A 230,686-nucleotide genomic window follows, 5' to 3' on the forward strand; every position below is an offset into this window, starting at 1 on the left:
TGCCATTGCGTTGAAAAGAAAAATTCCAGAAGTGTCGCTGACGATTCTGGAGCAATCTCACTACGATCAATTTCGTCCTGGAGAGACCGTTCCGAATCGGTTTGGCCAATTGCTACAACAATTGCAGCTCTTTGAGTCTTTTAAGTCCCAGAATCATTGGCCCGCCCACGGAAAGCGCATTCTCTGGTCGGGGCAAGGGCAGATACAGGAGAGTATTTTTGAACAGGAAGGGATGGGCTGGCATTTATCGCGGCCCGCTTTCGAGCATTGGTTGATCAAGATTGCTGAAAACCTTGGAGTAATACTACATAATGGAGTTTTTGGAACAGCAATTACCAAAGCAGAATCGGATTGGAAGGTTCAGTTCAGTGATGATCAAGGTCCTTATGAATTAAGCGTGGATTTTCTGATCAATGCCACCGGGCACCCTAATTTGTTCAGAAAACAAAAAGAAATCAATACCACTAAATTCGATCACCTGGTGGCAACTTACCTGATTGGTGACCGAGTTGATGAAGAAACTTATACGACCATCGCTTCAGCTACTAATGGTTGGTGGTATCACTGCAATGTTCGGGATCAATCGATTTTCGCTTTTTTCACTGACCCGGAATACCTGAAGTCCAGTCAATTAATGAAGTGGGCCGATTTTCAAAGTGAATTGCCTGATGACACTTCATTAACCACTTCTTTTGAAGCGGTTCCCCAAATGATCCATCCGAAATGGTTCAACATCATTCCTCATCATAGCACTTCATCCGGTGATCGCTGGCTTGGGGTTGGAGATGCGGTTCTGCGTTTTGATCCACTATCGGGGCAAGGTATCTATAAGGCTTTTGAAACAGGTATTTGGGCAAGTTATGCCATTGCAGATTACTTTAATGGCGACACGCTTGGATTGAAGAAATATGATCGAATCATAGCTTCCATGACAAAATCGTACCTCAGGTTTCAAGAGCAATTCTACGGCATGGTCGATCAATATGATACGGGGTTTTGGGAGCGTCGTAGTAAGCTTGTAGATTCCGCCTTTGCGTTCTGACCGGTCGTTGTATCTTACACCTCAAAGTAGCATCCCTTGAAGAATAACAGAGACCTCACCACAGGAAGCGTTCCTTCACGCCTTATTCAGTTGACTTTGCCCATGATGTTGGGCATGATCAGCATGGTGGCGTTCAATCTCATCGATACTTATTTTGTAGGTAAGCTTGGAAAGAATGAGCTGGCTGCGCTGAGTTTTACCTTTCCAGTGATCATGGTTATTTTCAGCATTATCCAGGGGCTGGGTATTGGGGCTACGGCACTGATCTCGAAATCGATTGGTAAGAATGATCGAAACAAGGCAGCCCGGGAAACAACCGACGCGGTTTTCCTGACCTTGCTACTGACCGGTGTTTTTGTCATCATCGGCCTGTTCACCATCGAACCGACGATGAAACTACTCGGAGCGGATGGCGAAACGGCAGCTATGGCGGGACGATACATGCGCATCTGGTATTTCGCATTGTTCTTTGTATCAGTCCCTTTTGTGGGGAATAGTGCAATAAGATCTACCGGTGACGCACAGACTCCTACCTACATCATGCTTTTTGCCGTGCTGGTTAATGCTGTATTGGATCCCATTTTGATCTTTGGATATTGGGGTTTCCCGGCTTTGGGGTTAGAAGGTGCTGCTATTGCTACTGCCATTTCAAGAGGCCTGACAATGGTGCTGTCTTTTTATATTCTGATCAGACGAGAAAAACTCATCACCTTCGAAATTCCCTCCAAGGAAGTTTTGACCGGATGCTGGAAAAGCATTTTGTTCGTGGCTGTTCCATCGGGGCTTGCGCGTTTGGTTGTGCCTCTGGCAACTGGGGTGATCACAGCACTTTTGGCCAGTTATGGAGAATACGCCGTGGCAGCTTTCGGGGTAGGTAGCCGGATCGAATTTCTGGCAGGTAGCCTGGTTTTTGCCTTAGCGGCTTCCATTGGACCATTCGTCGGACAAAATCTAGGAAAAGAACGTTTGGACCGGGTGGTAGAAGGAGTAACCATTAGCAATCGGTTCTCTTTTGTCTGGGGACTTTTTGCCTGGGCGATTTTGGCCGCATTGTCGCATCCCATCGCATCGATATTCAATAGCAATGAACAAGTCATTGAAACGGTGCAACTCTTCCTATGGATTGTGCCTGCCGGATTTGGTCTTCAAGGCATTCTAAGTGTCATCAATAGTAACCTCAATACGATCAATAAGCCACTACATGCTTCCCTCATTATCGTTGTGCAAATGTTAGTTCTTGGACTGCCGGCCATGTACCTGGGCAAGTACTTCGGAGGGGTAGCTGGTATCTTTGTAGGACTAGCCACTACCTACATACTCGGAGGTCTGATCTCTATTGTAGTAAATAAAAAGATCATGGCCGCTTTTAATTGAAAACCTCGTAGGTTATTTCGATTAAATGCTATTAGACCTACGAGGTTTCAGTCCATTGATGCTCAGCCTGTCGAAGCATCGAAACACTATTCATCCCTCAACACTAACGCCGGATTTCTCCTGGCAGCGGACCAGGTTTGTGAAAATACCGTCAGCAAGCTGATCGATAAAAGGAATAAAATACTGATTCCTATTTCACCGAAAGAGATGTAATGCCGATAGACATTTTCTTCTAAAATCACCCTGTCAAAAAGTAAGTAGCACAGCGGCGTGCCAATGACGATGGCCCAGCATACGATCTTGAAAAAACCTTTGGATAACAGCAAAACCAGTGAAAATTCTGAAGCTCCGAAGGTTTTACGAACCCCGATTTCTTTCATCCTTGTTTCGGTAGAATAGACGGCAATGCCCAGCAAGCCCAGGCAGCTGATCGTTACAGCCAGGAATCCGATGTAACCGAATATCTTCATGAAGTCCGTCAGGTACTGATAGTACCCTTCGACCTGGTCGTCGTAAAACCTGGCGTCGAATTGGTGTTTATCATCTATTTGTTCCCATGTCTTTTCCAGGTTTTGGATGGTGGCGATGATGTCTTTGGAATTGAGCGCCACACTGGCTACCTGAAAATGGTCTCGTTGATTCCTGATAACCAAACTTTTGATGGTCTCTTCCAGATTGGCATAGATGAAGTCTTTTACAACACCAATGATCTCCACCGACTGTCCTGATAGATCGATGCGTTGACCGATGGCTGCTGAAGCATTAGCGAAACCAAAGTTTTGTACCAACGTCTCATTGACCATAACAGTCATTTCCAAATTGCGATTTTCAGCTTCGCGAAACCCTCTTCCTGCGATAATTGGAATTTCCTTTTGATCCAGATATGAATGATCAATCGAGAGGTGATGTACCCACAAAGTATCCATGTTTCGTTGATCAACTACTTTCACACTGTACCATTGTCCGATACCCAAAGTGAAGGAAGAAAAAGTAATGTCGGATACTTCAGGATGCTTCAATAATTCTGTTTTTACAAGCTCAGGATCATTTTCTTGCAGGTGAATGTTCAATGTATTTCCTCGGGTAAATCCCATGTCCATGTTCAGGGAATAGGTATACTGCTTATTGGTGATCACCACTGCGAGGATGAAAATGATGCTCAGGGTAAATTGTGCGGCAATCAATATTTTTCTCAGATTGATCCTGGAAAGTGATTTTAGCATTTTACCAGAACGCAAGGCATTCAGAGAGGTTAGTCTGGCAAAGAATAAGGCAGGCCCGATACCAGCGATCAAACCGGCTACCCACGCATAGATGAAAAAATATCCAAATAGCTCCGGAGTTAAATTCAGGTTGACCATTTCTTCTGCTCTCGGCAGTAGACGGATGAAATAGCCACGCAAGACCAGGAATAGCATGACCCCCAATACTAATGATAGCAAGGAAAAGACGCACGCTTCTATGGCAAACTGGGCGAGTATAGATCCTCTTTTTGCACCATTTAATTTTCGAATGCCCACTTCACGAGCTCGTCGCAGCGACCGGGCCATTGATAGGTTGGTATAGTTAAATATGGCGGATAATAGGATGGCGGAAGCGATGACAGATAAGATGATGATTGGTAAATAGAGCATCTTCGGGCCAATGGAGTCACTCATATTAGGTCCAGGCACAATTTCATTGAGCTTTTGTAGGTCGAAAGTGGCCGAAAAGTAGGTTGGGTCCTTATAGAAGGTTGGACCTTTAGTGGTTAACCAATCTAAAACAGCTTGTTTCTGCTCATTATCTGGGATATAGAGATAATTATAGTACATATCAAGATTTTCCCAGGCATCATGGCTACTTCGAATGAGTCCTTTGGTGGCGAGTAAAGGTGTAGTTGTAATGGAAGCAATGAAATCAAATTGGATGTGCGAAAACTGTGGGGGGTCAGCAGCTAACCCTGTGATGATAAAATCTCCGACATGTTCAATAGACAAAGTTTGACCTACAGGGTCAAGCTCTTCGAATACTTTGTTAGCAAAGCTTTCACTGATCACCATTGTAAAAGGATTTTTCAAAGCTTCCGAGGGATTGCCTTTCAATAGTTCGAATGTCAGAAAATCAAAAAAGTGCTCATCGGCGTAGATGCCCTTGCCATCAAGGCTCTTATTGTTGGCTTCTACCAATCCCGCAAGCCTTCTGCCTAGTTTGGTCAATTCGATTTCCGGAATATCTCTTGTCAGTTCATCACCTAGCGCAAATGGGGAGGTGGCCTGTATTTTATCAGTACGTCCTTCAAAGGTCGCGTCGGATACTACGCGATACACCTCGTCTTTGTGTTCATGGAATTCATCGAACTTCAGTAGGTCGGTAATCATACCAATGACCAATAGTCCACTGGACATAGCAATGGAAAGGCTGATGATATTGATGAATGAGAACAGCGAATGCCGTTTTAAATTGCGGAAAGAGATGGTAAGATAGTTGTTGAACAAGGCCAATGAAAGCGAGGTAGGCCGTGGTTTCCGAATGACAGATGGCCGAAAGAGCTTGATCACTTCCAAACGAAAACGCCAGCGAGCTCGTCTGGCCCCATGATTTTCACAGTTTTGATGGAAAGATTCTTCCAGATCTCCAAGTAGTTCTTCTACAAGGTCAGTGCGCCCAAACCACAGGAGCAAGTTGGAGAGCAGTTTTGGTGTTTTGTTAGTCATCATGAGTTGGAGAATTCGGGAATTAATTGCCACATGGATTGTCGTAGATGTTTGATCTCTTGCAAAGAAGTCCGACCTTTATTCGAAACCTGGTAATACCTTTTTCGCCGGCCGCCTCTTTCTGCCGTAGGCTCACCATACATGGAGTTGATCAGTCCTTTTTCTTCTAATCGGGTTAAGGCTGTGTGTAACGCACCACGACTGACATGTCTGCCTGTTCTTTTGGAAACATCTTCCTGTATGGAAACACCATAAGCATTTTCATCGAGGATCATGATGCTTAACATGACTATTTCCTGGAATTCCCCAAGGTTCGATCCTTTCATATTGCATTAGTTTCTTATATGAAGACGTAATGTGAAAATATATGTTTCATAAATGAAGACGTAATGTGAACTAAATGATAATCTCTATATTAGATCAAGTATGAAACGCATTCCAATTTACGTTACGATCATTCTATTATCCATGACTATGACGAAGGTGGTAGGCCAGAAAGTTGTTGTACAAGCACCCGCGCTCGCTAAGGAGATCAAAAAGATGCGAGATGAGGATCAGAAGATGCGCATCAAATGGTCCGGTATGATCAAGAAAGGTAAATCAGAAACTGTGAAATTCAAACAGCTCACGCAAGCTTTGATCGCGAAAGACCGAGCCAATACGGCACGAATGAGAGAAATCATCAACCAATATGGTTGGCCTACTTACGATCTGGTAGGAAGAGGTTCGAGCAACAGTGCCTGGTTGATTGTACAACATGCGGATCGCAACCCATTGTTCCAAATCAAGTGCCTGTCTTTGTTAAAAGAAGCAGTAGATGCGAATCAGGCCGACCCATCTAACTATGCATACTTATATGATCGAGTGCAGGTAGCAAAGGGAGAAACGCAGCGCTATGCAACGCAAAGTTCCAGCAACAATGGTCTTTACGAAGGAAACTTCTTTCCAATAGAAGACGAATCGAATGTCCAAAAAAGGAGAGAAGCCATGAACATTGAACAATCGATAGAAGATTACGCATCAGCCATGGGATTCTCCTATGTCATTCCTACGGAACAAGAAGCCATAAAACGTGCTCAAAGTTTACAAAACGCGTACCAGCTTAATTTACAAAAGGCTCAGGAAGCCACACAGTTGAAAGATTATGAACAGGCAGCAACATCTTACCTGTTAGTAACACAGGCTTTTGGATTAGTAAATACTGAAGATTTTGTTGAAGCAGCCAGGGTTTTGTCTTTGTCCAAACACAAGGAGGCAAGACAGGGAACTGGGTTTCTCCTCAAAGCGATGGTCAGAGGTTGGGACGGGTTTGATGAGGTTAGAGACCATCTGGTCTTTGCCCATTTGAAAGAAATCAGCCCAGCAAACTGGGAGGACTTCATCAAGACGGCTGAGGAAATGGCATTGGATCGGCAATAGGTCAATTTTAAAAGGTCAATTGTCATTATTGACCGATGAACCAATTCTAAGGGTGTTCAAATAGTAGATCCTACAAAAAACAGGACAAAAAATACCAAACTCCGATTAAGAGAGAACATCACTCTCGACTGAAAATACATTAGCCATATCAAGAATTTACGCATATGGCTATGTCGCTTACATGTTTCCAATTTGACCCGGAGCAACGACCCTGGAGATTCTTTTGGCTATTCGTCGCCTTGGTTTTTGTTACCGTTGCACAAGGGCAGGACCTTGATCAAGATAACGATGGTATTCCTGATTCTTTCGAAAAAGGATTAGGTAATCTGACATTTGGAAGTGCTTTCAATCTTCAGGGAGTTGATAATAGTGCTGTAGCCATCAATGAAACAGAAGTACAACTTACACTGGACCAGCGAAGCCTACGTGGGAGTGCGATGAGCTTCGGGATGATCGACCTCATGGACGACTTTTCCTTTACCATTGAAGCTTATTTTGGGATCAACCGCAATCAGGATTTATTCTCTAGTAGTGGAGCTGATGGCATCGCCATTGTATTCCATAATGATCCTGCGGGAAGCTATGCTATTGGAGTAGATGGCGAGGGTATCGGAGCGCAGGGAATTCAAAATGGAGTAGTCCTTGAAATTGATACCTACGGAAACGGCGATACAGGGGCCAATGATCCGATGCGTGGAGATTATGACAACCATACGGATATATGGGACTCAGATGATACAGATCGTGTATCGTTAATCGGGGGGTACCAGGTTTTCAAGGAAGGAGAAGCTAGTCCGTTAGAAGATGGTACTTATCATGAAGTGATTTTTACCTGGGTTTCCAGTACAGGAACCCTCAGTTTTACAGTGGATGGTATGCTGGGAGGCGAGCTTTCTCTGGGTTCAGCCGAGGCTTTTATCAATACCTATTTCGCTGGATCGAGTGCGGTCCATTTCGGGTTTACTGCTTCTACTGGAGCAGCGAGAAATGAACACCGGGTTAGCATCATCGATTTGCAAGCTTTGCCAGTAGTGATGGATACAGATAATGATGGTATCTACGATCACTTGGACTTGGACAGTGACAATGATGGTATTTACGATGCGGTAGAAGCTGGACATGGAGCCGATCATATAGATGGTGTAGTGAGTGGCAGTGATGACAATGGTGATGGCATTCCTGATGCTGTTCAAAACGGCACAACGCCTGGAAATATTGATTATTCTTTGAATGATACAGATGGTGACGGATCATATGACCATCAGGACCTGGATTCTGATGGAGATGGATGTTATGATGTGGTGGAAATGGGTTTTGTTGACGAAGATCAGGACGGAGTATTGGGTTCCGGTGTTCCTACTGTTAATCGAAATGGATTAGTTGTAGGTATGTCAGGGTATACAGTTGCCAATATTTTCTTCTTAGATGAGACTCAAAATGGTTGTCTGCTGGCTTCTGATCTTGGCGATGCTGGAGATGGTGACGATGCTTATGTAATATTCTATGAGGATCAGGCACCCCTGAATCTAATGGATGACCCTTCAATTTTAAACATGAATGACCGGCTAGGAACACTATCCATTGAAGTTGCGGGAATTATAGATGGAAATAATGAACAATTGCAAATCGGAGGTTTGACCATTCCTTTAGTAACTAATAATCAGGTAGTCTCTCTTGAAGTGAGTGAGATTGAACTGGAATTATCCTGGCAATCACAAGCATTACAGATCAAAGGGGCGGGTTCATCATCCTTATCTGTCGCAATTATGGAAGCAGTCCTCGATCAAATGACTTACCATCATGCCGATACGCTCTTACCAACTACTGGAGAAAGAACCTTGAATATTATTGTTGATGATGGGGTAAATCAGAGTGCTAGTAATTGGGTCAGGGTTTTGGTGGAGCCGATCAACGATTTGCCATTCGCGGATTCTGACACGGTAACATTAAATGAATTGAATGCTGTTGAAATTGAGATTCTGCAAGGAGATATGGACTGGGACGGAGAGATCAACCCATTGTCAATTGAGGTCGTTTCAGAAACAGGGAAGGGTGCTTTATCGGTCAATGCTTCAGGTGTAGTTACCTATACTCCGGAAGTTTTGGCAACAGGGCATGACTCGTTCGTTTACCAGGTTCAGGATGATGAAGGAGGCATGTCAAACGAAGCCATTGTTGTGATCTATATGGACGTTGAACCGGAAGAAGATAACACTCCGCCGATCGCCAGGGATACGCTGATTATGGTAAGAGACCTTCAAGGAATCACTTTTGATCTCGGTCCTTTAATCACAGAACCTGATGGAGACAGGGTGTCGATTGAGCTGCTCGACGTATCGGTCATTAACATACCAGGAAATCTATCAGTCAGTCAGGACAGGGTACTTTCCTTTACACCAAACCCTGGATTTGTAGGAAGCTTTACCCTTACATATCAAGCCTGTGATGATGCTACGCCTTCCATGTGCGATGAAGCTGTGGTAACCATCCAGATAGTGGATATGGATTCGGATGGAGATGGGACCTTGGATCATGAAGAAGATGCCAACAGCGATCAAGACCTGACAAATGATGATTGCAATGAAGACGGCATTCCTGATTACCTGGATGCTGATGCATGTACGGATTCATTGATCATTGGCTCCGTAGTAACGAGCAATGGAGATCAAATGAATGATTTTTTCAAGGTCCAGGGGATCGAGCGTTACCTCAACAATGAAGTAACTATATTCAATCGATGGGGTAGTCAAGTATGGCGGATAAAAGGATACGATAACTCTCTGGATAACAGGCGGTTTTCGGGCTTGGGGAATGCTGGTGCTTTACCTGATGGAACCTATTACTATGTCATCAATAAAGGGGATAATTCCCCTGCAATCAAAGGATTTCTCACACTCAAAAACCAATAAGTTGTGATACGAAATAAAATAATAATACTGTTCGTGGCGCTTCAAGTTTGCTGCCTTGAGGCCATAGCCCAACAAGAATTCATGTTGACACACTACATGTTTAATGGACTGGCCATCAATCCGGCATACACTGGGATCCATGATGGGATCAGTACGAGTTTCTTGTTTCGGGAACAATGGGTTGGGTTTGACGGAGCCCCCAGTACGCAGGTCGCTTCCATTCATAGTCCGGTGCCGAACCGAAACATTGGTCTGGGTGCTTTATTTTATCGGGATCAATTGGGACTTTCATCCGAATATGGGGCTTTGCTGAGTTATGCTTATCGCATCAGGATAGGTCATCGTGCTCAGTTATCAATGGGGCTTCGGGTGAGTAATCATCATTATCAAATCAAATACGAAGCTCTGAATCAAAGCCCGAATGATTTTGAAGGATTCGGATCACAGAATCAAATGTTATGGAATGCGGGTGTCGGAGTATTGCTCCATATGGATCGTGCATACTTCGGGATATCATCTCCGCAACTACTTCATCAAAAACTGGAAATTGGATATGCGGATGGGAGATTTACGCAACGTGTGAGGCACTATTATGTCACAGCGGGCTATGTTTTTGATTGGGGTAGATATCTGGTGCTCAAACCAAACCTTCTCGTAAAAGGAGTTGAAGGTGCTCCTTGGCAATTGGATCTCAACTTGAATGCATTGATTAACTCATTGGTTTGGGTAGGTGTTTCTTATCGAAGCATGGACAGTATCGACGGATTAATTGGACTGCAAATTGATCCAAATCTGAGCGTGAGTTATGCGACGGACTTTACATTAACGAGCGTTGCTTCCTCTTCTCATGAAATCATGGTGAATTATGTATTCAACCTTCCTGGGCAAAAGATCCTAACACCTCGATATTTCTAAACAGCCATGATCATGAAAAAATCAGGATTAATTCTGCTTGTTTTATTCTTTTCGAATCTTCTAAATGCACAGCTTCCCACGAAGGTCGAAAAACTGAAAAAACGTGCCGATCATCAATTCGAGCAAATGCATTTTTTGAAAGCCGTTGCTGGCTATAAGGAAGTGTTGAAATATGAAAAAATGCCGGCAATTGAGCTTCGATTAGCGGATAGTTATCGCTTGCTTAATCAGCCTATGGAAGCTGCATTTTGGTACAGTAGAGCCATCACGGACGGTGCTGATTTAAGCAAAGAAAACTTGCTGAATTATGCTTTGATGCTCTCAGCGAGCGAAAGATACCAAGAAGCCAAAAGTATTTTTGTGGAGCATGGGTCATCGGATCCCTGGGTTCAGGACCATGTAACTGCCATTGATAGTTTTGCGAATTTCTACAAAGATCAACATGCCTATAAAGTATCCTGGGAGTCATTCAATAGCAGCGAGAAAGATTTCAGTCCGTCATTTGTTAACGGAGAATTGGTGTTTGTTTCTGCCCGTGCCACAAGATCGACAAGTGGAACTTTTCAATGGGATGGCACATCATTTCTGGACCTATTCAAGAGAATGGACGAAAGTCAAGTGACCAGGCTCAAAGGAAGTATCAATTCTAAATACCACGAAGGTCCTGCTACTTTTTGGGACAAAGGAACAAAAGCCTTTTTCACCCGGAACAGTTTTGACGGGACAAAAGTGAAGTTGTCAGAAGATGGGGTTAATAACCTTCGGATATTCTATGCTGAATTGAGCAAGTCTGGTCAATGGGTAGTCAAGTCCGAGTTTCCATTTAATAGTGAAAAGTATAGCATGGGTCATCCGAGCATATCTGGAGATGGTAAGACCTTATATTTTGCCAGTGACATGCCGGGAGGTTTCGGAGGTGTAGACTTGTATAAGTCCGAATACAAATACAATCAATGGGAAACTCCTGTAAACCTGGGGCCGGAGATCAATACACCCCGAAACGAGTTGTTCCCATATATCCATACCGATGGGCTTTTATACTTTGCCAGTGAGGGTCATGAAGGAATAGGAGGATTGGACCTCTTTCGTGCCAGTATGAGTGAAGAAAGTGAGCCGCAGAACCTTGGATTTCCAATCAATACCTCTGCGGATGATTTCGGTTTGACTTTCCGACCTAAATCCAATCAGGCTTACTTCAGCAGCAACCGACCAGGAGGAATGGGGGATGATGACATTTATTCGGTACATATGTCCGACTATGCAGTTGAGGTGGTGTTAGTTGATGAATTAACAGGCGAACCCATTTCAACCACAGGGAGGATCGATTTGCTCAGAACCTTACGTTCACAAATGAATAGTCCAGGAATATCCATTGCGGAAACCCGCCTTCAATTTGGAGTGGAAAGAGGGACGTCCTTTCTAGTGACAGGTTCTGCGGATGGATATTATCAAGGCAATCTGATCATGCAACTGGAAGATGAGCAATTCGAACGAGTAAAGCACCTGTATTATGAAATCCCTTTGAGAAGAACCAATATTCAACAGCAAACAGAGATCCTGATTGTGGTCAATAACGATCGCCATACCCAATTTTTCTATAGTAAAAATGGCAGAACCACACCTTTTGATGGAACACTTGGGGTGTTACGCACATTCCTGAATATGGAAGGTTATACAGTGGTAAAAGAAACTTACCTGACCAATATCTTTTATGATTTTGACCGATCAGATATACGTGCTGATGCTGCTGAGAGTCTGGAAGAATTGGCTCAAATCTTAAAAACTGATGAATCCTTACACATTATCCTGGAATCGCATACAGATGTCAGAGGCACCAATCAATACAACCAACTGTTGGCCAAAAGGAGAGTAGATGCTGCTCAGCAATTCTTAATGGATTTGGGTATCAACGTAGATCGTATTTATACCGGTAGCCATGGAGAGGAACAGACTTTTGTGAATTGTAACGATTGTAGTGAAGATCAGCACCAAAGAAATCGTCGAACTGAAATCAGGATAGAGATCAATAAAGTAAAGCAGAACAAAAGACTGACCTCAATCAACCGATAATCGCTTTAAGTCTCACCAATACCTGTACACTTCATGAGGACCGAAATCCAATAATTCAATGGTTTGATCTAACTTAGCACCAATACCCAGGGCAAGTTTCTTTGAAGGCTCGTTTCGTGGATCGATATAACTCACCAGAGAAGGCAGGCCAATTGATTTTGCGTGTTTGAGCACCATTTTTCCGGCTTCTGATCCAAATCCTTTTCCCTGCATATGCGGCAATAGCCAATACCCCATTTCATGTTCTGGCCAGGGCTCACTTTTCCATAAACCTACGGTGCCAACCAATTGCTGATCAGATTGTGTTTCAAGGGCCAGGTAGGAGTAACCCTTCAACTGATAATGACCTACATAAGTCGCTATCAAACGCCAGGCAGCTTCTGGTTTTTGCGCTCCACCCACAAACATTGCATTTTCTTCTTTGCTGAAGAAGTCCTTAACCGCAGTGTAATCCGCTTCCGTCCATTGTCTGAATTGAAGACGTTCCGTTGATAGATTGAGCATGTATTTCTTCTGGCTTTTGAGAATGGTTATGGCATTCAAGCTACCCGTTTTCTTTCGAAAAATGGTTAACTAACTATTTTTTATACCAGTGATTAAGAAAGATTTTGATATATAATACTTTCTTCAGATGAACCCCTCAGTTCCTCTTGAATGCTATTAAGTTAAGAGAAAAAGACGTCATTGCGAGGACACGAAGCAATCTGAAACATAGTTTCGAAGTAGAATTCTAGACTAGACTGCTTCATTATTCACAGTGACGAATCTCAACTTAAGGGCATTGGAGTCCCCTAACAAAGTGGTTTCTTTTTACCCTTTAGGGAAGGGGTAGTTTTTCAAATTGATCTTCAAAATCTTCCTCGAAGCATTACAGAAAACACGATACCATTTCAGTAACGCTCATTCGTTTCTCAAATTTACCGCTGGATTTGTTTTCACCACACGCTGCGTTTGCCAAAAGATGGTGATTGTTCCTAAAGCGATTGTAACAAGGGTGCTTACCAGAATTTCGATGAACCCAACACCATTGCTGAACTTATTGAACATACTGACAAACAGCTGATCATAGAAAAAATAAGAACCCGGAATGGCAATGCATAAGGCAATGAGCCAAAGTCGCACAAAAAGTCCTGCCAGTACCTTCATGAGGTCTACAATATCTGCACCCAGGATCTTACGAATGGCCACTTCTTTGATGCGGTTTTCCGTTGCGTAAACTACCATGCCGAGCAGTCCAAGGCATGAGATGGTAATCGCCAGTACCGCTAGAGAGCCAAATAGTTTAAAAGCCACAATAAAGAAATCATACGTCTTTTCGATCTCATCATCAAGGAAGGAAGACCTGAAAGGGGAATTGGGATATACCTGATCCCATCGGTTTTCTAAACTTGACAATGTATTTGGTAATTGTTGTGTGGCAATTGATATTAATGCATGCGAGGTTCTGCTGGGATTGACCCTGATGATCATGGGTTCGATGCGATCCCTTAGTGGTTCGTGATTGTAGTCTTCAACAACGCCTACGATCTGCACTTTTTCCTCGTGTCCCAAATGGACAATAAGACTATCTTCACTTTCCGCATTCATGTTATTCAGTAAAGACATGAGTTTCTGATTAACGATAATCTGATCGATCTGATTATTGTTCATTTCGGTCGTGCCCCAAGTCATTTTTAGCTCCATATGATCCATGAATTCGTCATCGACATATACAACACGCGTCCGTAATGAGTCAAGAAAGTCTTCCCGGAAGAAATAGGAGTTACCACTCAATGGCGTGCCCGGGATGCTTGAGGTCAGGCTCATTCGCGTAACTTCAGGCAAACCCATAAATTCATACTTCAAAATCTCACTGTTGACTGGGTCTAGTGGGACTACCAGGATGTTTTCCTTGTGAAATCCCAAGTCGTATGTCAAAGAGTGCTGATATTGTCTAAGTAAGACACCTATGCCAATCATGAGGCCTAGTGAAATGATGAACTGAAAAACCAATAGTCCTTTTCTGGCACCAGAAATGGAGATCTTTTTAGCATCCATGACCTGACGAATGGCTTCAATAGGAGAGGTCCTAGAAAAGAACAGTGCCGGAACAAGTCCAGTAATGACACCTGTGGCGACGGCAAATAAAACAAAGGTCAAAATTGTCACCCAACCAGGATTCAATGTAAGAGAATCAGCACCTACCAACATGCTCAGAAACTCCTGGCGTATGGCCATGAACAGCAGGATGCTAAAACCTAAGGCCATCAAGGAAATCAAAACAGTTTCTACTAAGAATTGATTGATGATCTGATTGGACTGACTACCCATGACTTTTCTGATGCCAATTTCTTTGGATCGTTTCAAGGCATTGGCAATGGCCATGTTAACGTAGTTGAGAGAAGCCGGAATCAAGATCAATAGCGCCACTCCGAAGAACAAAAAGAATACGGGACCTTCAAATACAACGCCAACTTCGTCTTGTAAGTCAGGACCAGGGTTAATCGTAGTAATAGATTGGATTTCATGTGTTACTTTTTCATTGTCTTCCTCAAAAAATGCTGTGCCTTGTTCTGCCAACTGTTGAATATTAGCTTCAATTTCTTCAGAAGAGGATTTCGATTTAAAGTAATAATAGTTGCCTCGAAAGGCTGTCCAACGTCGAGATTCCTTTCGAATAGGATCAATGTTGACGTAACCGGTCAATAGATCAAAGCTGAAGTGTGTATGTTTTGGGAATGGAGCGAGCACTCCAGAGACTTTTAAGGTACCCCAGTTTTCAGTGGTGATTAATTGATCGATTGCAGGTTTATCTCCAAAAAGCTTTTCTGCCAATTCGTAGGTAATGATGGTTTGATCGGGTTCCAGTAAGGAGCGAGGGTTGCCTTCAGTCATCGGAAATTCAAATAATTCAAAGAATTCAGGAGAAGTGATGTACCCGGAAAGATTCAGGGTTCCACCACTTGTTTTCGCGACAGGAAAGAAATGATCATTGATGTGGACCGATTGCTCAATGTCTGGTAATTGTTCATCACATAAATCAGCCAGAGCGATAGGGTTTGAAGCATATCTTTCCAGATTGCCATTTTCGTCCACGGTAGTAGTGATGCGATAGATTTGATGAGCATCCTGATGGTATTCATCAAATTGGGTAAGCTCGATGTACATCGCCAGCGCCAACAGCGCTATGGACATGCCCAGCGACAAACCAAATACATTGAGAAGGGTAAAGGTCCTGTTTTTGAGGATGTTGCGGTAAGAGATCTTAAAGTAATTGTAAAACATAGTTATCGACCGATTTTGAGTGTATAAAGGGGATATGACCTCATCCCTTTTTCTTTTGACCATGGTAAATGAAAAACAGAGCGTAATGGCTTGCCACCAGTAGAAAGCATTAGCCTTGAACTTCCCATGTTTATCGCGCTTCGATTCATACAATTCATCCATATCGCCCAGTAGGTCCTCTGTAGAAGCACTACCATAACAGATCAGTAGGATGTAACGAGGAAGTTTTGGAGGATGTGGGTGGTTCACTTGATGGACAAATTGATTTTAGAAGTAGACCACAAGTTGTCGCGTAAGGACTTCATATCATTCAGTGCGACAATCGCGGATTGCGTCAGTTCAAAGTATCGCTTTCTGCGACCACCTCGGGTTGCAGTAGGTTCTCCAAGATAGGAGGTAATGAATCCTTTTTCTTCTAAGCGAGATAAAGTAGAGTGCAAGGCACCCAGGCTTAGATTTCGGTTGGTTCGTTCACTGATGCTTTCCAGGATATTCACGCCATAGGCCTGGTCAGACAGGTTGGCGATGGTGAGTAAAACAAGCTCTTCGAACTCTCCTAAATAACCTTTCATGATTACTTTCTATTTTTCATATTAAATACCGGAACGAAGATAGAATTAATTTGTTTCTATTTTTCATATTAAATATTAATTGTTCTCAAAATTCAGATCAACAATGAGAGACCTTTTAAACATCAAACAATATTCCTGTGGTTAGGAAGATGATTTTATGGAACTAAATACAAAGGAGACGAAACAAGAATCGAATGATGAAATTGATCTATTATTGCAACTTTGTTGCATTTATTTATTTTGAATTATCTATTAATTGCGGGTACATATAATGTTGCAACAGTTTTGGTGAACTTAAGAGGATGGTAGAGGACAATCAAGATGATGTTATTGTAGTTGGTGCGGGACCTGCAGGTATTGGTGTATCAGTAGTCCTGAAAAAAATGGGTTTGAACTTCATCATTCTTGAAAAGGATGAAATTGGTTCTTCCTTTAAGAAGTGGCCCAAAGAGACCAAATTCATTTCTCCATCCTTTTCGGGGAATTTCTTCAAAATGACCGATCTCAATGCCATCACACCTGACACTTCTCCTGCATTGACGCTACTGACTGAACACCCCACAGGCACGGATTATGTGGTTTATCTGGAAAGAGTGACCATGTTCCACGATTTGCCCATCTACAATGGTGTACATGTGAAGAGTGTCAAAAAGGAAAAGGATGTTTTTGTGTTGGCGACAAGCTTAATACAATACAGGAGTAATTACCTCATTTGAGCTGCCGGAGAATTTCAGTATCCCAGGAAAAACACCTTTTCCGGCACAGATCATTGTTTTCATTACGCCGAAATACCATCATTTACTGAGTTAGAAGGAGAGGAGCGAATTGTCATAGGTGCTTATGAATCTGGTTTTGATGCCATGGTGAATTTGGCAAAAGCAAGGAAGGAGGTAACATTGATCGATAGTTCCTACTACATGGAAATTATAAAAAGTGATTCCAGTTATTGCCTGGCACCTTTTACCCGAGATAGGGTGCATGAAGTCATGAGCCATGTCCCAAAGAGAAGAAGTCAGCCTGACCATGACCACTGCCGCTCGAAATGCGCCACTCATGCTGGTGGTAAGCCTGATCTTTTTTCCTCAAGAGCCACTGATCCATCTTGTCTTGGTGATTGGAATGCTGGTGGAGTTTCCACATTTAATTAACATCACCTATTTGCTCAAGCGGAAGGCTTAGCATTTCATATCCAATAAGGGGACATAGGAAGCTCCTTGTTTCCAAGATAATAACCTACCTGCTACCATGAGACGTATTTTTTGTTGCTTGTTTGTATTGGTCCTTTTTTCAGGTTGTCTGGACAAGCAATTGCAAACTGAGTTCCCTGACCCAACTTATCGGGAAGACCCTCCTGAAGAAAACCTGGAGGACACAGACTTCAATATTCTTTTCATTGGTAATAGCTTGACTTATTTCAATGATCTACCTGCTTTGGTCAAGGAAGTAGGTGAAGAGAAAGGGGTGGATATAGGAGTAAAAATGGTCGCTGAAGGAAATTATGCCATCGTCGATCATTGGTCGGACGGTGAAGCCCAGAATCAGATAAGAAGAGGTATTTTTGACTATGTAGTGATGCAACAGGGTCCATCTTCTCAACAAGAAGGCCGGGATTTGTTGATAGAAGGTGGAGAATTATTTAAGCCTTTGTGTGACGAATTTGAAGCAAAGCTTGCCTTTTATATGGTATGGCCTTCATTAACCTACTACCACACTTTCGATGGAGTCATTCGGAATTATACCTTAGCAGCTGATACCCATGATGCAATTTTATGTCCGGTGGGTCAGGTATGGAAAGCTCATTTTGATCGAACAGATGATTTCAGTTATTACTACCAGGATGGATTCCACCCATCTCCGGAAGGCAGTATGGTAGCCGCTAAGGTGATTTATGAGAGCTTGTTTCCTTGACACTTCGAGAACAGACCCTCATAGCAAGGTAATTGAGAGCAACAGCGTAGGTTTGCGTGTCAGTGGACACTTTGAGCGACTCAGCGTACATTGTTGGTAATACATTCATATGGTTAAGAATCCTTTTTCTTTGACGCGCGTAACACATTTCAATGAACCTACTTTTCCTGTTTGCAAGTATTGGTGTTCTCAACGGATTTATAGTCTGCATGTACCTGATCCTCAAAAAGAACAGGTCATTAGCGGAGTTGTATTTCGGAGGCCTGCTGCTTGCTCTGAGCATCAGAATCGGGAAATCCATTCTTTACTACTTTGATCGGGAAACAGATCTGCTGGTACTACAGATCGGCCTGTCTTTCTGCCTATTCATCGGTCCGCTTTTTTATCTCTTTTTGAAGCATAAGTTACGGCCAACAAGCTCTGCTAAGCGTAGTGATCATTTCCTACTGATTGGATTGGTTTTAGTGATTGCTCTGTTGGGAGTTATCTATCCATACAGAGGCTATCCGGAAAAATGGAATGGAGCCATTATTCATTTCATATATGGCACCTGGTCCTTTTTTACCTTAGTAGGCATTGGCTCATTGTTGCGACAGTGGAACCAGATCGAACGGCAATCTTCACAATCTGACCAGTTCTACTTGCTGGTGATCGTCACTGCTTATTTGTTCATCACCCTGACCTATCAATTGGCCTTGTACACGGGCGTTTTCTATATCTGGGGCTCGTTGATCTTCACAGTTAGTTTCTACGTGCTTCTAGGACGAATTTTGACGAGGAAGAAGGAAATATTACCGAAGGTTGTTGCTCAGCCGCTGACAAATGGCGAAGACATGATGCATCAGGTACAAACGACAATGGAAGCCCAAAAGTTATTTCTAAATCCACGATTGAAACTTGATGATTTAGCGACAGCCACAGATTTATCCAGGCATGTGCTTAGCAAGCTGTTAAATGAAGTTTATCCAAACGGCTTCTCCCAATTCATAAAAGAATATAGGGTCCAGGAAGCAAAACAACTGATCAAAGATCATCCTGAATGGTCATTGGAAGGAGTGGGGCAGGAAGCAGGTTTCAGTTCCCGGTCTTCTTTTTTTGAGGCCTTCAAAAAAGTAGAATCAAGGACTCCTGCTCAATTCCGGAAAACACTTATGTTAGAAACTAGTCCAGAATGATCAAGCTGGACTACTTGATTCCCTGAAAATCGGTCATGGATGTTTCTGGATCGTATGATTGCCAAAAAAAATCATGCAACGATCCTTATTTTTTAGTTTAATACTAGTAGTGATATCCCCTCTCTACGGGCAGTCAGATCAGGAACTGATCACGCAGACGCTGCATCAATTCATTGAAGGCACAGTCTACAATTACCCTGATAAAGTACGCGATGTTTTTTATCCGGAGACCAGGATGTTTTTGCACAATGGTAGTGATACTGCCTGGGTGGTATCTTCAGAAAGGTATGCTTCCTGGTACGGCAGAAGAAAGCCAGGGACCCAAAATAACCGCATCAATGAGATCAAGTCCATAGAGGTAGTTGGAGATGTGGCATATGCCAAATTACAGGTAGATGTTCCTTCCTTCGGGAACCGCTACAGTGATTTGATGTTGTTGAAGAAAATCAAAGGCAACTGGAAAATAGTGGGTAAAGCCACTTCAGCTACCCCCATTCCCAAAACAGCAGAAGAGTTGAAAGCAATACCAGAAAAAGAGACTGTGCTCACAGGGTTGAACAAGCCATGGAGTGCTGCTTTTCTGAATGAGAAAGAAGTGTTAATTGCAGAGAAAGACGGAAATCTGGTAAGGGTGAACCTGGATAGTAAAGAAATAAAAGTCATTCAGGGATTACCAGATGATGTTGCTAGAAAAGTAAAGATCGATACGTCCAAACATGCTTATGGTGTCTTTCCTCCAAGGGCCCATGGGCAAGAGCGCAGCTATAATGCTGGTTGGTTTCAGGTGTTGCTCGACCCTGAGTTTGAAGAAAATGCCTGGGTTTATCTCTCATATGCTGCCGAAAATGAAAATAGGGAAAGTGCCACAAAAGTGATCAGAGGGAAACTGGAAGGTGATCAATTGACTGATATTGAAGTCCTGTTTGTAGCCGGTCCATACGTACACGGATTATTTCATTATGGAGGAGGGATGATCTTCGGACCTGATGGCAAGTTGTACCTCACCACAGGAGAAAGAAACCTGTTCGAAAAGAATAATCCTCCGCGACCATTGGCACAAGATTTACAAGATAAACGTGGGAAAGTCATACGATTAAACAAGGACGGATCTATTCCGAATGATAACCCTGTTTTTGATGGAAGAAGCATACCTGGACTATTTGCCTTGGGTATCCGAGCGGCGCAAGGTCTTGCCATCCATCCTGAAACGCAGGAGATATGGTTCAGTGAACATGGCACTTTGCAAGGCGATGAGCTCAATGTACTCAAGCCCGGAGTGAATTATGGGTGGCCATACCGCACTTCAGGAAAGTACCGGACAGCTGACTACCAACCAGAGTTTCCAGAAGGTTTGATATTCGAGGACCCGGTATTCTTCTGGGATCAAACTGTAGCTCCAACAGGGCTTACATTTTATACAGGTAGAGCATTTCCTCAGTGGTATGGTAATTTGATTGTACCAGGATTGAGCAAAGGCAGTTTGTGGCGTATGGAAATTGAAGGCAATCAGGTCATTGCTGCGGAAGAGCTATTCATAAATAACCGGGTACGGCTTAGGAAGGCCATGGTTTCTCCCGGTGGGCAATTGTATTTGCTGTCAGATGAAGAGGACGGCAAAATGATTCGGGTAAAGAATGCGGCGATGTGATGTGATAAAAATCATCAAGATTACTTGCTGACTCATTGCAAAATTGGCAACACAATTTGTGCTGAGATTTTCTAATTCAGCCAACGAATATGTTGATTTATGGATGCATTTAGAATGAAATTATGGGCTTGAGTCTAAAGTGGAGAACCACCTGTGTCAAAGCAGAAAGTCCCATTTAAAAATCATCAAAAAACAGTCTGTTTAATTGCAGTAAATAGCGGTGAAAATAGCTGTTTAGTCTTGTTCTTTGCGCTCATTTTTAATCAATCGTAATCATTCATAAGAATATGACTTTAGTTGGAAAGAAATTTCCGAACATCGATGTAAATGCGATGAACGACCTTGGGGATACCTTCAAACTTAATGTGTTGAAAGAGGCTATTGAGCAGAAGAAAAAAGTTTTGCTTTTCTGGTACCCGAAAGATTTCACATTTGTGTGCCCAACCGAATTGCATGCTTTTCAGCAAGCTTTACCAGAATTCGAGAAGCGCAATACAGTGGTGATTGGAGCCTCTTGTGACACAGCTGAAGTACACTTTGCCTGGTTGAACACAGAAAAAGACAATGGTGGTATAGAAGGGGTGACTTACAGCCTGATTGCGGACAGCAACAGAAACCTGGCGAATGCATTGGGTATCCTCGACATCAGCAATGTGACTTATGATGAGGAGCAAGGACTGGAATTGATAGAGGGGGACAATGTCACCTACCGGGCTACTTTCCTGATCGATGAAGAAGGAACAGTATTCCACGAGGGAATCAACCACATGCCTGTTGGTAGAAACGTGAATGAGTACCTTCGATTGGTAGATGCATACACGCACGTGCAGGAGAAAGGGGAGGTTTGCCCTGCAAACTGGGAAGAAGGCAAAGAAGCCATGGTTGCAGACCGTGAAGGCATTGCCAACTACCTAAAAATGAATGTAAACTAAGATGGTAGCAGAATTAACTGAGGATAATCTGCAAGACCTGGTTGCCAATGAAGAGCTTACAGTCGTTCAGTATTCTGCGGGATGGTGTGGCAATTGCCGTATTATGAAGCCGAAGATGAAGAAATTGGCACAGGAATATCCAGGGATCAAGTTTGTCATTGCCGATGCTGAGAAATTCCCTGCGTCACGCAAATTGGCGAATGTGGATAATCTACCCACTTTTGCGACCTTCAATAAAGGCGCATTGGTAGAGCAAGTACAGACCAATAAGTTCGAAGTGCTTAAAGACTTTGTGAATGAAACTACCAGTAATTAAGCACCTCACCACGCTGATCGAGGAGAAGGATGTACAACAGGTGGAAGCGACCATCGCTACACTAGAGTCAGTTGCAGAAGCCCCTTCCATCAAAGATGAGGAGATGGATGTGATTGGAGAGTTGTTGTCCAATCTCTATGGAGCGATCGAGGTACATCAGGAAGTTCAGAACGGAACGCCTAAGAAAGATGCCTTGAATGGCTTCATGAAGCGAGTAGTGGGTTCTATTGACCGATAATAAGCTTCTGTTTAAATCATTAAGATCCCCTTCGATGCGAATTGAAGGGGATTTTTTATGGTCTTGACTGAAGAATTATTTACTCTGAACAAAATTCATGATCACGTCTTCTCCGGGATTGGTCCCGGCTCCCAGGAAAGTAACCAGGTTTCCATTTTCATCAATCAGATATTTACAAAAATTCCAGGTAGGCGCCTGGCTGTTTTTTCCGTTCAAATCAGGGTTTGTAAGCCATTGATAAACTGGGTGCTGACTACTACCAACGACATCAATTTTAGCAAACATTTGGAAAGTGACGCCATAATTAGCTTTACAGAATTGTGCAATTTCATCATTGGTTCCGGGCTCTTGTGCTCCAAAATTATTGGCAGGAAATCCCAGGATCGTGATCTTATCTCCGAACTGTTCATGCAATAGTTGGAGATCTTCATATTGCGGGGTATAACCACATCGAGAGGCGGTATTCACAATCAGCAATTTCTTGCCTTTGTATTGAGAAAATTCAATAGGTGTTCCATCAATGGCTTCTGCCTGGTGGTCATAAAAACTGGAAGTTTGCATCAGTGTAATTGTTAGAAACAGGATATTGAACACGATATTAGGAATTCAAAATGATAACCAATAGCGATGCTTAAGGTTTAGCTGAATAATGCATTTCTTTATAAGTAGATTTGAAAATTCCCCCTTTTAAGATATGACGTCAACTTAAGGAAATCGTAATAAAATCTCCCGTCTTCGTGAGGTGCCGAAGTGATCTTTCACGGGAGTTCGAGCCCATAAATCGTAAGATTGCTTTACTTCGCCGGGTGGCCGGTGCCATCGCAATGACGATCCAAATTCATCTTCAATTCGGGTAGATTTATGTCATTAAAACCAGTGAGGCTTCTAAAATTGACGACTATGCCTTGAAGGGGAGTGCCAAAAAGCCTGCCGGACGAGGCATGGACAGGGGATTTGAAGAACAATCAACAATGAACACCAGACCTAAAATAGGGGACATCAGACAAGAGATCCAGGTTGTGACCTCCAGGAGTGGTGGGCCCGGAGGCCAACACGTGAATAAAGTAGAGACCAAAGTGATCCTGAAGTGGAACATAGGTGCTTCTCAAGTCATCACTGATTTGCAAAAGGAAATGATCCGTACTGCCAATCGAACCAAAATCACACAAGTCGATGAGTTGATGGTCTCTTCAGATAGTAAGAGGTCTCAGGTACGAAACAAGGAAATTGCCTTTAAGAAGCTGGATCGTCTATTGGCTAAAGCATTTGTGAAGAAGAAAGCCAGAATTGCCACAAAACCGACGAAGGCTTCCAAACAGAAACGATTGGATAATAAGAAGAAACACGGTGATAAGAAAGAGATGCGGAAACGGATTGTTTGATGCTTCAAGAGAAAGAAAAATTATTTTTGAAGCTCATGAAGGTATTGATTGCACCAGATAAGTTCAAAGGGTCACTAACCGCGAAAGAGGTGTGTGATGCCATAACAGCAGGAGTAATAGAGGTATTTCCTGAGGCAGAAGTGACTAGTATTCCGATGGCCGATGGGGGTGAAGGTACACTGGATATCTTGAAGGACTTGTTAGACCTTGAAATGGTAAAACTAACGGTCGGTGATCCGTATGCTCGCCCGGTCAAGTCGTGGTATGGAATGAAAAGTCAGGACGCATTTATTGAAATGGCCTTGGCGTCCGGATTGCAATTACTGAATGAAGAGGAGCAAAGTGCTTCTAAAACATCTACCCTTGGAACAGGTGAATTGATTCAGCATGCCATCGATCGAGGGGCCAGGAACATCCATTTATTCGTAGGTGGAAGTGCTACAAATGACGGGGGAATTGGCGTTGCACACGCATTGGGGTTTCGTTTTCTGGATCAATTCGGAAAAGAATTATCCGCAATCGGTCAGAACCTGGGGCTCATCGATACGATTCAAAAGCCTGAGCGATCTTTCCAGGATATAACCTTTCAAATCATTACTGATGTAAAGAATCCATTGCTAGGATCGGATGGAGCTACCAATCAATACGGTCCGCAAAAAGGTGCGAAGAAGGAAGAATTGGCTTCATTGGAGCAAGGGATGTCGCATTACGCTAATCTCATTCAGGAAATATCTGGCATAGACCATGCGATCAAGCCAGGAAGCGGCGCGGCCGGTGGTATTGGTATGAGTGTGATGGGACTGCTCAAGGGAGAGATCAGGAACGGGATGGAAACTCTACTGAACATTACCGGTTTTGCCAAGCAAGTGGCCCAGGCAGATTTAGTCATCACGGGAGAAGGAAAAATCGACGTTCAGACACTGCAAGGTAAAGTGGTACATGGTGTGGCTAAGGCTGGCATAAAAGAAGGAGTACCCGTAGTGGCCATTTGTGGGATCAATCAATTGAATGAAGAGGAATGGAAGGGATTGGGTCTACAAGATGCTACTAGCTTAAAAAGTCCTGAACTCACTGCTGAATACTGTATGCAACATGCCGCTGAGTTAATTTGCCTCCGTGTGTCGAAAATGGCAGGAAAGCTGAAATAAGCTACTTCCTTGCTTTCAATTCGCCGGGCAATAAACACGAATAAATGAACTGGTTGATCGGCGTATCATACCCGTAGCGTGCTCCTAGCTGTACCACTGTTCCATTTTGATATTCCATTTCAGAAGGCCTATTATCCCAGATATCTCGTGCTAATGAAAAAGTGGTTTCGTCAGGTAAGGTGCCGATAAAAGTCATGGTTTTTTCAACATAAGACGAATGGATTTGAATGCCGATCTTCTGTGACAGTCCATAAACTTCTTCGAGGAGCGATTGCATCATTGCCTGAGTTTCGGGTGTATTTCGCAATTCACCAAGCGTAGTGCGCGTTACGGCCTGTAGCCCGCTCAGACAAATCATGATGAACTTCTTCCAAAGTTCAGATTCGATGTTTTCAGACACCTTGAGGTCTACCTCAGCATCGAGGAAGTGTTTTTGTATGGCCTGTACCCGGTAGCTTTCCCGGTGATCCATCTCACCAATGACTATTGATGGTACCGCGCCAAAATGACTGATCACGCCCGGACCTTCAACTTTACTGATAATCCGGCATAATCCACTGATCAGGTGATGTTTATTGATTTTTACAGATAATTCTTCAATGGCGAGTACTCCATTTTGTAGCGGTAATACCATACTATCCTGATGCAGGATTTCGTTGATTTGATCACCGACTTCTTTGACTTGCCATGACTTAACAGCCAGTATCACCAGATCCGGAGAAGACAGCTCGGTAATTTGATTCACCACCTTTACGGATGGAACTTTAAAATCTCCTTGAATGCTCCTTACCTCAAGTCCATTTTCCATCAGCGCCATGCCGTGAGTTCCACGTGCGACAAACGTGACATCATTCCCAGCTTGTGCCAGCTTACCTCCGAAGTAACCACCGACACCTCCGACACCAATTACAGCGATTTTCATTCTATGAAGTTCGTTGATTTTTATGTGTTATTCACTATAACTTGCTTAAAAGAAAAGCCAGACCTTGCGGCCTGGCTTACACATTGATGGAGCATTTAGGTTGATCCTCCTTTGTTAGTATGAAGTTTAACAAGGGAGGATTGATTGCTACTTCACAAGGATCTTTCGAATAAAGGTTTGTCCACCCATTCGGAGTTTTCCGACATAAATGCTGGATGCGTCTGGTAATTGATTCTTATTGAATTTGATTTGATGCTGACCAGGTGTCAATACTTCATTGACTAAAATCAATTGTTGACCCGCCAGACTGTAAAGTACCAGGCTAACCTGCTGTTCTTTAGCCACTTTAAAGGTGATTGATCCATCACTCTCCAGTGGATTAGGAAAGTTGGTGAATTCAGGAGTAATCGTATTGATCGATCGTGATCCAAGAGGATCAGAACCGGACCAACTGTTGTTGTACCAGTAAGCATCGGGTCCACAGGTAATTAAATCAGCGGTTTGTCCACCACCATTGTAACTGAAGATCACATTGGCGCAATTGGCTGGAATCGTAGCGGTATTCCATGCTCCGTTGTTAGTCATTGCTGTGCCTGGCCATGCACCCATCAAAGCATTTTGATTATCGTCCCAGGCATACACGTGGGTGTAACCTTGCGCATAGACATTTAGGGAATTGCCACCGCCACCGCTAAGTGGGTCGTTAGTATGCCATGTGCCATTATGATAGTATTCCGCCGTATTACAAGTGGATAGATTGGCCGTTTGATTGCCGCCATTGTTGCTGAAGATCACATTGGCACAATCGTCATTAATCGTTGCTTCCAACCAGCCGTTGGCACCTATGGTCAACGCAGTACCAGGCCAGGCACCCAATAAAGCATTCTGATTATCATCCCAGGCATAGGCGTGAGTATAACCCTGAACTTTAACTGTAAGGGAACCACTGTTCCCACCTCCACCTGAAGTGGGGTCGGTAGCATGCCAGGTACCATTGTAGTAGTATGGCGAAGTATTGCAAGTGTTAAGGTCAGCAGTCTGGCCACCACCATTATTGTTGAAGATGATGTTGGCGCAATCGGAAGCAATTGTAATTTCCAGCCATCCATTCGAAGAAGGAGATAAGGCTGTTCCGGGCCATGCACCTAATAAAGGGATTTGGTTGTCGTCCCAGGCATAAGCATGTGTGTAGCCCTGAGCATAAACGGTCATTGAGCCTGTATTGCCCCCGCCATTGTTGCCTATATCTTCGGACCAGATCGCATAATTTGTTCCGTACGTATCCAATGTCCATGAGCCTCCCTGACCTTCAGCGGCAGGATCACCCCAGTTGCTGTAGCCCATTTTTAGGTACACAGTTTTGTTCGTTCCCTGAATAGAAGCCACGTATAGTCCAGCCTCAGAACGATGAATGGTTACGGGACTCTGACTATGGATACCCGCATCCTTACGTACCTGGATCAATGCAGCAATTTCATCGTGAACAGCTGTTCCCCATTCGTACATGTGACTCCAGAAGATCGTAGGGATACCCGGATGGCTGAGGAGATAGGCATAGGCCTGTCCTACATTGGTTCCGTTCAATACATTGTTTTGTGGGTCATAATCTGGCGTATCGTGATTCTCGATAAACGTAGTATTATTTCTTGGATCCCAACCGATACCTCCGGACGGTGAGCCCTGATAGGCCAGGTAGGAATAGTTATTGTCCCTAATCACACCTTTGAGTGCATAGTAGGTTGGGAAATCAAAAGCGGTTGATCCTGAGGCATCTATCCAGTCCTGGATTACTTGTTTGTCGGAGTTCCAGTTTTCACCCACAGAGAAAGTTGGGCTGGTATGATTGTTATATTCGGTGATGTAATACGGATCAAACCCGTGAACAAAATCGTATCTCCAGCCATCATAGCCAAGGGCTTTCAGGTTGTCAAGAAATCCTTTGATGTCATTCTGTACATATCCCTGAGTATGATCCACATCTCTGGCAGCGGCGTAAGGAGTGCCTGTATCATTGTTGCCTCTTAGTCCAATAGAAGTATATTCTGGCTGGCTCCATACTTCGTCATTGGCCGTGATTGAATTGGTACCCCAGGTAGGATTGGTAAAGTCCACCCAGTTGGTAGAACCGACCCGGTGATTGATCACAATGTCCGCAATGGCATCAATCCCGGCATTTCCCAATGCAGTCAGTAAACTTTCATGCTCCGCCTCAGTACCGTAGAAATTGCTGAAGTTATTGAGTTCGCGAGGTAGATATCCTTCCCATGATCCTGCATCACTCGGTGGTGGTAACCAGATCATATCGATCCCGGAGGTCTGCATATCAGGAACTAGGCCTTCTACATATTCGTAGTAATCATTGAGGTGATCGTGGGAAGCTTCCCAATAAAAGCCCTGTATAAGGACTCGATCATCATTGGCTACTTGTGCCTTAGCACTGAATAAGGTCAGCAGTAAAAGTAAAAGCAAAGGGTAGATCTTCTTCATGTTCATGTGTGGTTTGGTTCTCAATTATTTAGGTTGACGAAAAAATTTGATTCTAATTTCTACCCTGAACACATCAAATTCGGCACATTTTATAATTTGAAACTTTTAAATTATAAGCTGCACCCCTTTGAAAATTCGTAGTTTCAATAACTTTCCAATCCACAAGCTGCAATAATTTTAAAAGAGAGGAATTTTGGGCATGAGGCTTTGTATCATCTTTTGTTTGGGGGTTCTGTTATCCAGTCAAGCACTTGCGGCCGACCAAGCTGATACTACCTTTTATAAAACCACCTTTATCATTGAGCAGTTGCCCTCTACTACGCCACACGATGCTTCAATTTATTTAGCAGGTAGTGCCTGGGGATGGTATCCGGATATTGAAGCCAACAAATTTGTAAGAAACGACAAAGGACAGTTTCAATTGACAGTGACCCATGCCGTAGATACCTTTCAATACAAGTTTACACGTGGTAGTTGGAAAGCCGTAGAAGGTCGATCCAATGGCAGGGCCAGGCCCAATCGCCATTTCGAACTAGCCGATGGTCATGTCATTCTGGTCACGATCGATTCCTGGGAAGACATTTCCATTGGGTCTTATGTCGTTTACATGTTTGCCTTGTTGATTTCGGCGCTGCAAGGAATCTTACTCATCATCGCAATCAATACGATCCGCAACAAGAACAAGAAGGCAAACGGCACGTTAAGTATTGTCCTTTTATTGATTTCCTTGTCCTTGCTGGGTAGGGCATCTACTTTTGACCCGTCAATTTTCAACTGGCAGCCCCGCTTGATCCTGGTTCCTGAACTTTTGCTTTTCACTTATGGGCCTTTGTTCTACTATTATGTGCACAAGCTTTTGGTGATTGACTTCAACAAAAGGCTGGTCCCCCTGCATGCCTTTCTTTTTGTGGTACAATTTGGGCTATATATTCCATACCTCACGATCAACAATCAAACCTTCATCTATCGGCTCATTGATAAAGAGCTTTTCCCAATCTTTGCGATAACAGGACTAGTCGCTTTGTTGTTTAATGTGGCCTATTGGTTTTTCAGCCGTCAACTGATCATTCAATACACACGTCAGGAATCACTGAATGAAAATCAAAAGAAATACACCCGTTTCCTGAATGGAATCCTGCGCATCAAAGCAATTTACTTGATTGTATGGGCCCTGACTGTGATCATCTATGCAGTAGGCGAGGCCACAGATTATGAACTGTTGTTCGTTGTTGAGCAAATGATTGATGTGCTTTGGCTCATCTTTTCGTTCATCATTTTCGCATTGGCGTATTACGCCGTGAAACACCCTGAAGTACTTAGAGAGAAGCAGAAATATAAAGATCAATCGATCAAAAAGACAGAGCTTGACCATATCCTGGAACGACTGGAAGTGATCATGCAAGAAGACAAGGCCTTTCTCGATCCCAGTTTGACCTTGAATAGCCTGGCCTACCTCGTGCCAACATCTACGCATATGTTATCACAGGTGATCAACGAGCAATTCAATAAAAGCTACAATGACTATGTGAATGGCTATAGGATCAATGAATTCATCACCCTTGCAAAAGTAGATGATCAGGAGTCCTTTTTGTCACTGGCATTTCAAGTTGGATTTGGTTCCAAACCGACCTTTAATCGCGCCTTTAAAAAGCTTAAAGGAAAAACCCCTAAGGAGTATTTTAAGGAAGCGGTTTGACATTGAGAAAAAACTCATTCCTGCCTATCGGCAAGGCATGGCTCGAAAAATGGGCTCTAAATATTCAAAGAGAACATTTTGTCCCAGCGGGGAACCGTCGGGAATCTCAACAGCGCGAGATATTAGATGTTAATCAAGAATGTAAAATTCTCAGAAAGTCCCACAATAAGTAATCGGTTAAAATAGATGCACTGATGGCTTTTTTTCACAATAAGTCTAAGCTCAAATCTGCAACGGTTATCTAGAACCTTCCAAAAACCAATTGATACCTTCACAAACGATTTGATCATCATCATATCCGTGACCTTTTCCTTCATGAATAAAAACTTCATAGCTCTCCTTGCTTTTGCCTAAGCTATCTAGTTTTTGCTGCATTTTATTCGCATGCCATCTCGTTGTGAGGTGGTCATCACCTCCCTGATGCAATTGAAATGGAGGAAGCTGATCAGCGAAAAAGTAGGGCGAGCTGGCAATCAGATTTTTTCTGATGTCAGCTTTTGACAAGCCGGGTAAGATAAAAGCACGAGACAAAGAACCTCCAACTTGTTCATTGTCATAAACATATCGATCTACGAACTTGGTGTGTGTAGAGTTGACAATGATGAAGTCTGCTTTGTCGGTAAGTCCTCCGATGATCAACGCCACCGTAGCTCCACGACTTAGTCCATTGATCAGTACAGGAGTAGCGTCCGTTTTGCCGTAATGGGCTTTGACTACTTCCAACAAGGTGATGGCATCGATCGCGGCGCCGTGCCAGACATCTCTAAAATTGCCTTCGGACCGGAAACAGAAATCATCTCCTTGTAATATATTTCCACGGTAGGAGGGCAAGACAGAGATGAACGCTTTGCGGGAAGTTTCACATTTGTTTCTGGTAATTGATTGTATTTTGGACACATCTATACTTGCTCCGCCACCTTCTAATTCCAGTAAGATCGGTGCAGACGATACGTCAATGCCTTTGGGAATTCGGATCGCACCGTAGTGGATATGCTCATCTACAGTATGAGCGATGACTTTGATGGTGTCACCATTGTCCTTAATTTCCTCATAAACAACCTCAGGATCAATTACTAGAAAACGTCGATTTTGCCATTCTTTCTTGATTTGGTCTATCTCAAATTGACTAGGTTCATTCAAAAGTTCAATTATGGAAATGTCTCCAGATGGTTCAGGGTAGGTTTTATCCTGATCATAGTTTTCACAACCATTTATGCCTACATTGATCAGGTAATTGAAGTTTTGGTCGAACTGAAGAAAAAAGATATCCAGACAAATGAAACTGAAGCCAAAGATTATAAAAGGATAGAATTTTTTTCCGAACCAGATCGCGATTGGCAATATGATAATTGGAACAAACCCAAAATCTATCACGGCTTTGAATAAGCCATTTGGAAGTGTAGGAGATACAAACCGGAAGACCCAAAAGCCACCCATGACCAGGGAGAGAAACAGAAAGATCCGGTACTCCTTTAGTTCAGTTGAGCGACCTCTCAAGTTCAAGAAGAGAAGTATCAGTGATAAAGTCAATATGAAAAATACCCAACTGTAAAACACTAATTTAGGAGAGAAAGGTAGTAGACCCGCAAAACCTGCTTGTCCCGCAAATCCCATGATCGAGGCGATTATACCGATTGTAAAGAACCAGCCTGGTTTTTCTTCAGGTAGGTTTTTAACCAAAAAGAATTGGAATAAGAAAATCAGAACAAATCCTGCTGCGAAATACAATTGCGTGAACCATAGGAACTTCCCATAGAACATGAGATCAATGGCAAGACTAAATCCGTGGAGAAAAAGGATGGCAAGTACAAACAAGCCTGCGGCCAACATGAGATTATTCCAGACAAGCAGGCGTTTCTCCTTCAAAGACCTCAGGATCAAACCTGAATATAGGATGGCAATGATGGAAGCACCAAACAAGATTAAAACCGCCCCAATCTGCAAGTTCCTGCCTAGACTGAAACCTAATCCAGTGAGATAACAGACAAGAGCAAAATTGAACAGTAGCAGTTTTGTTTTCATATTGGATTAGTAGCTTATTAGGCCAATTTATTACAAGCTGGGTTCAACGAGAATTTTCTTTATTTCTTATATTTTATATAACAAATAAAAATGAGACGCGTATATTTGTTCTATAAAGTATAACTAATGACATGGCAAAAGAATACCTTGGAGAGTTAGAGGAACTGATTTTGTTGCTCATTCTGATGTTGAAGGAAGAAGCATATGGATTGGCGATCAGAAAGGCTTTGCGTGAACATGCTGGGCGAACCGTCACTATAGGCGCGGTACATGGGACTGTGAATCGATTGGAAAGCAAAGGGTTTGTAGAGTCTAATCTGGGTGGCGCAACCGATGAAAGGGGAGGTCGCCGAAAACGCATCTTTACTTTAACCGCAGAAGGAAAGTCATTGCTTCATAAAAGTCAGGATGTAAAAGTGAACCTTTGGCGTCAAATTCCAGAGCTATCGCTATCTAACACGCAATAAATTGAATTCGTGAAAAGCTCCCGAAAACGACCACTGGAAGAAAGAATTCTAGAGTGGTGCTGCCGTGGTGATTTCCTCGAAGAAATACTCGGAGATCTCTACGAATACCGCGAAGAACTAGAAGAATATCCTGCCTGGCAACGTCCATGGAGGTTTTGGTTCCAGGCATTTAATTTCATCAGGCCCTCATTAGCCAAAAAACTCATCAACATTCAAAAACTCAATTTACTCGGTATGATCTTACATAATTTCACCATCACGTTTCGAGGTTTTCGCCGACACAAATCAAGCTTTCTCATCAATCTGATAGGACTATCAACAGGTTTTGCTGCCTCGATTCTTATTGCTTTGTGGGTACTCGATGAATGTACCGTAGATAAATTCAATGCAAATGATGATCGTTTATATCGGGTAATGGCTCACTTTCAATTACCCGAACAGAAAGTTACCTGGGACTATACTTCTGGTAGGATGGCACGATCCATGAAAGAAGAATTTCCTGAAATTGATAAGGCTACTCGGATCAATAATCATTTCTTTGTTCCAGCAGGCGTACTAGAGACACCTCAGGGAAATTTGGAGATCGAAGGGATTTTCGCCGATCCTAATCTCTTTGATGTGCTGGATTATGAATTGATCACGGGCGATCCTGCTACCGCATTAACAGATTTAAAATCGATAGTAATCACTCAAGGGCTTGCTGAGAAATTGCACGGAAGTGTTGAAGGCGCTATGGGAAAAGACTTTCATTGGAGCAGTAGCTTATTTGATGAGACCTTTAGAGTGACTGGGGTGGTGGAAAGTCCTCCATCAAATGCTTCCATGCAGTTTGAAACGATCATCAATTACCAAATACTGGTGAACCGTGATAAATGGGCGGATGAATGGAACGGTGGATATGCAGAAACGTTTCTCTTGCTCAAAGAGGGAGTAGACCCCATGGCATTTGAAGGGAAAATAGTCAACTATTACGATGATAAGATCAACAATGACCGTTTTACCTTGTTCCTGCAAAAGTTTTCTGATCAATACCTTTATGGAGACTTTGAAGATGGTCAATTAATAGGGGGAAGGATTGAGAATGTTCGATTATTTCTACTCATCGCGATCTTCATTTTAGTCATTGCCAGCATCAATTTCATCAACCTAACGACTGCACAAGCTTCGATCAAACTCAAAGAAATTGGCATAAAGAAGTCATTGGGAGGGAGCAGGCAGCAATTAATTGGACAGTTCCTACAGGAGTCTATCACCTTGTCATTTGTCTCTATATGCATGGCTGTCCTGCTGGTGTATGGCGTCTTACCCATATTCAATCTATTGACAGGAAAAATATTGGTTCTTGACTTACTTTCAATAGGAGGATATTTGTTTCTGATGGGATTGGTATTAGGCCTGCTCGCAGGAATTTACCCTGCGTTCTATCTTTCCTCCTTTTCAGCGATTAAGATCATACGAGGACAGTTATCTCTGGGAGGACAATGGATTAGAAAGATATTAGTGATCATTCAGTTTGCCATTTCATTGGTCTTTATTGTTGAAGTGTTGGTTATCCACCAACAACTTGATTTCATGGAGCAAAAACCTCTTGGCTACAACCGTCAAAATGTATTGACTTTTAAAGGTAGAGGGGCTAGAGAAGTGGACTTGCAGGCCTTTAAAAATGAATTGAGTGCGATCCCCGGAGTAAGTAGTGTCTCCTCGATGATGGGGGCTTTTCTGTGGGGGAATGACAGTGGAAGTGGCTATATATGGAACAATGAACCTGAAAATGCCAATTATCTATTCAAATCTCCAAAGATGGGATATGGTGTGCTGGAAACGCTCGAAATAGAATTAGCAGCGGGTAGGTTGTTTGACCCTGAACGAAATGATGATCGAACGAAGGTGATCATCAATGAATCTGCTTTGAAGATGATGAACATTGAAAATCCAATTGGCTACAAATTGGGATATGGCCAGGGTGAAGAGAAAAGAGAGATCATTGGGGTGGTCAAAGACTTTCAATATGGATCGATGCATCAGGAAATCGAACCAGTTCTGATTCGATTTCGTGAAAACGGACGAAATTTTATTCTTCGACTGGAGCCAGGTACTGAGATTTCGACTATCGACAAAATTGAATCACTTTACAGTCAATTCTATCCAAAATACGTATTCAATGGTCGATTTCTGGATGATTCCTATTCCGCGTTGTATGATACTGAACAGCGCATTGGTGGTCTCTCCGGATATTTTGCCCTACTTGCGATTTTGATTTCATGTTTGGGTCTACTTGGCCTGGCTACTTTCACGACAGCCCGAAGAGTAAAGGAAATAGGGATCAGAAAGGTAATGGGGTGCGAAACCTGGAGAATCATTTACTTGCTTACTTCAGACTTCACCAAAATGGTGCTCATTGCCATCCTTATTGGAATTCCTTTGAGTTACCTGGCTGGAAATAAATGGCTGGAAAACTTCGCTTATGCCATTGACCTGGAATGGTGGCTTTTCGTTCTCGCAGGAATCACAGCACTATTAATTGCCTGGTTTACCGTCGGAATCTATACGGTGAAAGCCGCTACCGCTAATCCGGTCGAAGCATTGAAGGATGAGTAAGCCTTATGGCTGATTGTAGAAATAGGTTTCCTTGACGATTCTGCCTTCAGCTACTTCGTAGACAATGATCTCATCGATTTCTATGAGCTGACCAGTCTTTAATTGCAATTTGGAATACATCTTAATGGCGAAGTGATCTTTGGCGTTCAATGGGGTTGAAAGTCTTCCCAAGATGCAATGCTATCAATGAATTGCTGTTCTTTAATCAAGAGCTTTTCAAGTCCTTTGGTAATGGGTTTAGGGTGAAATGAAGGCTCGATACTCACGACATTATCGTCGAACAGCTCCTTTTGAGCTTCGATGAAAGCTTTGTTTTCCAATAAGGTGATCAAGCGATTACTGATCTGATTGATGGTCATTTTATTTCATTTATTTGAATCACAAATGACTAAAAATGCCAGTTTGATTTTATTGATCAATATCAAGAAAGATCACGATGGTTTTTCCTAAGTCGGCTTAGTGTTTCCTCTGAAAGGCTCAATAATGATGCAATGTGCCTGGCAGGAATGTCTAGAAAAAGCCTGGGGTGTTTGGAAAAGAGTGCCTGATACCGATCTTCAGCTTTCAAGGTGAGCAATTCGTATGTACGGTATTCCAGTGCACTGATTGCTTTTGATAATAGTAAGTTTTCGAAGGTCAACCATTCTCGGTATCGATCACACAGCATGAAATGACTGTCCCTTTTGATGACATGTACCTGACATTCCGTAATGGCCTCTATGTTCCAAATCCCGGGTACTTGATTGATGAAACTGGACACAGAAGTGATGAATTTACCAGCTCCTCCAATCCAAACCGTGGTTTCCTTACCATCTTCTATTCGATACATACGCATGTAGCCGGACTCAATCAATGCGAGATGATTGGTGAGTTCACCAGCAGTAATGAGGCGTTGTTTTTTGGAGAGGTGTTTTACTTCAAAATAGGAGGAAATTTCAAGCAGCTCCCCGGGCTTAGCCTTAACATACTTTAGTAAGGTATTACTAAGGAAACTCATGATACAACCTTGAACATGATTTGTCCTACTTCTCTACTACAATCTTCTCTAAATCAATCTCAAAAAACTTTGAATCAGGGATCGGATTGAACCGATAGGGATCAATTTCATAGAAACCAACCTTCTGATACAATTCAATGGCAGGTTTCATGGTTGGCAGGGTGTCCAGGCGCATTTTCTGGTATTGCATGGATTTGGCCGCTTCTATCGCTTCCAATAACATGGTTTTACCAAGTCCGGAGCCACGAGCTGAAGTCCTTAAATACATGCGCTTCAATTCGCAAATGGTAGATTCAAACTTTCTGATCGCAAAGCATCCTGCCAATGCTTCTTTTTGGTAGATCAAGTAGAGTGTTCCCCATGGCTTGGAATATTGATGTTCAATATTTTCCATTTCCTCATCGAAGTTCTGAAAAGACAGATCCGTCTCAATTTGATCGGCATATTCCTTGAACAGGTCTACTGCCAATTGGAATGCTTCGGGGGATTTAGCCTCTTGAAATTGAATCATACACAATGATATCAGAAACCTGCCATTTGTAAATAATCGTGAGCAAGACTTTTGTCATTCTGGAAACATTCGCATCTTGTGCCCACGAATATTGTCTATGCTTCGATTATTAACCGTCAGTTTTCTGGTCGTTTTCCTTTTGGGGTGCAACGCTAATAAAATTTCTCGTTCTGACATCCGACATGCCCAGAAAATCTTTGGGATTGAATTCACCGCTAATCAGATCAAAACCATGCAAGATTACCTCAACCGAAATCGGGAAGGGTATGATTCGATGCGAGCTGATCCTGTGGGTTATGATGTAGTTCCCGCCATGCTCTTTGATCCGTTTCCAATAGGGTTTGAGATGCCAAAAGAAGGTAAGGTTTCGTTTCAGTTGAATGAATCTGTTAAGCTTCCTGAACATCTCAATGAATTGGCTTATTTCTCGGTAGCCGATTTATCAGTGTTGATCAAGACCAAACAAATCACATCTGTTGCATTGACGCAGTTCTTTCTGGATCGCATCAAGCAATATGATTCACAGTTAGAGGCTGTCATTACATTGTTGGAAGACAGGGCATTGCAGCAAGCCCGTCAAATGGATGAAGAGTTAGCTGCCGGAAAATACCGGGGATTGCTTCATGGTATACCCTATGGTACCAAAGACCTGATGGCCGTAGCGGGTTATAAAACCACCTGGGGAGCGGAACCCTATAAAGATCAGGTGATTGATGCCACCGCTACCGTAATCGAACAATTAGATGAAGCAGGTGCAGTACTCATCGCTAAATTAGTTTCGGGAGCGCTGGCGCGTGGAGATGTCTGGTTCGGAGGAAAAACGAAGAATCCCTGGGATCTGGATCAGGGGGCGTCGGGTTCTTCAGCGGGATCTGGGTCAGCAACCTCAGCAGGGTTAGTACCATTTGCATTAGGAACAGAAACCCTGGGATCGATCACTTCACCTTCCACCCGAAATGGCATTACCGGATTGCGTCCTACTTATGGCAGCGTCAGTCGAGCGGGAGTGATGTCACTTTCCTGGAGCATGGACAAGATCGGCCCGATGTGCAGGACGGTGCAAGACTGTGCGATCGTCTACGATGTGATTCGCGGAAAAGATCCTTTAGATCCCATGTCCACCGAAGCGCCATTTGGCTATTCCGATAATGGTCAAGTGTCTCGCTTGAAAATTGGATACTTCAAGGAACTGTTCGTGGACGATACAACAGCTACGGGTAAGAACAATCAGATCATGCTGGATAGCCTCCGATCTTTAGGATATGAACTGTTAGAAGCTAAAATGCCAGAGAGCCTTTCTAGGAAGGCCTATGACATTATTCTGAGAGCTGAAGCGGGTGCCTTCTTTGATCAATTGGTGGTAGAAAAAGGAGATCGAAAGATGGTCCAGCAAGAATCCTTCTCAAGAGCAAATTCACTGCGCCAAAGCCGGTTTATCCCTGCTGTGGAGTATTTACAAGCCAATCGTCACCGGAGGTTGCTAATTGAAGATTTTCATAAAGTCATTTCTCAATTCGATGTAATCCTGACACCTACATTTGGGGGCAGTCAATTGATCGTGACGAATCTGACCGGACATCCGGTGTTGGCCATTCCTTCTGGTTTTGACAAAGACAATCACCCTACAAGTATCTCTGTCCTCGGAAACCTGTATGAGGAAGGAAAAATCCTGGAGTTTGGAAAGATGCTTCAAAATCAATTTGATCATCACCTGAAGCATCCGCCAGGGTTTGAATGATTGTTTGAACTTGAGTTCATTCACCGGTCGATAAGCAAACCATTTGCTGCGGCATAGTAACCACCAATAGCGCCGATCACGTTGAGCGTACAATGTATGGCAATCCCCAGGTAGACGTTTTTTGTTTTCCATACGATTGTACTCAGAATGATGCCCATGGCGCATATGGCAATGAGGTTATGTGGTTGCCAGAAGTGATATAAGCCAAACATCATACCGTTCAAAACGGGTGCCCATTTTTTCAGAAACGCCATTCGCGGCAGCAAATAACCCCGGAAAAAGAACTCTTCGACTATCGGGCCAACAAAACCATCAATGAATATCCCCACCAGGAATACCCTGGCAATAAGCTCCATATCTTCTGTCCCGAATCCTGGATTAAAATACCATTCAGGGAGCCAGCTGAATATGCTTTCCCTCAGGAATATGCCTACAGGATACAGGGGAATATAAATCAGTAAGGAGATCAACATGCCTCCCAAAGTCCAAATCAGAAGTTGTTTAACAGAGAGTGATTGTGTGAATGGGATGAGTTGCTTAAATCCACCAAATTTCCTGCCAAGCCAAAGCATATGTCCGCCAACCAATGGTAGAAGAATGAGCAATTCGGCACTCAATAAAACGATGTGGGAGGGAAGTCCCTCTTCAATGATCAGTGGTGCGCATAAAACATAAAATATGGTTATAAAACACCCGACATAGAAATGTTCAAATACTAATCTGGGTAAAGTCAATTGTTGTGTAGCATGCATGAGATTTGAGTTTTGGTTCAAATCTGAAGATTATCGCTGCTACAATCGACCGAATACATGTATTCGAACCAATTATACGGTTTAATAACTGGATGGGAGTTTCCGTTTATTAAGTAGGATTGTGCTGTTTTCGGAAAGCACTGGGAGTAAGTCCTGTTTTCTTCTTGAATTGCGTATTGAATGAGGATTTGCTGTTGTATCCCACCTTATACATGACCTCCAGGATAGTAAGCTTTGGGTCAGGGTTTTTCGACAAGATCTCTTTCGCGGCTTCAATTCGAAAGTCATTGATGTAATCGTAGAAGTTTTTTCCTAATTCCTGGTTGATCACAAATGAAAGGGAGCGAGTGGAAGTGTTGAGCGCCTTTGCTACTTCTTTCAAGGTCAAATCTGCCTTTTGGAAGAGCTGTTCATTGCTCAATTGTTGGTTCAATCTCAGTACAAGTTTATTGACCTCCGTTGGCTCCATCTCAATCGTAGGAGTATTGACTTTTTGCAGATGAAAGACAGGTTGTTTCAAAGCGTCTAGCAATACTTTACTAATCAAAACGATAGATACAATCAGCACACTGAGTATGGCTCCGGATTGCAGGTATGAGGAAGATGATAATCGAATGATCGTGCTCAGGAAGGACACAACGAATATCACGAACAGTACTTGAAGGATATGTGAGGTCCATGATAAAGTCACATTGGAATAGAACTGCTTTAAGCTATTTTGATGTCGACGCAACCTCATCATGCTAAGTAAGAGGTAAATCATCATGTGTGTAAATAGAGGAATAAATGCCCATATCACCGGGAGAAACAGCTGTTTTTCAATGAGCATAGACGATACTCGAAGTAATGTCTCATAGTCGGCTTGTACATGAAAGAACGCGACAGCTAGTAAGGCCAGGAAATAGGGTGCCAGGTGAATGATATAGACGTTTTTCCATTTTTTACTGGAAATGATGTTTTCAGAAAAGAAATAGATCACGGGACCAAACAACAATGCCGAAGGGTCTTCCCATAGCATTAAAAATGGATATTGATGAAAGATGCCGCCAATTTGAAGCGCTGCATCTATCGCATTTGCACTCATCAGAAAAAAGAATACGCCAAGCCAGATAAAGCCTTTGGTTCGGGCATTGTTGTCGAAAGTTAGGAATGCGCCTAATAGCGCAAAAAGACTTGCATCAACAATGGCAAAAGGAACTACTGGCGTCATTTAATCTTAAATGATGATTGACAAATATATTGGTTACTGATGCTACACATAGCTTACAGCCTTTGTCCGACACCTATTTCATGAACGGCTTAGGAGTGATGAGTCCGACAATGTTTCCGGCGACATCAATGAACCAGGCAAAAGAACGACCATCTGGTAACGGAATAGGGCCGACTTTTCTTTGTCCTCCATTGGTCACTACTGCATCGAGATCTGTTTCAATATCATCTGTCTCGATGTAGACGGTGATGTATTGTTGTGGGGCTTTTGGGTCCAATTGATTGAGATGTCCGGGTAAATACTCAGGATCAGCAGCATTGATAGAAGCTGACCTTCCGATCGGTTCAATGTTCCAGTCAAATACGTTTTGATAAAATGCTGAAGTTGCGGCAATATCGCTGCATCCAATTTCAAAATGAACCACTTTCTTTTTCATGAGGATAGTGTTTTCGAACAAGTGTGAAAAATAGGATTACCTTGAAGGTATCTGAATTATGATTGATGCATGATCATCCCACGATAACGAGATCAAAATTGGTTCTTTTGGGTGATCGATTTCATCTTTTTGTGATGAAATGAAATAAACTTGGAGTTTTTGGGTGATATCGGTTACTCAAATGGAACATTATCGTAAAAGGTGAATAAATGGATGTAATTGAAGAAAGTCTGGTCAAGTCGCGAGAGCACATCATTCGCGAATGCTACGAGGAAGTTTTTCCAAAAGCGGCCATGTACATTCGGAAACAAGGCGGGGATTTGACTGTTGCTAAGGAGGTATTTCAGGAAGCATTGGTTTTGTATTATGAAAAACTAATCAGTCGGTCCTTTGAACCTGATCAAAACCATCAGTCCTACTTTATGGGAATGGTCAAGAATCGATGGCTAAAACATCAGTCAAAATTGTCTCGAATGTCACATCTGGACGAGATGGATTGTCCGAATGAAATCACTCCAACATTGGTGACACAAAGGCTGCTTCTATTCCTAAAACAGTCAGGTGAACGATGCCTGGACTTGTTGCAATCATTTTACTACGAGCATAAAACCATGAAAGAACTGGCGGGCCGTTTTGGATATGCCAGTGAACGTTCAGCCACGGTACAGAAGTACAAGTGTCTGGAAAAGGTAAGAAATGAAGTGAAAAACAAATCCCTGCAGTATGAGGACTTCTTTGAATGAGATCCGGGAACTGGAAGAATGGCTATTCAAGAAAGGAGACCTTTCTGATCGGTTGGTGACGGAAGCCAAAGTGTTTTCAAATCCTGTGCTTCGGGAAAAGGTCAAATGGCAGGCTCAATCTTATGAATTGGTCACCGCCTATGGTCGTCAAAAACTTCAGGAAGAGATCAGGCAGGTAGAAAAACAACTGTTTAGTTCACCTAAGTATCGGTCATTTCAAGACTGTATTCGGTCCATTTTCAAACATTAACATCATGAACATTCAGTCCAATTTGATCCCCATGGTCATAGACCAAAGTAGTCGGGGAGAGCGCTCCTATGACATTTTTAGTCTGCTTTTGAAGGAGCGGATCATCTTTCTAGGATCAGCCATCGATGATCAGGTGGCCAATCTGATTGTGGCACAATTGCTTTACCTGAACAGTCAGGACCCGAAAACGCAGATCGATATGTACATCCAGTCCCCGGGAGGAGCGGTCTATGCAGGGTTTGCCATTTATGACGCCATGCAAATGATATCTGCACCAGTTTCTACAGTAGCAGTTGGTTTCTCCGGAAGTATGGGAACGGCCTTGTTGACCTCAGGAGATAAAGGAAAAAGGTACGCGTTGGCACAAGCCACTATCCATCAGCACCCTGCGGGTGGTGGATCAAGGGGTTATACGGAAGATGTTCGCATTGCTACACAGGAGCAAGAGCGGTTGCATGCACAATTGTTTCATATCATGGGGCAGAATAGTGGTCACACCTGGCAAGAACTGGATGAATTATTTCGCCGGGACCGATTCATGAATGCAATTGAAGCCAAAGAACTAGGGTTTGTGGATGAGGTACTAGGGGATACTTCTAATTTGGTGAAAATGGACGTTAATTCGCCACATGTGCATTTTTATGGTGATAAGGAAGCATCTCAATCACATCATCAAGACCAAAAGTCTGTGAAATAACATTTCAGCCAGGATTAATTTCCGACCTTTAGGAAGTTAATCCAAGGTGAATATGACAGGGTATCGCAAGTTTTTATTTTTTGTACTCTTCTTTATCACATTTCAAGCCTATGCCCAACGCTTTGATTTAGGGGTAGCTGCGGTCTATGGTGATGACATTAGCAAGTTCGGTCAGAATACACGATTTTATGTGAATACCAATGATCATCGGTTTTGTTTAGGGCCGGAGTTTTCCTGGTTTCTGGAGGACAGTAAAATGGTAGGAGGAGAGGAACTGCAGCGCAATCTCGTGGAGTTCAATTTCAATGGCCATATGAATGTTGAGCTATTCGGACCTTTGATGTTTTACCCGTTGATCGGCCTTAACTACAGTGTAGAAAAAGAAGATTACCTGCATAATGGAGAGGTGGAAGAATCAGAGACCCTGAAAGAGTGGGGGTTTAACCTGGGTTCCGGGTTGCATTATAACCTGGGCAAAGACTGGATCATCTTCGCGGAGTACGATCACCTCTTTAGCAAACTCTCCCAAAATACCCTGACTTTTGGTCTTCTCGTTGGTTTTGGAAAGATCAAAGGAGGTGAGCATCATGCAGAAGGGCACTAAGGTCCAGATTATATTCACAAGATGATAATGGAGGTCTTATCGATGCTCCTCAAACCACTCCACAGCCAGCTTCCATAATTCCTTTTTCTTAGAGCTAAAGAACTGCATGTGACCTAAGCTGGAAAACCCTGATTCCTTTGGATTTAAAGTAAGGATATCAGCTTTAGTTTTAGTATAAATACGGATCATGTCCTTCACATTATTCAAATTGGCAATGGCGTCATCAGTTGCATGGACCCATTTGGATGGTAGAGTGAGTTCATCATAAAAATGTGATTCTATGGCTTTCCCAAAATCATTGGCCACATAGCCCGGCCTTACGCACCATTTTGACCACTGCAAGGCTACATTCTTTGGAAGTGGCTCACCCATGCCCATCCATTGATTATTTGCCTGACCGAAAATCAGAGAACTTACAGGCATAAATACCTTAAGGAAAAAGGAACCCTGGACTTTAAAAGGATAAGGGATATTTCCAATGTACCCCGACGAACATGCGTAATTGAACATAGATTTGATTTCCAAGGCATTCTCCATCAGGCCAAGTAGCTGCCCACCAGCACTGTGACCGATTAAGTGATAGGATGCATCAGGGAATTGGGTCTTCAGCTCTTCCAAAACAGCAGTCATGTCAAGTTTACCCCAGTTGATCAGAGAAGCATTAACAGTATTGATATTACCCTGATGGGATTTGCCAATCCCACGGTTTTCAAAGCAAATCACACCATAACCTTGTTCCGCCAGATAGGTAGCTAATCCCATGTAGAAGGTTTTCTTGATACCCGTAGCTGGTGCAATCATTACTGCGGCTTTGGCTTTATTATCCGGTTCGAACAAGGCGGCCGATAGCTGCACACCATCGGAACAATTGATCAGGAATGAAGAGTTGACTTTAACGGACATGAAAGAAGGCTTTGTTATGCATGCATACTAAATTAGTGTCTTCTTCGATACTTATGTAGTTCTATACCAGCAAATTCATCAAACCATACCACCAATCATCAGAACCTGTAGCTACATCAAATATGGTTGCTGTTAGATTCGAGGTTTCTTAACGCATTGGATGATGAATCGAATTTTGATTGGCTTGTTGTTTGCTTCGGTGATTGCCTGTACGCCAAAACCTAAAAATATCATTACGCCCTGGTCACCGTATGACGAGACGGAAGAATTGGCGGCCAATGAAGATCATGAAATTTCCAGAATGCAGTATAAACTCATTCAGAGTAAATACCTGGACAAAAACGATATCTGGGCGGATGTTCAGGAACAGATTTTATACTTCACGGAAGAGCAATATCAGGCATTAAGTCCCTTGATCTTTGAGCAGGATATTCTGGACATTCAGGAATCCATAGAAGCAGGACAATTGACCTATGAGCAGTTGACGCAGTGGTTCCTTTACCGAATCGTCAAATATGAGAATGATTCCAATATGACTTTGCATACGATCATTTCGATCAATCCTAATGCGGTCGCAGAAGCCCGACAAAAGGACAAGGAACGAGCAGAAGGTAATCACCCGATATTCGGGATGCCAATTCTGCTGAAAGACAATATTGGAACGGATGGGATGCCTACCACGGCAGGTGCCCATGTCCTGCAGGAGAATAGTTCCTCAGATGCCTTTATTGTGGAACGCATCAAAGCAAAAGGCGGGATCATTTTAGGAAAAGTTAACCTGAGTGAATGGGCTTATTATTTCTGTGCAGGCTGTCCTGTTGGATACAGTGCCATCGGTGGCCAAACGCTGAACCCTTACGGTAGAATGGAATTTGAAACCGGTGGTTCAAGTGCTGGAAGCGGAACCAGTATGGCAGCCAGCTATGCTGTCGCAGCGGTTGGTACAGAAACTTCAGGATCTATTTTGTCTCCTTCAAGTGCCAACTCAATCGTGGGTTTGAAACCGACCATCGGACTTTTGAGTAGGGACGGAATTGTACCCATTTCAAGCACGTTAGATACACCAGGCCCCATGACCCGTTCTGTTTTTGACAATGCCATTTTACTTTCCGCAATGACCGGAGAAGATGATGCAGATGAAACCACGGCAGCCGCTCCTGAGCAAAAGCCGTATTGGCAAGACTTGCCTATGGCTACCTTAGAAGGGGTGCGATTGGGCGTCAATAGCCAGTTTTTGCAAGACTCATTGTATCAGATTGCAGTAGAACAAGTACAGGCCATGGGAGCAGAGGTCGTGGAGTTTGATCCCGTCCAAGTCAATTTTCAAGGTTTCCGTACGTTCCTTAATGCGGATATGAAAGTGGACCTTCCTAAATACCTGGCTGATCATGCATCGGACAACATTACGATCAAAACTGTGGCTGATGTAGTAAAGCACAATTTGCAGGATTCACTTCAAAGAAGCCCATACGGTCAGGCTTTGTTAGACGGTATTGTAGAGGAAAGTATTTCAGAAGCAGGGTTTGACAGCCTGAAAGCCCGCTTTTTGTCAGAAGCGACCCGATTCTTTGAGACCCCCATGCAGGAACATAACCTGGATGCAATCTTGTCAATCAATAATTTCAATGCAGGGCATGCGGCAATGGCCAAATATCCTTGTTTAACCATTCCCATGGGTTATTTGGAATCCGGACAACCTAGGAACCTAACCTTTATCGGGCGTCCATGGTCAGAGGATCAATTGTTGCAATTGGGGTATGCTTACGAACAACAGACGCTTTACCGTAAGTATCCTGCGAATTATCCCTGATAGATTGGAGTAAATTTTAACATCTTTGGCCCTCGAGGTTAAAAAAGGCTAAAAATCATGGAATAGGCACAATCTTGGAGATATTCGTGCCTGTGAAAAGACTCCCAATCACATTTGCTTGTTTATGTGTGCTGACCCAGGTGATGGCGCAACAGTCCATGATTACAGGACATTTGCTGGACTCTACCAGTCAGGAGCCGCTGCAATTTGCGCATGTTCAGAATGTCGATCAGGCACTAGGTACGCTGACGGATCGCCTTGGTCGATTTCGAATTCCAGCACAGGTAAAGGATACAGTGGTTTTTTCGATCGTAGGGTATCAAACCCTGGCATGGATCATTACAGAAAAGCATTTGTCAGATACTGCATTGACGTTCAAACTTCCCGCTGATACCGTGTTACTGAAGGAAGTGACTATATCCGAATTACCCACTGAAGAAGAATTCAAAAGGCGCATACTTGCCACGAAGGTTGAGGATACTTCATTTTGGTACCATGGGGTGCCCGAACCTGTCTTCACAGGAGATAAAACATTGGAAAAGAAGTATATTAATAATCCGTTAGTCATTCTGGCGCACCCTATCTCTAGCTTGGGCTATCATTTCAGTAAGAAGGAAAAGGAACGTCGGAAAATGCATGAAATCAATAAGAGAGCATTCAAGAGAAACCGTGTAGATATGAAATTTACACGTTCATGGGTAGGAGGGGTCACTAGCTTGAAAGGAGATGTCCTGACTGATTTCATCAGTTTCTGTAATTATGACGTAGCATACCTGGATGAAACGCCGCTTTACATGATCCAGGAAGATCTGTTGGTGAAACTGGACGAGTTCCAACAGATTGCTAAGGAATAACCTGCTTTATCGCTACTACGGTAACCCAATCTGTAGTTGCCTCGTATATTTGCCACAGTTATGAAAAAAACCATTTTGATCCTGATTGCCATAGGGATGGCGTTGGGGTCAGTTGCACAAAACAACGAAGCTTCACCACTTGATAATTTACCTCCTTATATCCGACAACTTACACATTTTGGCGAGCGTGCCGACTGGTCGCTGAACGGAGAGAAGATCATGTTTCTGGAAAAGACCTTTGGGGACGTTTATGAAGTTGAATATTTGACAGGTAAGATTCGCCCCTTGACCCATCACTTTTTTCATGAAGGTTTTGTTCGGGCACTGTATTTAGCTAATGGTGATATTTTGCTATCCGGTTCACGAGTATTTGATGCAGGAGATCCATGGAAAAGCAGAGATGCGCGAAACGCAGAGCTATGGGTACTGAAAGCGGACTTATCAGGTCCTCCGGTTCCTTTGGGTGTGCATTGTAAGGAAGGCCCGGCAGTTTCCCGGTTACAAATGAAAATTGCCTGGGCCCTGGGCAATCACATGTATCAGGGTGAAATTGCCTACGAAAATGGAGTGCCCAAGTTGGTCAAGACAAAATCTCTATTCACAAATGCGGATTTACCACAGACCACTATAGGATGGACACTGGAAGCGCAGAACTTTCGATTGCCCAAGGAAGAAGAGCTGATGTTTATGGCGGTGAAAAGCACCGGAAAGGCCGCTGCTGAGGTCATGGGTTTCAATACCAAAACAGGCAGTTTTGTCAATTATACAGAGAATCCTGAGATGTACGATGAGCCGGAAGGTACCTTTCCTGATGGGAAGCGGATCCTTGTAGAAAGCAACAGGCACCGTCCCGAATATCACGGGATGCAAAGTTTCTTGACACTGGATATTTATGAGCTGTTGTTGGATAAATCGGGCTACATGGAACGGATTACCTACTTCAATGACAACCCCAAATACAAAGCTTCAAACCCGGTGGTCAGTGACGATGGCGGATTCATCGCCTTTCAATATGCCCTGACCGAAGATGCCGCAGGACGGGGCCGAGGTATTCTAGTAATGGATTATGAAGCCTGGAAGGCGAGTAAGAAGAAGTGATTGATCCTCCTCAGCGTCATTCTTCGAAGACGCTGAGGAAACAGGATTTTTCTAAGCTGCTGACTTGGGTTATTACGGACTTAGTTTCAAGTCAACTCCTCCCAATTCTCCATAGCAAAGTGTGCTGCCCTGGCTGTAAGAGCCATGAAAGTCAATGAAGGGTTTTGTGTTGCCGTGGATGTCATACAGGCGCCATCTGTCACAAAAACATTCTTACAGGCATGCAGGCGATTCCACTTGTCTAGCATCGACGTTTTGGGGTCTTTTCCCATACGAACACCACCCATCTCATGAATGTCGTTCCCAGGATTTCGACCATTATCTCTGGTGCCAATGTTGGTGAAGCCAGCCTTTTCAAACATGTCCGTGAATTGCTCAAAAAAGTCCTTCAGCATTTTCTCGTCATTGTCGTCGTAATCGACATCAACATGCAGCAAGGGAATGCCCCATTGATCTTTTTGTTCCGCACTTAAAGCCACGAAATTGGAAGCTTTTGGAATGGTTTCTCCCATCATGTGAGAGCTTACATGCCACAAGCCGTCCTCTTGTGTAGCCAATAAGTTTTCGGCGAGCGTTGCTCCAAATCCTTCAGTATTAACCGGTCGGTTTGGTCGAGCTCCGAATCCTGCAGCATAGCCCCTGAGGAAGTCCGTTTCTTGCAGTTTCACATTGCGGAACCTGGGTAAATATGCGCTGGTTGGTCTTCTGCCCTGAGTCGTTTTATTAGGATGACCTTCATGGGTACCCCAGATATTTCCCCGATAATTATGGAACGCGATGTATTTTCCCAATAGGTCATTATCATTTCCTAATCCATTAGGGAATCGATCTGACGTGGAATTGAGCAAAATGAGGTTCGTGTTCAACGTGGCTGCATTAACGAAAATCACCTTTGCAAAGTACTCCGTAGTTTCATTTGTATTGGCGTCGATTACCCTGACCCCAGTAGCACGACCTTCCTTTTCGTCATAAATGATCGAATGAACGACCGAATGCGGCCTCAAGGTAAGATTGCCTGTTTTTTGCGCCCAGGGTATCAAGGTAGAATTGGCATTGAAATAACCACCAAAAGGACATCCACGTTCACAAATGGAACGCGAAGCACAAAGCCCACGACCTTGTTGCTGGAAGATAGGCTTCGTTTCTGTCAAGTGTGCACAACGCGCATAGATCACATGACGATCATCATAGTTTTGCTTCACAGAACCTTGAAAGTATTCCTCCACGCAGTTCAGGTCCCAGGCTTTCAGGAAATCACCATCCGGAAGCGTGTCCAGGCCGTCACTATTCCCTGAAACTCCAACAAATTGTTCGACATACGTATACCAGTCTTTCAGGTCATTGTATCGAATGGGCCAATCCACCGCAAAACCATCTCGTGCGGGCCCTTCAAAATCATAATCACTCCATCGCTGTACTTGTCTGGCCCACATGATGGACTTACCACCGACCTGATAACCACGTAACCAATCAAAAGGCTTTTCCTGGATGTAAGGGTGTTCATTATCCTTAGCAAAGAAGTGTGTGGTATCTTCCCGGAATGCGTAACACCTTGAAGCGATCGGGTTTTCTTCTTTGTTTTGCCTGGAAAGCTGGCCCCGGTGTTTGAATTCCCAGGGCAACATGTTAGTTGTTGGGTAATCTTGCAAATGCACAACATCCCGGCCTCGTTCCAGTAACAGGGTTTTCATGCCTTTTTCGCAAAATTCTTTCGCTGCCCATCCGCCGGTCATTCCTGCACCGATCACGATGGTATCAAAGTGATGATCTGTTTGTTGGGGCATGGATTATGCGTTTACGTTTTTACAACCCAGGTAATACCCCGGAGCAAATTCAAAATCTAGTTTTTCAGACATGAAGAATTGAGATGAAGTGTAATGTCGAACCGTCAGGTTTTTGGTGGTCGATAAAAAGTATTTGAGGCTTTTCGGGTAGATATCGGAATGGGTAATTTCGGTAAAGAGCAATATGTGTTGTTGCTCATTCAATTCCGTAAATGATTTTTGATACTCGTCCTTGATCAATTGTTTGAAGAGTTGAAATCCCCTGACAAACCTTGTGCTTTCCTTTTCACTATAAACATCGTTGACCATATTCAGGACAAAATCCTCAGGTGTTTCCATGGTTTCTATAGCTGTATCACCTTGAGGAAGAATGGCCTTCGTTAGTTGACCCATCAGATGATAGTCACCGGGAGCCAGGTTCAATTGATCAAATACAGGTTCTTTTTCTTCCAGTGAACAACCAGGAAGGAGCGCAATTCCTCCGGCAATCACAGCCAGGTTTTGGACGGCTTTTCTTCTTTTCATGGGAAAGGGTTATAGCAAACAGTGAATTTATCATGTTTATTACGCAATGCCATAAATCGGTACAGCCGTCGCCGTAAAGTGGAACATCTTCCTAGGGAGAATAAGTTGCAGTGTGCCTGTTTTCGATAAGTTTACAAGACCTGGCAACCATTTACCACTATATGTTCGTAATGCACTCGAATATCACTATTTCAATACTCAATATAATTTTTTCGGATACAGCTTCCATTAGATAATGTATTCGAAGGAATCTCACTAAAAGGACAAACAGAATGAATACAATGAAAAAAAATGCATGGATGGTTCTGGCACTACTGGTGCTGTTGGCCGCTTGTAATGATGATGAAACATTGACCAACAACATTGACCTAGGAGAAACAATCAATACAGATGTCTCTTTGGCCGACGGGCACCTCACTTATGGTTGGACCAACGTCCTGTTGGATTTAGAAAGGTACGCGCAGGGTCGACCCAATGGCAGTGCCAGAGCGATGGCCTATATCTACCTGGCGGCTTACGAAACGATGGTGCCGAACATGGAAGGCTATGCATCGATGGATGACCGGTTTCGTGGATTACGCATCAGAAACAGTGAAATAGAAGATGATGTGAATTTCGATCTGGCTTTAAATACGGCGTTTACAGTAGCTCTGGAGCATTTCTTACTGAATCTTCCAACCGAACAGCGTGCAGCGCTAGAGGCGGTGAGTGTTTCCTATGAAGAACAATTGGCCGCGGGGTTATCCGAAGAAGTAATCTCAGTTTCCAAAAGTTGGGGCAATTATGTCGCTGAACAAGTGATCGAATACAGTCAGGATGATGAAAATGCAGAACAGCAATTATTGGATCCACAGCCATTGTCTTATGAGCCACCGACCGGAGATGGTTTCTGGACCTATTCAGCCGATCCGGAACGTGCCTTGTTTCCGTATTGGGGTGAAAAAGCACGAACGTTCATCATTTCACCGGATGAAACCACGACTGTCGCACCCATTGAGTACAGCGAAGAAGAAGGGAGTGCCTACTATGAAGAAATGATGGAAGTGTACACGGTCAATAACGAAGCTAAAACCACTAATACCGAACAATTATGGATTGCAGAATTCTGGAGTGACGATGTAGAAGGCATGATGATGAGCCCGCCTGTGCGGCAAATTTCCATTGCCAATCAATTGGTGGCGAATTTTGACCTGGATCAGGAAACATCATTAGCTATGCTATTAAAGCTGGGTTTTGCCTTAAATGATGCTGCCGTAGCGGCCTGGAAATACAAATACGATTACATGGTAATGCGACCTAATGTTTTCATTCATGATTTCATTGATCCTGATTATCAGACCAATTTGTACCGATTAGTGTATTGGCCCAATCCAAGTTTTCCAGGCTATCCTTCCGGTCACAGCACGTTTGCATCCGCGGGAGCAGGAGTGATGATCGATTATTTTGGCAATGCGGTCAATTTCACGGATCGTACCCACGAAGGAAGAGAAGAGTTTTTGGGAGAGCCTCGAACCTTTGCCACTTTGGAAGACATGGCGGAAGAAAATGCCTATTCCAGAATTCCACTAGGCGTGCACCTGAGAATGGACTGTACCGAAGGCTTGCGATTAGGTTATGAAATTGCAGATGCGGTGAATGCGCTGGATATGAGTAGGGAATAAGGATCAGTCTAAAAATACAATGCCCTTATAGAATCCCCGAGTTCGTGGCGACTTGGGGATTTTTTTGGTTTTAGTTTAATAGACTACTATCCAAATGCTCATTCAGAGATAAGACTTTGATCAGCGTATCTATCTTGTCATCCATTCGGTAAGTACTGGGCATGTGAAACATTTCACGGAAAGCCATTTGGTGCATGCGATCCAGAAACAATCCCATGGCATTCTCATCTACATTGCCATCCATATAGGCTTGATAAATAACGCTGAAATGTTCGGCTCTGTGTTCGTAGTGTGGTGAATGATGGATCACCAGCCATGGCGCCCCGGCCGCCTCTTTGCCAACACACACTGTCGATGTTGGGGTATCCAAATTTTTCAAAGACCGCTACGATTCGAAAGTAGTTTTCTGTATCAGTCTGGTTGATTTTCTTCCACATGTTTTGATGCGCTTCTGAATCGTATCCGTGGGTTTCTACCAATTGCTTAGCCGCGATACGGTATTGTTGATCGAGGTTCAAGATGTTATCCAGGTAAGCCTGAAGCTTTGCATGATCCGTTAAAGCTTGAATTTCTTGTTCTATTTTGTTCAATAGTTCCTCATTGGGTTCATACAGCTTTTCAAGTTCATGCATCGGTTTTAAGCATGCACATAGCAGGATGCTCAGAAGTATTAATTGTCTCAAATGCTGTTCGTTTTTAGGCCAGCGACTTGACAACCTCTAGTGCCCGATCAATCTCCTCTTTGCTGTTATAAATATGCACTGAATGCCTCAATAAGGGTTTGCCTACCGATCTTGGCTGTAGCTTTTCTCTTTCCCACATGGTTTTCTGAAGGGTAGGGCCATCCATGCCGGCTACAGCGTATGTCGTTATTCCAGCGGCCATATCTGGATGGGTAGAAGAGTGGATGGTCACGTGATCCATTCCTTTTAGCCCGGCTCTTAAGTGATCTCCTAATTCTTTGACGCGACCAATCCACCGATCTTCTCCGATGGTATTGAAGAAGTCAACGCTGGCATCCAGGCCTGCTAAAACAGCAGGATTGCCCGTACCATTTTGCATCAATCGAAAGCCATGGTCTTTTTGGTTGTCCCAATTATAGCTTGCCAGTGTCGCCCAGATATCAGGTGCGACATCTTCATTGACGTACAGAATACCACTTCCTGCCGGAGCCAATAACCACTTATGCAAGCTGGAATAGTAGGCGTCGCAACCTATTTCCTTTACATCTACTTTGATCTGACCCACACATTGTGCACCATCCAGCACGGTGAATATGCCACGTTTTCGTGCTTCTGCACATATTTCTTTCACGGGCATCACCACGCCATAGACAGAAACAATATGAGGTATGGCAATCACCCTGGTTTTCTTCGTAATCTGTTCAAAAATGGCATCAAAGATCTCCTGAGGATCATTGGCTGGAATGGGAAGCTTCGCCTGCTTGTATACACAGCCTCTGCGCTTGGCGAGCAATTGCCAGGCACCAAATCCACCACCATGTTCCTGATCGGTATTGAGCAGCTCATCACCCTTTTTCAGGTCCAGTCCCATGCCCACGTAGTTCATACCGAACGTAGCGTTCTGAGTCAGTGAAAGTTCTTTATAATCGCAATTGATGATCTTTCCGATTTTAGTACGCAGCTCATCATAGGGAAAGTACCCAGTCAAAAGGGCAGGGCCACTGCCATTTTTATAATCCACTTCTGCTGCATGGGCTCCCCAGTGTGTCAGGTGTTGGATCATGGCGTTCATGGTATATCCTGAAGAAGGTCCCATGGTGCCGTTGTTGAAATAGGTTTGTCCTTCTTTGAGTGGAAATTGCTTTCGAACCATTTTCCAATAATCCTCAGGGTCGTTGTAAGATTGTCCAAGAGGTTCGAGGCTCCATTCTCGACTATGATCAAAAGAAACCAGCGGAAGGGCCAGCAGACTCGATGCACTGTTTTTAAGGAATTTTCTGCGATCAGACATGGTAAGGTTGGTAAGCTTCAAAGGCCAATTTAAGAAATCTTAAAATAGCAATGAATTTATACGCATAAGGTCATAATTCATGATGGTCCATGGTTTTTATGGATGGATGTGTTTGGAGGAATAATCAGGTCGGTAATTCGGTACAATTTACCAGCCATCTGGAAACATGGGCCTGCCAGCGTGATGGACATTTTTTACGATATTAGCGACGTATTTACCCATGCTGATGACTTATATGTATTCTACGATGATTTCCAGGTTGAAGGTGTTGATGTTGATGATTTTGGTAGTAACCATCATGATTGGTTGCAGCAACGAAAGATCAGGCCCGCCAAAAATTCTGGTATTTTCTAAAACCATGGGTTTCCGACATGGTTCAATCCCCGCAGGTCAAGAAGCCATTAAGCAATTAGGTACGGAGAATGGCTATGAAGTGGATCTTTCCGAAGCAGATTCTGTATTTACGGATGAGACCCTCTCTCAATACGCAGCGGTTGTCTTTTTAAGCACCACAGGCAATATCCTCGATCATTACCAGGAAGCAGCCTTTGAACGATACATCCAGGCAGGCGGCGGTTTCGTTGGCATCCACGCGGCCACAGATACGGAATACGATTGGGGATGGTACGGTAAGCTGGTTGGTGCTTACTTTCTTAGTCACCCGCATAATCAGGAAGCCACCTTCAAAGTAGAGGATAAATCATTTCCTGCAACTGCGCACCTTCCCGGGAATACCTGGATCCGAACCGATGAGCTTTACAATTTCCGAAAGATTAATCCGGACATCAATGTGATCCTTTCCATCGATGAATCTACCTATGAAGGAGGAGCCAATGGTGATTTCCATCCCATGAGCTGGTATCATGAGTATGATGGTGGTCGTTCTTTCTACACCGCACTAGGCCATACCAATGAGAGCTACACAGAGCCTGCATTTGTGGAGCATCTGAAACAAGGAATCGCCTACGCCATGGGCGATAATACTACTCCTGATTATGGAAAAGCGATTTCAACCATTCCTCCTGCTGCTGATCGCTTTTCGAAAGTGAAACTTGTCCAGGGAGCCTTTACGGAGCCTACGGAAATGACGATTTTGCCCAATCATGATGTGTTGATTGGCCAAAGAAGAGGAGAGATCTTTCATTACAAAGCGAAGACTCAGGAATTAATAGAAGTGGCGAACCTCGACGTTTACTGGAAAACACTGGATACTCCTGGTGTCAATGCCGAAGAAGGGCTAATGGGACTGCAAAAAGACCCTGATTTTGCGGATAATAATTGGGTGTATGTTTTTTATGCCCCGACCGGAGATGAGTGGGTGAACCGACTTTCAAGATTCAAATTCATCGATAGTCAGTTCCTGATGGATTCAGAGCAAATCATTCTGGATGTAGCAAGTCAACGAGAAATATGCTGTCACACAGGAGGTTCGATTGCTTTTGGACCGGATAACATGTTGTATTTATCTACCGGTGACAATTCCACTCCCTTCAATCAGCATGGTGCTAAATACGTGAACAATGGATATGCTCCTCTGAATGATCTACCGGGAAGTGAGCAATTTGATGCTCGTCGTTCGTCTGGAAATACCAATGACTTGCGTGGTAAGATCCTGAGAATCAAAGTAAACGGAGATGGAACTTACAGTATTCCTGATGGTAATTTGTTTCCTGTTGGTACCGATAAAACTCGTCCGGAGATCTTCACCATGGGACACAGAAATCCTTATCGTATTTCAGTAGATCCGAAAAAAGGTTGGGTGTATTGGGGCGATGTAGGTCCGGATGCTCGTGTAGATAGCATGGATACCCGAGGGCCAAGAGGATATGATGAAATGAACCAGGCCCGAGAAGCAGGAAATTTTGGATGGCCCTATTTCGTCGGTAACAACAAGGCGTATCACGAGTATGATTACGCTACAGGAACATCAGGTGAAGCGTTTGATCCTTCAGCTCCTGTGAACCGATCACGCAACAATACAGGTTTGACAGAACTGCCGCCCGCTCAGCCCGCCTATGTGTTTTACCCGTATGCCGATACCCCGGATTTTCCGCAAGTAGGAGCGGGAGGTAGAAATGCCATGTCCGGCCCGGTGTATTACTCCGATCTTTATGTAGGGCAGCCTAATGCATTGGATGAGCACTACGATGAAAAAGTATTGATCTATGAATGGATGCGCGGTTGGATGATGGCTGTCAGCCTTTTTCCTGATGGCACTTTTAATAAGATGGAGCCATTTGCCTCTAGCATCGATCTCAACAACTTAAGTGATATGGAAATGGGTCCCGATGGACGTATCTACCTGCTGGAATACGGTACTGCCTGGTTCCGTAAGAATGATGACTCAGGCTTGAGCTACATTGCATTTAACCCTGGCAACCGCCCACCGGTTGTAGGAAACATTAAAGCAGATCATGTTTCAGGAAAACTTCCCCTGACTGTTAATCTGGCTGTAGAGGCTTCAGATCCTGATGGAGATGATATCAAGTACCTGTGGCACATGGGCAATTCGGTGGTTGAAACAACAGAACCTGCTTTAGCTTATGAATACACGAAACCGGGAGAGTTTGAAGTGGTGGTGGAAGTGCAAGACCGAAATAAGGCCAAAGCCCTAAGTGATGAATTGGTCATTGCGGCTGGAAATGAACGACCTGAAGTACAGGTGAAGATTACCGGTGGTAATTCCAGCTTCTTTGCCAAAGGTGTACCGATTTCTTATGAAGTTACGGTAACTGATGGTGATGGCACAGTGGATCCTGAAGATATCTATGTATCAGTCGATTATATGGAAAGCCTTGACGAGGCAGAGTTGGCTACTGGCCATCAGCAAATTGCAGCCTCGCAATTGGGAGAAGCAGCGATTCAGACATTGGATTGTGTAGGCTGCCATAAAGAAGCAGAAGCCTCAATTGGGCCTTCCTATACCGATATTGCCCGGCGTTATAAAAGGATGCGGGGAGCCACGGCTTATATCTCCAGAAAAATTGTCGGCGGTGGTAGTGGCGAATGGGGGGAAGTGACTATGCCTGCACACCCCAACCTAACCAAAGCGGAAGTAGGGCAGATTGTGGCCTACATTCAGTCATTGGCCGAGGAAGATGCGGTAAAGAAATCACTTCCAATAGCAGGGACTTTACGTCCTGATCCAAGTGAAGGAGATCAGGTCATGATCATTTCGGCAAGCTACACGGATAAAGGGAAGAGAGGCATCGCGCCATTAACGGGAAGCGGATCTTACTTGTTCAAAAGCAATTCAGTTCCTTTTTCAGAGGATACCGAGCGACAAAATATGCAGCATGTTGCCTTCGACGGTCGGGACTTATTGTTGTTGCCTGAAGGAGAAGCCTGGTTTGGAATGGAGAATATTGATATGAATCAGGTGAAGATGGTTGGTGTAATTGTCGGGTGGCAGGATGCTCCACTTTCCGGAATCTCCTTTGAACTCAGACAAGGTGCCATTGATGGGCCGATAGTTGGGTCAGGAACAATGAATAAGCCTGCTGCTGGTTCTCCGGGTGGAATGGTGCCGATTATCTTGAATCAGCGATTTGATGGGGTAGTAGATAAGCTCTATTTTGTACATCGACCTAATGAAAATTCAAGAGGACCGAATCCTGTGGCTTTGGTCAATGTCCTGTTTCAATTGTAATCCGAGAATGATGAATAGACTTTTTTTAACAATCTTATTGGTAGCCTTTTTCGGTTCGATGACCATGGGACAAAACTTTGAAGTTTACGATTATATCAATTTTGATAAATACGAATCCTCCAATGAAGAGCTGAGACAATCAGATAGCAAATCCGAGGTGATATTTATGGGCAATTCCATCACGGAAGGCTGGAGTGCTCACAGTCCGGAATTCATGTCATCCAATGGCTATATCAATCGGGGGATCAGTGGTCAGACAACCGATCAGATGTTGCTGAGGTTTCGGAAAGATGTATTGGATCATCAACCTAAGGTGGTGGTTATTTTAGCGGGCACCAATGATCTGGCGCAGAACTCGGGACCTGTTCCACTTTGGCATACCATGAACAACATCAAATCGATGGCCGAACTGGCAATGGCGAATCACGTCAAAGTGATCCTATGCTCCGTCTTACCTGCAAAAGCTTTTCCATGGAGACCTGGTGTTGAATCAATTCCAATGATACAATCTTTGAATCAGATGATCAGTGACTTTGCTAAAGAGAAGGGTATGGTCTACGTAGATTATTACAGCGCGATGCAAGATGGTAATGGCGGACTTAAAGTTCCGGAGTACACCACTGCACAAGACCTGGTTCATCCTAATGCGGCAGGGTACGAGGTAATGGAAAGTCTCGTGAAGCCAGCAATTGATAAAGCACTGCGATAGCTACCTAAAAAATACTGGTTGGCGTGGAAAGTTTTTGTTTTGATTAACTTAATATGAAGGTGCCCCTCTTTCACTTTTAGGGGCTAGACAATGCTCTTAAGTTAAGACTCGTCACTGCGAAGAATTGAATCGGACCGCCGACGCGTCAGTCTATTATGTATTCGCACTACGAAAGCTAATTTAAGATTGCCGCGCAAGCCGGTGGCCGACGGTCCGCCGCTACGTTGCCATCGCAATGACGGTCCATTCCCCTTAAATTAAGAGCATTGAGGGGTTAAGCACGGTCCACCGCTGGTATTTTCTATTGAAATTCATTTTGACCGGATCCCACTACCTGAATCCCGGTACTTTTTAATGAGATTTTGATCATACGTCAGGTATTGCTTAATTTCAAGCAAATTTTTAAAACAGCCTAACATGCTCAAAACAGTCAAAAAGCTCAGCTTCGTGCTGATCATCTTTTTTATTCATTCAGCTCATGCCCAAAAGCCCGTCAAATATGGAAAAGTAACGAAAGAAGACCTTTTGTTGGAAAAATGCTCGATCGACCCTGATGCCAATGCCATGATATTGGGCAAGTCAGGTATCCTTCGGTTCCGGTATAACAATGACAAAGGGTGGCAGTATTCCTTGGAAGTTGTAGTTCGAAAAAAGATTTTCAATGAGGAAGGGAAAAACGAAGGAAATATCTCCATATCTCTCTATGATCCGATCAGAGGGGGAAACAGGGAAGAAATAAGCACCCTCCGGGCAAGTACTTACAATCTTGTTGGAGGAAAAGTGGAGAGGATCAAAGCTTCAACGAAAGATGAGCAAAAGACCCGGTTGAACGATTATCGGACGGAAGTGTCAATGGCATTACCCAACGTAAAAAATGGCTCTGTCGTGGAATATACGTATACATTGGTGTCAGATTACATCTATAACCTGACTTCCTGGAAGTTTCAGGAGGATATTCCTGTGGCCTATAACTTCCTGGACTTTACTATCCCTCAATATTTTAACTATCAGATCTCACAATTGGGCAACGTCGTGGATTTAGATTACACTGAAGAGCCCATAGCCGAGACCTTCACCTATCAATGGCGCTCAGAACCTAAAGCGGGAGGTGGTTATGATAAAGGAACAAGTTCGCTTAGTTCAAATAGTGTGAGAAGGAAGGCGATTGCACGGGATGTTAGGGCATTTGAAGATGAGCCTTTGATGAGTAATCCCATTGACAGACCCTCGAGAATTGAATTTCAATTATCTACGATTCAAATGCCGAATCGTCCCATCAAGAATATTGCGCAGGATTACACCCAATTCTCTACGGAAATACTAGACTGGAGCAATTTTGGAGATAAACTAGACTCGAAAGGTATTGCCAAGGATCAAGTGGCCTCAGTCGAAGGCTCCACCGATATTGAAAAAGCAAAGACGCTCTACAATTGGCTGTCCAAAAACACGACCTGGAATCAGATTTATGGAATAACCGGGAGTGATGCAGGCAGAGAAGTAGTTAGAAAGAAAGTTGGGAGTGTTGGCGACATCAATTTAACACTGGTGGCTTTATTAAGAGCAGCAGGATTGCGGGCATATCCTGTGATTCTAAGTACCAGAGGACACGGTGCTGTTCATCCCGTTTATCCCAGTTTACAGGACTTCAATTATGTTATTGTCTCTAGCACGATCGATGGCAAGGAATATTTGTTGGATGCTACGGCAGGTTTACCTTTTGGAACCATTCCATCACGATGTTTCAATGGTGAAGGGTGGAGATTGAGTGTCAATGGAGGAACCTGGGTCACCCTCAAGAACGGTAATCATAGCACTTCTGTATCATCTACAATTACCTTCGATGAAGAAACCATCAATACCGCAATGACCGTCAAATATGGTGGACATGCTGGCATCAATTTCGTAAAGGAGGCACGAGAATCCGGAGAAGAAAGTGTCGATAAGCTATTCTCAGAAGCCCTGGAAGAAGGAACACTGGAGAATTTTCAATGGACCGATTCACTTGGTGTGGAGAAACCCGTGGTTACTTTTGACTGGATGCGAGATAATGAGGATCCAGATATTATTTATTTAAACCCTCTGCCATATGCGGCTGTCTCGGAAGTGCCCTTTAAAAGGGAAGAGCGATTTTCTAACATCGATTATCGATATAAGACGAGCGTTACTGCGTTGAGTAAAATACATCTTCCTGAAGGATATTCTGTCGAATTACCAGAGCCTATTCGGATGATTTTACCCAACAAGGGGGCGTCATTTACCTATTCTGTTAATAATATGTCCGGTGTGGTGACTATCCTTAGCCGTTTTCAGCTCAATAAGCTGGAATATACCCCTGAAGAGTACAAGGAACTTAAGAATTTCTACGAAGCGATGGCGGAGAAAAACGCGCAGACCCTTATTCTGAAAAAGACTTAATCACTGCTATTGTGATAACGTGTTATCGTTGCTAAGCGTGTTATGTAAAAATTGAAATCGGGTTTCGAACTTATACGTCATGATAATTTCGGCCCGATTTTAGCTATTCTTGCCGTATGAAATGAGCATAAGCGGCACACAGACTAACCGAAGATGCATCGTGCCGGCGAACCGGTGACCGTTGAAAATAAACTCTTACACATGAAACAGATCAAGCTCTTTTTAATACTGTCATTGATAGTCACTTCTGTCACCAAAGCTCAGGAATTAAAAGAAGTTCCTACACCACTAAGCATGATGACTTTATCTGTCATGGAAGACATGTACCTGGCGATGGAATTGGAACCCAAAACCATGATGGCCTTGATGTTACAACAGCCTAATGAGCAAGCAGAAGAGTTGATGTTCAATTCTCTTGATCTGATTCGAACAATGATCAAAGACTCCACTGGAATTGATATTCAGCCTGCCGAGGCATTGGAGGGCAAAGTGAAATACTCTCGTATAGGCTTACCACTGGTTAGCTTGAAAAAAGCAGCGAAAAAGAGTGATTTTCAGCAATATGTGAAGATCGATATTGCCGTAAGTCCTTTTTCCGGCACTACTACGCAAAACACCAATGCCGGAGATAGTCCTTTAGGTGTTGAGGTAGGCAGTAGTAACTACAGTGCGAGTTGGCGACCTGAAGTATTTGTACTGATGAAATTCGCTAATGCTAAAGGCAAGGGAGTTAAAACGATTAGGGGTATCTATCGTCATGATGAAAAAGTAAAGGTAACCTCTCAGGATCTTGTAGTAGCTGGATGGCACATTCCGATGAACCAGGAAGCAGAGGTGATTCCTTATTATTATTTTCTGGAAAAGGCAGTTGAGGATTTGATAAGGAAGATCAATAAATAGTTAATCTATCCAGATTTCTTTGATCACCTTTCCCGATAATCCCGGTAGTGTATCGACTACAAGCGCTTGTTGCGGATCTGTTTCGAGATACAAGATCGAAGCGTGCTTTTCATCCTTAATTTTCTTGGGTTCGAAAGTCCTGGTATGTACTTTGTACTTTTTCTTGTCACTAGCAGTGAAAGCGTAAGAGAATTGAGTTAGGACAGCATTCACAGACTTTTTATTGAACAAATTCCCCTGGATCATGATGCCATTTCTGATGATGCGCAGTTTTTTCAATCCCGTAATCGTATTGTAAAGGAACCAGCCAATGGATACTGAAAGGAATAACCATAAGCTAAAGCTACTTCCCAGGGTATTGCTCATTCCTTGTATACGGTGTACATAGGGTCTTTGCGCATTGTACTCTACCTTCACTTTATCACCGACTTTGTAGTTGAATTTACTCGAGTAAGAAGTCCAGGAAAACTCCCCAGCAGGAGAGAAGAATACATAATCGTATCCGAACACCGGGTTTTCGTCTCCTATACTGGTATCGAAAATATTGATGATCTTTCCTTCACCTATCGCCAAATCATCTCGCAAATAGCGGAAAGAATCAAGATCAAAAGTGGAGATATAGTTGATGGAAAGAACTATCCCGAAAATGAATAGAATGGGAGGACCAAATCCCCATTCGCCATTGAATAGAATCAAAATTCTAAAGTCTTTAGGCAATTTCTTTTTCGTCATAAGCGCTTTTAATAATTAGATTTTCAAGATGAGATAAAGTCTATTCAGACCATCGTTCTTGAATGACCTCACCAGTATTCCAGGGTAATGAGTCAAGCAACAAAGCTTTATCAGGATTGTCTTTATCGTAGATTAATCTTCCTCCCACATCTTCAGATTGATGTGTTTTTGTTGAGGCTTCATAAGTGAGCCCTTCTTTGGTTTCAAAAGAAAAGATGACATTGTAAACAGCCTGGTCATTGACTTGCATCAATGTAGGTTCCTTATCGACTAATTTTCCTTTAGCAAGTTCTCCGTTATTGATGATCTTCATTTTTTTTAACCCTGAAATGAAATTGTAGCTTATCCATACGAATGAAGCGAATAATGGCAATAAGAACATTCCGCCTCCAAGTGTGTTACTCATTCCTTTGATCCGATGAATATAGGGTTTGTCTGGGTTGTATTCTACCTTGACATCATCCCCAATATCATATTGATCTCCTCGCTTGTAGGAAGTCCAGTAGTAATCGCCATCGGGTGCATAGAACACATAATCATACCCATACATTGGGATATCATTGACAGTTAAGCTTGTTTCGAAAACATCCACCACTTTTCCTTTACCTGTTTTTAATTCACCTCTCAGGTAGATGAATGCATATGGATCGAAAGTGGAGAAGAAATGGTTTGAAATGAGGAATTGGAAAATGAACAAGGCTAAAGCAATAAGCCCCCATTTTCCATTGATCAAAAGAGCAAATTTATTACTGGTAGGAAGTTTTCTTCTAGTCATCTTGTATCCTTATCGTATTTCTGGAAAGTAAATCTATGTGATGCCTTTCAATTGTTGCAAGTGAATCAAAAAATGCATTAAAGATGATTCAAGATGAAGGAAGGAGAGACATCAATTGAATTATTTTTGAGGAGTTATTCAAACACAAAAATGCCTGACCTCAAATATTTCAACCTGTTAGCTGAGCAATTTCCTAATAGAGCCCGGGTAGGAAAGGAGATCGTATTACTCGAGTCTCAGTTGAATCTACCCAAAGGGAATGAGATCTTTTTGAGCGATGTGCATGGAGAACATGAGCCTTTTTTACATGTATTAAAGAATGGTTCAGGGATCATCAAAGAGAAGATCAAGACCCTTTTTGGCGACGAAATAGAAGAAAAAGCCATCAATCAATTGGCTTCTATCATTTACTATCCCAAAGAGAAAGTTGAGTTGCTACTTGAAAGTGGAGTAGAACCCACGTTGTTTTATGAACAGACTCTGGCTCGACTGGTCAGGATTGCAAGAGATTTTGCCCGGATCTACCCCAATCGAAAACTGAACAAACTACTTCCGGCTGATTATGGTGACATCATCCTGGAAATGGTGGCCGAAAGGGACCTGGGAGCTGATAAGAGTTATTACCGGCAGATCATTCAAAGCATCATTGACATTGATCAATGTCAGCAGTTGATTATTTCATTGAGTACCTTCATTCAACGGTTGGCCGTAGATCGGATCCATATCATCGGGGATATCTATGATCGGGGACCAGGTGCTGATATCATCATGGAAAAGCTCATTGAATACCATTCCGTGGACATTCAATGGGGAAATCATGACATGGTTTGGATGGGAGCGGCCGCAGGATCACCGGCTTGCATCGCAAATGTGCTTAGGCTTTCTCTTCGCTACGCCAATACAGAAACACTAGAGCAGGGGTACGGCATCAATCTCGTGCAACTGGCCTCCTTTGCGATCGAGCATTATAAGCATGACAAGAGCATTGTTTTTAATCCTAAAGTCACACCCGATGAATTGCTTAACCAGAGCGAACATTGGCTTAACCGACTGATGCACAAGGCTATTACCATCATACAATTCAAGTTGGAAGGACAGTTAATCAAACGCCGACCAGAATTTGAAATGAATGATCGGCTCTTACTGGATGACCTGGACCTACAGCAAGGTACAGTCCATATTCATGGGAAGGACCATGCTTTGAATGATACTTTTCTCCCTACAATTTCACCTGAAGATCCTCACCAACTCTCAGAGGAAGAGGAACAGTTGATGATGCGTTTGATTGCTTCTTTTAAAGAAAGTGAAAAGTTGCAACGGCACGTCAGTTTTCTATATGAGAATGGCGGAATGTATAAGTCCACGAACAACAATCTGTTGTATCATGGGTGCATCCCGTTAATGGAAGACGGACAATTGAAACCTGTCAGTCTCGGTGGCGAACCTAAGAAGGGTCGGGAATTGATGGATTATTTAGAAACTGTGGTGAAACACGGTTATTTCGGCAAGCAGGGAACGGAAGCGAGGGCATTAGGTGAAGACATGGCCTGGTACCTTTGGGCGGGTCCTGATTCTCCGATTTTTGGAAAGGATAAAATGGCCACTTTTGAGCGCTATTTCCTGGAAGATAAGGAAGTTCAAAAGGAGTCTATGAATGCCTATTATCAATATCGTGACGATCCCGATACGGCGGAAATGATCCTCAGGGAATTTGGTTATGATTCTCCAAACACCATGATTATGAATGGCCATGTTCCGGTACAAGTTAAAAAAGGAGAGAGCCCGATTAAAGCAGATGGCAAGCTGGTTGTCATTGATGGTGGTTTTGCCAAAGCCTATCAAGGACAAACTGGAATTGCTGGCTTTTCATTGATTTCCAATGCCTTCGGCCGTCAACTCATTGCTCATGAGCCTTTCGATTCGACTGAAAAAGCCATCCACGAAGAACTGGATATCGCCTACAGCGAAACGTTGTTAGGCCAATCGGATCACATGTTACGGGTCCATGAAATGGATGAGGGAAAATTTATCTCAGAAAAGATCAAAGACCTACGTAACCTACTGGAACTTTTCGAAACCGGAGCGATCCAGGAACGGAAGGTCAGCGCCAGTAATCTGATTACATACTAATCAGATTACTAGCTCTCGCCGAGCTCGCTCCGGCTCGAACGCTGCCCCAGAAAGATCACCACAAATCCAGTGAAATACATGATGAGTGTATATACGCCTGGAGTGATGCTGAAGGCTATATTTTGTAAGCTTACTACTGCTAAGGTGATGGCCAGTCCGGAATTTTGAATGCCAGATTCGATCGCTACGCAAATCGATTGTGGACGGTTTAACCTGACCAATTGTGCGGTTAGAAAACCCAGACCTAAGCTGGTGAAGTTCAATAGAAATGCCGCCAATCCCGCTTGCTTAAAATAGGGAATTACATTTGCCTTGTCCGCATAGACCAGGGCTCCGGTGATAAGAATCAACATGATGGTGGATGTCCTTCGAACAGGCTTGTCCATTTTTGCAGCAAATGCTGGCCTAAACGCCCGGATAGCCATGCCACTGCTCACGGGAATCACAACAATCACCAGCAATTGACCAATCATCAAAAGCTTATTCACCTCTACCTGTTGATCCGCGGCCATGAAGTTACCAATGGCGAAAGAGACAATCAGAGGAATCGTAAAGATTGACAGGATACTCGAAACTGCAGTTAAGCTTACAGATAAAGCACTGTCACCTTTTGCCAGGTGCGTAATGATATTGGACGATGTGCCTCCTGGGCAAGCTGCCAACAACATGACTCCAACAGCAAGTTCCGGAGATAGGGATAGCATATTGGCGATGGCAAGCCCAACAAGGGGCAAAAACACCATCTGATTGAGCAAACCAGTCAAAATGCCTTTGGGATACTTCAATACCCGCCGGAAATCCGCTACGGTAAGCGACAATCCCATGCCTAGCATGATCAATGCCAGCACCAGGATCAGGATTATAGAACTGATGTCCACTTATCTCAGGAATTCTACTTCAAGACAGATGTCCTGCCACATGGGTTGAAACTGGAAATAGCCCGCGAGTGGAAAACCTAATTCCCGACGGGTTTTCATGGCAGTGGCATGATCAATTTTGATCATTTCTTTGCCCGTCTGCATGGCCAATAATTGTGCCTGACAGCTTCTTTCCATGGTCACGAACCACCAAACGGCCTCATCGATCGTGGTACCCACGGTGATCAATCCATGATTTTGCAAAATAGCGGCTTTATAATCCGACAAAGCATCGGCAATTCGTTTTCCTTCTTCAAGTTCATTGACAATACCCGAATAATCATCGAACAAGCCATGGTCTTCATAGAAAGCACAAGCGTCCTGAGTGATTGGTTCAAGTTTTTCACCAAGACAAGAAAAGGATTTGCCGTATACTGAGTGGGCATGAGCCGCAGCCAATACATCCGGCCTGGCTGCATGTACCTGTGAATGAATAGCAAAAGCAGCACGGTTCACCGGGTAGTTTCCTTCCACCACATCTCCATTGTGATTGACCAACAAAAGATCATCGGGAGTAATGATATTGAAAGACATGCCAAAAGGGTTGACCCAAAAATGATCGGGCATTTCCGGATCTCTTACCGTAATGTGACCTGCTACCCCTTCAGAGAAACCAAACTTTCCAAAAATTCGGAAAGCACCAGTTAGTTTTTTCTTCAGGTAGTTTCTTTGATCTTCCGGATTATCGAATGCCGGTGGCATCGGGAGGTTTTTTGGAAGCATATCCAGCGGTGGATTGGGTACTGCCATATTTCTGAATAGGGTTAAATGATGATGTTCTCGAATATACTGCTTTGACGGATAACTACTGTTGAGCTGATTGTAATTTCACGAATTAGCAAACAGGGAACCATTTCTAGTGAAAATGGTTAATGAACCGAATACCTACTTAAATCCCGCACCAATTTGAAAGGCTATATTTTCTTGTCTCTTTCCATCATCTTTTGGGCACTGAATTTCCATTTAGGGAAAATCATGTTCGAAAGTGTGACTCCAAATGTGGCTGCTTTTTGGCGCTTTTTCTTTGCTGTATTAGGATTATTGGCCTTATCCTGGAAAGTCATTCCTTCTAAAGCGGTCATTGTGAATCGTTTACCCGGCATGTTACTGGTCGGATTTATCGGTGTTTTTGGCTTTATATTTTGCTTTACGCAAGGACTTAATGCTACCTCTGAGATGAACGGTGCCTTATTTGTTGCTTTGAGTCCGGCTATCTCATTGATCTTAGCTGCCATTTTTCAGGGACACAAGATTCATGTGAGAGAAATTCTGGGCATTCTTCTGGCATTCCTTGGTGTAACGTATTTATTAACTCAGGGTGATTTTACCGTCCTTACGACCATATCATTCAGTTCAGGGGACATTTATTTTGCCCTGGCCGCCATGTTCTTCGCTGTTCAAAACATCTTGATCAAACAATTCATCGGTGATACCAATGGCGTGTTTTTTACCCTGGCTACCAATCTGTGCTGTCTACTTGGATTCACTGGCCTTCTATTCATGGAACCAGGTTTTGAAATCAACTATTCCATGGAGTTTTGGGTTGCTGCCATTTGCATGGGGGTACCTGGTACCGCATTGGCTTATTACGGATGGAACATTGGTGTCAAGCAAATCGGGCCCTCGAGAGCACCGGTATTCTTAAACATCATCCCCGGCATGGTAGCCATATTCGCCGTTCCCTTTGGTGCAGAATTGTACAGCTATCACCTTATCAGTCTACTGATTATTGTTATCGGCGTGTTAGTGATTCAGGTGAAGAAGAGGAATTAACCACTTTGTGCACTTTCAGGCTTAAGAATTCTGATTGATATATCGCTTACTTTATTAATCCCTCCAAACTCACCTCATCAAAGCTTGAATAGACCTTCCAGGGTTTTACCCCTAATTCCTCAAAAGGCAAGTCTTTTCTGTTAAGCCAGATGGTCTGAAATCCAAAGTTTGAAGCTCCGGCAACATCCCAGGGGTTCGAAGAGAAGAAAACAATGTCTGTGTATTCGCAAGAGAAGGCTCGAGTCGCCAATTCGTATACTTTAGGAGAAGGTTTGAAAACCTGGACACGACTTGCCGAAAGAATATGATCAATGTACGTGTCGATTTGAGCAATCTTCACGCTTTGTTCCAACATATCTTGTTCTCCATTAGAAAGGATGGCTGTCCGGAATCCTTTCAACTTACATTGTTCCAGAAATCGCCAGGCATCATCAAAGGCGGTAGGTTGTTCAAAGATGGAGAGAATGGCTCGTTTCAATTCTGGGTCTTCCATTCGATAGGCGTTACAGGCATAGTCCAACGCTTCCCTGGTTACCTGATTGAATCCCGTGAATTTTCCCATCAAGCTGCGCAGCCAGGTATACTCCAATTGCTTGGTCCGCCACAACGACTGAATGCTTGCGGATAACTTTTGCTGCTCATCACTCAATCCGGAAATATGGGAACTGACCTGAAGCAAAGTTCCGTAGGCATCGAAAACGAGGTATTTCTTTTCCATAACAGTAAATTAACCCGAAACGTTGACTCAAATTCAATCATCTCAACGGGTCGATTACCTTTATTAAGTTAATACAAATCATCATTACCTAACCTTTTGAATAGGCCTCAAAATAATGTTTTCTTATCTTATTTAGAATTATTTTAAATTATCACAATAAGGCCTGGGTGACAGTCTTAAATATTGAAAATTCTATAATTTCCAGAACGATCAAACTTAAATCATTAAACCCAAAATGAACATACGTTTAACTGTCAATGGGAAGCAGGTTGAAAAGGAGATTGAGGATCGGCAATTGCTGGTTAATTTTCTTCGGGAAGACCTGGACCTGACCGGCACCCATGTCGGATGTGATACAAGTGGATGTGGTGCCTGCACGGTGCTATTGAATGGTAAGGCCGTGAAATCCTGCACGGTATTGGCCGCACAGGCCGATGGTGAAGAAGTAACCACTATAGAAGGCATGAGCAATGGATCTTTGCATCCCTTGCAAGAAGGCTTCAAAGAAGAGCATGGTCTCCAATGTGGCTTTTGTACGCCCGGTATGATCATGACCGCCGCGGATCTACTCAGTAATAACAGCAATCCGTCAGAACAAGAGATTCGAGAATCTATTGAAGGAAATTTCTGCCGGTGTACGGGTTACCACAACATTGTGAGAGCCGTGAAATATGCTGCAGATAAAATGAACGCTTAACCCCCCTTAAAATGAGTTACATTGGAAAAGCGGTGAAGAGGGTCGAGGATAAGCGATTCATCACCGGAAAAGGAAAATATACAGACGACATTAAACTGCCGAATCTGGCAGCGGGCATATTTGTACGAAGCCCATACGCGCATGCCACCATTACTAACGTAGATACCACTGCGGCTGAATCCATGCCGGGCGTGGTGAAAATATTCACTGGTGCAGATATGGCTGAAGTTAACGGTGTTCCATGTGGTTGGCAAGTCAATTTCAAGAATGGGGACACCATGAAAGAGCCACCTCACCCCATCCTGGTAAAGGACAAAGTCTTGCACATGGGTGATGGAGTAGCGTTTGTAGTAGCTGAAACCTATGCTCAGGCAAAAGATGCCGCAGAGAAAGTTCGGGTAGACTATGATGTTCATGCTGCAGTTTACGACCCTGAAGAGGCAGTAAAAAGTGATGCCCCTCAGGTGCATGCGGATGCACCGAGCAATACCTGCTTTGACTGGGAACTAGGAGATCCGATCGATGAGGTAGAAGCCGCATTGGCCAGTGCGGCCCACGTCACAACGATTGATATGACCAATAATCGAGTGGTACCCAATGCCATCGAGCCCCGTTCGGCAATTGGCCACTTCGAAGATGCTTATGATAAATATACACTGTGGACTACTTCACAAAACCCGCACCTAACACGCTTATTGATGTCGGCCTTTGTTTTAGGGATTCCCGAACACAAAGTACATGTTATCGCGCCAGATGTAGGAGGTGGATTTGGTAGTAAGATCTTCCACTACATAGAAGAAGTAATGGTGATCTGGGCGTCCAAACAATTGGGTCGACCCGTAAAGTGGACAGCCGAGCGTTCGGAGAGCTTTCTGACTGATGCTCACGGACGTGATCACAAAACGAGCGTTTCTATGGGGTTTGATGCCGATGGAAAAGTGGTGGCTTTGAAATCTAAGACATATGCCAACCTGGGGGCTTACCTCAGCACTTTTGCACCGGCGGTCCCTACATACCTGCATGGTACGTTGATGCAAGGGCTCTATACCACACCAAAGATCAATGTAGATGTAACGGGTGTGTTTACGCATACCAATGTGGTGGATGCCTATCGTGGAGCCGGAAGGCCAGAAGCGACCTATCAGCTGGAAAGATTGATGGACCTGGCTGCACTTGAAATGGGTGTCGATCCGGCGGAACTGCGTAGAAAGAACTTCATTCCAGCCTTTGATGGCGTTAATCAGGAAGGATATGCCACTCGTGTAGCGCTGCAATATGATTCTGGTAATTATGAGCCAGTATTGGATCGTGCGCTCGAAATGGTAGGATATGAAGCCTTTAGACAGGAACAGAAATCACTGGATAATGGCAAGCTTATTGGAATTGGTTTCTCTACTTACATTGAAGCTTGCGGTATCGCGCCATCAGCAGTTGTTGGAGCCTTAGGTGCACGAGCCGGACTGTTTGAGTCGGCACAAGTTCGTGTTCAGCCGACGGGGAAAGTAAGTGTCTATTCAGGTTCGCATAGTCACGGACAAGGCCACGAAACCACATTTGCACAAATTGTCGCTGATCGTCTAGGTATAGCTCTGGAAGATGTAGAGATCGTTCATGGAGATTCGGAAGCCGTTGCCTTCGGAATGGGCACCTATGGTTCCAGATCGCTTGCCGTAGGTGGTTCTGCCATCATGAAAAGCCTTGATAAGGTCATCGAAAAAGGAGCGCAAATCGCTGCGCATAAATTGGAATCCAGGGTTGAAGACCTTGAGTTTGAAGGAGGTAAATGGACGGTAAAAGGGACAGACAAGTCCATCACTTTCGGTGATGTTTCTCTGACAGCTTACGTTCCGCATGATTATCCAGCGGACCTGGAGCCTGGACTAGATTTCTCAAGCTTCTACGATCCAACAAACTTTACTTATCCATTTGGTTGTCATGTGGCCATTGTAGAAGTAGATAAGGAAACAGGGGAGGTGAAATTGAAGCGATTCATTGCTGTGGATGATGTTGGAAACATCATTAATCCAATGATTGTCGATGGACAGATTCATGGTGGTCTAGCACAGGGAATCGGACAGGCTTTGTTTGAGGGTACGGTTTATGACGAATCCGGAACATTAGTCAATGGCTCGTTCATGGACTATGCCATGCCTCGTGCAGATGACTTGCCAAGCTTTGAAGTAGATCGAAAAGTAACGCCTTGTCCGCACAACCCTCTAGGAGTGAAAGGAGCAGGAGAGGCTGGCTGTATCGGTTCCACACCTGCCGTGGTTAATGCTGTGATTGATGCATTATGGAGCGGTGGCCATAAGGTCAAGGATATCGAAATGCCTATGATCCCTGAGCGCGTATGGAAAGCCATGCAAAATGGTTCGTCTAATTAAACCCTGTAACAATGATCCCAAGTAATTTTAATTATATAAAAGCAAAATCCGTCGATGAAGCCATTGCGTTGATGGATCAACACGGAGACGATGCACGTCTGCTGGCTGGAGGGCACAGTTTGGTCCCTTCTTTGAAACTTCGATTAACTGATTACGATCACCTGATAGATGTGTCAAAAATTCCTGAGCTGCGAAATATCGAAGAACAGGATGGCGTGATTCACATCGGAGCCATGGTCACTCATGGAGAGATCGTGAAATCTGACCTGATCAAAGAAAAGTTGAGTATTTTCTCACAGGCGGCAGACCTGATCGGAGATGTCCAGGTACGAAATTTGGGCACTATCGGTGGAAGTATCGCACATGCTGACCCTGCCGCGGATTGGCCGGGTGTGTTGTTGGCTACAGATGCTCACATTCACGTGCAAGGGAAAGGTGGAAGTCGTAAAATCGCGGCAGAAGATTTCTTTCTCGGGTTATACAGTACCGCACTGGAAGATGGTGAGATGATCACATCTATTGGGGTACCGGTTCATACTGGGGCCAAGTCGACCTATATTAAGTTCATGCAACCTGCTTCACGATTTGCGATCGTAGGCTGTGCGGCGGTGATCAATGGCAATGGCGCTCGAGTAGCTTTCAATGGAGTTAGTGCCACGCCATTCCGTGATAAGGACGTAGAAGCCAGCCTGGATAGGGGTGATTCTGCGGAAGCAGCGGCAAGTAATGCGGCAGAAGGTGTATCTATCATGAGCGATCACTTTGCATCAGAAGCCTATCGCAAACAAATGGCCAAGGTATACTGTAAAAGGGCATTGGCTAGTCTTTAATTTATGACGTCATGCCACGGATTCCATCTATGGAATGACGTTTTTGAAGATTGTAGTTCAACCATTTGAATAAACCATTAGTTTAAGAATTGGGCACCTGAAATTGGTGCCCTTCTTTTATGATGCAAAACAGAATACAAGAAATTTCTGAGAACTTGCTGAAACACGGTTATGTACCAGATGACCGGATTGCCATGTCCATTCAGCTATCTCAGTTGCTTAAGAAGCCTTTATTGATCGAAGGACCTGCAGGTGTAGGGAAGACAGCCATTGCGCGTGTCATGTCAGAGATCATGAACACCGAATTGATTCGACTTCAATGTTATGAAGGATTAGATGCAAATCAGGCCATATATGAGTGGAATTATCAACGACAATTGCTTCAAATCAAATTATTAGAAGCAGAGCAAGTATCCATTGAGGACAAAGAAGCGGCTATTTTCTCCGAGAAATTTCTGATGGAACGTCCTTTATTAAAAGCCATCTCGGCTGAAAAACCAAGGGTATTATTGATTGATGAGATCGACCGTGCCGATGAAGAATTTGAAAGCTTTCTACTGGAATTGCTTTCTGAATGGCAGATCACAATTCCTGAAATCGGCACAATCGCCAATAAGTCCATTCCGCAGGTCATCCTGACAGGGAACAGGACCAGAGAGTTATCTGAGGCACTTCGACGTAGGTGTTTATACCTGTTCATTGATTATCCGTCCTTCAAGAAAGAAGTCCAGATCGTTCAGCAAAAAGTTCCAGGCATCAACGATCGACTGGCGCAGGAAATTTGCGTATTCATGGCGGAAGTTAGACAGATGAGGCTGGAGAAAGTACCTGGCGTGGCGGAAACATTGGATTGGGCTACTTCATTGGCCGAAATGCACTTTGATCACCTGGATGCTGAAGTGGTGGAGTCTACTTTGGGAGTAATCCTAAAAGACTGGGATGACATGCGTGAAACTCAGGATTCCCTGGCTGAGTTGCTGGATAAAGTCAATGTGAAGCTGAACATTGAATAGCAGAGATCTTGAAGCATTTATTCCTTGACCATTTTGACATCACCTAATTTTGATGCGATGATATGAAGCGACAAACGTCCATATCAAATCATGTGATTCATTTTGCGAGGTTTTTGAGGACGCAGCAATATACCATTGGCCCCGAAGAAGAAGCAGATGTACTCAAAGGTCTCACGGCAATAGATTGGTCGGAGCATGCCCAATTCAAAGAAGTGCAACGAGCTGCTTTTTGTAAGCATTTCGAACAATATCAGCAGTTTGATGACCACTATCATCGGTACTGGTCGGAACTCAGCAAAGCGGTCGATTCCAAGTCAAAACGAGTAGCAGAGGAAAAGCAAAAGCCCACGCAGCCCAAAGCACCTTCAATCCAGGTAATTAAAAACTGGTTGCATGGTAACCAGCAACAGGATGAACAGGATGTTCATCAGGCCAGTCCTGAATCCGTTTCAGGAACTCCTGATTTAAGTAGTTTATCGGATCACCATTATCGCGAGTGGCAGGAAGTAATTCAATTGATCCAAAGGCAAGTTTCCCGTCAACGTTCCCGTCGTTATATTAAGTCCAAACAAGCACATCAATTAGATTTTCGTAAAGTGCTGAAAAACAGCATTGTTAAGGGCGGTGAAATCACGGAGATCTCATTTAAGAAACAGAAGAAAAGAAAAGTAAATTTGCTATTGCTTTGTGATGTAAGTCGGTCCATGGAACTATACAGTCGATTCATGATCCAACTGATGTATGCGTTACAAAACAGCGGGATTAAAATACATTGCTTTGTGTTCAGCACCGAATTGTTTCCAGTCAGTTCCTTATTGAAAAGGCAGAGCCTCAAGGAAGCATTATCAGCAGTCTCAGAAGAAGTAGAAGGTTGGTCGGGTGGGACTAAAATAGGAGCGTGCTTCGCTGACTTTTTAGACCAACATGGCCGAAAAGCGATTCCTCGAAATACGTTTACTTTCATCTTAAGTGATGGTTGGGATGCTGGCGAAATTGAAGTGCTTGAACGATCCATGCACACCCTGCAACGACGAAGTAAACAACTTTTTTGGATCAACCCTTTAGCTAAAAGCGAGTCATTTGACGCTAAGGTATTGGGAATGAAGGCTGCCATGCCCTACATCGATCATTTTATTCCAGCTGTGGATGCCACCTCTTTGAAACGACATTTGAAGAATCTTTAAACCCGTAGTATCTTGCCGAGATGATTAAGTCCTTGTCTCTGCTTAGTTTTTTTGGCTTATTGTTGATTGGATGTTCTGGTACCAAAAATCAGGTAGTCGAGGAAGAGCCTCCGAAGCCAACAGACAAACAACTAACCACGCTTTTAGGAGAGCCACTCCCTGAAAAAACCTTTTCAGATTCAACCATCCGTCTGGACTTTGAAAACAAACTGGCAGATGCCAAAGCTAATTTTGAGCAATATCCTGATAGCGTAGACTGTATTATTTGGTATGGTCGACGGTTAGCTTACTTGGGTAGGCATGAAGAGGCCATCGACGTGTACAGTGCAGGACTTAAGAAATTCCCCGAAGCTTACCGTTTGCTTCGACACAGGGGCCATCGCTACCTCACGACACGCCAGATCGATAAGGCCATCAGAGACTTTGGTGAGGCCGTTGCTAAATCTGTAAATGAGCCAAATGCCATTGAGCCAGATGGATTGCCAAATTCGCAAAACATCCCTCTGGGTAATGACAAATTCAACATTTGGTACCATTTCGGATTGGCGCATTATCTCAATGGAAGATATGACCGAGCGTATTCTGCTTATCGACAATGCATGACCTTTAGCGACAATGACGACCTGAAAGCCGCAACAAGCTATTGGCTCTATATGGCTGCAGTAAGGTCAGGTTCCAATACAGTAGCTGAACGGACACTAAGAGAGATTTCTACTTCATGGGAAATGATCGAGAATGAAGCTTACATGGATCTTTTACTGTTATTCAAAGGCATTCTATCCGTAGATGCAATCCTCGAAAAGGCTACTGGGCCAGATGGTACATTGAACCCAACCTATGGGTATGGCATAGGCTTTCATTACCTGAGAAAGGACCAACCAGAGGCTGCGAATGAAATTTTTCAACGGGCACTTGCCGGACCCTCTTGGGAATCTTTTGGATACATAGCAAGTGAAGCGGAAGTTTCCAGATAGTCAAAAGTATCTTCAAATACACGTACCATTTTTAGTGTAGTAGAGTAGCAATCCTCCAGGAAATCTGTATGTGTCCTTGTGGGTTTGCAGTTCGTATTTAATATTAACCACTTATATAACGGAATCCGCCTTGAAATAAAATAAATATCCAAATAAGTTGAATTAATAAAAAGGGTCAATACATTTGTTGAGGTCACCATTTTTGGTGATGCCAGAACCAACATTTGGAAGCTATGTTATACTACTCTCACTCTTGTAACTGTAGGTATATTCTCTCGTGCCTTATCGGACAACTAAACAAAGAACCTTACCTGAAATTCATCGGGTCAACCTAGCTGGGCATTTATTTATCCTTCCTATAACAACATTTAATTCGATCAAGTAGGACTTAACGATTACCTGACGAATCAACCTAAACGACTGCTTATTGTGAATAAGTCTGATGAGCCCATCTATACCGCTTTGAAAAACTACCTGACCCGCGAAGGGTACAGGCTCGATCCTCAAGATTTGAAATTACAGCTTGGGGCTAATCCAGATTATCCGAGTATCAAAGCAATTACTGATACCCTCGACTATTTCGGGGTGGAGAATCTCGCAGTACAAGTTCCCATTACATCATTGCCAGAACTTCCGGATTATTTTCTATCTACTGTTGAAGATGATGAAGGTCTAAGAACGGTTGAGGTGCTTAAAAAAGGGCAGGATATCATTCTCAAAGATCAGGGAAGCAAGAAACGCATGTCTTCAGAACAATTCAAAGTCATTTGGTCTGGGACTGTGATGGCCATTGAGCCAAAACACGATAAAAGTACTCGGATTGATCAAAATCGCATCATTCCTATCATGATGATCATTGCGACATTTTTGATTTTCGGATATTTAAGTTTGGAAGTCTGGCATCAATGGACGCTTGTATTAATAAGTGCGGCAGGGGGCTGGTTAAGTTACCTGGCGATAAGAGAGGATCTGGGTATGTATAATAAGGCTACTGCCAAAATTTGTAACTCCGATGATCTGAAAACCAACTGTGGAGAAGTCATCCACTCTGATGCTTCCAAACTATTTGGAATTAAACTGACCGATGCTTCTTTGTCCTTTTTCCTTTCGATACTCTTAATTATAAATACATTAGGAACGAAATCAATGTTCTTTGCTGCTCTCGCATGCTTGAGCATTCCAGTGGTCTTATATTCATTATACGTACAAGCTTTTGTGCAACGTATTTGGTGCCCCCTATGCCTTGGAATTAGTACCTCAATGATCCTCATGGCCATCTATACTGTAGTTACCTTCGATGGTCAGATCAATACAATGACGGGGTTATATGCGGTAAAAGCTTCCGCAATATTCGGGTTGATCTATGTGCTTTGGTTAGAAGTACGAAAAGTGATGGAAGACACCATTGACCATGATAAAGTGAAAATGGAATACGCTCGATTCAAGCGCAATCCTATGTTCTTTAACCATGCATTGGCTGCAAGTCCATTTCCTAACATTATAGAACTTCAACCTTCTGAGGAAATTTGGTTTGGTAATCCGGATGCACGTATTGTTATCACTGGAGTGACGAATCCATTTTGTGGTTATTGTAAGGATTCCTTCAAGGTATATGACCAATTACTTGATCGTTTTCCTGATCAAATCAAACTACGTATCGTGTTCTATATTTCATCCGTGATGACGGAGCCTAATAAATATGTGATGCCCGGGCGAGTTGTAGAATTGTTCCAGGAATCTCCAGAGCAGGCTTACCAAGCATTGAAAGAATGGTATGAGGGTCGAGATATAGCGCAATGGAAAAACACCTATGGAATACCCAAGGACCCTAACGGTCATGAGCTACTAAATAGACATTTGAATTGGAGTAGAGGCAATGGTGTTGCTTACACGCCGATGACGATATTAGGAAATTACTTCTTCCCTGAAGAATATGAAATCACTGATTTTCCAGCGTTGCTACCAGACATGATCGGTCAGCTTCAGGCAGTGGGAGAACCTGCTTATCAATAGGCAATAAAGAGATTTCTTGCAAGAATGGGCACAATTCACGAGTGCCTCAAATGTTCGTGAAAACTCACATAAACAAAAACTGATTAAAATGTTAAAGTCAATCTTAAAAGTCGAAGGTGCCAAGGTACTTTCAAAATCAGATCAACAATCTGTACAAGGGGGATGGCCTCCATTAAAACCATCCAGATGCTGTAATCCTGCTGATCAATGCTGTATTCCTATTCCGATTCCGGTTTCGTGTAATGGAACGGCTGCTTCAGGATGCCAGTTTGCTTTCCCTGTAGGTGGAAACCACTGCTGTATTTAAACCTTTAGGGAGGGTCTGATGATCCTCCCTTTTATAAGCTTTTTTGTCTATAAATGAAGAAATTCCCCTCATTGCTACAAACCGAAGAAAAGGATTGTGGACCTACCTGTATCAAGATCATTGGAAAATACTATGGGAGGGATATTGAAACGCAGCAACTAAGGGACCTTGCGGAAACCACACGTGAGGGAAGTAACCTGTTCGGACTAAGTGAAGCGGTTGAAAAAATTGGATTCCGGTCGTTAGGTCTACAACTCAACTATGAACAATTATTGAAGGCAAAAGTGCCTTGTATTGTACACTGGAATGGAAGCCACTATGTGGTGGTCTACCGAATAAAAAAAGACAAGGTCTATGTTTCCGATCCTGGTTATGGCCTGGTGACATATGATAAGAAGGAGTTTATTAGTCATTGGACTCATGATGTTCAGGCTGATGATACGAATGAAGGCATCGCCCTGGTGTTGGAACCTACACCTGCCTTTTATCAGGAAGAGTTCCATACGAATGCTCAATTCGGAGTTTCATATATTACGAAATACCTGCTCAAATATCGGAGGTTTATTGTTCAATTGATTTTGGGACTGCTTGCTGGTAGTTTGTTGCAATTGATCTTGCCGTTTCTTACCCAAAGTGTAGTAGATGTTGGGATCAGTAACCTCGATCTCAATTTCATCTATCTGATATTAGTAGCTCAGTTGTCCCTAAATGTGGGAAAAGCTTTGTTGGAAGTGATCCGTAGCTGGATTTTGTTGCATCTCACCACGCGAATTAATATTGAATTGGTTTCTGACTTCTTTATCAAACTCATGAAGTTGCCCATTTCCTATTTTGATGTCAGGATCACTGGTGATTTGATGCAACGGATCAATGATCATAAAAGGATTGAACAGGTCCTGACGACAAATACGCTCACGACTATTTTTTCGGGATTTAATCTGATCATTTTCAGTGCAGTATTACTCTACTACAGTGGTCAAATTTTTATGGTGTTTGTCCTCGGAAGTGCGTTATACTTTGGTTGGATATTGTTCTTCTTCAAGAAAAGGCGTGAATTGGATTACAAGAAATTTTCCCGTACCAGTAAAGAGCAGAGTAAAGTCATCGAGTTGATCAATGGAATGCAGGAAATCAAACTACACACAGCTGAAAGACGCATGCGCTGGAGTTGGGAGCATCTGCAAGCGAGTCTTTTCAAGGTAGCGACCAAGAGCTTGAGTCTTGAGCAGACACAAAGTGTCGGAAGCAATTTTATTAATGAGATCAAAAACATGATCATTACGATATTGGCCGCCAAACTTGTCATTGAAGGTGACATCACACTTGGAATGATGCTTGCCGTCAGTTATATCGTGGGGCAGATGGATGGCCCAATAGCTCAACTCATCTACTTCTTCAGGAATCTACAAGATGCTCGAATCTCTATCGAAAGACTGGCCGAGATCCATCATATGGAAGATGAAGAACCTGCTGATAAACCATTGGTTCGTCAGCTACCTGAACGCGGCACGATCAAAATTGATGATATTTCTTTTCGATATAAGGGAACTGACAACATGCTGTTTGAAAGCTTGTCTCTAGACATACCTGAGAAAAAAGTGACTGCCATAGTTGGGAGTAGTGGCAGCGGAAAAACCACCTTGATGAAACTGTTATTGCGATTTTATGCTCCCTTGGCGGGAAAAATAAACATTGGTGATACAGACCTGGAATATCTTTCCCAGGAGACCTGGAGGCGGTCCTGTGGGGTAGTCATGCAGGAAGGGTTCATTTTCAACGATTCTATTGCTAGAAATATCGCTGTGGGAGAAGATCAAATTGACCAGGAACTCTTGATCAAGGTTGCCGAAATGGCCAATATTAAGCCATTCGTTCAATCACTTCCCCTTGGTTTCGATACTGAGATTGGTAGCGAAGGCCTGGGATTGAGCACAGGGCAAAAGCAACGTGTCTTGATTGCCAGGGCTTTGTATAAACAGCCTCAATACATGTTTTTCGATGAAGCAACTTCCGCTCTGGATGCAAGGAATGAACGAGAGGTCATGGAGAAGCTAGAAGCATATTTCAAAAACCGGACAGCTGTGGTAATTGCACATCGCTTGAGTACGGTGAAAAATGCAGATCAGATTGTGGTGTTAGAACAGGGCCAGATTGTTGAAAAAGGAACCCACCTTCAATTGGTCGGGCTTAAAGGTCGATATTTCGAATTAGTTAAAAATCAGCTAGAACTCGACAACTGATATGCCTAATGAAGCCCCCATAAGAAGCAAATCAGTTCGAGATATCCTTGAGCGCATTCCTGCCTGGCCGATCATGTGGGGAAACACGTTATTGCTTTTTCTGATCCTTCTGGTTTTCGCCATATCGTGGTTCGTCAAATACCCGGATGTATTAACGGCGGATGCTATGCTTACCACGACAATCCCGCCCTATAAAGCATATGCACAGCATTCCGGAGCCATCGGGGAAATATGGGTTGAAAATGGAGAACAGATTTTGAAAGACCAGCGACTTGCCACTTTCAAGAGCACCGCCGAGGAGCGGGACATCTTTTGGCTTAAGGCGATGACCGATTCGATTACTTATACCCGTGAAGCTTTTACATTTCCTCTGGATCAATTGCCCGTATTGTTTTTGGGAGAGGTAGAGCCAGTATTTGCGGCATTTGAAGAGGCTTATCTGGAATATTCCTCACATATGGATGAGATTAATCGCGAAAAAAAGGCTAGAAGGAGAACAGATATTGACAGAACATCGACTAAAGTTGAGCTGTTGAAACGAGTGGTGACGGCATACAATCATTTGAAAAACAGCATCCTGGAGTGGGAGCTTAAATATGTCTTAAAATCTCAGATAAATGGCGAAGTGCTAATTAACGATGACTGGAAACAGGAGCAATCCGTGGCAGCAGGAGATTTACTTTTTACCATATTGCCGGTTGACTCTCAACAGTTCATGGCCTTTCTGGAATTACCTGCCAGGAGTGCCGGGAAAGTGACCATTGGGCAAAAAGTGCTGATTGAACTGGTTTCCTTTCCAAAATCGGAATATGGTGTGATGGTTGGTAGCATCAAACAGATATCGACGGTCCCTGATGAAAAAGGAGATTACAAGGTTCAGGTGGACTTACCCCAGGGCCTGGTCACGTCTTACGGGCGAGAGATTGAATTCAGGTATGAATTACAGGGTTCCGCTGAAGTGATTCTTGAAGACCTTAGATTAATTGATCGCTTATTTACACGATTGAATCGCTTTTAAAATCATCAACTTGTCAGATAGGCAAGTAACTCGAACCTTATTATCTTTCCTGTCATGTATGACTACATCATTGTCGGTGCGGGCTCTTCCGGTTGCCTCTTAGCCAATCGACTATCTGAAGATCCCGGTAATCAGGTTTTGTTATTTGAGGCGGGAAAACCAGATAAAGATCCATTGATCAAGATTCCCGGGGCTTACGGGAAACTCTTCAAGAGACCTTTTGACTGGGGGTATTATACGGAACCGCAAGAGCACGTCAATGAAAGAAAACTCTACATCCCTCGAGGGAAAACCCTAGGAGGTTCCAGTAGCACCAACGCCATGGCGTATGTGCGTGGAAATAAAGCGGATTACGATCATTGGGCATCCTTAGGCAATGAAGGCTGGGCTTTCGATGAAGTGCTTCCTTATTTCAAAAGGTCAGAAGATATTCAGCATCCAGGTCAGGTAGATGAGGGCTATCATGGTTCGAAGGGTGAATTGTCAGTCAATTTCAATGAGCACTTCCAAAGTCCATACATGGATCCTTTTATTCAGGCTGGAGCCAACTGGGGGTTACCGAAATTCTCTGATTATAACGGAAAATCGCAAAAAGGCGTAGGCAGGTTTCAGTTCACGATCAAAAACGGAGCCAGACACAGTAGTGCTACCGCTTTTCTGAAGCCAGTCATGGGCCGAAACAATCTCACGGTAAGAACAGGCGCTCATGTAGAAAAAATCGAGTTCAAGGATCAAAAGGCTTCTGGTGTCTGGATTGCGAAAAAAGGGGGTAATTCAGAGTTGATCAGTGCCAGCAAAGAAGTGATCTTATCAGCTGGTGCCATTGACTCTCCCAGGATATTATTGCGCTCAGGGATAGGAGCAAAAGACGAATTAATGTCTCTTGATATTGATGTCATCCGTGAATTGCCTGGGGTTGGGAAGAACTTGCAGGATCATTTGTTTTACAGTGTGTCATCCAAAGCTTCTGTGCCTGGAGGGTTGAACCCTGTAATATCACCAGGACGACAGCTCAAAGAATTGGTGAAGTATCTTTTTGGTAGAAAGGGTGCCTTGTCCATTGGGCCATTGGAAGCGGTTGCCTTTTTTAACCTGAATGACCCTGGTCGGGAAGATTGTGATTTCCAGTTTCATTTTGCGCCTCTACACATCGGGAAGGGGTACGATTATGATGTTTACGACCTTTCAACCTATCCCCGATCGGATGGGTATACCATTTTGCCTTCCTTACTTCATCCGAAAAGTAGGGGGCATGTTGGGTTAAAATCGAAAGATGCCTTTGCTGACCCCTTGATTCAACCCAATTTCCTATCAGAAGAAGCAGACCTACAAGCCCTAATTGAAGGAGGGAAGATTGCTTATGAATGGCTACAAGATCCGGTTTTTGATCATTGTCGGGAAGAAATGGTGGCACCTATGGATACAAGTTCAGACGAAGCCTGGGCGGAACATGTGCGTAATTCACTAGAAACCATTTACCATCCGGTAGGGACTTGCAAGATGGGTAAAGATGAATTGGCTGTAGTGGATCAAAATCTAAATGTTCACGGCTTGGAAAGATTGAGGGTGGTCGATGCGTCGGTTATGCCTACGATCATGACAGGGAATACCAATGCGCCTTGCTACATGATAGCCGAAAAGGCTGCAGATTTAATCCTTCAATGAATCATTTGATACTAGTCTCTTTTTTTCCACAAGATGTGAACTTAAAAATATGTGTAGTGTTATTTAATGTACATACATATATTTTAAATCTATGACACTCAAAGAAAAAACCGAAGACATCTACAACATGATTGGACAAGGCCAGCTAATGGAGGCTTTTGATAAATACTATTCTGAGAATGTAGTGATGACTGAACCTATGGGAACACGTGAAGGGAAAGTTGCTTGTCGTGAATATGAGGAGCAATTTCTAAACAGTATCCAGGAATTCCACAATATGGAAGTGAAAGCGATTGCTTCAGATGAAGAAAATGGAGTCGTTTTCCACGAAACATCAATGGATGTTACCTTCAAAGATGGCAACCGTGTACACATGGAGCAAACCGGTGTGCAACGTTGGGAAAACGGGCAGATTGTGCACGAAAGATTTTACTACGCTGGTAGTTGATCTTTTTCCCAAAGATATTTATGAAAGCCTGGCCTTTGGTCGGGCTTACCTTATTTATAGAATCATCCCAAGTTCAATCCCACCCAGGATCATTCTAAACGCTAACAATTCTTTGCTCGTAGACTCAGACTTCAATGCTTTCATTGTGGTCTCAGCTATTGATCATTTACCTGTGCAAAGATGATCACCGAAGCTTTCTGTATTTTTCGGATTTCGGTAAACTGCTTTAAACTGGGTGAAAACGTTTCATTTCAACCGGAATGGAAATAATCGATTTGAGACTTGTTCGGTCTGAATTTCAGAATTAGGCTACAGATCAATTGATTGGCAGATGTCCTTTTCTTAACTTGTCTTTCCATGAAGACACTTTTACTACTTGTTTTATCTGTAATTTTTAGTGCAATCCATCCCTTACAAGAAGCTGATTATGAATTCATTGCATGTGATCAGGAGACTAAACATGTGAATGAACGAAATGAGGTTTCGTTGATCATGATCAATGACCTTGAGGAAGAGGTGATCATCTACTGGATGAACGCACGTAAGCAGAAAACAGAGTATGCCAGATTATTTAAAGGAGAGGAGTTTCCCATCAATTCTGCGACCAATCACTATTGGGTATTGGAAACCGGATCTACCTGTTTGGGAGTCATTCAACCAAAGACCTCTGGTGATATCCATTTTTCTGAATTCCCCCAACTGGATAGAGGCGAAGATGACGGTGATTGAGGTAGAGAATAACTATCCTTGCGTCACACTAAGAAGCTTTTAATCCATTCTAATCAGGACATTTTCATACAAATTTAAAGCTCCTCAGAGTCATTCTTTGAAGGCTCTGAGGAATGTACTAGATCACTATTCTTGCCGAATAGTCTCCGCAGGATTCACTGAAGCAGTTCTATAAGTTTTCAATCCAATGGTCACAAAGGCCACCAACGCCGTAATAATACCCCCCAGGATAAAAAGCAAGAGGTGATCCGTGATTTGTATGCGGTAAGCAAAGTCTGACAACCAATTTTCCATGAATTTCCAGATCATAGGTATGGCAACCAAAATGGCAATGCTTACCAGTAACAAAAACTCTTTGGAGATCAGAAGAATAACTTGCTGGACTGAAGCCCCTAGTACTTTTCGGATGCTCAGTTCCTTTTGACGTTGTTGGGCGGAAAATGCTGCTAACCCAAAAATTCCCATACAAGCTAACCCAATAGAGATCATTGAGAAGATAGAGAAGACTTTCGCCTGTTGATCTTCCTGCTCGTATTGTTTTTCCAGGTCTTGCTCCAACATCCAGCTTTTCATAGGGTAGGATGGAGCAACGTCACCGTAGAGTAATTCAATTTGGCTCAGCGTCTCGACAATTCCACGCTCATTCATTTTAATTGAGATTCTGCGCATGTCTTGCCCCATGATGATGGCCTGAGGCGCTACTTCATCTTTCAACGTCTTGAAATGGTAATCTTTATAAACCCCGACGATTTTACGATCCCATTCCCGAAAAGGGATCTTGACCGTTTTGCCAATGATTTCGTCTGCATTTAATCCGGTTGCTTTCAGTGCACTTTCATTGATCATCAAGGCCTGTTCTTGTTCCGTACTCAATTGATCATCAAAACCTCTACCCGCAACGACCTGGATGTCAAATGCATCAAGATAGTAAGGGTCTGCAAATACGGTATTGACCCGAACACTTTCTTCGCCATCCACGAAATGAATGCCATAGCTATCGTGAAATCCACCTGGCACGCCAGAACTCACGGTAACCTGACGAATATCCGCATGTTGAAGTAATCTATTTCGGAAGTTTTCATAGCCAGCTCGAATTTCAGGATCTGTATCGATCACCAGAACTGCCGTAGCATCATAGCCCAGATCTTTGTCGTTCATGTACTGTAGCTGCACATAGATCAGCATCGTCACCACCAATAAGAATACAGAAAGCGTGAATTGTGCGATGATCAGGCCTTTTCTCACAAAGATGTTTCTACCCAAAGTGGGCTTATTGTTTTTAAGGATCTGAAGCGAGTCAAAAGATGACAAAAGCAGGGCGGGATATAGCCCGGAAGTCAACATGATGATGGCTAATACTCCTCCAAAGAAATACCAAAGATTTAAATCATGCCATCGGTAATTCACTTCCAATTGAAAATAGGTGTTCAGGGTATTTTGTAAGGCCACGCTCAACAAGATGGCGATGGTCATGGATAGGAGGACCAAAACCAGCGATTCCCCCATGAACTGGCCAATCAAACGGCTTTTGTCTACGCCCAATACTTTGCGAATGCCTACTTCTTTGGATCGCTTGTAGGATTGAGCAATGGACAAATTGATGTAATTGAAACAAGCAATGAACAAGATCGCTATGGCGACACTTCCAAGTATCCATAGTGTGGCTTTGCTTCCGGAGTTAATGTCATCGTATCGGGCTTTGTGAAAGTATATGTCGTTCAGGGACACGATCTTAAGGCCATTCTTGTTGTTGTTTTGTTTGAAGTCTTCACCCAGGTATTTTTCCATGAATCCCTCAAACTGACTACTGAGGTAAGGTGCTTCCACTGGATTGATCTTAACATAGGTGGAAACAAAGTTCCGCCACCAACCCTGGAACCATTCCGCACCTTCATAGAGCTGCATCGATAGGACCATGTCAAAATCCAAATGTGTCTTATTCTCTGGCTTGCCAAAGACACCCGCCACTACAAAGGCACTTTGACCATTTAAGGTAATGTTCTGTCCAACCGGGTCCTCATCACCGAAATACTTCTTAGCCAGTTCTTCACTAAGAACGACATTGGCCATTTCATCTAATACTGTCTCCGGATCTCCCTGAATCAATGGATAAGAAAAGAATTCAAAGAAGTTGGTATCCGCAATCATGGTCCGATTTTCATAAAACTGACTTTCGCCGCGGGTCACGACCCAATCATCGATGCTGTATCGCAACGTTTCCTTGATCGTACCGGGAAAATCATTTTTCAATGCAGCAGCATAGGGGGGAGCAGAAACACCGATATCATACCAGTCGCCATTGGCGTCCTGAGACGTTCGGTAGACTTTGAAAATTTGATCCTTGTCTGCATGAAAGTCATCGTACGTCAGTTCGTTTTCGATGTAGAAGTACAAGAACAGTACGGAAGTGAGGCCAATGGTAAAGCCCAATAGACTAATAACAGTGCTGGACCTGTGTCTGAGCAGGTTCCTCGCTGCGATTTTAGGATTGAAGAAAAACATGATATTTATTTTGAGTTTGAACATTTTGAGAAAGGCCGGACGGAAGTATTGCACAACTTCCAGCCAATATCTGAGAAGCAGAAAGCGTCGATTGTCCTGATGCAGAAAATCGAAGTATTCGTATAAATTCCCCTCAATCTCTTCGACCATCTCCTTGCGCACGAGTTTGCGTACCAGTCGCAGGGAAAGAGGTGGGGGATTGATGTTTGATTTAGACATGAACAAGTTCGAGTGAAAACCCAGGCGCCTGATCCCACATGGAATTGCGGGTGGATCTTATCTGATGGATGACTGTCTTGCCAGCTGCTGTAAGTTGGTAGACTCGTTTGCGCCGACCACCACGAGCTGCGGTGGCACCTCCCAGTTCAGATGTTAGAAAACCCTTTTTCTCTAGTCTACCCAAGGTCACGTGTAGGGCACCCATGGCAGTTTTGCGATTGGCCTGGCTAAGCAATTCTTGCTGTATTTTGAGGATATAGGCTTCGTCCTGCAAGATCAGCACGGTCAATAAGACCAATTCCTCAAATTCACCAACATTATTCTCGTTCATTTGTTTCTACTTTGTAAAGTAGAACGAAGATAGGATTAATTTGTTTCTATATTGTAGAAAGTAATATGTTTATTTCCGGATTTTGATGCATTTCTTGCTCAAGAACATAACCGTCAACATTATGACTTTAAACGGTTCAAAACACATAAATCTGAAGGAATAAAGATGATTGTAGTTCGTCAATGCGATGGCTCCGGCCACCCGACGAAGTGAACCAATCTTACGATTTATGGGCCTAAACTCCCGTGAGAGATCGCTTCGGTGCCTCGCGAAGACGGGAGGTTTTTGCATTTTCCTTAATTTGATGGCTATGCCTGTTAATAGAGAGAATGGAGTTTTAGAAGTTAATTATGAGAATCTCAATGAAGGATTTTTAATGACAAACATCAAGTGCCCTTACTTAATCACCCTATCATTGTACTTGTGAGCCTACAATTTTTTATCCATTACTTTCTTCACTTAGGAGCTCCCTTTTTCCTCGCTGTGATATTCTTCAAAGACGAATGGAAAAAGGCCTATTTCATCATGTTGGCTACCATGCTGGTAGACCTGGATCATTTGATGGCGACACCTGTTTTTCAGGCCAACCGATGTAGCATTGGTTATCATCCTTTACATACAATCTATGCTGCCGGTGTGTATGTGGTCCTGTTCTTTTTAAAGAAACCATGGAGAATCATTGGCATAGGTTTATTGTTTCATTTGTTGACTGATGCCATTGATTGTATGTTCATGTTTGGTAAGTGTGGAGCCTGTCATGAAGGAAATCCGCTGTATGAGTTATTGGGCAGTTGATAATGGTTGTTGATCATGCATAAAGCAGACATTCAAAATAGGGAAGACCTCACCAGATTGATCACTACTTTCTACGGAAAAGTGAGGCAGCATCCGGAATTAGGACCATTCTTCAATGAAACGATTTCCGACTGGGAAGAACATACAACGACGCTGACTGATTTCTGGGAAACCAATTTATTCTTCAAGCCGCTCTACAAGGGTAATCCGGTTAAAGCACACCTGGATGTGGATGCCAATTTTGGTCATACTGTGGAACAAGCGCATTTTGGAAATTGGCTGGAGCTGTGGTTCACGACCGTCGATGAATTGTTTGATGGAGAAAAGGCACACCTGGCCAAAGAACGAGCCAGAAACATGTCTCACATGATGTTCATCCGCATCTGGCAGGCTCGGAAACAGCAGAAAACATCTTAACCTGATAAAGATCAGTTAGCTGGTCTGACAAACGTCAGCAATTGGGGTAATGCCTTCCGCTAATCTTGTTCTCGTAAGCATTTACGAAAAGACATCTTCTTATGAAAGCACAATCAAGTACCCTTTCGCACCAAGTAAAACCTTTGTCACTGCCTCAAACGGAGACTGCTTTTAATCGATTCGTGACCTGGGCAGACAAAATGGATTATTACCGGTTGATCATTTTAGTGGGGATCATTCTTGCCCAGGGTTGTATCACCTTGCCTTTTGCATTGTGGGTAATGAACATTGCCGGAGATAGTTCACTACAAATGTTTGTGTTCATCTTCTCGAGTTTTACAATGATCACCATGATCCTGGCAGTTCAACCCATGAGAAGAACGCTGCCTTTATTCTTTGCATTGACCGCTTTACAATGGCTAATCACTGCCATTAACCTGATCGGGTTGATATAAAGACTAATAAGAATTTGAAATCCTGAAAAAGGAGTCAAGAATAAATTTAAGCAGAAAGCTCTTCGAGTATATCAAACGAATTTATCTGCTATTTTTCGAGGGTCAGGTAGCGCAGTATCTCTAACACCTGATCCTCATTTGTTGCTACGGCCGCTGCGCGTGCATCCACTTCTTTCAAAGCGTGCGTAAATCCTTCGGGGTGAATGACAATATAAGGTTTATTCAGGGCTGCAGCGTAACCTGCATCAAAGGCCGCATTCCATTGTCGGTATTGCTCTCCAAACTTAATGATCACTACATCTGCCCGCTCGATTTCCGTTTTGATTCGAATGCCATTGACCTTAGCACTCTTGTGGTCCTTCCAAAACGACTTCTCTTCTGCCCCCAATACATCACCCGCATCATCTGATGCCTGATGTGTTACCACTGGGGTAGAAAAGCTTACTGGCAATTCCTTGGCTTTCGCACCTTCAATGATGGCTTCACGCCATTCACTGTGTATTTCACCGGATAAGTAGATGGTTAGATTCATGACGAAAAATTAGTCAAAGATTTTTAGAAGCCTTTCGATAATGATCGTCAATGAATACTACGCGACTGTAGCCTGGTCTCGTCCCTCGTCCCTCGATTGTAACCGGGCCGCGAAGGCGAGGGTGTGCTAAATTTTCTCATTTCCATGAGGAATTAAAAATTACTATCCAATGTCGATTAGTTAAGAGAAGAATACCGTCATCGCGAAGAATGAAGCAATCTCAAATATACTTCTGGAGCATAAACATGAATTAGACTGCCGCTTCGGCGTTCCGATCGCAAGCTCGCAGTGACGAGCCATAACTAAACGACATTGAATTACTATCCCTCAGCCAACCGCTTCAACATTTTTAAACTCTCATGCGTATGTCTTCGGGCATCCGTTTGGGAGTTTAAGATGTGCTGTATAACACCCTCTTTATCAGCCACAAATGTCACTCTACCCGGAAGTAATCCGAATAGGCTTCTGGGAACACCAAACGCTTTTTCGGCTTTTCGTCCTTTGTCACTGAGTAAGCTGAAATTCAGGGAGTGCTTAGCGATGAAGCGCTGATGAGATTTCTCACTATCGCCACTGATGCCAAATATTTTCGCATCGTATTGTTTGAATTGGTCGTTTTCATTTCGGAACTCACAGGCCTCTTTGGTACAGCCAGGGGTGTCGTCCTTGGGATAGAAGTAGACTACCAACGGGTTTTTCCCTTTGAATTCCTGAAGATTTACCAGGTTGCCATCCTGATCATTTAAAGAGATATTTGGTAGCTGATCACCAACTTTAAGCATAAGTCTTTTCTAATTTCTATTGAATTTCCTCAGTATAACCGGCAACAGCAGCCAATCGGTTATCAAAGCTGTAATTAAAGCGATACAAAGGAAGAACCCAAGATAGTAGGTGCCACCAAAACCAGACAGTAAAAACAGCGCAAATCCAGCTACCAGTGTGATGGTCGTATGCAACATTCCACGCCCGGAAGTTTCCATGGTGTAGTCCAACTTTTCTTCAGTAGTGCCAGCCGGTGATCGTTTAAACGTGGCAAGGAAATGAATAGTATCATCTACAACAATGCCAAATACCAGCACGAATATCAGTGAAGTTGAGAGCTGAATGGGTACCTTCAGGACATACATCAACAGTCCAGTGATCAACAAAGGCACGACATTAGGAATCAATGCAATCAGTGACCATTTTGCTGATCGGAAATAGATCCCAAACAAAATAGAAACTAGCAGAACCGCCCATCCAAGGCTTTTGGCCATAGATCCTGCCAATAAATGATGCGTCTGATCGATCAAGTGATTGGTGCCGGTAATTCGATATTGAATGACCTCATGGTCGATGTTTTTGCGTACGTATTCTTTGAAAGCTGCATCTCGTTCATTGGTATTGAGCGAGCCATATTCCTTGATGTTTCCGGTAATTCGAGCAAGACGCTCATCTTCACTGACTACCTGAATACTAGACTGCCTTTCGATCCGTCGGGCCAGCAGCTGATCCTGACGTGAAATCTGCTTCAAATCGTATATACCATGCCTTGCATGCCGGGCATATTGCATAAACTTCGTAGGAGCTAACACATTGGCTACCGGATAAGACTGCTCCAGATATTTCACGATTTTAGAAGCTTCTACGAGCACCGCAGCGTCCCATATGGTCTTTGATGTGTCTTTAGGCCAGATCGCAACCTCATAAGGTTTAGAACCTCCCAATTGTTCATCGGAGAAGTTGAAACTTTGTACGGTCAAGGCATCCGATGGCATGTCATGCAGTAGATAAGCATCTACATTTAGCCTGAGGCTGGCCCAGAGTCCGGTACCCGTCAATAGGAAGAATCCGATGATAATGGCGATGCCATATCGTTTGGTGACTTGCAGAATCCAGGTGAGGCTATTACCAGAATTGACCGATGTTACTTTCCCTTTGAGAAAGAGCGGGGCAAGCATATAAGTAGTGATAAAGGCAAACAAGACACTTAGCGCTGCAATCCAGCCCATGTTACGGATCAGGCTCACAGGTATCCATAAGAGGCTTAGGAATCCGATGGCAGTAGTCACAGAAGTGAGGAAAGTAGGGGCAAGTACCTTTTCAATGGCCGATTGAGCATTCCCACTCGTGCGAAACGCCGCGATCAGGTGAATGGTATCTGAGCACGCCACAAACAATACGATAGGAGGCAACAGAGACGTCATGATGGTAACCGGCACCCCTAATAATGCCATTAGGCCAAACGTCCAGATCAGGCTCAGCACACTGATCAAAAATGGATAAAGTACCAGTTTAGCACTTCTGCAAATCCACCAAAGCACCACACCACACAGGACCAAAGACAAGGCCAGAAAAACGGCAAAATCTGTTTTGATGTAGCTAAGAAACTCTTTTTCCGCAGGTAGTCTACCCACTAAATAATGCTGCTCATAAGGTAAGGTATCAGCAATCGGCTTGACTTTTTCCATGAATAATTCTGACGCTTTGGCGTCAAGAAAATGACGGTGCTTGATCAGGATCACAAAAACATTGGAAGCTGGAAAGGCCTGGCTTAAATAGGGGTCATTAGCAATGAATAAACTGTCCGATTGCAGTTTTGATGCGGCATTGAGCAGAGGATAAGTCTGTACACCTGAAGGTCCTTTGATCAACTTTCTCAAGCTTAAAGGGGAATAAACGAACTCCACGTCTTCCAATTGTTCCAGCGCTTTGATTGTAGCGCGCATATCTTCCAGAAATTTCCACCGATACACACTGCTCTCGTCAGGAACGACCATTAGATTCAGGAAGTCATTGTCAAATCCGAATGCTTCCACCTGGTATAAGTAGAAGCTATGATCGCCACTTTCTGCAAACAATGATTCCAATTCAAATTGGAATTGCAACCTGGGAAGAAAAATGGCTAGAACAAGTGAGATTCCCAGGGTACCGAAAGCCAACTTCCTGGCAACTGCAGGTAGTAGTAAGATATTGGCGATTGCCGATGTTTTGGAGGATCGACTCATTTGGAAGCCGAAGGTAGTGACTTTATTTCATGATGATAAATAGCAGTTGATTCACTCCTGAAAATCTTATCTTTCGTTTGTCCAACAACTCAACTCTACAAGTCTGATTAATTAGATTTTAACCCAAAAAGAGACCTGATGGGCTTTATTCGGCGAATGATCAATTCATAAATCAAGAAACAGCCTCCAAAGGTGAAGCCATTGAGCAATAAAAGTTTCCATAAGGCATTCATAGTAAGCGGGAAAATCAATACTGATCCTCCGTATAAGACCATCATGTGAATGATGTATACTGGATAAGCCGCTTGACTCAGGTAAGTCAATACAGGACTTGATCGATTAAGATAGCGATATCCTAACCCAACAATGGCATAAATCCAAAGACATGATTCGATGGACATCAGGTAATCCGGAGTTCTTAATTCGAAATACAAGACACGCATCAAATAGATTCCCACGGCAAGGCTAACGGTGATACAACGATACCGTGATAGGTTAACGAAGATTTCCTGACCTGAGAACGCCATAAAGAACCCAACCAGAAAGGCCACCAATCCCAAGAAGAATCCGTGCCAGGTCATCGCGTATAGCTCAAAACTTTCCGGTTGCATCAATTCGGCTTCCAGTACAAATGGAATGATCAATCCCAATAGAAATAGTGGATGACTGAACATTTGCTTCACGCGTTTTACCCATGGTGACGCTATGTTGATTTTTAAGAAGAAAAACAGAGGAGTAAGCAGCAGTACATAGCTAAATATGTTGCCCAAAAACCATAGGTGTCCGGGATTAGGTAGATACAGCATGGGTTGGGAGTAGTAAACCTGCCAGATATTTTGGTGTAAAGGCACCCAGAGGAATATACCTACCAAAAACGGAAGGAGAATCCTTTTGGATCGTTCCTGGATTAAGGTTTTCCAGGTCCTGTTTCGCAATGCAAACCAGACACCCATTCCAGACACAAAGAACAAAAAAGGAATTCGCCAGATGTTGATCATGGACATGAGTACCCAAAGTGGCTCACTGAATTGATCATTTTGAATGAAGCGGATCAATGCTCCCCAGGGTTGAAAACCTATGGATGAATGATAGACCAGCAACATGCCAATGGCGATGACACGCAGCCAATCTATGTCGTATCGTCGATCAGATTGCATATTGACTTTCATGAGTGACTTATTGGTTGGTAAGCATTTCCGCGATGACCTGCCGGTTCTCCTCTAGAAAGTCATAATCGAGTTTGAATCCCAGAGGTCCCAGGTCTCTACTGATTTGATCGTAAGCGGGTTTTACACTTTCAAAAGGAGCTTGTACCGATTGTAGCGGCGTGCTGCCAAAGGAATTGGTCAACTCCTTGTTTGCTCCTTTAGCCAATAGCGCTTCAACAATTTCAATCCGGCAAAGAAAAGCAGCGGTATGCAGGGGAGTGGACCCATCGGCACTCGTTACATGGATATCAGCATTGGCGTCAATCAGAAGTTTTGCAACCTCTGGTTTATTGAAGAGGGCGGCAATGGTAAGTGCGGTAGACCCGTATTGATCTTTAACATTCAAATCCGACCCGGCCTGAATGTGTTGCTCGATGGCCTTTGTATTGCCCAAAAAGGCTGCCTCATGTATGGTTTGTGAAGGAGCCTCAGGCGTCTTATCTGCCTCAGTTTTTTGGCTGGACTGACATGCCCATTGCAAGGTCATGACGCTGATTAGCAAGAGGAAGTTAAAATAGATTCGCATAGTGAAAACTGTTTAAGTATTTTTTTTAGCAAAGGTCATTGAGCGAGTCCCAGTCCACTAAACAGCTGTGAATCAAAACATAGCAATCTTTGATCGAGTGTATCAACTATGCGGCATCCGTATCAACTATGATGCAAACACCTTGAAAGGGGCCTGGAAAAATGGGCGTTTAACACCTTAGGTCTGCATGATCTTTCCTAAGATTGTAGCCATAAATTTTACCGATTCGTGTCCGACTTTCTTCAAGTAAAAAATGAATTCCTGGAAAAAGTGGTGGCTGAGATAGAAGCCAACCTGGGAGACGAACAATTCGGTGTGACGGAACTGGCTGATCGCATGCACATGAGTCGATCTAGCTTATTGCGTAAGGTGCAAAAATCCACCGATCAGTCCGTGAGTGTTTTCATTCGTAATGTAAGGCTGCATCATGCCAACTCTTATCTCAAAGATGAGGCACTTACAATCTCAGAAATAGCTTTTAAGGTCGGCTTTAGTAGTAATTCCTATTTCATCAAGTGTTACAAAGAGAGGTACGGACATTCGCCAGGGGAAGCACGTAAACAAGCGGAAGAAATGGCTCTAGAGGATCATAGCACTTCTCTTCCAAACCATCGTAATCTTATCTTGGTCAGCGGTTCTGCATTACTATTGATCCTGATCGTTTTTGGCTGGATGCTAAGTTCTCAGAAGCAAAGCATCCCTGAAAAGTCCATTGCAGTATTACCATTCATCAATGATAGTCAGGATAGCAGCAATGTATACATCATCAATGGGATGATGGAATCTATTTTAAATAACCTGCAGAAGATTGAAGACCTACGGGTAGTAAGCAGAACTTCCGTTGAGCCTTATCGAAATCTGCAACATAGCATTCGTGATATTGCGGAAGACCTGGAGGTGTATTATGTGCTGGAGGGTAGTGGACAGAAGATAGGGGATCAGCTCTTGTTCACAGTCCAGTTGATCCAGGGTAAGCGCGACAGTCACCTTTGGTCCAAACAATACCAACGCACTACACAAAACATTTTCGATCTACAGGCAGAAGTTGCGTCAGATGTGGCTGCTGAGATTGAAGTGATCATTACTCCGGATGAACAACGTAGGATTGCGACGACTCCCACAAAAGACCCTGTGGCATTTGACCACTACCTTAAAGGCGTGGCATTTACCAAATCGCAAAGCCTGGAAGGCCTGGATAGTGCGATCGTTTATTTCGAAAAAGCCACCTTCAAAGACCCAGATTTCGCTTCGGCGCATGCTTACCTCGCTATCTGCTATTATTATCTGGATGTATTTAAGCTGGATAAACAATATAGCGAGATCATCAACCGGCACGCCGATCGTGCCATTCTACTTGACCCGGAATCGGGCATTTGTGTGATTTCCAAGGGGTTGTATTACCTGCATGAAGGACAGTACGAAAGGGCCATTACCTATTTTGAAAAGACGTTGGAATACAATCCCAATTCGGCTGAAGCCAATAACCTGCTGTCGTTGATCTATAATAGCTATTTGCCAGACTCGAAAAAATATTTAAAATACGCGCTGAGAGGAGCCAAACTCGAAAAGTCAGGTAGCGACTCTACAGCAACGGGTTTTCTTTATTTGCATCTGGCCAATGCTTTGATCCAAAATGGATTTGTGAAGGAAGCGGAACAAAGCGCTCGAACCTCTTTGCGTCACGATCCTGATAATTTGTATTCCGAGTACGTCCTTGCCTACATTCTATTAGCACAGGACAGAAACATTGAACGAACCAGGGACATGCTTCTGGCTACTTTGCAACGGGATACCACAAGGCTGGACATCATACAGGAAGTAGCCAAAGTATATTACTCAATGGAACTATATGACACGGCCTATTACTACTACGATAAGTTCTTAAAAACAAGGGACTTATATGGTATGTCCGTTTTTGAGGCGGAGGAGGCCAAAATCGCCTTTGTATTAAAGCAACTTGGGAAGGATCAGGAAGCACAAGTATATCTCGATCAATTCAAGGCCTATGCGGAAGAAGATGTTTCCATTTATCAGGATTTACATTGGTTCAGCTACTACGCAGTGACTGGGGAAATGGAAAAGTCCATTGCCCATCTGGACCTTTTCTCAAAACAAAGTGGATTTCAATATTGGTTTGTGTTGTTTTTAGAGGATGATCCTATTACGAGATCAGTGATGAACCACCCAGGATATGAAGTTATCGCAGACCGAATCAATACAAAGTTTTGGGAATCGCATAACAAGCTCAAAGAACAACTCAAGCAAGAAGGATTACTTTGAGGAAAACAGTTTTAAATTTGATGTTTACCTAAAAGCAGAAGCTTTCTTTGTTCTTTGTCGATTAATACAGGGAACAACTATTCTGACAATAATGCATGTAAAACCAAGATTCCTCGTCTTGATACTATTTTCGGTGCACACACTTTGTGCGCTGCAAGCAACGCAAGATTCTACCAAATGCGCGCAATTAATTAAATCTGCAGAACGAGATCCAACTAATGCCCTGGCGTCCAGTCGACCCTGGCTACCCGATGGAAAGTACCTGATCACACAGCCCTGGTGATCATGGAATACTTCTATGAAGGATTGAGATGGCATGAAAAAAAGCGAAGCCGTGCTATATGCCCAGGCGCAATACCTTGAAAACGCAAGTTACGCTGAAAAAGCACCATTCTTTTGGGCCGGCTATTACATACTCGGCAATGATGAACCCATTGTAAATGCTGGAACATCACGCTATTGGGCCTCTCTGATAGGATTGTTGCTCGTGATTGCGGGCTATTTCACCCTTAGAAGAAGGAGTTGATCACTTATTATTCACTTTTCAGCACCTCAGCTGGATTTCGATCATTCCGAATGACCTGCGTGATCAGTGGAACAAGAATTAGTAAGGCGAGGATAATCGCACCTATTGCAAAACTAGAAACACCGATCTCAGTATGGTAGGCATAGTTTTGAAGCCACTGTTCCATGGACATCCATACCAATGGCACTGCCAATGCCATACCGATCACCAGACTCCATAAATATTCTTTTGCAAGTAATTGGATCAGCGCCACAAGATCGGCACCCAGCACCTTACGAACAGCCATTTCCTTTTGTCGGATTTTCAGGGCGTATCCCATCAAGCCCAACAATCCAAGGATGGCAATGACAAGGGTGATCGCAGTGAAAATCTTTAGCAGTTCTTTTTGTTGACGTTCACTTTCATAGAGGTTGTTCATTTCCTGATCAAGAAAAACCATGTCCATGGGGTATGCAGCGTATTTGGTTTGCCATAGGGCTTCCATTTGTTCTACCGTCTCAAAAAGGTCGCCACTATTAAGTTTGACCAGCAAATGATTGAGCCAAATCGGTTCATAAACCATTATTACCGGATCGATGGCAGCCCGCAAACTCTCCTGGTGATAATCCTTGACTATTCCCACGATCTGGCCTTCCGATAATTGATAAAAGGGATTGAATCCGCTAATGGTCTTTCCAAGTGCTTCAGAAGGATTGTCCCATCCCAATAACCGGACCGCAGCTTCATTGAGGACATAACTTCGTTGGCGATCGCTTATCGTGCTAAAGATCTCTTGAACAGAAGATCCAGGAGGGAAGGCAGGGTAGGACACCTGGCGCAAGGCTTTGCCAGCTACAAACTCCATTTTCATCAATTCCGGAAAGTTTGGTTCTACAATCTGAATATCTACCGGAATACCGTCTTCCACTTCCTGACCAGGCTTTAGTAGGATAATTCCGTCTCTTACGGCACTGCCCGGTAACTCCATAACGGCTGATACGGCATTGATTGAAGGGAGCCTGACGAGCTCCTCTCGAATAACGTCCATGTTCTGCTTTACAGCATCTGGTATGTGCCGTATTGCTACCAATTGTTCCCGTTCAAAACCCAGGTTTTTGTTTAGAAGAAAATGAAATTGTTGCGTCGTGATGTGCATGGCTGAAATCAAGGCCATCGCCAACCCAAATTGTAGACCGATCAGGATCTTTCGCCGTGGTAATTTTGAATTGATGGCCAGTTGCGACTTCAGTGCCTGAATAATGGACAACTTCACCAGGGCCTGAGTAGGATAGAGGCTACTGATCCACGGAACAACAATCATCAAGGAAAGTGTGACTGCTAACAATAAAGAAGTATCAGGCTGTAGTGTCTGCCCCAGGAACGCTCCCAGATATTTCAATAGCGTGACGTAACCAATTCCGGCTAGAACAAGGCTGAGAACAAACAGCAGGAACGACTCCAGGAAGAAATATTGCCGAAGGTGCGTTTTAGAACCACCCAAGACCTTTCGAATGCCCAATTCACGAGACCTGTTCAAGGACTGTACCGAATTGAGGTTCGCATAATTTATGATGGCCACCAGTAAGAGGAATACACTGGCCCCCAGAAAAATGAGAATATTGGAAAGCTGATTGTTGGTCGCTATTTCTCGTGACAAATGTGAATTCAGGTGAATATCCGAAATCGGCTGCAAGTTGAACATGGAGGTGGTTTCCGGATCAGGGGCATGTGTTTCAATGAATGACGGCATATCTTCGGTAATTACCCTGGCATCTTTTTCTGCACTCAATTTCACGTAGATATATGCCCATCCTGTGCGTTCTTCTTGCGTATTGATTGTGGTCAAGAGATTGATTGGAAGGTGACTATTATCCGGAATGTCCTTAATCACTCCTGTTACCTGATAAGTTTCAAAATCGCCAGAGTTACTGACGGTTTTCAGGGTTTCCCCCAACACCTCGTTTGTGCCAAAATACTTACGAGCGATCGTTTCTGTGAGCACCACACTGTTGGGATGACGTAAGGCAGATTGTGCATCGCCATGGACGAATGGTAGGTCCAAAACGTCAAAAACATCTGGATCCACGGAAAAAGCGTAATGTTCCCGAAATGCCTGTTCACCGACTTGAATATCCCTGAATCGGAAAGACTGGAACCGTACATATTGCTCTACTTGTGGAAAGTAGTCTGGTAGCTTATTGATCCAGTCCAGTGGTACCCGAGCCCAATGTCCATCAACAGGTTCGTCCGCATTTTCCTGGTATGTGATACGAAAAATTCGCTCATGGTCTTTGTGATAGCGATCATACCCCAATTCGTGTGTCACATATGCGAGGATCAAACCAAAAACCATCAAAGAAATACTCAGACCCGATACATTGATCACAGTGTAATTCCATTTTCTACGCAGGTTACGAATGATTACTTTGAGTAGATTCGCCCCAAGGCCTGAAGGTTGTTGTCGTTGTTTTCTTCTTAAATGAGTGATACGCATCATGCCCAATAATTCTTTCATAACGAGTCGATAGTAATGCAATGAACGTGGTTTTGCTTCTGCAAGGGCCTCTTCGAAATCACCTTCAATGATCTCTTTGTCCCTGCCCGTTGCCATCAGGGAGATCAGCCACTTGATCGAACGGGGTAATTGGCTTTTCATGACAACCCAGGAATGAGTTTATACCAGCCACTACGCAACTCATAAGAGCTTCTTAATACTTCTTTCCCTGCATCGGTGATCTCATAAAATCGCTTTCTTCTACCACCACGCTCGGAGGTAGCACCACCTTCATGAGAACTAATAAATCCTTTGTCCTCCAATCGATTCAGGGCTGCGTGCAAGGCACCGATGCTTGGTTTTCGGTCCGCAGTTTTACTTAATTCTGTACGAATTGACATACTGTAGGCTTCTTCCTGCAAAGCACCGACAATGAGTAAGACCAGTTCCTCAAATTCACCGAGATGGGTTCTTTGCATATTTGTGTCTTGTTTGTAGACTAAATACGAAGTTGCACATTTTAAGGTTCAGTTTTTTAATTCTCAACAAAATATTTATCATTGCGTATATATACAGTATATACACTATGTACATTAATTACATTTTGTGATCTCTCTATGAAAATAGTTATCTCAAATGCGTCACCAGAACCTATTTATGAACAAATAGGGAAGCAGATCAAATCCCAGATCATCTCAGGGGATTTGAAAGAAGGAGATTCATTGCCATCAATAAGAAAATTGGCTTTGGAACTTCATATCAGTGTGATCACAACCAAACGTGCCTACGAAGAATTGGAAAAAGAGGGTTTCATCGATACCGTGGGAGGTAAAGGAACTTTTGTCGCCATACAGAACAAAGACCTGCTTCGGGAAAAGAAGATGAAGTCTATCGAAGATCAAATGGTACACATGGTAACCGAAGCTCAAAAAATGGGAATAAGCCTGGAGGAGCTTCAGGAAATGTTGAACATCTTATTTAATGACAATGACTAATACGTTAGAAATATCAAACCTTTCTAAATACTATAAAGGCTTTAGCCTCAATAAGATCTCTTTCAATTTACCAAGTGGGTACATCATGGGCCTGATCGGACCAAATGGGGCAGGTAAGACAACCATCATCAAGGCCATCATGAACCTGGTGATGAAGCAGGAAGGGGAGATCAAAGTCTTTGGGATGGACCATCAACAGGATGAAGTAGCCATAAAAAAACGCATTGGTTTTGTTTACGATACGCCTAATTTTTATGCTCATCTGAACCTGAAAAGGCTCAAGAATGTCATAGCACCATTCTACGAAAATTGGGACGATCAGGTGTTTTATGATCTGGTTGACCGTTTTGGATTACCCCTGAATCAGGCATTGAAGAAGTTTTCAAGAGGGATGACCATGAAAGCCTCCATTGCCATTGCGCTTTCGCATCATGCTGATTTTATCATCATGGATGAACCTACTTCCGGACTGGATCCGGTCGTCCGAAGGGAGCTACTTGACCTTTTGCGCGAGCTGATTCAGGACGAAAATAAATCCATCCTTTTTTCGTCACATGTGACCACTGATATAGAGCAGGCTGCAGATTACATCACCTATGTGAACAATGGTCAGGTAGTATTCTCCAAAACAAAAGATGAAGTTTATGAACAGTATGCGCTGGTAAAAGGAGGGAACGATCTGCTGGACCGTGATACCCGAAAAACCATGGTAGCAGTGAGGAGCAGTGACTATGGTTTTGAAGGACTGACTGCTGATTTAAAGCGCGCAAGAGACGTGTTTGGGGAACAAGCTGTTTATGATAAAGCAACGCTGGAAGACATCATGTTTTTCAACAACCTTAAGACTAAAAATGGGCAATAACATACTGAAATTGGTCATCAAAGACTTCAGAGCGAATACTGGTTATTTGCTTTTGTTATTTGCTATTTTGATATCCATCAGTGTTGGTTTTAATCTATCCATTATAACAGAAGGTAAGGTGGAGTCTGAAGTCTATTTACTGGTGATATTAATAAGCACTACCATGGCAACTAAACTGTTTATCATCACTGAAACGGAAGTCAGTGCTGATAAATTGATCGCTGGTTTGCCAGTCAATAGAATGCAAATGGTACTGGCAAGGTACCTGTCATCCATAATGATGATCTTTTTAGCATTAATGGTGCATTGGAGCATTGTTCATCTGGTGTCAAATGAAGTAGTCCGTAGTGAAAATGGCATCTTGTATCGACCGGATATGTGGATCGTTATGGGGTTGCTTCTTACCCTGTCTGATGCCTTTTCTTTTCCATTTCATTTTGTGTTTGGGGCCATCAAAGGAGGCCTGATGTATGGATTCGCGCTGATTGCTTTCATCATATTGACCATTCTGACCATCACCCTGATCAACAACAATGACGCTTGGAAAGCTTTATTCCTAAAAATTACCCAACAACCGACCGGATTAATCTTTACTGAATTAATCGCCCTGTATCTCTTGATTTTGGGCAGCTCCATGCTCATTTCAATGAACGCCTATAAAAACAAAGACCTATGAACAAAACTGCCATTATACAACTCATTCAGAGGGACTTAAGCGCTTATAAGGTCAACATACTTGCACTTTCTTGTTTTATGTTGATCGTGAGCATGTTCATCACTTTTATCAACACCAATACCTTAGGCATATTCACGTCAGGAATCGGTAACATTATCATGGTGGTGATCGGCTCTTTTGCCATGGAACAATCCGGTAGTGTCATAAGAATGCACACCGCTAGTTTGCCAGTTACCAGGACAGAAATCGTGTTCGCTCGATTTGGTACTTCATTGATCATCGTCTTTCTGAATACCATTTTGCACTTTATTGTTTTCAATGCGCTGACGACTGTGATCCATCAGGATCCTGTCTATACTGATGGTTACCTCTTATTGTTTGCGCTGGTTTATGGAGTTTTTCAGCTTTCGATTTACTACCTCGTCTTTTATCGGGTGAACATGGTTGTTTCCGTAATCATCTTCGTCCTTCCTGTTATGATATGGACGAGTGTTTCACCCCAATCAGGCTTTTTGAATGATTATATTCAGGGAGATCCGAAGCACCTGATACTGTTCACGTTTGCCACTGCATTGATACTAATCTTGTCCGTTTGGACCACTAAAAATTATTATAAGAAGAAAAATTTGTAATAAGCAACTACGGATATCATACTAGAAGTCTGCTCAAATTTATGATCAGCTATATGTAAAATATAGACTGATTCCATCAACCTTTACTTCGAACCCGGACTATTGCCACCAGTCATCTCTGAAGTAGTCCCGGACTTATTCCTTGTTTGACTTTTTAAACCATCAAAATATGAAACTCAAAATCGAAAATCTAACAAAAACGTATTCCAATGGCGTAAAGGCCATCAATGATCTCAACCTCGAAATAGGGACCGGCATGTTTGGCCTGCTTGGCCCAAATGGTGCGGGAAAATCTACCCTGATGCGTACCATTGCCACACTACAAAAGCCTGATTCAGGAGAGATCACTTTCAATGGAATCAATGTCTTGAGAGATCAGATCGCACTCAGAAAAGGACTTGGATATTTACCTCAATCGTTTGGCGTTTATCCAAAGATTTCTGCAGAGGATTTGCTGGATTACCTGGCCACGTTGAAAGGGGTGAAGTCCAAATCGGACAGAAGAAAGTTGGTGCAGGAAGCACTTGAAATTACCAATCTGTATGATGTGCGAAAGAAACGCGTGTCAGGCTATTCCGGGGGAATGAAGCAGCGTTTCGGTATTGCTCAGTTATTGCTGAATAACCCCAAACTGATCATTGTAGACGAACCTACCGCCGGACTTGACCCCACAGAGAGAAATCGGTTCTTGAATGTCATTCGGGAAATTGGAACGACTAATACCGTGATCTTCTCCACACACATCGTAGATGATGTAAAAGAGCTTTGTACAGACATGGCGATTTTGAATGGCGGTCGCATATTGCGACACAATACGCCCAGAGAGGCCACTGCGGCATTTGAGGGGAAAATTTGGACCACAACCATTAGTAGGACAGAATTAGGACAAATGGAGGCCAACTATCAGGTACTTTCCTCAAATTACAATGAAGACAATGGTCTAAACATTAGGGTTCATTCTGAAAACAGGCCTTCAGATCAGTTCACCACCGCAACTCCCCAACTTGAGGATGTGTATTTCCACACCCTAAAACAGGAATAAGTCCGATCCAATTCCATCTCATTTCCACACACCAAAAGCAATCCAGATGTTTTATACAATATTCAAGCATGAGCTGTCTTATTGGCTGAGAAAGCCAGTATTTTATATTTACTCTTCCATCTTCTTCGTTGCCGCATTACTTATTGCTTCGATTTCTGCCGGGATTTTCGATGAGGTTAGCTCCACCGTTGGTTCCTTGAAGATTGTAAACTCACCATCCGAAATCAACAAGATCTTCAATACGCTTGCTACCCTGATCTTTTTTCTTTTTCCTTCGATAATTGGCGTTTCTGTTTATAGGGATTTTAAAAGCGAAATGTATACCATCTTGTATGCTTATCCTTTTACGAAATCCCACTACTTATCGGCCAAATTCCTTAGTTCTTTGCTGATCGTGAGTTTCATTGTGCTGTTTATAGGCCTGGGAATGACCATAGGGTTTCGCCTGCCTGGCACAAACGGAGCGATTGTTTCAGCATTTAATCCGATTCCATATATACAAGCCTACCTGGTTTATGTCTTGCCCAATGTCTTGCTATTTGGATTGATTGTATTTGCAGTGGTGGTCTTTACCCGAAACATTGTAGCGGGTTTTGTGACGGTGATTGTATTGGCACTTATTCAAGGCGTTACCAATGTCATGTTGTTGGATCCGGAGACAAGAATCCTGGCTGCTTACCTGGATGTGTTTGGTGCATCTGCTACCGATTATTATACGCAGTATTGGACTGCAGCAGAGTTGAATGAAAGTTTGTTACCGTTTAAAGGACTCATCCTGTACAATCGACTGTTGTGGCTATCGGTGGCCATGTTGATTTCGGGAATTGTTTATGCCTACTTCGATTTTGGCCAACAGGGGATATCATTCGTTTCTAAAAAAAGTGGCAGTGAACCATCTTCTAACAGGAATTTAGGAGGTGTCATTCAGGTGCGACTTCCTCAGGTAGTACATGATTATTCTTTCCTTCAAAACGTGAAAGTGCTGTGGAGGCTATCCAACGTTGATCTGAAATATATTGTTCGCAGTTGGCCCTTCATCATATTCACCTTATTTGGACTAACGATGTTGCTGGAGGACCATGTAAAATCAGGTATGGTTAGGGAAACGGCCATGCTACCAGTTACCTGGAAAATGCTGCGTTACAGTGAGGAGTTCCAATTCTCGATGATCATGTGTACGTTCCTCTATTCAGGAATGCTTTTGCAGCGGGCCCGAGCAGCAAACATCCTTCAACTTACTGACATTTCACCTGTTCCGAATTGGACCTTACTTGGGTCTAAGTTCCTGGCGATTATCAAAATGCAGGTCATCCTGTTGATGGTCATCATGACAGCCGGCATTGGCTTTCAATTGTACCAGGGTTACTATCACTTTGAGATTGGCCTGTATTTATTTGGATTATTGGGAACCGACCTTTGGCAGTTTATCATATGGGCGTTGTTGGCTTTTTTCATTCAAACACTGGTAAGAAATCCTTATCTGGGAACTTTTGTGCTATTGGTATTACTGCTCGGACTCGGTACACCTTTGTTGCGAATGATTGGTGTGGAACAGGATGTATTTGTCTATGGGAGAGGCCCCGGAACTCCATATTCCGACATGAATGGCTTTGGGAACTGGCTGGCTGCTTTTTACAGCTACATCCTCTACTGGCTGCTCGCCGGGTCAACACTTCTGATAGGAGCAGGATTATTAATGGATCGAGGGTTCTCTCAATCCTTTTCCGAACGCTTTAGGATGATGCGAGCCAGGTTTGATAGAAAAACGCAGACTGTTTTTGTGATCCTGTTATTAGTTTTTTTTGGGATGGGATTCAGGATCTATTATGAAGATAATATTGCTAATCCCTGGGTGTCATCAAAAGAAAAAGAACAAATACAGGCACAATGGGAGCTAAAATACGGCCAATACAAAGGGGCCATTCAACCTAGGGTATTATCCGTAAAAACGAATCTGGACATTTACCCGGAAATGCAGGATTTCAAGATGCAAGGCACTTATTCCATGGTCAATAAGTCTTCGGTGGCCATCGATACCATTTTTCTTAAATACAGTGATTTTTATAGCCGATTTGAATTAAACCAGACCAATATCGCAATAGAGGATACCCTTTATCGATTCAATATTTACCAGCTTGAAAAGCCTTTACAGCCTGGAGATAGCCTGGAACTAACCTTTACCATCTGGAATAAACCAAATACTTTTTTGAGTCAACATTCGCCAATTCTGGCAAACGGAACATTCCTCAACAACTTCAAATTGATGCCATTCCTGGGATATCCAGGGGGTGGATTGGAAGACAATGAAGTTCGCAAAAAGTACGGTTTACCTGAATTTAATTCATCACCGCTACCATCCGATATGACTGCACTGGGCAATCATATGATCTCAAGGGATTCAGATTGGATTGATTTTGAAACAACAGTCAGTACTTCCGAAGATCAGATAGCCATTGCACCAGGATACTTGCAAAAAGAATGGATTGCAAATGGTCGCAGGTTCTTTCACTATAAGATGGATAGCAAAATGCTGAACATCTATTCATTTAATTCAGCACGATATGAAGTCAAAAGGGATCAATGGAACGGTGTAAATCTTGAAATCTACTACCACACAGGCCATGACTATAACCTTGAACGGATGATGAATGGAATGAAAGCAGCTCTGGAGTACTGTTCTGCCAATTTCAGCCCTTATCAGCATCGACAAGCGCGTGTGATTGAGTTTCCGAGAACCTTCGGTGATTTCGCCCAGGCTTATCCCAATACCATCCCATTTTCAGAAGGCAGGGGTTTCATTGCGGATGTTGATGATTCCGAAGAAGGTGGTGTGGACTATGCTTTTGATGTGACAGTTCATGAAATGGCGCATCAATGGTGGGCCCATCAGGTCATTGGTGCCGACGTGAAGGGTTCCGGTGTACTTGCAGAAGGGCTAGCGGATTATGTCCGTCTGAAGGTACTGGAAAAGGAATATGGGATCGGCAAAACCCAGAAGTACCTTAAATATGCTACTGATAGGTACCTAAGAGGAAGAGGAAGGGATAAGAAAGGGGAGAATCCACTGATTTATGAAGACAACCAATCTTACTTACGCTACTCAAAAGCATCAGTGGTGCTTTATGCGTTAAGCGATTATCTGGGAGAACAAAACCTCAATCAGGCATTAAGCAGATATGTGAAAAAGGTACAGTTTCAGGAAGCACCATATACGACCTCACTGGAACTGGTACAATTTCTTAAATCAGCAGCTCCTGATTCCCTGCAATACCTGATCTCGGATATGTTTGAGCACATCACCTTGTATGATAATAAAATCATAAAAGCTGAAACGCATGAGCTTGAGGATGGTACTTGGCAAGTGGACATTGAATTCCTGACAAGTAAGTATCGGTGTGACGAGAAAGGGAATCAGCTGTTATCAGATGACATGTTATCCTACCAAGCAGAAGGTGAACAAGAATCACAAGTATCCATGAATCTGGCGGACTATGTTGATGTCGGGATTTTTGATGCTGAAGGAAAGGAGATATACTTAGCTAAACGCAAAGTCCAGACTATTTCAAATTCCATTTCAATAATAGTTGATCAGCAACCTTCAGAAGTAGGGATAGATCCATATCACAAATTGATAGACCGGGAATCGGAGGATAATAGGATGGAGATTCATTGAACAGACAATCAGCTTATTAAGATGGTTCAATTAACAAATGAACTCTTTATGAATCTTGTAAGTGAATTAATTCATTTCATAACCTTAACAAATGTGGAATAAATAATTATATCTATATTTGTTAAGTAAATAAAATGGAATGGCCTATCAACTAGGAGAGTTTGAAGAATTGGTGTTGCTTACGGTCGCAGCACAACATGATGAAGCATATGGTGTCTCCATACATGAGTTTCTAACAGATCATACCCAGAAGAAGATCAACATCAGTGCAATACACGTAGCGCTTAAGCGACTGGAAACCAAAGGCTTTGTGCAATCCAGTTATGGAGGTATCACAGAGGAACGAGGTGGTCGCAGAAAGAAGTATTACGTCGTTACAGCCCTGGGAAAAAAGGCATTGGACCATTCTCATGACTTACGGACGAGCATTTACCAGCAGATTCCTTCCATCAATTTCCCTAATACCTGATCAGATGTCAAAACATAATCCTCCTAAATGGCCACTGCGTTTTTTGCATTGGTTTTGTAAAGAAGAAAGCCTGGATGAAATCGAAGGGGATCTCCATGAAATGTTCCAGAAACGATCAAAGACCTCTGTTTACAAGGCAAAGTTTTTCTTTTATTGGAATGTACTCCGGTCCATGCGTCGGATGAACATGAAGACGGTCCAAATCAACTGGCCAGTCGGGACGATTTCCTTCATACAGACTGTCAGGTTCCTAAGAAGAGATGGTGTTTATTCCTTGCTCAATGCGTTGAGCCTTTGTATTGGATTCAGCCTGACTTTGCTATTCGTCTGGTATGCCAACACCGAATTGTCATTTGATCAATTTCATTCGAAGAAAGACCGTATCTACAGAGTTTCATTTGATCAATACATGGACATGGGGTCATATGCTACTACGCCTTACCCGGTAGGTCCGGCAATCAAAGAGGATTATCCAGAAGTGTTAGCCATGACCCGCTTTGCTAGTGCCGGTAGGATGCCGGTAAAATATGAAGACAAGGCATTTTTTGAAAAGATCAAACTAGCCGATGAAGATTTCTTTCAGGTATTTGATTTTCCACTTTTACTGGGAAACCCTGCATCGGCCTTGAAAGATCATCATCAGGTCGTCATCAGTGAAACACTTTCCAAAAAGTACTTTAAAGACGAAAACCCTATTGGAAAACAGCTGATAATAGGAGCAGATGGCTCTTATAACGCCACGGTCACGGGAGTCTATCAGGACATGCCTGCCAATTCACAAATCCAGGTTGATATTATCTTGTCCTATGAGACGCTTCATCAGCTTTATCCCGTTATTGAAACACTTTGGAGGCAAATGCCTGGCAATTATACGTACCTACTGCTTAATGATGAAAGTAAGGCAAATCCATTGCAACGTAAATTGACACAACTCAAGGATAAATACGTTTCTGAATTGGAGCGTGGTGGTTATGACTTTCGATTGATCCCTTTGGTGGATGTGCATTTCTACGAAGGGCTATACAATGAGAATTCACTGAACAGAAGTTTCAAAGATTTGGTCGTTTTTGGCATAGTGATAGGACTGATCTTGTTAATCAGTATCATGAATTTTGCCAACCTTACTTCCAGCCGGTACCTCACACGGATCAAAGAAGTTGGTGTTCGAAAGGTAATTGGTGCTGGGAAAACGCAGCTGCTGTTCCAGTTCCTGTTTCAATCATTCATGATGGTGGTCATTGCCATGATACTGGCCTACGCCGTAATGATGGGCATACTCCCGTATTTCAATGAATTAGCGGTGACCTCCTTTGAAATGAACCAAATCTTACAGCCCGTATCGCTTATGTCGACGTGTGTACTGATCGTAGGTGTTACCTTGATTGCGGGTATCATTCCAGCTATCAAGCTTGCATCATTAGATGTTGCCAGACAAGCTCAAAACGGCTTAAGTAAGGCTGGCCAGCGACGTACAAAGTCCTATTTTCTGATCTTTCAATATCTCGCAACCTTCATTTTGATGGTCAGTAGCATGGTGATGTACGAGCAGTTGCATTTTTTGGAATCCAGGTTGGACCTGGGCGAAGAAGAACGTATCGTTGTACCCATCAATAAAAGCCTAAGTGAAGACATGAAGGTCTTACAGGCCGCTCTGGAAGCGTACCCAAGTATTCTGGCGACAGGCGCAAGTTCCCACGTACCCAGTTTCTATGGTGATAGCTGGCCGGTTCGGCGAAGCCTCGAAGACACACCCGTTCAAACGGAAAACTTTGTGATTACAGAGGACTACCCGGAGGTCATGTCTTATCAGTTGTTGGCTGGAAGGATGTTGAATGGTGACTTACAATCCGATATCGATGGCGGTTATGTGATCAATGAAACATGTGCCACCATGCTTGGTTTTGATTCGTATGAGAGAGCCATTGGTCAAACCTTGTATTTTGGGAGTGATGAACCCAAAAAAGGAAAGATCATCGGCATTGCAAAGGACTTTCATTTCGACTCATTCCGGGAAAAGATCAGTCCGGCCTTGTTCCAATTCCAGCCTTATGAATGGATGAATTATAAATTTCTGGTAATGAAAGTACCTATCGAAGAAGCCGTAAATGCGATTGAAGCGGTAGAAACAGAAGTAGGTAAAATTGATCCGGAATGGGTGATAGATGCAAGTTTTTTTGAAGATCATTTCAAACAACGATACTTACAAGAGACCAACCAGGGGAAATTAGTCACTAGTTTGACCCTGATCGCTATCATACTGACTTGTCTGGGTCAGATCGGTTTGATACTGCACTATGTACTATCCAGGCAAAAGGAGATGGCAGTGCGCAAAGTATTGGGAGCTACTGTGCAGCAATTGTGGAGCATGATGACCCGATCTTATGTTCTGATGATGGGGTTATCCATCGCACTTGCGATTCCTGTTTGTATTTACTTTTTGACGGAATGGTTGAGTACTTTTTACTACCGGATTCCACTTGGACCTAAACCATTTATCCTGGCTACAGTAGCCGCCGGTTTTATTGTCGTCAGTGTGATTACTTCCATAGCTTTGAACGCCGCAAGAAAGAACCCGGTTGAAAGCTTATCGGAAGAATGAGACCTGGATCATAAACTCCACGTATTCCCAACATCCTCCAATGGAATGCAACCCTGATACATCCCAGGAATAGGATCGTAGCTCAAGACCTCCTTACCGATGGCCTCAGATGAGAAATAGCCCCACAAAGCCAGTGATTTGAAGCTTCTATAAAAGCCTACTGGCTCTTGTTCTCCCACGGCTGTTCCCCAGATCTTGCCATTGTATTTAGGGCTTTCTCGTTCTTCCTTTCGCAATACCTCAGCACGGTCTTCAGCGGATAGATCGGCAAATAGGTCGTCTTTTTCCTGTTGACATTTGGCATTGAAGGCATCAAGCTGTGTCAACATACCTTGTTGTCCATCTTCATCGAAGATATTGACAATCACCAGATCGATGAATTGATCCACCTTCAGTTCCAGTGCTCCGGGCGTATCTGTTTTCGGAAGGAGGGTATCCACCAATGCACTGACTAATCTCGCCTGATCTTTATTCAAAATGGCAGGAGTCCAATCCATCGTTGGATTACTTTGACATGATTGAAGCAGCGATAATAATGTGGGGGTTAGGGCCGTAGCTCCAGCAAGCGAAGCAGTTTTTTGAATGGCTTTTCTTCTGTTCATGGCTCAGAGGTTTCGTTTTTTAAGTTCAGAAATGGCATGATCAGCGGCTCTTGCCGTAATGGCCATGTAAGTCAAAGAGGGGTTGACACAAGAGGAAGACGTCATGCAAGCACCATCGGTCACAAAGACGTTCTTCACAGCATGGACCTGATTGGTCGCATTAAGTACGGATGTCTTTGGATCTTTTCCCATCCGGGCAGTGCCCATTTCATGTATGCCATATCCGGGCTCATGTTCATTGTCAAAATCCACAATATTGGTTAATCCCACCTGCTCCAGCATTTCTTTAGCGTCTAAGCGCGCTTGTAAATTCAGGGCTTTTTCATTGTCCTTGAACTCACAATCGATGGCCAGGGTAGGCTGACCCCATTTATCGGTACTTTCTTTGTCCAGGGTTACTTTATTCTCATGATAAGGCAGACATTCAGAGAATCCGGTAATGAAGAACTGCCACGGACCAGGCTTCATCAGGCCATCCTTGAAATCCGCGCCAAAAGCCTCTTGATTGGCGCCGGCTCCCCAGCCATCACGTCCTGCACCTCCCTGGTACCCAAATCCACGTACAAACTTGTCCGATTGGGTTTTGTCATCTATGTTCCAATAGCGTGGAATATAAATGCCATTGGGTCTTCGACCTTTGTAGTATTGGTCTTCAAATCCTTCGAAAGTGCCCATTGCACCTGTGCGATAGGTGTGATCCATGAGGTTATGTCCTAACTCTCCACTGTCATTACCCAGCCCATCGGGAAATCGATCTGAAGTAGAATTAAGGAGAATCTGCGTCGTACTCAGCGTTGATGCATTGCAAAAGATGATTTTGGCATAGTATTCCATCATTTCTCCGGATTCCGAATCGATGATGCGAACACCGGTGGCCTTGCCGGTTTCCTCATCGTAAATGAGGGATTGTGCAATGGAGTAAGGACGCATGGTCAAATTTCCGGTTGCATTAGCCGCGGGCAGTGTTACGCTATTGCTACTGAAGTAAGCGCCATAGGGACAACCACGTCCACATCGGTTGCGATACATGCACTGTCCCCGGCCATTGTGGGGTTGTGTCAGATGTGCCACACGACCGATGATCATGTTCCTTCCTGGAAAATCTTTTTCGATCCGTTGCTTCACTTCCTTTTCCACGCAGTTCAACTCCATGGGCGGAAGAAAATGACTATCAGGAAGTTGTGGCAACCCCAATGCTTCCCCGCTGATCCCGGCATACTTCTCCACGTAGGTATACCAGGGCTCAATGTCTTTATACCGAATGGGCCAATCAACGCCATAACCATCCTTGGCATTCGCCTCAAAATCCAGGTCACTCCAACGATAGGTCTGCTTGCCCCACAAAAGCGATCGACCACCCATTTGATGCGCTCGGGCCCACATGAAGGGCTTAACTTCTGTATAAGGGTTTTCCTCGTCATTGGCCCAGAAATGCTCCGTATCCTCACCGATAAAACCCGTTCTCCCGGCTTTGTAATGCTTTTTTTGTAGTTCCGTTGGTAGCGCACCGCGGTATTTCATGTCCCAGGGATCCAGGTTCATGGTGGTGTAGTCTTTGATGTGTTCCACCATTCTGCCACGTTCAAGTACCAGGGTTTGGAGGCCGCCTTCACAGAGTTCCTTGGCCGCCCAGCCGCCACTGATCCCAGACCCGATGACAATTGCATCGTAAGTCATGTCGCGTTTGGCGTCAATGTTGAAATTTGCCATGTTTTTTGGTTAATGCTGGCAGAAATTACTGCAAAAGTCGATGGATTGCAAAATCGTAAGTGATCTTGCAAAAAGCTATATCATAAATCAATTAGCGGTTATAGATACTGGCTATTCTACCGTAATTATCTATGGTAGTAAAGAGTATACCGACCAGGGCCGAATCATCTATACGACTAAGCTCGAATGATCTAAATGCCCAAAGAGCGATTATTTTATTCATATCCTAACCAATTAAAATATTCATCTTGATTGAGAAGATGTTCCTTTCTATCATTGGCGAAAATAAATCTGCATGAGAGTCCTTTCACTGATCATCGTTATGGTGGTCTGCTTTTCCGCAAGCGCACAATTAAAAACACGCTACGAGTTATCGGAATTTACCGAAACAGCTACCTATGAGGAAGCCATGGCGTTTTATCGTGCTTTGGCTGATGAATATGAAGCGGTCACTATTTCTGAACATGGTCTAACTGACATTGGGCTACCATTGCATGTGGTACTCATCAATACCGGGGATGAAAAAACACCTGCGGATTTGCAGCAATCAGGAAAAGCCGTTTGGTTAATCAACAATGCCATCCATCCAGGAGAACCTGATGGGGTTAGTGCCAGCCAAATGTTTGCCAGAAACCTGGTGGAGAACAAAAAGAAATACAGAAAAGCTTTGGATAAAGTAGCCATTGCTATCATTCCTTTTTACAATCTTGGTGGTGTCCTCAACAGGAATTCAACTACCCGGGTTAATCAAAATGGACCAGATGAATATGGCTTTCGCGGCAATGCACGACATTATGACTTGAACCGTGATTTCATCAAGTCGGATACCCGAAATGCGCAATCATTCATGGAGATTTTCCAGTTGTATGACCCGGACTTATTTCTGGATACGCATGTCAGCAATGGTTCCGATTACCAGCATGTCATGACCCTTGTCAATTCACAAAAGGATAAGATGGGAGGGGCATTAGGGAAGTACATTCAGGAAGTGTTTTTGCCTGATTCTTTCGAGGGGATGAAGGAGCGTGGTTTTGATGCCGTACCGTATGTGAATGCCTGGGGACAAACACCCGATAAAGGGTGGACACAGTTCATTGATTGGCCTAGATATTCGACAGGGTATGCGGCCTTGTTCCACACCATGGGCCATATGAGTGAGACACACATGCTCAAATCCTTCAAATCAAGGGTAGAATCTACCTATGCGCTCATGGAAACCATGTTGACCTTCCTTGATGAAAAAGGAGAAGAGCTGATCAAATTGCGGGAAGCCACGAAGCGATCCATCTCCAATCAAAAGGAATTTGAGATCTCCTGGACCGTCGACACGAGTCGTCATTCTATGATCGAATTCAGTGGCTATGAACCTACTTATGTCGCAAGTGAGATATCCGGTCTTATGCGACTAAAATATGACCGAACTATGCCATTTACAAAGGAAGTACCGTTCAAAGATCATTATGTGGCCAACAAGGTCATTACTGCTCCTGAGTTTTACCTCATTCCTCAACAATGGCGCCGGGTCTTAAAACGATTGGAACTGAATCAAATCGAGATGACACGCCTCCAAAACGATTCCACGATATTGGTGGAAGCCTACATGATTGAAGACTATCAAACTGCCCGGAATGCTTATGAAGGACATTACCGACACTATGGCGTCAAAGTTGCTCCGAAGGAAATGCAGCTCAAATTTAGAAAAGGCGATTATTTGGTTCCCGTAAATCAATGGAGGAATCGATACATCGTAGAGACTTTGGAACCAGAAGCGCCTGATTCGTTCTTTGCCTGGAACTTCTTCGATGCGATCCTGCAACAAAAGGAGCATTTCTCTTCTTATGTCTTTGAAGATCATGCCTTACAGATCCTGAAAGAGCATCCCGAGATCAAACAATCGTTGGAAGCTGCGAAACAAGAGAATCCCACGCTTGCAGAAAGTGCCAACGCACAACTGGAATTCATTTACAGGCGTTCTGATCATTGGGAACCTGAATACCTGCGTTATCCTATCTTTAGGGTGATGGAGTAAACTTTACCGGGATCATAAAAAATGAGCAAACGAGATAAGGCAAAGCGATTCACGAAGCGTTTACTGACAATATCATTGATCGTGATCGTATTATTTGCCGGCTGGCTAGCCTATTTCTTCCTGTCCAATGATGCTCCGCTTCTTCATGGGGAAGTACAGTATCACATCCCTTTCAATTCGAATCAAAAGCTTGATGTTTATTATCCAACTGAGGATGTTTACGATAACATCCCAGTGGTTGTATTCATCCATGGAGGCGCGTGGATCGGAGGGGACAAAGTATCAGTCAATAACAATCGGTTTAATGAAGCCTTCAATAGTTTACGTGATGCCGGATATGCCATTGTAAGTTCTGACTACACGCTCGCAAGAAATGGTGAATCACCCTTCCCTCAAAACATCGTGGATTCATTTGATGCCATGGACTGGGTGCAACAAAACGCGGAGGCCTACCATTTCGACTTGAATAACGTAACCATTTTCGGCGAATCTGCTGGATCCCATTTGGGCATGATGGTGGCTTTCGCTGAACCATCGGACTTTGGATTGAACCATAAGAAATTACATCCTACGTGTGTCGTAGATGTTTATGGCCCTAGCAACTTAAATACGCTATATCATCGTCAGGCCATCGATAGTTTGAAAACCATGATAGCCCAATTACCGGGTCGCCTTAAGGATCAATTAAACTTGCCTGTGCTGTTATTTGGCTTTGACCCTGACGAAGATCCTGATCGGGCACAGGAGGTCATGAATGCCTTTTCTCCGGTGACCTATCTTGAAGCGAATCATGGACCGGTTTTGATGATTCATGGCAATAAGGATATTGTCGTTCCAATTGAGCAATCAGAAGAACTAAAGTACTTGTTCGATTCTCTTGGCATCGGAAATGAATTTCATGTGTTACCAGGAGTCGATCATGCTTTTAGAGGGGCCACATCGAGTCAGAAAGACAGTGTCCAATCCTGGATCACGGATTTCATTCTGGCCAATTATCAAGATCTCAATTGAGTTTTATAGGCATTCTATTGACCCTTAAGGAACTTGCAAAACAGTTAAGCAATGAGGTGATTATCGTATATTTAGTTTTATGGAAGCTACCCTATTAGAATGGATCGGGACGATAGCGTTGGCTTCGTATTTCCCGGTCATAACTTTTTCTTTCTTTAAGTTTCGGCTGGCTCGGAAACAAGAGGAATTATTGATCCTGGGAGAAAGGCTTCAGGAAGCATCAGAACAAGGAGGTTTTGATTTTAAGAAGAACCTAAACAAAGAATTTGCCCCGGGAGATTATGTCCTTCCATTGGTTTTTGTCACGGTGATCACTTTTTTAGGTATGTTTCTTTTGCTCATGGGCTGGACACTGTATGATCCTGATTCCGAAGGCCATGTTCGAAGTATACTTTGGTCAGGAAGTGCGTTTTGGGAAATGGAACCTGAAATTGCCGAAGAAAAAAGGGGATTAGCCGTGGTTGCTTTTGCCTTGTTGGGATCGTTTTTGACTGCAGCACAGTACATTTATCGGCGATACGCTACGGTGGATCTTACACCCAGTAATTTCTTTTCTGTAGGCATTCGCATGATCTTGTCGATGGTCATTGCCTTGATGATCTCTTATCTATTGTCAGCCGAGTTATTGTCTGTTTCAGGTGAAACGATCTTGATCCTGGCCTTTCTTACCGGTGTTTTTCCGGAAAGAGGTTTCAAGCTATTGTTGAGTAAGGTGAAACAATTTCAGTTGCGCGGTGATGAAACCGCCAAAAATTATTCTCTCGATATGATAGAGGGAATGAATGAAATGCACAAAATAAGACTCAATGAAGTGGGTGTGGACAATGTGCAAAACCTGGCCCAATTTGATTTCTTAATACTAGTCATCAAAACACCTTTTCCGATTCGATTGCTTCAGGATTGGGTAGCCCAGGCCAAATTGATCATGGAATTTCAGGATGACTACAAATCCTTGCAAAAGGCAGGCATAAGAACCATACTTGATTTCTGGGATGCATGTGAGGGCAAAAATGCCAGGATCAAGGAGATTGCTGCTGTTACCGGAGTGAATGAGTTATCCATCGAAGTAAATTTTCAAAATACGATCAAGGATCGCTCAGTCGCTTTGATCAAACACTTTAGGGATTAATTCGAGAGAAAGGCAGGGTTAATCCTCTTCTTCCAGTTCTTCCAGGATATCCATCACACGGCCATAATCTTTGAAGCCTGGTCGTTCTTCAGGGGAGCCTTGTAACTCAATTCCCGGGAATTTGGCCATGTCTTCAAAGTTCGTTTCATCGATGCCATAGCCTTTGATCATCAGTACATTACCATTGTAGTAGCGAATGAAATCGTCCAGTGACTCGAAAAGTGAGGTGTCTTCGCAGCTGATCAATACGTATTTTACCAATTCATCGAGGTAGGAGAGTTTGGATTTTAAGGAAGTCACATCGGATTTGCTAATAACTTCCATTTTGAAAATCACGGTCTTGCCAAGGGCCGCAACTGCTTCTACTAAATCAATGTTTTTTGTTTGGATCACTTGCAGGTCACAACTAACCACGCAGAACTTGATCTCTTCCAGGCTTGAATTTCCAAACTCGCCAGCAAGATCAATTCCTGATATCCATTCAGTGATCTCTTTAAATGTTTCGTGTGAAATAGATTCTTCCGAAGAAGGATCCAACGGAAAACCCAAGATATTAACCCCCATACCGGCACAGTAGCGAGCGTCACTCAGGTTAGAAATGTTTCCGATCTTCACAAAAGTCTGTAGGGCCATGGTGGTTCAATCAAGTTTTCCGGTCGCAAATAAAACCAGTTTTGTCTTACGGCAGCGACATGTATCGATCTATTCATCAATTTGATCGATATTCCACCGGGTCCTTGGTGGCTTCATTTATATTTGCACACTGAAAAAGACCCATTGTCTCGTCATTGCGAGGAATCGAAGCAATCTTTAAGTAGGTCTAATATGCACCGTTATAGATCGCTTCGAATTACTTTTATTTTAAGGGTAAAGTATTCTCGAGAAGACGATGCAAGGTTGAATTATTAATTAATCGTAAACCAGGCTGTGAACCTGGCGAAGCGCCATGAGTAAAGGAAGAGTATTAGTCGCCATGAGCGGCGGCATTGATAGTTCGGTAGCCGCAGTAATGCTACACGAACAAGGCTATGAGGTCATCGGAATGACCATGAAAACCTGGGACTATGCCAGTTCCGGAGGTAGCAAAAAAGAAACTGGCTGTTGCAGTCTGGATTCAATCAACGACGCAAGAAACATTGCTGTAAACCTCGGATTTCCACATTACATCATTGATATTCGAAATGAATTTGGTGATTATGTGATCGATCATTTCACTGGTGAATACCTGGCGGGAAGAACACCCAATCCGTGTGTTTTATGTAATACCCACATCAAATGGGATGCCTTGTTGAGAAGGGCAGATAAGCTCGGATGCGACTTTATCGCTACGGGGCACTACGCCAAGATCCGGGAAGAAAACGGCAGGTATGTCGTTTCCAAAGGGCTTGATGGCTATAAAGATCAATCATACGCCTTGTGGGGAATCTCACAGCAAAGCCTAAGTAGGACCATATTTCCACTGGGAGATATGAAGAAAACGGAGATCAAACAAATGGCCATTGATCGAGGGTTTCATGAATTAGCCACCAAATCCGAATCCTACGAGATTTGCTTTGTTCCGGATAACGATTACCGGGGATTCTTGAAAAGAAGGGTAGAAGGACTGGAAGAACAGGTCAAAGGAGGCGAGTTTGTGCTTGAAGACGGAACGGTAGTGGGTACGCATGAAGGCTATCCTTTCTATACAGTTGGCCAGCGGAAAGGACTGGGAGTAGCTTTAGGTTACCCAGTATATGTAACTGAAATACAGAAAGATAAAAATCGAGTGGTTCTCGGGACATTCGATGAATTGAGTAGGGACGGCATGTACGTCAATCAATTGACGCTTCAGAAATATGAGTCATTGCCTCCTGGAGAACGGCTGGAAACCATCACCAAAGTCCGGTACAATGATCAGGGATCTCCTGCGATCATTGAACAAGTGGGCGATACGATGAAGGTTTTCTTTGGCAAAGGTGTTTCTGCTATAGCTCCGGGGCAGGCAGCTGTTTTTTATGAAGGCGATGATGTGATCGGTGGTGGCTGGATCAATTCCAGTTTTCATCAACATCGACAGGCCAATAAAACCGAGGCTGAAACGTTGTAAAATATGAAAATGAAGATTGGGAAGTTTCTGATATCGTTGATCACAGTGGTGTGTCTGTTTCAGGCATGTGAGGAATCGGAAGCTCCCAATATTGACCTTTCCGGATCAGGTTATTATCCGCTACAAGTAGGTAATTTCTGGACTTATCAAATGGATCAGATCGATTACCTGGTTTTAGGGAACGATACCAGCTCATACGAATTGAGGGAATTGATCTCCGATAGCCTGGTGTCTGCTACCGGAGAAGTGACGTATCTGATCAGCAGACAACTTCGGGAAGCTGCAGAATGGCGTACAGATTCGATCTGGACGGTAAGAAGTACCTCCCGTTCGGTAGTGGTTACGGAAAATGGTCGTGCATTAGTAAAATTGGTGTTTCCAGTGAGCGTGGGTGAATCCTGGGATGGAAACGCTTTCAACAACCAGGGATTTCAAAGATTTAATTATGTTGCTGTCGGGTCTGGAGAAATTCTATCAACACTCATCGATCAGGACACTTCACTGATTGCCAAAACGGTTTTGAGTAACGTCATAGACCCAATCGTAGGAACTGATCAAAGAAGCGAGATCTATGTCAATGGCATTGGACTGGTCCAGAAAGACCTATTTGTCATTAATCTCTGTTCAGACAACACAAAATGTCCTGATAGTTTTGGTGACACATTAAGTGGCATCTCTTTATCTCAGGTTCTAATCGACTATGGTAAATTATAAAGCATTCTTAAGTATTGCGTTTACACTTGTCCTCAGCTACCAATCGCTGGCTCAGGTCAATCGTTACATGGTTTTTTTCAACGATAAGGCTAATAGTCCTTACAGCATTGAAAATCCATCCGCGTATTTGACGCAACGCGCCATTGATCGTCGAACCAATCAGAATATCGCAATTACTGAAGAGGACTTACCTGTCAATCCAGGATACATAGATGGTATTCGGGAATTGGAGGTTGAAACGTATTTTACCACCAAATGGATGAATGGCGTATTGATTCAAACCGAGCCAGGAAAACTGGCTTCTATTGAAGCATTGACTTATGTCAGTCATATTGAATTTGTGGCTCCAAATCAAAGGCTCACGGTGCAGGTAACCGCTGATCCCGGATTTACCGGAAATCAGAATTTCTCACCCGGCGAATTGAATAATAGGTCGCAAAGAAACATGCTTGGAGCCATCGATATGAATGAGGCAGGTTTTACTGGGGCAGATGTTCAAATCGCTTTGATGGATGGGGGCTATCGCAATGTCAATACATCTAGTTATTTCAGCTACTTATTTACATCAGGGCAATATCTGGGTGGCAAGGATTACGTCACCAACGGTAACAATGCCTTTCAATATTCCACCCATGGTACAGGAGCACTTTCCACCATTGTTGGAGATGCAGGAACAGAATTTAGAGGTGTGGCCTATGAATCACCCGTATTATTACTCGTCACAGAAGATGTAGCCACAGAATACCGGATAGAAGAATACAACTGGTTATTTGGCGCGGAATATGCCGATAGTCTGGGTATCGACATCCTCAGTACATCCTTAGGATACACAGATTTTGATGATCCATCCATGAGCTACACAAATCAGGATCTGGATGGGGCCACAGCAGTAATTACGCGAGCAGCTGAGCTGGCTTTTTCGAAAGGCATGTTTGTTGTAACCAGTGCGGGTAATTCCGGAGATTCCGCCTGGAGATTGATTTCAACCCCTGCAGACGGTCCGAATGTACTTGCCGTTGGTGCAGTGAACAATACACGCATTAGAGCGGATTTTAGTTCAGTTGGCCCTTCAGCGGATGGACGCATTAAGCCTGACGTAATGGCTCAGGGAAGCCCTTCTTTTTTATTCCGAAGCGATTTTACCACTTCTTCGGGGACTAGTTTTTCGGCACCCCTGGTGACGGGTTTGGCAGCAGGTCTTTGGCAGGCCAATCCTGATTGGAACAATGTACAATTGTTGCAGGCCATTAAAGCAAGAGGAAGTCAGGCGGATGCACCCAATAATTTGGTTGGATATGGTATTCCTCATTTTGAATTAAATCGTGTACTGACAGTCGATGAAGAACCATTGAAATGGTCATTTTATCCTAATCCTATTACCACTGGAAGCATGACACTGGAATCGTTGAATGCTAATCTTGAAGAAGTACTGTTATTCAATGAAAGCGGTCAAGAAGTTACTATTTCCATCCCTTTGTCGGAGCCACGTAAAATACAATTGGATTTGACAGACAAAGCTTCTGGAATATACTTTTTAAAACTAAGAACCCAACATGGATCTGAAACGATCCGAATCCTGAACTACCCTAATTGAATGTCCCAAATTAAAGTTTGCCCCTCGATTCTGGCAGGTGATTTTGCCAACCTGCAGCGTGAAATTGAGATGATCAACAGCAGTACTACTGATTTTGTCCATATCGATATCATGGATGGCATATTTGTGCCCAATATTTCATTTGGGTTCCCCGTAACCAAAGCCATCCAAAAGCACGCTGAGAAACCGCTTGACTTTCACTTGATGATCCAAAACCCTGATTTGTATCTCGAGCAGTGCATTGACAGTGGAGCTGAGATCATCTCCGTGCATATCGAAGCATGCAACCATTTGCATCGAACAATAAGTCGCATCAAAGAACTTGGTGCAAAAGCAGGGGTTGCGTTGAATCCTCATACCCCAGTCAATACGCTGGAAGATATTCTGGAAGATATAGACGTGGCCCTGATCATGTCAGTTAATCCAGGATTTGGAGGTCAACAGTTCATTGAACGTACCTATGAGAAAGTCCGCCAACTACGATCGATGGCCGAACAGCGCAACCCTTCGTTGGACATAGAGATTGATGGTGGAGTTTCGGCATCTAACGCTACAGCTTTGAAAGAAGCCGGGGCAACCATGTTGGTAGCCGGTAGTTTTGTTTTCAGGTCATCTGACCCGGTTCAAACAATTAAGGACCTCAGCCTTTGTTAAAGTCATTCCTTTTAACGATCATCTTTTGGCTGTGCGGATTATTGACCACTACTGCGCAGACTTTTCGGGTTACTGGCACTGTAACAGATGAATCCGGAGAACCACTGATAGGTGTCAACGTACGGAACATCACCAACGACAGAGTAACTGCCACGAATCGAGCAGGTAACTATCGCCTGCGTACATCCAGTTCGGTGATTACGCTGCGTTTCACATTCGTGGGTTTCACCCCTCAGGAAGCTACCATCACCTTAGAAGGAAGTAATACCGTCAATGATATCACGCTGGTTGAATCACGGCAGGTGTTACAAGAAGTAGAAATTAGCGGTGAACAGGAAGATGAATCGAGGACGGACCCAAACACGGTAACCCGACTCAGAGGGCGAGAGGCCAAACAATTGCCGTCAGCTTTTGGTGAATTCAGCCAGGTACTCGCTACGTTGCCTGGGGTTTCCAATAACAATGAGTTGTCCAGTGCCTATTCGGTTCGTGGAGGTAACTTCGATGAGAACCTGGTGTATGTGAATGGAATCCCTATTTATCGACCTTTCCTGGCCAATTCAGGAAGGCAAGAGGGCTTAAGTTTCGTGAATTCAGATCTGGTTAGAGACATACGGTTCTATGCAGGAGGCTGGCAAGCGAAGTACGGAGATAAGTTGTCTTCCAGTTTGAACATCGAATATAAATCTCCCGAAGCGACCGAAGGATCTGTTTCTTTGGGTTTGCTGGGAGGTACTGGCTACATCGGTGGCAAGTTGGGTAATGATCGCTCCAAATACATCTTGGGTATTCGTCACCGAGATTCACGCTATTTATTGAATACTTTGGAAGTGGATGGGCAATACTTTCCGACGTTTACAGATGCACAGTCCTTATTGTCCTTTGACCTGTCGAAAAAGAACAGTAGTTTCATCAATAGAACAAAACTGGAATTGCTGCTTTCCTATGCCAGGAATCGGTACCTGACAGAGCCAGCTTCGCTTACGACTGAGTTTGGTACGGTTCGGAGAAACTTCAGGTTGCAAACCGCATTTGTTGGGCGTGAAATCCTGAATTATGACACCTATCAGGCAGGATGGAGACTGACCCATCGATTGAACCAACGATTCAGGACAAGTTTCATTGGTTCGGTTGTGAGTACTACGGAACAGGAAGATTTTGATGTAGAAGGTGCCTATCGATTGTGTGACGTGGATAGTAATCCTGGGTCTAGCAATTTCGATAATTGCATTATTACACAGGGTGCCGGAACCAACTATGACTATGGACGAAACGAGTTGCAAGCACTGATTGCCAACTTCGAAAGCCGTAACGATGTATTGATCAACGAGCGGAATTTCCTTGAATTCGGAGTTGGAGTCAGCTATCAGGACATTCAGGATGAGATCAATGAGTATTCTTTCATCGATTCCGCCGGATTTGTCACGATTACAGAAACGGCATTTAATGAACTGGAATTACAATCATTACAATACACTGGTTACATCCAGAATACCACTATTCTTGGAGATTCTGCCCACATCTTCAATTATGGAGTACGCGTAAATTACTGGGATCAGAATGAAGAACTTCTGATCAGTCCCAGGTTGCAATATCGCTATCAGTTCAATCCAACAACTGCGGTTCGTTTCGCCGCTGGCGTCTATAATCAACCCCCGTTTTATCGCGAGCTTCGGGACCGGCAAGGCAACATCAACAACGATGTACTGGCCCAAAAGTCCATTCACCTGATCCTCTCTGTTGAAAAAGGCTACAGGATGTGGGGTAGGGACTTCATCTTTACCGCGGAAACTTATTGGAAGCAACTATCGGACGTAGTAGCCTATGATGTAGAAAACATTCGGCTTCGCTATTTTGCCAATAATGATGCCCGAGCTTTTGCCCGTGGTTTAGACCTGCGGGTCAATGGAGAATTCATTCAGGGAACACAATCGTGGTTCAGCCTGGGCATATTGCAAACCAGAGAAGATATTGAGAATGATGGACGAGGATACATCAGGCGTCCGACTGATCAAGTCCTTAACCTAGGGGTGTATTTCGAAGATCATTTACCGAAGGACCCTACAATGCGTGTCTATCTCAACATGAATATCGGGTCAGGTTATCCGTTTGGACCTCCGGGAAGGCCAGATTTGCGGAATAGTTTTTCCGGCGACGAGTATTATCGAGTAGATCTGGGACTTTCAAAGTTGTTTGAATTGCCAAGACATCAATACCTGGACAATATCCAAATCCGTGCGGAGATTTTGAATGCACTGGCTGCCGACAATACCTTGTCATATACCTGGATTGAGGACGTAACCGGAGGAAGTTTGGCTATTCCCAATTCACTATCTGCCAGGTTCTTAAACCTTCGATTAATCACGAATTTCTAATAGATTCATGACTGGGAAGCCGCACATCGAACAAATCACGTATCTACTTACCTGGTCTATTCGACACCAGGTCATGTGGCCGGATCATCCTTTGGATTTTGTAAAAATTCCAGAAGATCCTTCAGGACTACATTATGGTCTATTTGTCGATAATCAATTGGTGTCAATCATATCGGTATTCATTCGAGAAGATGAAGCACAATTCAGAAAATTTGCAACAGTCGTTGAACACCAGGGCAAAGGATATGGCGGCAAGCTCTTAGCATATATTCTAAACGAATTGGAAGCACAGCATGTGAAGCGGATATGGTGCAATGCCAGACAAGATAAAACGGCTCTGTATGAGCGATATGGTCTTGTGACTACCGATCAGACTTATATCAAAGGGGGTATTGATTTCGTGATCATGGAGAAACTTCTTTGATACTGATCCTAGAATCAGGCCAATGCTCTTTTGGCCACTTTATGTTCCTCATCCTTAGCCCCAATTTTCCAGTAAGAGCTGATGTACGAATGATCGTTCATCAAACTTTGCTCCATGAAATAGTCCTTGATTTCACGAATGGTGCTCAGTTCTCCTGCAACAAAAATATTGGGTGCACCTACAGGAAAAGATAGCCGTTTGATGGTATTCAGCTGCTGATTACTCTGCTGATCCGGGTGCTGATGAAGGAGCCAGGTTACTGAAATACCTTCCGGGATATTCAGTACTTGTTGATCCGCAGGGTCGGTAATTTCAAAAACAGCATGACCTTTTGCCTCAGCACCCAACGATTCCAAAACGGATATTGCTGCCGGTAGAGCCGCCATATCAGCAGCGATCAAGTACCAATCACCGCCATTAGTGTTATATTTCAGGGCTCCGGGGCCTTTGAATTCAATCCGGTCGCCAACTTAAGCATTCAATGCCCAGTCCGTGGCGGGCCCGGCAGGTGAATGCAGTGCAAAATCAATGGTGATCTCTTCCTTAGTATGGTCGATCGAGCGCACCGTATATGTTCTTACTTTCGATTTACCTAGATCATTCTCCGTATTTGGCAGTAGTAATTTCACATAGGCTCCTGGTGTCCAATGCCAATCAAAAACAGCACCTTTAAGCCTTAATCTTCGAAAATTGGGAGATATTTTATTGGATTCAAGTACTTCAAAAATTTGAAGAGAACTATTTTCATATTTGTACAACCCTAATTATTCAAAAGACGTTCCTGTTGTGACTTGCTTGATGAAACCAAAACATTTTTGGCAAGGTTCTTGAAAAGCAGATTCAATATATAAATTTTCAACGCCTGTCTTACGCACAGGGTTTACCTTTGAATAACAATAATTGCGTTTTAAAATGAAAAGCAAATTTTTATCCATCTCACTGCTAGTTCTGGTTATTTTTCTAGCTTCATGTTCCCGCAGCGTGACCAGGGTAAGCCCTGACCAGCAGATAGACTTAAGTGGTCGATGGAACGATACTGATTCTAAACTCGTGGCGGAAGAAATGATCCGTGATGTGCTGAATCGTCCATGGAAGTCTGATTTCCAATCAGCCAAAAATCGTCGACCGGTAGTGATTGTTGGTATTGTGGCCAACAGAAGTGCCGAACACATTGAAGCCGAGACTTTCATCAAAGATGTAGAGCGTGAGTTCATCAACAGTGGCATGGTCCGCGTGGTACAAAACGCGGAATTCAGAGAGAAACTTCGTGAAGAAAGAGCTGATCAGGGTGAATTCGCTTCTCCTGAAACACAAGCACGTTGGGGTCGAGAACTAGGAGCAGACTTCATGATGTTCGGTGTGATCAACTCAACCACTGATTCCTACAAGAAAGAGAAAGTTGTGAATTACAAAGTCAACCTTGAATTGGCCAATCTTGAAACCAACGAGAAGGTTTGGATCGGGGACAAGGAGATCAAGAAATACATTAAGAATTAAAATCCTTAATTCAACAAAAGCATTACAAATATGACCGTCATTCCGAGCGTATGCCGGAATCTCAAAATTAGATAGTACATATATGCTTGAGATTCCTGAACATGTCAGGAATGACGCTTTTGTTGATTGCAAGTCATGTATTTTATAATTCAATACGCCATCTCTTGACCTTCCTTAGATACACATACCTTATAACCCTAATCCTTTTCGGGACATCCTGCGCCACTTTCTACGAAATCAACTACGAATTCAATCAGAATTTCGAAGAAGGGAATATTGAAAGGGCACAGACTGTACTGAACAAAAACAAGAAACGCCTCAAGAAGAAAGGAGAGTTCCTTTACTACGCTAATCACGGGGTGGTTTCATCCATGCTGAAGGATTACGAAAACAGTAATGTTCAGTTCGAAAAGGCCTACTTGTATGGTGAAGACTATCGCCAGAATCCTCTCAATGTAGCGGCTTCATTTCTGGTCAACCCAAAGCTGGTGAAGTATCCTGGAGAGGATCATGAACATTTGCTGTTGCTGTATTATAAAGCCTTGAATTACTTAAAGTTAGGGGATAAGGAAGCCGCACTGGTAGAATGTAAGCGATTGAACAACCGGCTGAATGACTTAAGTGACCGGTATAAGTCAGACAAGAAATACAAGCGCGATGCGTTCATTCATAATCTGATGGGAATCATCTATGAAGCCAATGGAGAGTACAATAACGCGTTCATAGCCTATCGGAATGCTTATGACATTTATCAGGAAGATTTTACGCAATTGTTTGCTCTAAGTGCTCCGGAGCAGTTGAAACAAGACCTATTACGATCCGCGTATCTGACGGGATTTGATGATCAGGTTCGCAAATATGAAAAGGAATTTGGAGTGAAGTATCAACATCAACCAACACCCAATGGAGAATTAGTGTTCTTTTGGCACAATGGCCTGGGACCGATCAAAGATGAATGGTCTGTCAACTTCACCGTTTTACCTGGTGGTGATGGTGTCGTCACTTTTGTCAATGAAGATTTCGGCTTCAATTTTCCTTTTGCCTATGATTACGATGAGGAGGAGGAGGGTGGAAGCCTGACCGACCTGGAGTTCTTTCGGGTTGCTTTCCCAAAGTATGTAGAACGACCGATGACACACAGCAGTGCGACATTGAAGCTCGGAAAGCAAAAAAAAGAACTGGAATTGGCAGAAGACATCAATGCCATTGCCTTCAAAAGCCTGGAACAACGCATGGTTTGGGAGTTTGGGAAATCTCTACTCAGAGCTGCTCTTAAAAAGGCCACAGAAAAAGCTGCTGAAGATGAAAGTGAAGGCTTAGGACTGGTCGTTGGACTCATCAATGCGATTACAGAACAAGCCGATACCCGTAATTGGCAAACCATTCCACATAGCATTTATTATACCCGAATGCCACTAAACGCCGGGGAAAACAAAGTTAGTATCCAAATCAACAGATCGGGGACCAGTATAGGCAAAAACATCGATTTTACATTCGCCGGTCAAAAAGGGAAGACGGTGTTCCATACTTATCAAACGCTTTACTAGACAGATTCTTATAATTCACTGTTTAATCGTCACCTAAAAAGTATAAATCTTATACATTCAGAAATATTTATTCTCTTTTTCGTAACAAATGCTTTAGTTTTCAGTTTATTACGAAAAAGAGAATAAATGAAAAAGCTAAGTTTAGGTGCATTTGAGGAATTGGTCTTACTCACTGTAGGGGTGTTAGAAGACAATGCCTATGGGGTTACAATCAAGATGGAACTGGAATCTCAACTTCAGAAAACAGTCAGCTTGGGTGCCTTATATGGTGCGCTGCAAAGACTGGAGGAAAAAGGTTGGGTCGATTCCCGTGTAGGAGGTATCACTGAGAAGAAAGGTGGCAGACGGAAACAGTATTTTGATATCACGAAAGAGGGAGTAGCAGCCTTACAGGAGGTTCGGTCTATGCGTAATGAATTGTTTGATCGTATTCCTGCATCTAAGATCAACTGGCTCAATTCATGAGTTCAAAAAACAGCACTCCCAGACCACCCAGGTTTGCTGATTGGTTACTGGAAAGCTTATGTTCCTACGACTACCTGAGTACGGCGCTCTGGGACCTGGAGGAGCTTTTTGAGTACCATGTCAAAACCAAAGGGGTAATCAGGGCTAAATGGCTGTACCTCAAAGAATCGCTTAGCATCATTTATCATCTCTATTTCAAAGGTCAAAGTCAATTCGCTCTAAATCCTATTGCTATGTTTAAAAACAACCTAACGATTGCTCTCAGAAACTTCAACAAACACCGAAGCTATGTGCTTCTTAACGTCATTGGACTTGCGTTCGGCTTGACGGTATTTTTACTCATCACGCGCTACACTTCGTACGAATTCAGCTACGATACCCATCATGAAAACGCTGATCGAATTTACAGGGTCTACAAAGAACTCCACGGTTTAGAAGAACAGTGGTTTGATGCAGGTACCCCTGGGCCACTGGCTAAAACACTGCTCAATGAGTTTCCCGAAGTGGAACACGCTGCAAGGTTCAGTTCATATGGTAAGCAGTTGATGCTGGCCAATAACAAAAGCTTTGTCGAGCCGGTAATCCATGCGGTGGATCCAAGCGTATTCGAGATCTTTTCGCTCGAAATACTGCACGGAGATCCAATCCAGGCACTGAATTACGGCCCTAACATCGCAATCTCTGAGTCTGTGGCAATGAAGTATTTTGGTCATTCCGATGTAGTCAATGAAATCATTTCATATAGAAATCAGATACCCTTGACGATTTCGGCAGTATACAAAGACATGCCAGTCAATTCTGATTTTATCATGGATCTGATTGTGAATTTCGAATGGACTAACAATGCTTTTGAACAAGACCTGACCAACTGGAACAATAATCCCTTTTATACTTACATTTTGTTGAAGGAAGGGTCCAGCGCTATAAAGCTGGAAGCCAAACTTCCGGAGATTCGCGCAAAGTACGCCAATGACCCGATAGATGAGGATGGTCAATCAACAACTTATTATTTACAACCATTGACCGATGTTCATTTTGCAAGTCACATCAACTGGGGCATGGAAGATGCGGTGGATGCCAGTCGGTTAAATGTTTTCAATGTGATTGCACTGATCGTTCTCATGATGGCCGGAATCAACTATGTCAACCTCGCTACGGCCAGAGCGATGGTCCGTGTCAAAGAAACGGGCATCAGAAAGATTATGGGAGCCAGGCGCCCTAATTTGCTCAGTCAATTCTTAATAGAATCCGGATTGCTGGTTTTTGGATCGTTGGTAACAGCCCTTATGCTGGCACATACCATCCTGCCGATCTTTGCACATTTCGTCGATCGACCGTTGGCGTTTGATTTCATTAATCCCATTTTCTGGCTGCAACTAGGGCTACTCGGGTTGGTGATCACATTCGCCTCGGGATTATACCCTGCATTCTTCATGTCTTCTTTTAACCCTTTGTACGCGATCAGCAACCGTGGAAAATTCAAGTACAAAAGCCTTTTAAGAAATGGATTGGTCATCCTCCAGTTTGGACTTTCTGCGATATTGATCCTTTCCGCCATCGTCTTACAACGACAAATGTCCTTTATCGATACCGTTGATACCGGCTACACGCGTGATCAAGTGGTCATTCTCAGTACCAGAGACGATGCATTTGATGACAAGCTGTCGACATACATGGAAGAAATTGGGAATGTTCGGGGTGTGGAAGCTGTGGCCACCAGTTGGTCCTTACCCACTAATGTTACATCCAATACGCAAGCCAATTGGCCTGGCATTGACGATGCGCAACGTATTCAAATGTACATGGTAGGTGTCACACATGATTTCTTTAAGTTGTATGAAATAGAAATCAAAGAAGGAAGGGCCTTTGATCAGGAGATTAAGACAGATCAATCAGCAATCATACTCAACGAGGCAGCAGTAAAGGCTTTTGGCTGGGATAACCCAATAGGGCGTGAAATGATCCGTCAAAATGGGGAAACGGGTACCGTGATCGGTGTGGTCAAAGACTTCCATATTAAGTCCTTAAAAGAAGAAATACAGCCCCTTCAAATCGTGTTAAATCCCAATTATGCCACCCTGGCTGTACGTGTTTCAGGTGATCTGAATACTACAATGGCATCTATTGAAAAAGTTTACGACAGTTTTGAGCCGAGTTATCCTTTTGAATATCGGTTCTTCGAAGATATCTATGCTCGGGCCTATGCAGAAGACACCCGAACCGGTCAGCTTACCCTGGCGTTCTCTTTCCTGGCCATCGTTATTGCATGCCTTGGTTTATATGGATTGGCTTCTCATAAGGTGGCCCTAAGGATCAAAGAGCTGGGAGTGCGTAAAGTAATGGGAGCCAGTTCATTGAACATTGCCCAACTCTTGTTTAAAGACTTTTTGGTACTCGTAACATTTGCCTTTATGTTCGCCGGGCCGATTGCTTATTTCATTATTAGTAGTTGGTTGGAAAACTATGCTTACCATATTGATCTAACTCCCATTCCCTTTGTCGCTACATTCCTGATTTTGATTCTCTTTGCAGGTACGACGGTAGGTTATCATACTTATAAGGCCTCGGTGAGCAATCCTGTGCATTCATTGAAGGACGAATAGGATTCCCGTCGTGCTATTTAACGCGAGTTTCAGATAAAGATTATTGAATTCAATTGAAAATGACTCAAATATTCTCCTCTTGGGAGGAGTATGAGGTGGGTTGAAAGAAAAAGGTGATTTTCAATTGAATTCAACAAAGAGCAGAAAACATATTTTACGAAACCCACCCCTTCACCCCTCCATAGGAGGGGATTAAAGGCGTTTTCTTCTCTATCTTATCCCGAACTCATGTTATTTAAGGTGCTGATTCTATGGCTTGTAAATGCGGATAAAGCACCTTAAATACATCTGTTTCTACTTCATAAAAGCTGGATCCTTCCGCATATTCGAATTCCTGTTGGCTGCCACTGGTGAAAAAGATCACTCCGGATCTTGTTTCCAGATCGATGTAAAAATCACTCAGCAAGCCATAAGCAATTCCCGGATGCCCCCAGAGTATTCGGTCAGGGAAGATGATGTCCCCGTTTGCCTTATTCTGAATGAAATGCATGCCTTTGGTATAAGCATGCCAGAAATTGCCCCAGGTGTCTCCGTTCTCTCCATCATAGGTCCATTGATCTTGTTGGAAATACGACAGGGTGGCTGGTTTTATGATTTGATTTCCATTGGCTTTTCCTTCATTCATAAACATATTGGCCGTAACCCAAAGATCGTTCAACGAGGTACGTAAGCTGCCCTGAGGACCGTAGATCAGACCATTTTGACCGGGTTGGTAATTGGGGTAGGAACGCTCTACAGGAGCTTTTGACGAAAAATCATCCACCTGTGCCTGCCGAAGCCCAGAGGAATCTGTTCGAAAGAGAGGAGCTATTTCTTCCGGTTCAAGGTCCATGACATTAAAGGAGCTACGCACACCCATGGGTTTGAACAGGTTTTCTTTACAGTAAAGATCAAAACGCTGCCCACTGACGTTCTCTATCATACTGGCAATTAAGCCCCAGGTACAGTTCGTATAGCTGAAATACACACCAGGAGGCTCATTTGCAAACATATCCTCCGTGTAGTACGCACCGTCCACTTGAAATAGTGATCGTATATCGGCCTCTTTATCAATCATATTTCGGAGGAAATTACCATATCCCGTACCATCTCTAATCCCTGAACGATGATCCATCAGGTGCCTTAGGGTGATTGGCTGTTCCGGAAATACAGGATGTTTGAGTTCCCAGCCTAAATAAACTGAAGCAGGTGTATCCAGGTCGAGCAATCCCTTTTCCCATAAGGTCATCACTGCCAGTGCCGTATACATTTTTGAAATTGATGCGATTCGAACGTATGTCTCTGGTGTCATTGGGTCACCAGGCAATACGTTTTCATAACCAAAGCTGCCGGAATAATACAATTGACCTTTGGCTATAAGTGCCACAGACATACCCATAAGTTCATAGTCCTGATAGACCTGGTTGAGTTCTTCGGAAATCATTTGTTTCCGATCCGGCTTACTTTGACAAGCGATTATTGCTGTCAATATCAGCAATGATAAGGATGTCTTATTCATATTTCTTTCGTTGAACAATCGTCTTATATGAAACTACATTTCCACCAATAAAGTAAAGTAAATAATATCGCCTGGTTGAATCTGGGCCAGGACTTTTGAGGTTTTCACCTTTGAAGAAAAGGTATTTGGATCAAATCACTCAATCCATTCGGTAGTAAAGTTTGTTTTGTGTTACCTTAACCGCAACCTTATATCTCTGAATGAATTACTCGCTTTCTCTCTCTGGTGGCGGCTTTCGGGCATCTGCTTATAGTCACGGAGCATTTCTACTACTACAGGAACTGGACTTATTAAAGAACGTCCACATTTTATCTTCCGTCTCTGGTGGTTCTATTACCGCTTCAATGTATTCCATTTACGGTGATGAATTCTCTGAATTCAGTAAGCGACTGGATGATGTCCATCAAAAAGACCAGTTGATCAGACGGGCATATGATGTAATCGAAAACCACGAGATAAAAGTACCGTCACAACGAGAAAATATCATCACGGCCTTCGCGGAGGTCTACGATCAGGATCTTTTTGAACGAACCACATTTGGAGCATTATGGACTGATCGTAAGCCAGATCATTTAAAGGACGTGATCATCAACTCTACAGAGTTTAAAAACGGAACCTGTTTTAGGTTTCAGTATGGGGGAGGCAGAAATGGGAATAAACACTTCACGATTCCCCGTAAGCTGGCTAAACAGATCAGAATGGCAGATATACTAGCGGCTTCTTCTTGTTTTCCTGGTGCCTTTGAGCCTCTTTCTTTACCGAAGGACTTCCGGATGGATAAAGAGGTCAGCCAGCAAATCAGTGATAAGATAGAATTAAGGACGAGTCGTCAGGCGCATAAGATACCACCAGGGCATCCAGAGGCACAGAAGTTAGCAACTGCTTTACAAGAAGAAGAGAAGGCTAATAGCAATAAAACAGGGCAGAAAAAAGAAAATCCACCGTCAAGACAGGTTGATGAACTGGCATTGATGGATGGCGGTATCTATGATAATCAAGGCATTGAAAGTGTACTTCTGGCCAATAAGCGGGATAGAGAAGACAAAACAGACATGATGATCATTGTGGATGTTTCTTCCTCGAATAATAACATCTATGATCCACCAGTTTACAAACCCGGGAAAAAACCTTCTATACAACTAAATTGGCTGATAGGATTAGTTGTCGCAGGCCTTTCGGCTTTTCTCTGGTTACCCGCTATTTCCTTCTTTAAATTAACTGCCCTGATTGACCTGAATACACTACCGATACAAGAGCGTGAAGGACTTGCATTTGTCTGGAATTGGTCTTTGGCATATGTCATTGGCCTAAGTGTATTGACGGTTCTTTTCTTATTAGGGTTGAATTTCTTCCTCAAGACATTAAGGCAATTGAAAAAGCAATATCCCTCGGCCATTACCTACGGTTTAAAAACATTGGGTTCACGAAGGTTAAAACCATTTTCAGATATGGTTAATGGCCGTATCTCATCACTGTTTGCCATTAATACGGAGATCTTTTTAAGCAGGGCCAGGGAGCAGGTGTATGAAGATGCGCTTGAATCCCCTGAGCTAAGAGGAAAAGTAGTTCCAGCCATTCTTGACCGCTTTCATCTATTCGAAACGGCTAGAAAACCCAATTTTCTGACAGGCATGGCCAACCGTTTACCCCCTGAGGCGATCCTTGATCCGGAAGATCCGAATCACATGCAAATCGTGAGAATTTGTAATCGCGCTGGTGAAATGCCAACCACTTTGTGGTTCGAGAACAATACAGATAAGAAACCCAAGTTAGTGGCAGCTGGCTACATCATCTTATGTCATGCCTTGATCGAACATTTTTACAAGATATCGAAGAAACAAGAAAGGCTTAATAGCGATGATCAAGCAATCTATGATCGCCTGCTTAACCTCTGGAAATCGATTATTGATGATCCTTATGCGCTTGCCAGGAAACATGAAGTAGCAATGTAGATGGGTTAGGTCTATTCGGCTAACTCAATTTATGTGATTAATTAGCTTAAATCATAGCCGAAGTTCAAAGGTTGGTAGCGTGCTTATCTCAATTCATTGCATTACCCCATCCTTCCACTTCTCTTTCTTAACCAGGTTACCTGCTACATCATAGTACCTCCAGGTTCCTTGTTTCAAGTCTTTTTTGTACTTTCCTTTGATCTTTAATTCACCTGTTTCGTGGTATTCAAAGTAGTTACCGTGTTTCAGTCCGTCTTTGATGTTCACTTCGTAGATCGGCGTACCATCTTCAGTTGATTCTGTTTGCTTTTTGGCACCCAGATCATCCAGCTCTATTTCAAGTGCAGTAATCTCCACTTGCTCGCCCGGATCGATGTTCCACAGGCTGTCGTAGTTTATGGTATCCCGAAGAACAGTCGGCTCCATTCGACGTGGAATTGGCTGATCCATATTGTCGATAGATACCAATATCCTGGTTTGGTAGATCCCACGCTCAGGAGTCAGTTGGAAAGCCATTTGAGGAAAGTCGGCAACAATATTACGCTTGTTTTTAAGGAAGTCCAGTGTTTCAGAGTCGATCATACCACCGGCACTATGCTCCAATAAAGGCAACTGTAAATAGCAAAGTGCACTATGTTTTTCTCCGATCTGCTCCTTGAAAGACTGGAAGGAAGGTACGCGTGCTAAGGTATTTCCAGCTTCATACTCATCAATGAACCGACGAAGGATGCTTGGCTGATTCGAAAAGACAATGTACTCATCGATGATCGTATAGTAAGGCCGATCAAAGTACTGAAAAAGCTTGCCCAGCACCAAATTGAAGATGCCTTTGACGGACATAAAATTGATTGGATATCCCCGGTAATCCACCTGTTTGAATCGAACGGGAGTTCGCTTTTTGATTTGTTTGCTCAAAAATGCCATCTTTTCCAGCGCTACAGCATTGCCTTTTGCTTTGAAGACAAGCGCAAGTTCAGGTTCGGATGACGTAGCTTCCAGTTGTACCACCGCCAGCTCATCATCCAGCCAGCTTGCAAAATCTTTTTGCAGATCGATATTGAGGAATTTTTCAGTTCTGCGAGTGTACTTGATATAGTTCTCACCATAAATGGTATCTGACCTTAACTGCTCGTCAAGTGCACCGTAGAAATCAGCAAACGACCTGAATCCTAAGCTAAAGTAGAGAGCCGTATTCGAGGGTAAAACCTCAGATATGTTCAGGGAACCTGTTCCTGCTTTTTCAAAAATGGGCAAGTAGGATGGGAGACTGTCATTATAATTGGAGTATCCTTCCAACAATAACGAAGACTCTTCCACATCAAAGTAACTGCCCGTATGGTACAATGGCAGGTTCTCCTTCAAAACGTCGATATAGGACGGGTCTGTCATGGTTTTTAGATATGGGAAGAGATTGTCATAGTTGAAGTATAACCGGGCAACCCCTTCGCCCATGGCCTTTTTTCTCACCTCGATGAAATTGAAAGAACGACTTAGTTCAGCTTTTTCCAAATTTGTGATGGATGACTCTATCAGCGTATGGGTATATGAACCGATCCAATAATTATCGATGAAAGTGAAATGCAGGGTTTCATTGGTGTCCTCATCTAATTGTTCGTAGATCGTATGGTTCAAAAAGGTTCTTTTGGTCACATCACTTTGTGAAGTGAGATAAGTGCGCGGGAGCGCAAGGCCCTGCATGTCGAGCAGAAACAAATAGTCATAATTCCCTTTATAATACAGGTGGCCAGACACGTATACTTTGCGATGATTGAGTTTTTCCAGCAGTTGATCAAAATCTGCAAGGGTTTCTTCCAAGGCTGTCAGATGCTCTCCATAGGCTTTCCAGTCCTCATCTTTGGTCAGCGTTTTCCAAATTTGTGTTTTCCCTATCTTCGACCAAAAGCCATACGCCTGATCAGTCTCCATGATGAAGAAAGCATCAGCCGGCACCAGATTCAATGGATTGATCCTTGGGCCTTCAGTCACAGGAAAGACCATTCTGTAAATGAACCAGGAAGCAATTAACGCCCCTACAGCAATTAAAGCGATAGGAAGGAATCTCTTACGTCTTTTTTGAGATGAAACAACCGAAGGATTATTTTCCGATAAAGGGCTGCCGGAATTAGATTCCACTTCTGGAGTTTCCTGATCTTCGTCCGATACGTCCTGAAGGTTTGGTTCGTCCTCAGATTCATTAAGTGTGCTATCATCAGATAAATCATTGCATCCAGAATCATTAGGCACCTGGTCAGGGGAGCCTGCTGCAGGTAGATTTTCGTCGTTTTCCTTGTCTTCCATGGTAGGTAGGTCGTACAAGGGTAAAGGTAAAAAGCTAAGCATTCAAAGCTTCTGAAAAACCTACACAAAAATCACTATCAGTGCATACACCAATATGACATGTTCGATCCCAATATTCCTTTGCAAGGCTATGAAGAAAGTGGCCACGTCCGTGAAATAGGAAAAAGTACTTCAGAACCCTATACTCAAGAAAAGGATGGCTTAGTTGAATTTGTAATGAAGCCCCTCTGAATCAGTAAACCATCTAATCTGGTAGAAACAGCGGGGCTTGGCTGCATATACAGTCAATGACCATTAGTAGGAATTAAAAACGTTAACTAACATAGGATTCGTAATTAAATGAGGTTTAGAACCACATGAATTTAGACCGTAAAATAAATCATAGCTTACCTGAATCTTCCATTACCGAAAAACAATGGCATGTCCTGATTCCTCTGCTTCTTTCCTAGTGTAAGAGACGATATCAACAGTATCCTTTTTCGGGTTTCTTAGGATAAGGTGAACATCTGCATTGACCAGGCTGAAATCATGCTTAGCAAAACTGATACGGATACTTTCACCGGCCTCTACAGTGCCAGAAAGCGGAGCTGTCTTACCGCGAGAGTTCCAAAGTGCCCAACCATCTAAATCTATCTTATCATTAGATACGTTAAGCAAACTCACCCACTCATTTTTTTTAGAATCTCTACCTTCAGGGTTTACCATGGCCGCCACAATCACCAGGTTTTTGTCTTCTTCTTTGGCTTCTTGCGTTTCCCTATTTGCCAATATATTATGAACAAGGTCCTGTTTTATCACTATGGGGACTCGCTCAGGATATCTGTATACTCGATTAACTGCGTTAGGATCTTCGGGTGTATTGAAATATATAGGATTTGAATCGGGAAGTGCACTATCAAACTCTAACCCGGTCAGGTTTTCGATATCGGCTATGCTCACCTGATACTTAGCAAACCTATTAGTGGCCACATATTTTTTGCCATTACGATAGTTATTGGTGAATTCCTCGTCCTGATAAAGCAAAAATGCACGTGTTTCCAACTTGTCTGATTCTATCCCTATATAACAGATGATTTTGAAAAAGGCCGAAGGAATACGAGCAGCATCATCCCAGGTTCTATGAAAGCACCGGTCGAAAGGACGATGTACCGGTCCTGTCAAAATACAGAGTTTTCCATTTTTACCCAGTTCCCAATTGAGAAACATGTCCTCTAACGCTAGCCACTCGTCCTGATTAAAATACTGATGTTGTAGCGAGGCATTCGTATAGAAGAACGTATCGTCATTGGCTTTTTTTACATTTTCTTTAGTTTTTGGTACTGCCCAACAGTTATTGGCCCGGCGCACCAGATGGCCTCTATCATAAGGATTTTCTACTCCTTTATAATAGTTATTGTCTAATTGAAGCTCTTCAGGCATCCTGGAATCGAGGTTCCAATCGTCTGAATGCCGTTTATATTTCATCCAATTATCCTGATCGATATTAGAAGCGGCGTAAAGTAATTGGCGCGTTTTCTTATTCATTACAATTGAATAATGAATGTAATCCAGATAAATACCGTCACGAAGTTCATCACCGCGAAATACAACACCGTCGATTCTTGGTGAAAATTTGGGAGGCCTCACTTTGATGCCTTCCCCTAAGAAATTAGGATCATAACCTGTTCTGTCCATGTGTTTGAATGTTTATGTATTACCTAAATATACGTCATCCGTGAAAAATTTTGATCAATTATTTGTGAGCTACTTTTAATGAAGTAGAGAGCATTCAGGGCAATGAAATGCTGTCGTGTAATATTGAAAGGCTTCACCAGGAATTTCAATTCATATAGAAATTGAGGAGTGTAGCCAAAATTGTATTGTAAGACCTAGATTGATTGAACGTTTCTTATCAATTCAGAAATCTGCTTAAGAACGGGCAATCATTTCTATAGAATATACTGGTTTGGCAGTCCGAAGAGATTTTCTAAGTTTCTACTTTTTAGAAGAAGGTTGATTAAATTTTAAACAAAAATCACCACTAGTGCGAACACCAATCCTGCTAATACAAAGTACATTCCTTTCTTAAAAACGCTACTACCCGGCATGTACATCCAAAAAGCTGAGAGTACAAAAAAGAGGAGTGAAATCCCAAAGAAGATGTTCAGAAAGAATAGGGGAGAGCTACTATTGGCTTTGTGCATTTTTGACATTTTGTCCAGCACGTACGGAAGAGACTTGGTCGTGATTTCAGCTTTACCGGTAGATTGATCGTAAACCCCATTCTTGAAATAGATCAGGTTCCCTTCTTGCTTTTCAATTTTGAAATTCCTGACTTTCAATGCTGTTCCAATTTCATTCAAGGGAGTTGCGGTCGGAATTTGCTTTTCTACGATCGTTTCCTGCTTTAGAAAATCTGTATTTCGAAAGATGAGAATGATGCCACTGATGGCATAAACGGCCATGATGCCTGCTAAAAAGAACCCTAAGTATCGGTGATAGATTCTCATCTTCATGTTTGTCTCTTCGTTTGTTTTATCAAAGCCACAAAAATGAAGTGCTCCATGTCAGCAATCAATCGCCAGAACTAGTGGAAAATCCTGGTGAGTATCGCTAGAAGTAGTGATGCTTCGACAAGCTCAGCAACTCCTCCTTGAACCTCAAAAAATCTCTCGGCTGGAAGACATTTACTGATCCCAATCTTCATCCCATTCACAACCGGGAACTCTGGCTACCATGACAATTTGGTTTTTGTAGACCCAAACCCATTTCGCCAACTCACCAGCAGCTGCCTTAAATCGCCACTCATTGGGTGTTTCACTGTCTTCGCCAACGTAATTGGGTTCTCCGAAGTAACTAACTGCCTTCTTACTTGCTAAGGCTCGGCTATCATATTGAACGATCACCTCATATAGTGGCTGATTTTCAACGTCTTTTGCGATGTAATAGAGCAAGGTTTTGATTTGCGGTTCATCACTCGGCTGAAAGTACACCCTGCGCCAACTTCGCGTATCATCCACTTTCATGGCACGCATATCCACTACTTTTTTGAAATCAAGCGATGACATCCCGAATTGGAGCTTAGAAGGAACACCTTCAGGAAAGGCAAATGGCCTGTCCTGATCCTGAGCAATCACTGTCAGCGAAAGCATCAAGAGTAGGAGTGAGAGTATGTGAGGATTCTTATGTCTTAGCATGTAGGAAGTATTGCTACGCATGTTTAACGTCATTCCGGCCATCACAGTACAATTTTCGTGTCTCAAAAGGCTTTTAATTGATGTGCCGCCAGGCGGCCCTGCGGAATCTCAAGGTTTGATAGTGTTTATTCTTTTTGACGAGATTCCGGCAGATAAAAGATAATTAAATCACTTAAAACGAAATCAAACTATGATCGCCGGAATGACGGAATTCAGTTCTATAAATGTAGAAATATTCGAATCATATGGGAATCTGATCAAGATTTCCTCACTCACTCAAAAACTCCCTTATATCCTTTGCTAATTGATCAAAAGAAGGTTGATGATTGTACATCATATGCCCTCCTTCATAGTACGTGAATTCGACGCGCTCAGAAGGAATGCCATTTCGCGAAAAAGTATACTCCGCATCGAAAAATGGCGTAATCAAATCGTAATAACCGCTGGCCACCAGTATCCTCATTGATAGGTTTCTTCGCATACTTGCTCCCAATCGAGGGGCGGTATTTACGTAGGAAGGCTCATAGTATCCTCCCTCAGGAACATCACGCCATTTCCACTTACCAACTTGACCTCCGGTGAGGTAAGGTCTTTCCATTTTTACTTTCAGGTCATTTTGAAAATAGTGATTCAGAGCCGCTGTATAAGCACTGGAAATTTGGTAGCTGGCAGCATCTCCAAGCGTAGGGCGGTCTGCGGTCTGATCAAACTCCTTTCCTTTATAGCGACCATCTAGTCGTCCTAAAGTCAGTCCTTCGTTCTCTAAAAGCTTCTTTTGATAACGTGGCATCAAAACTCGTAAATCCGAGTTTAAGATGTAGTTCTTATCCAAACCGGTGAAATACGCCACTTTCTCGGCTATGGTTTCGCTTTCCTTGTCGTCCAGGAAGGCACCTTTATACAAAGCTGGCCCATAAGTGTTGTAAGTAAAGTCCCGGGCTTCTTGCACAAATGCTTCTAAAGATTTGCCCTGACCTGCCTTCTTGTGATACCACGACGTAGCCGCCATACTCGGTAAGTAGGTGAGGTAAGAAGTGATGTTATGGTGAACAGAAGTCGAACCAGCATAATCCAGGGCCTGAGAGATCATAATGATCCCATTCAGGGCCATGTTCTGGCCACCGCCTTCCAATGCCTGACTCACTGCCGCAGCTCTCGTGGTACCAAAGCTTTCTCCGGCAATGTATTTGGGTGATTGCCAGCGATTGTATTTTGAGATCCAGGTACGGATAAATTTAGCCACTGAGTTAGCATCCTCGTTCAAGCCCCAATAATCCTTGTTTTCGCCTTTTCCTACCACTTTACTGTAACCTGTTCCGACAGGATCTATGAACACCAAATCGGTGAGATCAAGTAGACATTGGTTATTCTCAATGATTTGAAAGGGGGCTGCACCATCATCTTCATCGGCACCACTTGGAACTTTGACCACCTTAGGTCCGAAGAAGCCCATGTGTAACCACACCGAGGCGGAACCTGGTCCGCCATTGAAAATAAACATGACAGGACGGTCGGCATTGCCAGTTTTCGCAAAGTAAGAAACTGACCAAAAAGCCGCTACTGCCTCTCCGTCATTATTCTTCAGGTGAATTTCTTGAGCAACCGTCTCATAACTCAAGTTCTTACTGTTGATATTGACTTCTCCGGTTGAGGTGAAGCTCCTAGGAGGCGTTACTGGCTTTGATTCCTTTTTGTCTTGTGAAAACAAGAATACAGGAGCCATAAGGCATAAGATCAATAGGAAATGCTTCATCATGGAATACTTTTCGACAAGTATAGCAAGAACATGTTGTCCATTTTGAATAATCGATCGTCATTCCACGGATTCATTTGTACTGATAAGTCATGTTTGATATAAAGAATGAATCATAGGGGAATCTGATCGATCGGTTGCTCAGTCAAGAGCTTCATGAATGAAGAATGCGAACGAACTTTTCAGAAAATTCTCTTCAAAAACCTCATTTGCTTTATCTTGAACCTGAAACGAGTATTTTAGCATATTGAACACCAATTCTTGATAAAGCCTCATGTTTACTGAATACGAACTAGATACCATGATTGGGTTTCCTGAGATCAAGGAAGCCAATTTCGAACTAAAGAAAAACTTCATTAAGACTGAGGCGCCTTATTTGGAGATTTCTGACCATGATTTCTTTTCGCTGGTCATGATGACACCAACCTTGGGTATTGCACTTGCGGATGGTAAAGTTAGCTTGTTCGAAGAGTTGGCACTCAATAAGAAAGCTCGGAAACTGTCGACCGGAGGGTATTTCCTGAAAAAGGATCCCGTCGTGTACGCCATGAAATTCCTGCTCAAAAATTATGATACCTGGTCTGATAAGTTCATGGCGGTGCTGAAATTAGCCATTGAAACAACTTTTCATCATGACGGGGTTGCAAAAAAGGATTTTGACGAAGAAGAACAGGTGGATTATGATGAATACAAGAAAGAGGTACTGCAAACACCTTTTATCCTGATTCGATTCATTGCTAGTTTTTTCCTGGAAAATGATGAAGAGATCATTTCTAATGTGCGTCACTGTCAGAAAAGTGAGTACAGAAGAATGCTGGAAATTGGAAAACAATTAGGTCTTACCGAAATTCGAGTATTTCAGATGTTTTGTCGAACATTTGAAGTTAAATAGCTTCGCGCAATACTAGAAAATTCACCCTCTCGTTAACAGGGCATGAGGAAAACAGGTACTCATTTCTTTTTAGTTGTGATTGCCCTGGGGTATTTATTGGGTTGTAAAACCGATGATAACCCGGTAATTACAGAAACAAATTCACAGGACTCGATCATTGTTCAGCATCTGAGAGATGTTGGGAACGATAGTGCGGTTCGTGATGACAATGGCATTTATGCCTATCCAATCACCATTAATCCAGGTGGACAAAGCACTCAGGGTCAAATTGTATCAATTTATTATACGGCTCAGGTATTGGGTGGAGAACTCATTGATGTTTTCGATACCAATGATGGTGACCCGCTAATCCTACGACAAGGCGTTAATGCTATTTATCCCGTGGGATTAGATCTTGGTCTGGCCCAAATGAATGTTGGAGATACTTATGGATTTATTATTCCCAGCAATCTTGCTTACGATACCTTGGAATTTTCCACTTTGATCCCCGCCAATTCAATCATAGAATTCACGGTAGAAGTGATTGACGTCCAATTAGAAGCGGAAATCAATGCAGCAGAAGTATTGGCAATCAATCAATACATTGAAGATGCCCATTTGGATAGTTTGGATCTGGTGCCACTCGATTCTGTGGAACGTGTCGGAGTGACCAATTCAATCATTTATAAACGTCTTCAAGGAGGAACGCCAGGGACTGGCCCTAGAGATGGTCAGTTGGTCTCTATTGCCTATGAGGCCCGATTCATGGATGATAGCGTGGTTTTTGACAATGTGGTGCCTGGCAATCCTTTCGATTATCCCTTCAATACAAACACCGTAATACCTGGTTTAGATATTGGCATAGCAGAAATGGAGTTCAACGAGCGAGCATTGATCATCATTCCTTCATTTTTTGGCTATAGAGAAAGTGCGGTGGTGGTACCTGATTACCTGACTGATGAGATCATTGCTGGAAGAATAGTACCCGATTATGTAGAAAGAGTAGGGCCATATCGCATATTGGCATTCGAAGTAACACTCTTAAACCCCAACTAAACTAGTAATTAACGTACATTTGAAAAATCTTTCATTACTTGAAGCGTAGATCATTCAAATACGGATTTTTAGGTCTGATCCTGACCATACATATGCTGCCAGCATTTGCTCAATTGGGCAAAGGAGTGGACGCCATGGGGAAGCTACCTCCGGACTTCTATGTGCGGAATAACATCCACAGAGATCCCTTTCGGGTTTTCATTAATCAATTTTCATTCACTTTAACGACAGGATACGGCAATACCCACTACAATCACGATCTGAGGGGCGTCTATTTTTATCAGGATGATAACCAGCAGTTGATTTTCAGTAATGCAGAGACGGTACCCAGACGGTTTCAGGGATTCAACAACTGGCTGAACGATCCAATGAGGTCAGACACAGTTCTGTTTGATGCCATATTTGACGTCCCTTATAATTATTTACCCAATCCTGTTTTCAATGATACCTTAAGAATCAACTCCTTTATTCTGGATACAGACACCACAAATCTCTCATTTTCAGGTGTTTATCACAGTATTCCTGTACAACTTTCCATGCATTACAATTATGGTGATTTTAGAGTAGGAGGCGGTTTGAATTGGGAACGACAATGGACTAAATCACTGGATCCTAGCACGTTAACCAATCAGATCAGGCCCTATGAGCCTAATTTCAATGCTACTAGTTTTACCCGGTGGTTTGGAATGATTGGCTATAAGATCTATGAATATTGGGAATACAACTTCTTTGCCGAATTAGAAGTTGGCAACATCAATGCAGGAAGGCAATTCAATAGCAGTGTCATCAGCAGGGGGCTTTACACCACGATTGGGATCAGTATAGAACAAACATGGTCTGAATATTTCCGCCTGATCCTGAAACCTTCCTATGAGATTAAAAATTACTCGATTACGCTACCAGACGGTTCTCCGGTAATCAGACACAATCAAAATGCCTTCTTCCTGAAGTTCGGCATCAGTATCAATATTCCTGAAATTTCCAGAAGTCCGATAGAAGCGGATCATGTGCAATTAAAGCACGTAATCACCGATCCGAAAACCGGAAGAAGGGTGGAAGTACGGGGACAACCATTTTGGAAAGTACAAAACCCGAAGGTAGGACAGAACCACAGAAAACTCTGGCGCAACAAAAACAAGAATAAGCGCAAAATGAACCCGTATTAAAAGGCGGTTAAACATTGAAAAAATGTTTAAATTGCGTGCTGTTTTTTACCTAATTGTTAATACTAGACGTTAATGTCAGACGGAGATATTGAGAACGATCAGGACGGATCTGTAGCGGGCGATCATCACATAATCCCAATCAACATAGAAGACGAAATGAGAGGCGCATACATCGACTACTCGATGAGCGTGATCATTTCTCGTGCACTACCCGATGTAAGGGATGGCTTAAAGCCGGTTCATAGAAGAATTCTCTACGGCATGGACGAGCTCGGTGTTAATTATAACCGACCTTACAAGAAGTGTGCTCGTATCGTGGGAGACGTGCTTGGTAAGTACCACCCACACGGCGATACAGCGGTATACGATACCCTGGTACGTATGGCCCAGGAGTGGTCTTTGCGCTATCCACTAGTCGACGGACAAGGAAACTTTGGTTCGGTTGATGGGGATTCTCCCGCAGCGATGCGTTATACAGAGGCCCGTCTGAAACGAATTTCAGAGGAATTGCTAGCGGACATTGGTAAAAACACCGTCGACTTCCAGCCTAACTATGACGATTCGGCAAAAGAGCCTACGGTATTGCCAGCCAAGTTCCCTAACCTGTTGGTAAACGGCGCCTCAGGTATTGCGGTAGGAATGGCAACTAATATGGCTCCGCATCACCTGGGTGAGTGCATCAATGGAGTTATCGCTTACATTGACGATAAAGACATTACAGTTGAGGGCCTTATGGAGCATGTTACAGCTCCGGATTTCCCTACGGGTGCATCTATTTATGGTTACCAGGGTGTAAGAGCAGCTTTTGAAACAGGACGTGGTAGAATTGTACTGAGAGCAAAAGCGCAGTTTGAAACAACGAAAACGGGTCGAGAGCAGATCATCGTAACGGAAATCCCATACCAGGTCAACAAGGCTTCAATGATTGAGAAGACGGCTGGCCTGATCAATGATAAGAAATTAGAAGGTATTGCTGATCTGAGAGATGAATCGGATCGGCAGGGAATGAGGATCGTCTATGATCTCAAGAAGGATGCAATCCCCAACATCGTTCTCAATAACCTTTACAAGCAAACACAGCTACAGTCTTCTTTCAGTGTCAATAACGTAGCACTGGTTAACGGAAGACCTAAGACACTGAATCTCAGAGACATGGTCCATCATTATGTGGATCACAGACATGAGGTCATTACCAGAAGAACGCAATACGAACTCGAAGAAGCAGAGAAACGTGCTCACATCTTAGAGGGTTACCTGATTGCTTTGGATCACCTGGATGAAGTGATCAATTTGATCAGAAGTTCACGAGACCCTGAGATTGCCCGAACTGGTCTGATGGAGAAGTTTGAATTGTCGGAGATTCAGGCAAAAGCCATTCTGGAGATGCGATTGCAACGTCTTACGGGTCTGGAAAGAGACAAGATCCAGCAGGAATACAAAGAGGTGATGGAGCTGATCGATCGTTTGAATGCGATCCTGGCCAGTGAAGAGCTTCGAATGCAGCTGATCAAAGACGAGTTGATTGAAGTTCGGGACCGCTATCAGGACGAGCGTAAAACGGACATCATTCACAGCGCAGATGAATTTACGGCGGAAGACATGATCCCTGACGATGAGATGGCCATCATGATCTCACATGAAGGCTACATCAAGCGTACTCCACTGATTGAATATCGATCTCAGGGAAGGGGAGGCGTAGGTTCACGTGCAGCTACCTCCAAGGATGATGATTTCACAGAACACTTGTTCGTGGCTACGGCACACAATTACCTGTTGATCTTCACGGAATTTGGAAAAGTCTACTGGAAGAAAGTTTGGGAGATTCCAGAAGCAGGAAAGGCTGCAAAAGGCCGTGCCATCCAGAATCTGATCAACATCGAGCCTGACGATAAAGTAAAGGCGGTGATCAATGTGAAGTCGTTGAGCAATCCGGATTACATCAACAATACATTTATTGTGATGTGTACTGGAAAAGGTACGATCAAGAAAACTTCATTGGAAGCTTACAGCCGACCGAGACAAAATGGTATCAACGCGATTACCATCAACGAAGGAGATCGACTATTGAATGCGCGCCTGACCAATGGCGACAGTCATGTGGTCATCGCTACTAATTCCGGGCGTGCAATTCACTTCCACGAATCAGATGTCAGAAGCATGGGGCGTACAGCCGCTGGTGTGAAAGGTGTCTACATCGATGAAAAGACGGAAAAGGTAATTGGTATGGTGTGCGTCGATCACGAGAATGCGCCAAACTTGCTGGTAGTTTCCGAAAAAGGATACGGTAAACGATCAGATCTGGCCGATTATCGAATTACCAAACGTGGCGGAAAAGGAGTTAAGACTTTGAACGTTACTGAGAAAACAGGGGCACTAGTGGCCATTCAGGATGTAAAAGATGGTGATGAACTCATGATCATCAACAAATCCGGAATTGCTATTCGTACCCCAGTAGACAACTTAAGGGTCATGGGACGGGCTACTCAAGGTGTGAAACTGATCAGGCTCAATGAGAAGGATGAGATTTCAGCTGTAGAGAAGATTGAATACATAGAACCCGCCGAAGGGGAAGAAGCAACCGCAGAAGGGGAAACTTCATCCGCAGAAGGCAAAGTAGAACCCGCTGAAGGTGAAGGTGAAGGTGCCAACGAAAATCAAGAAGGCAAAGCACCAGAAGGCGATAATTCGGAAAATAATGACGAAAATTAAGTTGCGAAACCAATCAAAAATGCGATCTATAACCATCCTCCTATTATTAGTGATCTGTGCAGTAAGCACGGATGTGAATGCACAAAAGAAGCCGAAAGTTTCTACGGCAATGAAAGCCATGAAAGGTGGTGATTTTGCGACAGCAGTTGCGGAAATCAATCGTGCTTCCGAATTTGATAAATTAAAAGATGACCCAAAAACCTGGTGGTCTCGTGCTCAGATTTTTGTTACCGCTGACACATCTGGTGCTGGAGTTGATAATGCCTTGAAGGAAGCATTAACTTCAATGGATAAGGCAAAAGAGTTGTCTAACGATGACGTTTCCAAGCTATTTGTAACCGGTGCAAATGGATTTCCTGTTCCTTTTGATGAATATAGGAACAATTACTGGGCTTATTATTTCAACAGTGGAGCAACAGCTTATGGCGATGAAGATTATCAATCTGCAGTTGCTGAGTTTGAAAAAGCACAAATGATCACTCCTGAAGACACCAATGCTTACATCAATGCCGGTCTGGCCGCACACAATGATCAGGCATGGGATGCTGCTAAGAGAAACTACCAGGGAGCAATCGATAATGGCGTACAGTCAAAAGACATCTACTCATTGTATGTTTCTATTTTGAATTCTGAGGAATCAACAAGAGAAAAAGCACTGGAAATAATTCGTACGGCAAGAGAAATTTACCCTACGGATAATGAGTTGGCAAGAAGCGAGATCAATGTACTGATCCAATTAGGAAAAGCCGATGAAGCGCGTGAGAATTTAGCTAAGCAAATCGAAGCAGAGCCTGATAACGCGGTATTGCACTTTACACTGGGCGTGATGCTGGAAGAGACTGGAGACAAAGAAGGAGCAAAAGCTGCCTACAGAAATGCTTTGAAAGCCGATCCTAACGACTTCAACTCGAACTTCAACATCGGGGTTATGTTGATCAATGAGGCAACTGACATCATCAAAGAGAGAAATAACCTCGGTATTTCTGATGCTGACTTGAAGAAAGCTGATGAGATGGATCCACTGATCGATGAGAAGTTGGAAGAAGCAATGCCTCAGTGGGAAAAAGTCCATCAGTTGGAGCCTGAAGATATCACTGCATTGGAAACTTTGAGATATATCTACAGCCAATTAAAATTGATGGATCAAGCAGAAGCGATCCAGGATAAAATTGATGCATTAGGAGAAGGTTAAAATCTCCTTTCTGATAAAATCAAAGCCTCGTTCAGCAATGGACGGGGCTTTTTCTTTTGCCGCTCATGGAATGACTTTCGTTAGGAATTTGATTGGCTGTAAATTGTCAAAGTCAATCAACCCGACTAATATGAGGATCAAAGCCTACATTCCAATTTTATGCATTGCGTTGATTTTATTCACGTATACAACAGATGCACAGCGAAAAAGAAAAAAATCAAATGCCCCGGCCACGCTAACCTACGATCAAACGGTCTATGAAGGTATGAAATGGCGCTCTATCGGCCCCTACAGAGGTGGAAGAGCCGGAACTGCAACCGGAGTTGTCGGGCAGCCAAACGTTTACTATATGGGTACCGCCGGAGGTGGTGTCTGGAAAACCACCGATGCTGGTAGTACCTGGTTCTGTATTTCCGACGGTTACTTCGGCGGATCTATAGGTGCCGTTGCGGTTTCAGAATCAGACCCAAATGTCATTTACGTTGGTGAAGGAGAGCAAACGTTGAGAGGTAATGTATCCTCCGGGAAAGGCGTATGGCGATCTACCGATGCCGGGGAAACATGGAAATTCATTGGATTAAAAGACTCAGAACATATCAGTCGCATCCGGATTCACCCGACCAATCCTGATATTGTTTATGTCGCCGCCATTGGAAATTTGTGGAAACCCAATGAAATGCGAGGTGTCTACCGTTCAACTAATGGCGGAGAAACCTGGGAAAGAATACTTTATGTCAGTGACAAAGCAGGAGCCGGAGACCTGGTACTCGATCCAAACAATCCAAGAATCATGTTTGCTGCGTCATGGCAAATGAAACGCAATGGATACCGCATGGACAGTGGTGGACCGGATAGCAAGCTCTTCAAAAGTACAGATGGAGGTGACAGTTGGGAAGAAATCACGACCAATAAAGGATTACCTGATGGTCCTTGGGGTATCGTGGGAATTGCCGTTTCGCCCATGAATTCAAAACGTGTCTGGACCATCATTGAAGCAGATAATGGAGGGGTATTCAGGTCAGACGATGGTGGTGCCAATTGGAAAAAAGTAAACTCCAATCGGTCTTTGAGGCAAAGGGCATGGTATTACAGTAGGATCACCGCAGATACACAAAATGAAGACATTGTTTACGTGATGAATGTAAGCTATGGGGTGTCCAAGGATGGAGGTAAGACTTTTGAGTTGAAACGAGCGCCGCATGGAGACCATCATGACATCTGGATCGATCCGAATGATAACCAGAGAATGGTTATCGCTGATGATGGCGGAGCACAAGTATCCAATGACGGTGGAGAGAACTGGACTACCTATCATAACCAACCTACTGCGCAGTTTTACCGGGTTACGACGGATAATGTTTTCCCTTACCGTATTTATGGTGCCCAACAAGACAATAGTGCAATTCGTATCGCACATCGAACCGCTGGTTCCAGCATTGGCGAAAGAGACTGGGAACCTACAACCGGAGGTGAAAGTGCCCACCTGGCTCCGGACCCATTAAATCCTGATGTGGTATATGGGGGCACCTTCAAAGGATACATGTCGCGGCTGGATCATTCAACAGGTCAAAGTAGATCTACTAACGTATGGCCGGATAATCCTGCGGGATCTGGTGTGGAAGTCATGAAGTACCGCTTCAACTGGAACTATCCGGTTTTTTACAGCCCTCACAATGGTAAAAAACTATACGCAGGATCAAACTACTTGCATGTTACTTACAACGAAGGCCAGTCCTGGGAGGTCATCTCTCCAGACTTGACACGTGGAGTACCAGAAACCCTTTTGTCATCGGGTGGCCCCATCACTCAGGATAACACAGGAGTAGAATTCTATGGGACCATCTTTGCAGCCGAAGAATCTGAACAAGAGGAAGGTGTGATCTGGGTTGGCAGTGATGATGGGTTGATCCATGTTACCAGAGATGGTGGAGATAACTGGGAAAACGTGACACCTCCTATGTCACCCGAACGAAACATGATCAATTGCATTGATGTCAATCCGCATGTTCCCGGTGGGGCTTATGTTGCGGCTACGTCCTACAAGTTCGGGGATTATACGCCATATCTCTACAAAACCAATGATTATGGTAAGACCTGGGAATTGATCACTTCGGGGATCGATGCTACCCATTATACACGAGCGATTCGTGCTGATCCGGGAAGAAAAGGATTACTCTATGCAGGAACAGAGTGGGGGATGTACGTTTCATTTGATGATGGTGCTTCCTGGTCAAGTTTCCAGCTCAACTTACCCATCGTAAGTATCCGGGACCTGGCGGTGAAAGATAACAACCTAATCGCAGCAACACACGGGCGTAGTTTTTGGTTGATTGACGACCTAAAGCCGCTACATCAATTAAGTGATGAAGTCGCTCGTTCTGAGTTCTATTTTTTCCAGCCAAAGGAAAGTTACCGTATGAATCAACGTGGTGGTTCCGACAGGATTTCAAGAACAGTAGGTCAAAATCACCCTAATGGTGTATTGTTCAATTATTACCTGAAAGATTTTGATGAAGAAGCGGGTAAGGTGTCCATCGAAATCATGGAAGAAGACGGAGAGCTAATCCGTAAATTCAGCAATCGTTCGAAGAATCGAAGAGAGAAACTCACGACAAAAGCAGGAGGCAATCGCTTCGTATGGAACATGCGCTATCCTGGCTTTTTAGAGTTTGATGGGATGATCCTTTACAGTTCACCCAATAATGGGCCTAAAGCCGTGCCTGGTACCTACATAGCTCGATTGACAGTCAATGGCCAATCAATGGAACAGGAATTCACCATCAAGAAGGACCCAAGGTTACCTAACACTATGGAGGATTATCAAAAGCAGTTTGACTTTTTGATTTCAGTCAGAGATAAAGTCTCAGAGGCACATCAAGGCATCCGGGATATCCGATCTACGAGAGAAGACCTCAAGTATCTGAAACGAAAGATTAAGGATGATGAATTATTGAAAGAAATAGGGGAGTTGGCAGATCAATTGGATGAAGACATGTCTGAAATTGAGAACAATATCCATATGACCAAGAATCAGAGCTATCAGGATCCTTTGAATTATGGTATCCGAATCAATAATCGATTGGCATTTCTAATGGCAGATCAGCAACGTGGAGATTATCCACCGACAGATCAAGCCATCGAATTCAAGACGGAGGTTGAAAAAGAGCTTGACAAAGAATTACAGGCCCTAAAAACCTTAATGGAAGATCGCATCAGAAAAATAAATGATTTAATTAAGGATAAAGGCCTGAAAATGTTGAAGTTAGAGTCCTCCAGTGAAGGTTCTTAATGAAGATAATCTTCGTTTAAAGCCGATTTAGGCCGTTTTTTTAAGGATTTTTAAGCCCCAGCAACGTTGGGGCTTTTTTAATCCCCATTCAGACAAAGATCAGCCGGTTGAGTCAGTCCTGCTTCTTGGTTATGGGCTGTATTCACATCTTTGAGGCATAAGAAATAGGAACCACCACCCAAGTAAGTTAAAAACGTAAACCAAGTAGCTATGCGAATTCTTAAATACATTTATGAGTGCTTCTTTAGCAAACCTTCCGAATATCAACTGAGAAAGAACGTCAAGAATCCTAACTTGTACATGGTCTTTTTTCAGGGGAAGCGAATCCATGAAGGTACTTATAAAAGTTGCCAGGAATTTTTATTAGGACAAAGAATTGAAGTAAGTCCATCCTTATATAAAGATTAATTAGTTGAGTGAAGTTTGAGAATCAACCTCTGTATACTACGGAGGTTTTTTATTATCCTGTATTTTTCAAATCCTTTAAAATAGGAATCTCTTCTCAGACTTCTAAACAATCATATTAAGCACTTTTTCTATTAGTACCTTAAGCAAATGATCACAATAAGTTCAGCAAACATGGATGAACTCAAGTCTTTATGGAAAAGGCTTGACGGAGAATACGAATTGGTGGAAAGAATACACCTGGACCGTGATCAGCTCGATTATCAAATGACAGTGGTTCGTTCCTCACAGAATGAAATGAGTCCGGTTTTGAAATGCGTAGCTGAGAAGGTTTTTGAACATGATGATATCCTTCACGATGAGTCATTTTTCATCGATTTCACCTACAGCAATTTTTTAGATCGGGTAGAGGACGAAATCGGTGGAATTAAAAAGTATCCTGGTATTGCAAGATTGACCTTCGTCTGGAAGGAACTCACTCAGATGGAAAAAAAGATGCTTTACAATTACCTTAAGGACCTTGCTGACGCCCACGAAAAGGAATCGTTACAATGCTGATTATCTAAGCATAACAGTCATTGAACCTGAAACACTTACGATTTTAGTCATCTAATCGAATAGTTGTCTTTTTCGAAACAAAACCGCTTTCCTTCGTACAATAAATCGTTTTTTGAGTTGTTATACCATCAACATGCAAAAAGTCAATCTTATTTAAACGGATAGAAGTTTGGCATCAGGTTTGCATAACAGGTAACAAGTCTAAACATAAATTAAAGAGGGGTATGAAAGCTGTGAATTACATTTTCAACGTGTTTTTTGGTAAGAATTCCGAGTATCAAATAGAAAAAGATCCTGCGGACAATAGTCGCTACAGGGTTATCTATCAGGGTATGGCCATATATGTCGGTTCTCAAAATGGTTGTGAACAATACGTGAGTAAACTAGGTTAGAAAGATATAACTCATTAAGAATTAGCAAATTAGAGCATCAGCAATGGTGCTCTTTTTTTGTGCTTTATGATTACATCAGTGTACTATGAGGAAACGATATGAATTTCTGTGGACTGATTGTACTGAAAGGAGTTGTCGTTATCTCAAGGAATTTGGAATGATCCATAGAATACAGATTAGATTTGTTTTCTAACCCAAGAATAAGTCATGCCCCATATCCTGAACAAATCCCTGATCTTTCTAACGCTGATCAGTTGTTCAACCGCCCTAAAAGCGCAGCCATTCTCCAGAGCGGATTCATTGCGGGGCAGTATCACAGAAGAACGTGCCTGGTGGGATTTGACCTATTACCATCTCGAATTAGAAGTTTTCCCAGAAGAACAGCGAATTGAAGGAAGTAACCTTATCACTTACAAGGTTCTCAAATCACATAACGTCCTGCAATTTGACCTTCAACGCCCCTTGACAGTAACCAAAGTACTTCAAAATGGTCTTGAACTGGATTTTCGTCAGGATGGGAATGCCTACTTTGTCTCATTGATCGATGCGCAAGTATCTGGCGAAATCCAGGAAGTTCAGGTGTTTTACGAAGGGAGTCCCCGAAAAGCGGTCAGGGCACCATGGGATGGAGGATTTAGCTGGAAACAGGATGATCTGGGCAACCACTTTATTGCCACCTCATGTCAGGGGCTTGGCGCCAGCGTATGGTGGCCGTGTAAAGATCACATGTACGACGAGGTTGACAGCATGCGGTTAAGTGTGGAAGTACCTCAAAACCTTGTTGATGTCTCGAATGGTCGATTAGAGAAAGTGGACCGAAACAAGAAAAAGAAAACCAAAACCTTCCATTGGTTCATCTCTAATCCTATCAACAACTACGGAGTAAACCTGAACATTGGCAACTACATCAGCTGGAAAGAAGTCTATGAAGGAGAGAAGGGACCTCTGGATATTACCTATTGGGCACTGAAACAGGATGAGCAAAAAGCCCGTGACCAGTTCCTTGAAGTACCTCGAATGTTGAAAGCATTTGAACATTGGTTTGGGCCATATCCCTTTTATGAAGATGGGTACCAGCTGGTACAAGCACCTTATTTGGGGATGGAACATCAGAGTTCGGTTACTTACGGTAACAGGTTTGATAATGGATACCTGGGCCGAGATCTCAGTGGAACCGGTTGGGGACTCAAATTCGATTTCATCATCGTACATGAATCTGGCCATGAATGGTTCGCCAACAACATCACCCATCAGGATATCGCTGATATGTGGATCCATGAAAGTTTCACTAACTACTCAGAGAGTCTTTTTGTCGAATACCATTTCGGGAAAGAAGCGGGACAGGAATATGTCAGAGGAACCCGAACAAATATTGAGAATTCAAAACCCATGATCGGGAACTATGGCGTCAACGATGAAGGCTATCCCATAGATGTCTATTATAAAGGAGGTAACATCCTAAACATGCTTCGATCCATTGTTAAAGACGATGCCAAATGGCGAGATTTATTACGGGCGCTTGGAATAGAGTTTTACCATTCCACTACGAATTCAGCGGAGTTTGAGCAATTCATTGCTCAATTTCTTGGATTGGATCTGTCCCTATTTTTCAATCAGTACTTGAGAGATTCTCGGATCCCAATATTCGAATACTACTTCAAGGAAGGTAACCTTTATTATCGCTGGACCAATACCATTGCTGACTTCACAATGCCTGTTGATGTCGTGTTAGGGGATGCTGAAGTTCGATTATCAGTCTCTAATTCATGGGCCAATATGGAGATTGATGCTAATTCACTACGAGTCAATCCTAACTATTATATAGGCATTCTCAAAAGCAGATAGATCAGATACATTCCAAAACACTAATAGTACTTAGTCAATAGACATGTAAATTCTTTTCCCTCATTTACTTAACAATTATGAAACTAATATATTACTTTCACGTTTGTTAAGTAAATCACAAGTTGATGAAAGAAGTATCCATTGGGGAATTTGAAGAATTAGTATTGTTGATGGTGGCCGCATTGCACGATGAAGCCTACGGCGTACTCATTCTACAAAGTCTGGAAGAGAAGCTCAATAAAAAAGTGAACATCAGCGCCATACACGTGGCATTGAAAAGGCTGGAAACAAAAGGCCTGGTCAATTCCCATTTTGGCGGCATTACTCAGGACAGAGGGGGCAGACGCAAGAAATTCTACGTGATCACAGCAGCGGGCAAAAAAATTCTGGATAATCAATACGCCATACGAACGAGTTTGTACCAGCAAATTCCCAAGATCAGTTTTGGTAATGGATAATTACGCATCCCATAAAGCCATACAGTTCTTGCGTTGGTTCTGCAAAGCTGAGTTTCTTGATGAAGTAGAAGGAGACATCATTGAACTATATGAGCTCAGACAAGCACAACATCCCGGAAAGGCAAACAGACAATTGTGGTGGGATGTAATTCGCTCGTTTCGCTGGGTCAATTTGAAAAAGGTCAATACTCAAAATAATACACTAAGCATGTTCAACAATTACTTCAAGGTCGGGTTCCGTAACCTAACACGAGATTATCGGTTTTCCGTAATCAATCTCATTGGGCTTTCTATGGGGCTTTCGGTATTTCTGCTCATGATCATGATGATCAGACACGAATTTAGTTTTGACACTTTCCACTCCAATGCAGATCGGACGTATCAGATCATACAGGAATTTCGGCAGTCAGACGGTGCGGATCCTGAGATATGGACGCCAACACCTTTGGCTGCAGCCATGCTAGCAGAAATTCCAGCTGTCGAATCAAGTATCTACCTACAAGGAACAGCATCTAATTGGGTGACGGTTGAGGAAAAACGATTTTTCGAAGAAGATGGCATGATCGTAGGGTCTAACTTCTTCGATATTTTCAATTTTGAATTGATCCACGGTGACCCTCTTAAGGCACTTGCCTCAAAACGGTCAGTTGTCATCTCAGAAGATCTAAGTTTCAAGTACTTTGGTTATGAAAATCCAATAGGAAAAATCATTGAATACGAAGCATATGGCCCATTTACGGTGACCGGTGTACTGAAAAACGTTCCCAACAATTCCTATCTGCAATTTGACTTTGTTCTGACCCAGGATATCGAAACTTATTTAGAGAATGTGGTTTCCTGGTACCCGGATTGGTACCGATCCTGGCAGGGCCATGCCGTCAGTACTTTCGTTGTATTGAAAGATGGCACAGCGTTAGAGCATATTGAAAATCAAATCAGTGACCTGGTCCGAAGAAATCTTGATGTAGAAGAAGTCAACAAGTTCTATTTACTCGGATTACTCGACTTACATTTTGGTTCAAATGGTATCGATGGTCGTATCAATCAGCACATCAAAGGAGATATCGATAAAGTAAATCTATTCAGTGTGGTTGCAGTAGTGATTATGCTGATGGCTTGCTTCAATTATATCAATATCACCACAGCTCGATCCATCAAGCGTCATAAAGAAGTTGGCGTCCGAAAATCTATTGGAGCTTTTCGGTCTCAATTGATGATGCAATTCCTCGTAGAATCATTTTTGCTGGTATTTCTATCGCTGGTTTTATCTCTCATATGCAGTTATTATTTAGTACCATTATTTAATGAGATAGTAGGACTGAATCTATTATTTTCATGGGAATTGATCATTGACCTGATGCCCTGGTTCCTTGGAATCGCCGTTCTTGTGACTATGTTTTCCGGTTTTTATCCAGCGATCGTACTAAGTCACACCTCAGCGTTGGTCTTAGTACAAAAACTCTCTGCAAGGGGAACCAGAGGAAGTTTACTTAGAAATGGCCTGGTCACCATTCAATTTGGAGCTGTGATCATCATTGCTGCATGTCTATTGATCATTAATGATCAGTATCGCTACATGAGTGAAAAATCTTTGGGACTGAAAACGGAAGAAATCGTAGTGGTTGAAATCAATAGCGGGGCTGTTCGAAACAACTACCTTACCATCAAGAATGAATTAAAAACCAATCCGGCGATCAAAGAAGCTACAGGGATTACCCGGGTATTTAGTGGGTATCGATCTCCCGTATCTATCATAGGAAATACAGCGGATGACCTTGAAACAACTGGTGCCATGAAATTTTATGGCATTGACCATGAGGCACTTAAGGTATTTGGGTTAGAATTGGTAGCAGGAGAGGGCTTCAGCGGAATTGCAGGAATAGACAGCACCTCCGTTCTCTTAAATGAAAAGGCTGCAGAACTGTACGGTGGCCATCAAATTCTAGGCCAGTGGATTGATCTGGTCGAAGATCAAGGTGACCATGGAGCGGAGCTAAAAGCGCGTGTGATTGGTATTGTGAAAGACTTCCATTTTGAATCGTTGCATCAACCCATTAAGCCAACGATTATCGGCTATTACAAAAGCCCCTTTGAATCTATAGACGATATCATCATTAAAATAGACGCGAGTCGGATTGAACAGGCACTCGCTCATATTGAAAAGGTTCACAATACATATGACAAGAATGATATCATGGATTGGGAGTTTCTCGATGACATGACACAAAGAGCCTATGAAGATGAAGTGATCTTTAGAAATGTGATGACCATGGCCTCTATCGTTTCCTTGTTTATCGCATTGCTGGGGATGATTGGAATGATCTCCTACAACATCATTTCTCGCACGAAGGAATTTGGTATTAGAAAGGTATTGGGCGCTACGTTTGTCCAATTATTGATCGTACAGGGCAGGGTATTCGTCAAATACCTACTGGTAGCATCCATGATTTCGATTCCTGTCGCCTGGTGGATTTCCAGCAATTGGTTAGCCGCTTACGCCTTTAGGATCAGCATGACACCTATGCCATTTTTATGGATCGTGCTGGGATTATCATTGCTCACAGGCCTGACTGTCTATTACTTAGGCAGCAGTACTTTTCGTCAAAACCCGACAAATGCATTAAGAAACGAGTAGTGGCTATCAAGGAATTTTCGAGCTTGAAAAATACTTTGAATTAATGGCAGCGGGGATAGCTACTACAAGAGTATTTTCCAATGCATGTTTGGTAGCTACTGGAAGGTACCTGGGGATACGGATCATCTGCTGATGATGGCGGATACATTTCACTATGGAAATGATACTTTTCAACAAAGAGCTATTTGTATCAAAATCAATCAATAAGGAGGGTAATCACACTCTATTTAACATAATATAAATTATATAACAAAACAGACTATTGTGCCGCCTGAATGCCGATATCTTCGGGCTGTTTGTTACATAATGATATTATGTTAACCAGCAAAGCTGGACGACTATAGGGCTGCATCTGATCTTAGTAATTCGGTGACGACACCTTGAAGCTTGTTATATAATTGGCCATTATTTTAAATAGCCGCTGCGCCATCGCTGGCAGCCTGTCCACCGATCGCTCAATGGCACAGCGACTATTAAATGATTCTCTGTGCTCCAGATATTATCTCTATATCTTTGAATGATTCTACAGCGATCCTGTGGCCTTGCTGGCTTACCCGCGCCATCCCTAACCTCTGCGACAATAAAGTCCCACCCGCTTTTTGGCTAAGGCCAAATTTGGGACCTTAGAAAGTTTAGTCTGTTGTTTTGATCACTGACCAGTTGTCTAAATCTTAATTCCTGAATTCTGCATCTATATCCTGATGCTCTATTTTTCAATAGCTGTATCAATGGTCAAGAATTCTTCAAATACGCGATTCTCAGACGTCAGGAATTTTAACCATTTTAAGACCTGATTAATTGCTTAGGCTTTCAACGAATTTAGCAGGCTTTCCATGAATTTGATTCCAATAAGTTTCTGTGATTTCTGGAAACTACTGTTTTTTCGAAATTCCTAAACGTTGCTTAGTTGCCTTAGGTAATGTTATGTCTACATGGCCTTGTGCCGGCCAGGCATTTACTTTCTGTCTTGATACAGAAAGTAAACAAAGAGATCAAGCCAAAATCAAGCTTCTGCCCACAAGGCGAACACACCCCCCGCGATTTTGGCTGGCCAACGCTCTAGGATCTGCTCCACATGACTATTTCTGCTCTGATTCAGGCAATTGTTCTGCTTTTAATTCTGTATCAATTCGATTGAAGAAATCAATTAAGAAATTGAAATCCAAAGCTATTTCCTGAAAGTCTATTGGTAACTCTTCAAATTTGTGAATGATATATTCTAAGTAAACATGAAGAATTCTATTTCGGATATCAACTGGTGCGCTGTAATTGATTAAGTCATCAAGGTGATCAGCGATTTTATCTGTTACTTTAGAGTTTTTATGGACGGAAATGGATTTAGACATTGTTTTATTAATATAGTAATGAACAATGTAAATATAGGTTTAACCTATATTATTACAAATAGAAACAATGTTTATTCTTTACTTTTCATTGAATAATCCTATAAAAACATTGGTCAAAACTATATTTATCTCATCCAGAGTTGATTTTCGTAACTTTACAGTTAGAATGGAAGAAAGAATCAACAGAATTAAAGAAGTACTTGTCATTAAGGGTATCAGCCAAAAAGACTTGGCCGAGAGAATGGGCAAAAACCCCAATACAATCACTTCAATCTGTAATAACAAGTCTCAACCTCATTTGAAGGACTTGAAAAAAATGGCTGAGATCTTGGAGGTAGATATTAGGGATCTGTTGGTAAGTACTCTTTAGTCGATTGACTTAATTATTATCAATATTTCTTAGAGACTTCAAAACTGATTTATATTGCCTAAACTCTGTGTCTCTCGGGTTCATTTGCAATATGAAATTTACTTTTCCCAGTAAATGTTCCACATAATTGCTTTGTGTTATATTTTCATGCTCCATATGATTCTGCAATCCAAATTTTTGTATAAAATACATAGTTTGTCTTAACTTATTTCTCTTAGCAAATGGTACTTGACGCTTATCATTTACAACTACACCTGTTACTAACTGACGCATATTTCTTGTCATCAATTGTACTTTTTCTTCATTAATTTCTAAACCATTTTCATCGAAAATCTTTTTCACTTTTTCGAATAGTATTTCAGATTGGAATTCTCCTGAAAATGTTAAATCATCAGCGTATCTGGTATACTTTATTTTATGCTTTTTACAATACTCAGATATCTGATAATCTATTTGGCGAAAATAAAGATTTGACAAATATGGGCTAGTTGGAGCCCCTTGAGGAAGCGCGCCGTTTAAAGTACAAAGTTTTGCTAATAAATTAGAAACAATATTGGAGTAACTAAGATCATGAAAAATTTTCTCAATATTTTGAAGGCTAATTGATGGAAAAAAGTCTTTGATATCCATGCAAAATACCATTGGCTGATTGACATGATAATCAAGGTTGCTTATTATCCCTACTTTAGGCCTATACGCTTTTGCGAAAGGACTGACTTTTATCTTTTTTAAAATCGATTGTAGTATCCAGTACTGTATCTCCTTTAGGCTAGGTAATGGTTCTGCTAATTCTCTACTCTGACCATTTTTCTTTTTGATTTCAAATCTTCTGTAAAAAAAATCAGGATAAAAAACTGCTCGTTTTATATAGTCTTTTTTATAGCCAACTAAGCCTGCAAGGTGCGAAGTATTATATATGACAGGTAAACCTTTTTTTAAAATAGGTTCAGCATAACTTAGACACGCATCAATATTACTTTGAGTATAGCCAGCTTCTAGTGCCTTTTTTTGGAATTGGACCCTATATTCTTCGATCATCCAGAATTTTCGTTAACTGAGGTTGAGATCGAAACCCCAACACTCAGTATAATGAATACCGGATTTTAATGTGCCCGGCCCGGAGGGTAAAATCCATAGGGCGACTTTGTCGAGGGTACATTAAAATCCGGAACGCTAGAAAGAACATTCACCTGAAGAACAGTGACTTCACTGCTCCTTTACTTTATCAAGTAAAAATGTCAGTTCATTCTGGTTAGGAACAAAAATAACGTTTTTGTCTAGTTTCCCAACCTTCGAGTCTTTTTCTTCCTGAATCCAATCTTCTTTTCTATGATTTTTAAATTCCAATTCTAGATCAGCAAGTACCTCTATCCCCTTTTGAGTTACAATCAAATTCCTATTATCGATTTCTAAAAGTTTTTGAGCAATTGCTATATCAGTAAGTTGAGCAACGTCACTGAAATCAATTCCTTCCCGCGTCAGACGTTTTACGGAGCCATTTTTTGCTACTACATCCAACAAAATGTATATATATTTATTTTGACTCACTATTTATCTAGGAAATGCAGGTTCAAATTCTTTATTCTTGTATTTATGCTTCATCCAAAAGATTGGAAAAGTATTGTTTGGGGTTCTTTCATTGAATGTTACTAATGCTTCTGTCTGATTCATTCCAAATGAATAGTCTCTATTTAATTTCGGAATTAGATTTTCCACCTTTTTCATGAGCTCCGATTTGTTTGTCAATGAAGTGTCCGTATAAAAGTCGCTTATCCCCTTTTTATACTTTTGATATACATAAAAATCTATTCCTCGAGCCTGTAATTCATCTAAAGCACTTTCCTGAGCCCCAAATACAACCAAGGTTATCTTACTAGTCGGAATTTTGAAAATACTATTTAACTCATTTAGCGCAATCAAAGCGGTTTTTCCTGAGCCAATGTAATCATCAACCACAAGAAGACGTTCATTATCCTTCAATTTTAGTCCATCATAAGAATCAATAAACTTCGTATTTGAAGTTTTTAATCTCGTTGTTCTAGGTGATAAAGATTTAATTATATAGGTAGCTCCATGACCACTTTTTATTTTTCCGTCATCGGAAATCTTAATTATAGGTCCTATGTATAGTCTCTTGAAGCTACTTGAAATCTTATCAATAAATTCCAACATCTGATAAACACCAGGCTCTGATTCATTAAATTTTATCCAATGATATCTATCCAGTAATTCTAAGATCAGGTCTTGCTGTTCTTCATTGATATTAGCTACTAAATTAGACAATGCATCAAATGCATCTCTGCTGTAATGATTTTTCGACCACCCCTTCTCAAAAAATATGGAATACAGTTTTGAATAGATATTTGAGTTCATTCTGTTTTTAGAGAATCATTGGATAAAACCAAGTTTAGTAAAAAATTGGGTTTTATTATGCAATTCTATTATTCTTTATTCCAGTTGTGAGCTAAATATTGAGTTGCTATATTGGAAAAAAATAGCCTTAGATGTTTTAGTTTAAAATGAAAGTACTAATTGCAGGATCAAATCACCATTCAAACTCAGACGAATTTCAGAAAATTTGTTTTCAGATAGGTCAAGAACTTTCCAGATTAAGTCATCATCTAATTTTAGGGTCTGACAATCCGAAAACCGCAGATTTTCATGTCTTTCAAGGCTATAATTCAACTAAACTTATCAGCAATAAAGCATTTGTAATACGACCTGCTGACAAAAAGGAGACACCTTTTCATGAATTCAGGAAGGATTTAAATATTGTTTATTTACGAAAGGGAAGAAATTGGGCTTCGGGAAGAACACATCAAGTTCTAGCATCGGACGTAGTTCTTACCATTTCTGGTGGTAGAGGAACTGAAAATATTATTAGTACTGCTATGGCTTTAGGTAAACCAGTTCTTCCTGTTCCTAGTGGTAAAGGAATATCTGAGACGGTATGGAATGAACTCGATAAATCGAGTAAAGGTGTTTTTAAAGTTTTGAATAACGTATCCATTCTGGAAGAGAAATGGATTGAAACCAATGCCAAAATAATCGCTGAGTTCGTACAGCCATTGTACAAGAAAAACCCCTTTCGAATCTCAAGATTCGATCTTTCTGAATTGTTTTTATTGTTGGCATGTATTTTGGGAATACTAATATGGCTATTTCTTTTTTCGACGATGGTAGACGTTGGAATCTCAAAAATATTTCAGTTGAGCTCTGCTAGTGTTCTCATGGGAGTAATATTACGAAATGGAATAAAACGACTAAATGAAGATGGATTCTACCTTTCTCTCAGAATTGTACTAGTCGAACTAGTCGTTGGCGTACTAACTGCAATTGGACTACTCTTTTTCTATATTTCAGGAGGATTAGTGATAGAAGGAGGTTTTGAGTTTTTGCAAAAAACCGATTTAAATTCAATTTACAGAATAGGTATTTCAGTATCTATCATCGGATTAGGCAGTGGATATTTAATAGAAAAATATTCAGGTAAACTAGGTGATCTATTGAGAAACCAGATTGAAGAGTAATCTTAAAAGAGTTTTGTAGGACTTCATTCAGGCCCTCCTGCTTTATTGTCCTGCCCTTGTTCGCTTGGCCTTTGGGACAAAAAGTTAAGGCCTTCACGAACCTCCTAAGCTATTTAACATAACGCAAACATTATATAACAAAACAAGCTTTGTTGCTGCCTGAACGGTGATATCTTCGGACTGTCCCGTTATATAATTATATTATGTAAAACTGGCATCAAGGCCAGTGAATATGAATGTGTCTGCTCTCGAAGTTTGTTTCTGGTTGGTCACGACACTCCGAAGATTGTTATATAATTCGACATTATTTTAACCGGGCAGCCGGCGCTGTAGCCGCTGCGCCATCGCTGCGGTCCGCCGATGCGGCAACTAGCCCACCGATCGCTATATGGCACAGCAACTATTAATTGATTCTTACCGCTCCAGATATTAATTCTACATCTTTGAATGAAAGTACAGCGATCCTGTGGCCTTGTTGTCTCACGCCACTCAGCCCTGCCCTGACCCGCTGTTCGGCTTAGGCCGAATTTGGGACCTACAAAAGTTTAGACACTACTGCAGATGTCCAGCCATGTTGATGGATATTAATTCCTGAATTCTGCTCCGAAATCCTTATGCTCTATTTTTCAATAGCTGTATCATTGGTCAGTATTTTATCAAATACGCGATTCTCGAGCGTTACGATTTTAAGCCTTATCATTCTGAGTCGAGTCAGTTTCCGATTCTTGACCATCTTAGAAATTGGAATTCTTCTACAAAACTCTGATGGTCTATTTTTCAATAACAGTACCATTGGTCCGGAATTCTTGAAATATGTGATTCTCAGGTCTTACAAACTGAAGCTCCAGCGAAAGTTTGCGTTATGAATTTTGAGCTTTAACAGACCTTGGCCAGCTGACTCCTAATGTGATTCATCTACCTTTCCAAGAGAATGATTACTGCAAAAACTCCGAACTTCTTGGATTCTACTAGTTTCTGTAATTCCTAATGAACTCCTTGGTTTGGTTATGTAATGTTGTCCTATATACGCCCTTGTGCCGGGCAGGCAAATCCTTTTGGCATTGCCCCAAAAGGATTCAAAAACGCTAGACAGAATCATGCTTCTCCGCAATGGCTTACACACCCCCGCGATTCTGTCGGCCAGTGCTCGAGGAACTACATAATTTGATTAGCAATTCTAAAAATCAAATAAGCTCCCCATCATATTATTTATCAGATAATTTACGATGAATTTTTGCCTTTTCCTGTTGAGCGACCGATTTATGGAATAATCCCATATTTGTCTTATTGTCAAAATTAATTTGCTGTTTCTGAAGAGCAGCTTTTAAAAAATCAGATGTTATTTGATCAATATTAGCCTTAAACGCATAGTAAAAATTGATTTTGAGTAAGATCGAAAACTTTAATGTCGGTATGGTGATCAAATCGATGGACTTTGTAATATAATCTTTGTTATCCTTCAATGAGATATCGGCTAATAAATAAAATAGAATAAATAATTTGTATTGGTTGTCTTTTGCTGCTTCCTGAAGGCTTTCTATTCTTTGTTTTATTAAGGATACAACGTTCCTATGACCAATGATATCATAGACAGTATTTTGAACATATGTGGGAATAAAAGAGCCCAGCAGTTTGACAAGTATTTTATTACTATCAGTTAATTCATTTTCATCTGCTTCAATTTCTTTCTTGAATTTATCGACTAGGTCAAAGCCCCAGAAACATGCACGATCAATTATATAATCAAAAATCTCAAATACTAGTTTCTTATCATTGATCTCATCAATGTTCTTGAAAACTCTTCCTAATATTGTCAATGTCTGTTCTAATGTGCCTGGATCATCATAATCTGTATCAGAGACCGTCTTCAGTTTGACATCAGTATCTTGCTCGATATTTCCAAGTTCATGTTGAGATTCTTCTTCTAGCTGATCAATTTCATCATGAGTAAGTTGTTCTATATCACCGGAAATTTTGGTTAATGCTTCACCAAGTAATTTAACTTCTTGAATTTTAGATTTTAGGTGAATGTCAATACTAGTACCATCATTGTATCGAGAATCAAGATTTCCGAATATTTTTTGGGATCTGGAGTAAATTTCTTTCAGAAATTTCAGGTCAGATTTAGCAAATCCTGCATAAAATTCAAACTCATTCCCAAATGACAGGTAGAATTTATCATCATTCAATGCTTCCATTCTGAAGTCTTCATTCAGCTCCATGTAATGAGCTAAAAAGTATTCAAATACACCATTGAGGCGGAAAGTATAATAATCATCTTCTTTTCTTTTAATGATGCCTTTTGTTTCAATGTAATCCCAGACTTCCCTGGCTTGAATATCATTTCTAGGATTCAGAGCTAAGTAATTTTGTGTGAAACTTATTACTTCCAGATATGGAGCGCTATAATTTGCTTCTTGATGATTAATCAATAAATGATGAGCCAAATGAGCTAAGTATTTCTTGTATTTATCAAAACCAAAACTAGCTTGGGATTGAACTAGATTCTCCCTCTCCAAGAGAGATTCAATATAGAGGTTAACTAACCCAACGTCATTTTGAAAATTGGCTGTCAACCCTTTCTTGAAAATCCAAAGAAAAAGTGAGACAGTCCAATAATTAAATGGAATTGACATCCTGTTGAATATTGATTCGATTTTCTCGACAATTTCTTCTTTATGTTCATTTTCTAATCCTGGCCATTTATCAGCAAGTAGACGGATATGTTTTTTTCGTAGTTTATGGAAATGTAACTTTTTGAATTCCTTCGAATTAATGTTGAAATTTTCTAAGGCGTTAGCGACTGTTTCGTCAGCAGTTATTCGAAATGTTAGATTCGCCCAAGAAGCATTTTCCTTAAGTGCAAGGAGAAACCCTTTATTATGAACATCAAAATTATCTATCAAAAGAACGATTTTGTTTGCTTGAAGATAAAGTTTTGACTCATTTTTATTCATTTCATAGTACCTACTAAAAGAAGTAATGAGATCAACAGATTCAGTCTCACTAGCATCTATATAGTATGGAATTTTTCCATAGGTGTGAACATTCTTTAAAAGTTCAATCTGTATTTTCTTTAGTAATGATGTCTTTCCGCATTTATCTCGACCTAGAATTAAAAGATTGTCATCTGACCTAATTATAGATTCAATATCAGCATCTACCTCAACTTCCTGACTTTTCATCATTTCTTTAGCTGACTTAAATTTCAAAACCGGGTCAGTAAATAGGTCAAGAAAACTCTTATCTTCATCTAAAGCTTTGCTTGATACGAATAAATCTCCGGCTTTTTCCAATTCTATATCGTACTTCTTGCGAATAGTTCTCCTAAACTTATTCTGCCTTGTCCTATCATTATCAACCGGTATTTGAATTGATGAATCGATTTCTTTTATGATCTCATTTCTTGTGTCATAAATCCGTAAAGACCGTTCAACTGATAAATCCTCTAGATTTAAGTCAAGAATCGAAAAACCGATCTCTACATTACCAGGTGCCAAAGTGGCTGAACCTGCTATTTTAGCCATACCATCATTCGCTGTAACAGTAATCCCGGTCATGCTTTTATGCATGTGTCCAGAAAAAGAAATATCAAAGTAATTGTGAATGATATCTTCAATCTCATATTCGTTGAATTCCCTTAGATATTTCAAAGGATGATGATGAAGTAGAATCTTCAAATCCACATCGCCAAGATGATGTGCAGCTTGATGTAGCGATGTTTCAGGGAATAACAATTTATTTCGGTCATCATTCCCCACTGCCCTCCATGCTGTATTGATTGAGACGATTCCTATTTTTCGATCTCCAAAATTTCTTTTATGCACTGAGAAAAACTCTTCATAATGATCATCCAGGAGTTTATGTGAGTCTTTATAAGTTAAGTCCATAAACTCATAATAATTTTCTAAAGGCTTGTGACTATCTTTTAGATCATCGTTATTCGACTCGACAAATTTGTTAAGATCATAATTTGAATTCAACTCATCATCTATCAGCTTCAAAACAGATCTACGAACCCCTGCTCGATCAACATCATGGTTACCAGGACAAAGAATGACGTTCCCTTGTTCAATATTGTATTTTTTTGATAATGGGTCCAGCAATACCTCTTTTGCTTCCAGGAAATCTTCGAGCCGAGCACCACTGAATGTTAAATCACCTGTAAAGAATAGAAAGTCCACATCTTCATCCTTTGACCTTTCTAAAAATTTTTCAATTAATCTCTTTTGTTTCGCCTTTGAACTTGCGTCGGATGAATAGTGAAAATCAGTCAGGTGAAGAATCTTCATATATGGTTATTTCTTTAGTTCCGTTTTGTATGAGCACAAATTATGCCATTCAATGGTTTGAAGCCAATATTCAAAATACCTGCCATACTTGCAGTCTTTCTTAGACATAATGGCATGATTCTATTCCCCCACAGAGAAAAACAAAGTTCCGGTGGCTCTTCAGGAAATGACAAGTCCAAGGCTTATTTAGCTTCCCTCCTGCCTACGCGCCGTAAACCAGCCTTTGGTCTTGCATTTACCTCAGACCTTCCGTGAGTGAACTGCTTTCCCTGGTGCGGTTACCAGGGGTTCATTTCATTCTCTTATTTATGTATAGGTATTTTGTTCGTTTCCGTTTCTTTGGCGTGTGGTTCTTCTTGGTTTGGTATCGTCAGCCGTCGTTTTGTTTTCGCTACACTGGTGGCAGGTTTTGGGAGTGCTATTGTCGCATTCTTTGGTTTGAGTTTTGTATTTCAGAGCTACCTTTCTAGGGTAGTTCTTTTGGTCATATTTCTAATTGCTTAGAAAAGACGAAAGCCCGCTTACGCGGGCCTTCGTTTGTAGAATTCCTAAGTCTAAACGCTCTGCCTTTTATGCAGCAGCATCTGTACTCAGAATCGCATCGATCTCACCAATCTTGTCTTCACGATACTGCTTCTGCAATTCCAATTCATCAATACCAGCTTGTTGTAGTACTGCTTCCGTGGCTGTCAATCCGCTTCCGGCACTATTCGCCGTATCAAGCTCACCCTGTAATCGATCAACCAAAGCTTGTTGGTTATCAATCATCTCTGTAGGTGCACTTGTAGTAGTTAAGTGGTCTAGAAGACCTTGAGCATTTGACAAGTCATCAGTAAGGGCAGCTAGTTCCTGCTGGTTCACCTCTTGCCGATTCACTCTGGTATTGAGCCTTGTTGTTGTTCGCACGATTTCTCTGTTGAGTTCATGTGCTTCAGCTGACCATTTCTGCTTCAGATAAGTCAACTGTTCGGATGTCAAATCATTGAAATTTGTCATGACCTTTAAATGTTTAAATTAAAAATTAAAACCAATATTTCCCTTAGGTAATGTTATGTTCGTTTTCAGTGATTTGCGTTTGTTCAAGAACAACTCACGTTCAATTAATTGAATTCCGCGAACGTCTGATCATTTGTCTCATCGAGAGACTTGTTACTTCTTCTAGTTTTCGAATGACCTGGTCTTGAGGAAAGTGCACTCCCCTTTCCAATCTGGATAAAGCTGACTGGCTTATTTCCAAAGCCTCTGCAAACTGTCGCTGATTCTTGCTTACCTGGCTTCTCGCATATTTAAAAACTCGTGCAGTGATGTTGTTTGTTCGTCCCATCATACATCCTTTAATTGTGCTTTTATAACGGACTGACTTTTAGGCTTATTGTGCACTTTTCTTGAGTCAGTAAATAAAAACAGTGACTCACACTTTTTTCAAAGTAAAAGGTGACTCAAAAATTCCAGTTCGAAAATGTGACTCAAAGTTTTATGGAGGATAATGATCTGAGTCAGTACTTTCAAGAATAGTGACTCAAGATTTTTACAAGGAAAGCGAATTGAGTCAGTACTTTAAGAGATGGTGACTCAGACTTTTCTATTTCTACAAACCTATTCAAAAGCTACTTAGACCAAAGCTGACCCAGGACAGGCTGTCCTCAACTTTTTAGTCCTACACTGTGACCCAAATTCCACTCAGACCAGATTGTGATTAGAAAAGTTTCGAAATTTCGTAATAGTGAATTGAAACGTAGAATAGCTTTTATTTGATCAATATAGCTTGATCAATTTCATATCGATGTTCTGTCCAATTGATTGGGTCTCCATTTATTCCTTTTTGAAGGGAACTATTGAGTAGCCAACTTATCAGATTAATACCTAGATCATTCATACCCTTATATTTCATACCAGGACCACTTTTGATGATTTCAGCATACTCTTCTGGAATAAGAATACTGTTATCCCCCAAATAATAGAAATAATTGGAAATTAGTACTGTATTGGAACTTGTATCTGTTTTTGTATGCTTTGTTCCGTTGACTTTTGAATGCGCCGAAGTTTCCTGAATCCAATGGCCAGTCTGCTCATCTGTATGATAAAAATTATCTCCATAAACCTGAACTAAGCTTCCGTTTTGTATCGGCCTTTTATACTGGAATCTCTCATCACTCCAATATTCATCAAAAGTCATTTTCTCCGATACTTTCATCGCATATATTAAGTGATTTATTCTCTTGATTTTTTTACTGCCAGTTCCAATGACCCAATCTCCTATTTCTAAATTCTTATTTCCTCTTATACCAGGTTTGCAAACAGCTAAGGTGCAATAACCTCCAAATGGATTAGGAGCCAAGCCATAATCATGTTCGATTACATAAGAGAAAAAATTCATTCTAACAGTTTATTTTAGCTACTATGTAAAGAGGGGATCTGGGATCTCCAGAAGGGTTCTCATTTGGAATTAATTTTCCATTGATGATATCAATCAGTTTATCCAGGGAATTCCAACCTATTGTAGCTCCACCATACTTCTTAAATTCCCTTGGTAGCTCCGCATCTTCTTTATTCCCATGTGTGTAAATTCCGATTATTTTCTTCCCCTGTCGATGAGCCTCTTTGATTTCTTCGTTAACCCATTTTCTTGTATGAGTTCTAGGGCCAATCAAGCAAATTAAGGCTCCAGCCCAGCTTATTTGCCTTCTCAAAAATCTTTTTATCACTGCATCACTAGGCCGTTTTTTGCGGGTGTGCTTAGTACTATCTACAGAATAATTCCTTACACTGTAGCCTTTTTCAGCAAACCTCTCTTTTAAGCGTTGAACCTTATCATCGTCTTTTCCATAATGGCTGATAAACACATTATTACCTTTTTTGCTCATGATCAAATATTTTTTGGTTTAAGTTCCATTTTGGCGGGTAGAAATATTCCAATGACTTCAATGATGTCGGCCTAAATTTTTGTTTAATTCTTTTTCGATCTGATACTCCACTTATTTCGGGGTGAGCAACTCGTGAGTATTTGTCAACTTCGCAAAACAGGTTTTGGCAGTCTATCAATTGCAAACTTCTTCCCCAGAGAGTCTGAAACTTTATTTCCAATCTTTCAAATTCCATCTCCTGTCTATCACACATCAACCTTATTACATCTTCATCTGAGTATTCTCCTTTATGTTTAAAGCACTTTCTGATGCCGTCAATTGCACCCGGCCCAGCTTTAACGAATTCCATCTCCGAAAAAGAAGTTAACTCCGAATAGTTGATATCTATTGCGTATTGGAAGGCTAAGAAACTGCCAAGTGTTGGGTAAGTAATGAGTTCATTATAAAGCTGTTCCATATTAGTCATTTCTGATAGCTTATGATGGAAGCCATCGTTTAATAAACTCTCCAATAACTTAAGGTGATTCTGGTGTTTGTAATTGAATCGATAACTGGATTTTCCAGATGCCATTATATAAGCACCGGAGTATATAGGCTGATTGTTTTTTATCGCACTAAGGGCATTATCATAAGCGTCGAACGAATAGCTTGAATAACTAATTTCTCCTAAGTACTTCTCTAGTTTTCTCCAAGTATCAATCTTATTGAAGATCTTAAAGAGAATAATTCGAAACACCATTTCAGCAGGCTCTCGTACTTGATCATATATTACCTCCTTTATTAAGAATTGGCTCACTCTATCAGAAGCCCTATAGGCATTAGTAAATTTGAAAAGACGTAAAACATTATCGTCAGTCCATGGAGGGATGCCGGATTCAATACGCTTGTAAAAGACACTTTGTCTTTCAGCGGCAAATTTCCAGTATGTATCAAATACTATCGACTCCTTGGGTAATTGCTTCTTTGTGACTATTTCTAACATCTTAAGTTTTATATCTTCAAATCAATTTTTTCCGATATAAATCAACTCTCTATTCTTGAGGCTTACAAGAACCCTGCCTCCATTATTTTGTCGAAGAAGGTTAAATACTCGGTATGAACTCAAAATGGCTATTTCCCACTGCTTTGCAGAGCAATCTTTAACCTCAATCTGACTAACTAATTGTTTAACTATTTTTAAAACATCTGTATCGACGCTTTTACTGTATTTCAGTAATTGGTGGTCCTGGGCATGATTATAGATAAAAAGCGAAACCAGTTCTTCTGTAATTTGAGCTCGAGCTCCATCTTCATTCTCATCAACTTCTTCTTCACTTTTTCTTTTCAATTTCATCAATTTTCTAATGACCGGTGACCATCCTAGATATGCGAGGTAACCGTAGTGAAAAATGTCATGAAATCTGTATCCATCATCTTCATAAGAATTATCAGTTAAAGGATCTCCCAATAACTCTCCGTCTCTTTTATCAATTATTTGAACTGTTTTCTTTCCATTTTCCTCAACAGGCTTGAATTCTACTTCAAATTCACCCGGGAATCTTTCATGTTCAGGATACTGCTTATCGTAATTCTTAAAAGATTTTGGATCATCTTCATTGAACCGATCATTTGTCTTCTCAAGGTTAAATGAAGCCACTTTCTCTAATTCAATGTTATTTTGTGTTGCAATCGCTGAAACATACCATAAAACATCGCCTAATTCTTCTATTAATCTTTCTTTGAAAGAGGTGTAGGATTCACCATCTCTTATCTTCTTCTTTAATTCAGTAAGTACAGAGCCAGCTTCCCCTACGATCCCAAGAAAAGGTATCACACCATTAATGCTTTCATCTAAATGGTATTTCTGGATTGTTGTTTTTGCTTGATCTTGATATTCATTAAAATCCATGAAATAGCTATTGCTCCACTTAAAAGTAGAACAAAACCATTACTTAGTAAATACCCATTAATGGGTATATTTTACGAAACAATGAAGTTTGAGAAAAAGGAAGGGCTTTTAATGCTGATATGTTGATTACTTATTGTTAGCTGACTAAACATCTTTTAACGTTCACTCAAAGCATTTTCACGTACTCTCGAATTACATTCAGGCTTACTATGACAAAATGATTATTCTTGTGACAGCTATCAAAATAACCAAACCAGAGTAGACTCCCCACACGGAAAAAGATTTCATAGCTTCAAAAAAGTGAGATGAGGTTTTACCCCTTGGCTTAACTTCGAACATATCCTTTACATTCAAGCTATCGTCATGAAGTTTCTTGATAAACTCTGAATATGCTTCTCGAAATCCTTTCTCCAATGCTAAGTAGTAACTATCCAAGGCAAAGAAAAGGATAGAAGGAATCATCGTAACCCAAGCCAGATCAGGTTTACCCTTATCAGCAATAATAATCAATATCGCAGAAACAAGGGTTATGCACCATGCTTTGCATTGAGAACTATTATTGGCCATTCTTTGTATCACACCCTGCAGTATCTGTAGGTGTGTTTGAACTGAAGGAGATGAGTCATTTAATTCTGACATTGGACAATAAGATTCAAATCTGAGTATCTACTGTTCTTTAAAAATATTAATAAACTGACTATCTCTTTTAGCCCTTCACCGATTTCACAATATTAAATTCATTCATTCTAGCTCTTAGATCAAGAGCAATTCCTATTTGATCGTCAATATTAATTATGAAATCTTTCCATTTCACCAAATGAATAAAGGACGAATGTCCACTGAATGCCTTTCCTCCAATATGCCTTTCGCATTGCATAAATTGAGGTTTTATGACATTGAACATATTTTCTCTTAGTATTTGAAAAAGAGTACCAGTTTTTATTGTTCGAGAATGGCAACTTGGACATGTTTCATCTTCAATCAAGTAATCATAGCTGCCCTGGGTTTCTGGAAGAACGACGGCTAGGATTGCATTTGTTTTGCTTCTTTGACCCTGTCTGGATTGTTCTTTAAGTGAATATGAGATCTCCCAGGGAATCCATTGCTCTTTTTCTGGCCTATATGTCTCCTTCATATTTTTAGATATTAATACTACTGTTACAGTACTATCAAAAATCTTATCTCCTAGTTTAGATCCTATGGTGGAGTCCTTCAGAGAGTCAAGGCTTTCATTATCATTTTCACCTTTATAAATATTGTCACCATACCCTAAAGTTCTCTGCAACTCATCGACATAATGTCTTGCAGTTGTAGTTATTCCATATGGAGTTGAGGTCAAGTTTTGAACTGCCTTATCTCCATATTTATAAGAAACAAAAATTTTCTTACCCATCTGTAATAGTAACTAACAATTGTTGATAGAATCAATACCCAATTCTGGGTAATTTTCTGATGACGACTTTTTGGGGCGTTCCCCTACGGGTCGGGCTATCCACGCTACATGGTAGCTTGCTCCTATCCTAAGGACACAAATCTGGGTCGGCAGGTACCAGCACCATGTTATGTTGAAAAGCCAGTTTTTCTAAGTACCTCTTCTGCTTGGCTATTAATGCATCTTCATAAGCCTGGATACCTTGCTCTACAAATGCCTCTCCTTTGGTCATCACTCGATAGTAATAGCAGGCGATTTTTCTAGCAATGGCTTTGATGGCAACTCCACCACCTCTTTTAGCTCTGATTCTCCTACCAAATGAACCTAAAGCAAGGTGTTTACTTGTGAGTATTCCTTGAGCAACATTTCTGAATAGGTAACTCGCCTTGTTGTGCCGTTTGACTTTATGCCTTCTGTTACTCTTTCCTGAGCTATTCTTCTGAGGGGCAAGTTTTAACCAGCTAACAAAATGCTTTTCAGTTTTCCAGGCACTCATATCCACACCAATTTCACTAACGATTTGCAGAAAGCTGTAATCAGTGATTCCCGCAATAGTGGTTGGGTCTTTTCCTTGAGTTAATTTCAATAGTGGCTGATGCAGGTCCTTGATATCTGGCTTGTGATAACGAATGGGCTTTCTTTTACCCTTGATTTCAACATCAGGTATTTGACTCGTAATTTCCTGAAGCAACTTTTCAACTTCTTTATCACACTCATGAATAAGCTCATTATAGTGCTTCCATGATCGATAGGCTTGTCTAAGCGCGAATAGATGTTCTTCTCTGTACTCTCCCTCTAATGCTTTGACCACCAAATCTCTTTTCTTGTTGAGAATCGATGCTTCACATAATTCAACAAGCTTTTCAGGATCAGTTTCACCATCCAATATCTTCTCCACCATACGTAACCCACTGGCACCCGTGATATCATTAATAGCTTCCGTCAAACGAACATTCATCAGAGTAAGCGCTTTTTGCATCAGGTGAACTTGACTTGCAGAAGATTGTATGTTATCTCGCCTTACTCGCATGTAGGTTCTCAGAACTCTAAAATCTCCAGTTGGCACAAAGCTTTTCCTCAAAAGACCATAACTATGCAATTGCCGTAACCATTGGCAATCTTTTACATCTGATTTTCTTCCAGGAACATTTCGAACATCCCGACCATTAACCAGATACACTTCAATACCTGCCTCTTCAAGTATGGAATACAAGATGATCCAATAAACCCCAGTGGATTCCATGGCTACCGTTTGAATTCTCCTACTAATCAGATAGTCTTTCAACGCATGACATCCTTGCGTATAAGTGGGGAAAATCTTAACCTGTTCTTCACCAGCATCTACGAAGAACTCTCTGCTACCGATATCTATTCCAGCAGCATGTTGATGGATTACATTGAGGCCTTTTTTCATAATCATTCATATTTAAATGATCTAAAGGCCAGCTATTCAGTAAGTAACAATATCATCCTAAGCGGGAATATCATCCGAAAATGACATCACCATAAAACTCTACATCCAATAGCCGGGACAAGTTTCCCTGACAGGTAATAAACACTAATTCGAAGCTCTGTCACTTCCATTAGATCATTGGTACTAAGTTAGCTAGTTGAGAAGGTGTCCCTGACCCAAACTCTCCGGCTTGCCGGTTGGAACTTCCCTAACGCTTTTGATTCTGCTTCATACTCACACCCATTTGCCACACTCCCAGGCTCCAGGCCTACCTCAGCCTGTGGTACTGTGGCTCCTCGGCAGCTCACGTATGGCAAAAGCGTGTTTTATTTCTACTTCAGTATGCGAGTCACTGGAATGAGGCCAAGCAAGAGGTCCGTAGCTGGAGAAAGTTCGAGGGTTAGTTGAATAATAATTCTACCTCTGATCACATGTCCTGCATGAAATACGATTATCAAATCACTCCACTCCGGAACACATGCTTTTGGCCTCAGAATAATTACCCGTTGTTGCTGCAAGACGTTCCGCACCCATTTGCCACTCTCCTACCCAATACCAGCGCGCTACTTGCGGTACTGTAGCTCCTCGTAGCTTGGAGTTGGCAAAAAAGTGCTTGTACCGACTCCTTTTGAAACTCCATTGAGATTAACCAACATAAGGTAATTACTATATCCAGTTTCCGCACCCTTTTGCTCGCACTCTTACCCACTACCCAACTTCTCGCTGTGGTACTGTGGCTCCTCGCTGTGAGGTACAGCAAAAGCGTGCTCAATACCGTTTAAAGAGAATGAGAGCGAGGCGGGATTCGAACCCGCGATAGTGATTTTGCAGACCACTGCCTTACCGCTTGGCTACACGCTCTAATTGGCCCGTCGAGGATTGATCGCAGCGGCGAACCGCCTCGAAACCTTTACCTTATAAGAGTACTGCTCTAACCATTGAGCTACGGGCCATAGTTGTTTTGTACGCCTACTAGGATTCGAACCTAGAAAACACAGATTTTAAGTCTGTGGTGTATGCCAATTCCACCATAGGCGCTTTGTACGGAAGAAAGGAGTCGAATCGCACCGGCGACCCGGCTTCAAAACTTCTCATCTTGAGTGAGACGGCTTTGCCATTTTGCCCACTTCCGCATGCAGTACCCTGTGAGGGATTCGAACCCCCAATAAACTGGGTCTAAGCCATCTGTGTATGCCAATTCCACCAACAGGGCATTTAATAAGATGGCCTTCCAGGACTCGAACCTGGACCATTTGATTCAAAGCCAAATATGCTTACCAGTTACACCAAAGACCATTATTCAATACATCAGTAGGAATGGTAAGACCGGTAGCCGGTGCTATCGAACTCACATCTTTGAGATCGAACTCCAATATTCTATACATCGGAGCGGCGAACCGCTTGAACTACATTCCTATTGGGTGTCTCCGGGACTCGAACCCTGGACTCCTCCTTCACAAAGAGGCATTTTACCAGTTAAACTAAAGACACCATATGTACTCCGTACGGGATTCGAACCCGTGTTTCTCGAGGGAAAGTCGAACGTCCTAAGCCATCTAGACGAACGGAGCATCAAACAAGTCTGAGGAGTAGGATTCGAACCTACGACCCCCTGCTTCCAAGGCAGGTAAACAACCACCGTTATCCCCCCAGGTATAGCAGTACCGACGGGACTCGAACCCGCAACTACCCGAGAGACAGTCGGGCACTCTGGCCAATTGAGTTACGGCACTATTTCGTGGAACAGACAGGAATTGAATCGCACCGGCGACCCGGCTGTATCTCTGGGACTTCAAGCCAGCGCATTGACCACATTTGCTTCTGCTCCATACAAACAAAAAAAGCATCCCGTGTGTGGGATGCTTCCTTGATTTGACTTTATATATCTTTTCAGATCATGTCATATGCACATCCCTCATAGCACAGTTCGGTTCCAACTCGAAATCGAGACGAAATCGATCCTGGGGTTGACAAAAGAGGTCTATATGTATGTGTAATAAATTCATTTTCTTTCTTCGTTTGTTGTTGTTCATTAACGATGCAAATGTGAGAAGGGTTACTGAAAAATCCAAGAAATATTTCAAATTAAATTACTGATTATCAGATAGTTAACTACCTTTTAGGCAATAGGATTCCACCCCGCTCAAGGCGGGTTCTTTATGATTTTCACAACTGCCTGTCTCTCAATTGTTTGCTCATTCAGATCCTATCGATATGCTTTTCTAAGCTTCAAACATTTTTTTCAAAATTTGACATAAAAAAAGCGTCCAACTTTCGAGGGACGCTTCTGCTTTTTTGATTTTTTATCTATGTATTTGACTATAAATTTCAGTTTTCACAAAGCATATGCGTCCCATCCCTCTGTTCCAAGGGCAGAAATTGACGAAAATCGTCGAGACATATATGCTCTAAATGTCTATTCATTTGATCGCAAAAGTAATGAATCAAACTGATGATGACCCGATGGGGTTTCATTTCGAGTGGTAATGATCCATCAACCGTAATTGTTTCAACCCAATTCTTCTGGATTAAATCCACTATCATTTGTTTTTAGAATAGGGTTCATCTCATGATCTTCAACAGTCACGATCCGTCGAAGCTTGTTATATAATAGCCGTTATATTAAATAGCCGCCACTTCCACTTCGGTCGACCCACTTAGACTCAATTTCTTTTTTACAGAATCTGTTTAAAAGTTGATTGGGTTCATTAATGACATTGTCAGGATGTCTATTAGTTGGAGCTACCTTCTTCCACCCTAGCCTCAAAAAGCTGAGAGAGTGGCTAGCCCTGGACCCAAGCTATTTAACATAACGCAGGACATTATATAACAGTCGAGCCGTTGATATAATACGCCATTATGTTAACTAACTGGAAAGTCATTTATTGTCAAAATAAAATGACCAGTCTAAATATTGCTCAACCTCTAGATGTAAACCGAACCGTAGTGCTATTTTGCATTCTTCAATTCCAAGAGAAGTTTTTTAGGGTCTTGTCTATTATCCCAGAATGCAGTGATTATTATTTCCTTCTGATTGTACTGATAGAAAATACTAAAGTGCCCCATCGTAGCAACATGTGTTTCAGGGAAATCAGCTTTTCGAAATAGAGTCGGATTAATGGCAATAAGCTCTGCTTTTTCGTTGCTGAGTCGAAGAAGCTTTATTGAATAAGAATTTGATTTATTACGATTAACCCAATATTTAAAAATACTATTCCTTTGTCTTGCAGCTGTTTCAGTCCAAACTATTTTTCTCTTAGCCATTGAAGCTCTCTCTCATTAAGTTGATCTTGCCCCACGACATTTCCATTTGTTATATCCGCCTCACTCATTGAAAGCATAATCTTTTGATCTTCTGTCAGTTGGACCAGTTCTTCCTCTACATTAGAAGATTTGATCATTTTTTCAAGGGCTTGCAGATACTCAGAATTATTAATCGTCATTAAAGTATCTATCAATCTATTTCTTATTTCACTAGTACTCGCCATTTCATAAAGGTATATAATACAGAATTCTCATTCAATTATTAACACCACTTTGCCCTTACTCCTTAAACAGAAAACTTAATTTATGCAGCTGAATTTGTTAGTGGTTGTCAAACAATGTTATACACCCTTTCGTACTTTATTGTCCTTCCCTGGTTCGCTTGGCCTTTGGACTGAAAATAAGGCCTTCACGAACTTCCTAAGCTATTTAACATAACGCAAACATTATATAACAAAACAGGCTTTGTTGCTGTCTGAACGGCGTATTCTTCGATCAGTTTGTTACATAATGATATTATGTTAACCAGCAGAGCTGGACGAGTTTAGGGCTGCATCTGATCTTGGTAATTCGGTCACGACACTCCGAAGCTTGTTATATAATTCGTCATTATTTTAAATAGCCGCTGCGTCATCGCTGGCAGCTAGTCCACCGATCGCTTGATGGCACAGCGACTATTAAATGATTCTCTGTGCTCTAGATTGTAATTGATTTTCTTTTGAAGCTTCTACAGCGATCCTGTGGCCTTGCTGGCTCACGCCACTCAACCCCAGCCTTGCCCGCTGTTCGGCTATAGCCGAATTTGGAAACTACATAAGTTTAGATACTGCTCCAGATGGTTGGCCAGCTTAATGGATCTTAATTCCCGAATTCTATGAGAAATCCTGTTACTCTATTTTTCGATAGCTGTATCATTGGTCAGGAATTCTTCAAATAATCGATTCTCAGGTCTTACAAACTGAAGCTTCAGCGAAAGTTTGCGTTAGGAATTTTACCAGCTTTTAGACCAGGTCAGTTGTTACAATCTGAAATTCCTGAATTCTGCTTCAAAACTCTGATGCTCTATTTTTCAATAGCCGTACCATCGGTCAGGAAATCTCTGAATAGTGGATTCTCAGACGTTAGGATTTTGAGCGTTAAGATCGAGCTAGCGGCTTTGACACCAAGTAAGATTTGTCCACTTTTCAGGAGAATGATTTCTGCAAAATTTTATAATTCCTGGATTCTGCTAGTTTCTGTGATTCGCTTCTATTCTTTAGTTGTGTTATATAATGTTGTCTTGTGTACGCCCTTTGTCGGCTTCCCCTGAAGTTGATCCACTCAAAAATAGAGTTTCAAGCTAAGTAAATTCTTCGTAAACCTGCTTGGGAGTACGATTGCCCAGTGCCTCATGAGGTCTATTTTGATTATAATCTTGCATCCATGCCTCTGTTTGATCTCTGACTTGTCTGATATTCTTGAATACATAGGCATTCAAGAGTTCTGATCTCAATGAACTATTGAACCTTTCTATGAACCCATTTTGCATCGGTTTACCTGGCTGGATAAAATGGAGATCCACATGATTCAATTTTGTCCAATCATCCAGTTTTGTACTGATAAACTCCGGCCCATTATCTACTCTAATCATCGAGGGAAGTCCTCGAAAGGTTTGCAGCCTTTCCAATACTCGGATTACCCTTGCTGAAGGCAAACTGGTGTCTGATTCGATGGCTAATACTTCTCGATTGAAATCATCAATGATATTCAACATTCTGAATCTGGTTCCATCCCACAAACTATCTGCGACAAAGTCTAGCGACCATACCTGATTAGGCCGCTCTGGTTGAAACAAGGCCTGTTTGACTCTGGCAGGTAATCTCTTGCGAGCTCTCCTGCGAATATTGAGTTTAAGCTGTGTATAGACCCTGTAAACACGCTTATGGTTCCATTCAAAGCCTTGATGTCGTAAACGGTGATAGCACTTCCAAAAACCAATAGATGGATGCTTCTGAACCAATTCTGTGAGGGCCTTGATCACCTCTTCATCATCCGGAGGCTTCGGTGTGTAACTGAAACTGCTTCTTGGAATCTGTACCATCTGGCAAGCTCTACGAATACTAACCTCTGAGTGGGTGAGCATATGCCTGACTAATATCTTCTTCTTGTCAGGCGTTAAAGCTTTTTTTCTACTGCATCCTTAAATGCTTCATGAGCCAAGCTCAGATCGGCGAACATTCGTTTCAATCTGGCGTTCTCCGATTCGAGTTCCTTCAACTTCTTAAGCTGATTGGAATCCATTCCTCCATACTTAGCCTTCCAGTTGTAGAATGTAGCATCACTAATGCCGTACTTCCTGGCTACGTCTGAGGCCTTCATTCCTGCTTCATGCTGCTTGATCGCAGAGATGATCTGCTGTTCGGTAAATCGTGTCTTTTTCATTTTCGTTATCCATTTAAAATTACGCATTCGCTGAGCTAATCACTCAGCCAACTCCATTTTAGACTGGACAACTTTTAGGGAAGCCGACACGGCTCCTCGTAGCTTGGAGTGACAAAAAAGTGCTAGTAACTATTTCTTTCGAAATACCCTAGTTATTCACCAACATAAGATAATTGCTACTTATGTTTTCCACACCCTTTTGCTCGCACTCTAACCCGCTTCCCAACTTCTCGCTGCGGTACTGTAGCTCCTCGCTCCGAAGTGCAACAAAAGCGTAATAAACGCTAAGCAAGTCCGGGAATCAAGGATACTCATTCTTTAATAATTTGATCTTATTTCTTAATTCTAAATATTTTGTAAGAACTTTCTTGTTGTGAGGTTTAGCCTTTTTGATCGCTAGTGAAATAGCTTTTGCCGCTGCTTCTAGTTTGTTTCGGTTACTTTGTCCTTCATCTTCTGAAAGTAGAAATTCGGCAAGTTCGACATAAGATTCTGTCGCCAAATATTCTGAGTATGTGGAGTAGTTATTATCAAAAGACTTGACCAACTGCTTCAAAGAAACCAAATACTGTCTTGATTTCAAGATATAAGCCCTTTTTGGCCTTTTTGAACCTTGTAAGCCCAAGTATGCAAAGAGAAAGGCAATTGTATTTAATAGGGCTTCTTTTGCGTACCTTGATTCGATAATCTTTCTGTTTTCAAAATCACCATACAATTCCAATGCGACAATACCACTTTGGAGCGCTCTTCTCAGAGTAAGTGTACTTATGGGCTCAAGCCCTTCTTGGTTCTTAATATTCTTCTTGAAAGCGAGACAATACAGAAGAAGGCAAAGGGAATGATGAAACCTTGGGTCTTGGGGGTATTCAGCAATATATCTTTTAGTCAATCTAATTCCATCAATATATGCACCTGATCTTCTAGCAGCCCAAACCTGCACATATTTCAGCTCTTTATAAATACTCGTAAAGTATTCTTCGTGCCTTTTTTTACCAAAACGTTTAACTGAAAAAGCTAACATATTTTGGATTTGCTTTACGGCATAGGCATTCGGTCTCAGTCCTCTTTTTCCAGTAGGGTAAGGTATTGATAGATATACAAGCATCTTAACCAGAATTTCTTCAGGACTTCCTGTAGTTAATTTTCCTATCCGGTCGATTATATATTCTTTTAGATCTGTAAGGGCATCTATACTTGGCTGATGAATCGAAAAATAGTATGCTAGCTGTTTGAAAAGTCTGATCAGGTTAGTATCGTCCGATAAATTACTGTAATCAAAAACAAGTGGTAACTGTTGCTTGATACTTTCAATAGAATCGATACCGAAGTTCTTATCTTTATAGAAATCTCCTGTTGCATTGAGAATAGACCTAATACCATCATACAAACCTAAATTGATAAAAACTGTATGTACTTCCTCTAATGCATTCGAGATATCTTGTCCATTTTGATCTAGTTCCTCAAGAGCTTTATTCATTTTATCAACATAGTACTTCGGAACTTTTTTACTCTTAATAGATTCTTGAACAGTGTTTCTGAAATTATCATACTGAATAAATACACTTAGGTTTTCAAGTTTATTTCTGCCACTATTAATCAAGTCGTTTATCAATTCTAGAGCTTGTTCTTCTTTTTTAGATTTATTTGTTCTTACCCTATCTGAGAAGCGATGCTGAAGTAATAAATGTCGTTTTATCGTCTGTACAAGAAATGCATATGAATAGACACCCTTTTTATAGAGGCCATTAATAGTAAAATTGGCAAATAGCTGCTTTGAACTACGTATACAGTCAATACTAGTCTCTCCTATTTCCAATCGACGAATGTTCTTAAATTTTTGAACATTGTCCGCAGAAGACAGAAAAATGGCAATTTTTGACTGATTAGTTTCCTGAAAGTGACGATTTAATCTCAATACCTTAGAATAGACTAATGCATCGTTCCTGATATTCTCTAGATCTCTTGTCCTACGATCTGTTACGTATTTAACATATTGAGTATAATTTCCTTTTTCATATTCTTTCTCAAATTCTTTAGCATAGTACGACTCAGGCCTTGATTCAATGTCTGAAGCCAATGGTGAGTATGCTGCTTCAAATACATCATCTCTCTCCATGAGCATTATCCCAGACAAGTCTGAATTTTCTTCAATGAGAATCTTATTATTACTAAAAAGGTCTTTAAACCTGTTTATATCCCGAGTTGACTGATCCAGCATAATTGAAGTCAAAAGTGTTAGCCTCTGCTCAATTAGATGAATATTCTCTTTCTTGAAATAGTCTTTGAAGTCGTCAATATCCCTTAGTTGACCTGTTGAATAAAAACTTTCAATTTTCTTCTTTAAACCAATAATTTCATCACGATATTCATCGGGAAGAATCTTGGTAACACTACTATCAAAAAATGCGTACATAGACAAGAACTTATCAGCGCTAACAAACGGTTCAAAGCTCTTATCCTCAGCAAATCCAAATGGAATGCAATAATTGATGATATCATGAGGATCAATAAAGTAGATAAATTCATATCTTTCTTGAAATGAAAGGTCCTTGCCAACTTCTTCTAGTTCCCGAATCCCCAGAGTAGAAAGATATGACTTATTATTTGACATTACGAACAGATTTTATCCTTTGTTCCTGGCTCCACTTTTGGAAAATCCTCTATTTGAACACTTTCTATAATTACCTTAATGCTCTTGATTCCTCGCTCAATTTTTTCGGATGCCAATTGAATAAATGCAGCATTTCCAACAAACTCAGCCATAGCTTTCAACAAGTAAGGTTTGTCGATATAAACATCATCATTCACATTTGAGAAAAACTCATTAATCTTCGTCTCAATCGACTTCTTAGTTCCAACATGTATCGTGTCTTTTGATCGAAAAGCGTAAATAGGTTCATCGAGGCTTCTGGCATCATCTAGCAATTGAAAATCCGAAACAATGAACTCTTTTTCAAGTTCTTCCTCTTCAAGTTCTTCAATCTCTTCGACTTGGTAATTAGATATGTTTTGCATCAATTGTCTATTCCCAATTTCCAAAATCGGCGCCAAGAAACCATCCATGCCGGGAAGTACATCGTAAACTCCTTTAATTTCTATTTTAGCCATTGCTCTTCTACCATTTTATCCACAACATCAATCATTTTCTTATTTGCATCGCGAATGCTGTCTTTGTTCGGATTATATTCATAAAATCTTATGTTCTCAGATGGAACTATTTGATTTAATTGTTTCATTTTATCCTCACTATCTTCATAAAACCCAGGTAAAACCAATGCTATGGGACTCTTTTCATCAAACTTGATTGGTTTATTCAATTGAAGTTCAATCGTCGATTTTCTATAATCAGCATTGTCAGTCTGTTCATTAATCATTTTGAAATAGTTCTCAACAGGATAATTAAACTCATTATGCCCTAGTTCGTTTACCGGTTCACATGATAGATATTTTTCATTGCTCCCATAAAAAGTGATGATGAATTTTGATATACTATCTTTATCAACTCTAATCAGGAAATGTTTCAATGGACATTCTTCTTCATGAATGTCATGAGTCTCATAAAGCCCATCACGAAATGCACCGGTATCGAAGGGGGCAATTTGATTGATTGGAAGACTATCAATTTCATCAAAAACGATACAAATAGGCATTCTATTTCTCTTCGCTGAAGTCTTTTCAGACTGAGTCTTATCAAAATATGCAGCGGTGCCATAGAAAAAACAGAGATCACTATTGTTCCCAGGCTTAACATCCTTACTCCTTAAGATTAGTTCCAGTTTATTACTATTACTAGAATGGAAAATTGGCAATGGCTCCAAACTTGATCCATTTACTGAAACATTCTCTAGAAATTCCATTATTCCGTACTCAGACACAAGTAAACATTAGAAAGTGACACATGATTTTTTCAATTCTTAGTTGTTATCAGTCTTTATTTTTTTCAAGATATTATTCGCCATGATCCATCTATCTTCGTTTTCTGGATTGATGTTCTTTGAGTCATCCTCGGACATTTGACTTGTAATTGTTTCAGACATTAGTTTCAATTTCTCATTATCTAACGTATTCAACATTTCTTCAGCTGCCCTTAGCGCATGGTATTGCTCAAATGCTGATAAGGATTGACGAACTGTCTGAATGACAATGTTATGATATTTAGGTTTAGGGTTGGCCTTAATAATTGCTAATGCAATCAACCGTCTTCCACCGTCTTTCTTGTCGAAAAAACTTTCCGGAGTTAAGCCTGTTCCTGAAGCCAATGCAGAAATTTCTGCCATCACCTTACTCATTAAAAAGGTTCGATTCAAACTTGGATCATTGGATATTCTAATCTTGTTGTACTCATCTGCAAGTTTATTCAGTTGCTTTTTGGGACTAACGCTTTTCGAAACTATTTTTAAAAGTTGTTGTTCAAGTTTTCGAATACTTGTCTGGATCTCCTTCTCTCCGTTTTTATGTGAAACACTTTTGGCAGCCATATTGAGACTAACTAAGGCCTCAACTAAGGTGTTTTTTTCAAGTACATTGTCTGCTTTTTTAAAAGCTATCGCCAGATTCAATCTAGACCATAAATAGAACATCAAAAATCCGAGAATTACAAAGTAAATAATTATTGATCCTGTGAAGACCTCAGCTGACCTACTTCCATCCAGACCTGCACCTGTAAACTTTATCAAACCTTCGAATTGAGTTCCAATTTCGTTTAGTTGTGTCAGACCCAGACCTACTAAGATCTTAGTTAACCAATCTGAAATCTGTTCAAGATTTGTGTTTTGCTGGTAGCGTATTTCTTGATCAGTTTCATTCCCACTTTGCATCGTTTTTGGTATTCCGAAAAGAAAGCCAAGAAAACTCCCTGTTGCATATGATGAGATTGATATCACGATAGAGATGGAAATTCTATGAAGATACGTCACTTCTAATTTAAGTGGAAAGAATAAAATACCTAAACCACCAACGATGGTTAGTGCTAATATAATTTCGACAATTAATGTTTTCTCATCATAACTACGCTTGATATAGTCAATTAGCTTTACAATCATTTGGAAATATGCATCATACACAATTATACATAATGAATTGACTGGAATCAATATCATTTTACATAATTTTCACATGGCGGAAGTACTATTCAAAGAGGTGTTTGCATAATTCTAATAATCTAGTCTTAAAATAGTAATTAGTTATCTAAATGAAACTTCTTTCGCTAAATGTTACTACTGGTTTTTAAGATAGTCCTATCAGAGATAGAACTTCTCTAATCACGGAAACAACTAAAAACTTCTCAATTAGTGAGGGTCTTTTCTCTACTTCCTAGAAGTCTTCTAGGCCTATAGTCCTGTCAGGTCAAGCTTCCTCTTTTTCCCTATACCGAAGGCTAAACTCATGAGAGTAAAAAAGTCAGACTCTTCATTTAGAATTGCTTCAAAACCCTTTCCATAAGTAAAATTAAGTCCCACGTCAGGTGTAATGTTGTACGATAAATTGAATGCAAGCCTATATGTACTTTTAATCTCCGTATTTGGGATTGCTCGATATATAAACTCGCCACTTGCGCTTACTTTCTTCTCAACTTGATAATCCAACTTTAATCCGAAATCTATTGATGTTAAATTCATTGTATCTAAAGCCATTTCATTCATAATTGGCTGATCATACACAGTCATAAATCTTATTAAACCAATAAAATTAGTTTTATTTGACTGGTAACCGATATTAGCCCATACTCCAGAGCTATATATCTTCGTATCATTCTCCATTCTATCATACGTCAGGCCCCCTGCAATTTCGCTGTAAAATCCTATTCGATTTAACTCGATATCCTTAAGACTTTTTCTTAAATCCTTTAAGTGTTGACTTTTAATTAGATCAAATAATTCTAGAGATCGACTATTCAGTTTTTGATTCAAAGTTTCCCATTCATTTTCTAGATCTGTACGCTTTTGGGAATCTGTCTCAATAGAAATTTGTTCTGCAACCGCGTCCATTTTTGATTGTATCTCGAGTGATTTCAAATCGTTATTCGAGGCTTCTGTAACAAGTCTATTGACTTCAGTATTATAATTTGCAAGCTTTTTGAAGTAATTATCTTCAATATCGGAATCAATGTTTCCTCTTATCAAGGAAAATTTCATTCCTATACCAATCCTCTGATCAAAGTTGTCTGACGGCAAAGAGTCTGATACTCCCACAGATATTTGCAAAGACTGCAGAATATTGTCCCGTATTCTATCCATTCCACCAGCACTGTATTTTGAATAACTGACATGTTTGGTGTTAAATACCCAAAAAGGATTAACTGTAAGGAAAAAATTATCTGGAATTGAAGTCAAATTCCCTGTAGCATTTTGAATTGCAGTTGTTAAATCAGAGGCGCTACCAGGAGATTCGATATCAGTAGGACTTACCCCCATAAGAATAAAAGCAGGAGATGTAGGCATCTCAGGGAAGTCTAACTCCAAATCTTCTTGTTGACAGAATGCTTGGCAATTCAACAATAAAATGAATTTAATTACGAGCAGCCTTCTCATTAAAAAATATTTAAATCAGTAAAAATATCAAAGATGTCTCCTGCTTCAGAAGCAGTTGTATTTACTGTTCTCTTTGTCATGTTACCATCATGTTCTATTCGATGTTCAACCCGAATATCATCAGTATTTTCATTTTTATCCTGAACACTTGTATGAATCCGGACCTTTCTTTTTTTTAGGGTTTTGCCATGGATTGAATAGGAAAAATCTCCTTTTTCCTGAGAAAGAAACTCTCCATCAAGGTAGATACTTGTAGTTGATGGTTGAGCATAGACTTGAATTGTTATTGTAATTTCTTCAGTATCAATAATAATTAATTTGTTATCAAACAGTGCGGGCATTAGGAATTTGGTTTTAGGTCATCAATAAATCTAAGTTGTAACGGATATTTCCAATAAACAATACCCATTTTTGGGTATTTTCAGAAGACGGAATAATTATTTCAAGAACATATTATGTTATTCTAATAATATTAATCCTGTTGAAAATACTTAACTATGATTTTTTGATTACTTATAGTTATTACAATAGAAAATACTCTTCATCTTTTTTGCCCAAGCTATGTTAACATAATGCAAACATTATATAACAAAACAGGCTTTGTTGCTGCCTGAACGGCGTATTCTTCGATCTGTTTGTTACATAATGATATTATGTTAACTAGCAGAGCTGGACAACTTTAGGTCTACATCTGATCTTGGCAATTCGGTTACGACACTCCGAAGCTTGTTATATAATTCGACATTATTTTTTAAATAGCCGCTGCGCCATCGCTGGCAGCTAGTCCACCGATCGCTTGATGGCACAGCGACTATTAAATGATTCTAGCTGTTCCAGATATTATCTCTACATCTTTGGATGAATCTACAGCGATCCTGTGGCCTTGCTGGCTTACCCGCGCCTCCCAGACCTCTGCGACAATAAATGTCTCGTCCTAAAATAAGTTTACAGGTTTTACATATAGTCCTATCAATAATTTACAATTTTCGATAGTCCTGAATAAGGTTTACAGTTCGTCTTTTTTTCCAAATGTTTTCAACGTTTATCGAAGGGTTTTCATGAACCTGGTTCGGAGTTAGATTCCCCAGGCTCATATGTGGTCTTTCATCATTGTATACTTCTATGACTCGATCTAGTAGCTGCTTAGCCACATGAAGCGTATTGACTTCATAGCCATCCAGATATTCATTCTTAATAATTCCATTTACTCTTTCAGCGATCGCATTCTCCAAAGGATCTCCATTTTCAGTCATAGATATGATAATTCCGTGCTTCTTAAGCAGAGAAACATAGACACTTGAACAGTATTGAATACCTCGATCTGAATGATGGATCAATCGGCCTATTGGACCCTTAGTGTTTTCAAGAGCCATTTTCAAAGCATGAAGCGTTTCTATTGATTCCAATATCTCAGCAACTTGATATCCTACGATCTTTCTTGAGTATGCATCAGTGATCAGACTGATATACAAATACCCAGCATCGGTCTTCCAGTAAGTAATATCACTCACCCAAAGTTGATTAGACGCTCTAGGTATAAAGCCTCTGATATGGTTTGGATACTTACGTAGCCAATGGAAAGATTGAGTCGTATAGACTCGCCGCTTTCTTCGCTTAACTAGCAGATTATGAGTAGCTAAGACGTTAAATAGTGCATCTCTACCCATTTTGATCTGATGCTCTAGCATGAACGGCTCCAGTAATTCGTAGAGCTTCCCACCACCCATTCGACGATGAACTTGACGGATTCTAAGAACTTCTCTAATGATCAATTCTTCCTCAAATGAAGTCGTCTCTTGTTGCCAGTAGTACTGGTAATAGGATTGCCTGGTCACACCAAATAATTGACACAATCGTCCCAGGGAAACACGAGTATGTCTTTCTTTTAATGAACTGATTATTTGGTATCGGACTTTTTTCTAATAGGTATTTTGAAGGTCTTCTCAGCTAACTCGATCATCGATCTATAGCCTTCTTCTCTCAGCTTTGAATCTTCCAGTTGTTTTTCCAACTGTTTAATTCTAGCCAGTATTTCAGTCTTGTCAAAATCTTCCGAACCACCCATAGCAGCATAATTGATCGGTTGACTAAAGATAGGCCTTCTTCTAGGTTCATCATCGATGTAACCGTACATTCTCATCCATGCAAGTAAAGCTCCATGCTCCTCTGGTTTACCAGTGTATTTATACCAAATCTCTTGTTTAGTATAGCCTCCTGCCAAGTACTCTTGTATGATTTTGTGCCGTTCAGCGACTCCTATGTCCGCTCCATTCCTGGTTTTTCTAATCTTGTTTTCATCCATTTCGGTTTATCACAATTGTGTAAACCTATTTCAGGACAAGACAATCGCTGATGGCACAGCGACTATTTTTTGATTCTCTGTGCTCCAGATATTATCTATACACCTTTCAATTATTCTACAGCGATCCTGTGGCCTTGCTGTCTCTCGCCACTCAGCCCTGTCCTTACCCGCTGTTCGGCTTAGGCCGAATTTGGGACCTACAAAAGATCAGGCAGTTGTTCGTGTCAATGGTCTGTTGTTCAAATCTTAAATCCCGAATTCTACTTCGAAATTCTGATGTTCTATTTTTCAATAGCTATATCATCGATCAAGAATTCTTTAAATACGCGATTCTCAGACGTTAGGATTTTTGATCATTTTTAAGGCCTCATCATTGGCTTAGACTTTCAATGAATTTAGCAGGCTTTCTATGAGTTTGGTACTATAAGTTTTTGTGATTCCTGGATTCTATTAGTTTTCTGAAATTCCAATAGTTACTTAGTTGTCTTATATAATGTTATACCTACATGGCCTTGTGCCGGCCAGGCAAATACTTTTGGCATTGCCCCAAAAGTATTCAAAAACGCTAGCCAAAATCAAGCTTCCACACACAGGCTAACACACCCCCGCGATTTTGGCTGGCCAACGCTCGGGGTACTTCTAAAATTATTTATTAAACGACAATTATATATTTACATCACTCGCTTGAATAGTCTGTCAAATTGTTATGTATGGAATGATTGGCTTCACAGGCTCTGATTTTTTCTTCAATAATGTCAAGTTGCTCTGGTGAAAATTTGTGTCTTTGATAAAGTGAATTCTTTATTTTCTCCATCCTGTTTCTTATCATTTGATCCGGGGCAAGTTTGTATCCCCAAATATTGTAGGAAAAGTTTACGATGAATACTATCGTAAGTCCATAAATCCACGTAAACGGTTCAACTAAATCCCATGTATAAACATTGATAAGAATTATCCAAGAACTGATTGCAAGAAGATTTAATACGAAATAAATAACCGAGTATTTCGATGCTTTTCTAATCGCCAACCTATCAAGTTCAACTTTCAGTCCCTTCAATAGGCTTTGTTCTAGTTTCAATGCTGAGATTTCACTAATTAGACTATTAAGATTCGTTCTATTTAGTATGGTTTGAAGATTTAAAATCTTATCTGAAAGATCATCATCTCTTTCATATTTTAAGTCTCCTAGTTCCATGGAAATTTTATCATATAAAGATTTATTTTCAGATTGAATTTTAGTCAGCAGTGATTCAAGTTCATTTGAAATAACCTCTTTTTCAAAATCAGCTACCAGCTTTTCTGACTCATTGATAAAGGTCTTATTCCTTTTTTCCCTATTTATTATTTGACCTATCGCAGATGACTCGAAACCCTTCTCTTCGTAATAGCTAACCAGTTCATTCTTCAAATGAATTGCAAGTAATTCCTTAATAGTATCTCTTCTATTCATTTATTTAGGCTGATTTCGTACTACCAGTAATCCTACTCAGAATTGATTGTATTTCTTCGTTATTTGGAAGATTACCAAAACCTTCTAAAAGCGGTTTGATTTCTATCATTTCAAATGCTCCATCTGGAAGAAATTCCTCCACGCCCATTTGTTCTAATCGTAATAGATGCTCAAGACTTGATGTTACTGAGGTATTGGGAATAGGAACTCTTTCTGTAAACTGGATATTTCGATAAGTTTTGTTGATTCTATGAAGTTCATTTCTAATAACAGTTAAATACTCTCTCCTATTTTCGCCATAGACTTTAATGGAAATGGATCTATCTGCAATATCAGATCGAATCAATGCAGTTGACGCAAATGTTTTGCTAGATATACACAATCCTAAGCGCCAACATAATTTATCTTTTATCTCTTCATAGAACGCGATTATCATTCTGTGAATTACGGAATTAGGTAAAAATTCATACTTAACCAAAAGGCTAATAGAGTTTTCCTGTTCAATTTCTAGCGCAGGTTCCTGCATTGTTAATTGGGAGGGAATCATGATTAACTCTTTATTAATCATTAAAGCAATCTCAAAATCATTAAGAATTCGAATAAGAAATTGATTTACGAGAGTCTCTTCTCCTTTTAAAATTTCAGGTATCTGAGACACTCTTATTACACCGTTATGACTATATACTTCTCTCGAAAGAATAATGTCATAAATCTTTTGTGTCAACCAAATAGGGTTTAATACAATGATTGGGTGTAAACTAATACTCTTGGAATAAATAACTACTCCTAAATCATGCAAAAAGGAAAGAAGTGCGTATTGCTCCGATGAAGAGAATAGAGCATGTTTTTTACATATTTCCTGATAACTATAGATGTTTGTATAGTTATCATATTCCGCAAGAGATTCGATTTCCATTTTAACAAAACTCCATTTTCGAGGCAGAGATAAGTCTTTAGATGGAGATTGTTCGTAGAGTTCAATTATCTTTTCTCGTAATTGAGAAATTCCTTCACCAGTTAGGCAAGAAGTTCGTATGAAAGTTGAAATATTTTTATACTTAGATTGAAGATATCTCCGATTCACCTCAAATGAAGAATATAAATCCACTTTATTCAAGACCACAATGATTGGAGAATCTCCTCCATAAAATTGGATGAGATTTAGCCAGTGTTCTGAATCTTCTTCCTTTCTTCCATCTAGCACTAAAATGTATATACTCCGTTGACTTAAAAATAACTCATGCGTCGAATGCATAATTTCCTGACCCCCAAAATCCCAAACTTTCAAGTTGACACCTTGATCTGCATCTGTCTTATCAATAACCCAATTGTTTCTGGTTATACCATGGGTAGCAAATCCATTCGGATCAAATGGTTGATCCATTAGCCTTTTAAGTATAGACGTTTTACCACTAGCCTCACTTCCCAATAAGATTAACTTAATTGCGGAGTTTAAATTATCGGTTTCAACACCGGATTCATCGAGCGTCTTAAAAAACGCGTTTATTGCGTTTAGTCCAAAGTTAGCTATTTCAATTGGTGGAAACTGGATTTTATTTTCTTCACAATTCAACGTTTTTAACATACTTAGATTCTTCAGTGGCTCTAAGTTGCGAATTCTATTATTTCGAAGATTGAGCGATTTTAAGTTGTGTAAAAACGCTAATGGCCCAATATTTTCTACTTCATTTTGACTCAAGTTTAATTTCGTCAACTTAGTTAGGTTCTTCAAAGATTGAATATCACTTATTTTATTGACCGAAACATCAAGACTTTGAAGGTCTACTAATTCTGAGATCGCGTTTAAATTCTCTACTAGATTACCATTGATATTTAACTCTACAAGATTTGAAAATTTTGATAATAGCGTTAAATCAGTAATGCGATTTTGGCTTAAATCAATGCTCTTTAAAAACGGTAATTCTACTAGCTCTTCAGGAATTTGTGAGATAGAAAGGCCCGAGAGATCTATTTTGCCTGATTTCTCAAGTCTTTCTTTATTAATAAGGTTGGTTAAAAAAGTATCTTCATGCTTCATTATTCTTCTCGTTTTGGGAAGTAGGAAACTTTTGCAAACTCAGTTGAATGTAACTTATATAATCAATTGTACAATACCCATAGAATAAAATCACTTCTAATGTAATCTTATTTTTCAGTATCCAGCTTAAGGTTTGAACATATTTCTTTTAACACAACGCATGGATCTACATCAATGGCTAAGGCAACCAAGTACAATTCATCTACTCTCAGCTTTGTGTTTGGGTTATTTGATAGTTCACTTAGTCTTGTTTTACTTATTCCAGTCTTTCTTGATACATCTGATCGATTAACAGATTTTTTAGATAGAAAGAGGCCTAGTTCAGTCATAATTATCCGGTTTCTGGACAATAAAATTAGTTAAGCAGGAAATCTATTCCGATTTTCTGAACACACACTTTGATGATTGTCTTATAATATGTATTATTGTTCCGTATTTCGGAAAATTATATCAGAAATTCTGACACAATATCTAAAGTTATGCTAATAGAAAAAATAGAAACCTCCCTCCTAACTGAAGAAATGATCCATGATTGCGACGCCTTCTTTCAGTACATAGTTATCAAAAGACTTTCAAGAGGATTGAGAAATCAGATGATATTTTACCTTCTAAACCAGGAGGTTCCATTCCCTGATCATAAAGAGTTTCTGGAAGATTTGAGACACACCTTTGATTTCCTTGATCGCATTTCTGATCAGCATTTACAAATCGATCTAGTGGATTAAATTCAGTCAGTAAACCAATCTTCAATAGTCGGAATATCGTCGATTTGGTCCCTTGGATTCAAGTATGAGTACGATGGAGTATGAATTTCTCTCAAATATTTTAATAGTTCGTTAGGGATAAAGTCATGTAATAACTGATTTATATCATGAGAAAATTGCCCGTTCTTTTCGACATGACTATCAATATCCAACTCGATTCTCCGGTCTTCACCTGGAGATTTTTCTTGCATATTTAGTACTCTATTGACAAGAGCATATTTTATTGCACTCGTACTATCAGCTTGATTAGCATTAAGATAGTAAGCAGCCCCTTCGTTAAGCATATAAAACCTTATTTCTGGGTTTATCTCTACGAAACTCTCTTCTCCTAGTTTTTGGTTCTTGTGATCCACATTACTAACAAGTTCCCACCAACTATCTCGCATCATTCTAAGCTTTTTCCGCTTTTCTGGATTTCCTAGAAATAGATCATTACAATCTTCACAAAGGGAAATTAGATTGTCAGATGATTTCAATCCATACCCTTCAAGGTCGAAAACAAAGGTTGTATCCAACTTACATACACAACACCGAAATGCTGATTTAATCAAACATTCATTTCTATGAAGCCCCTTCAATTTGATTTGTATTTGTCATAATTATTTTGAATTCCCCCTTCGTATATCTCTACCCCAAGAGGGACGATATTTGTTTGTGGTCGAATTAGTCGGAAATCCCCAACTGGCATCCTCATTTCTTTGAGGTATCTGGAAAGAAATTTTCCAATAAAGTGAAATTGTAATTCAAACATATCGTGATCAAACTCGCCTTCACCTGTTCGATGACCTTCGATTTCTTAATGTAAAATCCTATCATAAAATGGTTTTTGAACTTGTGCATGTTGGATCAATTCGAATATTTGAGAGGCCGCTTCCGTGAAAAATTCATTTTCATAAACAACATGATACAATCTAGCCACTTTATCTTTCATTAAATTTCTGTGAGAAGGGTCTAATGAAATCCCCTCAAAATAGACAAGATCACCAGTCCCGTATGCAAGCTCACTCTTTGCTTTTATCAATGTCCACCAATGATTTCTTAATGCTCTTAGTTTCTTTCTTTTCCTTGGATTCCCACCAAATAGATCATGACAACTCGAACAAAGAGGTGCGGCATTGTCAAGTCCATCCGATCCATTTTCTGATTGAGGAATAATATGGTGAACTTCTGCAGCTAGGTCCTTACATATGCAACATCTGAATGCGAAGAATTCTAAAGCTTCCTTCTTCGTGATTTCTTTAAAAGCCATTTTAAAATGTGAGGATCATACTGACAATTACTTCAAATCTCTGCTTAATCATGTGTTAGTAAATTACTATGGATCATAACTGTTATATCTTAGAACGGTTATATTCTTCTCGGAAATTAGACATGCTCATTATCAAAAAAAAAAATGTGAATAATAATCCAAATCACAACGAAAAGCATAACGGTTGGCTTCCTTTCTAGGGATTCAACAATCTGTTTACCCCACAGGTAAGAAGCTCCCAGCGATAACATATAAATAGTTATATACACAAATAGACCCTTGATTATACTTCCATAAGCGTAGAAACTATTTCTAATTGAAATAATAAACAACTGCGGAATAATTGGAACAAAAATTTGAATCACTAAGGCAGCCATTTGTATTCTTAGTACTATACCATCCAAAATTGAATCAGCGTATTCATATTTTAACTTAGCAAGTTCCAAGCTGCCCAAACCTATAAGAGCAACCATTAGCCAGAAAGTAACTTTTCGTAGATTTTTAACTTCAATCTTTCTCCTAAGGTATTGTACGGATTTATAGAGAAATTGAATCAAAGTAGCAATAACGGCTAATCTTGCCAGATATTGATCTATTAATTCAATTATCAATTCCATTTTCAGACAAATAGTTTGAGTTTTCAAATCACTGAATGACCGATTATTCAGCCTTGCTATCTTCTATTTGATCTATGTCTTTCATGATTTGCTTAAATTCTTTTCTATAATTACGTAAAACCTCATTTTTATAAAAAGGATGTTTCTCGACATCTTCAATGGATTTTTCGAATAAATCAATAGCATTTTCTCTATGTTCCAGAAGACTATGATTATTTATTGAATCCTTCATCGATTTATTCTTACTTTTCAGTTTTTCTCGAAGCTGCTTTACCATTTCATGTAATTCTTCCATATTAGTATGTTTTTGATTATGATTAAGTTATTTGGAATTTAATACTTTTCTACTTCATTCAAAACTTTAATAATGCTGGTGCACTGTTTTGAAGGCTTCCCTGACTTTATTGTCCTCCCCTAGTTCGCTTGGCCTTTTGGACAAAAAATTAAGGCCTTCACGAACTACCTAAGCTATTTAACATAACGCAAACATTATATAACAAAACAGGCTATTATGCTGCCTGAACGGCGTATTCTTCGATCTGTTTGTTACATAATGATATTATGTTAACCGCCCGGCGGCCCGGCAGCAAAGCTGGACGACTTTAGGGCTACATCTGATCCTGGCAATTCGGTCACGACTCTCGGAAGCTTGTTATATAATTCGACATTATCTCAGGCAAGTTATCGATTGGGAGCTACTTTAAAAGTTCCCGTGCCTAACTTCTGTGATATTTTCATCAAATCGCTTGACAACTAAGCGCTCCATTTTGTATCATTACTTCAACATTTATATAACCAAATTAGACCCTTTTATTATGGCAAATTCTCGAAGCTTTGGCGGTGTTTCCGCGGCTACTTGGGATTGTGTGAAATCCACTAGCAAAAGTCAACATGGTACTGTTTATGCTCCGGATGGCGCGTCTGAAGGGACCGCTACAACCGACACAGTGGTTGGCACCATCGTACTCCATTTCGAATATGATGGCCCTAAAGACACGGTAACCTATACCATTAAAAGCAAGCCCTTCCTTGTGTCGCCTTCTCAAATTTGGGATGGGATTCAGGATACGATCGATGGTTGCAACTAGCCAAATAAGATTATCGATATGGTGTCAGGCGTTACTATAGTATGCGCCTGGCCTTTTAATACTATACCATCCATATTTTCTTTATCCCCCCTTGAATGGCTTTCTTGTCTCTTGTTATACGAATAATCTAACTCATCTGATTCGATACCAACTTGTGGTATAACCCTTCTTCATTCTCGATAAGGTCCTGATGCTCTCCGTATTGAACTACTTCACCTTTGTCCAGGACGACAAGTTTGTCAGCTTGTGCAATCGTTGAATATCGATGGGCAATGATGATCGTGGTACGTCCTTCCATCAATTTGTTCAATGCATCCTGCACCAATAGTTCACTTTCTGAGTCCAGTGCGCTAGTAGCTTCATCTAGTATGAGTATCCTCGGATCTTTGATCAATGCCCTGGCAATGGCAATCCGTTGTTTTTGTCCCCCTGAAAGCTGAACACCTTTTTCACCAACTGGTGTGTTGTACCCACCAGGGAAATTTAAGATGAAATCATGTGCATTGGCTTGTGTGGCAGCGTGCTGGATTTTGTCCATTGCATCGAGTGGGTTACTGAGCGCGAATCCAATGTTTTCAGCGATGGTCCCAGTGAAAAGAACGGGTTCTTGTTCAACAATGGAAATTGCATCTCTGATAGAGCCGTAATCAAGTGTCGCTGAATCAATACCATCGAATCTGATACACCCTCGTTTAGGCTCATAGAAGCCGAGCAGGAGATTTGCAACAGTTGTTTTCCCAGCACCGGAAGGTCCCACTAACGCGACTTTCTCTCCTGTTTTGATCTTCAGGTCAAATGAGTGCAGTACTTCTTTTTCCTTTCGGCCAGGATAAGTGAAACTAACCTGATTGAATTCCACATTGCCTTGAAGGCGAACTGAGGCCAGTCCCTTCTGGTAAGTCTGTACTGCAGAAACTCTTTCTAACAGTTCAAATACACGTTCCGTCGCACCGTACGAACGCATCCATTCACCCCAGAGGCTACTGATGGCATTGACTGACATAGATACCATCCCCGCATATAAGATAAAGCTGGTCAGTTCACCAATGGTCAGGTGATCCCCTGTGATGAGAACACCTCCCACCAATACGGTAATGAGTAAAGTACTGAATGAAGTAAAGGTGCTCAATCCCTGAAGAGTGGACATCAACCGAACATTTTCTATGGATTGCCTCAATACCGAACTCGCCGAAGCGCCGTAGTTCTCCTCAGCCTTTTTTGTTTGATTAAATGCCTGAATGATCCGGACATTTGAAAAGCTCTCCTGGGCGATGTGTACACTCCCTGAAATATGATCCTGCAGGGCCATAGATTTGGATCTCACCTTCTTTCCTAGCCATTTGGTCAATATTAACGTGATCGGAAGTGTAATGAGTACTAGCACACTTAACAAAGGAGAAAGGATAAATATCATCACCAGGCCGCCAATTCCTACGATCAGTGACCGGATCATGATGGCAAGATTCATACTTAATGCATCTTTCAATAAATCGATATCAACCGTCAATCTACTGGTCAGTTCCCCCGTCTGTGTGGTATCAAAAAAACCAATTTCTTGTCTGACTATGCTACTAAATAGCCGTTCACGCAGTGCCTTCACGATCATTGCACCCGTAGTTTCAAACAAATAGAATCGTAGTGCCGTGGTGGCACAATAAATGATGAACGTGAAAAAAACAACAATTGCAGGGACGATTAACCAGTCAGAGGATGCGTTTTCAGAAACATTATCGATGAAGTAAGAGATGGCCTTTGGAAACGATAATTGAATGATGGCCGCTATCAACATCATGACAAACCCTAGAAAGATCCTTCCCAGGAATGGCTTCACAAGTTTCAACCGCTGCATGTTGGTGGATTTCGCTGATTTCATTAGTTACTCGGACTTAGTTGCTCCATGAAATTACTCCAGTTCTCATCGCCGATAAACCCTTCTGCCTGCAGGATATTCTCCGCATCTATGAACAGGTAATAAGGTGATGTCCCTTGTGGGTTAAGGAAATCATAGGTCGTTTGATCAGTGGTCACAGTCACATCAAAGAGTGCTTTATCCTCCAGAAATGTTTTCATCCGTCCTTTCGATTCCAGGGTAAGGATCCTTAGCATCACTCCTTGTTCAACAGCTCGATCGAGTGAGTTTTGTATCTCGGGCAATTTGGTTTTGCACTTACTACATTTGGAAGCCAGGAATACAAAGACCTTGGCATAAGCAGCATATTGGCTCAGGTCTACAGTGCTCTTATCGAACCGCCCCTCCAGCGGAAAGTTTGGGATTAAAGTCCCTGCTTCCAGGTTTTGTGGTGTTGGTTTAGATATAGGAAGTAAACGAATTGCGCGAATGATCCGAAAGTTTAGCCACAGATTGAAAGCAACCACCACGGTAAGGAATCCCAATATCAGGATCAATATGGAATCATCGAGCATCATATCAATTGGGATCTCGTGAAATCGTGTGAATGTTTTTCAAATTGGTAATGACCAAAAACGCAATGAAGGCCATTCCTAATAATATCAATTGTATTGGTGTTTCCAATAAGATAGTTTCATGGGCGATCACATAAAAACCGCAGGCAAGAATGAGCACTACATTTCGAATAATGTCCAGATAAGAAATGTATTCGTCATCCTGACCAAAGCAATTACATCGGACTAACCGATCCTGGATCACTGTGATTGATATCAGAATGGTAAAACCTGTGAATAAAATCAATGCACACAGCATAGCCAGAGGTGTAAACTGGTTATTCATGAAAATTACCATAGCCAGCAATCCTTCTAACATAATGATTAAGGTTGTCAAAGCGGTGGTCCACTGAGCAGGAACCTTGAAAGATTGGCTAAGATTTTCTTTGAACTGTCCGAATGTGCGGCCCTTACCAATAGCAGAAAATAGCAAGACCATAAAAATGAAAAGCCTGCTGAACTCCGTGAGATAAATCTTCATCTCCATGTTATAGCTTGATTTCTTCCCAAACAGGTGCAATTCTGTCAACGTGCCTTTGTCTCAAATAAGCTACTTTCGATGTGGCCAGCAATACATCAATTCGGGGGTCATCAGGTGTCTTTCGTACCCCTCCTCCCATTACTCGATTCAACTCCTTCGCTATTTTCCAGGCCAGGTTTTCAATGGAAACTTCACGTTTAATTTTCAAACCTAATTGATGTAATTCTTCTCTTGTGATGGCATAGCTATGCGAATGATACTCGTACAGCAATTGGTTGATGATGTCCGACTTTTGATCAGGTGTTGCTTCTGGCAATTGAAATGAAAGCAACTCGGAAGCTATTTGTTGTAGTTCCAGTCCTGAACGATACAGCGATGTAAGTGTGGTGGGGAATATGCTACTGGCCACAGAAGCCAATAATTGCATTCGGGTCTCCTCCTGCTCAATATCGAGTTGAAACCATTCCCGGCCCATTTCATTGAATAACCTGATGTTCTCGCTATCCAGTACATCCACTCCTACACCTTCGCCAACTGCATTCATTCGTGGGTCTATGGGAGAAAAGCCTGCCAGGTCTCCTGCAATTAGCTCATGACCTGAAAGAGACAGCACCGTAAAGGACGACTGACAATGGTATGGTACGATAAAACACAGCTTTTCGGCAAATTGATGCAGTAATAACGCGATTCTTCTGGTAGCATTGATCTCTCCTCCCCGACCATATAGGACCACATCCAGACGCTCAGTTTTACCAACATCCAGTAGGATTTCATATAAGTTGGGCAGTATCTCAGCATCCAGCATTGACGCGGCCAACACCATTACCTTACTCCCCCTTTCTAGTTCAATTTGTTTTAGCTCCTTAAGGCGTAGTTCATTCATTTTGATCAAGGCTTGCCATTCATCAGACATTCAGCCAGGGCATTCATCATCTTAAGTTCTGGCACAAGCTGTTCTACAAACCAAAACTGACCCGCCGGATTATTTTCTAAAAAGACATATTCACCTTCTGGGGTGACGATGATGTCCATAGCACCATATTGTAGATTATAACTATGAACATAATCACGACATCTTGTCTCTATGTCATCTGGTAGATGAAATGCCTCATAAAGAATATCAGCGCTGTAATCCCTGAAATCAACTTTGGTCTGCTCACTGTCTTGAGAATTGATTTTAGCAGCAAAAACATGATTACCGATAACCGTCACCCTTAGTTCAAATTGCTTTTCAATATAGGCTTGAAAGTAACAAGGGATCTCACGTACAGATTCAATGTTTTCGTAGTGGTCATCTGTAAGAATGGTGGTTTGCAACCCCTGAGTGACTACCTGATCATCAACCGCTACTTCCTCCATGGCCAATGATGGTGTGGACTGAGATTTCAACACCACATCCCTATTGACCATTTCCTGAAATTGGGGCACAGATTCTGGTCGATTAGTAATCAGTGATTCCGGAATATTAAACCCCATCTTAGCCGCACGAATCGTTTGCTCGCCTTTCCAAAGTGCAGAACGAACTGCCAATGGATGATTCATCCAAAAACAATCGACAGAATACAATATGCCATTAAGCACATGTTTCGTTTCTTGATTTGCATAAGCTTTTTCCTGAGCGGAGTAATCGTTCTCACTTAAAAAGGAAAAATCACTGGCCTTTCTGGTCCAGATAGATTTGATCTGATGTGTATCCAGCTCTCTGCCAGAAGGCAAATGAGTAATCACTGCCATCCATGAGTCTTGCCTGGTTTCAAACGTCAGTTCAAAATCCCTGGGGAATTCATTGAGGTTGATTCGGAATGGTGAAACACCTTTTTTTTCGAGCCTGGAAACGAGGATGTCAGCATGCAGATCTGAACTATTGGTTATGATTAGGATATTGTCGTTCAAAATGATCTATGATTCAAAAAAAGAACCTCGGGTAGTTCCGAGGTTCCATAAAAAATCTAAAGTTTAGCACCAAGCGCCACTATCAGTGCCTGGGTGATAACCGTTACATTTTGGTTCTGCGCCCCATGGAGTCGGATACATTGAGCATCCGGCCATAGCTACGCCTTCACGTACTTTTACTTGCTTTTTAGAATCAGCAGCTTTAGCTACTTTGAACGTGAATGATTTTACTTCTTTCATAAGTAATTCAGTTAGATTATAAGATTGATTCAGACAGTAATCTATCAATATTTTTTTAATTCAAGCCATGCTTCAATTTAAAAATGTCAGCCCGCTTACATCCGCATATTTTTTCCAGAGGATAACACAATAAATGGTCGGAAGGCTTCTTGCAAACAGCTCTTTTACTAACTGTAAACCGGGATCAACAAAGACGGACCGTCATTAATCATAGTTAGCCAAAACGCACTCTGAATTGAGATATAAGATGATTTTTATGGGTATTGCACTAATCCTAAAAAGAACTCGACCTTAGCGCCTTAGGGGCTTCCCATTCAGGATTCAATTCCAATATTTGATCCAATAGATGTTTGGCCGATTCTTCTTTTCCAGACCGAATCGACCATTTTGCCTTTAAGAAAATTGCATCAACGTAGTTTGGATTTATCTTAAGTGACCTATCCAAATAGTAGTTGGCCAAAGGTCCCAGCCTTCTGGACTTATAGCATAGTGCAAGCCGGTAATACTTTTGATAACGGAATAAAAACAGTCCCCCTGGAACGTAAGACTTGCCACCGATCAAATGCAGTTTGGTCCTAACCTTATTGTAGTGTCTGATCGCCTTACCAGGTTGACCAAATCTTTCGTGCAGGTCTCCTAGTAAATAGTGAGTTTGTGATTGATGGGATTGTAACTCCAAACTTTTATTGAGCATCTCCTCAGCCAGCGCATATTCACCTGCTTGTCCAAGTAAAACCCCCGCATTGTTATAAGCTGCAATCCGGATCTCCTGTTCTGTTCCCTGAACTGTAATCGACTGAAACAAATGAAGCGCTTCCTTGTTTTGTTCAAAAAACCATAGGGTCTTGGCCTTTTGATAGGTAAGCCATGCATCATTCGGCTGAACTTCCAAACCTTGATCCAATAGGCTGAGATAATATGTCTGCTTGCGGATAAGGAATGCCTTGGTATGAAGGTCAATGTGATGAAAAATGATAGGCTTATCCAGGTAGGCAAACTTTGAACCGGCCCTCTGAATGGATGGTCCCACCACTTCATGCACGTGGTATTCAAATGAGATGTTTGGGTCGTTTCTAAATAAACGTACAATGCCGACCGGTACGGTTGTTTGCTTACCAGTTTCCGGATTGATGAAATGGTCGTATCGAGAAAGCACCACCCCTCCCACGTCAGCTTTGACTTTAGATACCTTTTTTAATAGGGTTTGTCCTTCTTTCAAAGATTCGTCCGCATCCAAAAACAGGATCCAGGGCTCACGTGCTTTTTGAATGGCGATGTTTCGTGCATAGGCAAAATCATCGATCCAATCTATTTTTATGATCGTGGCGTCATGTCGCTCAGCAATAGATATTGTTGCATCAGTCGACCCACTATCCACCACAATGATCTCACTTGCAATACCTTTAACTGAAGAGAGGCATCTATCTAAATGCCTCTCTTCATTTTTTGTAATAACGCAACAACTGACCACTAAGAATGATAGAATGCCGCAGCTTCTTCAGTGTTGTCGCTGTTGGCTTTCGTACCTTCTGCATCTCCGCCAAAAAGGCCAGCTACAGAAGCTATCAGGTAAAAAATATATGCCATGTCTTTTTTGTTTAAAGGTAGCAAAATCAAAGAAAAGGCAATTCCAGTGATTTAGTCATTGGCTCAATCTCCATTTCGCCAATAACTCCTTTTTACAGCACCAATTCATGCGTATTCACCGAACCTGTGAAATGCAGTCGAATGGGCAGCAAAAAGGGTTCATTTTCTCCTGGTACATGCTTCATCACCAAAATGCCCTTACTCACGCCAAGTACCAAATACGGCGCTCGATAGGCAATTCCACAAGGCCTGGGAAGAGATATTGATTTTACTGCTAAATCTCCACCCATAGCGGAAATCAGTATGAGCTTATGATGAGAATTGGAAGTCACTAGCAGGGTTTGACCTTTTTCCGATAACTAGGCAGCAATTTCAGTACTTGACTTATTCACAAGGGCTTGATTACTGCTATTGGTTGATCGTAAAAAACAGGATCTCCATGTTCCACTAAAAACCCCAAAAAAGTACCCGTGCATTCAGACTCAATTTCATTTGTTGTCCTCATTGCACCCAGATAACAGTAGCAATCTCCATAAATTATCCCAACTCCTGATCTGATGTGGTTCAATTCAACGTTGGTTTCGAACGGTAATACTTCCGTTGTACCAGAGGAATAATAACTCTCACCACTTGAAATAATCAATTGACGATCTATCGAAAAACTACCGATCATTGGAGCTAGACCTTAAATTGAAATTTTCTGTTTTACTAAAATCATCACTTTGCATAAGGAAGTCAAAACCGGGATTAAAGTATTTTTCAAGTGACGGATAGACATTCACTCCAATTGATCATTTGGAAATCGATAACCTGACATCTAGAGGTATCTAGTGTTCACCGATTGTGCGAACTTTTCTAATGAATTAATAAGTCAAGTATATTATCGTTCAAATAATGATTAGGAAATCTAACTTCAACTCCCTTGTAGAAACCCTGAAGTTTTTCATTATTTTGTTGTTTGACCCCTTTTCCGTACGGTTATGTTCTTAATACTTCCAACTGTCATTTTTCTTGCTTGAATTCGTTGCATTGGGTGCCGGTTCAAAAATCTGATTATTTACGATAGCTTTTCTTTTACCCACCGATAAGCCTTTATCACCAGGCCCTTAACTTCAGGAAAAACAAAACCTGATCCAAGAAGGCCTATGATTTCTTCAATATTTGCGTCACCAAAGTGGATATAAAGCGCACTGGTTATTCCTGTAGCCAATAGACTGAATATGCGCTCAATATCTCTTCTTAGTGCATCTAATGACTTGATCTTCTTGTGTACCTTTTTATAAGAACGAACCAGGAAATCATAGACCTGATCATCAAACTGACCACCTGGATTTGAGATATAAACAGTAAGATCCCCATCCGCAAATAACTGAATCTTAACGGCCAAGTCTTCTTTGGGGTGTTTCTCATAAATAGAGAACTCCCCATCCGTGATCAGTTTTCGAAGTATCCCGAAGTAGGCGAACCGATGTTTATTGAACAGATTATCCAGGTTTGAAATATTTAAAGACCTGACCAACCAGTGTAGTCACTGTACTTACCAGCTCTTTCCAGTAGCTCAGTGAAAGACTGGTGTGCTGTTCATGTATCTTCAACAGCATTTCCTGTTGATCCATTTTCGTGAACGCTGTTGAAATTCGGGAAGTCACATCACCATCAATTCCAAAACGGGTTTGCATCATTACTTTTTCGGCATTCATGTCGTACATGCGCCGAAACTTCGCTTTTACCCTGGGGTTAATGTTGCGAAAATCGTAATCGGTGGTGCGATGCTCAGCGAAATTCATTTTATAGAGTTCCTTCGCCTTATCTCCTTTTTTCAAAGGTTGCACCTCTACTTCGGACTGCTTCAAATAATTCAAAAACCGATTGATCCTTAGAAGAATTGAATAATCGTGTTCATCGATATGATATTCTTGATCCGAAGAAATCAGCTCAATGGTAAGATCCAGATTAACGTCTAATTGCCTGAAACTCGTCGGATCTTGGTACTTAAGATCAGGATCCAATGAATGTTTGTTGATGATCTTGTGCAGCCTGACTTTGTATCGATCCAACAATCTAGTAACCAGGTCTTCAAACTCCGGAGATATCTCCGCAGTGATTGAATCCTTTAGAATGGTGTTGATCTCAAGATGTGTGAGGTCATCAAAAATGTCTCCCAGCCAAGTATTCTTCTGGTCCTGGGATAACTTTCCCCCCGCCATTATTCCTTAGGTGTATTGTCCGATCCTAAACTTTCAACTACACTTACAATGCTTTTCAACGCTTCCATGTTGGCTTTAACAATTGCACTACCCTTCTCCACTTGAGTCTCGTGAAACTTGATCAAGTCAGGATACTTTTGATAAAAACCAGGTGCGATGGTATTTGTGATATCCCCATCAATCAAATTAATGCTACTCGTCATTCCCTCTATATCCGTACCTGGAGTAGTCGCTATTTTTCCATCCGCTCCCACGTCCAATGTAGCCATGACTGTGTCAATTTGAAGGATGGTCGCATCGGCGATTTTGTCGCCAATTTTGGTTAAGATTTCTTCTAATTTGCTCATATTGTTTATGCTTGATTGGTATTTTACGTTAATTCAGTGATGAACTGGATTAGGCGATGAATATCCACATTTTTTTTTGTTTTACCACAATCCTTTTTCGATAAGATTTTTCGGACTGTCAGGCGAGTAATATCAATTGAAAATAAAAAAGGGGACTTATGTCCCCTTACAAAATTTTAGGCGTTACCTCCTACCTGAGTTACCCAGGAACAAGTTGTGCCACCTTTCATTGATTGAGATTGTTTTTTAGTTAGCTTTTTCATTTTTCTTAGAATTTTAATGATCTCAGGTAATTTAACTTAACTCAAACCACTATGCTATAACTTATTAAAATATCTTCTTGATCACTAGTTACAGCCAAGAGGCTCAATTCAGCTAATGTGGCATTAACTTCGCATTCAGCCTGTCCGTATTAATCCAAACATTGTCCGACTCCATCTTTTCTTTTATCCATTTCATTGCAACATCAGGAATTAGCATCACCTTTTTCTTGATATTCCTATTGCTGAAAAAGAAAGATAACCAACAGGTTAACCTTCTTCTGGCAAGTATCCTGTTTTGCTTCTTATGTCTTTTTCTCGCTTATGCTACTTTGACCGCTGAAGTAACTACACTTTCCATACCCGTCATGGCATTTGCGCTTACCACACCTTTTGCACTTGGGCCGCTCCTTAACTTTTATGTAGATAATATCTACCGACAGCAAAAGCCAGTCAGGCGATCATTTCTGTTGCATTTGCTGCCTTTCTTTTTATCCATTTTGCTGTTTTCAGTGCCCATCACAACGATCAATTGGATGAACGATCAGGTGACGCTTGAAAACTTTCCTAGTTACGCCATTTTTATTCCTGTTTTAGGCATTTTATCCGTCATTGGATACCTGCGATTACTCTATCAGAAACTGAAACGGTACCGATCAGAAGTAAAAGACAACTATGCCTCACTGGAAACGAAAGACCTTGCCTGGCTACAGCTTTGGTTAAGGGGCATCATGATCTTTATCCTATTGGACATTACCCTAAGCCTGTTATCCATCATGGCGGAGGAATTGAATCAATTGATCTTCCTCAATATCACTTACTTATTCGGATTGGTCGTCTACATTGGTTATTCTGGCATTCAACAAACACCTGTGTTCATCTCAGTGTCCGGCCCGATCACATCGGAAACAAAGAAAAAGATCACCACCCCATATCAACCTGGCGCTGCTAAAAGTCCATTGGAACAACAACTCATTAATTTGTTTGAAGAGGAAAAGATCTATCTCAATGACAGCCTTTCATTAAATGATGTGGCTTCCGCACTGGAAGCATCTCCCAAGAAAATCACAGAATTGCTAAATGCGGAGATGAACACCAATTTTTATGCGCTTGTCAATCAATTCCGGGTAGAAGATTTCAAACGAAAGCTTGCTTCTTCAGAGGTACATCACAAAACATTCCTCGGTCTCGCATACGAGTCTGGTTTCAAATCCAAAGCCACCTTCAACAGAGCGTTCAAAGAAATTACCGGGATGACGCCAAAAGCTTATCAATCCGAACTGAGATAGTAAGGCAATCGCATTCAAGGTTTCCATATGATTGTCTTGAAGTAATTAAAACTATGCTCTTCTAATCCCCCCACAAGACCCCCTTAAAAGTGAGAATAGCGGTGTTTCAATTACTTCAGAATAAAATGCGTTTGTCGAGCTTTTAATAAGTCTCACTGACGCCAGTGAGTCGTTTGGGTGATGAAGGAAGCTTTGGTTTGCCTGAAAATTAAAGCAATTGTCACCTATGTTTTCATTCATGGCCGATACAGGCAAAACCGATTGGTGGAGGTTCGCCCTCACGTTTGTAATCGTAATCACCGGATATCTTGTAGGACAAATTCCCTTGCTCGCTGCACTTTATGCGAGAAAAGAAGCGCTCAGCATGTCCGAAGCAGATTTTGAAAGGCACTTCAACAATACAAACCTGGCTGCTTTCGAAATGGACCCTAATGTGTTGTTGATCTTGATGATGCTCCCCTTTGTGATCGGGTTCTTGTTGATCATTATGTCGATCAAATATATTCACCAACGAGAGATCAAAAGCCTATTCACCGGAAAGGAAGCTTTCGATTGGAAAAAATGCTTTTTTGGTTTCAGCATCTGGACGCTTTTGTCTGTACCTGCTATCTGGATCATGATCCCTGCCGATAACCTGACCTATCAATTAGAGTGGAGTAAATTTCTTCCGCTGTTGGCACTGGCGCTATTATTGGTTCCTATTCAGACCACCATGGAAGAGACTTTTTTTCGTGGCTATCTATTCCAGTCCTTGACAAGGGTCTTCAACAGTCCGATGTGGCCTTTTCTGATCATTGGGATTGGCTTTGCTTTGCTTCATGCATTCAATCCGGAATTTAGCGAAGGGTTTACCCGAATCATCTGGGCCTATCTCCTATTGAGTTTCTTTTTCGGTATCCTGCCTTTGTTAGATAATGGCCTGGAACTACCTATAGGCTTACATGCCGCCAACAATTTGGTCGTAGTGCTGTTCATAACCGCGGAAGGTGGTGCCTTTAGTACACCCGCTATTTTCAGCACTGACCTCCCAACACTGGTAGATGTTCTTCCCATTTTACTCCCTACAATGATCATCGTAACTTTCATGATACTCATGTTTCGCTACCAGTGGAGTTTCAAGGGTGTGTTTTCTCGGAGGCTAAATAAGTTCTAGGAGACCTCCCATAGTCCAACTGCTCAATCGAGATTGCCGAAGGCACATGATTTGACGACCTTATTTAACTCAAGTGAATCAACTGATTTAAATCATTGCTAGTTTCCCTGATACCATTTAGGTTGGCGGGATGAAGAAACTATTGGTGTTAACTGGGGGAGGTGACTGCCCGGGATTAAATGCGGTAATTCGTGGTATTGTAAAACGATCCATGCGAGAAAGTGATTGGAAGGTCTATGGAAGTATTGAGGCTTATCATGGTATGCTACGTGACCCACAGGAAATTGTCGAACTGGATAATCAGCGTGTTGCGGGTATTCATGTCAAAGGTGGTACCATCATTAAAACAACAACCAAAGGAGATCCATTTAATTATCCAAAGTTGCAACCTGATGGTAGTTGGAAGAATGAAGACCGCTCCGATGAATTGGTACAAATGATCAAGGATCAGGGATTTGATGCAGTCATTAGTATCGGAGGTGATGGGAGTCAGCGTATTTCGCGGAAGCTTTATGAGAAAGGACTTCCTGTCATTGGTGTCCCAAAAACCATCGACAATGACCTTTCAGCCACAGACTTTACTTTTGGTTTCCAAACAGCAGTCGAAGTAGCGACCAATGCCGTAGATAAGCTGGTGACTACAGCTGAAAGCCACCACCGAGTCCTCATACTGGAAGTGATGGGTCGGGACGCGGGCTGGATCGCCTTGCATGCCGCCATTGCAGGGGGAGTCGAAGTTTGTCTGATCCCTGAGATCCCTTATGACATCAATAAGGTAGTCGATCGAATCAATGAGCGCTATCACGATGGTCGAGGCTTTGCTAACATCATAATTGCTGAAGGCGCCAAACCAAAGGACGGAATAGTATTACAACGTGAAAGTGATGAAATTGGGTATCAGATGAAAAGACTTGGAGGTGTCGCCTATCAATTAAGTCACCAAATGAAAGAGGCTGGCTGTGAAGCAGATATCCGAGAAATGGTCCTGGGGCACTTGCAGCGTGGTGGTACTCCCCTCGCTTTCGACAGAATACTTTCTACCGCTTTTGGGGTCAAAGCGTTTGAAATGGTACTAGATGGGGATTTCGGAAACATGGTCGTCTATAAAAACAATGACTACCAATCTGTTTCCTTACTCGAAGCAACCTCAGCATACAATCAAGTCGATGTAGCACATACATACTTGCTGAATGTAGCCAAAGGGGTCGGAATAAGTTTAGGTGAGTGACAGCAATAAAACAAGAGCCCATTCGGGCTCTTGTAAAAACTCAACAACTATCGGAAATCAATTCTTTCGTACATCCTCTGCAGGATCTATGACTGCATTGGCTGGCTGGATCATTCTGGATTCATCAAAGCCTTCGTCAATTCGAAAATCATATATCACATGATCACCATACTGTGCCGACAGATCTGCTGCATGGGTGGTAAACAACATGGCAAATTTCAACCCATTCACCTCGCCGATATAGTTGTTCTTTCGTAGCACAGGACCGAACACTTCCTGGTCTTTGGGGGCACCAACCACATCCAAAAGTGGTCCGTAACCTATTGTATATTCATAACCTACCAACAGGTAGGACTGGGAATCAATGTAGAGCGTGTAAGTGTCCTTCGCGGATTTACCTAAAGTCGGAGCTTTCTTAAAACTCATCTTGACTTTGTGAACTTCATTATCAAAGGCTGGGTGCTTGATCAATTCGGTTTCACCTAGGATCACGTGATCATCCTGGGTCAACCATGGCAAATTGAGGTAATAGAAAAAGACAGAGTGTTGATGGCTGGGCGGATTGCCAACTCGCCAATCTTCAGACCATACTTTTTTTCCATCATAAGAGAGTTTGGAACCAACAACAGGCCAGTCCTGATATGTTCTTCGGTTTTGCATATCAACCGTCTGGTCATTGATCCAAAATCGAAGCACCCCCAGCGACTCACTGTGCATGGTTGTCATAAAGGACAATGTTTTTAAGGCCTTCCATTTTTCATAGCCACCATGGGCTTCAATCATTTTTTGAATGACTTCCTTTGTTTCAATGGAAGCATATTTTGGTCCACGCTCATCAGCCATCGTAATCAAGGCGATCATCAAGGAAAAAAGACTAAGTGTAATTCGTTTCATGTCAGTAAGATTTGCTTTTCAGTGCCAAACGGCCATCTGCATGTTGTGTCTTGATTTGTGCAGTAAATGGCATGTTTTGCAGCGGATGACCGATAATCAGTCAAATTCGCCCATCAGTAAGCCCTATATTAGCTTCCATGAATTGGAGATGGAACTTCCGTGAAGTGCCGATACACCCCCGTCACCTGGTCGCTTTGGTCTTGCTTATTGCTTTGTCCTATTGGGCGCAGAGTGGGTTTAGTATTGACAAGAATCACCTGCTGTTCTTTATATCCAATTACAGCATCTGGCTATTGCTGCTGCCGTCGGTTTATGAACTCAGCAAACTTCTTCAACGTCCGGTAGACGTCCGCTCCCTGCTTTTCCCTGCAATCACTTTGATCCTGACCCATTGGGTCTCCTCCAATATCATGCTGTATGCCCTTCGATATTTGTTCGGGCTGTCCGCGATTCCAGAATGGCAGGAGGTCCTGTCATTTCTGTTGCCTTCATTGGCGAGTCGACTGATTGACCTGAGTCTATTTGCCGGATTGTTATCCTGGCTTCATCAGCAACGAACACTATCCAGACAAAAGGTATTGATGGCAGAAAGTCAGGCACTTCTGGATCGTAGTAAGTTGCAATCGCTAAAGAATCAACTCAATCCGCATTTTCTCTTCAATGCCTTGCATTCCGTGAATACCCTGATTGGTATTGATCCGGATCGGGCGAGCGAGATGATCATCAAGGTCAGTCAGCTATTGCGATCAGTATTGACCATCAACGAACGCGAAGAGCATACCTTAAAGGAAGAAATAGATTTCGTAAGACAATACCTGGATATTGAGTCAGAACGTTTCAAAGATCGGCTTTCTATTGAAATGGAATTGGATGAACAGTCTCTGTATACCGTTATCCCAGCTATGACGCTGCAACCGCTGGTGGAGAATGCGTTCAAACATGGCATTTCCGGGGTGCCTGGTCCAACTAGTTTATACATTCAGGTTAAACAAGAAGAAACAATCCTTAAACTACTGGTTTCCAATGATATACCAGCCAGCTATAAAGAAACAGAACAGTCGGGAATTGGGTTGACCAATCTTGAAGATCGATTAAAAGCTTATTATAAAGGCAAAGCCCAATTGGATACCAAAATCCAGGATCACCAATTCCAGGCAAAAATCACTATTGCTCGATGATCAGAACCGTATTGATAGCGGATGACGAGCCTAATGCTCGTGAGTACCTTACTCGACTCATTTCCAAACGGGACGATCTAAAGCTGCTTGGTGCCATGAAAAATGGTCAGGAAGTACTCAACTTTTGCCAAACGATGATGCCAGATATCCTGATCCTTGACATAGAGATGCCTGGGGTAAATGGTCTAGAAGTCGCCAGAATGCTGACACGCAAGTCCATCAAGACGACCATCATCTTCTCCACTGCTTTTGACCAATACGCCATCGATGCATTCAATGTTGCTGCCATTGGTTACTTATTGAAGCCGTATGGTCAACAACAACTCAATCAGGTCATCGATCGCAGCCTGGCCCAATTAATGACTCAAGATCGTGCTGAATTCAGCAAGAAGATCCAGTCCGTATGGGAACAATTGGAGCGTAAACCGAATGATCATTTGCAAGCCATTGAGATCAAGGAAAAAGGACTGATCCGAACCATACCGGCAGAGGAACTGATCCAACTAGAAGCTGATTCAGAATATGTAAAACTTCATACCCATCAATCTGTATTTCTACATCGGACCGCACTTAGTTTACTAGAAAAACAGTTACCTCCATATTTTCGCAGGGTCCATCGAAGCTTTATCATTAACACTAACCACATGACCTCTTATAAGTATCTAGGTGAAAACCGCTTTGAATTTACAATGACCAATAAAATGAAAGTAACCAGTAGCCGTTCCTATCGAGAAGCCATCAATCAATGGTTGACAAAATAGCACTACCAAATCAGCCGGACGCTAAGGTTCGGTGTGATACCGATCAGCCTTCGGTCAATTCTTGAAATCACAACCTGGTCTGTGTTTTCGTCGGAAATATCTACTGAAAATAGCCGACTATACAGGTTTTCTCTGTTTAGCACATTGAGTACTGAAAAACCTACTTCTCCTTTGAAAGGTAGCTTGTTGTTTTGAGCAAACTTATACCAAAGCGATAGATCAATGCGTTCATAATCTTTGAGACGTCTGCTATTAACCGACTGGTATTCAATTTCATAATAGGATTCATCATCCTCTTCTTCTACAAATACCGCCCGTAGTGGTTCAGTATACGGCAACCCCGATTTACGCGTGTAGCCCATCGAGAATTCCCAATCTTGCCACTGGAAGGTCTGACTCAATTGAAATTGATGTCGCAAGTTTATCCCTGACGTAAAATTGACCTCTTCCTCGTCATCGATCTCTACCGAAACTTCGGAATCCTGAAATGAATAGCTCAGCCAGGCCTTGTAATATTTCCACCTTCGTTTGACCATCAAGTCGAGGCCAGTGATCCTTTCAGACCCCAAAACCAGTGGATCACCATCCTGATCGTTCACAGCTGGGCCAAAATTTCGACTAATAGGTGCATCCACATCTTTCGTGAACAAGTCCAGGTCGAACAGCCAGTTGCCCTTGTCCATTAGAAAGCCCAACACCCACTGATCATTGCGAATGATCGGCACGTCCGCATCTTCACTCGCTATGACCCAGTTTTGCTCAATGGTATTGGAAAAGACAAAATCTACTTCCTGCAATGAGGTGATGTACTGATGATAGAATCCCCAGCTCGACTTGATTAACCAGTCGTCATTGATGGCATAATTGAGCCGTACATGCCGATCTAATTTGCTACCTGGAACCGTGCTTGTCCAATTTTGTCTAACACCGGCACCCAACTGTAATCCGTTATCGAGTTTGCCAAAATAATCCAGAAACAAACCCTGAGTAAATCCAGTAGCTGTATTTCTTTCAAAATAATCTTCTTCGATAGACAATTGCTCGTCAATAACTAAGGCAGCATTGACCCGATTGAATTGATACCCTGCTTTCAGATAATGCTGACCTACTGGATTATAATTGAGCGTGAATCGGCTTTCCCAATTTTCAAGACCGTTGGATCGTGTCTCTCTATTGTTCACCGGTTCCAGTCCCGCTTCTTCTTCCTCTTCTTCTTCCTCACCTTCATTAGGCTCTTCACGCTGCAGCCCATAATCCATGTGATAATCAGTGATCGATGTACTGAACACTGATGAAAACCGATCATGCCAACGTCGGGTCCAGGTCAGGTTAGCACCTCTGCTATTGACATTATGTACCTGACTGGCCTCACGCTCGCCTTCTTCAGATTCTGAGAAATAATCAAGCTGGCTTTGAGAATAAAGTGCACTGAACGATAGTTCTTCCTTACTCGATAATTCATAATCAATGATCAAGTTTAAGTCGCTGAAAATCAATTTACTATTGTACTCAAACTGATCTTCAGTAATATCTTGTTGAATGTCTTCCGTTTGGGAACCTTCAAAGATCTTATTGCTCAAAGAATTGAAAGTAAACGTAGCTAACAGGTCATTGTAGGATCTTCTTCCCGCCAGCGTCACATGCATATCACCATCCAATAAAGGGACATTGGTATAGAAATCAGCATGAGTCAAATTCAAGCTGGTCTCTCCTATCCAATCACCGCTTCCTTGCCTGGAATCAAGCAACAATAGACCAGCAGTAGAACCTCCATAATTCAACGGAATATGGTTTTTGTAAACCTCCATTTGTCCAACCACTGAAGGAATAAAAGAAGAGATATTCCCGAAATAATGGGCCGCCTGATACACTGGGATGTTATTCCAGTAGATCAATGAATTGTTGCTGGCACTGCCTCTGATATTGATACCAGAAGCTGATTCATCTGCCGAACCCACACCCGCCAGTATTTGTGCTGATAAGAGCACATCTCTTTCGGAAAGCCCCGGCAAAATTTCCATTTCCTGCACATCGATCGCGATAGAGGAAGCACGATCATCCGTGGTTACGCCCTTATTGAGGTATTCCCTGATCACGACGCCATCCAACTCACGAACGTCTTTTTCCAACTGAATGTTCAATGTTTGCGTGGGATCCACTGCTCCCAGGTCAATGACTTGAGCCTCATACCCGACGAAAGAGAATTCCAATTGCGTCGATTCGGGGTTTTCAATGGTCACATCAAATCCTCCGAACAAATCTCCAATGAATCCCTGCGTCGTTCCTACTACTCTGGCAGTTGCAAAAGGCAGTTCCTCTCCTGATTCTACATCGTTGATTTGAATGTCCAGGGAAATTGATTGCGTTTTTATGATCGAATAGAATCCTTTTTCAACCTCTTCGTAATTGAATTGTCTTGTAACTAGTAAGGTGTGCAGGAATTCATCAATGGGTTGTTCATTCGCATCCACAGAAACATGAACCAACGCCACATCATTATCGGCATAAGAAAAATACAATTCATATTTCGTCTCAAGATCCGCGAATACCTGAGTTAACGGAACATTTTCTGCCTGGTAAGTAATGGCTTGTCCGTACGTAAAATCAAGTAAGGCAAATAAGAGTAATCCTAAAAAGAGTTTCCTCATTTATTGCGACCGATGATGGTCAATTTCCGCTTACTAGCTTCAAAGGAATAGGAAATATTTAACGGTTCCAAAACCAGCTTTAGTGCGATCTCAGGATTCATTGGATAAGTTCCGGTGAATTTCAAGGTATCCAAAGACGGATCCTGATTGAGCACCTCCATATTAAAGGTTCTTTCCAGTGATGAAAGTACTTCTTTAAAGGTGACTTTTCGCAGGCGGATGACACCTCGCATCCATCCTGGTGTTGCGGTGGCTCCTACAAGCTCTTGATCTATGACCTCTCCATCCTGTAATACGACGCCATATCCTGGGCGCAGCTCCTGGCTAAAATCTCCGGAGGCTACAGCTACCTTTCCTGTATAGCAAATCACACGAAATTTATCTTCAAACAAGTCGACATTGAAGGTAGTACCAAGTACGGTCACTGTTCCTTCGGGTGTTGCAACCCTGAATTCATTTCCTTTTTCCACTTCAAAAAAAGCTTCTCCTTGTTCAAGGGTTACTTCTCTAGACCACATCCAGTCCAATTTATTATAACTCAGGACGGAGCCCGAATTCAATCGCACTTTTGATCCATCGGGTAAAGTGGCCAATTGATGCTGTCCGTAAGGCGCACGGATGGTTTTTGTACCAGCCAGCAGAAAAAAAGCACCGATCAATATCACAACGGAGGCAGCCACAGACCACCTTAAGGTCGGGCTGAGCCAGATTTGTTTAGCTTGCTTTCCTTCGGCATTGCGACTTTTCAATTTGGACCACTCTGCTTCTACATCGTATGTAGGTGCTTTCAGCCCCTCCGAAGCTTTTTTAAGGGAAACAAAATATCGACCATCTTCTGTCGCTTCAAAAGTAGCTTTCTCTTCTGGTGTGACTTCATCAGCCATCCATCTGGCAAGAAAAGTTTCATCTTGTGTCCAGTCTTTGTTTTCCATTTCCCTTTTGTTACCGCCTTTTATTGGTACGATTTACTGATACATACTTGAACGTTCATCTTACCCTACCCCTGATCAGATTTTTTCACAAACTTCACGCAATTTCAATAAGGCTTTGTGCATACGTTTCTCGATGGCCTTAACGCTTACTTCAAGCAGTTCAGCAATTTCCACGTAAGTTTTCCCATCGATCCGATTCATCAAAAACACTTCACGCTGGCCATCTGGTAATTGCTCAATGGCAGATTGTAACTTCAAGTTGAGTTCCTGATACTCCAGTTCAAAATCTGGTCCTTTCTCTTCTTCTCTGGAAGCTGTCTGTAATCCCATGTACCGGGCATGAACCTTCTCTTTCTCTACTTTTTTCAACATCTGATTCTGACCTACCTTAAATAAGTAAGCTTTGGCTAGCACCTCCGTCACGCTTTTACAATTCTTCCATAAGGTGACAAATGCTTCTTGTACTGCGTCTTCTGCCGCTTCCTGATCACGAAACTTGTAGAGCAGGAAATTTCTAAGTACAGGTGACAAGTTTCTGAACAGTCTTTCATAGACTGCCTCATGGCATACATCTCCAGATCCAACAGCTTCCAAATCGTCGTGTTTTTTCAAGGTTCGAGCGAAATTAAAAAAAGATGAGGTTTTCACAGACTCTGGAACAAATTGTCAACCTGACGGTAGATTATTTTTTGTAAGGATGTTCCTAAAAAGCCCTCAATCGCATTAATAACCGGTTTTTCAGTGATTTATTTAATTTTTTCAAGAATTTCTTTCACTATGGGTAGGGTAACTCCCCTTGAACAGACTTCATGTCCAAAGTCCTGCAAATATGAAGTCGAACAAAAGTTTAAAATTGACTGGTATTTTACTTGTTCTGGTTCCCCTGATTTTGGTGGCGCTTCGGGTAAGTAAACAAGAGAACGGCACACTAGGTGTGCAACATAAGTATCATGTCAACTATGAATTCAGTTTCAATCAAGGTGATTTCTATACGATCAAATCGTATTTGCCTTCAAACAACATACGACAGAAGGTCGCAATACATAAGCACCAGGGAGCAAACCTGGGGTTGATTTTTGAAGAAGGTGAAAATCAGCGTATTGAGTGGAAAGGCCACACAGATCATGACTCGACCATCTCATTCCACTTTGAATATGAGGGAAGGCCACTTTCCTATCAAATCCAGCCAGACATACCATATGTATATCGCATAGGCGGAGGAGCGCTTTCTTACACTCGCCCTACGGACTTGATTCAATCGGATCATCCAAAAATTGTAGCACTTGCACAAGACCTGGCCCTGGGCAATACAGCGCTAGTAGATGTCATCAAATCCTTCTATGAATTCGTATATGAGATCCCATCCACCTCAAGTAGTGAGCTTACCGATGCGTTGATGGCGCTGGAGAACAGAGAAGCTTCGTGCAATGGAAAAAGTCGACTGTTCGTGGCTTTGTGTAGAAGCATGCGCATACCTTCACGTGTCGCAGGGGGATTAATTCTGGAAGAAACCAGCAAGAAAACCTCACATCTTTGGGCTGAAGTCCTGGTAGGTGACGAATGGGTCCCTTTTGATGCCCTGAATGGACACTTTGCTTTCCTACCCGGGCACTACATGGAACTATACAAAGGAGACAACTTCCTGATCACTAGAAATAAGCAGCTTGATTTTGATTACCTCTATCACATCAAAAAAGAGCGCGTTAATGATTACCCGGAATTAGCAGCGATCAACATTTGGGAACTGGCAGATGAAGCAGACATACCTGTCAAAATGTTCCAGATGATCCTGCTTCTTCCTGTGGGTGCTTTTCTGGTCGCAATATTCAAAAACATTATTGGCTTGAAGACCTACGGCGTTTTTCTACCAGTGCTTATCGCCATGTCCTGGTTGGAAATGGGATTATTGGCCGGCATGGCCCTACTTACTACCCTCATTGCCGTAGTTGGTACCGTCAATCATCCGTTGGAACGTTGGGGCATTCAATTCAATTCAAAGATCTCGGCCATGCTCATGGCAGTGGTTATCGCTGCGCTGATTACGGTCAAGGTACTTCACATGACCGGTTGGTTAGCAGCCTCAGCGCCCTTGTTCTTCCCGATCATTATTCTGACTATCACCAGTGAGCGTGTCGCACGCAAGATTGAAGAAGAAGGATTTAAAGCATCGATAGAACTCTACGGGACCACCCTGTTGGTCGCAACGCTGATCTATTTCGTACTAACCAGCCCATCTATCCAGAATTTGCTCCTCACCTTCCCTGAGTTGATCATCTCAATCGCAGGATTCAATTTATTCCTGGGAAAATGGATCGGTTTGCGCCTGTTAGAATACCGCAGATTCCATCCCATGACCCAACATTAATTCTCTCACCAGAACACTGTACAAGATGAACTTTTTGAAATCGATCCGAACAATCCAGGAAAATCTAATAGGTATGAACGAACGAAACCTGGGGCTCATTTATCCCCATAACGATCGTAAAGATTACAAATACGCCGACGACAAGTACCTGGCAAAGTCGATCCTGGAGAAAAACGGACTCCCCTGCCCAAAAACCTATGCGGTTGTCAATTCCATTGGTCAGATTGAAAAATCCTGGAATTCCGTCAGGCATCATAGGGAGTTAGTGATCAAGCCAGCTAAGGGAGCCGGAGGAAAAGGAATCATGATCCTGACCCGCAGCAACGATACATGGATAAGTCAGGGCAAAGTCATCACTGATGAAGAGATATTCTTTCACGTGGCCAATGTCATCTTTGGCATCTATTCATTTGGAGACAGTGATGTTGCCTTGATCGAAGAGTTCATACGGCCACATAAGCTTTTTTTGAAAATATACCCAAACGGCGTTCCTGATATTCGGATCATCTTATTGAAGGGCGTTCCGCTCATGGCCATGCTACGAATGCCGACCAAAGAGTCCGGTGGCAAAGCGAATCTGCATCAGGGGGGGCTGGGAATTGGTGTAGACATGGAATCAGGAAAGCTGTTAGATGCCTTTGATGGCCAAAAATACCTTAATGTGCATCCGGATACAGGTCATTCCATCACCGGACAAACTCTCCCTCATTGGCAAGAACTCATTGTCATGTCGATTGAGGCCAGTAAGTACTTCCCGCTGGAATATCTGGGAGTAGATCTCGTCATCGATGCGGAAAAAGGCCCCATGATCATGGAACTCAACGTGCGTCCGGGACTTGCCATTCAATTGGCCAATCGCAAAGGACTCAAAGCTGTCATTACTGAAAACAAAAAAGCATTCGACCAATGAACAAATCATATAAAAAATCAAAAATCGCTTATCTGTTCTTTCTGGGATTCATGCTTGGCATCGCCGCGTATGACCAATTCAAGCCAAGACAAGAACATGTTCAAATCGTACTCGAGAACAAGCCTCAGGCCTTGTATTCCACAGAATTAATCGCAAAATCGAATTAACCGTATCATGCACAAATCACTCACCTTGATCCTGGCATTGCTTATTTCAACGCCTATCATCGCACAAATCAATCATTCACATTCACATCAGGTCGCTCTTGGTGGTGGGCAGGAATGGAACGCCTTTTTACGACCCAGCACATTTTCTCAAGATGGAGAATTTCTGAATAAGGAAGAGCTATGGGACCATGGCACGTTTCAATCCTTGTCCTTCAACAATTCTTTTCGATGGGAAAAAGACCAGCATAGATTCAAATTGAAACTCAATGGTTCGCTGGGCATATTCCAAACTGAGGAAAATGCCAATCGGCACAGCTATACCATCGGTGGGTCTTATCGGGTCAAGTATGCTCCAAAGAAGTATTTTGAGTTTTCGCCGGAGTATTTAAGGAAGAAAAGAGAAGGCATCAACGGAGATCAGGCGATATTGGCCACACCATTCTCTTTCCAGCAATTCCGTGCTCCAGTGTCTTTCGACTTTTATTTGGGCGAAGGCGCCTGGGTAAAGACGGAAGTCGGTTACCTCATCAAGAGTTATGACCGCCCAGACGAGCAAGTACTCCGTTATCAGGCTCCATTCCTTGGTGTTGCTTTGAGCAAAAAATGGACAATTGGGGAGCATACAACTAAGCTTACGCTTCATTCAGTTAGTCAAAGGAGGAATTATACTGACATTGATCGAATCACCGAACAAATAGATCCTGAAGATGAAGAGGATGATTTCTTGGAAGAGGATGAAGAATTTGAGGAGGAAGACGAATTCCGTGAAAGTGAGCGCAACTGGTCCTATTACTTTAACAATCTTACTTACTCCTTAAAAACTGCCGATAAGAAGGTCCGAGCGGAAATTGGCATCTACAGCACTTTGCGTAAAGATGCTCGCAATGTCAGTGATTACCTGGAAATCGGACCTGGCATCAATGCTACATTGAAAACTGGAAAATGGGAGCTATCACCCAGCGTTCGTTACAGTATCCGAAAATACAGCCGACTAGCACCGGGAAATGGAAACAATCTGCTGCTTCAATATAAGTACCTGAGGGTCCGATTCAAATCCAATTACCGATTAACTAATAATGTATCATTCTTTGGCCGGTACATTTTGACAAATAGAGATTCAAATAATCCCACCCGAGACAGCAATGCATTTAGGGAGTATTTCTATGCACAGGGAGAATTAGGAGTTCGATGGAAATTGTGAGTGTGTTTTAGTGTTCATTCGGAGTTAAAGCTCCGGTATTTAGTGGGGTCCGGACATTACCGCACTACGGTAAGTCTGGACCATTTTTTTTGCTATCAAGACACTATTCCAGCACAGACATCTTCAGCTTGTGGAAAGAACTAAAAAGCGAACCAATGCCCCTCAATCATGAAAAGATATGCTATAAGTTTCCTATCTTGTCTTGATTACTAAAGGCATTGTCAGATGATCTAAAACGGATATTTTCATAAGATTCGGTTATTATTTATGTTATTGGTTGCACGGACTGTGAATCACTTCTGCATTGCTCAGGAACCACCCTACTAATCAAGAGAAGTTGCGGGATTTCAGGTTTTTGTGAATAAAAATGACCTTCCGCAGCACGAGGCTCCGATAAACAGTGCCATCCAATTTATCGAAAGAAACTCGAAGAGATAAAGGCATTAGGATTACAGCCATCAGTCGAGAGGCAATTCTTGTCGATCATTTTTTTTTTAGAGTGGAATAAAGGCTCCCACGGTACGGCGGTCTATAATCGAAGTGCCTATGTCCTACAAACACTCAATCAATCCAGGGAGAAGTGGAAAGCAGTTGAAATCCATCATGGTCAGGAACTTCCTGAAAAATGACACCTCCCGCCAACTTTATTTGCATTTTCATGAATTGGCACATGGCTATCATGATCGACTTGGAAAACTTGAACAGGGCATGATCACCCACGCTTATCAAAATGCGATGCAACTCGGATTATATGATCGAATGGCCCTCAATCAGTTTGGTGAGCGTGGATATCCCTATGCACGTGCGGATGAGCGGGAATACTTCGCAGAACTGTCTGTGGCTTTCCTGGCAAAAAACACCACCTATCCTTTTATAGCTACTAAACTGGAAGTGCATGACCCAGTAGGTTATCGCATGTTGACCACTCTATGGCGTTTCAAAATTCCGAGGGATTAACACCAAAAATCAAGGTCCATTCAGATCATCGGAGACATTGTGTCGCTCAATTTGATAAATTCAATCAATGTAATAATCTTCGCGCATGGAAATTTTGGGAATCGACATTGGTGGCACAGGAATTAAAGGCGCCATCATTGATACCATCACGGGGGAAATGAAGACCGACAGGTTACGCATCCCTACCCCTCAACCGGCCACCCCTCAAGCCATGATGGAAACGGTGGCAACACTAACCAAAGAATTCAATTGGAGTGGATACATCGGAGCAGGATTCCCTGCAGCGATCAAACACAACATAGTGAAAACGGCATCCAATATTGATAAATCGTGGATCGGACTGAATGCAGCGAAAGAAATCGAAAAGGTAACTGGCTGTAAAGCAACCGTGGTAAATGATGTAGATGCAGCGGGTTATGCCGAAGTGAATTTCGGTGCAGGGAAAGGTGAAAAAGGTACGGTGATTGTAGCTGCTTTTGGAACAGGTATCGGTACAGCCATATTTACGGAAGGTATCCTTCTACCTAATACCGAACTTGGACATCTCAGAATGAAGGGAATGATTGCCGAGCACTATACCTCCAACTCTGCCAGGGAGAAAGAAGAAATGAGTTGGGATAAGTTTGGCAGACGAGTTAATCGATACCTCAGCCGATTAGAATTCCTGTTTTGGCCAGACTTGATCGTACTTGGTGGTGGTGTTTCCAAAAAATATGACCTGTACAGTCATATGTTCGAACTTGAAACTAAGGTCAAACCGGCTAAATTGAAGAATCAGGCGGGTATTGTAGGAGCCGCTATGGCCGCCAGGCATGAGTTTATCGACAAGGGATATTGAACCTACCCCAACTGCGTACATCCTAAAATCACGCCTTTGGCGGAGTTATGAGGAGTTGTGTTTCCTGAATTTTGATTGTATAAAAATCAAACACATACAATCATGCAAACGATCAAATTTTCAGACGCTCTTACGCTTGAAGTAACATCAGCAGACAATCAACTTACTGTTTTTCTTGACGCAGATGTTCCGGGTGGTGCACTAGTCTATAAAGCATATGACCACTATGCTTCAGGATTTGCACCAAGCTTTACTGACAAGATTGACCTGACTGACGCAGCCAATCAAATGCTCGTTGCTGAAAGTTCTTTAAAATTAACACTTGTTGGTTCTAACTATGCGGGTGGTGGTCAGCTGAGCTTCAAAGTTTCCGGTGATAGTGAGTTTACGGTTAACGAAAACCTGGCAACCGACACTTCGAAGCAATGGGCAGTTGAAATTCAGAAAGGGTAAATAACCTTCAAAGAGAACTGGCTTTCAGTATTTCGCTGGAAGCCTTTTTACTTCTTCGCTGGTTTCAAATCCCAGTCCTTGAACATCGGAGCCCTTCCAATTACAGAGCAAATCGGGCATTCATTTGGATTGTGGCCTCTGGCCGGACAATACTCTCGTCCAAAAAAGATGATCTGCAAGTGAAGCTTATTCCATAATTCTCTAGGAAACAATCGCTTACAATCTTTCTCGGTTTGTTGTACATTCTTACCATTGGACAATCCCCATCGATAGATCAATCGGTGAATGTGCGTATCGACTGGAAAAGCAGGTACCCCAAAAGCCTGCGACATCACCACGGAAGCAGTCTTATGACCCACCGCAGGAAGTCGTTCCAGTGCCTCCATATCTTCAGGAACCTCACCATAGTGCTCTTCGATCAGGATCTGCGACAATTCTGAAATCCCTTTTGACTTCATAGGGCTCAGGCCACAAGGTTTGATGATGGCCTTGATCTCTTCCACTGGCACCTTCGCCATATCGTAGGGGTTATCGGCTACGGCAAATAGATCCGGAGTAGTTTTATTGACCCGTTCATCTGTACATTGCGCAGACAGCAATACGGCCACCAACAGCGTATAAGGACTGTAATGATCGAGCGGAACAGGAACTTTCGGATATAATTCCTCTAACTTATTAATAACAAATGCAACCTTTTCCTGTTTGGTCATAGGCATTCAATCACCACTCCGTGTGGAATATCCCTTCTTTATCCGTTCGTTCGTAAGTATGTGACCCAAAATGATCTCGTTGTGCCTGCACCAGATTGAGTGGCAATCTACCAGTGGTGAACGACTGTAAGTAATGAAGGCTTGTTCCTAGGGTCATCACTGGAATATTATGAGTAATGGCATAAGCCACCACTTCTTTGAAGTCTTCCAGGCCACCTTTCACACCCGAGGCAAAATCTTCGTCCAACAGCAGATTGCTCAAACCGGGTGTGGCTTTATAAGCATTCATCATGTCCTCCAAAATAGCTGAACGAATGATGCAGCCACCTCTCCAGATTTTGGAAATAGTTGCCAAATCCAGGTCGTAATTATATTCTTCGGAAGCCGCTGCCAGTTGTGCCATTCCCTGTGCATAGGCGACAATAAAGGACACGTACAAGGCACTTTCAATTTGATCTACTGTCAGTAGACCTCCCGTTTTTCCTTTGTTCCCGTAAATCTCCTGGGCTTTTACCCGATCATCTTTTAACGCAGACAATCCGCGCATCGTCACTGCTGCATCTATGCTTGGTACAGCTGTTCCCAGGTCCATGGCATTTTGAGATGTCCACTTACCTGTCCCTTTTTGTTTGGCTTTGTCCAGAATTTTATCAACCAGATCTCCTGGCCCTTCCTCATCCTTCTTGGTGAAGATATCAGCAGTGATTTCCATCAGAAATGACTGTAAACGACCTTTATTCCATTGATCAAAGATCTCATGTAGTTCGGCATTGGATTTACCTAATCCTGTTTTCATCAGGTCATAGACCTCTGCGATCAATTGCATCATGGCATATTCGATGCCATTATGGACCATTTTCACATAGTTTCCTGCAGACCCATTGCCCATGAATGCCACACAAGGCTCTCCATTCACCTTGGCAGCTGCTGCCTCAAAGATGGGTTTGACCAGTTCGTAAGATTCGGCAGCACCTCCCGGCATCATACTCGGTCCGAATCTCGCTCCTTTAGCACCACCTGATACGCCTGAACCCATGAAGTGTATTCCTTTCTCTTTCAGCTCGTTAAATCTGCGATCTGTATCTGCGAAAAATGAATTACCCCCATCAACGATCAAATCCCCTTCAGACAGGTGAGGCAACAGGTCTTCAATCACAGCATCCACCACTTTTCCGGCAGGAACCAGCAACATGATCTTGCGAGGAGTACTTAATGAACTTACAAATTCACTTTTATCTGTAGTTCCTGTCACTACCTTACCCGCTCCTTCGCTTTTCAGCGCAGCTACCGAATCGGGGTTGGTATCTAAACCAATGGCACTGAAATCATGGTCAGCCACATTCAAAATGAAATTTCTGCCCATCACACCGAGCCCAACAAGTCCAAAGTCGTACGTCATAATCTTGTGTAAGAGAAACCAATCTAAAGAGATATGATTTCAGGTTGAAGTTTAATCTCATTGCTGGAACTAAAAACCATGAAACTGCCCTATCTTAGTTGGTCGGGATCATTGCATCGCTTTTGAAATTCCTGCGCACAAATAACTTGATATCATACCTAAAATCATAACCAAATGAAAAAAATCGAAAACCAGGTATTGACAATTTTCGGAGCTTCCGGGGATCTGACTGCCAGAAAACTTATACCTGCAGTTTTCAATTTGTTCAAGGGCAAGATGCTCCCTGAGCGATTTACGATTCTGGGAATAGGCCGAACTTCCTTTGAAAATGAGGATTACAGGCAAAAGGTAGTTTTCGAAAATGATTTCCTCCAGAAAGAGGGTGTCTCTGACGAAGACCTTAAAGTCTTTGCAGGTATGATCCAGTACCTGACACTAAAAAATCGGGAACCTGAAGCTTTTCAGGCGTTGAAAGCACGACTGGATGACATAGATGCCACTCAAAGTACTGATGGCAATTATATCTTTTATCTGAGCACCCCACCCAGCTTATATGCGGAGATTGCCAAAGGCCTCGCCTCCGTAGGACTGAATAAGGAAAAACAATCCTGGCGACACCTGATCATTGAAAAACCTTTCGGCTACAGCTTGTCTACGGCCAAAGAGTTGAATAAGGAGCTGAAGAAATGCTTCAAGGAAAAGCAGATCTACCGCATTGATCATTACCTTGGCAAGGAGACCGTGCAAAACCTGTTTGTCATGCGATTTGCGAACAGCATCTTCGAACCGCTTTGGAACAGGAACTATATCCATCGGGTGGAGATCACCAATGCAGAAAGTGTTGGTGTAGAAAAGCGCGGTGGCTATTATGATGGCTCAGGAGCATTGAGAGATATGTTACAGAATCACTTATTACAACTGATCTCTCTTGTGGCCATGGAACCACCGGTAAGAGTGGATGCTGATTCCATTCGAAATGAAAAGTTGAAACTCTTTGAATCTCTTCGCCCTATGAGCCCGGAAGACATCCGAAACAATGTGATCCGTGGACAATACATAGGATCAGACATCAAAGGAGATCATGTTCCCGGCTATCGCGAAGAAGAAGGAGTCAATCCGGACTCAAGAACAGAAACCTTTGTCGCCATGAAGTTCTTCATTGACAACTGGCGCTGGGCCGATGTTCCGTTTTATATCCGAACTGGCAAACGACTGCCTACTCGAGTATCAGAGGTAGTTATCCATTTCAAACCCAATCATTATCACTTGTTTGGACAGTCAGACATCAACAATTCCCAAAACATGCTGGTCCTGCGTATTCAGCCTAATGAAGGCATTTTGATGAAGGTAGGATTAAAGGTTCCGGGTGCAGGATTTCATGTAGAAAATGTGAACATGGACTTCCTTTATGATGATTTGGCGGATGCTTACGTACCGGAAGCCTACGAAAGACTGCTCATGGATGCCATGCAGGGAGACGCCACCTTATACGCCCGTGGTGACAGTGTCGAAGCAGCCTGGGCCTTTGTCGATCCGATTTTAGAAGCCTGGAAAAATGATCCAACTATCCCGATCTATGGATATCCCGCAGGCACCTGGGGACCTGAAAATGCCGATGACCTGATCGAAGGTGATCGAATGAATTGGCGAAATCCATGCAAGAATTTGACGAATGATGGTAATTTTTGCGAGCTATGACGAAAGACATCAAAGTATTTGACGATAACCCCGCTGTAGCTCAGGCCTTCGCCACATTTTTAGTGGAATTTACTACTGGTAGGGACAAAACCACGATCGCACTTTCAGGAGGTTCCACACCAAAGCTTTTGTTCGATATCCTGGCAAAGCAGTATGCGGATAAAATCGATTGGCAAAGCATCCATTTCTTTTGGGGTGATGAACGCTGTGTTCCTCCGGACGATGCAGATAGCAACTTTGGCATGACCAAATCACTGCTATTTGATCACGTCAATATAGACAACAAGAAAATTCACCGCGTATTGGGTGAAACCGAACCTGAAGCTGAGGCTAAACGATACGGAGAAGTACTTTCGGAAGTTTGTACTGAGGTGAATGGACTCCCTTCAGTAGATCTAATGATCCTGGGTATGGGTGATGATGGTCATACGGCATCTATTTTCCCGCATCAGATGGAATTACTGACTGCTCCTGAGTCTTGCGCCATTGCTGAACACCCCACTTCCGGCCAAAAACGCGTCACCATCAATGGCCCTGTTTTGAATAATTCAGGAACGGTGGCTTTTTTGGTTACCGGTGAAAAGAAAGCAGACAAAGTAAGCAGAGCATTGGATGCTTCAGCTGATCACAGTGATATCCCGGCAGCCCATGTCACAGGTCAGGAACAACTGTGGTTTTTGGATAAAGGAGCTGCTTCCTTGTTATCATAGTTCTTACCAATTCAATATTCTTTTAATTTGCCAGACAGTATGCCTATACCGGCTTGAGAAAATAGTATGACCCAAAAAATCAAGAAAATTTTAGTTGCCAACCGTGGTGAGATTGCACTGCGAATCATGAGAAGTGCCAAAAGCGCAGGCATCAACACCGTTGCCGTTTACAGTGAAGCCGATGAACAGGCGCCATTTGCACGGTTTGCAGATGAACGTGTTTGTATTGGCCCACCCCCTTCTTCCGAATCGTACCTCCAAATTGATAAGATCATTGAAGTCTGCAAAGATTTGAATGTAGATGCCATTCACCCCGGTTACGGATTCCTATCAGAGAATGCCGCTTTTGCAGGTGCATTGGAAGAGGCTGGCATCAATTTCATTGGTCCGTCGGCAGCAGCCATTCAAACCATGGGTGATAAGATTTCCGCTAAACAGGCAGTAGGCAGTTTTGGAGTCCCGCTAGTACCTGGAATGGACAAACCCATCGAAGACGTGGCCGAAGCTCGCAAGATCGCGACAGACATTGGTTATCCGGTTCTGGTAAAAGCCAGTGCTGGTGGCGGTGGAAAAGGGATGCGAATCGTTCACAATGATGAAGATTTCGAAGGGGAAATGGAACGTGCCATGAGTGAGGCATTGAATGCTTTTGGTAATGGTGCTGTATTTGTTGAAAAATTCATCTCCGCTCCTAAACACATCGAAGTTCAGATCATCGGCGATAAGCATGGAAATCTGGTTCACTTGTTCGAAAGGGATTGCAGTGTTCAACGACGACACCAAAAGGTGGTAGAAGAAGCCCCCTCGCCTATCCTCAATCATGAGGAACGCATGAAAATCGGTGAGGCCGCATTGAACGTTGCCCGTGCCTGTGACTACTATAATGCCGGCACAGTGGAATTCATCATGGATTCCGACAAAGAATTTTACTTCCTGGAAATGAACACCAGACTTCAGGTTGAGCACCCTGTAACCGAGCAGATTACTGGTGTGGATCTGGTACAGGAACAAATCCGTGTAGCAGAAGGTCTGCCTTTGTCCTTCAAGCAGGAAGACCTGGAAGTCAATGGTCATAGCATCGAGATCCGGGTATATGCTGAAGACCCAAAGAATAACTTCGCTCCATCTATTGGAAATCTGGAGGTCTACAGACGCCCGGAAGGTGAAGGAGTACGTCTGGACGATGGGTATGAGCAAGGACAAGAAATTCCTATTTATTATGATCCCATGATCGCCAAATTGGTGGCCACTGGTAAGAATCGAAATGAAGCCATTGCACGGTTGTTGCAAGCCATCAGGGATTATCGCATTATTGGGGTAAAAACGACCCTTCCTTTCTGTGAATTTGTCTTGCAACATGAAGACTTCCTTTCTGGTAATTTCACGACAAAATTTGTGGAGCAATACTTCACGCCGGAGGTTTTGGAAACGGACCCGGACCCTGCACAGATTGAAGCAGTCTTGTCTGTTATTGCATTCATGGACCAGTCGAATCAACAAAAACTGACACCAACGGTGCCTGTCAGCAGCTCAAATTGGAAAACTCGCCTGCGTAATTGATATGGCTGATATCTTGCCATTCCGAGCCTGGCGGTACAATGATGAGCTCAGTAGATCCATTGAAAACCTGACCTCTCCTTTGTTTGATGTCGTTTCATCTCGACAAAGGGCAGCACTGTACGAAAACAAGATCAATAGCGTGCATCTCTCCGTCCCTAATGGTGAAGATCCTGCAAAACTTGCAGAAGAAACCCTTGATCAATGGAAAAAAGATGGCACCTTGAAGCAAGATCATGTTCCAGGGATTTATGTGTATTTCCAAAAATTCGCTTTACCCGGAAGGGATCATGTCTACGTTAGAAAAGGATTTATCTGTAATATCAGGATTCATGACTGGAACGAAAATGTGATTTTAAGGCACGAAAACACTATGCCACATTCGGTCAGTGATCGGCAATCCATATTGGCAAGTACAGGATTGAATGTAAGCCCCACTCACGGATTGTATACCGATACAGCACATGAGATTGAGGCTTTGCTGGATGAAAGCATGCAAAATCCTATTTATGAGGTAGAAGATTATCAGGGAGTGACTGATAGTCTGGGTGTGATTCAGGACAGTGCGGCTATCCGGAAGATCATGTCAGTCATTCGAGACAAGCAGATCATTCTTGCCGATGGTCATCATCGATATGAAGGGTCACTGGCTCATTACAAACAGATGCGACAGAATAACCCGGATCATACAGGCGAAGAAGGATATAATTTTCATATGATGTACCTCACCAACACGGAGGCGCACGATCTTAGAATTCTTCCAACTCACCGCCTGATTAAGGGTAAGCCTATCAATGAGGAAAAATTCCTGGGTCAATTACAGGAAGATTTCATTGTCAAGCCCGTCGAAAACCCATTTGATATCAATGAAATCATTCTCGGCAAGCAATGGGCTTTTGGTCTGCTGATCAACAACAATGCCTACAAGATCCGGTTGAAGCCTGATCAGATCCATCAGATGAGCTGGAATTTTCCCAGCGAAGTGAAAGAGCTTGACCTCACCGTCATGCATTACTTCATCTTTGAAAAGATCCTGAGGATTCCAGGAATAGAACAACGATCTGCCAGGGAAATTAGCTTCGAAAGAAGTTTTCCAGCTTGTTTACAGGAAGTTGTTTCAGGACAGGCTGACTTTGCGATCATTACGAAAGACATTTCTATTGACACAGTCAAGCAAGTATGTTACAGTGGCTACACCATGCCACAGAAGTCTACTTACTTCTATCCAAAGGTGATTTGCGGCTTTTTATTCGGTTCAATCTTAGACCATGAGTTCCATTCCCCGTTTGATTCTAGCTTCTAATTCTCCCCGACGAAAACAATTATTGTCGGAGTTGGGGTACGAATTCACTGTTCGAACCTGTCCTGTGGATGAAGATTTCCCCGATGACATGCCAGCAGGT

The 230,686-nt window shown here is 42.2% G+C and carries 200 protein-coding genes, 10 tRNA genes and 1 pseudogene (2 of these 211 cut by a window edge); 105 read left to right on the plus strand and 106 right to left on the minus strand.

Features of this window, described 5'->3' with window-relative positions; all coding sequences use genetic code 11:
• Both R8G66_00470 and R8G66_00475 read left to right on the plus strand, forming a co-directional pair.
• Window positions 1–1,042, plus strand: partial view of an NAD(P)/FAD-dependent oxidoreductase gene (locus tag R8G66_00470; GenBank protein ID MDW3190803.1) — the 3' portion only. It extends 50 nt beyond the left edge of the window; the window shows 1,042 of its 1,092 coding nt (coding positions 51–1,092); its start codon lies beyond the left edge, outside the window; the stop codon is at window positions 1,040–1,042.
• A gap of 36 nt (window positions 1,043–1,078) precedes the next feature.
• Entirely contained in the window at window positions 1,079–2,416 is a 1,338-nt protein-coding gene (locus R8G66_00475; GenBank protein ID MDW3190804.1) for an MATE family efflux transporter, read from the plus strand.
• A gap of 86 nt (window positions 2,417–2,502) precedes the next feature.
• Here the strand turns inward: R8G66_00475 and R8G66_00480 are convergent, their stop codons facing one another.
• The gene (locus tag R8G66_00480; protein ID MDW3190805.1) at window positions 2,503–5,115 is read right to left on the minus strand and encodes an ABC transporter permease; all 2,613 of its coding nucleotides are present in this window, start codon (window positions 5,113–5,115) and stop codon (window positions 2,503–2,505) included.
• Window positions 5,112–5,438: a helix-turn-helix transcriptional regulator gene (locus tag R8G66_00485; GenBank protein MDW3190806.1), complete on the minus strand. Its 327-nt coding sequence runs from the start codon at window positions 5,436–5,438 to the stop codon at window positions 5,112–5,114. The genes R8G66_00480 and R8G66_00485 overlap by 4 nt, the downstream gene beginning before the upstream one ends.
• 100 nt (window positions 5,439–5,538) lie before the next feature.
• Between R8G66_00485 and R8G66_00490 the strand changes: the two genes are divergently transcribed.
• From R8G66_00490 to R8G66_00505, 4 genes are all read left to right on the plus strand, one after another.
• The gene (locus R8G66_00490; GenBank protein MDW3190807.1) at window positions 5,539–6,531 is read left to right on the plus strand and encodes a DUF6624 domain-containing protein; all 993 of its coding nucleotides are present in this window, start codon (window positions 5,539–5,541) and stop codon (window positions 6,529–6,531) included.
• 164 nt (window positions 6,532–6,695) lie between these two features.
• Window positions 6,696–9,440 (plus strand): Ig-like domain-containing protein, encoded by a 2,745-nt coding sequence (locus R8G66_00495; protein ID MDW3190808.1) that lies wholly within the window; start codon window positions 6,696–6,698, stop codon window positions 9,438–9,440.
• A 3-nt stretch (window positions 9,441–9,443) separates the two neighbouring features.
• Window positions 9,444–10,355, plus strand: coding sequence for a type IX secretion system membrane protein PorP/SprF (locus R8G66_00500; protein MDW3190809.1), 912 nt, complete (start codon window positions 9,444–9,446; stop codon window positions 10,353–10,355).
• A 12-nt stretch (window positions 10,356–10,367) separates the two neighbouring features.
• Entirely contained in the window at window positions 10,368–12,425 is a 2,058-nt protein-coding gene (locus R8G66_00505) for an OmpA family protein (GenBank protein ID MDW3190810.1), read from the plus strand.
• 12 nt (window positions 12,426–12,437) lie between these two features.
• Here R8G66_00505 and R8G66_00510 read toward each other — a convergent pair whose 3' ends face one another.
• The 3 genes from R8G66_00510 to R8G66_00520 form a co-directional block, all read right to left on the minus strand.
• Window positions 12,438–12,968 carry a GNAT family N-acetyltransferase gene (locus R8G66_00510; GenBank protein MDW3190811.1) on the minus strand — a complete coding sequence of 177 codons (531 nt, stop codon included), beginning with the start codon at window positions 12,966–12,968 and terminating at the stop codon, window positions 12,438–12,440.
• Window positions 12,969–13,325: 357 nt separating this feature from the next.
• Window positions 13,326–15,938, minus strand: coding sequence for an FtsX-like permease family protein (locus R8G66_00515; GenBank protein MDW3190812.1), 2,613 nt, complete (start codon window positions 15,936–15,938; stop codon window positions 13,326–13,328).
• Window positions 15,935–16,261, minus strand: a complete 327-nt coding sequence (locus tag R8G66_00520; protein ID MDW3190813.1) for a helix-turn-helix transcriptional regulator — start codon at window positions 16,259–16,261, stop codon at window positions 15,935–15,937. Before R8G66_00520 ends, R8G66_00515 begins: the two co-directional genes overlap by 4 nt.
• A 383-nt stretch (window positions 16,262–16,644) precedes the next feature.
• On the opposite strand from R8G66_00520, the pseudogene R8G66_00525 reads away from it, so the two are divergent.
• From R8G66_00525 to R8G66_00560, 8 genes and pseudogenes are all read left to right on the plus strand, one after another.
• A pseudogene (locus R8G66_00525) lies at window positions 16,645–17,196 on the plus strand (NAD(P)-binding domain-containing protein).
• 58 nt (window positions 17,197–17,254) lie between these two features.
• Window positions 17,255–17,440, plus strand: a complete 186-nt coding sequence (locus tag R8G66_00530; protein MDW3190814.1) for a hypothetical protein — start codon at window positions 17,255–17,257, stop codon at window positions 17,438–17,440.
• 66 nt (window positions 17,441–17,506) lie between these two features.
• Window positions 17,507–18,169 carry an SGNH/GDSL hydrolase family protein gene (locus R8G66_00535; GenBank protein MDW3190815.1) on the plus strand — a complete coding sequence of 221 codons (663 nt, stop codon included), beginning with the start codon at window positions 17,507–17,509 and terminating at the stop codon, window positions 18,167–18,169.
• Between the two features lie 152 nt (window positions 18,170–18,321).
• Window positions 18,322–19,344 (plus strand): helix-turn-helix domain-containing protein, encoded by a 1,023-nt coding sequence (locus R8G66_00540; protein MDW3190816.1) that lies wholly within the window; start codon window positions 18,322–18,324, stop codon window positions 19,342–19,344.
• Window positions 19,345–19,417: 73 nt separating this feature from the next.
• Window positions 19,418–20,992: a PQQ-dependent sugar dehydrogenase gene (locus R8G66_00545; protein ID MDW3190817.1), complete on the plus strand. Its 1,575-nt coding sequence runs from the start codon at window positions 19,418–19,420 to the stop codon at window positions 20,990–20,992.
• 287 nt (window positions 20,993–21,279) lie between these two features.
• Complete coding sequence (locus R8G66_00550; protein MDW3190818.1) at window positions 21,280–21,924, plus strand: peroxiredoxin; 645 nt, start codon at window positions 21,280–21,282, stop codon at window positions 21,922–21,924.
• 1 nt (window position 21,925) lies between these two features.
• The gene (locus R8G66_00555; protein ID MDW3190819.1) at window positions 21,926–22,240 is read left to right on the plus strand and encodes a thioredoxin family protein; all 315 of its coding nucleotides are present in this window, start codon (window positions 21,926–21,928) and stop codon (window positions 22,238–22,240) included.
• Complete coding sequence (locus tag R8G66_00560; protein MDW3190820.1) at window positions 22,221–22,478, plus strand: hypothetical protein; 258 nt, start codon at window positions 22,221–22,223, stop codon at window positions 22,476–22,478. Before R8G66_00555 ends, R8G66_00560 begins: the two co-directional genes overlap by 20 nt.
• A gap of 75 nt (window positions 22,479–22,553) precedes the next feature.
• Here the strand turns inward: R8G66_00560 and R8G66_00565 are convergent, their stop codons facing one another.
• Window positions 22,554–23,039 carry a glutathione peroxidase gene (locus R8G66_00565; protein ID MDW3190821.1) on the minus strand — a complete coding sequence of 162 codons (486 nt, stop codon included), beginning with the start codon at window positions 23,037–23,039 and terminating at the stop codon, window positions 22,554–22,556.
• 344 nt (window positions 23,040–23,383) lie between these two features.
• Here R8G66_00565 and arfB point away from each other — a divergent pair, with 344 nt between their 5' ends.
• Together arfB and R8G66_00575 are read left to right on the plus strand one after the other, a co-directional pair.
• Entirely contained in the window at window positions 23,384–23,860 is a 477-nt protein-coding gene (arfB, locus tag R8G66_00570) for an alternative ribosome rescue aminoacyl-tRNA hydrolase ArfB (protein ID MDW3190822.1), read from the plus strand.
• The gene (locus R8G66_00575) at window positions 23,860–25,008 is read left to right on the plus strand and encodes a glycerate kinase (GenBank protein MDW3190823.1); all 1,149 of its coding nucleotides are present in this window, start codon (window positions 23,860–23,862) and stop codon (window positions 25,006–25,008) included. Before arfB ends, R8G66_00575 begins: the two co-directional genes overlap by 1 nt.
• 1 nt (window position 25,009) lies before the next feature.
• On the opposite strand, the gene R8G66_00580 is transcribed toward R8G66_00575, so the two are convergent.
• Together R8G66_00580 and R8G66_00585 are read right to left on the minus strand one after the other, a co-directional pair.
• The gene (locus R8G66_00580) at window positions 25,010–25,930 is read right to left on the minus strand and encodes a 2-dehydropantoate 2-reductase (GenBank protein MDW3190824.1); all 921 of its coding nucleotides are present in this window, start codon (window positions 25,928–25,930) and stop codon (window positions 25,010–25,012) included.
• 147 nt (window positions 25,931–26,077) lie between these two features.
• Window positions 26,078–28,417, minus strand: coding sequence for a glucan 1,4-alpha-maltotetraohydrolase domain-containing protein (locus R8G66_00585; GenBank protein ID MDW3190825.1), 2,340 nt, complete (start codon window positions 28,415–28,417; stop codon window positions 26,078–26,080).
• 223 nt (window positions 28,418–28,640) lie between these two features.
• Between R8G66_00585 and R8G66_00590 the strand changes: the two genes are divergently transcribed.
• Complete coding sequence (locus tag R8G66_00590) at window positions 28,641–30,113, plus strand: helix-turn-helix domain-containing protein (protein ID MDW3190826.1); 1,473 nt, start codon at window positions 28,641–28,643, stop codon at window positions 30,111–30,113.
• Between the two features lie 237 nt (window positions 30,114–30,350).
• Here the strand turns inward: R8G66_00590 and R8G66_00595 are convergent, their stop codons facing one another.
• Complete coding sequence (locus tag R8G66_00595) at window positions 30,351–32,135, minus strand: hypothetical protein (GenBank protein MDW3190827.1); 1,785 nt, start codon at window positions 32,133–32,135, stop codon at window positions 30,351–30,353.
• 131 nt (window positions 32,136–32,266) lie between these two features.
• Between R8G66_00595 and R8G66_00600 the strand changes: the two genes are divergently transcribed.
• Entirely contained in the window at window positions 32,267–32,602 is a 336-nt protein-coding gene (locus R8G66_00600) for a PadR family transcriptional regulator (protein MDW3190828.1), read from the plus strand.
• A 9-nt stretch (window positions 32,603–32,611) separates the two neighbouring features.
• Window positions 32,612–35,200, plus strand: coding sequence for an FtsX-like permease family protein (locus tag R8G66_00605; protein MDW3190829.1), 2,589 nt, complete (start codon window positions 32,612–32,614; stop codon window positions 35,198–35,200).
• A 3-nt stretch (window positions 35,201–35,203) separates the two neighbouring features.
• Here R8G66_00605 and R8G66_00610 read toward each other — a convergent pair whose 3' ends face one another.
• The 4 genes from R8G66_00610 to R8G66_00625 all read right to left on the minus strand — a co-directional run bounded on the left by R8G66_00610 (window position 35,204) and on the right by R8G66_00625 (window position 36,708).
• Entirely contained in the window at window positions 35,204–35,350 is a 147-nt protein-coding gene (locus R8G66_00610; protein ID MDW3190830.1) for a SnoaL-like domain-containing protein, read from the minus strand.
• Window positions 35,347–35,559 carry a SnoaL-like domain-containing protein gene (locus tag R8G66_00615; protein ID MDW3190831.1) on the minus strand — a complete coding sequence of 71 codons (213 nt, stop codon included), beginning with the start codon at window positions 35,557–35,559 and terminating at the stop codon, window positions 35,347–35,349. Before R8G66_00615 ends, R8G66_00610 begins: the two co-directional genes overlap by 4 nt.
• Window positions 35,560–35,621: 62 nt before the next feature.
• Window positions 35,622–36,197 carry a Crp/Fnr family transcriptional regulator gene (locus R8G66_00620; GenBank protein MDW3190832.1) on the minus strand — a complete coding sequence of 192 codons (576 nt, stop codon included), beginning with the start codon at window positions 36,195–36,197 and terminating at the stop codon, window positions 35,622–35,624.
• 25 nt (window positions 36,198–36,222) lie between these two features.
• A complete protein-coding gene (locus R8G66_00625; GenBank protein ID MDW3190833.1) occupies window positions 36,223–36,708 on the minus strand; it encodes a GNAT family N-acetyltransferase in 486 nt (161 codons plus the stop codon).
• A 97-nt stretch (window positions 36,709–36,805) separates the two neighbouring features.
• On the opposite strand from R8G66_00625, the gene R8G66_00630 reads away from it, so the two are divergent.
• Window positions 36,806–38,446: an amidase gene (locus R8G66_00630; GenBank protein ID MDW3190834.1), complete on the plus strand. Its 1,641-nt coding sequence runs from the start codon at window positions 36,806–36,808 to the stop codon at window positions 38,444–38,446.
• A gap of 20 nt (window positions 38,447–38,466) precedes the next feature.
• On the opposite strand, the gene R8G66_00635 is transcribed toward R8G66_00630, so the two are convergent.
• The 3 genes from R8G66_00635 to R8G66_00645 form a co-directional block, all read right to left on the minus strand.
• Complete coding sequence (locus R8G66_00635; GenBank protein MDW3190835.1) at window positions 38,467–39,198, minus strand: type II CAAX endopeptidase family protein; 732 nt, start codon at window positions 39,196–39,198, stop codon at window positions 38,467–38,469.
• Window positions 39,199–39,307: 109 nt separating this feature from the next.
• Complete coding sequence (locus R8G66_00640) at window positions 39,308–40,408, minus strand: helix-turn-helix domain-containing protein (GenBank protein MDW3190836.1); 1,101 nt, start codon at window positions 40,406–40,408, stop codon at window positions 39,308–39,310.
• A 73-nt stretch (window positions 40,409–40,481) separates the two neighbouring features.
• Window positions 40,482–40,844: a VOC family protein gene (locus R8G66_00645; GenBank protein MDW3190837.1), complete on the minus strand. Its 363-nt coding sequence runs from the start codon at window positions 40,842–40,844 to the stop codon at window positions 40,482–40,484.
• Between the two features lie 209 nt (window positions 40,845–41,053).
• On the opposite strand from R8G66_00645, the gene R8G66_00650 reads away from it, so the two are divergent.
• The 4 genes from R8G66_00650 to R8G66_00665 are packed head-to-tail and all read left to right on the plus strand — an operon-like array spanning window position 41,054 to window position 43,138.
• The gene (locus R8G66_00650; protein ID MDW3190838.1) at window positions 41,054–41,587 is read left to right on the plus strand and encodes a hypothetical protein; all 534 of its coding nucleotides are present in this window, start codon (window positions 41,054–41,056) and stop codon (window positions 41,585–41,587) included.
• Window positions 41,568–41,837 (plus strand): hypothetical protein, encoded by a 270-nt coding sequence (locus tag R8G66_00655; GenBank protein ID MDW3190839.1) that lies wholly within the window; start codon window positions 41,568–41,570, stop codon window positions 41,835–41,837. Before R8G66_00650 ends, R8G66_00655 begins: the two co-directional genes overlap by 20 nt.
• A gap of 4 nt (window positions 41,838–41,841) precedes the next feature.
• Window positions 41,842–42,534: an ATP-dependent Clp protease proteolytic subunit gene (locus R8G66_00660; protein MDW3190840.1), complete on the plus strand. Its 693-nt coding sequence runs from the start codon at window positions 41,842–41,844 to the stop codon at window positions 42,532–42,534.
• A gap of 52 nt (window positions 42,535–42,586) precedes the next feature.
• Entirely contained in the window at window positions 42,587–43,138 is a 552-nt protein-coding gene (locus tag R8G66_00665) for an outer membrane beta-barrel protein (GenBank protein ID MDW3190841.1), read from the plus strand.
• Window positions 43,139–43,174: 36 nt separating this feature from the next.
• Here R8G66_00665 and R8G66_00670 read toward each other — a convergent pair whose 3' ends face one another.
• Window positions 43,175–44,041, minus strand: a complete 867-nt coding sequence (locus R8G66_00670; GenBank protein ID MDW3190842.1) for an alpha/beta fold hydrolase — start codon at window positions 44,039–44,041, stop codon at window positions 43,175–43,177.
• Between the two features lie 160 nt (window positions 44,042–44,201).
• Here R8G66_00670 and R8G66_00675 point away from each other — a divergent pair, with 160 nt between their 5' ends.
• The 3 genes from R8G66_00675 (at window position 44,202) to R8G66_00685 (ending at window position 47,803) form a co-directional block, all read left to right on the plus strand.
• Window positions 44,202–45,851 (plus strand): amidase family protein, encoded by a 1,650-nt coding sequence (locus tag R8G66_00675; protein MDW3190843.1) that lies wholly within the window; start codon window positions 44,202–44,204, stop codon window positions 45,849–45,851.
• A 92-nt stretch (window positions 45,852–45,943) separates the two neighbouring features.
• Window positions 45,944–46,705: a carboxypeptidase-like regulatory domain-containing protein gene (locus R8G66_00680; GenBank protein ID MDW3190844.1), complete on the plus strand. Its 762-nt coding sequence runs from the start codon at window positions 45,944–45,946 to the stop codon at window positions 46,703–46,705.
• Between the two features lie 60 nt (window positions 46,706–46,765).
• Window positions 46,766–47,803, plus strand: coding sequence for a hypothetical protein (locus tag R8G66_00685; protein MDW3190845.1), 1,038 nt, complete (start codon window positions 46,766–46,768; stop codon window positions 47,801–47,803).
• Between the two features lie 86 nt (window positions 47,804–47,889).
• On the opposite strand, the gene R8G66_00690 is transcribed toward R8G66_00685, so the two are convergent.
• Both R8G66_00690 and R8G66_00695 read right to left on the minus strand, forming a co-directional pair.
• Window positions 47,890–49,587, minus strand: a complete 1,698-nt coding sequence (locus R8G66_00690; GenBank protein ID MDW3190846.1) for a GMC family oxidoreductase — start codon at window positions 49,585–49,587, stop codon at window positions 47,890–47,892.
• A gap of 3 nt (window positions 49,588–49,590) precedes the next feature.
• Window positions 49,591–50,112 (minus strand): gluconate 2-dehydrogenase subunit 3 family protein, encoded by a 522-nt coding sequence (locus R8G66_00695; GenBank protein ID MDW3190847.1) that lies wholly within the window; start codon window positions 50,110–50,112, stop codon window positions 49,591–49,593.
• Window positions 50,113–50,393: 281 nt separating this feature from the next.
• On the opposite strand from R8G66_00695, the gene R8G66_00700 reads away from it, so the two are divergent.
• Entirely contained in the window at window positions 50,394–51,773 is a 1,380-nt protein-coding gene (locus R8G66_00700; protein MDW3190848.1) for a vanadium-dependent haloperoxidase, read from the plus strand.
• Window positions 51,774–51,843: 70 nt separating this feature from the next.
• On the opposite strand, the gene R8G66_00705 is transcribed toward R8G66_00700, so the two are convergent.
• The 3 genes from R8G66_00705 to R8G66_00715 form a co-directional block, all read right to left on the minus strand.
• Window positions 51,844–52,017 (minus strand): hypothetical protein, encoded by a 174-nt coding sequence (locus tag R8G66_00705; GenBank protein ID MDW3190849.1) that lies wholly within the window; start codon window positions 52,015–52,017, stop codon window positions 51,844–51,846.
• A complete protein-coding gene (locus R8G66_00710; protein ID MDW3190850.1) occupies window positions 51,998–52,405 on the minus strand; it encodes a hypothetical protein in 408 nt (135 codons plus the stop codon). Before R8G66_00710 ends, R8G66_00705 begins: the two co-directional genes overlap by 20 nt.
• A gap of 64 nt (window positions 52,406–52,469) precedes the next feature.
• Window positions 52,470–53,747, minus strand: a complete 1,278-nt coding sequence (locus tag R8G66_00715; GenBank protein ID MDW3190851.1) for an aminotransferase class V-fold PLP-dependent enzyme — start codon at window positions 53,745–53,747, stop codon at window positions 52,470–52,472.
• A gap of 180 nt (window positions 53,748–53,927) precedes the next feature.
• Between R8G66_00715 and R8G66_00720 the strand changes: the two genes are divergently transcribed.
• From R8G66_00720 to R8G66_00740, 5 genes are all read left to right on the plus strand, one after another.
• Window positions 53,928–54,101: a hypothetical protein gene (locus R8G66_00720; protein ID MDW3190852.1), complete on the plus strand. Its 174-nt coding sequence runs from the start codon at window positions 53,928–53,930 to the stop codon at window positions 54,099–54,101.
• A gap of 4 nt (window positions 54,102–54,105) precedes the next feature.
• Window positions 54,106–57,396: a ThuA domain-containing protein gene (locus R8G66_00725; GenBank protein MDW3190853.1), complete on the plus strand. Its 3,291-nt coding sequence runs from the start codon at window positions 54,106–54,108 to the stop codon at window positions 57,394–57,396.
• 7 nt (window positions 57,397–57,403) lie between these two features.
• The gene (locus R8G66_00730; protein ID MDW3190854.1) at window positions 57,404–58,105 is read left to right on the plus strand and encodes a GDSL-type esterase/lipase family protein; all 702 of its coding nucleotides are present in this window, start codon (window positions 57,404–57,406) and stop codon (window positions 58,103–58,105) included.
• Between the two features lie 417 nt (window positions 58,106–58,522).
• Window positions 58,523–60,520: a DUF3857 domain-containing protein gene (locus R8G66_00735; GenBank protein ID MDW3190855.1), complete on the plus strand. Its 1,998-nt coding sequence runs from the start codon at window positions 58,523–58,525 to the stop codon at window positions 60,518–60,520.
• Window positions 60,521–60,721: 201 nt separating this feature from the next.
• Window positions 60,722–61,420, plus strand: coding sequence for a hypothetical protein (locus R8G66_00740; protein MDW3190856.1), 699 nt, complete (start codon window positions 60,722–60,724; stop codon window positions 61,418–61,420).
• Here the strand turns inward: R8G66_00740 and R8G66_00745 are convergent, their stop codons facing one another.
• Together R8G66_00745 and R8G66_00750 are read right to left on the minus strand one after the other, a co-directional pair.
• Window positions 61,421–62,152 (minus strand): hypothetical protein, encoded by a 732-nt coding sequence (locus R8G66_00745; GenBank protein MDW3190857.1) that lies wholly within the window; start codon window positions 62,150–62,152, stop codon window positions 61,421–61,423.
• A 40-nt stretch (window positions 62,153–62,192) separates the two neighbouring features.
• Window positions 62,193–62,927, minus strand: a complete 735-nt coding sequence (locus R8G66_00750) for a DUF3592 domain-containing protein (GenBank protein MDW3190858.1) — start codon at window positions 62,925–62,927, stop codon at window positions 62,193–62,195.
• A 150-nt stretch (window positions 62,928–63,077) separates the two neighbouring features.
• Here R8G66_00750 and R8G66_00755 point away from each other — a divergent pair, with 150 nt between their 5' ends.
• Window positions 63,078–65,057, plus strand: a complete 1,980-nt coding sequence (locus tag R8G66_00755; GenBank protein ID MDW3190859.1) for a fructose-1,6-bisphosphatase — start codon at window positions 63,078–63,080, stop codon at window positions 65,055–65,057.
• Between the two features lie 8 nt (window positions 65,058–65,065).
• On the opposite strand, the gene R8G66_00760 is transcribed toward R8G66_00755, so the two are convergent.
• A complete protein-coding gene (locus R8G66_00760; protein ID MDW3190860.1) occupies window positions 65,066–65,935 on the minus strand; it encodes a bile acid:sodium symporter family protein in 870 nt (289 codons plus the stop codon).
• The gene (locus R8G66_00765) at window positions 65,936–66,724 is read right to left on the minus strand and encodes a class II aldolase/adducin family protein (protein MDW3190861.1); all 789 of its coding nucleotides are present in this window, start codon (window positions 66,722–66,724) and stop codon (window positions 65,936–65,938) included.
• A 156-nt stretch (window positions 66,725–66,880) separates the two neighbouring features.
• Between R8G66_00765 and R8G66_00770 the strand changes: the two genes are divergently transcribed.
• Window positions 66,881–67,747 carry a DMT family transporter gene (locus tag R8G66_00770; GenBank protein MDW3190862.1) on the plus strand — a complete coding sequence of 289 codons (867 nt, stop codon included), beginning with the start codon at window positions 66,881–66,883 and terminating at the stop codon, window positions 67,745–67,747.
• 46 nt (window positions 67,748–67,793) lie between these two features.
• Here the strand turns inward: R8G66_00770 and R8G66_00775 are convergent, their stop codons facing one another.
• A complete protein-coding gene (locus R8G66_00775) occupies window positions 67,794–68,465 on the minus strand; it encodes a haloacid dehalogenase type II (protein MDW3190863.1) in 672 nt (223 codons plus the stop codon).
• A 235-nt stretch (window positions 68,466–68,700) separates the two neighbouring features.
• Here R8G66_00775 and R8G66_00780 point away from each other — a divergent pair, with 235 nt between their 5' ends.
• The 12 genes from R8G66_00780 to R8G66_00835 all read left to right on the plus strand — a co-directional run bounded on the left by R8G66_00780 (window position 68,701) and on the right by R8G66_00835 (window position 83,967).
• Entirely contained in the window at window positions 68,701–69,162 is a 462-nt protein-coding gene (locus R8G66_00780) for a (2Fe-2S)-binding protein (protein MDW3190864.1), read from the plus strand.
• 11 nt (window positions 69,163–69,173) lie between these two features.
• The gene (locus tag R8G66_00785; GenBank protein MDW3190865.1) at window positions 69,174–71,546 is read left to right on the plus strand and encodes a xanthine dehydrogenase family protein molybdopterin-binding subunit; all 2,373 of its coding nucleotides are present in this window, start codon (window positions 69,174–69,176) and stop codon (window positions 71,544–71,546) included.
• 11 nt (window positions 71,547–71,557) lie between these two features.
• A complete protein-coding gene (locus R8G66_00790; GenBank protein ID MDW3190866.1) occupies window positions 71,558–72,376 on the plus strand; it encodes a xanthine dehydrogenase family protein subunit M in 819 nt (272 codons plus the stop codon).
• 119 nt (window positions 72,377–72,495) lie between these two features.
• On the plus strand, window positions 72,496–73,389 hold the full coding sequence (locus R8G66_00795) for a MoxR family ATPase (GenBank protein ID MDW3190867.1): 894 nt from the start codon (window positions 72,496–72,498) through the stop codon (window positions 73,387–73,389).
• 62 nt (window positions 73,390–73,451) lie between these two features.
• Window positions 73,452–74,573, plus strand: a complete 1,122-nt coding sequence (locus R8G66_00800) for a VWA domain-containing protein (protein MDW3190868.1) — start codon at window positions 73,452–73,454, stop codon at window positions 74,571–74,573.
• A gap of 20 nt (window positions 74,574–74,593) precedes the next feature.
• Complete coding sequence (locus tag R8G66_00805) at window positions 74,594–75,547, plus strand: tetratricopeptide repeat protein (protein ID MDW3190869.1); 954 nt, start codon at window positions 74,594–74,596, stop codon at window positions 75,545–75,547.
• A gap of 429 nt (window positions 75,548–75,976) precedes the next feature.
• Window positions 75,977–77,560 (plus strand): vitamin K epoxide reductase family protein, encoded by a 1,584-nt coding sequence (locus R8G66_00810; GenBank protein MDW3190870.1) that lies wholly within the window; start codon window positions 75,977–75,979, stop codon window positions 77,558–77,560.
• A gap of 360 nt (window positions 77,561–77,920) precedes the next feature.
• A complete protein-coding gene (locus R8G66_00815; protein MDW3190871.1) occupies window positions 77,921–80,107 on the plus strand; it encodes a peptidase domain-containing ABC transporter in 2,187 nt (728 codons plus the stop codon).
• A gap of 1 nt (window position 80,108) precedes the next feature.
• A complete protein-coding gene (locus tag R8G66_00820) occupies window positions 80,109–81,125 on the plus strand; it encodes an HlyD family secretion protein (protein MDW3190872.1) in 1,017 nt (338 codons plus the stop codon).
• A 54-nt stretch (window positions 81,126–81,179) separates the two neighbouring features.
• Window positions 81,180–82,790, plus strand: a complete 1,611-nt coding sequence (locus R8G66_00825) for a GMC family oxidoreductase N-terminal domain-containing protein (GenBank protein ID MDW3190873.1) — start codon at window positions 81,180–81,182, stop codon at window positions 82,788–82,790.
• A gap of 91 nt (window positions 82,791–82,881) precedes the next feature.
• Window positions 82,882–83,238 (plus strand): nuclear transport factor 2 family protein, encoded by a 357-nt coding sequence (locus R8G66_00830; protein ID MDW3190874.1) that lies wholly within the window; start codon window positions 82,882–82,884, stop codon window positions 83,236–83,238.
• A gap of 357 nt (window positions 83,239–83,595) precedes the next feature.
• Window positions 83,596–83,967 carry a hypothetical protein gene (locus R8G66_00835; GenBank protein ID MDW3190875.1) on the plus strand — a complete coding sequence of 124 codons (372 nt, stop codon included), beginning with the start codon at window positions 83,596–83,598 and terminating at the stop codon, window positions 83,965–83,967.
• A gap of 126 nt (window positions 83,968–84,093) precedes the next feature.
• Here the strand turns inward: R8G66_00835 and R8G66_00840 are convergent, their stop codons facing one another.
• Both R8G66_00840 and R8G66_00845 read right to left on the minus strand, forming a co-directional pair.
• On the minus strand, window positions 84,094–86,688 hold the full coding sequence (locus R8G66_00840) for an ABC transporter permease (protein ID MDW3190876.1): 2,595 nt from the start codon (window positions 86,686–86,688) through the stop codon (window positions 84,094–84,096).
• On the minus strand, window positions 86,681–87,019 hold the full coding sequence (locus R8G66_00845) for a PadR family transcriptional regulator (protein ID MDW3190877.1): 339 nt from the start codon (window positions 87,017–87,019) through the stop codon (window positions 86,681–86,683). The genes R8G66_00840 and R8G66_00845 overlap by 8 nt, the downstream gene beginning before the upstream one ends.
• Window positions 87,020–87,442: 423 nt before the next feature.
• Between R8G66_00845 and R8G66_00850 the strand changes: the two genes are divergently transcribed.
• From R8G66_00850 to R8G66_00860, 3 genes are all read left to right on the plus strand, one after another.
• Window positions 87,443–87,814: a DUF6122 family protein gene (locus R8G66_00850; protein ID MDW3190878.1), complete on the plus strand. Its 372-nt coding sequence runs from the start codon at window positions 87,443–87,445 to the stop codon at window positions 87,812–87,814.
• A gap of 15 nt (window positions 87,815–87,829) precedes the next feature.
• The gene (locus tag R8G66_00855; protein MDW3190879.1) at window positions 87,830–88,231 is read left to right on the plus strand and encodes a group III truncated hemoglobin; all 402 of its coding nucleotides are present in this window, start codon (window positions 87,830–87,832) and stop codon (window positions 88,229–88,231) included.
• 101 nt (window positions 88,232–88,332) lie between these two features.
• On the plus strand, window positions 88,333–88,686 hold the full coding sequence (locus R8G66_00860; protein ID MDW3190880.1) for a hypothetical protein: 354 nt from the start codon (window positions 88,333–88,335) through the stop codon (window positions 88,684–88,686).
• Between the two features lie 88 nt (window positions 88,687–88,774).
• On the opposite strand, the gene R8G66_00865 is transcribed toward R8G66_00860, so the two are convergent.
• From R8G66_00865 to R8G66_00885, 5 genes are all read right to left on the minus strand, one after another.
• The gene (locus R8G66_00865; GenBank protein MDW3190881.1) at window positions 88,775–89,218 is read right to left on the minus strand and encodes a YtoQ family protein; all 444 of its coding nucleotides are present in this window, start codon (window positions 89,216–89,218) and stop codon (window positions 88,775–88,777) included.
• Window positions 89,219–89,538: 320 nt separating this feature from the next.
• On the minus strand, window positions 89,539–90,000 hold the full coding sequence (locus tag R8G66_00870) for a peroxiredoxin (GenBank protein MDW3190882.1): 462 nt from the start codon (window positions 89,998–90,000) through the stop codon (window positions 89,539–89,541).
• Window positions 90,001–90,009: 9 nt separating this feature from the next.
• A complete protein-coding gene (locus tag R8G66_00875; protein ID MDW3190883.1) occupies window positions 90,010–92,205 on the minus strand; it encodes an MMPL family transporter in 2,196 nt (731 codons plus the stop codon).
• Window positions 92,206–92,312: 107 nt separating this feature from the next.
• Window positions 92,313–93,374: an acyltransferase gene (locus tag R8G66_00880; GenBank protein MDW3190884.1), complete on the minus strand. Its 1,062-nt coding sequence runs from the start codon at window positions 93,372–93,374 to the stop codon at window positions 92,313–92,315.
• Window positions 93,375–93,381: 7 nt separating this feature from the next.
• Window positions 93,382–93,939, minus strand: coding sequence for an ankyrin repeat domain-containing protein (locus R8G66_00885; GenBank protein ID MDW3190885.1), 558 nt, complete (start codon window positions 93,937–93,939; stop codon window positions 93,382–93,384).
• Between the two features lie 228 nt (window positions 93,940–94,167).
• Here R8G66_00885 and R8G66_00890 point away from each other — a divergent pair, with 228 nt between their 5' ends.
• Both R8G66_00890 and R8G66_00895 read left to right on the plus strand, forming a co-directional pair.
• On the plus strand, window positions 94,168–96,219 hold the full coding sequence (locus R8G66_00890; GenBank protein MDW3190886.1) for a helix-turn-helix domain-containing protein: 2,052 nt from the start codon (window positions 94,168–94,170) through the stop codon (window positions 96,217–96,219).
• Between the two features lie 316 nt (window positions 96,220–96,535).
• Complete coding sequence (locus R8G66_00895; protein MDW3190887.1) at window positions 96,536–96,745, plus strand: LPXTG cell wall anchor domain-containing protein; 210 nt, start codon at window positions 96,536–96,538, stop codon at window positions 96,743–96,745.
• A 7-nt stretch (window positions 96,746–96,752) separates the two neighbouring features.
• On the opposite strand, the gene R8G66_00900 is transcribed toward R8G66_00895, so the two are convergent.
• Window positions 96,753–99,380 (minus strand): ABC transporter permease, encoded by a 2,628-nt coding sequence (locus R8G66_00900; protein MDW3190888.1) that lies wholly within the window; start codon window positions 99,378–99,380, stop codon window positions 96,753–96,755.
• Complete coding sequence (locus R8G66_00905) at window positions 99,377–99,697, minus strand: helix-turn-helix transcriptional regulator (protein MDW3190889.1); 321 nt, start codon at window positions 99,695–99,697, stop codon at window positions 99,377–99,379. Before R8G66_00905 ends, R8G66_00900 begins: the two co-directional genes overlap by 4 nt.
• Window positions 99,698–99,835: 138 nt before the next feature.
• Here R8G66_00905 and R8G66_00910 point away from each other — a divergent pair, with 138 nt between their 5' ends.
• From R8G66_00910 to R8G66_00945, 8 genes are all read left to right on the plus strand, one after another.
• The gene (locus R8G66_00910; GenBank protein ID MDW3190890.1) at window positions 99,836–100,213 is read left to right on the plus strand and encodes a GntR family transcriptional regulator; all 378 of its coding nucleotides are present in this window, start codon (window positions 99,836–99,838) and stop codon (window positions 100,211–100,213) included.
• A complete protein-coding gene (locus R8G66_00915; GenBank protein MDW3190891.1) occupies window positions 100,206–101,075 on the plus strand; it encodes an ABC transporter ATP-binding protein in 870 nt (289 codons plus the stop codon). The genes R8G66_00910 and R8G66_00915 overlap by 8 nt, the downstream gene beginning before the upstream one ends.
• Entirely contained in the window at window positions 101,065–101,751 is a 687-nt protein-coding gene (locus R8G66_00920; GenBank protein ID MDW3190892.1) for an ABC-2 transporter permease, read from the plus strand. The genes R8G66_00915 and R8G66_00920 overlap by 11 nt, the downstream gene beginning before the upstream one ends.
• The gene (locus tag R8G66_00925; protein MDW3190893.1) at window positions 101,748–102,383 is read left to right on the plus strand and encodes an ABC-2 transporter permease; all 636 of its coding nucleotides are present in this window, start codon (window positions 101,748–101,750) and stop codon (window positions 102,381–102,383) included. Before R8G66_00920 ends, R8G66_00925 begins: the two co-directional genes overlap by 4 nt.
• A gap of 169 nt (window positions 102,384–102,552) precedes the next feature.
• Window positions 102,553–103,425 (plus strand): ABC transporter ATP-binding protein, encoded by an 873-nt coding sequence (locus R8G66_00930; GenBank protein ID MDW3190894.1) that lies wholly within the window; start codon window positions 102,553–102,555, stop codon window positions 103,423–103,425.
• 46 nt (window positions 103,426–103,471) lie between these two features.
• Window positions 103,472–107,098 (plus strand): M1 family aminopeptidase, encoded by a 3,627-nt coding sequence (locus tag R8G66_00935; protein MDW3190895.1) that lies wholly within the window; start codon window positions 103,472–103,474, stop codon window positions 107,096–107,098.
• A gap of 139 nt (window positions 107,099–107,237) precedes the next feature.
• Window positions 107,238–107,567 (plus strand): helix-turn-helix transcriptional regulator, encoded by a 330-nt coding sequence (locus R8G66_00940; GenBank protein MDW3190896.1) that lies wholly within the window; start codon window positions 107,238–107,240, stop codon window positions 107,565–107,567.
• Window positions 107,568–107,571: 4 nt separating this feature from the next.
• Window positions 107,572–110,166: an ABC transporter permease gene (locus R8G66_00945; GenBank protein MDW3190897.1), complete on the plus strand. Its 2,595-nt coding sequence runs from the start codon at window positions 107,572–107,574 to the stop codon at window positions 110,164–110,166.
• A gap of 8 nt (window positions 110,167–110,174) precedes the next feature.
• Here R8G66_00945 and R8G66_00950 read toward each other — a convergent pair whose 3' ends face one another.
• The 3 genes from R8G66_00950 to R8G66_00960 form a co-directional block, all read right to left on the minus strand.
• A complete protein-coding gene (locus R8G66_00950) occupies window positions 110,175–110,768 on the minus strand; it encodes a gluconate 2-dehydrogenase subunit 3 family protein (GenBank protein MDW3190898.1) in 594 nt (197 codons plus the stop codon).
• A 3-nt stretch (window positions 110,769–110,771) separates the two neighbouring features.
• A complete protein-coding gene (locus R8G66_00955; protein MDW3190899.1) occupies window positions 110,772–112,478 on the minus strand; it encodes a GMC family oxidoreductase in 1,707 nt (568 codons plus the stop codon).
• Between the two features lie 91 nt (window positions 112,479–112,569).
• Window positions 112,570–112,701: a hypothetical protein gene (locus tag R8G66_00960; GenBank protein ID MDW3190900.1), complete on the minus strand. Its 132-nt coding sequence runs from the start codon at window positions 112,699–112,701 to the stop codon at window positions 112,570–112,572.
• A 72-nt stretch (window positions 112,702–112,773) separates the two neighbouring features.
• Between R8G66_00960 and R8G66_00965 the strand changes: the two genes are divergently transcribed.
• The 3 genes from R8G66_00965 to R8G66_00975 all read left to right on the plus strand — a co-directional run bounded on the left by R8G66_00965 (window position 112,774) and on the right by R8G66_00975 (window position 116,647).
• The gene (locus tag R8G66_00965; GenBank protein ID MDW3190901.1) at window positions 112,774–114,507 is read left to right on the plus strand and encodes a M14 family zinc carboxypeptidase; all 1,734 of its coding nucleotides are present in this window, start codon (window positions 112,774–112,776) and stop codon (window positions 114,505–114,507) included.
• 21 nt (window positions 114,508–114,528) lie between these two features.
• Complete coding sequence (locus R8G66_00970) at window positions 114,529–115,518, plus strand: alpha/beta hydrolase (protein ID MDW3190902.1); 990 nt, start codon at window positions 114,529–114,531, stop codon at window positions 115,516–115,518.
• Window positions 115,519–115,597: 79 nt separating this feature from the next.
• A complete protein-coding gene (locus R8G66_00975) occupies window positions 115,598–116,647 on the plus strand; it encodes a hypothetical protein (protein ID MDW3190903.1) in 1,050 nt (349 codons plus the stop codon).
• A gap of 18 nt (window positions 116,648–116,665) precedes the next feature.
• Here R8G66_00975 and R8G66_00980 read toward each other — a convergent pair whose 3' ends face one another.
• Complete coding sequence (locus tag R8G66_00980; protein ID MDW3190904.1) at window positions 116,666–117,280, minus strand: hypothetical protein; 615 nt, start codon at window positions 117,278–117,280, stop codon at window positions 116,666–116,668.
• 313 nt (window positions 117,281–117,593) lie between these two features.
• Here R8G66_00980 and mnmA point away from each other — a divergent pair, with 313 nt between their 5' ends.
• The 6 genes from mnmA to R8G66_01010 are packed head-to-tail and all read left to right on the plus strand — an operon-like array spanning window position 117,594 to window position 124,494.
• The gene (gene mnmA, locus R8G66_00985; protein ID MDW3190905.1) at window positions 117,594–118,733 is read left to right on the plus strand and encodes a tRNA 2-thiouridine(34) synthase MnmA; all 1,140 of its coding nucleotides are present in this window, start codon (window positions 117,594–117,596) and stop codon (window positions 118,731–118,733) included.
• A 3-nt stretch (window positions 118,734–118,736) separates the two neighbouring features.
• Window positions 118,737–119,447, plus strand: a complete 711-nt coding sequence (locus R8G66_00990; protein ID MDW3190906.1) for a hypothetical protein — start codon at window positions 118,737–118,739, stop codon at window positions 119,445–119,447.
• Window positions 119,434–121,041, plus strand: a complete 1,608-nt coding sequence (locus R8G66_00995; GenBank protein ID MDW3190907.1) for a S8 family serine peptidase — start codon at window positions 119,434–119,436, stop codon at window positions 121,039–121,041. Before R8G66_00990 ends, R8G66_00995 begins: the two co-directional genes overlap by 14 nt.
• Complete coding sequence (gene rpe, locus R8G66_01000) at window positions 121,042–121,695, plus strand: ribulose-phosphate 3-epimerase (protein ID MDW3190908.1); 654 nt, start codon at window positions 121,042–121,044, stop codon at window positions 121,693–121,695. It begins immediately after the preceding gene.
• Complete coding sequence (locus R8G66_01005; GenBank protein MDW3190909.1) at window positions 121,689–124,070, plus strand: carboxypeptidase-like regulatory domain-containing protein; 2,382 nt, start codon at window positions 121,689–121,691, stop codon at window positions 124,068–124,070. Before rpe ends, R8G66_01005 begins: the two co-directional genes overlap by 7 nt.
• Window positions 124,071–124,077: 7 nt before the next feature.
• The gene (locus R8G66_01010) at window positions 124,078–124,494 is read left to right on the plus strand and encodes a GNAT family N-acetyltransferase (protein ID MDW3190910.1); all 417 of its coding nucleotides are present in this window, start codon (window positions 124,078–124,080) and stop codon (window positions 124,492–124,494) included.
• 14 nt (window positions 124,495–124,508) lie between these two features.
• On the opposite strand, the gene R8G66_01015 is transcribed toward R8G66_01010, so the two are convergent.
• Together R8G66_01015 and R8G66_01020 are read right to left on the minus strand one after the other, a co-directional pair.
• The gene (locus R8G66_01015) at window positions 124,509–124,895 is read right to left on the minus strand and encodes an SIP domain-containing protein (protein MDW3190911.1); all 387 of its coding nucleotides are present in this window, start codon (window positions 124,893–124,895) and stop codon (window positions 124,509–124,511) included.
• 69 nt (window positions 124,896–124,964) lie between these two features.
• Window positions 124,965–125,123: a siderophore-interacting protein gene (locus tag R8G66_01020; protein MDW3190912.1), complete on the minus strand. Its 159-nt coding sequence runs from the start codon at window positions 125,121–125,123 to the stop codon at window positions 124,965–124,967.
• A gap of 283 nt (window positions 125,124–125,406) precedes the next feature.
• On the opposite strand from R8G66_01020, the gene R8G66_01025 reads away from it, so the two are divergent.
• The 4 genes from R8G66_01025 to R8G66_01040 all read left to right on the plus strand — a co-directional run bounded on the left by R8G66_01025 (window position 125,407) and on the right by R8G66_01040 (window position 130,606).
• A complete protein-coding gene (locus R8G66_01025) occupies window positions 125,407–125,991 on the plus strand; it encodes a penicillin-binding protein activator LpoB (GenBank protein MDW3190913.1) in 585 nt (194 codons plus the stop codon).
• Between the two features lie 164 nt (window positions 125,992–126,155).
• On the plus strand, window positions 126,156–127,538 hold the full coding sequence (locus R8G66_01030; GenBank protein ID MDW3190914.1) for a hypothetical protein: 1,383 nt from the start codon (window positions 126,156–126,158) through the stop codon (window positions 127,536–127,538).
• A 126-nt stretch (window positions 127,539–127,664) separates the two neighbouring features.
• Window positions 127,665–128,003 (plus strand): PadR family transcriptional regulator, encoded by a 339-nt coding sequence (locus tag R8G66_01035; GenBank protein MDW3190915.1) that lies wholly within the window; start codon window positions 127,665–127,667, stop codon window positions 128,001–128,003.
• Entirely contained in the window at window positions 128,000–130,606 is a 2,607-nt protein-coding gene (locus R8G66_01040) for an ABC transporter permease (protein ID MDW3190916.1), read from the plus strand. The genes R8G66_01035 and R8G66_01040 overlap by 4 nt, the downstream gene beginning before the upstream one ends.
• Before the next feature lie 235 nt (window positions 130,607–130,841).
• Here the strand turns inward: R8G66_01040 and R8G66_01045 are convergent, their stop codons facing one another.
• A complete protein-coding gene (locus R8G66_01045; protein ID MDW3190917.1) occupies window positions 130,842–132,104 on the minus strand; it encodes a serine hydrolase domain-containing protein in 1,263 nt (420 codons plus the stop codon).
• Between the two features lie 200 nt (window positions 132,105–132,304).
• Between R8G66_01045 and R8G66_01050 the strand changes: the two genes are divergently transcribed.
• Window positions 132,305–134,056, plus strand: a complete 1,752-nt coding sequence (locus R8G66_01050; protein MDW3190918.1) for a patatin-like phospholipase family protein — start codon at window positions 132,305–132,307, stop codon at window positions 134,054–134,056.
• Window positions 134,057–134,149: 93 nt separating this feature from the next.
• Here R8G66_01050 and R8G66_01055 read toward each other — a convergent pair whose 3' ends face one another.
• The 5 genes from R8G66_01055 to R8G66_01075 all read right to left on the minus strand — a co-directional run bounded on the left by R8G66_01055 (window position 134,150) and on the right by R8G66_01075 (window position 141,286).
• Entirely contained in the window at window positions 134,150–136,396 is a 2,247-nt protein-coding gene (locus R8G66_01055) for a DUF3352 domain-containing protein (protein MDW3190919.1), read from the minus strand.
• A 360-nt stretch (window positions 136,397–136,756) separates the two neighbouring features.
• On the minus strand, window positions 136,757–138,028 hold the full coding sequence (locus R8G66_01060; protein ID MDW3190920.1) for a DNA/RNA non-specific endonuclease: 1,272 nt from the start codon (window positions 138,026–138,028) through the stop codon (window positions 136,757–136,759).
• Between the two features lie 329 nt (window positions 138,029–138,357).
• On the minus strand, window positions 138,358–138,849 hold the full coding sequence (locus R8G66_01065) for a hypothetical protein (protein MDW3190921.1): 492 nt from the start codon (window positions 138,847–138,849) through the stop codon (window positions 138,358–138,360).
• A gap of 171 nt (window positions 138,850–139,020) precedes the next feature.
• The gene (locus R8G66_01070) at window positions 139,021–139,551 is read right to left on the minus strand and encodes a hypothetical protein (GenBank protein MDW3190922.1); all 531 of its coding nucleotides are present in this window, start codon (window positions 139,549–139,551) and stop codon (window positions 139,021–139,023) included.
• 247 nt (window positions 139,552–139,798) lie between these two features.
• On the minus strand, window positions 139,799–141,286 hold the full coding sequence (locus R8G66_01075) for a peptidase S10 (protein ID MDW3190923.1): 1,488 nt from the start codon (window positions 141,284–141,286) through the stop codon (window positions 139,799–139,801).
• A 271-nt stretch (window positions 141,287–141,557) separates the two neighbouring features.
• On the opposite strand from R8G66_01075, the gene R8G66_01080 reads away from it, so the two are divergent.
• The 11 genes from R8G66_01080 to R8G66_01130 all read left to right on the plus strand — a co-directional run bounded on the left by R8G66_01080 (window position 141,558) and on the right by R8G66_01130 (window position 157,859).
• A complete protein-coding gene (locus R8G66_01080; protein MDW3190924.1) occupies window positions 141,558–142,175 on the plus strand; it encodes a hypothetical protein in 618 nt (205 codons plus the stop codon).
• Between the two features lie 42 nt (window positions 142,176–142,217).
• Window positions 142,218–143,210, plus strand: a complete 993-nt coding sequence (locus tag R8G66_01085) for an FKBP-type peptidyl-prolyl cis-trans isomerase (GenBank protein ID MDW3190925.1) — start codon at window positions 142,218–142,220, stop codon at window positions 143,208–143,210.
• Window positions 143,211–143,248: 38 nt separating this feature from the next.
• Window positions 143,249–144,376 carry a hypothetical protein gene (locus R8G66_01090; GenBank protein ID MDW3190926.1) on the plus strand — a complete coding sequence of 376 codons (1,128 nt, stop codon included), beginning with the start codon at window positions 143,249–143,251 and terminating at the stop codon, window positions 144,374–144,376.
• Between the two features lie 72 nt (window positions 144,377–144,448).
• Window positions 144,449–147,085, plus strand: a complete 2,637-nt coding sequence (gene gyrA / locus R8G66_01095; protein ID MDW3190927.1) for a DNA gyrase subunit A — start codon at window positions 144,449–144,451, stop codon at window positions 147,083–147,085.
• A gap of 19 nt (window positions 147,086–147,104) precedes the next feature.
• Window positions 147,105–148,277 (plus strand): tetratricopeptide repeat protein, encoded by a 1,173-nt coding sequence (locus R8G66_01100; protein MDW3190928.1) that lies wholly within the window; start codon window positions 147,105–147,107, stop codon window positions 148,275–148,277.
• Window positions 148,278–148,407: 130 nt separating this feature from the next.
• Window positions 148,408–151,566 (plus strand): glycosyl hydrolase, encoded by a 3,159-nt coding sequence (locus R8G66_01105; protein MDW3190929.1) that lies wholly within the window; start codon window positions 148,408–148,410, stop codon window positions 151,564–151,566.
• 579 nt (window positions 151,567–152,145) lie between these two features.
• Complete coding sequence (locus tag R8G66_01110) at window positions 152,146–152,529, plus strand: hypothetical protein (GenBank protein MDW3190930.1); 384 nt, start codon at window positions 152,146–152,148, stop codon at window positions 152,527–152,529.
• Window positions 152,530–152,753: 224 nt separating this feature from the next.
• Window positions 152,754–152,921 carry a hypothetical protein gene (locus R8G66_01115; protein ID MDW3190931.1) on the plus strand — a complete coding sequence of 56 codons (168 nt, stop codon included), beginning with the start codon at window positions 152,754–152,756 and terminating at the stop codon, window positions 152,919–152,921.
• 207 nt (window positions 152,922–153,128) lie between these two features.
• Window positions 153,129–154,766: a M1 family metallopeptidase gene (locus R8G66_01120; GenBank protein ID MDW3190932.1), complete on the plus strand. Its 1,638-nt coding sequence runs from the start codon at window positions 153,129–153,131 to the stop codon at window positions 154,764–154,766.
• Window positions 154,767–154,891: 125 nt separating this feature from the next.
• Window positions 154,892–155,224 (plus strand): helix-turn-helix transcriptional regulator, encoded by a 333-nt coding sequence (locus R8G66_01125; protein MDW3190933.1) that lies wholly within the window; start codon window positions 154,892–154,894, stop codon window positions 155,222–155,224.
• Window positions 155,217–157,859 carry an ABC transporter permease gene (locus R8G66_01130; GenBank protein MDW3190934.1) on the plus strand — a complete coding sequence of 881 codons (2,643 nt, stop codon included), beginning with the start codon at window positions 155,217–155,219 and terminating at the stop codon, window positions 157,857–157,859. Before R8G66_01125 ends, R8G66_01130 begins: the two co-directional genes overlap by 8 nt.
• A gap of 1,079 nt (window positions 157,860–158,938) precedes the next feature.
• On the opposite strand, the gene R8G66_01135 is transcribed toward R8G66_01130, so the two are convergent.
• Window positions 158,939–159,205, minus strand: coding sequence for a hypothetical protein (locus R8G66_01135; GenBank protein MDW3190935.1), 267 nt, complete (start codon window positions 159,203–159,205; stop codon window positions 158,939–158,941).
• A gap of 166 nt (window positions 159,206–159,371) precedes the next feature.
• Here R8G66_01135 and R8G66_01140 point away from each other — a divergent pair, with 166 nt between their 5' ends.
• The gene (locus R8G66_01140; protein ID MDW3190936.1) at window positions 159,372–159,575 is read left to right on the plus strand and encodes a helix-turn-helix transcriptional regulator; all 204 of its coding nucleotides are present in this window, start codon (window positions 159,372–159,374) and stop codon (window positions 159,573–159,575) included.
• A 9-nt stretch (window positions 159,576–159,584) separates the two neighbouring features.
• On the opposite strand, the gene R8G66_01145 is transcribed toward R8G66_01140, so the two are convergent.
• The 3 genes from R8G66_01145 to R8G66_01155 all read right to left on the minus strand — a co-directional run bounded on the left by R8G66_01145 (window position 159,585) and on the right by R8G66_01155 (window position 161,948).
• Window positions 159,585–160,613, minus strand: a complete 1,029-nt coding sequence (locus tag R8G66_01145) for a reverse transcriptase family protein (protein MDW3190937.1) — start codon at window positions 160,611–160,613, stop codon at window positions 159,585–159,587.
• 168 nt (window positions 160,614–160,781) lie between these two features.
• Window positions 160,782–161,093, minus strand: coding sequence for a hypothetical protein (locus tag R8G66_01150; GenBank protein MDW3190938.1), 312 nt, complete (start codon window positions 161,091–161,093; stop codon window positions 160,782–160,784).
• A gap of 33 nt (window positions 161,094–161,126) precedes the next feature.
• Entirely contained in the window at window positions 161,127–161,948 is an 822-nt protein-coding gene (locus R8G66_01155) for a hypothetical protein (GenBank protein MDW3190939.1), read from the minus strand.
• Window positions 161,949–162,094: 146 nt separating this feature from the next.
• On the opposite strand from R8G66_01155, the gene R8G66_01160 reads away from it, so the two are divergent.
• A complete protein-coding gene (locus tag R8G66_01160; GenBank protein MDW3190940.1) occupies window positions 162,095–163,105 on the plus strand; it encodes a hypothetical protein in 1,011 nt (336 codons plus the stop codon).
• A 1,205-nt stretch (window positions 163,106–164,310) separates the two neighbouring features.
• On the opposite strand, the gene R8G66_01165 is transcribed toward R8G66_01160, so the two are convergent.
• From R8G66_01165 to R8G66_01345, 37 genes are all read right to left on the minus strand, one after another.
• Entirely contained in the window at window positions 164,311–167,397 is a 3,087-nt protein-coding gene (locus tag R8G66_01165; protein ID MDW3190941.1) for a metallophosphoesterase, read from the minus strand.
• 570 nt (window positions 167,398–167,967) lie between these two features.
• Window positions 167,968–168,393: a hypothetical protein gene (locus R8G66_01170; GenBank protein MDW3190942.1), complete on the minus strand. Its 426-nt coding sequence runs from the start codon at window positions 168,391–168,393 to the stop codon at window positions 167,968–167,970.
• 751 nt (window positions 168,394–169,144) lie between these two features.
• Window positions 169,145–169,774: a hypothetical protein gene (locus tag R8G66_01175; GenBank protein ID MDW3190943.1), complete on the minus strand. Its 630-nt coding sequence runs from the start codon at window positions 169,772–169,774 to the stop codon at window positions 169,145–169,147.
• A 1-nt stretch (window position 169,775) separates the two neighbouring features.
• A complete protein-coding gene (locus R8G66_01180) occupies window positions 169,776–170,261 on the minus strand; it encodes a TIR domain-containing protein (GenBank protein MDW3190944.1) in 486 nt (161 codons plus the stop codon).
• Window positions 170,245–171,243: a putative DNA base hypermodification protein gene (locus R8G66_01185; protein MDW3190945.1), complete on the minus strand. Its 999-nt coding sequence runs from the start codon at window positions 171,241–171,243 to the stop codon at window positions 170,245–170,247. Before R8G66_01185 ends, R8G66_01180 begins: the two co-directional genes overlap by 17 nt.
• Before the next feature lie 21 nt (window positions 171,244–171,264).
• Window positions 171,265–172,149 (minus strand): nucleoside triphosphate pyrophosphohydrolase family protein, encoded by an 885-nt coding sequence (locus R8G66_01190; protein MDW3190946.1) that lies wholly within the window; start codon window positions 172,147–172,149, stop codon window positions 171,265–171,267.
• A 207-nt stretch (window positions 172,150–172,356) separates the two neighbouring features.
• The gene (locus tag R8G66_01195; protein MDW3190947.1) at window positions 172,357–172,788 is read right to left on the minus strand and encodes a hypothetical protein; all 432 of its coding nucleotides are present in this window, start codon (window positions 172,786–172,788) and stop codon (window positions 172,357–172,359) included.
• Between the two features lie 67 nt (window positions 172,789–172,855).
• A complete protein-coding gene (locus tag R8G66_01200; GenBank protein ID MDW3190948.1) occupies window positions 172,856–173,542 on the minus strand; it encodes a TIR domain-containing protein in 687 nt (228 codons plus the stop codon).
• Window positions 173,543–173,669: 127 nt separating this feature from the next.
• Window positions 173,670–174,995 (minus strand): IS110 family transposase, encoded by a 1,326-nt coding sequence (locus R8G66_01205; protein MDW3190949.1) that lies wholly within the window; start codon window positions 174,993–174,995, stop codon window positions 173,670–173,672.
• An 829-nt stretch (window positions 174,996–175,824) separates the two neighbouring features.
• Window positions 175,825–175,895: transfer RNA gene (locus R8G66_01210), tRNA-Cys, on the minus strand.
• 3 nt (window positions 175,896–175,898) lie between these two features.
• Window positions 175,899–175,987: transfer RNA gene (locus tag R8G66_01215), tRNA-Ile, on the minus strand.
• 11 nt (window positions 175,988–175,998) lie between these two features.
• Window positions 175,999–176,072 (minus strand) — tRNA-Leu (locus R8G66_01220).
• A gap of 4 nt (window positions 176,073–176,076) precedes the next feature.
• A tRNA-Leu gene (locus R8G66_01225) sits at window positions 176,077–176,167 on the minus strand.
• A gap of 6 nt (window positions 176,168–176,173) precedes the next feature.
• A tRNA-Leu gene (locus R8G66_01230) sits at window positions 176,174–176,247 on the minus strand.
• 10 nt (window positions 176,248–176,257) lie between these two features.
• Window positions 176,258–176,330, minus strand: a tRNA-Gln gene (locus R8G66_01235).
• 123 nt (window positions 176,331–176,453) lie between these two features.
• Window positions 176,454–176,526, minus strand: a tRNA-His gene (locus R8G66_01240).
• A gap of 5 nt (window positions 176,527–176,531) precedes the next feature.
• Window positions 176,532–176,605 (minus strand) — tRNA-Glu (locus R8G66_01245).
• Between the two features lie 10 nt (window positions 176,606–176,615).
• Window positions 176,616–176,687: transfer RNA gene (locus R8G66_01250), tRNA-Pro, on the minus strand.
• A gap of 6 nt (window positions 176,688–176,693) precedes the next feature.
• A tRNA-Asp gene (locus tag R8G66_01255) sits at window positions 176,694–176,767 on the minus strand.
• 1,216 nt (window positions 176,768–177,983) lie between these two features.
• On the minus strand, window positions 177,984–178,298 hold the full coding sequence (locus R8G66_01260; GenBank protein MDW3190950.1) for a type II toxin-antitoxin system RelE/ParE family toxin: 315 nt from the start codon (window positions 178,296–178,298) through the stop codon (window positions 177,984–177,986).
• Window positions 178,280–178,522: a hypothetical protein gene (locus R8G66_01265; GenBank protein MDW3190951.1), complete on the minus strand. Its 243-nt coding sequence runs from the start codon at window positions 178,520–178,522 to the stop codon at window positions 178,280–178,282. The genes R8G66_01260 and R8G66_01265 overlap by 19 nt, the downstream gene beginning before the upstream one ends.
• 1,115 nt (window positions 178,523–179,637) lie before the next feature.
• A protein-coding gene (locus R8G66_01270) for an IS3 family transposase (protein ID MDW3190952.1) occupies window positions 179,638–180,719 on the minus strand; the annotation gives its coding sequence in 2 pieces (ribosomal slippage) (window positions 179,638–180,458 and window positions 180,458–180,719; 1,083 coding nt in all).
• 301 nt (window positions 180,720–181,020) lie between these two features.
• Complete coding sequence (locus R8G66_01275; protein MDW3190953.1) at window positions 181,021–183,330, minus strand: hypothetical protein; 2,310 nt, start codon at window positions 183,328–183,330, stop codon at window positions 181,021–181,023.
• Complete coding sequence (locus R8G66_01280) at window positions 183,330–183,827, minus strand: hypothetical protein (GenBank protein ID MDW3190954.1); 498 nt, start codon at window positions 183,825–183,827, stop codon at window positions 183,330–183,332. The genes R8G66_01275 and R8G66_01280 overlap by 1 nt, the downstream gene beginning before the upstream one ends.
• Window positions 183,815–184,594: a hypothetical protein gene (locus R8G66_01285; GenBank protein MDW3190955.1), complete on the minus strand. Its 780-nt coding sequence runs from the start codon at window positions 184,592–184,594 to the stop codon at window positions 183,815–183,817. Before R8G66_01285 ends, R8G66_01280 begins: the two co-directional genes overlap by 13 nt.
• A 39-nt stretch (window positions 184,595–184,633) precedes the next feature.
• On the minus strand, window positions 184,634–185,818 hold the full coding sequence (locus R8G66_01290) for a hypothetical protein (protein ID MDW3190956.1): 1,185 nt from the start codon (window positions 185,816–185,818) through the stop codon (window positions 184,634–184,636).
• A gap of 231 nt (window positions 185,819–186,049) precedes the next feature.
• Window positions 186,050–187,249, minus strand: a complete 1,200-nt coding sequence (locus R8G66_01295) for a hypothetical protein (protein MDW3190957.1) — start codon at window positions 187,247–187,249, stop codon at window positions 186,050–186,052.
• Entirely contained in the window at window positions 187,249–187,590 is a 342-nt protein-coding gene (locus R8G66_01300; protein MDW3190958.1) for a hypothetical protein, read from the minus strand. The genes R8G66_01295 and R8G66_01300 overlap by 1 nt, the downstream gene beginning before the upstream one ends.
• Before the next feature lie 636 nt (window positions 187,591–188,226).
• Window positions 188,227–189,102, minus strand: a complete 876-nt coding sequence (locus tag R8G66_01305; protein ID MDW3190959.1) for an IS3 family transposase — start codon at window positions 189,100–189,102, stop codon at window positions 188,227–188,229.
• Window positions 189,103–189,146: 44 nt separating this feature from the next.
• On the minus strand, window positions 189,147–189,551 hold the full coding sequence (locus R8G66_01310) for a hypothetical protein (GenBank protein MDW3190960.1): 405 nt from the start codon (window positions 189,549–189,551) through the stop codon (window positions 189,147–189,149).
• 676 nt (window positions 189,552–190,227) lie between these two features.
• The gene (locus R8G66_01315; GenBank protein ID MDW3190961.1) at window positions 190,228–191,001 is read right to left on the minus strand and encodes a hypothetical protein; all 774 of its coding nucleotides are present in this window, start codon (window positions 190,999–191,001) and stop codon (window positions 190,228–190,230) included.
• A 4-nt stretch (window positions 191,002–191,005) separates the two neighbouring features.
• Entirely contained in the window at window positions 191,006–193,039 is a 2,034-nt protein-coding gene (locus R8G66_01320; protein ID MDW3190962.1) for a COR domain-containing protein, read from the minus strand.
• Between the two features lie 107 nt (window positions 193,040–193,146).
• Window positions 193,147–193,368: a helix-turn-helix transcriptional regulator gene (locus R8G66_01325; GenBank protein ID MDW3190963.1), complete on the minus strand. Its 222-nt coding sequence runs from the start codon at window positions 193,366–193,368 to the stop codon at window positions 193,147–193,149.
• A 398-nt stretch (window positions 193,369–193,766) separates the two neighbouring features.
• Window positions 193,767–194,318 carry a hypothetical protein gene (locus R8G66_01330; GenBank protein MDW3190964.1) on the minus strand — a complete coding sequence of 184 codons (552 nt, stop codon included), beginning with the start codon at window positions 194,316–194,318 and terminating at the stop codon, window positions 193,767–193,769.
• A gap of 281 nt (window positions 194,319–194,599) precedes the next feature.
• Window positions 194,600–195,052 carry an HNH endonuclease signature motif containing protein gene (locus R8G66_01335; GenBank protein ID MDW3190965.1) on the minus strand — a complete coding sequence of 151 codons (453 nt, stop codon included), beginning with the start codon at window positions 195,050–195,052 and terminating at the stop codon, window positions 194,600–194,602.
• Window positions 195,053–195,168: 116 nt separating this feature from the next.
• Window positions 195,169–195,669: a hypothetical protein gene (locus R8G66_01340; protein MDW3190966.1), complete on the minus strand. Its 501-nt coding sequence runs from the start codon at window positions 195,667–195,669 to the stop codon at window positions 195,169–195,171.
• Between the two features lie 43 nt (window positions 195,670–195,712).
• On the minus strand, window positions 195,713–195,964 hold the full coding sequence (locus tag R8G66_01345) for a hypothetical protein (protein MDW3190967.1): 252 nt from the start codon (window positions 195,962–195,964) through the stop codon (window positions 195,713–195,715).
• A gap of 520 nt (window positions 195,965–196,484) precedes the next feature.
• On the opposite strand from R8G66_01345, the gene R8G66_01350 reads away from it, so the two are divergent.
• Window positions 196,485–196,757, plus strand: coding sequence for a hypothetical protein (locus tag R8G66_01350; GenBank protein ID MDW3190968.1), 273 nt, complete (start codon window positions 196,485–196,487; stop codon window positions 196,755–196,757).
• Between the two features lie 127 nt (window positions 196,758–196,884).
• Here the strand turns inward: R8G66_01350 and R8G66_01355 are convergent, their stop codons facing one another.
• From R8G66_01355 to R8G66_01405, 11 genes are all read right to left on the minus strand, one after another.
• The gene (locus R8G66_01355) at window positions 196,885–198,630 is read right to left on the minus strand and encodes an ABC transporter transmembrane domain-containing protein (protein ID MDW3190969.1); all 1,746 of its coding nucleotides are present in this window, start codon (window positions 198,628–198,630) and stop codon (window positions 196,885–196,887) included.
• Window positions 198,630–199,184, minus strand: a complete 555-nt coding sequence (locus tag R8G66_01360) for a redoxin domain-containing protein (protein ID MDW3190970.1) — start codon at window positions 199,182–199,184, stop codon at window positions 198,630–198,632. Before R8G66_01360 ends, R8G66_01355 begins: the two co-directional genes overlap by 1 nt.
• 1 nt (window position 199,185) lies before the next feature.
• Entirely contained in the window at window positions 199,186–199,707 is a 522-nt protein-coding gene (locus R8G66_01365) for a MauE/DoxX family redox-associated membrane protein (GenBank protein ID MDW3190971.1), read from the minus strand.
• Between the two features lies 1 nt (window position 199,708).
• Entirely contained in the window at window positions 199,709–200,584 is an 876-nt protein-coding gene (locus R8G66_01370; GenBank protein MDW3190972.1) for a hypothetical protein, read from the minus strand.
• 5 nt (window positions 200,585–200,589) lie between these two features.
• A complete protein-coding gene (locus R8G66_01375; GenBank protein ID MDW3190973.1) occupies window positions 200,590–201,594 on the minus strand; it encodes a hypothetical protein in 1,005 nt (334 codons plus the stop codon).
• Window positions 201,595–201,657: 63 nt separating this feature from the next.
• On the minus strand, window positions 201,658–201,834 hold the full coding sequence (locus R8G66_01380; protein ID MDW3190974.1) for a hypothetical protein: 177 nt from the start codon (window positions 201,832–201,834) through the stop codon (window positions 201,658–201,660).
• A gap of 274 nt (window positions 201,835–202,108) precedes the next feature.
• Window positions 202,109–203,305, minus strand: coding sequence for a glycosyltransferase (locus tag R8G66_01385; protein MDW3190975.1), 1,197 nt, complete (start codon window positions 203,303–203,305; stop codon window positions 202,109–202,111).
• Between the two features lie 208 nt (window positions 203,306–203,513).
• On the minus strand, window positions 203,514–203,753 hold the full coding sequence (locus R8G66_01390; GenBank protein ID MDW3190976.1) for a hypothetical protein: 240 nt from the start codon (window positions 203,751–203,753) through the stop codon (window positions 203,514–203,516).
• Between the two features lie 725 nt (window positions 203,754–204,478).
• The gene (locus tag R8G66_01395) at window positions 204,479–204,940 is read right to left on the minus strand and encodes a hypothetical protein (GenBank protein ID MDW3190977.1); all 462 of its coding nucleotides are present in this window, start codon (window positions 204,938–204,940) and stop codon (window positions 204,479–204,481) included.
• A complete protein-coding gene (locus R8G66_01400; protein MDW3190978.1) occupies window positions 204,906–205,628 on the minus strand; it encodes a hypothetical protein in 723 nt (240 codons plus the stop codon). The genes R8G66_01395 and R8G66_01400 overlap by 35 nt, the downstream gene beginning before the upstream one ends.
• Entirely contained in the window at window positions 205,628–205,975 is a 348-nt protein-coding gene (locus R8G66_01405; GenBank protein MDW3190979.1) for a hypothetical protein, read from the minus strand. The genes R8G66_01400 and R8G66_01405 overlap by 1 nt, the downstream gene beginning before the upstream one ends.
• A gap of 424 nt (window positions 205,976–206,399) precedes the next feature.
• On the opposite strand from R8G66_01405, the gene R8G66_01410 reads away from it, so the two are divergent.
• From R8G66_01410 to R8G66_01420, 3 genes are all read left to right on the plus strand, one after another.
• The gene (locus R8G66_01410; protein ID MDW3190980.1) at window positions 206,400–207,524 is read left to right on the plus strand and encodes an AraC family transcriptional regulator; all 1,125 of its coding nucleotides are present in this window, start codon (window positions 206,400–206,402) and stop codon (window positions 207,522–207,524) included.
• Window positions 207,525–207,750: 226 nt separating this feature from the next.
• Complete coding sequence (locus tag R8G66_01415; protein ID MDW3190981.1) at window positions 207,751–208,677, plus strand: type II CAAX endopeptidase family protein; 927 nt, start codon at window positions 207,751–207,753, stop codon at window positions 208,675–208,677.
• A 130-nt stretch (window positions 208,678–208,807) separates the two neighbouring features.
• Window positions 208,808–209,905: an ATP-dependent 6-phosphofructokinase gene (locus R8G66_01420; protein MDW3190982.1), complete on the plus strand. Its 1,098-nt coding sequence runs from the start codon at window positions 208,808–208,810 to the stop codon at window positions 209,903–209,905.
• Window positions 209,906–209,962: 57 nt separating this feature from the next.
• On the opposite strand, the gene R8G66_01425 is transcribed toward R8G66_01420, so the two are convergent.
• Window positions 209,963–210,799, minus strand: coding sequence for a hypothetical protein (locus tag R8G66_01425; GenBank protein ID MDW3190983.1), 837 nt, complete (start codon window positions 210,797–210,799; stop codon window positions 209,963–209,965).
• A gap of 137 nt (window positions 210,800–210,936) precedes the next feature.
• On the opposite strand from R8G66_01425, the gene R8G66_01430 reads away from it, so the two are divergent.
• Together R8G66_01430 and R8G66_01435 are read left to right on the plus strand one after the other, a co-directional pair.
• Window positions 210,937–211,977, plus strand: a complete 1,041-nt coding sequence (locus R8G66_01430) for a histidine kinase (GenBank protein ID MDW3190984.1) — start codon at window positions 210,937–210,939, stop codon at window positions 211,975–211,977.
• Window positions 211,974–212,738 carry a LytTR family DNA-binding domain-containing protein gene (locus R8G66_01435; protein ID MDW3190985.1) on the plus strand — a complete coding sequence of 255 codons (765 nt, stop codon included), beginning with the start codon at window positions 211,974–211,976 and terminating at the stop codon, window positions 212,736–212,738. Before R8G66_01430 ends, R8G66_01435 begins: the two co-directional genes overlap by 4 nt.
• Before the next feature lie 2 nt (window positions 212,739–212,740).
• Here the strand turns inward: R8G66_01435 and R8G66_01440 are convergent, their stop codons facing one another.
• From R8G66_01440 to R8G66_01450, 3 genes are all read right to left on the minus strand, one after another.
• The gene (locus tag R8G66_01440) at window positions 212,741–215,386 is read right to left on the minus strand and encodes a carboxypeptidase-like regulatory domain-containing protein (GenBank protein MDW3190986.1); all 2,646 of its coding nucleotides are present in this window, start codon (window positions 215,384–215,386) and stop codon (window positions 212,741–212,743) included.
• Window positions 215,383–216,318, minus strand: coding sequence for a FecR domain-containing protein (locus R8G66_01445; GenBank protein ID MDW3190987.1), 936 nt, complete (start codon window positions 216,316–216,318; stop codon window positions 215,383–215,385). Before R8G66_01445 ends, R8G66_01440 begins: the two co-directional genes overlap by 4 nt.
• A 75-nt stretch (window positions 216,319–216,393) precedes the next feature.
• On the minus strand, window positions 216,394–216,930 hold the full coding sequence (locus R8G66_01450; GenBank protein MDW3190988.1) for a sigma-70 family RNA polymerase sigma factor: 537 nt from the start codon (window positions 216,928–216,930) through the stop codon (window positions 216,394–216,396).
• 217 nt (window positions 216,931–217,147) lie between these two features.
• Here R8G66_01450 and R8G66_01455 point away from each other — a divergent pair, with 217 nt between their 5' ends.
• From R8G66_01455 to R8G66_01485, 7 genes are all read left to right on the plus strand, one after another.
• The gene (locus R8G66_01455) at window positions 217,148–218,683 is read left to right on the plus strand and encodes a 7TM domain-containing protein (GenBank protein MDW3190989.1); all 1,536 of its coding nucleotides are present in this window, start codon (window positions 217,148–217,150) and stop codon (window positions 218,681–218,683) included.
• Between the two features lie 73 nt (window positions 218,684–218,756).
• Window positions 218,757–219,593 (plus strand): sugar-transfer associated ATP-grasp domain-containing protein, encoded by an 837-nt coding sequence (locus tag R8G66_01460; GenBank protein MDW3190990.1) that lies wholly within the window; start codon window positions 218,757–218,759, stop codon window positions 219,591–219,593.
• Entirely contained in the window at window positions 219,590–219,760 is a 171-nt protein-coding gene (locus R8G66_01465; protein ID MDW3190991.1) for a hypothetical protein, read from the plus strand. Before R8G66_01460 ends, R8G66_01465 begins: the two co-directional genes overlap by 4 nt.
• Window positions 219,761–219,767: 7 nt before the next feature.
• Entirely contained in the window at window positions 219,768–220,961 is a 1,194-nt protein-coding gene (locus tag R8G66_01470; GenBank protein MDW3190992.1) for a hypothetical protein, read from the plus strand.
• 546 nt (window positions 220,962–221,507) lie between these two features.
• Window positions 221,508–221,918: a hypothetical protein gene (locus tag R8G66_01475; GenBank protein MDW3190993.1), complete on the plus strand. Its 411-nt coding sequence runs from the start codon at window positions 221,508–221,510 to the stop codon at window positions 221,916–221,918.
• Between the two features lie 85 nt (window positions 221,919–222,003).
• A complete protein-coding gene (locus R8G66_01480) occupies window positions 222,004–222,756 on the plus strand; it encodes an ROK family protein (protein MDW3190994.1) in 753 nt (250 codons plus the stop codon).
• A 102-nt stretch (window positions 222,757–222,858) separates the two neighbouring features.
• Complete coding sequence (locus tag R8G66_01485) at window positions 222,859–223,209, plus strand: hypothetical protein (GenBank protein MDW3190995.1); 351 nt, start codon at window positions 222,859–222,861, stop codon at window positions 223,207–223,209.
• A gap of 47 nt (window positions 223,210–223,256) precedes the next feature.
• On the opposite strand, the gene nth is transcribed toward R8G66_01485, so the two are convergent.
• The gene (nth, locus tag R8G66_01490) at window positions 223,257–223,919 is read right to left on the minus strand and encodes an endonuclease III (GenBank protein ID MDW3190996.1); all 663 of its coding nucleotides are present in this window, start codon (window positions 223,917–223,919) and stop codon (window positions 223,257–223,259) included.
• A 10-nt stretch (window positions 223,920–223,929) separates the two neighbouring features.
• Complete coding sequence (gene gndA / locus R8G66_01495) at window positions 223,930–225,318, minus strand: NADP-dependent phosphogluconate dehydrogenase (protein MDW3190997.1); 1,389 nt, start codon at window positions 225,316–225,318, stop codon at window positions 223,930–223,932.
• Window positions 225,319–225,492: 174 nt separating this feature from the next.
• Between gndA and zwf the strand changes: the two genes are divergently transcribed.
• From zwf to R8G66_01520, 5 genes are all read left to right on the plus strand, one after another.
• Entirely contained in the window at window positions 225,493–227,016 is a 1,524-nt protein-coding gene (zwf, locus tag R8G66_01500) for a glucose-6-phosphate dehydrogenase (GenBank protein ID MDW3190998.1), read from the plus strand.
• Window positions 227,013–227,726, plus strand: coding sequence for a 6-phosphogluconolactonase (pgl, locus tag R8G66_01505; protein ID MDW3190999.1), 714 nt, complete (start codon window positions 227,013–227,015; stop codon window positions 227,724–227,726). The genes zwf and pgl overlap by 4 nt, the downstream gene beginning before the upstream one ends.
• 66 nt (window positions 227,727–227,792) lie before the next feature.
• Window positions 227,793–229,286: an acetyl-CoA carboxylase biotin carboxylase subunit gene (locus R8G66_01510; protein MDW3191000.1), complete on the plus strand. Its 1,494-nt coding sequence runs from the start codon at window positions 227,793–227,795 to the stop codon at window positions 229,284–229,286.
• A 1-nt stretch (window position 229,287) separates the two neighbouring features.
• Complete coding sequence (locus tag R8G66_01515) at window positions 229,288–230,586, plus strand: DUF1015 domain-containing protein (protein ID MDW3191001.1); 1,299 nt, start codon at window positions 229,288–229,290, stop codon at window positions 230,584–230,586.
• Window positions 230,552–230,686, plus strand: the 5' portion of a protein-coding gene (locus R8G66_01520) for a Maf family nucleotide pyrophosphatase (protein ID MDW3191002.1). 441 nt of this gene lie beyond the right edge of the window; the window shows 135 of its 576 coding nt (coding positions 1–135); the start codon lies at window positions 230,552–230,554; its stop codon lies beyond the right edge, outside the window. The genes R8G66_01515 and R8G66_01520 overlap by 35 nt, the downstream gene beginning before the upstream one ends.

This window comes from Cytophagales bacterium, assembly GCA_033344775.1.
Classification (GTDB): domain Bacteria; phylum Bacteroidota; class Bacteroidia; order Cytophagales; family Cyclobacteriaceae; genus JAWPMT01.

What these genes read in the sequence shown, in the direction of transcription:
- R8G66_00480 (MDW3190805.1), bottom strand. Translation starts at nt 5,115, where the DNA reads ATGATGACTAACAAAACACCAAAACTGCTCTCCAACTTGCTCCTGTGG.
- R8G66_00485 (MDW3190806.1), bottom strand. Translation starts at nt 5,438, where the DNA reads ATGAAAGGATCGAACCTTGGGGAATTCCAGGAAATAGTCATGTTAAGC.
- R8G66_00490 (MDW3190807.1), top strand. Translation starts at nt 5,539, where the DNA reads ATGAAACGCATTCCAATTTACGTTACGATCATTCTATTATCCATGACT.
- R8G66_00495 (MDW3190808.1), top strand. Translation starts at nt 6,696, where the DNA reads ATGGCTATGTCGCTTACATGTTTCCAATTTGACCCGGAGCAACGACCC.
- R8G66_00505 (MDW3190810.1), top strand. Translation starts at nt 10,368, where the DNA reads ATGAAAAAATCAGGATTAATTCTGCTTGTTTTATTCTTTTCGAATCTT.
- R8G66_00520 (MDW3190813.1), bottom strand. Translation starts at nt 16,261, where the DNA reads ATGAAAGGTTATTTAGGAGAGTTCGAAGAGCTTGTTTTACTCACCATC.
- R8G66_00530 (MDW3190814.1), top strand. Translation starts at nt 17,255, where the DNA reads ATGTCCCAAAGAGAAGAAGTCAGCCTGACCATGACCACTGCCGCTCGA.
- R8G66_00535 (MDW3190815.1), top strand. Translation starts at nt 17,507, where the DNA reads ATGAGACGTATTTTTTGTTGCTTGTTTGTATTGGTCCTTTTTTCAGGT.
- R8G66_00540 (MDW3190816.1), top strand. Translation starts at nt 18,322, where the DNA reads ATGAACCTACTTTTCCTGTTTGCAAGTATTGGTGTTCTCAACGGATTT.
- R8G66_00545 (MDW3190817.1), top strand. Translation starts at nt 19,418, where the DNA reads ATGCAACGATCCTTATTTTTTAGTTTAATACTAGTAGTGATATCCCCT.
- R8G66_00550 (MDW3190818.1), top strand. Translation starts at nt 21,280, where the DNA reads ATGACTTTAGTTGGAAAGAAATTTCCGAACATCGATGTAAATGCGATG.
- R8G66_00555 (MDW3190819.1), top strand. Translation starts at nt 21,926, where the DNA reads ATGGTAGCAGAATTAACTGAGGATAATCTGCAAGACCTGGTTGCCAAT.
- R8G66_00560 (MDW3190820.1), top strand. Translation starts at nt 22,221, where the DNA reads ATGAAACTACCAGTAATTAAGCACCTCACCACGCTGATCGAGGAGAAG.
- R8G66_00565 (MDW3190821.1), bottom strand. Translation starts at nt 23,039, where the DNA reads ATGCAAACTTCCAGTTTTTATGACCACCAGGCAGAAGCCATTGATGGA.
- R8G66_00575 (MDW3190823.1), top strand. Translation starts at nt 23,860, where the DNA reads ATGCTTCAAGAGAAAGAAAAATTATTTTTGAAGCTCATGAAGGTATTG.
- R8G66_00580 (MDW3190824.1), bottom strand. Translation starts at nt 25,930, where the DNA reads ATGAAAATCGCTGTAATTGGTGTCGGAGGTGTCGGTGGTTACTTCGGA.
- R8G66_00585 (MDW3190825.1), bottom strand. Translation starts at nt 28,417, where the DNA reads ATGAAGAAGATCTACCCTTTGCTTTTACTTTTACTGCTGACCTTATTC.
- R8G66_00595 (MDW3190827.1), bottom strand. Translation starts at nt 32,135, where the DNA reads ATGAAAACAAAACTGCTACTGTTCAATTTTGCTCTTGTCTGTTATCTC.
- R8G66_00600 (MDW3190828.1), top strand. Translation starts at nt 32,267, where the DNA reads ATGGCAAAAGAATACCTTGGAGAGTTAGAGGAACTGATTTTGTTGCTC.
- R8G66_00615 (MDW3190831.1), bottom strand. Translation starts at nt 35,559, where the DNA reads ATGACCATCAATCAGATCAGTAATCGCTTGATCACCTTATTGGAAAAC.
- R8G66_00620 (MDW3190832.1), bottom strand. Translation starts at nt 36,197, where the DNA reads ATGAGTTTCCTTAGTAATACCTTACTAAAGTATGTTAAGGCTAAGCCC.
- R8G66_00625 (MDW3190833.1), bottom strand. Translation starts at nt 36,708, where the DNA reads ATGATTCAATTTCAAGAGGCTAAATCCCCCGAAGCATTCCAATTGGCA.
- R8G66_00630 (MDW3190834.1), top strand. Translation starts at nt 36,806, where the DNA reads ATGCTTCGATTATTAACCGTCAGTTTTCTGGTCGTTTTCCTTTTGGGG.
- R8G66_00635 (MDW3190835.1), bottom strand. Translation starts at nt 39,198, where the DNA reads ATGCATGCTACACAACAATTGACTTTACCCAGATTAGTATTTGAACAT.
- R8G66_00640 (MDW3190836.1), bottom strand. Translation starts at nt 40,408, where the DNA reads ATGACGCCAGTAGTTCCTTTTGCCATTGTTGATGCAAGTCTTTTTGCG.
- R8G66_00645 (MDW3190837.1), bottom strand. Translation starts at nt 40,844, where the DNA reads ATGAAAAAGAAAGTGGTTCATTTTGAAATTGGATGCAGCGATATTGCC.
- R8G66_00650 (MDW3190838.1), top strand. Translation starts at nt 41,054, where the DNA reads ATGGATGTAATTGAAGAAAGTCTGGTCAAGTCGCGAGAGCACATCATT.
- R8G66_00655 (MDW3190839.1), top strand. Translation starts at nt 41,568, where the DNA reads ATGAGGACTTCTTTGAATGAGATCCGGGAACTGGAAGAATGGCTATTC.
- R8G66_00660 (MDW3190840.1), top strand. Translation starts at nt 41,842, where the DNA reads ATGAACATTCAGTCCAATTTGATCCCCATGGTCATAGACCAAAGTAGT.
- R8G66_00665 (MDW3190841.1), top strand. Translation starts at nt 42,587, where the DNA reads ATGACAGGGTATCGCAAGTTTTTATTTTTTGTACTCTTCTTTATCACA.
- R8G66_00670 (MDW3190842.1), bottom strand. Translation starts at nt 44,041, where the DNA reads ATGTCCGTTAAAGTCAACTCTTCATTCCTGATCAATTGTTCCGATGGT.
- R8G66_00675 (MDW3190843.1), top strand. Translation starts at nt 44,202, where the DNA reads ATGATGAATCGAATTTTGATTGGCTTGTTGTTTGCTTCGGTGATTGCC.
- R8G66_00685 (MDW3190845.1), top strand. Translation starts at nt 46,766, where the DNA reads ATGAAAAAAACCATTTTGATCCTGATTGCCATAGGGATGGCGTTGGGG.
- R8G66_00690 (MDW3190846.1), bottom strand. Translation starts at nt 49,587, where the DNA reads ATGCCCCAACAAACAGATCATCACTTTGATACCATCGTGATCGGTGCA.
- R8G66_00695 (MDW3190847.1), bottom strand. Translation starts at nt 50,112, where the DNA reads ATGAAAAGAAGAAAAGCCGTCCAAAACCTGGCTGTGATTGCCGGAGGA.
- R8G66_00700 (MDW3190848.1), top strand. Translation starts at nt 50,394, where the DNA reads ATGAAAAAAAATGCATGGATGGTTCTGGCACTACTGGTGCTGTTGGCC.
- R8G66_00705 (MDW3190849.1), bottom strand. Translation starts at nt 52,017, where the DNA reads ATGGATGGCAATGTAGATGAGAATGCCATGGGATTGTTTCTGGATCGC.
- R8G66_00710 (MDW3190850.1), bottom strand. Translation starts at nt 52,405, where the DNA reads ATGCATGAACTTGAAAAGCTGTATGAACCCAATGAGGAACTATTGAAC.
- R8G66_00715 (MDW3190851.1), bottom strand. Translation starts at nt 53,747, where the DNA reads ATGTCTGATCGCAGAAAATTCCTTAAAAACAGTGCATCGAGTCTGCTG.
- R8G66_00725 (MDW3190853.1), top strand. Translation starts at nt 54,106, where the DNA reads ATGGGTTTCCGACATGGTTCAATCCCCGCAGGTCAAGAAGCCATTAAG.
- R8G66_00730 (MDW3190854.1), top strand. Translation starts at nt 57,404, where the DNA reads ATGATGAATAGACTTTTTTTAACAATCTTATTGGTAGCCTTTTTCGGT.
- R8G66_00735 (MDW3190855.1), top strand. Translation starts at nt 58,523, where the DNA reads ATGCTCAAAACAGTCAAAAAGCTCAGCTTCGTGCTGATCATCTTTTTT.
- R8G66_00740 (MDW3190856.1), top strand. Translation starts at nt 60,722, where the DNA reads ATGAAACAGATCAAGCTCTTTTTAATACTGTCATTGATAGTCACTTCT.
- R8G66_00745 (MDW3190857.1), bottom strand. Translation starts at nt 62,152, where the DNA reads ATGACGAAAAAGAAATTGCCTAAAGACTTTAGAATTTTGATTCTATTC.
- R8G66_00750 (MDW3190858.1), bottom strand. Translation starts at nt 62,927, where the DNA reads ATGACTAGAAGAAAACTTCCTACCAGTAATAAATTTGCTCTTTTGATC.
- R8G66_00755 (MDW3190859.1), top strand. Translation starts at nt 63,078, where the DNA reads ATGCCTGACCTCAAATATTTCAACCTGTTAGCTGAGCAATTTCCTAAT.
- R8G66_00765 (MDW3190861.1), bottom strand. Translation starts at nt 66,724, where the DNA reads ATGGCAGTACCCAATCCACCGCTGGATATGCTTCCAAAAAACCTCCCG.
- R8G66_00775 (MDW3190863.1), bottom strand. Translation starts at nt 68,465, where the DNA reads ATGGAAAAGAAATACCTCGTTTTCGATGCCTACGGAACTTTGCTTCAG.
- R8G66_00780 (MDW3190864.1), top strand. Translation starts at nt 68,701, where the DNA reads ATGAACATACGTTTAACTGTCAATGGGAAGCAGGTTGAAAAGGAGATT.
- R8G66_00785 (MDW3190865.1), top strand. Translation starts at nt 69,174, where the DNA reads ATGAGTTACATTGGAAAAGCGGTGAAGAGGGTCGAGGATAAGCGATTC.
- R8G66_00790 (MDW3190866.1), top strand. Translation starts at nt 71,558, where the DNA reads ATGATCCCAAGTAATTTTAATTATATAAAAGCAAAATCCGTCGATGAA.
- R8G66_00795 (MDW3190867.1), top strand. Translation starts at nt 72,496, where the DNA reads ATGATGCAAAACAGAATACAAGAAATTTCTGAGAACTTGCTGAAACAC.
- R8G66_00800 (MDW3190868.1), top strand. Translation starts at nt 73,452, where the DNA reads ATGAAGCGACAAACGTCCATATCAAATCATGTGATTCATTTTGCGAGG.
- R8G66_00805 (MDW3190869.1), top strand. Translation starts at nt 74,594, where the DNA reads ATGATTAAGTCCTTGTCTCTGCTTAGTTTTTTTGGCTTATTGTTGATT.
- R8G66_00815 (MDW3190871.1), top strand. Translation starts at nt 77,921, where the DNA reads ATGAAGAAATTCCCCTCATTGCTACAAACCGAAGAAAAGGATTGTGGA.
- R8G66_00820 (MDW3190872.1), top strand. Translation starts at nt 80,109, where the DNA reads ATGCCTAATGAAGCCCCCATAAGAAGCAAATCAGTTCGAGATATCCTT.
- R8G66_00825 (MDW3190873.1), top strand. Translation starts at nt 81,180, where the DNA reads ATGTATGACTACATCATTGTCGGTGCGGGCTCTTCCGGTTGCCTCTTA.
- R8G66_00830 (MDW3190874.1), top strand. Translation starts at nt 82,882, where the DNA reads ATGACACTCAAAGAAAAAACCGAAGACATCTACAACATGATTGGACAA.
- R8G66_00835 (MDW3190875.1), top strand. Translation starts at nt 83,596, where the DNA reads ATGAAGACACTTTTACTACTTGTTTTATCTGTAATTTTTAGTGCAATC.
- R8G66_00840 (MDW3190876.1), bottom strand. Translation starts at nt 86,688, where the DNA reads ATGTCTAAATCAAACATCAATCCCCCACCTCTTTCCCTGCGACTGGTA.
- R8G66_00845 (MDW3190877.1), bottom strand. Translation starts at nt 87,019, where the DNA reads ATGAACGAGAATAATGTTGGTGAATTTGAGGAATTGGTCTTATTGACC.
- R8G66_00855 (MDW3190879.1), top strand. Translation starts at nt 87,830, where the DNA reads ATGCATAAAGCAGACATTCAAAATAGGGAAGACCTCACCAGATTGATC.
- R8G66_00860 (MDW3190880.1), top strand. Translation starts at nt 88,333, where the DNA reads ATGAAAGCACAATCAAGTACCCTTTCGCACCAAGTAAAACCTTTGTCA.
- R8G66_00865 (MDW3190881.1), bottom strand. Translation starts at nt 89,218, where the DNA reads ATGAATCTAACCATCTACTTATCCGGTGAAATACACAGTGAATGGCGT.
- R8G66_00870 (MDW3190882.1), bottom strand. Translation starts at nt 90,000, where the DNA reads ATGCTTAAAGTTGGTGATCAGCTACCAAATATCTCTTTAAATGATCAG.
- R8G66_00875 (MDW3190883.1), bottom strand. Translation starts at nt 92,205, where the DNA reads ATGAGTCGATCCTCCAAAACATCGGCAATCGCCAATATCTTACTACTA.
- R8G66_00880 (MDW3190884.1), bottom strand. Translation starts at nt 93,374, where the DNA reads ATGAAAGTCAATATGCAATCTGATCGACGATACGACATAGATTGGCTG.
- R8G66_00885 (MDW3190885.1), bottom strand. Translation starts at nt 93,939, where the DNA reads ATGCGAATCTATTTTAACTTCCTCTTGCTAATCAGCGTCATGACCTTG.
- R8G66_00895 (MDW3190887.1), top strand. Translation starts at nt 96,536, where the DNA reads ATGAAAAAAAGCGAAGCCGTGCTATATGCCCAGGCGCAATACCTTGAA.
- R8G66_00900 (MDW3190888.1), bottom strand. Translation starts at nt 99,380, where the DNA reads ATGAAAAGCCAATTACCCCGTTCGATCAAGTGGCTGATCTCCCTGATG.
- R8G66_00905 (MDW3190889.1), bottom strand. Translation starts at nt 99,697, where the DNA reads ATGCAAAGAACCCATCTCGGTGAATTTGAGGAACTGGTCTTACTCATT.
- R8G66_00910 (MDW3190890.1), top strand. Translation starts at nt 99,836, where the DNA reads ATGAAAATAGTTATCTCAAATGCGTCACCAGAACCTATTTATGAACAA.
- R8G66_00915 (MDW3190891.1), top strand. Translation starts at nt 100,206, where the DNA reads ATGACTAATACGTTAGAAATATCAAACCTTTCTAAATACTATAAAGGC.
- R8G66_00920 (MDW3190892.1), top strand. Translation starts at nt 101,065, where the DNA reads ATGGGCAATAACATACTGAAATTGGTCATCAAAGACTTCAGAGCGAAT.
- R8G66_00925 (MDW3190893.1), top strand. Translation starts at nt 101,748, where the DNA reads ATGAACAAAACTGCCATTATACAACTCATTCAGAGGGACTTAAGCGCT.
- R8G66_00930 (MDW3190894.1), top strand. Translation starts at nt 102,553, where the DNA reads ATGAAACTCAAAATCGAAAATCTAACAAAAACGTATTCCAATGGCGTA.
- R8G66_00935 (MDW3190895.1), top strand. Translation starts at nt 103,472, where the DNA reads ATGTTTTATACAATATTCAAGCATGAGCTGTCTTATTGGCTGAGAAAG.
- R8G66_00940 (MDW3190896.1), top strand. Translation starts at nt 107,238, where the DNA reads ATGGCCTATCAACTAGGAGAGTTTGAAGAATTGGTGTTGCTTACGGTC.
- R8G66_00945 (MDW3190897.1), top strand. Translation starts at nt 107,572, where the DNA reads ATGTCAAAACATAATCCTCCTAAATGGCCACTGCGTTTTTTGCATTGG.
- R8G66_00950 (MDW3190898.1), bottom strand. Translation starts at nt 110,768, where the DNA reads ATGAACAGAAGAAAAGCCATTCAAAAAACTGCTTCGCTTGCTGGAGCT.
- R8G66_00955 (MDW3190899.1), bottom strand. Translation starts at nt 112,478, where the DNA reads ATGGCAAATTTCAACATTGACGCCAAACGCGACATGACTTACGATGCA.
- R8G66_00960 (MDW3190900.1), bottom strand. Translation starts at nt 112,701, where the DNA reads ATGAATAAAATAATCGCTCTTTGGGCATTTAGATCATTCGAGCTTAGT.
- R8G66_00965 (MDW3190901.1), top strand. Translation starts at nt 112,774, where the DNA reads ATGAGAGTCCTTTCACTGATCATCGTTATGGTGGTCTGCTTTTCCGCA.
- R8G66_00970 (MDW3190902.1), top strand. Translation starts at nt 114,529, where the DNA reads ATGAGCAAACGAGATAAGGCAAAGCGATTCACGAAGCGTTTACTGACA.
- R8G66_00975 (MDW3190903.1), top strand. Translation starts at nt 115,598, where the DNA reads ATGGAAGCTACCCTATTAGAATGGATCGGGACGATAGCGTTGGCTTCG.
- R8G66_00980 (MDW3190904.1), bottom strand. Translation starts at nt 117,280, where the DNA reads ATGGCCCTACAGACTTTTGTGAAGATCGGAAACATTTCTAACCTGAGT.
- mnmA (MDW3190905.1), top strand. Translation starts at nt 117,594, where the DNA reads ATGAGTAAAGGAAGAGTATTAGTCGCCATGAGCGGCGGCATTGATAGT.
- R8G66_00990 (MDW3190906.1), top strand. Translation starts at nt 118,737, where the DNA reads ATGAAAATGAAGATTGGGAAGTTTCTGATATCGTTGATCACAGTGGTG.
- R8G66_00995 (MDW3190907.1), top strand. Translation starts at nt 119,434, where the DNA reads ATGGTAAATTATAAAGCATTCTTAAGTATTGCGTTTACACTTGTCCTC.
- rpe (MDW3190908.1), top strand. Translation starts at nt 121,042, where the DNA reads ATGTCCCAAATTAAAGTTTGCCCCTCGATTCTGGCAGGTGATTTTGCC.
- R8G66_01010 (MDW3190910.1), top strand. Translation starts at nt 124,078, where the DNA reads ATGACTGGGAAGCCGCACATCGAACAAATCACGTATCTACTTACCTGG.
- R8G66_01025 (MDW3190913.1), top strand. Translation starts at nt 125,407, where the DNA reads ATGAAAAGCAAATTTTTATCCATCTCACTGCTAGTTCTGGTTATTTTT.
- R8G66_01035 (MDW3190915.1), top strand. Translation starts at nt 127,665, where the DNA reads ATGAAAAAGCTAAGTTTAGGTGCATTTGAGGAATTGGTCTTACTCACT.
- R8G66_01040 (MDW3190916.1), top strand. Translation starts at nt 128,000, where the DNA reads ATGAGTTCAAAAAACAGCACTCCCAGACCACCCAGGTTTGCTGATTGG.
- R8G66_01045 (MDW3190917.1), bottom strand. Translation starts at nt 132,104, where the DNA reads ATGAATAAGACATCCTTATCATTGCTGATATTGACAGCAATAATCGCT.
- R8G66_01050 (MDW3190918.1), top strand. Translation starts at nt 132,305, where the DNA reads ATGAATTACTCGCTTTCTCTCTCTGGTGGCGGCTTTCGGGCATCTGCT.
- R8G66_01055 (MDW3190919.1), bottom strand. Translation starts at nt 136,396, where the DNA reads ATGCTTAGCTTTTTACCTTTACCCTTGTACGACCTACCTACCATGGAA.
- R8G66_01060 (MDW3190920.1), bottom strand. Translation starts at nt 138,028, where the DNA reads ATGGACAGAACAGGTTATGATCCTAATTTCTTAGGGGAAGGCATCAAA.
- R8G66_01065 (MDW3190921.1), bottom strand. Translation starts at nt 138,849, where the DNA reads ATGAAGATGAGAATCTATCACCGATACTTAGGGTTCTTTTTAGCAGGC.
- R8G66_01070 (MDW3190922.1), bottom strand. Translation starts at nt 139,551, where the DNA reads ATGCGTAGCAATACTTCCTACATGCTAAGACATAAGAATCCTCACATA.
- R8G66_01075 (MDW3190923.1), bottom strand. Translation starts at nt 141,286, where the DNA reads ATGATGAAGCATTTCCTATTGATCTTATGCCTTATGGCTCCTGTATTC.
- R8G66_01080 (MDW3190924.1), top strand. Translation starts at nt 141,558, where the DNA reads ATGTTTACTGAATACGAACTAGATACCATGATTGGGTTTCCTGAGATC.
- R8G66_01085 (MDW3190925.1), top strand. Translation starts at nt 142,218, where the DNA reads ATGAGGAAAACAGGTACTCATTTCTTTTTAGTTGTGATTGCCCTGGGG.
- gyrA (MDW3190927.1), top strand. Translation starts at nt 144,449, where the DNA reads ATGTCAGACGGAGATATTGAGAACGATCAGGACGGATCTGTAGCGGGC.
- R8G66_01100 (MDW3190928.1), top strand. Translation starts at nt 147,105, where the DNA reads ATGCGATCTATAACCATCCTCCTATTATTAGTGATCTGTGCAGTAAGC.
- R8G66_01105 (MDW3190929.1), top strand. Translation starts at nt 148,408, where the DNA reads ATGAGGATCAAAGCCTACATTCCAATTTTATGCATTGCGTTGATTTTA.
- R8G66_01110 (MDW3190930.1), top strand. Translation starts at nt 152,146, where the DNA reads ATGGATGAACTCAAGTCTTTATGGAAAAGGCTTGACGGAGAATACGAA.
- R8G66_01115 (MDW3190931.1), top strand. Translation starts at nt 152,754, where the DNA reads ATGAAAGCTGTGAATTACATTTTCAACGTGTTTTTTGGTAAGAATTCC.
- R8G66_01120 (MDW3190932.1), top strand. Translation starts at nt 153,129, where the DNA reads ATGCCCCATATCCTGAACAAATCCCTGATCTTTCTAACGCTGATCAGT.
- R8G66_01125 (MDW3190933.1), top strand. Translation starts at nt 154,892, where the DNA reads ATGAAAGAAGTATCCATTGGGGAATTTGAAGAATTAGTATTGTTGATG.
- R8G66_01130 (MDW3190934.1), top strand. Translation starts at nt 155,217, where the DNA reads ATGGATAATTACGCATCCCATAAAGCCATACAGTTCTTGCGTTGGTTC.
- R8G66_01135 (MDW3190935.1), bottom strand. Translation starts at nt 159,205, where the DNA reads ATGTCTAAATCCATTTCCGTCCATAAAAACTCTAAAGTAACAGATAAA.
- R8G66_01140 (MDW3190936.1), top strand. Translation starts at nt 159,372, where the DNA reads ATGGAAGAAAGAATCAACAGAATTAAAGAAGTACTTGTCATTAAGGGT.
- R8G66_01145 (MDW3190937.1), bottom strand. Translation starts at nt 160,613, where the DNA reads ATGATCGAAGAATATAGGGTCCAATTCCAAAAAAAGGCACTAGAAGCT.
- R8G66_01155 (MDW3190939.1), bottom strand. Translation starts at nt 161,948, where the DNA reads ATGAACTCAAATATCTATTCAAAACTGTATTCCATATTTTTTGAGAAG.
- R8G66_01160 (MDW3190940.1), top strand. Translation starts at nt 162,095, where the DNA reads ATGAAAGTACTAATTGCAGGATCAAATCACCATTCAAACTCAGACGAA.
- R8G66_01165 (MDW3190941.1), bottom strand. Translation starts at nt 167,397, where the DNA reads ATGAAGATTCTTCACCTGACTGATTTTCACTATTCATCCGACGCAAGT.
- R8G66_01170 (MDW3190942.1), bottom strand. Translation starts at nt 168,393, where the DNA reads ATGACAAATTTCAATGATTTGACATCCGAACAGTTGACTTATCTGAAG.
- R8G66_01175 (MDW3190943.1), bottom strand. Translation starts at nt 169,774, where the DNA reads ATGAATTTTTTCTCTTATGTAATCGAACATGATTATGGCTTGGCTCCT.
- R8G66_01180 (MDW3190944.1), bottom strand. Translation starts at nt 170,261, where the DNA reads ATGAGCAAAAAAGGTAATAATGTGTTTATCAGCCATTATGGAAAAGAC.
- R8G66_01185 (MDW3190945.1), bottom strand. Translation starts at nt 171,243, where the DNA reads ATGTTAGAAATAGTCACAAAGAAGCAATTACCCAAGGAGTCGATAGTA.
- R8G66_01190 (MDW3190946.1), bottom strand. Translation starts at nt 172,149, where the DNA reads ATGGATTTTAATGAATATCAAGATCAAGCAAAAACAACAATCCAGAAA.
- R8G66_01195 (MDW3190947.1), bottom strand. Translation starts at nt 172,788, where the DNA reads ATGTCAGAATTAAATGACTCATCTCCTTCAGTTCAAACACACCTACAG.
- R8G66_01200 (MDW3190948.1), bottom strand. Translation starts at nt 173,542, where the DNA reads ATGGGTAAGAAAATTTTTGTTTCTTATAAATATGGAGATAAGGCAGTT.
- R8G66_01205 (MDW3190949.1), bottom strand. Translation starts at nt 174,995, where the DNA reads ATGAAAAAAGGCCTCAATGTAATCCATCAACATGCTGCTGGAATAGAT.
- R8G66_01260 (MDW3190950.1), bottom strand. Translation starts at nt 178,298, where the DNA reads ATGGCTAAGAGAAAAATAGTTTGGACTGAAACAGCTGCAAGACAAAGG.
- R8G66_01265 (MDW3190951.1), bottom strand. Translation starts at nt 178,522, where the DNA reads ATGGCGAGTACTAGTGAAATAAGAAATAGATTGATAGATACTTTAATG.
- R8G66_01275 (MDW3190953.1), bottom strand. Translation starts at nt 183,330, where the DNA reads ATGTCAAATAATAAGTCATATCTTTCTACTCTGGGGATTCGGGAACTA.
- R8G66_01280 (MDW3190954.1), bottom strand. Translation starts at nt 183,827, where the DNA reads ATGGCTAAAATAGAAATTAAAGGAGTTTACGATGTACTTCCCGGCATG.
- R8G66_01290 (MDW3190956.1), bottom strand. Translation starts at nt 185,818, where the DNA reads ATGATATTGATTCCAGTCAATTCATTATGTATAATTGTGTATGATGCA.
- R8G66_01295 (MDW3190957.1), bottom strand. Translation starts at nt 187,249, where the DNA reads ATGAGAAGGCTGCTCGTAATTAAATTCATTTTATTGTTGAATTGCCAA.
- R8G66_01300 (MDW3190958.1), bottom strand. Translation starts at nt 187,590, where the DNA reads ATGCCCGCACTGTTTGATAACAAATTAATTATTATTGATACTGAAGAA.
- R8G66_01310 (MDW3190960.1), bottom strand. Translation starts at nt 189,551, where the DNA reads ATGGATGAAAACAAGATTAGAAAAACCAGGAATGGAGCGGACATAGGA.
- R8G66_01315 (MDW3190961.1), bottom strand. Translation starts at nt 191,001, where the DNA reads ATGAATAGAAGAGATACTATTAAGGAATTACTTGCAATTCATTTGAAG.
- R8G66_01320 (MDW3190962.1), bottom strand. Translation starts at nt 193,039, where the DNA reads ATGAAGCATGAAGATACTTTTTTAACCAACCTTATTAATAAAGAAAGA.
- R8G66_01325 (MDW3190963.1), bottom strand. Translation starts at nt 193,368, where the DNA reads ATGACTGAACTAGGCCTCTTTCTATCTAAAAAATCTGTTAATCGATCA.
- R8G66_01335 (MDW3190965.1), bottom strand. Translation starts at nt 195,052, where the DNA reads ATGGCTTTTAAAGAAATCACGAAGAAGGAAGCTTTAGAATTCTTCGCA.
- R8G66_01340 (MDW3190966.1), bottom strand. Translation starts at nt 195,669, where the DNA reads ATGGAATTGATAATTGAATTAATAGATCAATATCTGGCAAGATTAGCC.
- R8G66_01345 (MDW3190967.1), bottom strand. Translation starts at nt 195,964, where the DNA reads ATGGAAGAATTACATGAAATGGTAAAGCAGCTTCGAGAAAAACTGAAA.
- R8G66_01350 (MDW3190968.1), top strand. Translation starts at nt 196,485, where the DNA reads ATGGCAAATTCTCGAAGCTTTGGCGGTGTTTCCGCGGCTACTTGGGAT.
- R8G66_01355 (MDW3190969.1), bottom strand. Translation starts at nt 198,630, where the DNA reads ATGAAATCAGCGAAATCCACCAACATGCAGCGGTTGAAACTTGTGAAG.
- R8G66_01360 (MDW3190970.1), bottom strand. Translation starts at nt 199,184, where the DNA reads ATGATGCTCGATGATTCCATATTGATCCTGATATTGGGATTCCTTACC.
- R8G66_01365 (MDW3190971.1), bottom strand. Translation starts at nt 199,707, where the DNA reads ATGGAGATGAAGATTTATCTCACGGAGTTCAGCAGGCTTTTCATTTTT.
- R8G66_01370 (MDW3190972.1), bottom strand. Translation starts at nt 200,584, where the DNA reads ATGAATGAACTACGCCTTAAGGAGCTAAAACAAATTGAACTAGAAAGG.
- R8G66_01380 (MDW3190974.1), bottom strand. Translation starts at nt 201,834, where the DNA reads ATGAAAGAAGTAAAATCATTCACGTTCAAAGTAGCTAAAGCTGCTGAT.
- R8G66_01400 (MDW3190978.1), bottom strand. Translation starts at nt 205,628, where the DNA reads ATGGCGGGGGGAAAGTTATCCCAGGACCAGAAGAATACTTGGCTGGGA.
- R8G66_01405 (MDW3190979.1), bottom strand. Translation starts at nt 205,975, where the DNA reads ATGAGCAAATTAGAAGAAATCTTAACCAAAATTGGCGACAAAATCGCC.
- R8G66_01415 (MDW3190981.1), top strand. Translation starts at nt 207,751, where the DNA reads ATGTTTTCATTCATGGCCGATACAGGCAAAACCGATTGGTGGAGGTTC.
- R8G66_01420 (MDW3190982.1), top strand. Translation starts at nt 208,808, where the DNA reads ATGAAGAAACTATTGGTGTTAACTGGGGGAGGTGACTGCCCGGGATTA.
- R8G66_01425 (MDW3190983.1), bottom strand. Translation starts at nt 210,799, where the DNA reads ATGAAACGAATTACACTTAGTCTTTTTTCCTTGATGATCGCCTTGATT.
- R8G66_01430 (MDW3190984.1), top strand. Translation starts at nt 210,937, where the DNA reads ATGAATTGGAGATGGAACTTCCGTGAAGTGCCGATACACCCCCGTCAC.
- R8G66_01435 (MDW3190985.1), top strand. Translation starts at nt 211,974, where the DNA reads ATGATCAGAACCGTATTGATAGCGGATGACGAGCCTAATGCTCGTGAG.
- R8G66_01440 (MDW3190986.1), bottom strand. Translation starts at nt 215,386, where the DNA reads ATGAGGAAACTCTTTTTAGGATTACTCTTATTTGCCTTACTTGATTTT.
- R8G66_01445 (MDW3190987.1), bottom strand. Translation starts at nt 216,318, where the DNA reads ATGGAAAACAAAGACTGGACACAAGATGAAACTTTTCTTGCCAGATGG.
- R8G66_01455 (MDW3190989.1), top strand. Translation starts at nt 217,148, where the DNA reads ATGAAGTCGAACAAAAGTTTAAAATTGACTGGTATTTTACTTGTTCTG.
- R8G66_01460 (MDW3190990.1), top strand. Translation starts at nt 218,757, where the DNA reads ATGAACGAACGAAACCTGGGGCTCATTTATCCCCATAACGATCGTAAA.
- R8G66_01465 (MDW3190991.1), top strand. Translation starts at nt 219,590, where the DNA reads ATGAACAAATCATATAAAAAATCAAAAATCGCTTATCTGTTCTTTCTG.
- R8G66_01470 (MDW3190992.1), top strand. Translation starts at nt 219,768, where the DNA reads ATGCACAAATCACTCACCTTGATCCTGGCATTGCTTATTTCAACGCCT.
- R8G66_01475 (MDW3190993.1), top strand. Translation starts at nt 221,508, where the DNA reads ATGTCCTACAAACACTCAATCAATCCAGGGAGAAGTGGAAAGCAGTTG.
- R8G66_01480 (MDW3190994.1), top strand. Translation starts at nt 222,004, where the DNA reads ATGGAAATTTTGGGAATCGACATTGGTGGCACAGGAATTAAAGGCGCC.
- R8G66_01485 (MDW3190995.1), top strand. Translation starts at nt 222,859, where the DNA reads ATGCAAACGATCAAATTTTCAGACGCTCTTACGCTTGAAGTAACATCA.
- nth (MDW3190996.1), bottom strand. Translation starts at nt 223,919, where the DNA reads ATGACCAAACAGGAAAAGGTTGCATTTGTTATTAATAAGTTAGAGGAA.
- gndA (MDW3190997.1), bottom strand. Translation starts at nt 225,318, where the DNA reads ATGACGTACGACTTTGGACTTGTTGGGCTCGGTGTGATGGGCAGAAAT.
- zwf (MDW3190998.1), top strand. Translation starts at nt 225,493, where the DNA reads ATGAAAAAAATCGAAAACCAGGTATTGACAATTTTCGGAGCTTCCGGG.
- pgl (MDW3190999.1), top strand. Translation starts at nt 227,013, where the DNA reads ATGACGAAAGACATCAAAGTATTTGACGATAACCCCGCTGTAGCTCAG.
- R8G66_01510 (MDW3191000.1), top strand. Translation starts at nt 227,793, where the DNA reads ATGACCCAAAAAATCAAGAAAATTTTAGTTGCCAACCGTGGTGAGATT.
- R8G66_01515 (MDW3191001.1), top strand. Translation starts at nt 229,288, where the DNA reads ATGGCTGATATCTTGCCATTCCGAGCCTGGCGGTACAATGATGAGCTC.